At 38.9% G+C, this 230,686-nt stretch carries 201 protein-coding genes, 8 tRNA genes, 12 pseudogenes and 1 riboswitch (2 of these 222 cut by a window edge); of the genes and pseudogenes, 107 read left to right on the forward strand and 114 right to left on the reverse strand.

Translation table 11 applies throughout. From position 1 onward, the window contains the following. The 3 genes from F908_RS11060 to tmpT all read left to right on the forward strand — a co-directional run. On the forward strand, positions 1-149 hold the end of the coding sequence (locus F908_RS11060; protein WP_005161768.1) for an oxygen-dependent tRNA uridine(34) hydroxylase TrhO. It extends 784 nt beyond the left edge of the window; 149 of the gene's 933 nt are visible here — the last part of the coding sequence; the start codon falls outside the window, past its left edge; the stop codon is at positions 147-149. Between the two features lie 145 nt (positions 150-294). Continuing rightward, positions 295-906, forward strand: coding sequence for a DedA family protein (locus F908_RS11065; RefSeq protein ID WP_005161771.1), 612 nt, complete (start codon positions 295-297; stop codon positions 904-906). 47 nt (positions 907-953) lie between these two features. Next, positions 954-1,598, forward strand: a complete 645-nt coding sequence (tmpT, locus tag F908_RS11070; protein ID WP_005161773.1) for a thiopurine S-methyltransferase — start codon at positions 954-956, stop codon at positions 1,596-1,598. A 170-nt stretch (positions 1,599-1,768) separates the two neighbouring features. Here tmpT and F908_RS11075 read toward each other — a convergent pair whose 3' ends face one another. Together F908_RS11075 and F908_RS11080 are read right to left on the reverse strand one after the other, a co-directional pair. Beyond that, complete coding sequence (locus tag F908_RS11075) at positions 1,769-2,293, reverse strand: YecA/YgfB family protein (protein ID WP_005161776.1); 525 nt, start codon at positions 2,291-2,293, stop codon at positions 1,769-1,771. Between the two features lie 76 nt (positions 2,294-2,369). After that, the gene (locus tag F908_RS11080; RefSeq protein WP_004664469.1) at positions 2,370-2,570 is read right to left on the reverse strand and encodes a PA3496 family putative envelope integrity protein; all 201 of its coding nucleotides are present in this window, start codon (positions 2,568-2,570) and stop codon (positions 2,370-2,372) included. Positions 2,571-2,920: 350 nt separating this feature from the next. Between F908_RS11080 and rpoD the strand changes: the two genes are divergently transcribed. The 6 genes from rpoD to F908_RS11110 all read left to right on the forward strand — a co-directional run bounded on the left by rpoD (position 2,921) and on the right by F908_RS11110 (position 9,481). After that, the gene (gene rpoD, locus F908_RS11085) at positions 2,921-4,804 is read left to right on the forward strand and encodes an RNA polymerase sigma factor RpoD (RefSeq protein ID WP_005161779.1); all 1,884 of its coding nucleotides are present in this window, start codon (positions 2,921-2,923) and stop codon (positions 4,802-4,804) included. 130 nt (positions 4,805-4,934) lie between these two features. Beyond that, positions 4,935-5,222, forward strand: coding sequence for a YbeD family protein (locus tag F908_RS11090; RefSeq protein WP_004664473.1), 288 nt, complete (start codon positions 4,935-4,937; stop codon positions 5,220-5,222). Positions 5,223-5,369: 147 nt separating this feature from the next. Continuing rightward, positions 5,370-6,023, forward strand: a complete 654-nt coding sequence (lipB, locus tag F908_RS11095) for a lipoyl(octanoyl) transferase LipB (RefSeq protein WP_005161781.1) — start codon at positions 5,370-5,372, stop codon at positions 6,021-6,023. An 81-nt stretch (positions 6,024-6,104) separates the two neighbouring features. Further along, positions 6,105-6,638: a hypothetical protein gene (locus F908_RS11100; RefSeq protein WP_005161783.1), complete on the forward strand. Its 534-nt coding sequence runs from the start codon at positions 6,105-6,107 to the stop codon at positions 6,636-6,638. A 1-nt stretch (position 6,639) separates the two neighbouring features. Continuing rightward, on the forward strand, positions 6,640-7,824 hold the full coding sequence (locus F908_RS11105) for an iron-containing alcohol dehydrogenase (protein WP_005161786.1): 1,185 nt from the start codon (positions 6,640-6,642) through the stop codon (positions 7,822-7,824). Between the two features lie 253 nt (positions 7,825-8,077). Continuing rightward, complete coding sequence (locus tag F908_RS11110; protein WP_171063565.1) at positions 8,078-9,481, forward strand: APC family permease; 1,404 nt, start codon at positions 8,078-8,080, stop codon at positions 9,479-9,481. Positions 9,482-9,534: 53 nt separating this feature from the next. Here the strand turns inward: F908_RS11110 and F908_RS11115 are convergent. From F908_RS11115 to rplU, 8 genes and pseudogenes are all read right to left on the reverse strand, one after another. Continuing rightward, positions 9,535-9,861: pseudogene (locus F908_RS11115) on the reverse strand (NADPH-dependent FMN reductase); the annotation flags it as partial. 41 nt (positions 9,862-9,902) lie between these two features. After that, positions 9,903-10,373, reverse strand: coding sequence for a tRNA (cytidine(34)-2'-O)-methyltransferase (locus F908_RS11120; RefSeq protein WP_005161796.1), 471 nt, complete (start codon positions 10,371-10,373; stop codon positions 9,903-9,905). Positions 10,374-10,452: 79 nt separating this feature from the next. Continuing rightward, the gene (gene cysG, locus F908_RS11125) at positions 10,453-11,826 is read right to left on the reverse strand and encodes a siroheme synthase CysG (RefSeq protein WP_005161800.1); all 1,374 of its coding nucleotides are present in this window, start codon (positions 11,824-11,826) and stop codon (positions 10,453-10,455) included. 66 nt (positions 11,827-11,892) lie between these two features. Next, positions 11,893-13,164, reverse strand: coding sequence for a serine--tRNA ligase (gene serS / locus F908_RS11130; protein ID WP_005161804.1), 1,272 nt, complete (start codon positions 13,162-13,164; stop codon positions 11,893-11,895). Between the two features lie 117 nt (positions 13,165-13,281). Further along, on the reverse strand, positions 13,282-14,046 hold the full coding sequence (locus F908_RS11135) for an RsiV family protein (protein WP_005161807.1): 765 nt from the start codon (positions 14,044-14,046) through the stop codon (positions 13,282-13,284). A 120-nt stretch (positions 14,047-14,166) separates the two neighbouring features. Beyond that, on the reverse strand, positions 14,167-14,865 hold the full coding sequence (gene lolA, locus F908_RS11140) for an outer membrane lipoprotein periplasmic chaperone LolA (protein ID WP_005161809.1): 699 nt from the start codon (positions 14,863-14,865) through the stop codon (positions 14,167-14,169). 198 nt (positions 14,866-15,063) lie between these two features. Beyond that, on the reverse strand, positions 15,064-15,318 hold the full coding sequence (rpmA, locus tag F908_RS11145) for a 50S ribosomal protein L27 (RefSeq protein WP_004640422.1): 255 nt from the start codon (positions 15,316-15,318) through the stop codon (positions 15,064-15,066). A 17-nt stretch (positions 15,319-15,335) separates the two neighbouring features. Further along, positions 15,336-15,647 carry a 50S ribosomal protein L21 gene (gene rplU, locus F908_RS11150; protein WP_004664501.1) on the reverse strand — a complete coding sequence of 104 codons (312 nt, stop codon included), beginning with the start codon at positions 15,645-15,647 and terminating at the stop codon, positions 15,336-15,338. Positions 15,648-16,096: 449 nt separating this feature from the next. Here rplU and sdsA point away from each other — a divergent pair, with 449 nt between their 5' ends. The 8 genes from sdsA to F908_RS11190 all read left to right on the forward strand — a co-directional run bounded on the left by sdsA (position 16,097) and on the right by F908_RS11190 (position 26,744). Further along, positions 16,097-17,074: an All-trans-nonaprenyl-diphosphate synthase gene (sdsA, locus tag F908_RS11155; RefSeq protein ID WP_005161816.1), complete on the forward strand. Its 978-nt coding sequence runs from the start codon at positions 16,097-16,099 to the stop codon at positions 17,072-17,074. Positions 17,075-17,088: 14 nt separating this feature from the next. Next, positions 17,089-19,140, forward strand: a complete 2,052-nt coding sequence (locus tag F908_RS11160) for a site-specific recombinase (RefSeq protein ID WP_005161817.1) — start codon at positions 17,089-17,091, stop codon at positions 19,138-19,140. 152 nt (positions 19,141-19,292) lie between these two features. Beyond that, a complete protein-coding gene (locus F908_RS11165; RefSeq protein WP_005161819.1) occupies positions 19,293-19,943 on the forward strand; it encodes a phosphatase PAP2 family protein in 651 nt (216 codons plus the stop codon). Next, on the forward strand, positions 19,930-21,186 hold the full coding sequence (locus F908_RS11170) for an efflux RND transporter periplasmic adaptor subunit (RefSeq protein ID WP_005161823.1): 1,257 nt from the start codon (positions 19,930-19,932) through the stop codon (positions 21,184-21,186). Before F908_RS11165 ends, F908_RS11170 begins: the two co-directional genes overlap by 14 nt. Before the next feature lie 12 nt (positions 21,187-21,198). Next, entirely contained in the window at positions 21,199-24,372 is a 3,174-nt protein-coding gene (gene adeJ, locus F908_RS11175; protein WP_005161825.1) for a multidrug efflux RND transporter permease subunit AdeJ, read from the forward strand. A 5-nt stretch (positions 24,373-24,377) separates the two neighbouring features. Next, a complete protein-coding gene (gene adeK, locus F908_RS11180) occupies positions 24,378-25,838 on the forward strand; it encodes a multidrug efflux RND transporter AdeIJK outer membrane channel subunit AdeK (RefSeq protein WP_005161828.1) in 1,461 nt (486 codons plus the stop codon). A gap of 109 nt (positions 25,839-25,947) precedes the next feature. After that, positions 25,948-26,298, forward strand: a complete 351-nt coding sequence (locus tag F908_RS11185) for a YbjQ family protein (RefSeq protein ID WP_005161831.1) — start codon at positions 25,948-25,950, stop codon at positions 26,296-26,298. A gap of 8 nt (positions 26,299-26,306) precedes the next feature. Beyond that, on the forward strand, positions 26,307-26,744 hold the full coding sequence (locus F908_RS11190) for a YbjQ family protein (protein ID WP_005161833.1): 438 nt from the start codon (positions 26,307-26,309) through the stop codon (positions 26,742-26,744). Positions 26,745-26,763: 19 nt separating this feature from the next. Here F908_RS11190 and F908_RS11195 read toward each other — a convergent pair whose 3' ends face one another. Further along, positions 26,764-27,570: an SDR family NAD(P)-dependent oxidoreductase gene (locus F908_RS11195; RefSeq protein ID WP_005161838.1), complete on the reverse strand. Its 807-nt coding sequence runs from the start codon at positions 27,568-27,570 to the stop codon at positions 26,764-26,766. A gap of 18 nt (positions 27,571-27,588) precedes the next feature. Continuing rightward, entirely contained in the window at positions 27,589-28,251 is a 663-nt protein-coding gene (locus F908_RS11200) for a hypothetical protein (protein ID WP_005161841.1), read from the reverse strand. Positions 28,252-28,656: 405 nt separating this feature from the next. Here F908_RS11200 and F908_RS11205 point away from each other — a divergent pair, with 405 nt between their 5' ends. After that, a complete protein-coding gene (locus tag F908_RS11205; protein WP_005161844.1) occupies positions 28,657-31,557 on the forward strand; it encodes a valine--tRNA ligase in 2,901 nt (966 codons plus the stop codon). Between the two features lie 43 nt (positions 31,558-31,600). Here F908_RS11205 and F908_RS11210 read toward each other — a convergent pair whose 3' ends face one another. Next, positions 31,601-32,188, reverse strand: a complete 588-nt coding sequence (locus F908_RS11210) for a hypothetical protein (protein ID WP_005161846.1) — start codon at positions 32,186-32,188, stop codon at positions 31,601-31,603. Between the two features lies 1 nt (position 32,189). Further along, positions 32,190-33,593, reverse strand: a complete 1,404-nt coding sequence (locus tag F908_RS11215; protein WP_005161849.1) for an AAA family ATPase — start codon at positions 33,591-33,593, stop codon at positions 32,190-32,192. Between the two features lie 61 nt (positions 33,594-33,654). Here F908_RS11215 and F908_RS11220 point away from each other — a divergent pair, with 61 nt between their 5' ends. Continuing rightward, positions 33,655-34,683: an IS701 family transposase gene (locus F908_RS11220; protein WP_081399852.1), complete on the forward strand. Its 1,029-nt coding sequence runs from the start codon at positions 33,655-33,657 to the stop codon at positions 34,681-34,683. Between the two features lie 114 nt (positions 34,684-34,797). On the opposite strand, the pseudogene F908_RS15705 reads toward F908_RS11220, so the two are convergent. The 3 genes and pseudogenes from F908_RS15705 to F908_RS11230 all read right to left on the reverse strand — a co-directional run. Continuing rightward, positions 34,798-34,968 (reverse strand): annotated as a pseudogene (locus F908_RS15705) (endonuclease domain-containing protein); the annotation flags it as partial. Between the two features lie 126 nt (positions 34,969-35,094). Further along, on the reverse strand, positions 35,095-36,114 hold the full coding sequence (locus F908_RS11225) for a coiled-coil domain-containing protein (protein WP_005161852.1): 1,020 nt from the start codon (positions 36,112-36,114) through the stop codon (positions 35,095-35,097). A 101-nt stretch (positions 36,115-36,215) separates the two neighbouring features. Beyond that, on the reverse strand, positions 36,216-37,886 hold the full coding sequence (locus tag F908_RS11230; protein WP_005161855.1) for a sensor domain-containing diguanylate cyclase: 1,671 nt from the start codon (positions 37,884-37,886) through the stop codon (positions 36,216-36,218). A 414-nt stretch (positions 37,887-38,300) separates the two neighbouring features. On the opposite strand from F908_RS11230, the gene F908_RS11235 reads away from it, so the two are divergent. The 3 genes from F908_RS11235 (at position 38,301) to F908_RS11245 (ending at position 41,183) form a co-directional block, all read left to right on the forward strand. Next, positions 38,301-39,488 (forward strand): ammonium transporter, encoded by a 1,188-nt coding sequence (locus tag F908_RS11235; protein ID WP_005161858.1) that lies wholly within the window; start codon positions 38,301-38,303, stop codon positions 39,486-39,488. Between the two features lie 113 nt (positions 39,489-39,601). Next, the gene (locus tag F908_RS11240; RefSeq protein WP_005161862.1) at positions 39,602-40,318 is read left to right on the forward strand and encodes a phosphatase PAP2 family protein; all 717 of its coding nucleotides are present in this window, start codon (positions 39,602-39,604) and stop codon (positions 40,316-40,318) included. Between the two features lie 61 nt (positions 40,319-40,379). Beyond that, positions 40,380-41,183, forward strand: coding sequence for a BUD32 family EKC/KEOPS complex subunit (locus F908_RS11245; protein ID WP_005161865.1), 804 nt, complete (start codon positions 40,380-40,382; stop codon positions 41,181-41,183). A gap of 42 nt (positions 41,184-41,225) precedes the next feature. Here F908_RS11245 and F908_RS11250 read toward each other — a convergent pair whose 3' ends face one another. The 6 genes from F908_RS11250 to F908_RS11275 form a co-directional block, all read right to left on the reverse strand. Continuing rightward, positions 41,226-42,551: an ATP-binding protein gene (locus F908_RS11250; RefSeq protein ID WP_005161867.1), complete on the reverse strand. Its 1,326-nt coding sequence runs from the start codon at positions 42,549-42,551 to the stop codon at positions 41,226-41,228. Between the two features lie 6 nt (positions 42,552-42,557). Continuing rightward, positions 42,558-43,235: a DNA-binding response regulator PmrA gene (locus F908_RS11255; RefSeq protein ID WP_005161868.1), complete on the reverse strand. Its 678-nt coding sequence runs from the start codon at positions 43,233-43,235 to the stop codon at positions 42,558-42,560. Positions 43,236-43,249: 14 nt separating this feature from the next. Then, positions 43,250-44,887 carry a phosphoethanolamine transferase gene (locus F908_RS11260; protein ID WP_034602740.1) on the reverse strand — a complete coding sequence of 546 codons (1,638 nt, stop codon included), beginning with the start codon at positions 44,885-44,887 and terminating at the stop codon, positions 43,250-43,252. 126 nt (positions 44,888-45,013) lie between these two features. Further along, positions 45,014-46,042 carry an IS701 family transposase gene (locus tag F908_RS11265; protein ID WP_081399852.1) on the reverse strand — a complete coding sequence of 343 codons (1,029 nt, stop codon included), beginning with the start codon at positions 46,040-46,042 and terminating at the stop codon, positions 45,014-45,016. A gap of 221 nt (positions 46,043-46,263) precedes the next feature. Continuing rightward, the gene (locus tag F908_RS11270) at positions 46,264-47,394 is read right to left on the reverse strand and encodes a porin (RefSeq protein ID WP_005161871.1); all 1,131 of its coding nucleotides are present in this window, start codon (positions 47,392-47,394) and stop codon (positions 46,264-46,266) included. Between the two features lie 336 nt (positions 47,395-47,730). Further along, positions 47,731-48,978 carry an MFS transporter gene (locus F908_RS11275; RefSeq protein ID WP_005161873.1) on the reverse strand — a complete coding sequence of 416 codons (1,248 nt, stop codon included), beginning with the start codon at positions 48,976-48,978 and terminating at the stop codon, positions 47,731-47,733. Positions 48,979-49,122: 144 nt separating this feature from the next. On the opposite strand from F908_RS11275, the gene F908_RS11280 reads away from it, so the two are divergent. The 4 genes from F908_RS11280 to F908_RS11295 all read left to right on the forward strand — a co-directional run bounded on the left by F908_RS11280 (position 49,123) and on the right by F908_RS11295 (position 52,214). Further along, a complete protein-coding gene (locus tag F908_RS11280; protein WP_005161875.1) occupies positions 49,123-49,749 on the forward strand; it encodes a 1-acyl-sn-glycerol-3-phosphate acyltransferase in 627 nt (208 codons plus the stop codon). Between the two features lie 62 nt (positions 49,750-49,811). After that, on the forward strand, positions 49,812-50,729 hold the full coding sequence (locus F908_RS11285; RefSeq protein WP_005161876.1) for a patatin-like phospholipase family protein: 918 nt from the start codon (positions 49,812-49,814) through the stop codon (positions 50,727-50,729). Positions 50,730-50,882: 153 nt separating this feature from the next. Then, complete coding sequence (locus F908_RS11290; protein ID WP_004664545.1) at positions 50,883-51,344, forward strand: NfeD family protein; 462 nt, start codon at positions 50,883-50,885, stop codon at positions 51,342-51,344. A gap of 18 nt (positions 51,345-51,362) precedes the next feature. Further along, positions 51,363-52,214, forward strand: a complete 852-nt coding sequence (locus F908_RS11295) for an SPFH domain-containing protein (protein WP_005161878.1) — start codon at positions 51,363-51,365, stop codon at positions 52,212-52,214. A gap of 392 nt (positions 52,215-52,606) precedes the next feature. Here the strand turns inward: F908_RS11295 and F908_RS11300 are convergent. From F908_RS11300 to prpF, 3 genes and pseudogenes are all read right to left on the reverse strand, one after another. Then, positions 52,607-52,912 (reverse strand): annotated as a pseudogene (locus F908_RS11300) (MmcQ/YjbR family DNA-binding protein). 107 nt (positions 52,913-53,019) lie between these two features. Continuing rightward, positions 53,020-53,931, reverse strand: a complete 912-nt coding sequence (locus F908_RS11305) for a polyprenyl synthetase family protein (protein WP_005161880.1) — start codon at positions 53,929-53,931, stop codon at positions 53,020-53,022. 163 nt (positions 53,932-54,094) lie between these two features. Continuing rightward, positions 54,095-55,282 (reverse strand): 2-methylaconitate cis-trans isomerase PrpF, encoded by a 1,188-nt coding sequence (gene prpF, locus F908_RS11310; protein WP_005161882.1) that lies wholly within the window; start codon positions 55,280-55,282, stop codon positions 54,095-54,097. A 368-nt stretch (positions 55,283-55,650) separates the two neighbouring features. On the opposite strand from prpF, the gene F908_RS11315 reads away from it, so the two are divergent. Further along, positions 55,651-57,009 (forward strand): amino acid permease, encoded by a 1,359-nt coding sequence (locus F908_RS11315; RefSeq protein WP_034602742.1) that lies wholly within the window; start codon positions 55,651-55,653, stop codon positions 57,007-57,009. Between the two features lie 70 nt (positions 57,010-57,079). Then, positions 57,080-57,155 (forward strand) — tRNA-Arg (locus F908_RS11320). 86 nt (positions 57,156-57,241) lie between these two features. Here the strand turns inward: F908_RS11320 and F908_RS15710 are convergent. The 4 genes and pseudogenes from F908_RS15710 to F908_RS11340 all read right to left on the reverse strand — a co-directional run. Next, positions 57,242-57,484, reverse strand: a pseudogene (locus F908_RS15710) (metal-dependent hydrolase); the annotation flags it as partial. A gap of 407 nt (positions 57,485-57,891) precedes the next feature. After that, positions 57,892-59,304, reverse strand: a pseudogene (locus F908_RS11330) (glutamine synthetase family protein). Positions 59,305-59,436: 132 nt separating this feature from the next. Then, positions 59,437-60,000 carry a phosphatase PAP2 family protein gene (locus F908_RS11335; protein ID WP_034602744.1) on the reverse strand — a complete coding sequence of 188 codons (564 nt, stop codon included), beginning with the start codon at positions 59,998-60,000 and terminating at the stop codon, positions 59,437-59,439. A gap of 111 nt (positions 60,001-60,111) precedes the next feature. After that, positions 60,112-61,176, reverse strand: coding sequence for an AraC family transcriptional regulator (locus tag F908_RS11340; RefSeq protein WP_005161898.1), 1,065 nt, complete (start codon positions 61,174-61,176; stop codon positions 60,112-60,114). 128 nt (positions 61,177-61,304) lie between these two features. Between F908_RS11340 and F908_RS11345 the strand changes: the two genes are divergently transcribed. Next, positions 61,305-62,765, forward strand: coding sequence for a coniferyl aldehyde dehydrogenase (locus tag F908_RS11345; RefSeq protein WP_005161901.1), 1,461 nt, complete (start codon positions 61,305-61,307; stop codon positions 62,763-62,765). Positions 62,766-62,818: 53 nt separating this feature from the next. On the opposite strand, the gene F908_RS11350 is transcribed toward F908_RS11345, so the two are convergent. From F908_RS11350 to kdpA, 5 genes are read right to left on the reverse strand one after another with little or no spacing between them, the layout of a single operon-like run. Beyond that, positions 62,819-63,523, reverse strand: coding sequence for a response regulator (locus F908_RS11350; protein WP_005161904.1), 705 nt, complete (start codon positions 63,521-63,523; stop codon positions 62,819-62,821). 11 nt (positions 63,524-63,534) lie between these two features. Further along, on the reverse strand, positions 63,535-66,183 hold the full coding sequence (locus tag F908_RS11355) for a sensor histidine kinase (RefSeq protein ID WP_005161907.1): 2,649 nt from the start codon (positions 66,181-66,183) through the stop codon (positions 63,535-63,537). A 13-nt stretch (positions 66,184-66,196) separates the two neighbouring features. Then, positions 66,197-66,832, reverse strand: a complete 636-nt coding sequence (kdpC, locus tag F908_RS11360; RefSeq protein ID WP_005161910.1) for a potassium-transporting ATPase subunit KdpC — start codon at positions 66,830-66,832, stop codon at positions 66,197-66,199. A 9-nt stretch (positions 66,833-66,841) separates the two neighbouring features. After that, positions 66,842-68,854 (reverse strand): potassium-transporting ATPase subunit KdpB, encoded by a 2,013-nt coding sequence (gene kdpB, locus F908_RS11365; protein ID WP_005161913.1) that lies wholly within the window; start codon positions 68,852-68,854, stop codon positions 66,842-66,844. Between the two features lie 16 nt (positions 68,855-68,870). Beyond that, entirely contained in the window at positions 68,871-70,568 is a 1,698-nt protein-coding gene (kdpA, locus tag F908_RS11370) for a potassium-transporting ATPase subunit KdpA (RefSeq protein ID WP_034602857.1), read from the reverse strand. A gap of 487 nt (positions 70,569-71,055) precedes the next feature. On the opposite strand from kdpA, the gene F908_RS11375 reads away from it, so the two are divergent. Continuing rightward, positions 71,056-72,294: an OmpP1/FadL family transporter gene (locus tag F908_RS11375; RefSeq protein WP_005161918.1), complete on the forward strand. Its 1,239-nt coding sequence runs from the start codon at positions 71,056-71,058 to the stop codon at positions 72,292-72,294. A gap of 296 nt (positions 72,295-72,590) precedes the next feature. Further along, positions 72,591-73,820, forward strand: coding sequence for an OmpP1/FadL family transporter (locus F908_RS11380; RefSeq protein ID WP_005161920.1), 1,230 nt, complete (start codon positions 72,591-72,593; stop codon positions 73,818-73,820). A gap of 85 nt (positions 73,821-73,905) precedes the next feature. Here F908_RS11380 and thrH read toward each other — a convergent pair whose 3' ends face one another. Further along, positions 73,906-74,523 carry a bifunctional phosphoserine phosphatase/homoserine phosphotransferase ThrH gene (gene thrH / locus F908_RS11385; RefSeq protein WP_004664578.1) on the reverse strand — a complete coding sequence of 206 codons (618 nt, stop codon included), beginning with the start codon at positions 74,521-74,523 and terminating at the stop codon, positions 73,906-73,908. Positions 74,524-74,695: 172 nt separating this feature from the next. Here thrH and F908_RS11390 point away from each other — a divergent pair, with 172 nt between their 5' ends. Both F908_RS11390 and F908_RS11395 read left to right on the forward strand, forming a co-directional pair. Continuing rightward, positions 74,696-75,430: a phosphoadenylyl-sulfate reductase gene (locus tag F908_RS11390; protein WP_005161924.1), complete on the forward strand. Its 735-nt coding sequence runs from the start codon at positions 74,696-74,698 to the stop codon at positions 75,428-75,430. A gap of 183 nt (positions 75,431-75,613) precedes the next feature. After that, positions 75,614-76,999 carry a WS/DGAT/MGAT family O-acyltransferase gene (locus F908_RS11395; protein WP_005161926.1) on the forward strand — a complete coding sequence of 462 codons (1,386 nt, stop codon included), beginning with the start codon at positions 75,614-75,616 and terminating at the stop codon, positions 76,997-76,999. 40 nt (positions 77,000-77,039) lie between these two features. Here F908_RS11395 and F908_RS15990 read toward each other — a convergent pair whose 3' ends face one another. The 6 genes from F908_RS15990 to F908_RS11420 all read right to left on the reverse strand — a co-directional run bounded on the left by F908_RS15990 (position 77,040) and on the right by F908_RS11420 (position 81,792). Beyond that, a complete protein-coding gene (locus F908_RS15990) occupies positions 77,040-77,213 on the reverse strand; it encodes a PA1571 family protein (RefSeq protein ID WP_005161929.1) in 174 nt (57 codons plus the stop codon). Between the two features lie 134 nt (positions 77,214-77,347). Next, complete coding sequence (gene rng, locus F908_RS11400; protein ID WP_005161932.1) at positions 77,348-78,802, reverse strand: ribonuclease G; 1,455 nt, start codon at positions 78,800-78,802, stop codon at positions 77,348-77,350. A gap of 48 nt (positions 78,803-78,850) precedes the next feature. Further along, on the reverse strand, positions 78,851-79,411 hold the full coding sequence (locus tag F908_RS11405) for a Maf-like protein (protein WP_034602746.1): 561 nt from the start codon (positions 79,409-79,411) through the stop codon (positions 78,851-78,853). Then, positions 79,399-79,890, reverse strand: coding sequence for a rod shape-determining protein MreD (gene mreD, locus F908_RS11410; RefSeq protein ID WP_005161940.1), 492 nt, complete (start codon positions 79,888-79,890; stop codon positions 79,399-79,401). Before mreD ends, F908_RS11405 begins: the two co-directional genes overlap by 13 nt. Then, a complete protein-coding gene (gene mreC, locus F908_RS11415) occupies positions 79,877-80,734 on the reverse strand; it encodes a rod shape-determining protein MreC (protein WP_005161943.1) in 858 nt (285 codons plus the stop codon). Before mreC ends, mreD begins: the two co-directional genes overlap by 14 nt. Positions 80,735-80,751: 17 nt before the next feature. Beyond that, the gene (locus tag F908_RS11420) at positions 80,752-81,792 is read right to left on the reverse strand and encodes a rod shape-determining protein (RefSeq protein WP_004664594.1); all 1,041 of its coding nucleotides are present in this window, start codon (positions 81,790-81,792) and stop codon (positions 80,752-80,754) included. A gap of 133 nt (positions 81,793-81,925) precedes the next feature. Between F908_RS11420 and gatC the strand changes: the two genes are divergently transcribed. From gatC to F908_RS11440, 4 genes are all read left to right on the forward strand, one after another. After that, positions 81,926-82,243, forward strand: a complete 318-nt coding sequence (gene gatC / locus F908_RS11425; protein ID WP_004664595.1) for an Asp-tRNA(Asn)/Glu-tRNA(Gln) amidotransferase subunit GatC — start codon at positions 81,926-81,928, stop codon at positions 82,241-82,243. A 53-nt stretch (positions 82,244-82,296) separates the two neighbouring features. After that, on the forward strand, positions 82,297-83,775 hold the full coding sequence (gene gatA / locus F908_RS11430; protein ID WP_005161945.1) for an Asp-tRNA(Asn)/Glu-tRNA(Gln) amidotransferase subunit GatA: 1,479 nt from the start codon (positions 82,297-82,299) through the stop codon (positions 83,773-83,775). Next, a complete protein-coding gene (gatB, locus tag F908_RS11435; protein ID WP_005161947.1) occupies positions 83,775-85,244 on the forward strand; it encodes an Asp-tRNA(Asn)/Glu-tRNA(Gln) amidotransferase subunit GatB in 1,470 nt (489 codons plus the stop codon). Before gatA ends, gatB begins: the two co-directional genes overlap by 1 nt. An 82-nt stretch (positions 85,245-85,326) precedes the next feature. Next, positions 85,327-86,268 carry a DUF5655 domain-containing protein gene (locus tag F908_RS11440; RefSeq protein ID WP_005161950.1) on the forward strand — a complete coding sequence of 314 codons (942 nt, stop codon included), beginning with the start codon at positions 85,327-85,329 and terminating at the stop codon, positions 86,266-86,268. A 230-nt stretch (positions 86,269-86,498) separates the two neighbouring features. On the opposite strand, the gene F908_RS11445 is transcribed toward F908_RS11440, so the two are convergent. Beyond that, the gene (locus tag F908_RS11445; RefSeq protein ID WP_005161953.1) at positions 86,499-87,575 is read right to left on the reverse strand and encodes a DUF1176 domain-containing protein; all 1,077 of its coding nucleotides are present in this window, start codon (positions 87,573-87,575) and stop codon (positions 86,499-86,501) included. A 125-nt stretch (positions 87,576-87,700) separates the two neighbouring features. Between F908_RS11445 and F908_RS11450 the strand changes: the two are divergent. Next, positions 87,701-88,003, forward strand: a pseudogene (locus tag F908_RS11450) (DUF4850 domain-containing protein); the annotation flags it as partial. A 53-nt stretch (positions 88,004-88,056) separates the two neighbouring features. Here F908_RS11450 and sbmA read toward each other — a convergent pair. The 5 genes and pseudogenes from sbmA to F908_RS11475 form a co-directional block, all read right to left on the reverse strand. Continuing rightward, positions 88,057-89,253 carry a peptide antibiotic transporter SbmA gene (gene sbmA, locus F908_RS11455; RefSeq protein ID WP_005161960.1) on the reverse strand — a complete coding sequence of 399 codons (1,197 nt, stop codon included), beginning with the start codon at positions 89,251-89,253 and terminating at the stop codon, positions 88,057-88,059. Positions 89,254-89,482: 229 nt separating this feature from the next. Next, the gene (locus F908_RS11460; RefSeq protein ID WP_034602859.1) at positions 89,483-90,460 is read right to left on the reverse strand and encodes a patatin-like phospholipase family protein; all 978 of its coding nucleotides are present in this window, start codon (positions 90,458-90,460) and stop codon (positions 89,483-89,485) included. 161 nt (positions 90,461-90,621) lie between these two features. Beyond that, positions 90,622-92,096 (reverse strand): annotated as a pseudogene (locus F908_RS11465) (alanine/glycine:cation symporter family protein). A gap of 94 nt (positions 92,097-92,190) precedes the next feature. Further along, positions 92,191-93,426, reverse strand: coding sequence for a sodium/glutamate symporter (gene gltS, locus F908_RS11470; protein ID WP_005161970.1), 1,236 nt, complete (start codon positions 93,424-93,426; stop codon positions 92,191-92,193). Between the two features lie 181 nt (positions 93,427-93,607). Further along, on the reverse strand, positions 93,608-94,954 hold the full coding sequence (locus tag F908_RS11475; RefSeq protein ID WP_005161973.1) for a DcaP family trimeric outer membrane transporter: 1,347 nt from the start codon (positions 94,952-94,954) through the stop codon (positions 93,608-93,610). Between the two features lie 422 nt (positions 94,955-95,376). On the opposite strand from F908_RS11475, the gene F908_RS11480 reads away from it, so the two are divergent. Further along, positions 95,377-96,084 carry a nitroreductase gene (locus F908_RS11480; RefSeq protein ID WP_005161976.1) on the forward strand — a complete coding sequence of 236 codons (708 nt, stop codon included), beginning with the start codon at positions 95,377-95,379 and terminating at the stop codon, positions 96,082-96,084. A gap of 21 nt (positions 96,085-96,105) precedes the next feature. On the opposite strand, the gene F908_RS11485 is transcribed toward F908_RS11480, so the two are convergent. Further along, the gene (locus tag F908_RS11485; protein WP_005161979.1) at positions 96,106-97,323 is read right to left on the reverse strand and encodes a multidrug effflux MFS transporter; all 1,218 of its coding nucleotides are present in this window, start codon (positions 97,321-97,323) and stop codon (positions 96,106-96,108) included. A gap of 142 nt (positions 97,324-97,465) precedes the next feature. Here F908_RS11485 and yccS point away from each other — a divergent pair, with 142 nt between their 5' ends. From yccS to F908_RS11520, 7 genes are all read left to right on the forward strand, one after another. Further along, positions 97,466-99,640, forward strand: coding sequence for a YccS family putative transporter (gene yccS, locus F908_RS11490; RefSeq protein WP_005161982.1), 2,175 nt, complete (start codon positions 97,466-97,468; stop codon positions 99,638-99,640). Between the two features lie 79 nt (positions 99,641-99,719). Beyond that, entirely contained in the window at positions 99,720-100,304 is a 585-nt protein-coding gene (locus F908_RS11495; protein ID WP_005161985.1) for a YcxB family protein, read from the forward strand. Positions 100,305-100,462: 158 nt separating this feature from the next. Next, a complete protein-coding gene (locus F908_RS11500) occupies positions 100,463-103,000 on the forward strand; it encodes a PepSY domain-containing protein (protein WP_005161988.1) in 2,538 nt (845 codons plus the stop codon). Between the two features lie 102 nt (positions 103,001-103,102). Beyond that, positions 103,103-103,531 (forward strand): IS66-like element accessory protein TnpA, encoded by a 429-nt coding sequence (gene tnpA / locus F908_RS11505; protein WP_005157149.1) that lies wholly within the window; start codon positions 103,103-103,105, stop codon positions 103,529-103,531. Next, positions 103,528-103,863, forward strand: coding sequence for an IS66 family insertion sequence element accessory protein TnpB (gene tnpB / locus F908_RS11510; RefSeq protein WP_005157151.1), 336 nt, complete (start codon positions 103,528-103,530; stop codon positions 103,861-103,863). The genes tnpA and tnpB overlap by 4 nt, the downstream gene beginning before the upstream one ends. A gap of 74 nt (positions 103,864-103,937) precedes the next feature. Further along, on the forward strand, positions 103,938-105,524 hold the full coding sequence (tnpC, locus tag F908_RS11515) for an IS66 family transposase (protein ID WP_005159552.1): 1,587 nt from the start codon (positions 103,938-103,940) through the stop codon (positions 105,522-105,524). 139 nt (positions 105,525-105,663) lie between these two features. Further along, positions 105,664-106,449, forward strand: coding sequence for a YdcF family protein (locus tag F908_RS11520; protein ID WP_005161991.1), 786 nt, complete (start codon positions 105,664-105,666; stop codon positions 106,447-106,449). Between the two features lie 31 nt (positions 106,450-106,480). Here F908_RS11520 and F908_RS11525 read toward each other — a convergent pair whose 3' ends face one another. The 9 genes from F908_RS11525 to F908_RS11565 all read right to left on the reverse strand — a co-directional run bounded on the left by F908_RS11525 (position 106,481) and on the right by F908_RS11565 (position 109,214). Further along, a complete protein-coding gene (locus F908_RS11525; protein WP_005161994.1) occupies positions 106,481-106,951 on the reverse strand; it encodes a DUF2750 domain-containing protein in 471 nt (156 codons plus the stop codon). Between the two features lie 87 nt (positions 106,952-107,038). Then, a tRNA-Val gene (locus F908_RS11530) sits at positions 107,039-107,114 on the reverse strand. 82 nt (positions 107,115-107,196) lie between these two features. Beyond that, a tRNA-Asp gene (locus F908_RS11535) sits at positions 107,197-107,273 on the reverse strand. Between the two features lie 38 nt (positions 107,274-107,311). Further along, positions 107,312-107,387, reverse strand: a tRNA-Val gene (locus F908_RS11540). A 103-nt stretch (positions 107,388-107,490) separates the two neighbouring features. Beyond that, positions 107,491-107,567: transfer RNA gene (locus F908_RS11545), tRNA-Asp, on the reverse strand. 45 nt (positions 107,568-107,612) lie between these two features. After that, a tRNA-Asp gene (locus F908_RS11550) sits at positions 107,613-107,689 on the reverse strand. A gap of 23 nt (positions 107,690-107,712) precedes the next feature. Then, positions 107,713-107,788 (reverse strand) — tRNA-Val (locus tag F908_RS11555). Between the two features lie 166 nt (positions 107,789-107,954). Next, positions 107,955-108,461 (reverse strand): cell wall-recycling L,D-carboxypeptidase ElsL, encoded by a 507-nt coding sequence (gene elsL, locus F908_RS11560; RefSeq protein WP_005161998.1) that lies wholly within the window; start codon positions 108,459-108,461, stop codon positions 107,955-107,957. Between the two features lie 387 nt (positions 108,462-108,848). After that, positions 108,849-109,214, reverse strand: a complete 366-nt coding sequence (locus tag F908_RS11565) for a YbaN family protein (protein ID WP_005162002.1) — start codon at positions 109,212-109,214, stop codon at positions 108,849-108,851. Positions 109,215-109,314: 100 nt separating this feature from the next. On the opposite strand from F908_RS11565, the gene F908_RS11570 reads away from it, so the two are divergent. The 3 genes from F908_RS11570 (at position 109,315) to dapE (ending at position 111,698) form a co-directional block, all read left to right on the forward strand. Next, a complete protein-coding gene (locus F908_RS11570; RefSeq protein WP_005162005.1) occupies positions 109,315-110,196 on the forward strand; it encodes a DUF1853 family protein in 882 nt (293 codons plus the stop codon). Between the two features lie 100 nt (positions 110,197-110,296). Then, positions 110,297-110,440: an entericidin A/B family lipoprotein gene (locus tag F908_RS11575; protein WP_017196706.1), complete on the forward strand. Its 144-nt coding sequence runs from the start codon at positions 110,297-110,299 to the stop codon at positions 110,438-110,440. Between the two features lie 124 nt (positions 110,441-110,564). Continuing rightward, the gene (dapE, locus tag F908_RS11580; protein WP_005162009.1) at positions 110,565-111,698 is read left to right on the forward strand and encodes a succinyl-diaminopimelate desuccinylase; all 1,134 of its coding nucleotides are present in this window, start codon (positions 110,565-110,567) and stop codon (positions 111,696-111,698) included. Positions 111,699-111,748: 50 nt separating this feature from the next. Here dapE and F908_RS11585 read toward each other — a convergent pair whose 3' ends face one another. The 6 genes from F908_RS11585 to pilG all read right to left on the reverse strand — a co-directional run bounded on the left by F908_RS11585 (position 111,749) and on the right by pilG (position 120,300). Then, positions 111,749-112,204: a hypothetical protein gene (locus tag F908_RS11585; protein ID WP_004664651.1), complete on the reverse strand. Its 456-nt coding sequence runs from the start codon at positions 112,202-112,204 to the stop codon at positions 111,749-111,751. Between the two features lie 11 nt (positions 112,205-112,215). Beyond that, positions 112,216-116,667 carry a hybrid sensor histidine kinase/response regulator gene (locus tag F908_RS11590; protein WP_005162013.1) on the reverse strand — a complete coding sequence of 1,484 codons (4,452 nt, stop codon included), beginning with the start codon at positions 116,665-116,667 and terminating at the stop codon, positions 112,216-112,218. A 156-nt stretch (positions 116,668-116,823) separates the two neighbouring features. Then, complete coding sequence (locus tag F908_RS11595) at positions 116,824-118,911, reverse strand: methyl-accepting chemotaxis protein (protein ID WP_005162015.1); 2,088 nt, start codon at positions 118,909-118,911, stop codon at positions 116,824-116,826. A gap of 47 nt (positions 118,912-118,958) precedes the next feature. Then, a complete protein-coding gene (locus tag F908_RS11600) occupies positions 118,959-119,495 on the reverse strand; it encodes a chemotaxis protein CheW (protein WP_005162018.1) in 537 nt (178 codons plus the stop codon). A 39-nt stretch (positions 119,496-119,534) separates the two neighbouring features. Further along, positions 119,535-119,897 carry a response regulator gene (locus F908_RS11605; protein WP_004664659.1) on the reverse strand — a complete coding sequence of 121 codons (363 nt, stop codon included), beginning with the start codon at positions 119,895-119,897 and terminating at the stop codon, positions 119,535-119,537. A 19-nt stretch (positions 119,898-119,916) separates the two neighbouring features. After that, entirely contained in the window at positions 119,917-120,300 is a 384-nt protein-coding gene (gene pilG, locus F908_RS11610; protein WP_004652356.1) for a twitching motility response regulator PilG, read from the reverse strand. A 280-nt stretch (positions 120,301-120,580) separates the two neighbouring features. On the opposite strand from pilG, the gene F908_RS11615 reads away from it, so the two are divergent. Further along, positions 120,581-121,237 carry a hypothetical protein gene (locus F908_RS11615; protein WP_005162020.1) on the forward strand — a complete coding sequence of 219 codons (657 nt, stop codon included), beginning with the start codon at positions 120,581-120,583 and terminating at the stop codon, positions 121,235-121,237. Positions 121,238-121,427: 190 nt separating this feature from the next. Then, positions 121,428-123,143 (forward strand): proline--tRNA ligase, encoded by a 1,716-nt coding sequence (locus F908_RS11620; RefSeq protein ID WP_005162024.1) that lies wholly within the window; start codon positions 121,428-121,430, stop codon positions 123,141-123,143. Between the two features lie 186 nt (positions 123,144-123,329). Here the strand turns inward: F908_RS11620 and F908_RS11625 are convergent, their stop codons facing one another. From F908_RS11625 to F908_RS11635, 4 genes and pseudogenes are all read right to left on the reverse strand, one after another. Next, positions 123,330-123,674: a zinc ribbon domain-containing protein YjdM gene (locus F908_RS11625; RefSeq protein WP_005162025.1), complete on the reverse strand. Its 345-nt coding sequence runs from the start codon at positions 123,672-123,674 to the stop codon at positions 123,330-123,332. 51 nt (positions 123,675-123,725) lie between these two features. Further along, positions 123,726-124,084, reverse strand: a pseudogene (locus F908_RS16335) (DUF488 domain-containing protein). A gap of 29 nt (positions 124,085-124,113) precedes the next feature. After that, complete coding sequence (locus tag F908_RS11630) at positions 124,114-124,449, reverse strand: DUF2004 domain-containing protein (RefSeq protein ID WP_004664670.1); 336 nt, start codon at positions 124,447-124,449, stop codon at positions 124,114-124,116. A gap of 62 nt (positions 124,450-124,511) precedes the next feature. Beyond that, positions 124,512-124,958 (reverse strand): SRPBCC family protein, encoded by a 447-nt coding sequence (locus F908_RS11635; protein ID WP_005162026.1) that lies wholly within the window; start codon positions 124,956-124,958, stop codon positions 124,512-124,514. Between the two features lie 185 nt (positions 124,959-125,143). Here F908_RS11635 and F908_RS11640 point away from each other — a divergent pair, with 185 nt between their 5' ends. The 4 genes and pseudogenes from F908_RS11640 to F908_RS11650 all read left to right on the forward strand — a co-directional run bounded on the left by F908_RS11640 (position 125,144) and on the right by F908_RS11650 (position 128,097). After that, positions 125,144-125,866 carry a CAF17-like 4Fe-4S cluster assembly/insertion protein YgfZ gene (locus tag F908_RS11640; RefSeq protein WP_005162027.1) on the forward strand — a complete coding sequence of 241 codons (723 nt, stop codon included), beginning with the start codon at positions 125,144-125,146 and terminating at the stop codon, positions 125,864-125,866. A gap of 153 nt (positions 125,867-126,019) precedes the next feature. Next, positions 126,020-126,209: pseudogene (locus F908_RS16340) on the forward strand (DsbC family protein); the annotation flags it as partial. 135 nt (positions 126,210-126,344) lie between these two features. Next, the gene (locus F908_RS11645) at positions 126,345-127,076 is read left to right on the forward strand and encodes a DsbC family protein (protein WP_034602751.1); all 732 of its coding nucleotides are present in this window, start codon (positions 126,345-126,347) and stop codon (positions 127,074-127,076) included. A 217-nt stretch (positions 127,077-127,293) separates the two neighbouring features. Then, entirely contained in the window at positions 127,294-128,097 is an 804-nt protein-coding gene (locus tag F908_RS11650; protein WP_005162029.1) for a tetratricopeptide repeat protein, read from the forward strand. Between the two features lie 289 nt (positions 128,098-128,386). Here the strand turns inward: F908_RS11650 and F908_RS15725 are convergent. Next, positions 128,387-129,057, reverse strand: a pseudogene (locus F908_RS15725) (TonB-dependent receptor plug domain-containing protein); the annotation flags it as partial. Positions 129,058-129,309: 252 nt separating this feature from the next. Between F908_RS15725 and mutM the strand changes: the two are divergent. Together mutM and F908_RS11665 are read left to right on the forward strand one after the other, a co-directional pair. Then, positions 129,310-130,131, forward strand: a complete 822-nt coding sequence (gene mutM / locus F908_RS11660; protein ID WP_005162035.1) for a bifunctional DNA-formamidopyrimidine glycosylase/DNA-(apurinic or apyrimidinic site) lyase — start codon at positions 129,310-129,312, stop codon at positions 130,129-130,131. Positions 130,132-130,164: 33 nt separating this feature from the next. After that, entirely contained in the window at positions 130,165-130,455 is a 291-nt protein-coding gene (locus F908_RS11665) for a peptidylprolyl isomerase (RefSeq protein WP_004664683.1), read from the forward strand. Positions 130,456-130,496: 41 nt separating this feature from the next. Here F908_RS11665 and F908_RS11670 read toward each other — a convergent pair whose 3' ends face one another. From F908_RS11670 to typA, 3 genes are all read right to left on the reverse strand, one after another. Beyond that, the gene (locus F908_RS11670; protein WP_005162038.1) at positions 130,497-130,835 is read right to left on the reverse strand and encodes a gamma-glutamylcyclotransferase family protein; all 339 of its coding nucleotides are present in this window, start codon (positions 130,833-130,835) and stop codon (positions 130,497-130,499) included. A gap of 147 nt (positions 130,836-130,982) precedes the next feature. Then, a complete protein-coding gene (gene mscL, locus F908_RS11675; RefSeq protein ID WP_005162040.1) occupies positions 130,983-131,411 on the reverse strand; it encodes a large conductance mechanosensitive channel protein MscL in 429 nt (142 codons plus the stop codon). 245 nt (positions 131,412-131,656) lie between these two features. Beyond that, positions 131,657-133,492 carry a translational GTPase TypA gene (gene typA / locus F908_RS11680; RefSeq protein ID WP_004664688.1) on the reverse strand — a complete coding sequence of 612 codons (1,836 nt, stop codon included), beginning with the start codon at positions 133,490-133,492 and terminating at the stop codon, positions 131,657-131,659. Positions 133,493-133,668: 176 nt separating this feature from the next. Here typA and F908_RS11685 point away from each other — a divergent pair, with 176 nt between their 5' ends. The 5 genes from F908_RS11685 to F908_RS16135 all read left to right on the forward strand — a co-directional run bounded on the left by F908_RS11685 (position 133,669) and on the right by F908_RS16135 (position 139,218). Continuing rightward, the gene (locus tag F908_RS11685) at positions 133,669-135,027 is read left to right on the forward strand and encodes a uracil-xanthine permease family protein (RefSeq protein ID WP_005162043.1); all 1,359 of its coding nucleotides are present in this window, start codon (positions 133,669-133,671) and stop codon (positions 135,025-135,027) included. A 62-nt stretch (positions 135,028-135,089) separates the two neighbouring features. Beyond that, positions 135,090-136,106 carry a class I SAM-dependent methyltransferase gene (locus tag F908_RS11690; RefSeq protein ID WP_005162059.1) on the forward strand — a complete coding sequence of 339 codons (1,017 nt, stop codon included), beginning with the start codon at positions 135,090-135,092 and terminating at the stop codon, positions 136,104-136,106. 18 nt (positions 136,107-136,124) lie between these two features. Further along, complete coding sequence (locus tag F908_RS11695) at positions 136,125-137,582, forward strand: amino acid permease (protein WP_005162062.1); 1,458 nt, start codon at positions 136,125-136,127, stop codon at positions 137,580-137,582. A 255-nt stretch (positions 137,583-137,837) separates the two neighbouring features. Next, positions 137,838-139,055 carry an RtcB family protein gene (locus F908_RS11700; protein WP_005162064.1) on the forward strand — a complete coding sequence of 406 codons (1,218 nt, stop codon included), beginning with the start codon at positions 137,838-137,840 and terminating at the stop codon, positions 139,053-139,055. Positions 139,056-139,059: 4 nt separating this feature from the next. Continuing rightward, positions 139,060-139,218 (forward strand): hypothetical protein, encoded by a 159-nt coding sequence (locus F908_RS16135; protein ID WP_005162067.1) that lies wholly within the window; start codon positions 139,060-139,062, stop codon positions 139,216-139,218. Positions 139,219-139,364: 146 nt separating this feature from the next. Here the strand turns inward: F908_RS16135 and omp38 are convergent, their stop codons facing one another. After that, positions 139,365-140,435: an outer membrane protein Omp38 gene (omp38, locus tag F908_RS11705; RefSeq protein ID WP_005162068.1), complete on the reverse strand. Its 1,071-nt coding sequence runs from the start codon at positions 140,433-140,435 to the stop codon at positions 139,365-139,367. Between the two features lie 387 nt (positions 140,436-140,822). Between omp38 and F908_RS11710 the strand changes: the two genes are divergently transcribed. From F908_RS11710 to F908_RS11720, 3 genes are all read left to right on the forward strand, one after another. Beyond that, positions 140,823-141,335: a GspH/FimT family pseudopilin gene (locus tag F908_RS11710; RefSeq protein ID WP_005162070.1), complete on the forward strand. Its 513-nt coding sequence runs from the start codon at positions 140,823-140,825 to the stop codon at positions 141,333-141,335. Positions 141,336-141,446: 111 nt separating this feature from the next. Next, positions 141,447-142,622 (forward strand): thiolase family protein, encoded by a 1,176-nt coding sequence (locus F908_RS11715; RefSeq protein ID WP_005162073.1) that lies wholly within the window; start codon positions 141,447-141,449, stop codon positions 142,620-142,622. 133 nt (positions 142,623-142,755) lie between these two features. Next, positions 142,756-143,199, forward strand: coding sequence for a VOC family protein (locus F908_RS11720; RefSeq protein ID WP_005162075.1), 444 nt, complete (start codon positions 142,756-142,758; stop codon positions 143,197-143,199). A gap of 45 nt (positions 143,200-143,244) precedes the next feature. Here the strand turns inward: F908_RS11720 and F908_RS11725 are convergent, their stop codons facing one another. The 5 genes and pseudogenes from F908_RS11725 to F908_RS11745 all read right to left on the reverse strand — a co-directional run bounded on the left by F908_RS11725 (position 143,245) and on the right by F908_RS11745 (position 147,411). Further along, positions 143,245-143,598, reverse strand: coding sequence for a DMT family transporter (locus F908_RS11725; protein WP_005162078.1), 354 nt, complete (start codon positions 143,596-143,598; stop codon positions 143,245-143,247). 80 nt (positions 143,599-143,678) lie between these two features. Next, positions 143,679-144,164 carry a DUF934 domain-containing protein gene (locus F908_RS11730; protein WP_005162082.1) on the reverse strand — a complete coding sequence of 162 codons (486 nt, stop codon included), beginning with the start codon at positions 144,162-144,164 and terminating at the stop codon, positions 143,679-143,681. Continuing rightward, positions 144,157-145,800, reverse strand: a complete 1,644-nt coding sequence (locus F908_RS11735) for a nitrite/sulfite reductase (RefSeq protein WP_005162090.1) — start codon at positions 145,798-145,800, stop codon at positions 144,157-144,159. Before F908_RS11735 ends, F908_RS11730 begins: the two co-directional genes overlap by 8 nt. Positions 145,801-145,973: 173 nt before the next feature. Next, positions 145,974-146,204: pseudogene (locus tag F908_RS11740) on the reverse strand (hypothetical protein); the annotation flags it as partial. A gap of 88 nt (positions 146,205-146,292) precedes the next feature. Further along, positions 146,293-147,411: a CaiB/BaiF CoA transferase family protein gene (locus tag F908_RS11745; protein ID WP_005162095.1), complete on the reverse strand. Its 1,119-nt coding sequence runs from the start codon at positions 147,409-147,411 to the stop codon at positions 146,293-146,295. A 214-nt stretch (positions 147,412-147,625) separates the two neighbouring features. Here F908_RS11745 and F908_RS11750 point away from each other — a divergent pair, with 214 nt between their 5' ends. Beyond that, positions 147,626-148,639, forward strand: coding sequence for an AraC family transcriptional regulator (locus F908_RS11750; RefSeq protein ID WP_005162097.1), 1,014 nt, complete (start codon positions 147,626-147,628; stop codon positions 148,637-148,639). A 79-nt stretch (positions 148,640-148,718) separates the two neighbouring features. Here the strand turns inward: F908_RS11750 and F908_RS15995 are convergent, their stop codons facing one another. Beyond that, positions 148,719-148,886 (reverse strand): virulence RhuM family protein, encoded by a 168-nt coding sequence (locus tag F908_RS15995; protein WP_005162100.1) that lies wholly within the window; start codon positions 148,884-148,886, stop codon positions 148,719-148,721. Between the two features lie 248 nt (positions 148,887-149,134). Between F908_RS15995 and F908_RS11755 the strand changes: the two genes are divergently transcribed. Both F908_RS11755 and F908_RS11760 read left to right on the forward strand, forming a co-directional pair. Further along, entirely contained in the window at positions 149,135-150,340 is a 1,206-nt protein-coding gene (locus F908_RS11755) for an acetyl-CoA C-acetyltransferase (protein ID WP_005162104.1), read from the forward strand. 146 nt (positions 150,341-150,486) lie between these two features. Next, entirely contained in the window at positions 150,487-152,622 is a 2,136-nt protein-coding gene (locus tag F908_RS11760) for a 3-hydroxyacyl-CoA dehydrogenase NAD-binding domain-containing protein (protein ID WP_005162106.1), read from the forward strand. Between the two features lie 90 nt (positions 152,623-152,712). Here F908_RS11760 and F908_RS11765 read toward each other — a convergent pair whose 3' ends face one another. Continuing rightward, positions 152,713-153,000: a hypothetical protein gene (locus F908_RS11765; protein ID WP_005162108.1), complete on the reverse strand. Its 288-nt coding sequence runs from the start codon at positions 152,998-153,000 to the stop codon at positions 152,713-152,715. A 266-nt stretch (positions 153,001-153,266) separates the two neighbouring features. On the opposite strand from F908_RS11765, the gene F908_RS11770 reads away from it, so the two are divergent. The 3 genes from F908_RS11770 (at position 153,267) to F908_RS11780 (ending at position 154,916) form a co-directional block, all read left to right on the forward strand. Continuing rightward, entirely contained in the window at positions 153,267-153,488 is a 222-nt protein-coding gene (locus tag F908_RS11770; RefSeq protein WP_004664735.1) for a hypothetical protein, read from the forward strand. A gap of 66 nt (positions 153,489-153,554) precedes the next feature. Continuing rightward, positions 153,555-154,409: a patatin-like phospholipase family protein gene (locus F908_RS11775; protein ID WP_005162111.1), complete on the forward strand. Its 855-nt coding sequence runs from the start codon at positions 153,555-153,557 to the stop codon at positions 154,407-154,409. 267 nt (positions 154,410-154,676) lie between these two features. Continuing rightward, on the forward strand, positions 154,677-154,916 hold the full coding sequence (locus F908_RS11780; RefSeq protein ID WP_005162113.1) for a hypothetical protein: 240 nt from the start codon (positions 154,677-154,679) through the stop codon (positions 154,914-154,916). A gap of 69 nt (positions 154,917-154,985) precedes the next feature. On the opposite strand, the pseudogene F908_RS11785 reads toward F908_RS11780, so the two are convergent. Next, positions 154,986-155,411, reverse strand: a pseudogene (locus F908_RS11785) (GNAT family N-acetyltransferase). A gap of 17 nt (positions 155,412-155,428) precedes the next feature. After that, positions 155,429-156,640: a class I SAM-dependent methyltransferase gene (locus F908_RS11790; RefSeq protein ID WP_005162120.1), complete on the reverse strand. Its 1,212-nt coding sequence runs from the start codon at positions 156,638-156,640 to the stop codon at positions 155,429-155,431. Between the two features lie 100 nt (positions 156,641-156,740). Between F908_RS11790 and trhA the strand changes: the two genes are divergently transcribed. The 3 genes from trhA (at position 156,741) to lpxO (ending at position 159,855) form a co-directional block, all read left to right on the forward strand. After that, positions 156,741-157,382, forward strand: coding sequence for a PAQR family membrane homeostasis protein TrhA (gene trhA, locus F908_RS11795; RefSeq protein ID WP_005162123.1), 642 nt, complete (start codon positions 156,741-156,743; stop codon positions 157,380-157,382). A gap of 100 nt (positions 157,383-157,482) precedes the next feature. Further along, positions 157,483-158,793 carry an MFS transporter gene (locus F908_RS11800; RefSeq protein ID WP_005162126.1) on the forward strand — a complete coding sequence of 437 codons (1,311 nt, stop codon included), beginning with the start codon at positions 157,483-157,485 and terminating at the stop codon, positions 158,791-158,793. Between the two features lie 156 nt (positions 158,794-158,949). After that, positions 158,950-159,855 (forward strand): lipid A hydroxylase LpxO, encoded by a 906-nt coding sequence (gene lpxO, locus F908_RS11805; protein ID WP_005162128.1) that lies wholly within the window; start codon positions 158,950-158,952, stop codon positions 159,853-159,855. A 41-nt stretch (positions 159,856-159,896) separates the two neighbouring features. Here lpxO and F908_RS11810 read toward each other — a convergent pair whose 3' ends face one another. Next, entirely contained in the window at positions 159,897-160,271 is a 375-nt protein-coding gene (locus F908_RS11810; protein WP_005162130.1) for a hypothetical protein, read from the reverse strand. 145 nt (positions 160,272-160,416) lie between these two features. Then, a complete protein-coding gene (gene secA, locus F908_RS11815) occupies positions 160,417-163,152 on the reverse strand; it encodes a preprotein translocase subunit SecA (protein WP_005162132.1) in 2,736 nt (911 codons plus the stop codon). Positions 163,153-163,489: 337 nt separating this feature from the next. Here secA and F908_RS11820 point away from each other — a divergent pair, with 337 nt between their 5' ends. From F908_RS11820 to F908_RS11830, 3 genes are all read left to right on the forward strand, one after another. Next, positions 163,490-164,125 (forward strand): peroxiredoxin, encoded by a 636-nt coding sequence (locus F908_RS11820; RefSeq protein ID WP_005162134.1) that lies wholly within the window; start codon positions 163,490-163,492, stop codon positions 164,123-164,125. A 182-nt stretch (positions 164,126-164,307) separates the two neighbouring features. After that, a complete protein-coding gene (locus F908_RS11825; protein WP_005162136.1) occupies positions 164,308-165,117 on the forward strand; it encodes an MBL fold metallo-hydrolase in 810 nt (269 codons plus the stop codon). Position 165,118: 1 nt separating this feature from the next. Next, a complete protein-coding gene (locus F908_RS11830) occupies positions 165,119-165,706 on the forward strand; it encodes a dual specificity protein phosphatase family protein (protein WP_005162137.1) in 588 nt (195 codons plus the stop codon). A 155-nt stretch (positions 165,707-165,861) separates the two neighbouring features. Here F908_RS11830 and F908_RS11835 read toward each other — a convergent pair whose 3' ends face one another. From F908_RS11835 to trpA, 5 genes are all read right to left on the reverse strand, one after another. After that, positions 165,862-166,797 carry a DUF6929 family protein gene (locus F908_RS11835; protein WP_005162139.1) on the reverse strand — a complete coding sequence of 312 codons (936 nt, stop codon included), beginning with the start codon at positions 166,795-166,797 and terminating at the stop codon, positions 165,862-165,864. A gap of 88 nt (positions 166,798-166,885) precedes the next feature. Continuing rightward, positions 166,886-167,992 (reverse strand): SPOR domain-containing protein, encoded by a 1,107-nt coding sequence (locus F908_RS11840; protein ID WP_005162141.1) that lies wholly within the window; start codon positions 167,990-167,992, stop codon positions 166,886-166,888. After that, a complete protein-coding gene (gene folC, locus F908_RS11845; RefSeq protein ID WP_005162144.1) occupies positions 167,983-169,269 on the reverse strand; it encodes a bifunctional tetrahydrofolate synthase/dihydrofolate synthase in 1,287 nt (428 codons plus the stop codon). The genes F908_RS11840 and folC overlap by 10 nt, the downstream gene beginning before the upstream one ends. Further along, positions 169,266-170,162 (reverse strand): acetyl-CoA carboxylase, carboxyltransferase subunit beta, encoded by an 897-nt coding sequence (gene accD, locus F908_RS11850; protein WP_005162146.1) that lies wholly within the window; start codon positions 170,160-170,162, stop codon positions 169,266-169,268. Before accD ends, folC begins: the two co-directional genes overlap by 4 nt. Next, positions 170,159-170,962 carry a tryptophan synthase subunit alpha gene (gene trpA / locus F908_RS11855; protein WP_005162149.1) on the reverse strand — a complete coding sequence of 268 codons (804 nt, stop codon included), beginning with the start codon at positions 170,960-170,962 and terminating at the stop codon, positions 170,159-170,161. Before trpA ends, accD begins: the two co-directional genes overlap by 4 nt. A 276-nt stretch (positions 170,963-171,238) precedes the next feature. On the opposite strand from trpA, the gene F908_RS11860 reads away from it, so the two are divergent. Continuing rightward, complete coding sequence (locus tag F908_RS11860) at positions 171,239-172,570, forward strand: Na+/H+ antiporter NhaC family protein (RefSeq protein ID WP_034602863.1); 1,332 nt, start codon at positions 171,239-171,241, stop codon at positions 172,568-172,570. A 35-nt stretch (positions 172,571-172,605) separates the two neighbouring features. Here the strand turns inward: F908_RS11860 and F908_RS11865 are convergent, their stop codons facing one another. Next, on the reverse strand, positions 172,606-173,628 hold the full coding sequence (locus F908_RS11865; protein WP_005162152.1) for an AraC family transcriptional regulator: 1,023 nt from the start codon (positions 173,626-173,628) through the stop codon (positions 172,606-172,608). A gap of 118 nt (positions 173,629-173,746) precedes the next feature. On the opposite strand from F908_RS11865, the gene F908_RS11870 reads away from it, so the two are divergent. After that, complete coding sequence (locus F908_RS11870; protein WP_005162153.1) at positions 173,747-174,622, forward strand: metal-dependent hydrolase; 876 nt, start codon at positions 173,747-173,749, stop codon at positions 174,620-174,622. 52 nt (positions 174,623-174,674) lie between these two features. On the opposite strand, the gene F908_RS11875 is transcribed toward F908_RS11870, so the two are convergent. From F908_RS11875 to F908_RS11890, 4 genes are all read right to left on the reverse strand, one after another. Then, positions 174,675-175,670 carry a DUF2804 domain-containing protein gene (locus tag F908_RS11875; RefSeq protein WP_005162156.1) on the reverse strand — a complete coding sequence of 332 codons (996 nt, stop codon included), beginning with the start codon at positions 175,668-175,670 and terminating at the stop codon, positions 174,675-174,677. A gap of 18 nt (positions 175,671-175,688) precedes the next feature. Continuing rightward, a complete protein-coding gene (locus tag F908_RS11880) occupies positions 175,689-176,777 on the reverse strand; it encodes a GGDEF domain-containing protein (protein ID WP_228127628.1) in 1,089 nt (362 codons plus the stop codon). A gap of 180 nt (positions 176,778-176,957) precedes the next feature. After that, positions 176,958-178,202 (reverse strand): tryptophan synthase subunit beta, encoded by a 1,245-nt coding sequence (gene trpB, locus F908_RS11885; RefSeq protein WP_005162160.1) that lies wholly within the window; start codon positions 178,200-178,202, stop codon positions 176,958-176,960. Then, the gene (locus F908_RS11890) at positions 178,183-178,842 is read right to left on the reverse strand and encodes a phosphoribosylanthranilate isomerase (protein ID WP_005162163.1); all 660 of its coding nucleotides are present in this window, start codon (positions 178,840-178,842) and stop codon (positions 178,183-178,185) included. Before F908_RS11890 ends, trpB begins: the two co-directional genes overlap by 20 nt. Before the next feature lie 116 nt (positions 178,843-178,958). Then, positions 178,959-179,173, forward strand: a riboswitch (cobalamin riboswitch). A 35-nt stretch (positions 179,174-179,208) separates the two neighbouring features. Between F908_RS11890 and F908_RS11895 the strand changes: the two genes are divergently transcribed. The 3 genes from F908_RS11895 to F908_RS11905 all read left to right on the forward strand — a co-directional run bounded on the left by F908_RS11895 (position 179,209) and on the right by F908_RS11905 (position 182,506). Next, positions 179,209-181,083 carry a TonB-dependent receptor plug domain-containing protein gene (locus tag F908_RS11895; protein WP_005162165.1) on the forward strand — a complete coding sequence of 625 codons (1,875 nt, stop codon included), beginning with the start codon at positions 179,209-179,211 and terminating at the stop codon, positions 181,081-181,083. Between the two features lie 95 nt (positions 181,084-181,178). Next, the gene (locus tag F908_RS11900) at positions 181,179-181,766 is read left to right on the forward strand and encodes a cob(I)yrinic acid a,c-diamide adenosyltransferase (RefSeq protein WP_005162167.1); all 588 of its coding nucleotides are present in this window, start codon (positions 181,179-181,181) and stop codon (positions 181,764-181,766) included. A gap of 20 nt (positions 181,767-181,786) precedes the next feature. Continuing rightward, positions 181,787-182,506, forward strand: coding sequence for a glycerophosphodiester phosphodiesterase (locus F908_RS11905; RefSeq protein ID WP_005162170.1), 720 nt, complete (start codon positions 181,787-181,789; stop codon positions 182,504-182,506). Between the two features lie 29 nt (positions 182,507-182,535). On the opposite strand, the gene F908_RS11910 is transcribed toward F908_RS11905, so the two are convergent. After that, positions 182,536-183,063: an META domain-containing protein gene (locus tag F908_RS11910; protein ID WP_005162173.1), complete on the reverse strand. Its 528-nt coding sequence runs from the start codon at positions 183,061-183,063 to the stop codon at positions 182,536-182,538. Positions 183,064-183,274: 211 nt separating this feature from the next. On the opposite strand from F908_RS11910, the gene F908_RS11915 reads away from it, so the two are divergent. After that, a complete protein-coding gene (locus tag F908_RS11915) occupies positions 183,275-184,444 on the forward strand; it encodes an acyl-CoA desaturase (protein WP_005162177.1) in 1,170 nt (389 codons plus the stop codon). 136 nt (positions 184,445-184,580) lie between these two features. Then, positions 184,581-186,023: a protein adenylyltransferase SelO gene (locus tag F908_RS11920; protein WP_005162180.1), complete on the forward strand. Its 1,443-nt coding sequence runs from the start codon at positions 184,581-184,583 to the stop codon at positions 186,021-186,023. A 164-nt stretch (positions 186,024-186,187) separates the two neighbouring features. Here the strand turns inward: F908_RS11920 and F908_RS11925 are convergent, their stop codons facing one another. Both F908_RS11925 and baeS read right to left on the reverse strand, forming a co-directional pair. After that, positions 186,188-186,874: a response regulator gene (locus F908_RS11925; protein WP_004664800.1), complete on the reverse strand. Its 687-nt coding sequence runs from the start codon at positions 186,872-186,874 to the stop codon at positions 186,188-186,190. A 46-nt stretch (positions 186,875-186,920) separates the two neighbouring features. Continuing rightward, a complete protein-coding gene (gene baeS, locus F908_RS11930; RefSeq protein ID WP_034602759.1) occupies positions 186,921-188,591 on the reverse strand; it encodes a sensor histidine kinase efflux regulator BaeS in 1,671 nt (556 codons plus the stop codon). A 131-nt stretch (positions 188,592-188,722) separates the two neighbouring features. Here baeS and F908_RS11935 point away from each other — a divergent pair, with 131 nt between their 5' ends. From F908_RS11935 to F908_RS11950, 4 genes are all read left to right on the forward strand, one after another. Further along, positions 188,723-189,076 carry a hypothetical protein gene (locus F908_RS11935; protein WP_005162187.1) on the forward strand — a complete coding sequence of 118 codons (354 nt, stop codon included), beginning with the start codon at positions 188,723-188,725 and terminating at the stop codon, positions 189,074-189,076. A 330-nt stretch (positions 189,077-189,406) separates the two neighbouring features. After that, a complete protein-coding gene (locus F908_RS11940; protein ID WP_005162190.1) occupies positions 189,407-191,209 on the forward strand; it encodes an acyl-CoA dehydrogenase C-terminal domain-containing protein in 1,803 nt (600 codons plus the stop codon). Positions 191,210-191,370: 161 nt separating this feature from the next. Next, entirely contained in the window at positions 191,371-193,152 is a 1,782-nt protein-coding gene (locus F908_RS11945; protein ID WP_005162196.1) for an acyl-CoA dehydrogenase C-terminal domain-containing protein, read from the forward strand. A gap of 122 nt (positions 193,153-193,274) precedes the next feature. Then, a complete protein-coding gene (locus F908_RS11950; RefSeq protein WP_005162200.1) occupies positions 193,275-193,772 on the forward strand; it encodes a phosphate-starvation-inducible protein PsiE in 498 nt (165 codons plus the stop codon). A 41-nt stretch (positions 193,773-193,813) separates the two neighbouring features. Here the strand turns inward: F908_RS11950 and F908_RS11955 are convergent, their stop codons facing one another. Next, complete coding sequence (locus F908_RS11955; RefSeq protein ID WP_005162203.1) at positions 193,814-194,176, reverse strand: RcnB family protein; 363 nt, start codon at positions 194,174-194,176, stop codon at positions 193,814-193,816. Positions 194,177-194,326: 150 nt separating this feature from the next. Beyond that, positions 194,327-194,818, reverse strand: coding sequence for an RcnB family protein (locus tag F908_RS11960; protein ID WP_005162206.1), 492 nt, complete (start codon positions 194,816-194,818; stop codon positions 194,327-194,329). A gap of 168 nt (positions 194,819-194,986) precedes the next feature. Here F908_RS11960 and F908_RS11965 point away from each other — a divergent pair, with 168 nt between their 5' ends. Further along, positions 194,987-195,436: a hypothetical protein gene (locus F908_RS11965; RefSeq protein WP_171063567.1), complete on the forward strand. Its 450-nt coding sequence runs from the start codon at positions 194,987-194,989 to the stop codon at positions 195,434-195,436. Positions 195,437-195,462: 26 nt separating this feature from the next. Here F908_RS11965 and F908_RS11970 read toward each other — a convergent pair whose 3' ends face one another. Together F908_RS11970 and znuD are read right to left on the reverse strand one after the other, a co-directional pair. Further along, on the reverse strand, positions 195,463-196,926 hold the full coding sequence (locus F908_RS11970) for a phospholipase D family protein (RefSeq protein WP_171063568.1): 1,464 nt from the start codon (positions 196,924-196,926) through the stop codon (positions 195,463-195,465). A gap of 79 nt (positions 196,927-197,005) precedes the next feature. Further along, positions 197,006-199,057 carry a zinc piracy TonB-dependent receptor ZnuD gene (gene znuD / locus F908_RS11975; RefSeq protein WP_005162215.1) on the reverse strand — a complete coding sequence of 684 codons (2,052 nt, stop codon included), beginning with the start codon at positions 199,055-199,057 and terminating at the stop codon, positions 197,006-197,008. Between the two features lie 135 nt (positions 199,058-199,192). On the opposite strand from znuD, the gene F908_RS11980 reads away from it, so the two are divergent. The 9 genes from F908_RS11980 (at position 199,193) to F908_RS12025 (ending at position 207,973) form a co-directional block, all read left to right on the forward strand. After that, the gene (locus tag F908_RS11980) at positions 199,193-199,966 is read left to right on the forward strand and encodes a DUF4184 family protein (protein WP_005162218.1); all 774 of its coding nucleotides are present in this window, start codon (positions 199,193-199,195) and stop codon (positions 199,964-199,966) included. 140 nt (positions 199,967-200,106) lie between these two features. Next, complete coding sequence (gene aspS, locus F908_RS11985) at positions 200,107-201,888, forward strand: aspartate--tRNA ligase (protein ID WP_005162225.1); 1,782 nt, start codon at positions 200,107-200,109, stop codon at positions 201,886-201,888. Between the two features lie 126 nt (positions 201,889-202,014). Then, positions 202,015-202,236 (forward strand): hypothetical protein, encoded by a 222-nt coding sequence (locus F908_RS11990; RefSeq protein ID WP_004664817.1) that lies wholly within the window; start codon positions 202,015-202,017, stop codon positions 202,234-202,236. 5 nt (positions 202,237-202,241) lie between these two features. Further along, positions 202,242-203,108: a lysophospholipid acyltransferase family protein gene (locus tag F908_RS11995; protein WP_005162228.1), complete on the forward strand. Its 867-nt coding sequence runs from the start codon at positions 202,242-202,244 to the stop codon at positions 203,106-203,108. Positions 203,109-203,207: 99 nt separating this feature from the next. Then, positions 203,208-204,266 (forward strand): dTDP-glucose 4,6-dehydratase, encoded by a 1,059-nt coding sequence (gene rfbB, locus F908_RS12000; protein WP_005162230.1) that lies wholly within the window; start codon positions 203,208-203,210, stop codon positions 204,264-204,266. Then, positions 204,266-205,141 (forward strand): glucose-1-phosphate thymidylyltransferase RfbA, encoded by an 876-nt coding sequence (gene rfbA, locus F908_RS12005; RefSeq protein ID WP_005162236.1) that lies wholly within the window; start codon positions 204,266-204,268, stop codon positions 205,139-205,141. Before rfbB ends, rfbA begins: the two co-directional genes overlap by 1 nt. Next, positions 205,138-205,998 carry a WxcM-like domain-containing protein gene (locus tag F908_RS15730; protein WP_005162238.1) on the forward strand — a complete coding sequence of 287 codons (861 nt, stop codon included), beginning with the start codon at positions 205,138-205,140 and terminating at the stop codon, positions 205,996-205,998. The genes rfbA and F908_RS15730 overlap by 4 nt, the downstream gene beginning before the upstream one ends. After that, positions 205,995-207,113, forward strand: a complete 1,119-nt coding sequence (locus tag F908_RS12020) for a DegT/DnrJ/EryC1/StrS family aminotransferase (RefSeq protein WP_005162241.1) — start codon at positions 205,995-205,997, stop codon at positions 207,111-207,113. Before F908_RS15730 ends, F908_RS12020 begins: the two co-directional genes overlap by 4 nt. Further along, positions 207,110-207,973 (forward strand): glycosyltransferase family 2 protein, encoded by an 864-nt coding sequence (locus F908_RS12025; protein WP_005162243.1) that lies wholly within the window; start codon positions 207,110-207,112, stop codon positions 207,971-207,973. Before F908_RS12020 ends, F908_RS12025 begins: the two co-directional genes overlap by 4 nt. Here F908_RS12025 and F908_RS16465 read toward each other — a convergent pair. From F908_RS16465 to F908_RS12045, 4 genes are read right to left on the reverse strand one after another with little or no spacing between them, the layout of a single operon-like run. Next, positions 207,970-208,536 (reverse strand): acyltransferase, encoded by a 567-nt coding sequence (locus F908_RS16465; protein WP_005162245.1) that lies wholly within the window; start codon positions 208,534-208,536, stop codon positions 207,970-207,972. The genes F908_RS12025 and F908_RS16465 overlap by 4 nt on opposite strands. Before the next feature lie 19 nt (positions 208,537-208,555). After that, complete coding sequence (locus tag F908_RS12035; RefSeq protein WP_034602764.1) at positions 208,556-209,587, reverse strand: capsular polysaccharide synthesis protein; 1,032 nt, start codon at positions 209,585-209,587, stop codon at positions 208,556-208,558. Further along, complete coding sequence (locus F908_RS12040; protein ID WP_005162248.1) at positions 209,517-210,368, reverse strand: family 6 glucosyltransferase; 852 nt, start codon at positions 210,366-210,368, stop codon at positions 209,517-209,519. Before F908_RS12040 ends, F908_RS12035 begins: the two co-directional genes overlap by 71 nt. A gap of 14 nt (positions 210,369-210,382) precedes the next feature. Then, positions 210,383-211,156: a glycosyltransferase family 25 protein gene (locus tag F908_RS12045; RefSeq protein WP_005162250.1), complete on the reverse strand. Its 774-nt coding sequence runs from the start codon at positions 211,154-211,156 to the stop codon at positions 210,383-210,385. Positions 211,157-211,293: 137 nt separating this feature from the next. Here F908_RS12045 and F908_RS12050 point away from each other — a divergent pair, with 137 nt between their 5' ends. Then, a complete protein-coding gene (locus F908_RS12050; protein WP_005162252.1) occupies positions 211,294-211,983 on the forward strand; it encodes a glycosyltransferase in 690 nt (229 codons plus the stop codon). Here the strand turns inward: F908_RS12050 and F908_RS12055 are convergent. The 7 genes from F908_RS12055 to F908_RS12085 form a co-directional block, all read right to left on the reverse strand. After that, complete coding sequence (locus F908_RS12055) at positions 211,980-212,783, reverse strand: glycosyltransferase family 25 protein (RefSeq protein WP_005162257.1); 804 nt, start codon at positions 212,781-212,783, stop codon at positions 211,980-211,982. The genes F908_RS12050 and F908_RS12055 overlap by 4 nt on opposite strands. A 15-nt stretch (positions 212,784-212,798) precedes the next feature. Then, on the reverse strand, positions 212,799-213,551 hold the full coding sequence (locus F908_RS12060) for a glycosyltransferase family 25 protein (RefSeq protein ID WP_005162261.1): 753 nt from the start codon (positions 213,549-213,551) through the stop codon (positions 212,799-212,801). 40 nt (positions 213,552-213,591) lie between these two features. Then, positions 213,592-214,347 carry a hypothetical protein gene (locus F908_RS12065; RefSeq protein WP_005162265.1) on the reverse strand — a complete coding sequence of 252 codons (756 nt, stop codon included), beginning with the start codon at positions 214,345-214,347 and terminating at the stop codon, positions 213,592-213,594. Between the two features lie 173 nt (positions 214,348-214,520). Beyond that, complete coding sequence (locus F908_RS12070; RefSeq protein WP_005162268.1) at positions 214,521-215,681, reverse strand: nucleotide sugar dehydrogenase; 1,161 nt, start codon at positions 215,679-215,681, stop codon at positions 214,521-214,523. Positions 215,682-215,825: 144 nt separating this feature from the next. Continuing rightward, on the reverse strand, positions 215,826-216,752 hold the full coding sequence (locus tag F908_RS12075) for a branched-chain amino acid transaminase (protein WP_004664837.1): 927 nt from the start codon (positions 216,750-216,752) through the stop codon (positions 215,826-215,828). Positions 216,753-216,778: 26 nt separating this feature from the next. Further along, a complete protein-coding gene (glnE, locus tag F908_RS12080) occupies positions 216,779-219,526 on the reverse strand; it encodes a bifunctional [glutamate--ammonia ligase]-adenylyl-L-tyrosine phosphorylase/[glutamate--ammonia-ligase] adenylyltransferase (protein ID WP_005162269.1) in 2,748 nt (915 codons plus the stop codon). A gap of 73 nt (positions 219,527-219,599) precedes the next feature. After that, positions 219,600-220,871 (reverse strand): sensor histidine kinase, encoded by a 1,272-nt coding sequence (locus tag F908_RS12085; protein ID WP_005162271.1) that lies wholly within the window; start codon positions 220,869-220,871, stop codon positions 219,600-219,602. A gap of 316 nt (positions 220,872-221,187) precedes the next feature. Here F908_RS12085 and F908_RS12090 point away from each other — a divergent pair. The 8 genes from F908_RS12090 to secF all read left to right on the forward strand — a co-directional run bounded on the left by F908_RS12090 (position 221,188) and on the right by secF (position 228,915). Continuing rightward, positions 221,188-221,274: transfer RNA gene (locus F908_RS12090), tRNA-Leu, on the forward strand. 102 nt (positions 221,275-221,376) lie between these two features. Further along, positions 221,377-222,414, forward strand: a complete 1,038-nt coding sequence (gene queA, locus F908_RS12095; protein ID WP_005162273.1) for a tRNA preQ1(34) S-adenosylmethionine ribosyltransferase-isomerase QueA — start codon at positions 221,377-221,379, stop codon at positions 222,412-222,414. A gap of 177 nt (positions 222,415-222,591) precedes the next feature. Beyond that, entirely contained in the window at positions 222,592-223,620 is a 1,029-nt protein-coding gene (locus tag F908_RS12100) for a hypothetical protein (RefSeq protein WP_005162275.1), read from the forward strand. 31 nt (positions 223,621-223,651) lie between these two features. Beyond that, positions 223,652-224,221 (forward strand): LemA family protein, encoded by a 570-nt coding sequence (locus tag F908_RS12105; protein ID WP_005162277.1) that lies wholly within the window; start codon positions 223,652-223,654, stop codon positions 224,219-224,221. 192 nt (positions 224,222-224,413) lie between these two features. Further along, on the forward strand, positions 224,414-225,544 hold the full coding sequence (gene tgt, locus F908_RS12110; protein WP_005162280.1) for a tRNA guanosine(34) transglycosylase Tgt: 1,131 nt from the start codon (positions 224,414-224,416) through the stop codon (positions 225,542-225,544). A 109-nt stretch (positions 225,545-225,653) separates the two neighbouring features. Then, positions 225,654-225,983: a preprotein translocase subunit YajC gene (gene yajC, locus F908_RS12115; protein WP_004664873.1), complete on the forward strand. Its 330-nt coding sequence runs from the start codon at positions 225,654-225,656 to the stop codon at positions 225,981-225,983. A gap of 51 nt (positions 225,984-226,034) precedes the next feature. Then, on the forward strand, positions 226,035-227,936 hold the full coding sequence (secD, locus tag F908_RS12120; protein ID WP_005162285.1) for a protein translocase subunit SecD: 1,902 nt from the start codon (positions 226,035-226,037) through the stop codon (positions 227,934-227,936). 10 nt (positions 227,937-227,946) lie between these two features. Continuing rightward, positions 227,947-228,915, forward strand: a complete 969-nt coding sequence (secF, locus tag F908_RS12125; RefSeq protein WP_004664877.1) for a protein translocase subunit SecF — start codon at positions 227,947-227,949, stop codon at positions 228,913-228,915. A 94-nt stretch (positions 228,916-229,009) separates the two neighbouring features. Here secF and F908_RS12130 read toward each other — a convergent pair whose 3' ends face one another. Then, positions 229,010-229,663 (reverse strand): 4'-phosphopantetheinyl transferase family protein, encoded by a 654-nt coding sequence (locus F908_RS12130; RefSeq protein WP_005162288.1) that lies wholly within the window; start codon positions 229,661-229,663, stop codon positions 229,010-229,012. Positions 229,664-229,859: 196 nt separating this feature from the next. Further along, positions 229,860-230,686: the 3' portion of a ribosome biogenesis GTPase Der gene (gene der / locus F908_RS12135; RefSeq protein WP_005162290.1), read on the reverse strand. Its footprint extends 583 nt past the window's final position; 827 of the gene's 1,410 nt are visible here — the last part of the coding sequence; its start codon lies off the right edge, out of view — the gene reads right to left on this strand; its stop codon occupies positions 229,860-229,862.

Consider the following 230,686-nt stretch of genomic DNA (forward strand, 5'->3'; position numbering starts at 1 on the left):
GGCCGCTTACTAAGGTTGAAGCTGAATTACCAAGCTATGAACACGGTGTGTCTTGTGTTTACTGTATTGATAAAACTACGGATAAACAAAAAGCTGGCTTCCGTATGCGTCAGTCACAAATTGCAGCGGCAAAACGCAAACGCCTATAAATAAGTATAAAGATTTAATAGAAAGCCTTAGCTCAAACTAAGGCTTTTTTATTTTAATCATCAAAATTATTAACCAATACATCATTGAGAGTTATTTAGACAAGCATTATTCTAACCCCTAACTCACAAATCATATTTAGGCGCTATGGGACTGGAAGACTGGGTATTATCCATCATGGAGAAACTAGGATACTTGGGTATCGCATTTTTAATGTTTCTTGATAATATTTTCCCACCAATTCCATCCGAAATCATTATGCCATCCGCAGGCTATACCGCGGCAAAAGGTGAACTGACTTTAATCGGAGTGATTATTGCTGGTAGTATCGGCTCACTCCTAGCCGCGGCATTACTGTATTGGATTGGTAGAAAAATTCCGCAACACCACCTTTTTACTCTTGTCGAACGCTACGGAAAATACCTACGTATTAGTGTTACTGATCTTGAAAAATCATTGGCTTGGTTTGAAAAATATGGGCATAGGATCGTTTTTTTTGGTCGTATGGTACCTGCAGTTCGCTCTTTAATTAGTATCCCAGCAGGTATGAGCAAAATGCCTTTTAGTAAATTCATGGCTTACAGTGCTGCAGGTACAATCCTTTGGACCACCCTACTTGCCTATATTGGTTATCATTTTAGTGAAAATCCAGCATTGATGAGTGCTATTACACAGCGTATTGGCACTATTATTTTAGTTATTGCAATAGCATACGTACTTTGGCTTTTAATCAAAAAATTCTATTTATCAAAAAAATAGTAGATGACATTTTCAACTCTATTTAAATGGATACTGAGGTTCAAATAATGCAACATGATTTTTGGCATGACAAATGGCAAAACAATAATATTGGTTTTCATCAAGACCAACCTCACGCCCTACTCACCCAATATTTTAGATCATTAGATTTAAAGCCTCATGCTCGTATTTTTGTTCCACTTTGTGGTAAAAGTTTAGATATAAGCTGGCTAATAAATCAGGGTTATCAAATAGTTGGTATTGATCTTAGCCCTATTGCAATCCAAGATCTTATTTCAAATTTAGGATTGAGCTTTAAAGAGGCACAATCAGGTGAATTGACTCACTATCAACATCCTCAAATTGAATTATTCGTTGGTGATTTTTTCCAGTTAACAACACAACAACTTGGTGATGTAGATGCTGTTTATGATCGAGCTGCCCTAATCGCTCTTCCACCGCAAATGCGAAGCCAATACACACAACATTTGTTAGACATTACAAAACAAGCACCTCAGCTATTAATTAGCCTTGAATATGATCAAAACTCACTTAAAGGACCACCATTCTCCGTTCCTGAACATGAATTAACTGAGCATTATGCAACGCATTATCAAATTAAATTATTGGAAACGATAACAGAGAATCTTAAGGGTAAAGTAATCGCCTATGAAAATGTTTGGTCTCTGGGCAAATCACCACAAATAGATTAAATAGCGAAGAGAAATATAAAAACATTGAATAGTGATCTCCACTTGATGCTTCCTCAATCACAAAAACCTTAACTCCCAAACGAGATATAAAAAACGTCCTCTAAAGGACGTTTAATATTTAATTTGGTGTCAAATTATGCATTACTTTTATAACCACATAAGATATAGCATCACGCTGGCGTGTGATACATAAGATAAATTTCGTTCAAATTATCAGGAATTTCTTCTGCTAATTCATCCATCAATTGACCATTGCGGCGGAAAGATTCCATTTGTGGATCTTCTTCATCAATGCCACTAAACACCATAATTGGTAAAGTTAAATCAACCAATTGTTCTTCAAACTCTGGAGCAAACCATGCCTCTTCATTTAAGAACATTGCATCAACAAAACCAACGCTCCAATCACCTAAACTTGAGTCAACATCTGCTTCTTCAATTTCAAAAGGGAATTCAATTCCGTTTTCATTGGCTAAATCTTGGCGAATAGACTCTAACCAAGCTTTGATTTGTTCAATGATTTCACTAGGAACTTTCTTTTGATTACTCTCAAAAAGCTCATCCAACCAACGATCAAATTTTGGACCAACCGCAATAGCACACAAAAAGCCATGAGTCGCTGCAAAATCTAAACCGTGCTCATTTTGATCACCGTCAAGAAAATTACTCAATAAGTCTAAATCTAATGTGCTCATTTTATGATCCAAATTTTAAATACACGGCAACAGCATAACATTTTCAAACATAAAGTCTTAGCAATTTTGCTTCACTTTAGTCATCCAAATCATCGTCGTCGAAATCATAATCGAAATCTTTTAATTCTCGTTCTAAACGGCGTTGAGCGAGTAGATCATCAATCAAACGGCGCTTTTCTAATGATTCTTTGGCACTGATTTTGCCTGATGACTCATCAAAACCAACATCATCCTCACCGTAGTTATCATCATCTAATTCGAAATCTGTAGAAGACACTAACAGTACCTCTAAATGAAAAAATATAAATGGGTCTAGCCGCTATTTATCCGTCTTATCAAACCTTGTCAAGTTTTATTTGATTTTTTTACTATAAAATGGTGTTTTGTACTTTTTTTCATCGTTTTTTTTGTGTATTTATATTCTAACAATTGTACAAATGAAAAAATTCTTGAATAGGAATTCTCTGCTTGAAAAATTATGACACACCCCAATATCCAAGAAACTACAGTTCAATCCAACCTATTTTTTATTTAAAGCTAGCGGATCAAATCCAAAACATTCCTCGTGAATTGTGCTATCATGCACGGTTTTTCACCGCCACAGATTCAACAAAAGAGTAAGCAAAGATGAGCGATATGAATTCCCCTACTTCGCAAGTAGCGGCTCTGATTAGCCGAGGCAAAGAACAAGGTTACTTAACTTACGCTGAGGTTAACGATCATCTACCAGACTCAATTACGGAAAGTGAGCAGATTGAAGACATCATCCAGATGCTTCAAGACGTTGGTATTCCAGTGCATGAACGTGCGCCAGAAACTGATGACACCATGTTTGGTGAGTCTACTGAAGCTGCGGACGAAGTCGCTGAAGAAGAAGCTGCTGCCGTACTCGCATCGGTTGAAAGCGAGCCTGGTCGTACCACTGACCCTGTACGTATGTACATGCGTGAAATGGGGACAGTTGAACTTTTAACGCGTGAAGGCGAAATTAGCATTGCAAAACGTATCGAAGAAGGTATTCGTGACGTTTTACATTCAATTGCTTATTGGCCAAATGCTGTTGAAGTCGTTTTACAAGAATATAATGACTTTTTAACAGGTGAGCGTCGTCTTGCCGATATTCTTTCTGGCTATTTAGACCCAGAAACTGATGATGACATTCCAGAAGTACTGGAAGAAGAAGCAGAACTTGAAGAAGCTGAAAGCGCTTCACCTGCGACGAAAGATGTAAAACTTGACGATGATGACGAAGACGAAGAATCTGAAGGTGATGATGATTCTGAAGGTGATTCAGGTCCAGATCCTGAAATCGCCAAAGTTCGTTTTTCTGAACTAGAAGCTGCTTGGAATGATACAAAAGCAATTGTAGCAAAACATGGTCGCAATAGTGACGAAGCAAAAGCTGCACTAGAAGCTTTAGCTGCTGTCTTTATGATGTTCAAATTCACACCACGTTTATTTGACATCATTTCAGAAATGATTCGTGGCACACATGAGCAAATTCGTACCAACGAACGTGAAATCATGCGTTATGCAGTGCGTCGTGGTCGTATGGATCGTAATCAATTCCGTACAACCTTCCCTGAACAAGAGTCAAATCCAGCTTGGTTAGATGAACAAATCGCAAAAGCCCCTGCTGAAACCAAAGCACATTTAGAAAAAGTGCGCCCTGACGTATTGGCATTCCAACAGAAAATTGCCGATATTGAGAAAGACCTTGGTTTGAACGTAAAAGATATCAAAGATATCTCTAAACGTATGGCAGTTGGTGAAGCGAAAGCACGTCGTGCCAAGAAAGAAATGGTTGAAGCAAACTTACGTTTGGTTATTTCAATTGCGAAGAAATACACTAACCGTGGCTTACAATTCCTTGATTTGATTCAAGAAGGTAACATCGGTTTGATGAAGGCTGTAGACAAGTTTGAATATCGTCGTGGTTATAAATTCTCGACTTATGCAACTTGGTGGATTCGTCAGGCGATTACTCGTTCAATTGCCGATCAAGCGCGTACTATTCGTATCCCAGTCCACATGATTGAAACGATTAACAAGATCAATCGTGTATCACGTCAACTTCTTCAAGAAATGGGACGTGAACCGACACCTGAAGAATTAGGTGAGCGTCTTGAAATGGACGAGGTTAAAGTTCGTAAAGTACTTAAAATCGCAAAAGAACCGATTTCGATGGAAACACCGATCGGTGATGATGAAGATTCGCATCTTGGTGACTTCATTGAGGACTCGAACATCACATCTCCAGTCGATGCTGCGACCTCAGAAGGTTTAAAAGAAGCGACACGTGAAGTGCTTGAAAACTTAACAGAACGTGAAGCTAAAGTCTTAAAAATGCGTTTTGGTATCGATATGCCAACCGACCATACTTTAGAAGAAGTGGGTAAACAGTTTGACGTAACACGTGAACGTATCCGTCAGATTGAAGCGAAAGCGTTACGTAAACTTCGCCACCCTTCTCGCTCTGAACATTTACGTTCATTCTTGGAAAATGACTAATTATTGGGAAAGTTTGAACGATGGTCAAAGCCCTCGTTCATGACTTGAAGTTAAGTACTTCATCCCCATTTAGTTATTAGATCATAAGCGCCTGCACTGATGCGGGCGTTTCAAATTAAAGAGGTTGCTCATGTTAGACCGCACTCCTTCTCGTGAATTACAAGAACATCTTTGGGTTTTCCCGATGGACTATCCAATCAAATTGATTGGTAATGCAGGGGATGAACTTCGAGTGGCTGTTGTTGATATTTTGCAGAAGCACTTCCCTGAATTCGATGGTGGTACAGTAAAAGTACAACCTTCACGTACAGGTAAATACCACTCTTTAACCGCACAATTACGCTTTGAAGAGTTAGAACAAGTTCATGCGCTATATGCTGATCTTGCAGCCTGCCCTTTAATTAAGACAGCGCTTTAAATAAGAAATCCAAAATACGAAAGTGTTTTGGATTTTTTTTAATAAAAAATAACGTACGACTTTTAGATCACCCCTATTTATCCAACTTAAATAATTACATAATTCAACCACTTATCTCTTTAAAGCTGCAAAGGAAATTTTATTGTAATGAGCTCTGTAAAACCTACTTTAATCATTCGTTGTTTCAATGATCTACAAGACTACACAGCTCGTTTTGAAGCAATGAAAGACTTCACAACCAATCGTGATGAAACCACACCCGATGAAGTTTGGTTATTACAACATCAAGATGTTTTGACTCAAGGGCAAGCAGGCAAAGCTGAACATATCCTTACGCACAGCAGCCTTCCAGTTGTCCATACTGATCGCGGGGGACAGGTCACTTGGCATGGTAAGGGTCAACTCGTTGCCTATTTCCTATTAGATTTAAACCGTTTGAAATGGCATGTTCGAACTCTAGTCAGCTTTGCTGAACAAGCCATGATTGACTTGCTGAAACAATACAACATTGATGCTTACGCTAAGCCTGATGCGCCAGGAGTCTATGTTGATGGTCGTAAAATCGGGTCTTTAGGTTTTAAAATTCGCCGTGGTCGTAGTTACCACGGTTTAGCCTTAAATATTGATTGTGATTTAACAGGCTTTCAAACCATTAATCCTTGTGGATACGCAGGTTTAGAAATGGTACGCTTGCAAGACTTGCTTGAAGATTACCCAAGCTTTGAGCAACTTTGTCATGATTTTATTCGCTATTTACAAAATACGAATTTCTTTCATGACCTTATAGTCAAATCTGAATAAACTACTTTTAAATTCCAAAGAAATAAATTAGAGTAATTACTCTAAATTTGCTTTTGCATAATTTTAACAAGGGATACGCGAGTGATTTCGACCAAAGCAGTGAAGCCCACTTTGCAATTTGCCTACGTAAAACTCATGATGGATGTCGTCGGTCGTGGTTTAGTAATGGCAAGCCAAGTGGATGACGAAGTACAACAGGAAGTCTCTAAATTTCCAGTTGGCTTTATACTTTCAATGAATGTTTTCCCAAATGGTCCTGCATTTATTGCACGAGTGACCGAAGAAAAACAATTAGAGCTTTTATCCAACTATAAAGGCAAACCCGATTTAACAATTACCTTCAAACATTTAACTCATGCTTTTCTGGTATTTTCTTTCCAAGAAAGTACTGCTCAAGCATTTGCCAATGACCGTATGATTGCTGATGGTGATGTTTCAAGTGCCATTCGCTTAGTGCGTTGTTTAAATAAAATGGAAGCGTTAATTCTACCTAAATTAATTGCCTCACTTGCTGTGAAACGTTATCCAGCTGAATTAACATTCAAAGAAAAATTCACTGGCGCAAAAAATATCTACCTCAAAGTCGCACAATCATATTTCAAACGGAGCGCATAACATGGCTAAGCCTTATTACGAATTTTTTTGTCCTGTAAAGGTAATTGCTGGTAATGCTGCGTTAGAGCACATCCCTTTTGAACTTGCGACTCTTGGTTCAAAACGCCCAATGATCATTACCGATAAAGGCGTACGTGCAAATGGTCTACTCAGCCCAATTGAAGCTGCTTTTAGCACAACAGATGCTGTAATTGGTGCAATTTTTGATGACGTTCCACCTGATTCAAGCTTGGAAGTAGTACGTGCAGCAGCACAACTGTATCGTGAAAAAAAATGTGATGCGATTATTGCGATTGGTGGTGGTTCGGTTATTGATACATCCAAAGCAACTAATATTTTAGTTTCAGAAGGTGGCGATGATTTATTGCAATACTCAGGTGCGCATAACCTACCAAAACCATTAAAACCATTCTTCGTGATTCCGACAACGTCTGGTACAGGTTCTGAAGCAACTATGGTTGCTGTCGTTTCTGATACGCAAAAAAATGTCAAACTTGCATTTGCTTCTTACTATCTCATGCCACATGCAGCGATTCTTGATCCGCGCATGACACAAACATTGCCACCACACCTAACCGCAATGACAGGTATGGATGCACTCACTCACTGTGTTGAAGCTTATACATGCTTAGCAGCGAATCCTTTAAGCGATGCTTATGCAAGTGCTGGCATCAAGAAAATTAGTGAAAACTTATTCAAAGTTTTAGACAATCCAAGTGATGCACAAGGTCGTTTAGAGCTTGCTCAAGCATCAACTATGGCGGGAATCGCATTCTCTAATTCAATGGTTGGTCTGGTTCACTCACTTGGCCATGCTCTGGGTGCGGTGGCTCACCTACCCCATGGTCTTTGCATGAACTTATTCTTGCCATATGTGCTTGAATACAACAAAGAAGTCAATGGTGCTAAGATTGGTGAATTATTGCTTCCACTTGCAGGTGCAGATATTTATGCACAGACACCTGCTCATCTGCGAGCAGAAAAAGCCATTGCAACTATTTTAACCATGCGTGATCGTTTATTCACGCTTACTAAACTTCCACGTACTTTACGTGAAACGGGTAAAGTGACAGAAGCGCAGTTAGACGAAGTTGCTGAAAAAGCCTTAAATGATGGTTCAATCATTTACAACCCAAAAGAAGCGAATTTAGAAGATCTTCGTGCAATATTGCAAAAAGCATGGTAATTCATTAAGTTAAATAAATAATTTAACTTTCAAAGCCCCGATATAATCTCGTTATCGGGGCTTTGCCATTTTAAATGAATCTTTATTCATCTATTTCTTTGGCGAATTGGCAAAAAAATTGCTAAAAGAAGCATAAAAGTACTGACAATTTATAATAAATTACGATAAATTGGCGCACTTCTTTTTTTTGTAGCAGGGGTTATTTTTGTCTCAAATGACCCTTAAAACCATAGCTGATCTTTGATCAACGATTATGAGGATAACGCCGTTGACAAATATTTCTGGGACTCCATCGGTAGCTAAACTGCAAAAAACGCTAGGTCTCTGGCACATTATCATTATTGGTTTGGCTTATATTCAACCGATGACCTTGTTTGACACTTTCGGTCTGGTATCAGAAGAAAGTCATCACCACGTTCCTACCTCTTACATTGTGGCATTGATTGCGATTTTGTTTACATCGCTAAGCTATGGGCACATGATTCGCCGTTATCCATCTTCTGGATCGGCTTATACTTACGCTCAAAAATCAATCCACCCAAATGTTGGCTTTATGGTGGGGTGGTCTTCTTGGCTCGATTATTTACTATCACCGATGGTCAATATCATCTTGGCGGGAATCTATCTGGATGCCTTATTTCCAAATGTAAACCATTGGGTCTGGGTGATTATCCTGACTGCCTTTATGACTGGCATCAACTTGCGTGGCGCTCGTTTTGTTGCAAACTTTAATAGCTTGATTGTTTTAGTTCAACTGATCGTCATCGGTGTATTCACCTATTTGGTTTATAACAAACTACAAATGGGGTATAACGCAGAAGGTCCAATTACTGCAGAAACACGCTATCAACTTTGGAGCTTACAACCGTTCTGGAATGAGCTAACCTCTATTGGCGCGTTAATTACAGGTGCGACTTTACTGTGCTTTTCATTTACAGGTTTTGACTCGCTAAGCTCTCTAGCAGAAGAAACCAAAGATACTGAAAAGACCTTACCAAAAGCGATTTTCTTGACTGCATTATTCGCAGGTGTAATTTTTATTATCAGCACCTACTTTATGCAAATTTACTTTCCGAATGATCCTAAAACTTATTTTGAGGACGTCGCCGCAACCCAACCTGACATCCTGTTGCTGGTGGGTGGTTCGTTATTCCAGTCCTATGTGCTTGCCTTTGCGATTGTGACGGTCATGGCATCAGGGATTTCTGCCCATGCAGGCGTATCACGTCTGATGTATGTGATGGGTCGGGACGGTGTGATTAACAAGAAAATCTTCGGCCATATTAGCCATAAAACATATACCCCATCTTATAATATTATCATTGTAGGATTGGTCGCATTAAGCGCTGGTTTTATGAGTTTGGATGTTGTGATTTCAATGATCAGCTTTGGTGCTTTGATTGCATTTACTTTTGTAAATCTCTCAGTGATTTCTCGCTATGCATTACGTGATGGCCGTACAAAGAATTTCAAAGATATTTTAAACTTTGTCATCATTCCTCTTTGTGGCTTCCTGAGTGTCTTCGCTATGTGGCTAGAAATTGAAGATACAGCATTAAAATACGGTTTATGGTGGGCAATGTTTGGTGTTTTATATTTAGGCTATAAAACCAAAGGCTTTAAATATAATGCACCTCAACACAATGAACACGAATAAAATCATCTAAATCTAAAAAGGCGCTAAATGCGCCTTTTTATTAACTCAAAAACTTAGCTATGCAGTTTTTCAACAATTGATTTAACACGTTCCGCATACAGCTTCGCTGTTTCTAAGTCCCCTGTTGGAATCTCATCTACACTCGCATCAGAAGGTGATTGAACCAGTAAACCAACAGAACCGCCTAAATTATTCACATCTTCGCGTTTTGCGGCTTTGGTATTGGCTGGAAGTAAACCTAAACTCACCCAAATACCACCATGCTGAGAAACTAAGGTTTGTAATTGAATCAACGTCACTTGTTTATCACCATTTAAACTCGCACTGTTTGTAAGGCCTGCAAAAACTTTATCTTGCCAACCACGTGTGAACCATAACCTTAGTTGTTGCAAGCCCGTATGGTGATCTCTAACCCAAGGAACTAAAGTTGTTTAAAACCCTGTTGTCTCCACGCTTCATAGACAATCACGGCGGTTGCGTTAGAGAGGTTTAAACTTCTTGAATTTTCAGCCATTGGCAGACGAATCCATTGCTCTTGTGGGAACATTAAACGCACTTGTTCAGGTAAACCACGAGTTTCAGGCCCCATCAACAAAGCAACTGGACGATTAAGATCGACGGTATGCGGTGTCGCTGTACCTTTCGTGGTCAGTGGAAAAACATGCTCAACACCTTTGTTTTTTAAATCGGCAAGACAGAGTTCGATATTGTCCCAAATTTGCATTCTTGCCCATTCGTGGTAATCCAAACCTGCTCGCTTCAATTTCTTATCGTCTAGTTCAAAACCTAAAGGTCTCACTAAATGCAATTGAGCACCTGTATTGGCACACAAACGAATAATATTACCTGTGTTTGCAGGTATTTCTGGTTCGTATAGGACAACATGAATCACAAATTTTCTCTACTATTCAAATTCTCCAGATCTATTTATTCAATAGATCTGGAATGACGACAACGCCATAAAGGAAATTTTATTGCCATTTTAACTGTTCACGCAGACTGACTACTTCACCAATAATGGTTAAAGTCGGTGCTACGATATGATGCTCAGATACTTTGGTCGCTATATCCGCTAAAGTTCCAACCACCACATTTTGATCTGGCGTAGTACCTTTGGAAATAAGCGCAACTGGCATATTTGGACGCTGGCCATGAGCAATCAGTTGCTCACAAATGCGTTCTAAACCGACTAAGCCCATATATAACACCAAAGTTTGGTTTTCATAGACTAGCTCTTTCCAAGGAAGTTCTGGTGATCCTTCTTTAAGGTGTCCTGTTAAAAAACGTACACTTTGTGCGTAATCACGATGTGTGAGTGGAATACCTGCATAAGCAGAACACCCTGACGCCGCTGTAATACCCGGCACAACTTGAAATGTAACATCAGCTTCAACTAATTCTTGAATCTCTTCACCACCACGCCCAAAAATAAATGGATCACCACCTTTTAAGCGGCAAACACGCTTACCTTTTTGTGCATATTCAACCAACAAAGCATTAATACCATCTTGTGGGACTGAATGATTAGAACGTGCTTTACCGACATAAATCTTTTCAGCATCACGGCGGCACAATTCTAAGATCGGTGCAGAGACCAAACGATCATAAATCACCACATCAGCTTGTTGCATCAAGCGTAATGCTTTTAAAGTCAGCAACTCTGGATCACCAGGACCCGCACCCACTAAATAGACTTCACCTTTCGGTGCAGTCCATTCTGTTAAGGCTTGTTCAATTAAATTATTTGCCACCTCAAGATTGTCATTAAAGACTTGTTCTTTTAGTGGGCTTGCATATAAGTTTTCCCAAAAGATACGACGCTCATCTGGATTCGCAATTTTTTCTTTCACCTGTTTACGCCATTGACCAGAAAACTCAGCTAATTTACCCATACCATGAGGAATAGAACTTTCTAACTGTGTACGAATTTGACGTGATAAAACAGGCGAAGCTCCATTTGAAGCCACAGAAATAACGAGTGGTGACCGATCAATAATTGCAGGCACCATAAAACGACAATTTGGAATATCATCCACGCTATTGACGAGAAGATTACGTATCTCACATTGCTCAAAGACAGCTTTATTCACATCAGGCTGATCTGTCGCTGCAATCACTAGGCGATAAGGCGTTGCTAAAATATTTACAGAAAAAGGGGCTTGAATATATTGACCCTGTGACTTCTCAACTAATTGTTGCAAATCAGGCTCAATCTCTGGTGCAATCACATCAATAATCGCACCAGCTTTGACTAACAAGTTTGCTTTGCGGTAGGCAATATGCCCACCACCCACAATCAGGCAACGTTGCTGCTGCAACTTTAAAGAGATTGGGAAAATTTCCACGATACGCCTCTATATTTTTAGATCTGATTGAGCTAAAGCAAAAACTATGCACAAATTCGATGCATTTTAGTCGATATAACTAATACCGCCCATATATGGACGTAAAACTTCAGGAATCTCAATCGAACCATCCGCACGTTGATAGTTTTCCATCACTGCAAGCAAAGTACGACCTACAGCTAAACCTGAACCATTCAACGTATGCACCAATTCGATCTTCTTCTGATCTACGCGGTAGCGTGCTTTCATTCGTCGTGCTTGGAAATCGCCCATGTTTGAGCAACTTGAGATTTCACGATAGGTATTTTGGCTTGGCACCCATACTTCTAAGTCATAAGTTTTGGTTGCACCAAAACCCATATCACCACCACAGAGCAAAATTTTACGATATGGTAAGCCTAATGCCTGCAAAATGCCCTCTGCATGTGCAGTTAGTTCTTCAAGCGCCTGCATTGAGTGCTCTGGTTTTGAAATTTGCACCATTTCGACCTTATCGAACTGATGTTGACGAATCAAACCACGGGTATCACGACCATAAGAACCTGCTTCGCTACGGAAACATGGTGTATGTGCTGCGTATTTAAGTGGTAAACGATCTGCATCTAAGATTTCGTCACGCACAAAGTTTGTTACTGGCACTTCTGCGGTCGGGATCAAGTAATATTCTTTTTCACCTTGCAACTTGAATAAGTCTTCTTCAAATTTAGGCAGCTGACCTGTACCACGTAAACTATCTGCATTAACTAAGTAAGGAACATAAGCCTCGGTATAACCATTTTTGAGCGTATGCGTATCTAACATAAACTGCGTCAAAGCGCGTTGTAGACGTGCCAAAGGACCTTTGAGTACGCTAAAACGTGAACCTGTTAATTTGGTTGCTGTTTCAAACTCAAGCCCACCCATCCACTCACCAAGATCGGTATGATCTTTGATCTCAAAATCAAATTGGCGTGGTGTGCCCCACTTTAAGATTTCAACATTATCGCTTTCATCTTTCCCTTCAGGCACAGACTCATCTGGCAAATTTGGAATGGCTAGTGACTTCTGCTCTAGTTCAGTTTGCAACTCAGCAAGCGCAACTTCAGCAGCTTTGATTTCATCTCCAATGGCAGCCATACGTGCCATAATTTCAGATGCATCTCCGCCCGATTTTTTGATTTGACCAACTTGTTTTGCACCAGCATTACGTTCAGCCTGTAAATTTTCAGCTTTGGATTGTAAATCTTTACGGCGAACTTCTAAGTCAGCCCATTCTTGTACATTAAGCTGAATACCACGTTTTGCTAAAGCAGCATTCACTGCTTCAATATTATTTCTGAGTAATTTTGGGTCGATCATAATCAATCATGAATAGAGAAAAAACTGGCTATAGTGTAAGGCTTTAACCTAAAAAAATACAGCGATTGGCAATAAACTATCAGCATCTATAAACAATGTTTAGATGCTGACTAACAACTAATTTGGCTCTTTCGGTAAGCTTGGTAAATATTCAGACTTGATAAATTTTTTGGCTGAATAATACGGTAAAGTTAATTCGCTCATCCCTTCTGCATATGAAGCCAACTCATACAATGGATAGACGAACACGATCCCATTGACTCCATAATAAAAATTATCACTGACTTGCAATTGATCTTTCTTAATTTGGTGATCATCTAACCAGTTTTGATTAGCAGCATATAACTCATCACGAAGTTTTTGATTCATTTCGGGTTTCAACAACTCTGCAACAGTAATATGTTTCTTATTCGACAAATCAAAATTCACAAATTCTTGATGTGACATACCATGCGCAGCACCAGCTGAATATGAATAAGTCTGAATTGCGAAAGTCGCCAAATTATAATTTTGCCCTACAAAACGTACATAGGTACTACTTTCACTGAGTGATGGTTCATCGGCTGGCAGCTTGACTTTCTGGTCGGCAATATTGGCAAAGGCATTCGGCTCTGCTTTTTTCATACGATTAAGAAAATATTCATCAATCCATTTTTGATTGGTTTCAACATTTTGTAAATCATACTTGGTACAACCATCTTCTAAACAGACTTTTTGTTTGGGTATTTTGACTGCAATAACTTTCGCTTGAATGAGTGGAATATCTACTTTGTCCTTTTCATTAGTTGTATCTTTTTTAGGTTGGCAACCTGTTAATGCAATAACTGTCAGGATAGGAAGAAGCGGAATAATTTTTGATAATTGTGTAAAGTTCATCGTCATGCAAGCCTCTGATGTTTTTCTTCACTATACAAAGCCTTGCCTATAGATGAAATTAAGAAATGTATCTACATTTCACCTCAAAGAGCCACAGTAATTGCAGCTCTTTGAGTATTTAGAATATTACTGATCAATAATATCCGTACCTTTCGGTGGCGTGAAATTAAATACTGATGCAGGAATAGTTGGATTAACTTTTACATTAGTAAATCGAACATTCGTTGTTTGACCTAAAGAATCTTGTAAGACCATCAAGTTAGGTGCCTTATTTGCACCAAAACTAATCGTTAAACTTTGAAATGCTCCATCCTCTTGTTTTGGATACAAAGTATAATAAAGCTTACTACGATTAGGCTGCGTTACTCTGTAAGATTGCATAATCTGATTGGTATTCCCTGACAGTAAAAGCGCTGGGGTATTCGCAATTTGATCATCCAAACTTTGACGTACTGCCTGTTGAAGATCAGGATCATAAATCCAGACGACTTTACCTGTAGTCACAATCGTTTGTTTAGCAGGACTTGTGGTTTCCCAATAAAACTTTCCAGGTCGTTCAACTTTCATTGAACCTTTAAAAGTCTGGTTCATATGTTGTGCAGTTAAACCTTTTTTCTGAACTGCTTTATTACTCGCAGCTACTTTGGTACTTTGTTCAAAATCTGCTGTGAATCTTTGTAAGCCAGAGAGTTGTTGAACCAAACTATTCGTCGCCTGCTGAGTCGATGCAGCCACAGGTGCAGCAAATACCTGACTACTCACAACAGGAGCAAGTGTAGCTACACTTAAAGTTGTTGCATAAGCGATTTTTTTTACGAAATTCATAAAATGAACCTTCTATCAGATTTTTACTGTTATGACGACATCTTACTGTTTTTGATCATTTAAAAAATGAAGAAAAGCATTGGTTTTGTGTAATTCGTGTCGCAAAGGTCTGCATTATGTATGAAGTTACAGCGTTTATGTAGAGATTGTAAATATAAAAAAACCCGCTAAAAGCGGGTTTTTCTGAACCATTAAAGCTTAAGCTTCAACAGTTACATAGCGACGGCCAAATTGACCTTTCACTTCAAATTTTACTACGCCGTCAGCAGTAGCAAATAAAGTATGGTCACGACCCATACCAACATTTGCACCAGCGTGGAATTCTGTACCACGTTGACGAACGATGATGTTACCAGCAGTTACAGTTTGACCACCGTAAACTTTAACACCTAACATCTTAGGATTCGAATCACGACCGTTCTTCGTCGATCCACCGGCTTTTTTAGTTGCCATGTCTATTTACTCCTGAGTTAGCCTGCGATACCAGTAATTTTCAACTCGGTAAACCATTGACGGTGACCTTGTTGCTTACGGTAGTGTTTACGACGACGCATTTTGATGATGCGGATTTTGTCGTGACGACCATGGCCAACTACTTCTGCAGTTACTTTTGCGCCAGCTACTACTGGAGCACCGATTTGAATGCTGTCACCGTTAACAACCATTAATACGTCATCAAACGTAATAGTTGAACCAGTTTCTGCTTTCAACAATTCTACTTTAAGGGTTTCACCCTCAACAACACGGTGCTGTTTACCACCGCTTTGGATTACTGCGTACATAATGTACTCCAACATACCCGTGTCGTCGTGTCGATAAAGGGATATACCGAGCTTAAAACGAACGCCACTGGGGTTATACAAGGGGACAAATTTTAAGTGAAAATTGATCAAACAACAAGTCATTTTGCACAAATGCAGAGATATTGATAAGTTGCTTGGATTTTTTAATGAAATCAATTAGATTGATGTCGGCTTGTTTTGATTGATTCTGATCAAAATTTGAAATACATTTTTAAAAACAAATTGCGACAATAACAAACTGTGTTTTTATCAAGTCATAAGTAGAGTGATATCGGTTTATAGAGAATTGCCTTTATTTGGCTAAATTAAGACCAAAAAACTCACCGTCTTGTTGTAAATCACAGATTACATGACTTGTATAACTGTTTAGCAATAAATTAATTGATACACTTGGCAACATTATCCACCTATACGAGGTTTTCCTTCATATGGTTATCGATTTCAAGCAAGACATTCTCTCCCCTGTTGCGACAGATTTTGCTGCGATGGATCACCTGATCAATGAAGGTATAAGTTCTAAAGTTGGTCTTGTTATGTCGGTGAGTAAACATGTTGTTGAAGCTGGCGGTAAACGTATGCGCCCAATCATGTGTTTACTTGCTGCTCGTGCTTGCGGCGTCGCAAACATGCAACATGCCCAACATTTAGCGGCAATTATCGAAATGCTACACACTGCAACATTGGTGCATGATGATGTCGTTGATGAATCCAACTTACGCCGTGGTCGTCCAACCGCAAATGCAACATGGAACAATCAGACCGCCGTTCTGGTGGGTGACTTCCTGATAGCACGGGCCTTTGATTTGCTGGTGGATTTAAACAACATCACTTTGCTCAAGGACTTCTCAACAGGAACCTGTGAGATTGCGGAAGGCGAGGTTTTACAGCTTCAGGCCCAGCACCAGCCAGACACCACTGAAGAAACCTATCTCAGAATTATTCATGGTAAAACCTCACGCCTGTTTGAACTGGCAACTGAAGGCGCGGCAATTCTGGCGGGCAGAGAAGAATATCGTGAGCCACTACGCCGTTTTGCTGGCCATTTTGGCAATGCCTTTCAGATTATTGATGATATTTTGGACTACACCTCTGATGCCGACACATTAGGTAAAAATATTGGTGATGATTTAATGGAAGGTAAACCAACTTTACCGTTAATTTCAGCATTAGCTCATTCAACTGGAGATGATCATGCGATTATTCGTCGCAGTATCGCGACAGGTGGTATCGAGCATTTGGACAAAGTCATTGAAATTGTTCACAACTCAGGCGGCTTAGACTACTGTCAAAAACGTGCCAAACAAGAAACGGATGCAGCTTTAGAAGCGCTTAAAGCGCTACCAGATAATGAATATCGCCAAGCACTGATTAATTTGACCTTAATGGCCTTACATCGACTTCAATAACTTTATGAGTGCCTATGCATTTAACTTTATCTGATTTATTTTTAAAAATGCAGGAACAGCTTGATCAAAACCAAGCTGTTTTAGATGAAAATATTATCATTGAATTAATTAACCGCTTACGGCCAAAAAATCCAAAGGACGCGGACGAAGTTAAACAACAGATTCAGGGCTTCATCAAAATATTATTATTGACGCCGACGTCTGCGCTCCTATTACAAAACTTCTTACTCAAACTGATTAGCCAGTACAAACAGATTAGCTTATATGCTGATAGTGGTATTCTTTCATTAGATGGTTTTTGGAATCAACTGAGTCAACGCCTTGGTGCGCACTTTCTTCCATTGGTTGAAGATGGTCAGCAGTTAAAGACTCTTATTGGAAAAGTATTTTACCAAGAAACAGATAGCCAATGGCTTGATCTGATTGAGAATCAAGACTGGATCACTTTATTTAATCTGTTAGCCGAAAGCCAAAGTAATACGGTTGAAAAACAAATTTCTAAAAATGAGCTCATCAAGGCGATTACCGTTTTGTCTTATCGCATCAGTGGTATAGGTTTATATCCTGAATTTATTAATGCTCAGCCAGATATTATTGAATATGAATCTCCCTTCTTAGTTCAAAATCGAGAAATTGTTGAATTCATCGAGAAATATAAAAAACAAATTGATGATCAAGATGCAGTTGTTGTAATGCCACCACCTGATGCTTCTCAGGCATTTGTAATGCTAGATCAATGCCGTGAAGTCGTACTCAAAATTCGCCGTGCAACTAAACGTATTGGTGTGAGTGTTAGCTTAACCTATTTATTGTCTCTACTTGAGCAAGCAATTGATCGTATTGAACTTTTATTGAGCTTATTGGCAAGTAAAAATGAGATACGCCATCTTGCATTAGGTGAATTACTTACTGACTTCACCAAGGCACATTATGATGAAAAAAGTGTTCGTCATTTACTCAGTTCAACCAGCGAACTGGTTGCATTACAGGTCACTGAAAATGCGAGTAAAACAGGTGAACATTATGTAAGCACTGATAGAGCTGGATTTTTGGGTATGTATAAAGCAGCAGCAGGTGCTGGTGCAATTATCGCAATGATGGCCACTTTAAAGATTTTAACTGCTCGTTTAGTGCTCGCACCTTTTACACATGCTTTTTTATATAGTATGAATTATGCATTAGGCTTCATGCTTATCCATGTCTTACACTTTACCGTTGCGACTAAACAACCCGCGATGACAGCGGCAGCACTTGCCGCAACAGTACAACACCAAAAAGGCAGTAAAACAGCCCAAATTGCTGAATTAGCTGCTCTGATTATCAACATTATTCGAACTCAATTTATTGCAATCCTCGGTAACATTTCGATTGCTATACCAGTAGCAGCTTTAATTACTTTTTTATGGCAATACAATCTACATGAACCTTTGCTTTCATCAACAAAAGCAACCAAAACCTTACATGATCTAAATCCATTTACTTCGTTAGCTGTACCCCATGCTGCAATTGCTGGAATATGCTTATTTTTCTCAGGACTACTTGCAGGCTACTTCGATAATTTGGCCATCTACCGAAAGGTTGGTCCTCGTTTAAAACAACACCATCGTTTGAAACGCTGGATGGGACAACAGCGTTTAGATAAATTTGCCAATTATATTGAAACCAATCTTGGGGCTTTGGCTGGTAATTTTCTTTTTGGCATCATGCTTGGCAGTATGGGAACCATTGGTTTTATTCTTGGTTTACCTTTAGATATTCGACATATTGCCTTTGCCTCTGCCAATTTTATTCAAGGTCTTATGACCATCGGTAGCCCTGATATTGGTTTAATCATCGTGTCTTTTTTAGGGGTTATGCTAATTGGTCTGACTAACTTATTTGTCAGCTTTACGTTGACAATTATTGTTGCACTTCGTGCCCGTCGCGTCCGCTTCGCTCAATGGAAACCACTCGCAAAATTAGTGATGACTCATTTCTTAACTCGACCAAGTGACTTTTTTTGGCCCCCTAGCCAACCTCTACAGTTAGAAGAACAAAATAAAACTGAGCAAAAAGTGAGACATTAATCGAATTTTGTTATGTTTTTTTAATGAATCTTATAAAAATATAAAAATGAAATTATCATAAAATTTCAAGACTTGACCAAAAGTGTACTCACGAGTACACTTCAAAACACTCGACAACCCTGAACAATGGTTAAGCAAAAAATGAGGTTCGCATGCCGTACCTACTGCTTTGTATTGGTTGCTTTTTTTTAGGATTGGGTGTGATTGGGTTCATTTTTCCAAACACATCAAATTTAGACCTTTTGAGTGTTCAAGCTTTTTTTGAACACCGTTCATTGACGCTTAACCACGTGACAATTATACTTTCTCTGTTAGGTGGGATGCCATTTTTATTATTTTTAACCACTTTTTTGTGTCTTTATCAAACTTGGATTAAAAACTATAAGAATGTGATTTTTATCACTTTGAGTATGGGTGGAAGTATTGTGATTGGTTGGCTTCTGAAATGGAGTATTAATCGACCAAGACCCTTGGAGTTTTATCACTTGGTTAAAAGCTATGGCGCATCATTCCCAAGTGCCCATAGCCTTTATGCAGCAACCCTTGCGAGTTTAATGATGTTATTGCTTCAGCAACATAAAAATCGCCTTAGTGTCATTTTAGTATCTACGTTATGGTTTATTTTCATGGGGATATCTAGAGTTTACGCAGGGGTTCACTTTCCGACTGACGTACTCACGGGTTGGGGAATTGGGTTGATTTGGACTTCATTGCTTTGGTTTTGGCTGTATCAAAGCAATTTCAGCAACAATTTGTTTTTAGATAAGAAATCTAAATTGAGGTGGAATAATGATGTCGGCTAAGCTTTGGGCGCCTGCCCTGACTGCTTGCGCATTAGCAACAAGCATTGCGCTTGTTGGTTGTAGCAAAGATCCTAAAAATGCACAGCAAACTGCTGCTGCACAAAAAATGCCACCTCCAGAAGTCGGTGTCATCGTTGCACAACCACAAAGCGTTGAACAAAACGTAGAACTTTCGGGTCGAACGTCTGCATATCAAATTTCAGAAGTTCGTCCACAAACAGGCGGCGTCATTTTAAAGCGTTTATTTGCTGAAGGCAGTTATGTACAAGCAGGTCAAGCACTCTATGAAATTGATGCGAATACAAATCGTGCAACTGCTGATAGTGCTCGTGCAACCTTATTGCGTCAGCAAGCAAATCTAAATGCGCTACGCGTGAAAGAAGGTCGTTATCGTCAATTGGTTGGAACTAATGCTGTTTCTAAACAAGAATATGATGATATCAATGCTCAAGTTCAACTCGCTGAAGCAGATGTCGCAGCATCAAAAGCAGCACTTAAAAATGCTGAAATTAATTTAGGTTATTCAACTGTTCGAGCGCCTATTTCAGGACAATCGAGTCGTTCATCAGTAACATCTGGTGCTTTAGTTACAGCAAATCAAGCTGATCCATTAGTGACGATTCAACAACTTGACCCAATCTATGTTGATATCAATCAGTCAAGTGCTGAATTATTACGTCTGCGTCAGCAACTCAGCAAAGGTAGTTTAGACAATAGCAACAATACTCGAGTCAAAATTACACTTGAAGATGGTTCTGATTATCCGTTAGAAGGACAACTTGCATTCTCTGGCGCTAGCGTTAACCCAGAAACTGGTACAGTGACTTTACGTGCGGTATTCCCAAACCCAAATCATCTGTTATTACCGGGTATGTACGCAACTGCAAAAATTTCTCAAGCAGTTCTACCGAACGCTTACTTGATTCCTCAAGCGGCTGTTACACGCTTACCAACAGGTCAAGCAATCGCACTGATCGTAAATGCGAAAGGTGCAATTGAAACTCGCCCTATCACAACAGTCGGCGTAAAAGGTCAAGATTGGATTGTGACTGAAGGCTTAAAAGTCGGTGATAAAGTTGTAGTCGATGGTGTTGCTAAGGTCAAAGAAGGGCAAGAAGTTTCTGCTAAGCCTTATCAACCACAAGTGAAAGCACCTCAAGGTCAGAATGCTGCTCCTCAGGCAAGCGAACAAAAGCAAGTCAATTCACCAAAAGCTGAACAAAAAGCTACTTCACAAGCTTAAGGGGTAGATTGCATGGCTCAATTTTTTATCCATCGCCCAATTTTTGCATGGGTGATTGCGTTGGTGATTATGCTGGCGGGTATTCTCACCCTCACCAAAATGCCAGTTGCGCAATACCCAACAATTGCACCGCCCACGGTGACAATTTCTGCAACATATCCAGGTGCTTCAGCTCAGACTGTTGAGAATACGGTTACTCAAATCATTGAACAGCAAATGAATGGTTTGGATGGTTTGCGTTATATCTCTTCAAACAGTGCGGGTAATGGTCAAGCATCGATCAACTTAAACTTCGAACAAGGCATTGATCCTGATATCGCCCAAGTACAAGTTCAAAACAAACTGCAATCAGCAACAGCACTGTTACCTGCTGACGTACAACGTCAAGGTGTCCGAGTGACTAAGTCTGGTGCAAGTTTTATGCAAGTTGTTGCATTTTACTCGCCAGATGGCAGCTTATCTGCATCAGATATTAAAGACTATGTAAACTCAAATATCTCTGAACCACTTAGTCGTGTTGCAGGTGTCGGCGAGGTCACTGTATTTGGTGGTTCTTATGCAATGCGTATCTGGTTAGATCCAGCGAAACTTACCAGCTTTAATCTCACACCTTCAGATGTTGCTGCGGCTATACGTTCACAAAACGCTCAAGTTGCAGTAGGTCAATTAGGTGGTGCTCCAGCAGTTCAGGGTCAAATTTTAAATGCGACTGTAAATGCACAAAGTATGTTGCAAACACCTGAGCAATTTAGAAATATTTTCCTTAAAAACACTGCGGATGGCGCACAAGTTCGTTTGAGCGATGTTGCACGTGTTGAATTAGGCTCTGATAACTATCAATTTGATTCTAAATTCAATGGTAATCCTGCAGGTGGTGTTGCAATTAAACTTGCAACGGGTGCGAATGCACTTGATACCGCTGCTGCCGTTGAAAAGCGCTTATCTGAACTACGCAATAACTACCCAAGTGGTTTAAAAGACAAACTTGCGTATGACACTACGCCATTTATTAAGCTGTCTATTGAAAGTGTAGTTCATACACTGATTGAAGCTGTGGTGTTAGTATTTATCGTGATGTTCCTGTTCTTACAAAACTGGCGCGCAACAATCATTCCGACCCTTGCGGTTCCTGTTGTTGTATTGGGAACATTTGCTGTCATTAATATTTTTGGCTTTTCGATCAATACGCTGACGATGTTCGCAATGGTACTAGCGATTGGTCTGTTGGTCGATGATGCGATCGTTGTAGTAGAAAACGTCGAACGTGTGATGCAAGAAGAGCACTTGGAGCCTGTAGCAGCGACTGAAAAGTCAATGAGTCAAATTTCTGGTGCTTTAATTGGTATTACCAGTGTATTAACAGCGGTATTCGTACCAATGGCATTTTTTGGTGGTACAACTGGGGTTATTTATCGCCAGTTCTCAATCACTTTAGTCACTGCAATGATTTTATCTTTAATCGTTGCACTAACGTTTACCCCTGCCCTATGTGCGACTTTGTTAAAGCAACATGATCCGAACAAGCAAGAAAGCAACAATATTTTTGCACGCTTCTTCCGTTGGTTTAACCGTGGCTTCGATAAACTATCAGTAAAATATCAAGGTGGTGTCAATCGTATGACCCATCATAAGATTTTCTCTGGGATCATTTATATCGTAGTGATTGCTGGTTTGGTTGGTCTATACAAAGTGTTGCCATCTTCTTTCTTACCTGAAGAAGACCAAGGCGTAGTTATGACTTTAGTTCAGTTGCCGCCAAGCGCTAGCTTAGAACGTACTGATAAAGTTATTACCACAATGACCGATTACTTCCTGCATAAGGAAAAAGATCATGTTGATTCGATCTTTACCGTTTCTGGTTTCTCGTTCACTGGAGTCGGTCAAAATGCGGGTCTCGCTTTCATTAAATTGAAAGACTGGGGCGAACGTACAACACCCGAATCACAAATTGGTGCGATTATTCAGCGTGGTATGGCACTGAATATGATTGTAAAAGATGCTTCTTACATCATGCCATTACAATTGCCTGCTATGCCAGAATTAGGCGTATCATCAGGATTTAATATCCAGCTGAAAGATGTCAGTGGTCAAGGCCATGAAAAACTGATTGCGGCAAGAAATGCAATTTTAGGTATGGCATCACAAGACAAACGTCTCGCAGGTGTTCGTCCGAACGGTCAAGAAGATACACCTCAATACAAAATCACTGTTGATCAAGCGCAAGCTGGTGCGATGGGTGTCAGTATTAGTGATATTAACAGCACCATGAGCATGGCTTGGGGTGGCTCTTATATCAATGATTTCGTTGACCGTGGTCGTGTCAAAAAAGTTTATGTCCAAGGTGAAGCGGATACTCGCATGATGCCAGAAGACCTCAACAAATGGTATGTACGCAATAACAAAGGTCAAATGGTTCCATTCTCAGCATTTGCTAAAGGCGAATGGACGTATGGTTCACCACGTTTAGAACGTTATAACGGCGTATCATCTGTCAACATTCAAGGTACTCCTGCACCGGGTGTTAGCTCTGGTGATGCGATGTTGGCAATGGAAGAAATCATTGGTAAGTTACCGTCTATGGGCTTACAAGGCTTCGACTATGAATGGACTGGATTATCTTTAGAAGAACGTGATTCTGGTAATCAGACCCTGCCTTTACTCATTCTTTCGTTATTGATTGTATTCCTATGTCTATCGGCATTATATGAAAGCTGGGCAATTCCGATTTCTGTATTATTGGTTGTACCTTTAGGTATTATCGGTGCCTTTACATTGACATGGTTGGGTATGGTCATTAAAGGCGATCCAAACCTGTCCTTTAATATTTACTTCCAAGTCGCGATCGTAGCAGTCATAGGTCTTTCTGCCAAAAATGCAATTTTAATTGTAGAATTTGCTAAAGAATTGCAGGAGCAAGGTGAAGATTTATTTGATGCAACCTTACATGCTGCAAAAATGCGTTTACGTCCAATTATCATGACTACACTTGCTTTTGGTTTTGGTGTTTTACCATTAGCCCTAGCAAGCGGTGCAGGTGCTGGTAGTCAGCACTCAGTCGGTTATGGTGTACTTGGTGGTGTAATTTCTTCAACACTTTTAGGTATCTTCTTCATCCCTGTATTCTTCGTGTGGATTCGTAGTATCTTTAAGTACAAACCTAAAACTTTAAATACTCAGGAGCATTGATCGTGATGCAAACTGTTTGGTCTATTTCCAGTCGTGGCATTGCAATCTCTGCACTCGCGCTCTCTTTGGCTGCCTGCCAAAGTATGCGCGGGCCAGAGCCTGTTGTGAGCACAAATACTCCTGAAAGCTACGCGTCTTATGGTAATGCTTCTGGAAAATCAATTGCTGAACAAGGTTATAAAGACTTTTTTGCTGACCAACGTTTATTACAGGTCATTGATTTGGCTCTTGCTAATAACCGCGATTTACGTACTGCTGCATTGAATATCCAAAAAGCTCAACAGCAATATCAAATCTCAGAAAACAATCAATTGCCAACAATCGGAGCAAGCGGTAGTGCTGTGCGCCAAGTCAGCCCTTCTCGTGATCCGAATAATCCTTATTCAACTTATCAAGTTGGTTTAGGTCTCACCTCTTATGAGCTTGATTTCTGGGGGCGCGTACGCAGCTTAAAAGATGCTGCATTAGACAGTTATCTAGCAACTCAAAGTTCACGTGATGCAACGCAAATCAGTTTAATCAGCCAAGTCACTCAAGCTTGGTTGAATTATTCATTTGCTAGTGCACAACTCAAACTTGCAGAGCAAACACTCAAAGCACAGCAAGAGTCATTTAACTTGAATAAAAAGCGTTTCGATGTCGGAATTGATAGTGAAATTCCTGTGCGTCAAGCGCAAATTTCAGTTGAAACTGCACGTAATGACGTTGCTAACTACAAAACACAAATTGCTCAAGCGCAGAACTTGTTAAACTTGCTTGTTGGTCAGCCTGTTCCTCAGAACTTGCTGCCTCAACAACAAGTAACTCGCATTACCCAGCAAAATGCGTTAAGTGCAGGCTTACCAAGTGATTTGTTAAATAACCGTCCAGACGTGAAAGCTGCCGAATATCAACTGAGTGCTGCTGGTGCAAATATTGGTGCAGCAAAAGCACAATTATTCCCAACCATTAGTTTGACTGGTTCGGCAGGTTATGCATCAACTGACTTGAGTGATTTATTCAAGTCTGGAAATGCGTTATGGTCTATTGGACCAAGTATTAACATGCCAATCTTCGATTGGGGTACACGCAAAGCGAATGTGAAGATTTCTGAAACGGATCAAAAAATTGCACTTGCTAACTATGAAAAGTCAGTACAGTCGGCTTTCCGTGAAGTGAATGATGCACTTGCAACGCGTGCCAATATTGGTGATCGTTTAACAGCTCAACGTCGTTTAGTTGAAGCAACAAATACGACTTATAAACTTTCTAATGCTCGCTTCCGTGCAGGTATTGATAGTTACTTAACTGTATTAGATGCGCAACGTTCAGCATATTCGGCTGAGCAAGGTTTATTGTTGTTACAACAAGCGAACTTAAATAGCCAAGTGGAACTCTATAAAACGCTTGGTGGTGGTTTAAAAGCCAATACAAGTGAAACTGTAAATCCACAACCATCTAGCGCACAAATTCACGCCGCTCAATAATTTTGATTATTTTCGGTTTAAAAGCTCACTTCGGTGAGCTTTTTTATTGCAACACATGCAAATTTTTCTTATCTTCAAAGATAGCATATCAATGATTTAGACAAATACTATGTTATTAAGCAGTTTAGAATCTATGCCTGGGCACACTATTTTACGTCAGTTAGATGTTGTTTATGGCAGCACCGTTCGTAGTAAACACGTTGGTCGTGACCTAATGGCTGGTTTGAAAAACATCGTGGGTGGTGAACTGACAGGTTATACAGAATTACTTGAAGAATCTCGTCAAGAAGCAACTCAACGTATGATTGATAAAGCGCGAAGTTTGGGTGCGAATGCTGTTGTTGGAATCCGCTTCTCGACTTCAAATATCGCTCAAGGTGCATCTGAACTCTTTGTCTATGGAACAGCTGTCGTAGTCCAACCGATCACACCAAAACTTCCTGATCCATTTAGTGCTTAGGTATGTCTATGAGTGGATTAATTTTTCAGGTTATTCTTTTCTTGATTCTGTTTTCAGTCGGATGGGGATTTGGTCGTCATATCGAACAAAAACATTTACGTGAATTATATGAAAAAGAAAAACAATTTGCCCATATTCGAATTGATACCAATCGATTTATTGAAACATCAGCAAAGGGGCAATTGGTGAGTAGCAATGTCGTCATCTCACATGATTACTTTAAATACGTACTTGCCAATATTCAAAACTTTTTCGGCGGTCGCCTGACCAGTTATGAAAGTGTGGTTGAACGTGCACGTCGTGAAGCCATGCTCCGCCTCAAGCAAGAAGCAGATCGAATAGGCGCAAACCATATTATGGGGGTTCGTCTCAGCACCACAGAATTAGGTATGCAAGGTGGTATGGTTGAAGTATTTGCTTATGGTACGGCTATTTTAAATGAGTAAAAGGGAGCAAAAACTCCTTTTACTTCACTTTGGTTTTACGAATCATTTTATACAACAGGCTTGGCGACAAACGGGACACCAATACACCCAGTTGCTCTTTCTTCCCACCGACAACCACATATTCCTCACCTGCCATCAAAGCCTCAACCACACGCTGGGCGAATACATCGGCATCCAAACCATTTTCAATGGCTTCATCTTGATGCCCTTGTGGTTTGCCCTCACCATTTAAAGCATTAAATGAAACATTGGTTTTAACAAAACCAGGAAAAACCACTGAAACTGCTATTCCCTCTTTGGCGACTTCCGCACGTAAGCTATTGGCCCACATGTGAATTGCAGCCTTAGCCGCAGAATAAGTCGCGCGATATTGGGTTCCTAAAAGACCCGCCACACTCGAAACAAACACCACCCGACCTGATTTTTGTTTGCGCAAAGTGGGTAATACGGTTTTGGTAAAGAACACTTGGGAGAAATAATCCACTTCCATGATGGCACGTTCAGTTTGCATGGTGGTGTCCTGAATCAGGGCACGCTGGCTCAGACCTGCATTGTTGATCAGCCAGTCAATTCGCCCTTTGCAGGCCAAGACCTGTTCATGGGCGTGGCGTACCTGTGCTTCATCAGTAATATCGGCAGCGATTGAAAGATGCTGTTCAGGCTTAAGTAAACCCACTCGAACCGATTCCAACTCATCATAACGACGTGAAGTCAGTACAACTTGAGCACCTTGTAAAGCGCACTCTCGTGCCAAAGCTTTACCTAAGCCCGAAGATGCACCTGTAATCCATAGGACTTTATTTTCAAGACTTTTAAGTTTCGCCATGTCATATATCTCCTTTATTTATGCAGGGTGACGCATAAATTTAAGAAAGTGATCTACATAAGTTGCCGCAACTTGTTGATCAAGTTGAGTACCTAATTTTTCTAAACGCTTATACCCTAAATGTGTGGTCATATTAATGACGCCATTTAAGGTTTTATCGACTACAAAATTAAATTTTAGGCTCTTTTTCGGCTCACGAATTAAATGGGTGACACCTACATCAATCACTTCTGTGAGCAACTTCAGTGAATTGGCAATTTCCCGACTTTCCCCTTCAGCTAATTTTTGACTCGAAGCTTTAACCTGTTGAGTCAACTCTTGCTCAATCGGATAAGTCATATATACCGACTCATCTTCAACTCGAATTGTTTTAGATAAATGTTCAATCAATGGAACTAGACGATCATTCCCAAAGAATGACACTGACCATGGCATATATTTTCGGATTGCTTCTAAAATCTGCTGAATCACTTTTTCAGATTCACCTGTGAGTGAATGATGTTGATTGTCTTGCAATAGCACCATAAAAACTTGTTCTATCACTTCACATGCAATTTCAGATAAAACTGCCCCCAATGCATTTGCTTGGCTTTCTTTACTACCCTGTAAGAGCTGCGTACGGATATGAGCAAATCGCGCGTATGTATCGGCATGAATATTTAAAAAAACGGCAGTGTTCATTCTAATCACCCTATTCTAGATTCCATAAAATAAGGGCTTATTCAATAAGCCCTTATTCATCCTTAGATTCTGTTTTTCTTTCATTTTTGGCTTTTCAAATGCTGAATTTACCACATTCTATTCACGATCAACATGCATAAATGCCAAAAATGGTTGACCGTGTGTTACTTCATTAATTTTTAATAGAATTGAATAACTCATCGTAACCGTCCTTTTTTAAGTTTTAATATTTTGATATCGTTGTTTTATGCTTAAACATTTTTTAATTGTGTGATGTAACACACATAAATCTAACTTTTTCAAGAAAAAAACCAACTGTTTTCATCGACTTTTTTTGATGAAAATATTCATCATTTTTTTGCTACAATAGATCTAATTTTTTATTCAATTTTAATCTTCTGTACTATGACTGACGCTCAATCTGCTCAAAATATTGCAACTACTTACGATCCAACTGAGATCGAAAAGAAATGGTATCAAATCTGGGAACAACAAGGTTATTTCAAACCCTCAGGTCAAGGTGAATCATTCTGTATCATGATTCCACCACCAAACGTCACGGGCAGCTTGCACATGGGTCATGGTTTTAACAATGCCATTATGGATGCCTTGACCCGCTACAACCGTATGTCTGGTAAAAATACCTTATGGCAACCGGGTACTGACCATGCAGGTATTGCAACACAAATGGTGGTAGAACGTCAGCTTGGCGCACAAAACATCAGCCGTCATGACTTAGGTCGTGAAAAGTTCATTGAAAAGATTTGGGAATGGAAAGAACAATCTGGTGGTACGATTACTCGTCAGATCCGCCGTTTAGGTTCTTCAGTGGACTGGTCACGTGAACGCTTCACCATGGATGAAGGTTTATCCAATGCAGTCAAAGAAGTTTTCGTAAAACTTCATGAAGATGGCTTGATCTATCGCGGTAAACGCCTCGTAAACTGGGACCCTAAATTACAAACTGCCCTTTCTGATCTTGAAGTTGAGTCAGACAAAGAAGAAGCAGGCTCATTGTGGCACTTCAAATACTTCTTTGAAGACAAATCGCTTCGTACACACGATGGTAAAGATCACATTGTGGTTGCAACGACTCGTCCTGAAACATTGTTAGGTGATACTGCCGTTGCTGTTGCACTTGATGATGAGCGTTATTCGCACCTTGTTGGTCAGAACATTATCCTGCCAATTACGGGTCGTGCTGTTCCAATCGTTAAAGATGAATATGTAGATAAAGAATTCGGTACAGGCTGTGTGAAAATCACCCCTGCACATGACTTTAACGACTATGAAGTCGGTAAGCGTTGTGAATTGCCGATTATCAACATCTTTAACAAAAATGCGGAAGTATTGGCTGAGTTTGAATACATCGCAAAAGCTGGTGAGCAAATTTCTAAAACCATCGCTGCACCAACAGACTACATTGGTTTAGAGCGTTTTGCTGCACGTAAAAAACTGGTTGAACAAGCTGAAGCGGAAGGCTGGTTAGATCAAATTCAACCTTATACGCTTAAACCACCACGCGGTGACCGTTCAGGCGTGATCGTTGAGCCATTATTGACTGACCAATGGTATGTCAAAATTGCACCGCTTGCTGAGCCAGCGATTAAAGCGGTGAAAGATGGTGACATCAAATTTGTACCTGAGCAGTACAGCAACATGTACATGGCGTGGATGAACAACATTCAAGATTGGTGTATTTCACGTCAGCTTTGGTGGGGTCATCGTATTCCAGCTTGGTACGATGCTGAAGGTAATGTATTCGTTGGTCGTGACGAAGCAGAAGTTCGTGCCAATAACAACATCCCTGCTAATGTTGTATTGAGTCAAGATGAAGATGTATTGGATACATGGTTCTCTTCTGCACTTTGGACATTCTCAACTTTAGGTTGGACTGGCGACAAAGCAAAAGATGCGGAAAATTATTTCCTCAATACCTTCCACCCGACTGATGTATTAGTGACTGGTTTTGACATTATCTTCTTCTGGGTTGCACGCATGATCATGATGACCATGCACTTCATGAAAAATGAAGATGGTACGTCACAAGTTCCGTTCAAAACTGTGTATGTCCATGGTTTAGTCCGTGATGGCGAAGGTCAGAAGATGTCTAAGTCGAAAGGTAACGTACTTGACCCACTCGACTTGATTGACGGTGTAGACCTTGAAACTTTAGTACAAAAACGTACGACGGGTTTGATGAACCCGAAACAAGCAGCGAAGATTGAAAAATCGACCCGTAAAGAGTTCCCAGAAGGCATTCAGGCTTACGGTACAGACGCCGTTCGTTTCACATTCTGCGCACTTGCCAACACAGGTCGTGACATCAAGTTCGACATGAAGCGTGTTGAAGGTTACCGTAACTTCTGTAACAAAATCTGGAACGCCACCCGTTTCGTATTGATGAATGTTGAAGGTCAAACCGTGGGGCAAACTGCTCGCCCTGATCTTTGGGAGTTACCTGAGCAATGGATTATCAGCCGTTTGCAAAAAGCGGAAGCTGCGGTTCAACAAGCTTTCGCAACCTATCGTTTAGATTTAGCTGCACAAGCGATCTACGACTTTATTTGGAATGAATACTGCGACTGGTATGTAGAACTCACCAAGCCAGTATTGAACGATGCTGAAGTATCTGAAGAGCGTAAAGCGGAAGTTCGTCGTGTGTTATTGGCGGTGATGGAAGCGTCTTTACGTTTAGCTCACCCAATTATGCCGTACTTGACTGAAGAAATTTGGCAAACCCTTGCGCCAATGCTGGGTATTGAAGGCAAAACCATTATGACTGCGGCATATCCTGTGCCTGCTCAAGAGAAAATCAATGAGCAAGCTGAAGCGGACATGCAGTGGTTACAAGGTTTGATTGGTGCGGTGCGTAACATCCGTGGTGAAATGGGCTTAGGTAATGCACGTTTATTACCAGTGTTGCTTCAAAACACAACGGAAGCTGAAAAAGCACAGATCACACGTATTGAAGCGCTATTTAAAGCTCTAGCAAAAGTAGAAAGCATTACGTTCTTGGCTGATGCTGAGCAACCACCATTGTCATCTTCATCGGTTGTGGGTCACGTGTCTGTATTTGTTCCAATGAAAGGTTTAATTGACCCGAAAGCGGAACTTGGTCGCCTACAAAAAGACTTAGACAAAGTACAAAAGCAGCATGACCAAATTGCAGGAAAATTGGCAAATGAAGGTTTTGTGGCAAAAGCACCTGCAGCTGTGGTTGAAGGTGAAAAAGCGAAATTGGCTGAGTTTGCTGATCAGTTAGGGAAAATTAAAGCGAATATGGAGCAAATTGCAGCGCTTTAAGCAGTAGCTTGATTCAAAAAATCCCCTCAGTTGAGGGGATTTTTTATGACAGACTAGTTATTAAAGGCATGCCTAACAGCTTTCTAACAGGAATTACTTCTTGATTATTTGTCTCAAATATATGAGGTTTATTAGGTAATATATTCTTTGTAATTTCGACTTGATATTCAGGTAAAGTCTCTCTTTTGTTATTTTTACAATGAAAAATAAAATACCTATAGTTCCACTTAACAGAACTAGCTATGCCTTCAAACTCTGATAATAATTCAAGAATATATTTACTTCCCAATAACCCTGAACGCAATTGAAAAATATGACTTTCATCAGAAGGTGTGCTTGATTTCATATCAAAAATTAAAGCATAAGGTACATCATCAACGATACCAAATGCCAAAGCATCACAAGCTTTTCTACCTACATGTCCATTTTTTAATATGGAGTCAGATAATTTAAGTTTATCTAACTTAAAAGAACATAAATCACTGAAACCAGATATCGAAACTTTTTTTAAGACTGCTGAAGCATCTGATTCATTGCATTCTAATGTAACTATCCCATTAATATCTTTAACTTGATGAAACATTAATGGATTACAAATAATTTTTAATTTATTGATTACACTTCTAGGCATTTTACAATCCATAAATCAAATTATCTTGAATTTTATTCATTTGATCTATCTCATCATCAAAACTCTTAATTTTTATTCCAAAATTTTCTTCAATATCCCACTTATCTAAAAAAAGAACTTTATTTCTCTTACCTGTAACTGAATCTTTTTTAATTCCTTCATTTGTTGAATAAACATTGATATGCTTACAACTTATTTTTTCATTCTCGCCATAACCGTATTTTTTTTGAACATTTTTTATATGATCATAATTACTATTCATTAAAACCAATGTATTTAACTCACGAATAATATAATCACTATGAGTAGTCATAAATACTTTAACCCCTGAATTTACTAATGCAACTACAAAGCGTGCAAATTTTCTTTGATTTTCAGGATGTAAATTTAATTCAGGTTCGTCAATCATAATCAGACTATTTTCTTTAGCTACATGGCATAACCAAAACCAAATAATCATCAATGACCTAACTGCACTTGATGCCTCTCCTAAACCTAGTTTAATTTTTTTTGCACTTTTTGGCTGAAAGTACAATCCCATATCTTTATTAAATTTATATTCACCACCAGCTAAATCTTGTAGTTTCTTCAAAAGATCTATATTTTCAACAATAAAGTCACTTCTACCTTTTTTAACTAATTCTTCAATTCTATAACTAATAAAGTCAACATTATCATCCACAGAAATTGCGTAACTTCTTTTAAATCTATCTACAATATCGTATGGATTAATTTTTTTAGCTCCATTTTTTTCGAATTCTGTCAACAAACTTACAATTTGATTTTTATTAAAATTCAACTCATTTTTAAAAATTGAAGCGCCTGTTCGTTCAGCACTTGCAATAAATATTTCTGGCATAAAATTATTTAAACAGCAATTTAATAAATGCTTTTTAATAAAGCTTTCAAGTACAAAAAAAGGAATATTCCCCTCACTTTCAAACCATACAATATCCATATATTGGGATTTCTTTTGTTTTATTAAACTAATAATAACTTTACCATTTTTATTTTTTATTTCACCCTCATACTCCACATCAAGCCATGAATCATTAATTTCCAACTCAAAATAAATTCTAGAGTTTTCAAATATTACAGAAGAGGTTGCAAAGTAATCTGGTATATTTTCCTTAAACTTACCCATGCTTTCTGACATATATCCATTAATTTTATTTATAATTTCATTTTTCAAGTCAACCTGAGCTACTCCTTTATTAATCAGGTTATCCTCAACTTCTTTTGATAGTTCCCAATCAATTACTGTTTTCCAATCCTTTAAAAAAGCATAAATAGTATTGGTTATATATGTTTTCCCTGTATTATTTTTCCCACACACTACAGTCAACTTATTTAAAACTATTTCAGCCTGATCAAGGGGTCCTAATTTTTCAAAATTAAATTTCATTTTATTAGGACTTACGCATTGACGGATTCAAAAAAGTATTAAAATAGTTTATAAAGTATCTGTGATCAGACGAACTAAACATGCTTCTACAGCAACTTGTACATTACCCATTTATATGGGCTTTCTCATGACAGAACCGAACTCTATTAGCTGCACACAACTTGCCGAGACTTATAATATCTCGCATGATAGTGTAAATCGCTTTCTGGAGCGTGAAGACTACACACCTCACGACCTATATCAAGAAGCAATTCAACATATTGATAATAATAAACTTATAGTCAGTATTGATGATACTGTTTTAGATAAACCATATAGTCAACATATGGACTTGGTTAGCTATTTTTGGTCAGGCAAACACCACCGATCCGTCAAGGGGATTAATCTCATTACCCTGTATGCGACAGATCAGAATGGTCAAAATATTCCAATTAATTTCCGAATTTATGACAAATCTGAGGGTAAAACCAAGAATGATTACTTTATGGATATGTTAAGTGAAGTACTTAGTTGGGGTGCAAAGATTCAATTTATTACAGGTGATAGTTGGTATTCATCGACTGGAAATCTAAAAACCATAAGAAAATATGGTATTCGATTTATGTTTGGTATCGACTGTAACCGTAAGGTTTCCCCAGAAAAAGGACAATGGTTTCAACTGCGTTTATTGCCAGATTTCCATCAGGGTCAAGTGGTCTGGCTCAAAGATTTTGGCTTTGTACAATTATTTAAGACTCAGTTAAAAGAACAGCAGAGGTTTTATATTGTGCATCAAGATGAAGATGATTTATTGTCCTTTGAGGGTTTTCATGAATTACATTCAAGTCATTGGAAAATAGAGCAATATCACCGAGTGATTAAACAGGTTTGTCATATTGAAAAGTTTCAAGTAAGACGATCTAAACTGATTTTGAATCATATTTTTGCAGCCTTGATGGCCTACGTCGAGATACAAAAGAACCAGTTTGAGCGGATCTTTGAAAATGTATATCGTTGGCAGAAGAAATTATTTAGACCAATCATCAAAGACTTCATTGATGACTTTATTCTCGATAAAAATCATCTCCTACCACAGAGAATCTATAAATAATAGTGCGTAAGTCCTATTTATTTCAAAATATAAACTCTAATTACTGATATTTATATCATATAACTTAAATCTATACAGCATAATATTTCTGCTTCAACTGTCTTGTACCTAAACCAATTCATGGCAATAAAAATCCACAATATACGGCGCAATCACATGTTGTCTGCGAAATTTAAGATTCATAAATCGTTTAGCACGGAGTAGTTACCACATCAGGTGTTCTGCATCGGTGGCATTGCTTCGCATAGTTTTGGCAAATTCTAATAATTGTGGGTCTATTTTCATTTTATATTATCACCTCTCCCTAGCCCTCTCCTAAAAGGAGAGGGAACGTTCATTATAAATATTATGCAGGTATATAATCACTTGCAGCTCCCTCTCCCTATGGGAGAGGGTTGGGGTGAGGGAAACTTACAAAACCCCATGCCCCAATAACATCTCTACCCCACTCACCTTCTTCATATGCTTTAAGCGTTCCTTTTCCCACTTCAATTGCTGCTTTAACTCAACACAGTCCGCATCTATCGCTTTATACACATCACTGATATGCAGATGCTCAGCTTTGACTTTCTTCGCCAACTGAAACGAATCTAAAATCTCATCAATTTCACTTTCAAGCTGCTGACTTTGTGCATCCAAAGCGAATTTATAAAACTTCACTTGTTCGGCAGATAACTCTTTCGCCCCTACACCTTTATTCTGTTCAAGCTGTAATTGAAGCTTGAGTAAATAAAACAAATCCTGCTGTTCATAGGCCTGACTTGCCTGTTGGAACAACTCGGTTTTTTCCTCTTTCTTGGTCTCGTCTTGCTCACGGTCAGGGTGAATCATCGCAGCAATCTTTAAATATACGGTTTTCAACGACTGCGCTGCCAGTTGCTCAGCTTGTTCACGTTTTTGTTGTTGTCTGAGTTGCTTGGCTTGTTCCCGTGCTTGCTGTTGTTCGACAGCATACTGCTCAAAGTCATCTTGTTCTAATTCTATATTTTGATCAAAGTTTTCATTAAGTTCGAACTTAACTGACTGTACTTTTTTATTCTTTTTAGTCGATTGCTGGACATGTTGCTGATAAAAAGTATCGATCTGCTTGACCAGTGTTAACTGTTCATCATTCAACATTTTGGAGCGTTTTAACATGTGCGCAAGCTGAGCAATTTTTTCATCTAGTTGTTGTATATTCGCTTTGGAAAACTCATGACTGTGTAATATATTCCAAAGTTGCTCTAACTGCTGAAATAATATTTCATAGAGTTCGCTATACACGGGCAAAAGTTTTTGCCGTGTATGTTGCTGAATTTCAGCTTGGGCATTTTGCCACATGCTAAGACTAATTTTTTGATGTTCAATTTTATCAATCAGGCGGTTCAGCTTTTTCTGCTGCGCAGACGGCTCAGCCCTTTGTTGTAAACTAACTTTGAGATCAAAGGACATGCTCATTCACCTAAAAATTTTAAAAACACTAGCAATTATCAAATATTAAAAGCAGTGCTTTGCCAAAGCTATTTACATGAACTTTGAATCCACTATAGCAATCAAGAAATCACTCGATTACGTCCTTGCTGTTTCGCCATATACAAATTTTTATCTGCACGACGAATCGCATCATTCATATCAGTATCATCTAACAGGACTACACTTACTCCAATACTTAAACTGATGGCGTGATTAACAATAATTTGTTCTTCCTCAATCGTAGATCGGATTTTCTCTGCCAATATCGCAGCTCCGTCCAATGAAGTGACAGGCAACAAGGCAATAAACTCTTCCCCACCTAAACGTGCGACGAAATCAGTAATCCGTAAAGCGGTTGGAAGAATTTCTGCAACACGCTGCAATACCTGATCGCCTATTTCATGCCCAAAGGTATCATTCACCTTTTTAAAGAAATCGATATCCATTAATAGCACTGCATAAGTCTGTTGTGTACGTGACATTTGAGTAAATAGATAGGATAAATAATCATTGAAAGCACGGCGATTATGTAAGCCCGTAAGCGCATCATAACGTGCAATATGAGCTAACTCGACATTGGCAACTTGTAGTTCGTGCGTACGTTCTGCAACTTTTTGCTCAAGTGTGGCATTGGCATCTTGAAGTTGATGCTTCTGAGTAAGCAAGGTATCGGTCATGTTTTGCAACGATTGAGATAAACCTTGAATTTCACGAATACTGGTCTGTGCTTCAAATTGAATATCTTCTTGCCCTTTTTCCACGGCATGCGCTGAATCTGCTAATAATTCAATCGGACGACTGAACTTATTCGCCAATTTATAAGTAAGTAGCAACAGCAATAATGACAAAATAAAGCCGAGGGCTAATATTTTATGTTGCAGTGATTTCACCTCTGCTAAAGCAATCGAAATGGGCTGACGAATAATCACGTGCCAACCTAAATTACTCTTAGTTTGAGAAAGCACGGGAACATCTGTAGTTAAATACTGTTGTTTTTCATTCCAATTATGCAAAAAATAATGTCCACGATTTGCCTGAAATGCAGGAGGCTGAACTTGTCCAATGCTTTTAAAGGGATATAGAATTTCACCATGCTGATTGATAATAAATACCTCAATACCTCGTTGTGCAGCATTTTCCGATAATGAACTACTTAATACATGACTCGCCCAACTCCAATCTGCATGTGCAGCCAAAACGCCTTTAATTTTCTTTGTCGATGGATCATAAATTGGCGTAGCGAAATCAATAAATCGTAATGGTTCATTAGGATTAATCGCTTTAATTTTCTTAGCCAGTAAAACAGCTTTATGTACATCGCCTAGATAGACTTGATTTACACCATGAATAAACCACGGGCGTTCTGAAACATCTGCCCCTTCTAGTAAATGATTAGCTGCAACGACGACTTGCCCCTGAGTATTGGCAATCCCTAACCAAGCATAATATTTATAAGACTTTTTGACTTGCTCAAGTTGTTGCTGAACTCGCGGGTTATGAAAGTCTGCCTCAGCAAAAAATGGAGATTGGCTTAATAACACCATTTCTCGCTCACGTTCTGTAAGCGAGTTTGCCAAGGTATTACTGATACTTTTCGCTGCAATATATAAGGTCTGACCGCTGGTTTGACTCATTTGCGCCGAAGCAGTCTTACCAATATATAAAGTAATACATAGTCCAAACATAAAAGACATCCCTGCGAACAGGACCAGTAGTCGATTACGAAAGGAATCTATGCGAAATATATTCATTTGCATCCTAATAGCAAATCACTTTTTAAACTCAGCAATATATCAAAGATCTTTTATGAATTATTAAGTCAAAGTAACGAATGTAGTTGGAAAAATACTGAATCCGATAAAAATAGACTCAAGTTCTATTACTCAAGCTTAAGCTGTAATTTTCGGTTGCAATAACGCATTCACATTTAAGAATTTAATTCTCAAAGTATAATAAATGGTGCTATTTTTAAGAAAAATGCACCACTTTTCACCAAAATTACAATTTACTTTCTAAATTGGTGCGTTTTTTGCTTTATATTTTTTATCAAATTGAGTTGTTCAACGACAGCTTAAGTTTTTAGATTTACTAAATCTATTTTGGTGCAAAAAACGAATCAAATGTTTGCATCGAAATTAAATTTAGCACTTTTTTTGAGCACCACTATGCAAAACGTAGATCTATTTTTCTTACTGCTCGGTGCAGTACTCGTATTGGCAATGCATGCAGGTTTTGCATTTCTTGAGCTTGGTACAGTCCGCCACAAAAACCAAGTCAATGCGCTCAGTAAAATTCTGACCGATTTTGCGATTTCAGCAATCGCTTATTTCTTTGTCGGTTACTGGATTGCATACGGACAAAACTTTTTCCATGCAGGAAGCACTTTAGCGGCTGACCATGGGTATAACCTAATGCGTTGCTTTTTCTTACTCACCTTCGCAGCAGCGATTCCAGCAATTATTTCTGGCGGCATCGCAGAACGTGCCAAAATGCGTTCACAAGCAATCGCCACTTTAATTCTGATTGCTTTAATCTATCCTTTCTTCGAAGGCATGATTTGGAATGGTAACTACGGCTTTCAAAAATGGTTAGAAAGCTCTTTTGGTGCGAGCTTTCATGACTTTGCAGGTTCAGTCGTTGTGCATGCAATGGGTGGCTGGATTGCATTAGCCGCAGTGATCTTACTTGGCGCGCGTCATGGTCGTTATAAGCATGATGGTCGTGTGAGTGCACATCCACCTTCATCGATTCCATTCCTTGCTTTAGGTTCTTGGATTTTAATTGTTGGTTGGTTTGGCTTTAATGTCATGAGTGCACAACGCGTTGATGCTATTTCAGGATTAGTTGCGATTAACTCTCTTATGGCAATGGTTGGTGGTACATTGTCAGCAAACTTCATGGGTAAAGATGACCCTGGTTTCTTACATAATGGCCCTCTCGCAGGTTTGGTCGCAATCTGTGCAGGCTCCGATATTGTGCACCCAATTGGTGCACTTGTAATTGGTGGGGCTGCGGGTGCTTTGTTTGTGTATTTATTCACTTATACACAAAATAAACTTAAAGTAGATGATGTTTTGGGTGTATGGCCTTTACATGGTGTATGTGGTGCATTTGGTGGGATTGCGGCAGGCATATTCGGTCTACAAGCATTAGGTGGTTTAGGAGGTGTCTCTATCATTTCTCAAATCATTGGAACAGTTTTAGGCATTGTGATTGCGCTTGCTGGTGGTTTCACCGTTTATGGCATATTGAAAGTTACGATGGGGATTCGCCTTTCTCAAGAAGATGAATATCGTGGTGCGGATCTTTCAATTCATAAAATTTCAGCAAATTCAGAAGAATCAATGTTCTAAAAATAATTTTTTAAAGCGGCTATTCAGCCGCTTTTTTTATGAACATTTTAAGAGACAATTAAGTTTCAAATTATTAAATAACAAAACTATCATTCTGCCGAATTGCATGCTCTATGATTTTAAAAACACGTTTTTTCTTAATCGCAAGTTTCTTATTATTTGTGAGTTTTTTTATCCTCTTATGCGTGTTTCCAGTCGGCGGTGCAATAGATCTATATTTGATTCAACCATGGGTAGGAACTTTTGGCGATTTTGCTTTGAAAGGCGATTGGTATCTTGCAAAGCTCAATCATACTTATGTCAAAAAAGTTTTAACTATTGTCTATGTAAGCTTTTTCTTACTGTGGATCGCTTCTTTTAAAATAGAAAAATTCAAAGCGAAACGTTGGCAGTATGGCTATATGTTTTGGGTCAGTATGTTATGTACATGCATTATTGGTCTAATGAAAGCACAAGCTGCTCATGCTTGCCCATGGGATATGACCAATAAGACTGTCACAGGTTTTATTTGGGATTTTTCAGCAACCGCTGGACATTGTTTTCCAGGTGGTCATGCAAGTACAGGTTTTGGCTTAGTTACAGGCTATTTTCTTTATCGCCTCGATCAGCGTAAAAGAGCTTGGTTTTATTTATTTGCAGGTGTATTACTTGGCTTCGCAATGGGCTGGGCACAAATGATGCGTGGTGCACATTTCCTCAGTCATAATTTATGGACAGCTTGGATTTGCTTTGCTATCAATGTTGTGATTTATATGATCACGTATAAACGTCATTTAGCTCATGCAGCGGCTAATTCTGTAACGCAAATGAGTTCTGATATGATAAAGTGATGCCCTACTCGCATGGCTTCATGCATGATCATGATATTCACTTAGGTACTGTTTGCTGCTGATGGATGACTTTCAAAATTTCTTAGAAACTACTTTAACTAAGCAACAATCTTCCATTCAAGCCTATGATCTAGGTTCTCATAAAGTATGGTTAAAGAAAGCATCTGAACGTCACGGTTTATGGCTTTACACTCCATTGAAGTGGTTAGCAAAAATATTTAATTTAGGTGCAATTACTCCTGTTCCTAATCAAGGTGGTTCTGCTGCAATTCAATGTGAATACCATCGGATTCAAACACTCAAATCTTTAGGTGTTTCTACATCGAATGTCCTTGCAGTTTCAAAAAAAGGAATTTTGCTTGAAGACATCGGATCACAACATCAAAGTAGCGTCTCACAACTAGATCAAGCATTGGCTTGTCAAAAAGATATTCATTCAAAATCATTATTATTTAGCCAAGCAATTCAAGCTATTCAGTATATTCATTCTAAACAAGGCTATTTAAGCGAAGCATTCGCTCGCAACATTCTCGTCGATCAAAATAACCGATTTAGTTTTATTGATTTTGAAACTGACCCGCATGAAGTCCTGAGTCTACATGATTGTTTTGTTCGTGACTGGTTGCTATTTATTTTTTCTACAGCCTATCATTTCGAATTTGAACAATTATCCGATGCTAGTCAAATTCTTTATCAAGCTCTCCTTGCTGAACCGCAAGTTTATAGTGATATATGCAAAGTTGGGAAACGCTTAAAATGGGTTCTGAATTTTAAGATTAGCAAAGTGGGTAATGATGGCAAACGTATTCAGAAATGTGTTTTGTTTTTACGTTACTTAAAAGAGCATTCTGAAACAATCACTTAACTCATTTGATAATTCAAATAGTCAAATCAACGATAGCTAAACTTAAAGCTTTTTAGGTAAGCGAACCAGAACTGATAAACCACCTAAATCAAGACTTCGAGATAAAACTAGGCTTCCACCCAGTCGCTGCGTGGCTTTATCGACAATTGAAAGTCCTAGACCACTGCCCACTTCTAAATGATGGTGCACTCGATAAAAACGTTTTAGAACTTTATCATATTGTTCAGCATCAATACCGACACCGCTATCTTCGATTTGAATACAAGCAAAATCGTCACTGTCACTATAAACCGAAATATTAATAATACCTTGATCTGGCGTGTACTTAATCGCGTTATCAATCAGATTAAAAATAATTGAATGAACAGTTGATTCAAGACTTTGCATTTCAATCAAATCGTTACGTTCAAAACCTAAGTCAATTTCTTTTTGCATTGCAAGATTAACAAGCTGTTCGACACAATTGAGTGCGACATCATTCAAACGAAAGTGAGTATTTGGTTCGATTAAACTTAATCCAACATCTTGTTTTGCTAAAGCTAAAAGCTGCGTCACCAAATGCTGAATACGTGCCAAGCCTTTACTCAAATTTTGCAATGCTTCATGTTCAGGAAATTGACTAATCAGAATCTTGGTCTGTAAATTGAGTGCAGTGACGGGTGTTCGTAATTCATGTGCAGCATCTGCTATAAACTGCTTTTGTTCGGTTTGAGCATGTTGAATTCGTTCAAATAAATGATTCATCTCCTCAATAGTTGGGATCAACTCTTGAGGATAATCATTGCTATCAATGGGCGCTAAACCATCTGAATCACGTCGCCTTAATTCTGTTTTGAAATCGTCGAGAGGTTTTAAACTCAAACGAATGATAAAAGCTAAAACCAAAATCGCAAAAGGCAATAAAATAATATAGGGAACAAACATACTCCCTGCCAATTCCCAAGCAAATGATTGGCGAACATCTTCCTGCTGACTAACTTGTATTTGATAGTCTTTTAAAGGAATGACATAGACACGCCATTTGCCTTGTGGCGTGTCTTGGCTATAAAAACCCGCTTGTTTTACAGGGGGAATGAGTAAGTGTGTTTGATGCCATAAATGACTTTGATCTTTATAAGCCCAAATATCAACCAGCAAATCTTCTTCGTGATATGTGCGATGCAATTCAACTTTACTCACAACAGTTGTTAATGGCTGAGCAGTCGAACGCTCAGCCATATATTGCATTTGTGTATCAAGAATCTCATCAACTTCATGTAAAGCTGTTTTATAAGCTGTAAAAATTAATAAACATCCAAGCAGCAAACTAAAGACCGAGGTTCCCCAAATCAGTCTTTTTTTCAGTGAGTATTGCTTAGATATTTTCATAAATATTTATGATTGTCCTAGTCGGTAACCCAAACCACGGATAGTTCGAATAAAATCTTTACCTAGTTTTGCACGTAAGTGATGTACATAAACCTCTATGGTATTACTGGTCACCTCACTATCAAAATCATAAAGCTTATCTTCAAGATTTGCTTTGGAGAAGATTTTATTTGGATGGCTTACAAGCGGAATTAAAATTGCCCATTCACGGTTTGATAACTCAATCTGTTGTCCTTTGAAGGTCGCTAAATGCTGCTCGACATCAAGAACCAAATCACCATTTTTCAATAACTGCGATTGATTTTTAAGTTGTGCTGTTTCTGCATGACCTCGACGTAATAGTGCATTAATTCGTGCCAATAATTCATCGAACTCATAAGGTTTAATTAGGTAATCATCCGCACCTTGATTCAATCCATCGACACGGTTTTGCAGTTGATCTCTGGCTGAAATGATTAATACTGGAAGTGCACTACGCTGACGGATTTGTCTCAATACCTGCATACCATCCATCATAGGCAAACCCAAATCAAGCAAAACCAAATCAAAATTATGCTTTGCTAATAAGGATAGCCCATCTACGCCATTATTGACCCACCCTACCTCGAATTGATGGTAGCGCAACAGAGTCAATGTTGACTCTGCAATCATAAAATCATCTTCGATCATCAAGATTTTGGTCATGACTTTATCTCACCTTATGGGTTAGAACATGTCGCTAACATGTCATTTTTAGGGTCAATCACCTTGGTTTTGACATCAAGTAAACTCAACATCGTTGGAAACAAATTGTCTTGACTCAATTCACTCTTATTTTGCTTCGCTAAACATTTCATTTGTTCTGGAGCTTGTTTTTTCCAAAGATCAGAGAACCACATAAACATTGGAACATGGGTTTGTTGAGACGGGGCAATTGCATATGGCGCTCCGTGTAAATACATGCCACTTTCACCTGTTGATTCACCGTGATCCGATAAATACCACAAACCTGCTTCGTGCTGTGTTTGACCTTTTAACGTTTCAATCAATGAGTCCAAAACATAATCCGTATAAAGCAAGGTATTATCATAACTATTCACAAGCGCATCACGCGAACAACCTTGAATCGCATTGGTATCACAGGTTGGTTTAAAAACTTTAAATTCTGCTGGAATACGTTTGTAATAGGCTGGACCATGGCTACCCATTTGATGTAGTACCACTAAGCGTGGACGCGTATCATCTTTAGGAATTGTTGCAAGATAAGCTTTCAGGCTATCAATTAAAATATCATCAAAACACTCTTCATCTTTACACCATTTCTTTTGAATTGGCTCTGGAATCTTAAATTGTTCAACTCGATCACAAGCACCCTTACAACCAGAGTTATTATCAATCCAAGTGACTTTATAGCCAGCACGTTGTGCGATATCAAGTAAACCTTCTCGATGACGGGCAAGCCCTTCATCATAATCTTTACGAGGCATACCAGAGAACATACATGGCAATGAAACAGCCGTTGCTGTACCACATGAACTTACTTGAGAGAAGTTAATAATGTCTTGCTTTGATAATTTCGGGTTAGTATTTTTCGCATAACCATTTAAAGAAAAGTTTTCAGCACGAGCTGTCTCACCTACCACCAAAACCATCAATTTCGGACGAGCAGAATTTTCTTTTACAAGTTTTGCATCAGTCCCATAAGTGACCAATGGTAAATTTTCTTTAGGCGCTTTCTTTTTATAATAAGACACAAAAGAAGCAATCATATTTTGTGGAGAGATCATTCCTTTTAAATCACGGTTTTCACGGAAGATTGCCGCAAAATCCACGTAAAACACGAACAATAACCCACCCACCATCGCTAGTGATACAATCGTCGCCATGACCTTTTTCAACAACTGCTTCAAGATCGGTTCAGATTTCAGTTTTACGATCAATATAGCAATAATCGGTAATACGGTCATGCCCAGTGTCCAAGTGACCAAATGTATCGACCACGTATCTCTTGCTTCAGCGATATCTGTTTGCATCAAATTCTGAATCTGATCTGAAGTGATTAACACCCCTAATGTGCTGACAGCATATGAAGCAAATCCACCAATAAATACCATGGCGATTGCAACAGGCTTCGCTGTCCATTTCCAGTTCAAAAATTGAAAAAGAAAGAAATATGCTGAGATAACGACTACAGCTGAAGCGGCTACGAATAACCCTGCTTTAATACCTGTATAAGGTGTAAGCGACTGAAGCTTTTCATAAAAGGCAAAATTTAAGAAAAGTCCTAACCAAATTGAAAGCAATAGGTTAAACGTGAGTAGCGAAATAGGCTTTGCCCTTAGTTTTTTCAGCAGCATAGTCATCGTCACAATAGATAGAAATGATAATTTTGGGTGACATTAAAATAGGAGCTGAAACTTAAAAATGACTTAAATGATTAATTTTTCAGCAACCAATTTTAATAAATTAGGACTTACGCACTATTATTTATAGATTCTCTGTGGTAGGAGATGATTTTTATCGAGAATAAAGTCATCAATGAAGTCTTTGATGATTGGTCTAAATAATTTCTTCTGCCAACGATATACATTTTCAAAGATCCGCTCAAACTGGTTCTTTTGTATCTCGACGTAGGCCATCAAGGCTGCAAAAATATGATTCAAAATCAGTTTAGATCGTCTTACTTGAAACTTTTCAATATGACAAACCTGTTTAATCACTCGGTGATATTGCTCTATTTTCCAATGACTTGAATGTAATTCATGAAAACCCTCAAAGGACAATAAATCATCTTCATCTTGATGCACAATATAAAACCTCTGCTGTTCTTTTAACTGAGTCTTAAATAATTGTACAAAGCCAAAATCTTTGAGCCAGACCACTTGACCCTGATGAAAATCTGGCAATAAACGCAGTTGAAACCATTGTCCTTTTTCTGGGGAAACCTTACGGTTACAGTCGATACCAAACATAAATCGAATACCATATTTTCTTATGGTTTTTAGATTTCCAGTCGATGAATACCAACTATCACCTGTAATAAATTGAATCTTTGCACCCCAACTAAGTACTTCACTTAACATATCCATAAAGTAATCATTCTTGGTTTTACCCTCAGATTTGTCATAAATTCGGAAATTAATTGGAATATTTTGACCATTCTGATCTGTCGCATACAGGGTAATGAGATTAATCCCCTTGACGGATCGGTGGTGTTTGCCTGACCAAAAATAGCTAACCAAGTCCATATGTTGACTATATGGTTTATCTAAAACAGTATCATCAATACTGACTATAAGTTTATTATTATCAATATGTTGAATTGCTTCTTGATATAGGTCGTGAGGTGTGTAGTCTTCACGCTCCAGAAAGCGATTTACACTATCATGCGAGATATTATAAGTCTCGGCAAGTTGTGTGCAGCTAATAGAGTTCGGTTCTGTCATGAGAAAGCCCATATAAATGGGTAATGTACAAGTTGCTGTAGAAGCATGTTTAGTTCGTCTGATCACAGATACTTTATAAACTATTTTAATACTTTTTTGAATCCGTCAATGCGTAAGTCCTATAAATTTTATCTATATTATTATTTTTTTCAAAAAATTTAAAACAATAATTGAGTTAACAATAATCATTTTCAATATTCATATATTATTTAAATCTTAATAATTCATTCAAATAATAAAAAAGCACTCAAAACAAATAACTTTTGAGTGCTTTGGGAAAGATAAGATTAGAATTTGAATTCTAATCCTAGGCCACCTACAGGTTGCTTGTCTTTTTTATCCGCTTGCTCAAGCGTTAAATAGCCAGCATAACCATAGGTTTTTACTTGCTTACTAAATGCATAATCCGCACCTGCGATGACTTGTTTAGCTTTGAAGTCTGCACTGTTGTCTTTGAAACTGGTATCGTTTTGGCTGTATTGAGCTTTCACTGTCCAGTTTTTAGACTGTGGAATGTTATATTCAGCACCAACTAACCAACCTTGTGCATCATCAATATTTTTAGCTTTTGCAGCCCATTTAGTAGCATCACCCGCATCAGCATAAGAAGTTTCTTCAACTTCTGAACTTTGATAAAGTGCTTTAAGCGCTAAACCTTCAATTGGATTTAATCGGCCAATCGCACGAACTGTATTTGCCGCAGCAAACACTGATCCGCCTGCAATTTCAGGATCAGATGCATTTAAAATACCTTTACCTAAGAACGTACTTGGGATCGCTTTGTCATAACCAAGACCCGCAACAAAAAGTGGATTTTCATAAGTTACCGAAGCTGACCAAGCATCACCTAAGCCCTGACCTTCAACTTTAGCACCACCACTGCTTTGCTTAATCCCAGTCGCCTCACCTGTTGCCAGTAAAGCATTAAATTTAAATGCACCATCAAGAACTTTGACTGCAGGTGACTCATAGATCACTACATTATCAATACGGTTTTCGCCAGTAAAAATCCCTGTTACATCTGCTTTGTTAGCAACATAGTTGTTGAAGGTATCTACAACACTTGAGAGTTGCTTGACTGGTGTGTCATGTTTACCAATTTTAACTGTACCTAACTGAGCGTCTTTCAAACCAACAAAGCGGTTACGTTGGCTCCAATCAGTGGTATCGCCATCAGCACTTAAACCCCATTCTGCAGCATATACAGCGCTTAAACGATCAGTGAGTTTTTCATCGCCTTTAATCCCAATGAACGAAATATTTGAGCTAATTTCCCAAACATCCTTATTTCCAATCGTTGCATTTTTTTCTGGTAAATAATCAACACTGGCATCAATCTCACCATAGATTGTTGGTGTTGCAAATGTTGATGTTGCGAGTAAACCAAGCACTGCTGCTGTTACAATTTTGATTTTCATTGTTTACGTCCTAGCTAAATTTGTAACAAATCCTACACATTAACTTTATATGACAAAACGATTAAAATATTATTTATTTATTCTATTTTCGACTAAAGTTTAATTTTTACACACATCAATTACATTTTATGAATTTTATAAAAAATTGTTTTTTATTAATAAATTTCAATGAATTAAATAATATTATTAAAAACACTATTCCATGAAAAATACTTATACGCAATCACGAGACTTTGAGTTAAAACAATAAGCTTTGCGAATGAAGCAATATAAAAATTATCCTTTATATTTCAAAATTAAAAAATATTAAAAGAAATTTGTAATAAAAATTTGTTTTCATCTTGTATTTTCTTTCCAATAGAACATCGGGAATAGACACAAAATAGCAAACATACAAATCAAGCATAAGTAACGATAATACCCAATTGCATCAGCCAAAATTCCACTTCCTAAATAGAGTAAACCACTCATGGTAGCCATAATCGATACCTGAAAAGTAAAATCTGTACCTGCAAATGCTTTGCGACTGTACTGCATAATCAAAGTTAAGATGACCACCAATAACATTGCTGAACATGCATCTTCAAATGCATTGACGATATATAACCAAAATGGCGTAATCTGCTGATTAGTTTCATAGCCATAAGCAATGCCCGTATAAGCAACTAAACTGATGATCTTCAGGATTGAGAAAGTAATTAAGCATTGTATTCTGGAAAAATGTTTCAATAAAAGCCCTGCAACACCTGCTCCCACCAGCGCTGCCATAGCACCAAATATGGTGATAAAAACACCTATTTGGGTGTAATTTAGACCCATATCTACCATCAAAGGTTTTAATACTGGTCCTGCCAAACCATCAGCAACTTTAAAACTCAATAAGACCATCAACCACGTTTTTAACTCTTGAGAAGATGTAAAATACGTAAGATATTTTTTAATTGATTGGCTAAATGAAATCAAAGAAGTTGTCTGTGCGCTATTTGTAAAATCATGCCTAGGCTCTCGATAAAACAAAATAGGTAGGGTATTCAAAAAGACCAACATGGCTAAAATAAGAAATGTCTTTTGCCAATTTAACCAATCTAAACACCAAAGCACTGCTCCACCACCAACAATAAATCCTAAGCGTGAACCAATCACTTGAAAAGTATTACCCCAATGCTGTTGATCCTGTTTGAGTAAATTGACAGCTAAAGCATCTGTGGCAATATCTTGTGTCGCACCAGTAAAATTCATCAAAAAAAGTAAGACAAAGAAAATAAATAAATAACTCGGTTGATCAAGTGCTTGAATAGGGAAAAATGACAAAATAACCAAAATAAAAACACTGGATAATTGCGTCGGAATAATCCAGCTACGGTAATGCCCTAAACGAGAAAGTGCAAAACGATCAACATACGTCGCCCAAAAGATTTTGATCGACCAAGGTAGCATCAGTAAACCAAAACCACCGATATGTGCTAAAGAGACACCTTGTGCCCTTAAAATTACGGGTAAGGCATGGGTCATGAAACCTACAGGTAATCCCTGTGCCCAATATAAAGAAAACAATAAAATGTAAATCTGTCGAAGATTAAGCATTTACAGTTTTCCAGAGTAACAAAAGAGAGAACTCAAGTATCCAATCCTTTCATTGATCTGGCAATAAAATCTTAGTTTTTGCCAATGCTAGACCATTCATGAGCGTTTAACATAAGTTGTAGTTGTCATCGTATTTACAGATTTATGCCACAATATTTTCCTGACTTACCTCCGTTAGTTCCGCAGCGTGGAACGGCTTTCAGTCGTACTTTGTGTAGAAAACTATTTTTAGGACAAGGTTGGACTGTGGTTGGAGAAATTCCAAACTTACCCAAAGCAGTTGCGATTATTTCTCCACACACTTCAAATATTGATGGTTGGTATGGTTTCTTGGCAATTGGTGGGCTCGGTTTAAAAATTACAGTTTTGGGAAAAGATACTTTATTTAAACCACCTTTTAAGTCAATTTTAGATTGGGCAGGACTCATTCCTGTTCACCGTGATAGTACCAATGGTCTCACTGAACAAGTGGTCGCGACTATTCACAAATATGACAAAATTTGGGTTGGTATGGCGCCCGAAGGAACGCGAAAAAAAGCTGAAAAAATAAAAAGTGGCTTTTATCATATAGCTCATGCAGCAGCAATACCTATTGTGATGTTTACTTTCGATTATGATCACAAAACCATTTACAGCTTAGGAGCATTTACACCAACAGGTCACTATCAAAATGACCTTGAACAGATTATGCAGCGTTATGTTGGTCATTTTTCTCCAAAGAATCCTGCTTGGCTGGCAGAACCATTACAAAAACTAGTGAAAAAGGACTAGAAAATTAGGGGTAAATCTGCTCTGATGTGCCCATCTTTTTGTCTATTTTATCTCCACTTCATATGAAAATTGCTCGACTGTCTTGCTTGGCTTTATTCAGCTTAGCTTTATTTGGTTGTGATCAAACTGTAAAAAATGCTCCCCCTACGACTTCGATTAAAGCTCGTGAACCTGTTATCGCTTTGGCTTTAGGTGGAGGTGGTGCAAAAGGTTTTGCGCATATTGGCGTCATTAAAGTTTTAGAATCTCATGGTATTAAAGCTAAGATTGTCACTGGAACAAGTGCAGGTAGCTTTGTTGGAAGTATTTATGCAAGTGGGCAAACCCCTTATCAAATGCAAAATCTCGCATTAAAACTTCAAGAATCTGATTTGCGTGATCTTACCATCAATAGCCAAGGCATTATCCTTGGGCAAAAACTGCAAAACTATGTCAATACGCAAGTTGGTAACAAACCAATTGAAAAATTTCCAATTCGCTTTGCGGCGGTTGCCACTCGTTTAGACAATGGTAAAAAAGCTGATTTTATTAAAGGAAATGCAGGTCAAGCCGTACGAGCCTCTTGCAGTATTCCCAACGTCTTTGTTCCAGCTGTGATTGGTAATACCAAATATGTAGATGGTGGTTTAGTCAGTCCTATTCCTGTGAAAACTGCGAAAGATATGGGTGCTGATATTGTGATTGCAGTCGATATATCTGCGCGTCCAACAGGTGATAAACCATTAAGTATGTGGGGTTTATTGGATCAGACCATTAATATTATGGGGCAACAAAGTATTAATGAAGAATTGAACCAAGCAAATGTTGTAATTCAACCGAAAGTCGGTCATTTGGGTGTACTTGATCTGAAATCGAGTAATCAAGCAATTTTAGAAGGTGAAAAATCGGCTCAAGCGAAAATTACATCAATCCAAAATGCAATTGCAACATTTAAGAAATCTCCTGCTGCATTTAAACCTGCACCAAAAGCTAAATTCTAATCATTATCTTCAGGGGCTGCTGCTATTTTATAATAATCATCAGCCCCAATATCTAAAAAAACAATCTTTTTATATTCATAAACATAATGATCTGCTACAGTGCCAAAGTGAATGTTTTTTCACCTAACTCAGTTTAATGATGCGAGCAAATCTATGGAGTTTGTAGTTGAACCTTGGCACTGGTTTGTATTAGGAATTTTGCTGATCCTTTCAGAGTTGATTTTGACCGCTTTTGCTGCGTTATGGTTTGGCGTAGCCGCAATTATGGTCTGCATTTTACTATGGCTTTTCCCCATGATGGGCTTTACCACCCAAGTGGTCACATGGGGAATTTTATCCATTTTATGTACGATTCTTTGGTTCAAGTTTATCAAACCACTTTCAATTGATAAAACTAAAGCAGGTCTAGCACGTGAATCAACAATAGGGCAAGTGGGTATGGTGATTAAAACTGGACTTGATCATGGACAAATCGTCGTACGCTTTCCCATGCCCCTTTTAGGTTCTGATGAATGGAATTGCCGTTCTACAGCTCCAGTACAAGTTGGTGATCGTGTCCGAGTAATTGATATTTTAGGTAATGATTTAGTCGTTCAACCACACAGCAACTCATAAACATAAAGAGGGTTTCCAATGTCTGTCGGTAATATTGTTGTCTTAGCACTTTTAGCTTTTATTGGCATAACTATTTTTAAAGGGGTGCGTATTGTTCCGCAAGGGTATAAATGGATTATACAACGTCTAGGTAAATACCATACCACCCTAAACCCGGGTCTGAACTTTGTTATTCCTTATATCGATGAAGTGGCATATAAAATTACAACTAAAGATATTGTGTTAGATATTCCATCACAAGAAGTGATTACTCGAGACAATGCTGTTTTAGTGATGAATGCAGTCGCTTATATCAATCTAACAACTCCAGAAAAAGCTGTGTATGGAATTGAAAATTATACGTGGGCGATTCAAAATCTAGTGCAAACTTCATTACGTTCGATTGTCGGCGAAATGGATTTAGATGATGCTTTATCATCTCGTGATCACATTAAGGCAAAATTAAAAGCTGCCATTTCTGATGATATTTCAGATTGGGGCATTACCCTTAAAACAGTTGAAATTCAAGATATCCAACCATCACATACCATGCAAGCTGCGATGGAAGCACAAGCAGCTGCTGAGCGTCAACGTCGTGCAACGGTGACGAAAGCAGATGGTGAAAAACAAGCTGCTATTTTAGAGGCGGATGGTCGTTTAGAAGCTTCCCGTCGTGATGCAGAAGCACAAGTGGTACTTGCTGAATCTTCACAACGCGCAATTGAAATGATCACCACTGCTGTAGGTGATAAAGAAATTCCTGTTGCTTATTTATTGGGTGAGCAATATGTGAAAGCAATGCAGGATCTATCTAAATCAAGCAATGCAAAAACTGTGGTACTCCCATCGGATGTGCTTAATGCTATCCGTGGAATTATGGGTAAACATTAATTTTAATAACTCAAATGTGTTACTGTTTGTAGTAGCACATTTAATCACATAAAAATTTTAAGCTCATGATTTATATTATAGGTTTAATCCTAAGTTTCATTTATTGTGGGCAACTTTTATCCTCAGAAATACAGTCTCGTAATACTTTTCATATGAAAAATGGTGACAAACCAAATGCATTTGTTACCATTTTTCCAGCTATTCCCTTTTTCCAAATTATATTTTTAATAATCTGTTGGCTATTAAATTATTTTTTCCATCCAATTGCGATCAAAGTTTTATGCACCTTATTTATCTTCCAATTTATTTTTTGGGTTATCAATTTTAAAAGAAATCAAAAGAAAGAATAAAGAGTTGAGTATAACTGTACTTAAACTCATGATTTAAAAAATTTATTGATTAATTAATTTACGGGTCTTAACTAGCAATTTTCCTGCCACCAAATCATAAGAATCTTTAATTAGGTCTTGCAGCAAATCTGCTGTAATTTCATCACCGCTGGCAATTGATATCCAATGTTTATTATTCAAATGTTAACCTGCCGAAATTGAAGGATATAGCTCTTGATATTCCAAGCTTTTCTCAGGCTTACATTTGATGGTTACAAGCAACTTTCCAGAATATGCACCAATCAACATAAACATTTTGTCAAAAATTTTAAACACCTCACAATCTGGTCCAAAGGGTTGGGACTGGATTCAAAAAGCAAGTTCTTGTCCATACTCGAGTGCAATTTGTTGTAATTATCGTCCTTCATAAAACCGTATCCTATTTTATTTCTTATCGTTTATGGTCTTGGCTTAGATCAACTTTGGCGTGCTAACAAGAATTGAGAAATTTCAACAAGTTCTTTAGCATCATCCCCGAAATATGCTAATGCTTCAAAAGCTTGATCATGTAAAGTTTGAGCATAAGCCTGAGCTTGAGCCAATCCCATCAATGCAGGATAAGTAGATTTTTGCACTTGCTCGTCTTTACCCGCAGTTTTACCTAAAATTTCAGTGCTTGCTGTAATATCTAAAATATCATCTTGAACCTGAAAAGCTAAACCAATGGTTTGCCCAAATTGACGCAATTTAGGAATTGCTTGATCTGTCCCAGTAAAGATAGTCACTGCACCCATCATGATCGCGGCTTGAATCAACGCACCCGTTTTATTACGGTGAATATTTTCTAATTCAGTTTGATCAACTTGTTTACCTTCAGCTTGTAAATCAAGCACCTGTCCGCAAACCATTTTAGAGCTTGCTGTCGCCAAAATTTGCATTTGCTTCAAGACAATAGCTGCATCTGTACCTTGACCTTGTTCATCAAACAAACGGCTGCCCAATATCTCAAATGCCATGGACTGTAAAATATCACCAGCCAATAGTGCAGTATCTTCGCCAAATGCCACATGACAAGTTGGTTGACCTCGACGTAACAAATCATTATCCATACACGGCAAATCATCATGTGCCAAGGAATAACAATGTATTAACTCAATCGCAACGGCAGCACGACGGGCCGCTGCAAAATTATGATTTGGCAATAAAGCTGCTGTTGCATAACATAATGCAGGACGAACACGCTTGCCGCCCAACATTACCGCATGATGAACGGCTGACTTTAAAGGTTCAGGAATAGAAAATGCAGCCAATGCTGTCAATAAATCTTGTTGAATACGTTGTTGAGATTGTTGTAGAACATCCGCATTAACTTGAGAAATAGATGACACGATTGCCTCGGGAAATTTTAATGAAAGGATCAACCGACAAAAACTTGCCAGAATGACAACATCATAACATTATTTATTTAGAGAAATTGTTTTTGTGTTTTTAATAACTTTAAAATAATAAAGCCTTCAAACGAAGGCTTTATTCATAAAATCAAATCAGCATTTAGAAAGTATCACCCGGCACACGTACCCAACCTTCCATCAATACACGTGCACTACGACTCATAATCGCTTTTTTGACAGCCCACTTCCCATCAATTAAATCGGCTTGAGCACCGACACGTAAAGTGCCTGATGGATGACCAAAACGAACTGCTTCACGCTCGCCACCACCTGCTGCTAAATTCACTAAAGTACCCGGAATTGCGGCTGCCGTTCCAATCGCCACGGCTGCTGTCCCCATCATGGCATGATGTAGCTTACCCATAGACAATGCACGTACTAATAAATCAACATCTGATACTTCAACAGTTTTGCCACTTGAAGAAGTATAACTTTTAGGTTCTGAAACAAAAGCGATTTTAGGTGTATGCTGACGTGCTGCTGCTTCTGAAATATCTTTGATCAAGCCCATCTGAACTGCACCATATGCGCGAATTTTTTCAAAACGTGCTAAGGCTGCGGCATCCCCATTAATATGATTTTGTAATTCTGTTCCTTGATAGCCAATATCTTCAGCATTCAAGAAAATAGTTGGAATACCTGCGTTAATAAATGTCGCTTGGAATGTTCCAACATCAGGCACAACCAATTGATCAACAACATTTCCTGTAGGGAACATATCCCCCCCCTCTTCACCATCATCAGCAGGGTCTAAAAATTCAATTTGAACCTCTGCTGCAGGGAAAGTCACTCCATCTAATTCAAAATCACCTGTTTCCTGAACCTGACCATTGGTTACTGGGACATGTGCAATAATGGTTTTTTGAATATTCTTTTGCCAAATGCGTACCGTACAAATCCCATTTTCAGGAATACGATCTGCATCGACCAAACCATTAGAAATCGCAAATGAACCGACTGCTGCTGTCAAGTTGCCACAGTTACCACTCCAATCTACAAAAGCTTGATCAATTGAAACTTGTCCAAATAAATAGTCGACATCGTGCTCTGGCTCGGCACTTTTTGCCAAGATCACAGTTTTACTGGTACTTGAAGTTGCACCGCCCATACCATCAATCTGTTTACCATAAGGATCTGGACTTCCTATAACTCGTAGCAAGAGCAAGTCACGTGCCTTTCCTGCAACTTGTGCGGCTTCAGGTAAATCATTGAGATTGAAAAAGACACCTTTACTCGTGCCACCACGCATGTAGGTTGCAGGGACTTTAATTTGTGGTACTGAACTCATGTCAATTTCATCCTTTTATCATGTTCTTGGTGCAAGTGAATGTGAGCTTAAATTATCGTAGAGTCATCTGAAATGCCATACGACTATACGATTAAAGCAAAACGGAATAGATAAAGCACATCGTATATATTGAGTAAAGTTGAATAACTCAACAATGGTACGAAAATAAACAACTGCTGCTTAAAAAACAAAATTTTGATTTAAATGTCTAAAATACCACCACAACTTAGTTTACCATTCGTTCAAATATATGATTTTAAATAACTTTTAAAAACTACTTTCCAGTCATAGCCAAACTGTACTTTTACTAGGCTAAAACTTTGCAATCTATTAGAATATTCCACTTATTCCTCGTCGAGCTCAGTCCTTTGAACAACGATTTTTCTCAACTTCAGCGTGGACTAAAAAACCGCCATATCCAGCTCATTGCTATGGGTGGAGCTATTGGTACGGGCTTATTTTTAGGTTCTGCGCAAGTCATCCAGTCTGCTGGACCATCAATTATTTTGGGTTACGCAATCGGTGGTTTGATTGCATTTCTCATCATGCGCCAATTAGGTGAAATGATTGTCGAAGAACCTGTCGCTGGTTCATTTAGTCATTTTGCTTATCAATATTGGGGGAAGTTTCCAGGATTCTTATCAGGTTGGAATTATTGGGTACTATATATCCTTGTTGCGATGAGTGAACTGACTGCGGTTGCAAAATACATTAACTACTGGTGGCCTCATATTGCGGCTTGGCAATCAGTGTTATTTTTCTTTGTCATTATTACGGCAATTAATCTAACTAACGTTAAATTATATGGTGAATCAGAGTTTTGGTTAGCTATCATTAAAGTCACAGCTGTTGTCGCTATGATTTTATTTGGTTTGTTTTTACTTTTCACAGCAGATGCGAATTCAACAGCCTCATTTAGTAACCTTTGGTCACATGGTGGATTCTTTCCAAACGGTTTTGATGGTTTGTTTTACATGCTTGCCTTTATTATGTTTGCTTTCGGTGGAATCGAACTGATTGGTATGGCTGCGGCAGAAGCGAATGATCCAAAGAAAACCATTCCAAAAGCAATTAATCAAGTTGTTGTGCGTATTTTGGTTTTCTATGTTGGCTCATTAGCGATTCTCCTTTCACTTGTGCCTTGGAACCAACTGGATTTAGGTGGTTTAGACAAAAGTCCATTTGTGATGATTTTTAGTCAAATGGGAATTGGTTGGGCGGCTCATTTACTTAACTTCATTATCTTAACAGCAGCTTTATCTGTATATAACAGCGGTATGTTTGCCAATAGCCGTATGCTTTTCGGTTTAGCACAACAAGGGAATGCGCCTAAAGTTTTCGCTAAAGTAAATAAACAAGGTGTACCGATTCCTGCTGTTTTATTATCTGCTTTATTGATTTTTGGTTGCGTACTGTTAAACTATTTTGTTCCAGAAGATGCCTTAGGTCATTTGATGTATGTGGTGGTTGGCGCTCTAGTGCTTAACTGGGCGATGATCAGCTTAACTCATTTAAAATTCAAAGCGATGGTCAAGGAAAAGAATTTAAAAACGAGTTTCCCTGCGTTATGGTCACCAATCAGTAACTACTTAGTCTTAGTTTTCATTGCAGTCGTACTGTACATCATGTGGCAACAAGGTTTCAAAGAATCTGTGCTGATGATCCCAATCTGGATTGTATTGATGTTTATGCTATATAAAGCTTTAAATCTTAAAGCGAAAGACTAAATATCTGATCAAATTCATCAAAAAGTGATTGCTTAGGCAATCACTTTTTTGTTTATAATCATAAAATTATGCGCTTATAGCTTAACTGGATAGAGCAGTTGCCTCCTAAGCGACCGACGTGGGTTCGAGTCCCGCTGAGCGCACCATTTAGATAATTGAGATATAAACACTCGCATCCTTGAATAAAGTAAAAATCGATAAATAATTAATTTTTAAAAATAAATTCAACTATTTAATTAGCTAATAATCCTTTCAATTCGGTGAGTAAATCTTGCTGGTCTATCTCAGACGGATGAAAACTAGCTTTATAGAATGCTAAATAATCAGGCAGTAAACGCCATGTCATTTGAGTCAGCTCTAAAAGCGTTTGAGCATTTTTTAAAAGTTGTGTTGGGGAGTACAAGGTATTTTTGCGGTCTTGCCAGGCAAGATGACTGGTCATCACAATCGTACTAGTTATAAATCCCACTGTGGAAAGCTTATCGATAGTGCTGTGAGAAAATGTGACATTAGCGTAGATTCAGTATAGTGCGCTTTAATTTTCTCAGGTTTAAACTGCGTTTGGCGCACCGTACTTGTATTATGTAACATTATGGCTTTCCTTCCCCTAAAACTAAAACGCAAACAGCTTGAACTACATTAACAAGACCACCAAGAAATCATATATTCAACAGCAAACCGACAAGAGCAACATCATCCCTTGAACAAGCTTAGATATAAATTCAATCATAGTTCCAAATTAGAACTATGATTGAATTATAGTCTACTATTCATGCTGTCAATTTGTTTTTCATGTATTTTCTCAATTTGTCCTATAAAGATATTTTGTGACCTTAAAGCAGTTATTTGCTAAATCAAGGCTAGATAAAACAATAGATGCGCCTAAATATCCCAAGACTTTTCAATTGATGTGATTTGACGATAAACGCTTTGATATTCTGCTTGTTTTACTGTGCACCATAATTCCATAAATTCTTTACCTAAATATTCTGTAAGTATCTTGTTATTTTTAAACAATTTTAAAGCTTCAATTTGCTCAATTGGCAATAAATAATGTTTAGATTTAAACGTAAGTTGATTGATTTGTTTCGGCACTTCTAACTGGTGTGTTAAACCATAAAGTGTGCCAATCAAAATCATGGCAATGCTAAGATAAGGATTACAATCTGCTCCTGCCACACGGTATTCCAATCTTTGATTTTCTTGATCAGAGCACGGTATTCGAATAGCGACATTACGGTTATTCAGCCCCCAACTCGCCTCTAAGGGAACATGATGACCTGTTTTAAAGCGTCTAAAAGAGTTTAAATTGGGTGCCAAAATTGCCATCGAACTTGGCATTAACCATAACAAACCACTGATGACTTTTAAGAGATCTTGAGATAACTCATCTTTCCGAGGACTAAAAATATTGTTTTGATCGTGATCACACAAACTCATATGAAAATGCATGCCACTGCCCGCTTTTAACAAATCTGGCTTTGCTAGAAAATTTGCACGAAATCCGTGTTTATGTGCAATTTGTTTAATGGTTCGTTTTAACAACATAATCTGATCACATAACTTTAAAAGATCACATGTGTGTTGCAGATTAAGCTCATATTGCCCCAAAGATGCTTCAGAAATAATTCCTGTAATTATAATATTCTGTAGTTTAGCGATAGCTTCAATCTCATCTAAAATTTGTTGATGTGTATCAGAGAGATGAATATCAAAACATTGAGTTATTAATTCTTGAACTTCCTGTTCCCCATTCAAGGGCTGCAAATAAAATTCTATTTCTGCAGCAATACAAGGGTGATAATTTTTTTCATGTAATTGTTGGAGTATTCTTTTTAAAATATTACGAGGTTCAATTAAACATTCTTGATGGCGATCATCTTTCATCGTCAATAACAATTGAGCATTAGTTTCAGGCTCAATGGCGCAAGGTTGCAATGAACCTAGGATAGGCTGACACAAATGATCTGGTTCACCAATAAATTTACCCAATCCTGTTTCTTCTATCACATTTCCATTTAGACTCATCGCATAAATAGAAATAGGTAAATAACATGCTTTCACCAATTGTGTTAAGCATTTGACATCAATTCTTTTACCTCGTAGATGTCCATTCAAATCATACAAATAAATATCAATATGTTGTGTATTCGGATACTTTTCTAAATAATGATCTACTTCCTGTAAAAATAATCCCTTATCGAGCAGAATACTTTCAGATTTTTGCTCATTTGATTAATTAATCACATTATTAGAATTTAATAGCTGATTCAATTCTACAAAGACAGCATTCATAAATTAAACCAAGTTCATATTGTTACGAATAGAATAATTTATGCTTATAAATATGTAACGTTAAGATAATATAAACTTATCTCAGCTCAGTATAAATTTATCGTAAAATTCAAATAACCATTTAGCATTTTGTTAGACATCATAAGCACTGACCGATGTAATTTTACGAATTCTAACAGTCAATTCCTTCACGATATAATTGACAGATACAACCAACATCAAACCAATCATAAAAGATCCAATGATATCAAATGGAAAATGAACCCCAACATAAATCCTTGATAAACCAACGACCATACCAGCAAAAATACCGAATATACCAATCTTCTTAAAGCCTGCTAACCAATATGAAAAAGCAATAATTGCAATGGTTAAGGTATGCTGACTGGGAAATGATGAACTTGGACCATGCCCAATAAGTTGATGACCTAGTCCTATTTCAAACGGACGTGGATGATGGTAGAAAACTTCAGCCAAATCACTCAGGATCAAAGAAAGCAATACAATTAAAAGTGTTTTAGCGAATAAATAGTTATAGATTTTCCATTTGTAAATCAATAAAAATAAGAGAAAACATATAAAAACTGTATTTAAATCATGTGCCGTGAATATGGCAATTCTATCTAAAACAGGACTTTGAGTTGCAATCGAGTTGATACAATCAAACAAATACATGTTTAAGCTTTCGAAGATCATTGCATCTTTATTAAATTAACTCGTCGCAATATATAAGCTGATCATGAAAGAATTATTAATGTAGTAGTCAAAATTCTTTTTTTGAAATCATATGCCGCACTTTACACCAAACTAAGCAAACTTTTTACGATATTGATTAGGCGAAATTCCTGTCCAATGGCGATAAGCTTTCCTAAAGTTTGAAGTATCTGAAAAACCAAGTCTTTCGGCAATTTCGTCCATACTCAGTGTTGTCGCGGCTAGATACTCATCGGCAAGACGTGTTCGCGTACTATCCAATATTTCCTGGTAACTCACGTTCAGATCGGCTAAACGGCGATATAAAGTTCTTTTAGATACATTTAATTGATCTGCCATCTGTTGAGCAGTTGGAAAATTCCCAACACTGTCCAAAAAAATAAGACGAATCGTTTTGATCAGTTCAGATTCCTCATCATTTTCATCTCCCAACATCCGTTCACAAAAAGATTGGCACATATCCGCAGTAATCGGGTTTGCATTTGGACAAGGCGCATCTAACCATGCTAAATCGAAATGCCATTGCATCACCTCTGCATCGAATTCCACAACACAACCAAACACCTTTTGGTATTCATATGCATATTCAGGGGCAGGATAAGGCAGCAATAACCTTTTAGCTTGAAATGGCACTTCGAGTACACACTGAATTAAGGTCTGCATTGAACTAAACCAAAACTCGCAAATTAATGGTAATAAATGTCCTAAAGCAATAATTTCTTTAGCTTCAAAAATTGCAGTATCATTTTGTATATAAAATGATTTTTGCAGTACAGGACTGGCTAGTTTGATATGTCGAATACCAAGTTCGACGGCTTGTTGAAAGTTACGAGAGGAGTACAGTGCATAACCGTACACCCCAAAATCTGATAATTTTTGTTTTTGCCCTGCCCTAAGCCCGATCAATGGATCTTTAGACAAAGATTGGATATTTTGAAATAGCTTCAACTTTTGATATTGAGATATTGTTGTGGTCGCACTTGTCAGCGCATCATGCGCAATACCCGTACCGTCCAACATCTGAGCGATGGAATATCCTTGTTTTTGCATTTCATCAAACAAACTGCTTAAACCAAGTATAGGCGTGCCTTGACCGAATAGCGTATGATCATAACGAGCTTCAATATAAATATTTTGCTCAATATTTTGTTTAGGCATTTTTACTTTATCCATTCGATCAGTAGATAATGGCACTAAATTACTTTTTGTTGTCTCAATTTAACATCGACTAAAAATTCAATCAATCATAAAGTCTATTTCTATCAATAAGCATGGAAGGAGCAACAATGACACTTTCTCATTCGCAGGAATTTAGCGACTCGGCAACTAAACATATGCGCTTGGTATTCGCCCAACAACGTGCTGCTTTTGATGCGCATCCATATCCTGATCTCGATGCTCGACGTACAAAATTATTCAAACTTAAAAAACAAATTATTCGTTACCAAGATGTTATCGCTGCTGCCATCAATAGCGACTTTAGTTCCCGATCGGTAGATGAATCAAAGCTATTGGATTTATTAGGCTCTGTTTTGGAAGCAGAACATGCCATTCGACATTTACGTAAATGGATGCGACCGAGTAAACGAAGTACTGAATTACTGTTTTTATCAAACCGTCTGGCTGTCCAATATCAACCGAAAGGTGTGGTCGGTGTGATTGTGCCGTGGAACTTCCCCGTTTATTTGGCGCTTGGTCCATTGGTTGCGGCAATCGCTGCGGGCAATCGAGTCATGATTAAACTGCCCGAAATTACACCTGCAACTAATGCAGTGCTGAGACGTATGCTGGCTGAAGTTTTTTCTGAAGATGAAGTTTGTATTTTCGGTGAAGAAATTCTTAATCCTGCACAATTCACATCACTCCCTTTTAACCATATTGTATTTACTGGTTCACCTGCAATTGGTCGAGTGGTAATGCGTGCAGCAGCAGAAAACCTAACGCCTGTCACATTAGAATTAGGCGGTAAATCCCCTGCGCTTGTCAGCCGTCATTATCCATTAGCCGATGCAGCTAAACGGGTATTGCATGGTAAGGCAACCAATTGTGGGCAAATCTGTGTTGCACCTGACTATGCACTTGTACCCAAAGAACAAGTGAATCAGTTTGCAGAAGAATGTAAAAAGAATTTTACGGCGATGTATGGCAGTAACATCAGCAATAATTCTAACTATACCTCTATCGTCAATGATCGCCATTTCAAACGCCTATTAGAAATCCTAGACGATGCCAAAGCCAAAGGCGCTCAAATTATTGCCTGTGCCGAATATGATCGTGACAAAGATGCGCGTCGTATGCCTGTACATATTGTACTGAATTGCACACCCGATATGCGTATTCTAAAAGAAGAGCTGTTTGGCCCAGTATTGCCCGTAGTGGCTTACGATAGCCTTGATGATGCAATTGCCTATATCAAAGCAGGTGAACGACCTTTAGCACTCTATTGTTTCACCCATGATTCAACCGAACGTGACTACATCTTAAAACAAACTCATTCAGGCGGTGTCACGATTAATGATTGGGGCTGGCATGTGGTCAACCATGATGCACCATTTGGTGGTATTGGTAACTCGGGTATGGGGACTTATCACGGTGAAGAAGGTTTCCGTGAGCTTTCACATGCGAAAACGGTTTTTGCTCGCCATCGCTTCTTCCCAACGCAATTATTCTATCCACCTTATGGCACTTGGGTACAAAAACTGGCATTAAGTTTCTTCTTGAAAAAAGGCGATCCAAACTTAAAATAAACGGTTTATTCGTCAGAAAGAGAGTTTTGCAAACTCTCTTTTTATTTTTCAATTTAGGATTGTCCTTGGAAACGTAACCCCACGCCTGCAATGGTAAAAATATATTTTGGAGTGACCGCAGAATCTCCAATTTTGCTGCGGAGTTTTTTCACCAAGATTCGAAGATAATGGGTATCTTCTTCATGACTAATGCCCCATAACTCGGTCATAATTTGCTTTTGCGTAACAATCTTCCCCTGATGACGAATCAATAGTGCTAACAGTTGAAATTCCTTTTTTGTGAGAACAATTTCTTCATTCGCGAACGTCACCGCATGTTCAGCCACGTCCACAGATAATTGACCATCATCAAATACAATATTCTGTTCAGACTGTTGTGGTTTATTGCGAAACATTACCCGAATACGGGCACATAATTCCTGAATGCTAAACGGTTTAGTGACATAGTCGTTTGCACCTGCATCGAGCAATTTAATTTTTTGATTTTCATCAGGACGGGCAGATAGCACAATTACAGGAATATCTGACCATTGCCTCATCTCAGTCAATACTTCCTGTCCTTCCATATCTGGCAAACCCAAATCTAAAATCAGTAAATCCGCACCTCGTGTTGCCAAAATTTCTAAGCCTTTCATGCCATTTTCAGCAACATGCACCTGATAACCTTGCGCACGCAAAGCAATGTCTAAAAATTTTCGAATTTGAGGTTCATCATCAATAATTAAAATTGATGCATTCGGATGGGTTGTTTGCGGCATAAATAATAATTTTAATCCTGATATAACGGTAATCGTATGCGAATTAAGGTGCCTTGACCACCTGTTCCAGCAAAAGCTTCAATACTGCCCATATGTGCGCCAATAATTGCTTTGACAATCGCAAGCCCTAAACCTGTCCCCGTTTTACCGCGATCGCCACGCTGCATGGTATAGAACATATCAAAGATTTGCTCGCGTTCATCTTCGGGAATGCCAATCCCTTGATCGATAATGTCAATTTGCAGAAATTGTTCCTCTTGCTGAATCTTTATTTCAATCGGAACATTCTCTGGTGAGAATTTTGCAGCATTTTCCAAGACATTAAAAATGGCTTGTTCAATCAAAGCAGGATGCACATACAATTGCGGAAGTTCTTCCGCCAAAGCAACTTCGATTTTCACCTCAGGCTGATAGCGTTTCAGCCGTTGAGTTGCCGAGCCAATCAGCTCATCTGCACCGATCCAAGCACGAGTTAAAGTCAAACCCTGATGACCTAGTCGAGTCATATCCAATAGGTTTTGAATATAACGATCCAGTCGTTCCCCTTCAATGTGAATGGTGTCTAATAATTCATGTCGATCGCTTTCAGGCATCTGTTCGCCATAATATTTAAGCGTATCTGCTGAACCAATCATCGCGGCTAAGGGTGAACGTAAATCATGCGAGACCGAAGAAAGTAAAGCTGAACGCAACTTTTCCGTTTCAGCCACCACACGAGAATTTTCTAACTGTAAAGACAGTTGTACCCGAGCAACAGTTTGGGCAATATCCTCAATCATCAACTCAGTTAAACGTTGTAATTCAAAACTGATGGTTTGAGCATTTTGATTAAACCGAATTGCAATCACGCCATATTCTTTCACTAAATTTAGTGGAATAAACCACCATTCAGAATTGGTCAGTGTGTTGGTAAAGCGTCCACAGGGTTTCGCATTCTTCTGCGTCCAATCTGCGGCTATTTGATCTTTTTCATTTAAAGCAGAAACATCACCCAAAGACTGATTTTCAACTTTTAACCAGACCGTGGCATTTAATGAGGTTTCCAAATGTTGTTTGGCCACGGTTAATACCTGTTCAATATCTACACAGGTCGATAGCTTGCGCTCTAGTTCCTGTAACTGTAACGAGACTGAATTTGCAGCACGTAAACTCAACACCTGAGCACGTAATTGGTTGGCTAAACGCCCGACCAGTAAGGCTGAAATAATGAACGTGATAATGGTAATCACGCCGCGTTCAGCACTGATCATAAAGGTAAAGCGAGGCTCGATAAAAAAGTAGTTGTAGAGTAGAAAACAAATGAATACGCTGATAATTGTAATCAACATGCGTGCGCGTATCGCAACCAGTAATACGGTCACAATAAAAATTAAGGCTAAATCATTATACCCAATAAAATGATCACTGATTGCAGCCACAATCAATCCTAGCAATACAATGATAATACTTTCAAAAACTTCACGTTGATTAAACGCCAAGCCTTGTTCCAGCCAAGATGAATGCGCCACATCTTTCTGCAAATGCTTTTCATTATTTTTGGCTTTTAAAGGCTGAACAAAGGTGATTTCAAAAGGATGCTGTTTCTCTAACAGTTGATCGGCAATATGATCTGAAAATAAGCGTTGCCATAGCGATTTTTGAGGACTTTTGCCAAGCAAAATATTAGATGCACCATAATCATAAGCAGCTTGTAAAATGGTCGATGCAATATGATTGCTATACAGCAAATAGGTATCTGCACCGAGCTTACGTGCTAGATTAAAAGCCTTCGTCACTGCAAAGGCTTGGGTCGTTTCAACCTTACTTTTTTGAATCGAAATGACGCTCCACGTTGCATTGCGCCTTTCCGCAATCCGATGGGCACGGCGTACCAAATCTTCTGAAAACTCAGAACCATCTATAGCCAACATCACATGATTTTGAATCGGAATAATCTGCCCTTGCGCAACAAATTTTTCTCGATAATCAATATCGACCTGCCCTGCAACAGTTTGAATTGCCAGATCACGTAACGCTGTCAAATTTGCAGCTTTAAAAAAACCTTGTAATGCATGAGGGGCAACATCAGCGAAATAAATCTTGCCATGATTCATCCGTTCTAATAATTCTGGAACAGGTAAATCAACCAGTCGAATATCTTTCAAACGTTTCAGTAATGCATCGGGGACGGTTTCAGTTACCCGAATCCCCGTAATTTGAAAAACCACATCATTCAGACTTTCCAAATGCTGAATATTTAAGGTGCTATAGACATCAATGCATGCATCCAACAACTCATTGACATCTTGCCAACGATATTCATGCCGACTATTGGGTACATTGCGATGGGCAAGCTCATCAACAAGCACAATTTGAGGCTTTAATTTAAGAATTTGGTCGAGATCCATCTCGCCTAACATTCGCCCTTGATACTCCACAGACTTTCTTGGAATAACATTCAGTCCTTGAATCAAAGCTTCGGTGTCAGATCGACCGTGGGTTTCCACCACCCCAACCACCACATGCTGCCCTTGTTGCATCAGTTCATGCGCTCGGGTCAGCATGGCATAGGTTTTCCCTACCCCAGGTGCTGCACCCAAGAAAATGGTCAAACGTCCAGATTGTTCACGTTGACTATGTGCCAACCATGCATCTGCTTTGTTATTACGGTCGATCTGCATAAGGTCTGCTCTATCAACGTATGGTCGATGACAATTGATCTAAGGCTAAATTTAACTGCAACACATTCACTCGCGCTTGCCCATAGATACCGAACTGTGCAGGCTGAATTTGTTGTTGTACCAAATCACGCACTCGCTGCTCAGGTAAATGATGTTGCTGTGCCACACGTTTCACCTGTAATAAAGCACTTTCAGGTGAAATATCAAGATCAATCCCACTGCCCGATGCAGTTACCATCTCGTTCGGCACGTGTTGCTTAGTAATATGATTATTTTGTGCAAATTGTACTGTTCGCTCTTTAATTTGTTTTTGCAAATCAGGATTAGAGATTGCCAAATTACTGCCTGCCATACCATCGACATTGTAACTTACTGCACTTGGTCGTCCATGGAAATATTGTCCACCGACAAAATTCTGCCCTACCAAACTTGACCCCACTACTTTACCATTCAGTTCAAGGACACTGCCATTGGCTTGTTTGGGAAAGATCAACTGTGCAATGGAGACACTTGCAGTAGCGTACAACATGCCTGCAATCAAGAAACCAACTGCAACCAAACCGAGGCTTGGACGTAAAACTGAATGGACAGGATTCGATAATTGGAGATTCTGTTGATTCAATTGTTCATGCTTCAATAAAGTATTCATCGCTCGCTCCTAAATCCACAATGACACAACAAGGTCAATGAGCTTGATCACAATAAACGGAAAGATCACACCACCTACCCCATAGATCAACATATTACGGCGTAACAATTGCAGCGCACTGGCAGGTTTGAATTGAACACCTTTCAGTGCCAATGGAATCAGCATTGGAATAATCAAGGCATTAAAGATCAAAGCAGAAATCACGGCACTGCTTGGACTACTAAGTTGCAAAATATTCAATACCCCAAGTTGTGGAATTGCCACCGCAAACAATGCAGGTAAAATGACAAAGTACTTAGATACATCATTTGCCAACGAAAAAGTGGTTAATGCTCCACGAGTGATCAATTGCTGCTTACCAATTTCGACCACATCCAGCAATTTGGTTGGATCAGAATCTAAATCCACCATATTGCCCGCTTCTTTGGCTGCTTGAGTACATGAGTTCATAGCTAAACCAATATCTGCCTGTGCCAAGGCTGGTGCATCGTTGGTGCCATCACCCACCATTGCGACTAATTTTCCTGCTGCTTGTTCGTTACGAATACAAGCCAATTTATCCTCAGGTCTCGCTTCTGCAATATAGTCATCCACCCCTGCTTCGGCCGCAATTGCAGCCGCAGTCAATGGATTGTCTCCTGTGACCATAATGGTTTTGATGCCCATCTCACGTAACAGTGCAAAACGTTCTTTAATGCCTTGTTTGATCACATCCGACAGTTCAATCACACCTAAAATATTGTGATTCGAAGCCACTACGAGTGGTGTTGCACCTTTAGAAGCCACTTGCTCTACACGAGTTTTAAGCTCAATGTTGTCTTGAATATTTTGATGGGTAAAGTTAAGAATGGCATCGACAGCACCTTTACGAATCGTTTGTCCAGTTGCTAGATTTACTCCTGAAAGACGAGTTGAGGCACTAAACTGAATGAATTCGGCATCTTTCGGCTCTTGGATACTTTCACCTAATTCTTTCCCAAGGCTGATGACCGACTTCCCTTCAGGCGTTGGATCGGCAAAAGAAGTCAGCATCGCTGCTTGGCGTAACTCACTGGGTGTCACACCTGCCAATGGATAAAAAGCAGTAGCTTGGCGATCTCCATAGGTGATCGTGCCTGTTTTATCCAAGAGCAACACATCAATATCACCCGCAACTTCAACCGCTTTACCTGATTTGGCTAAGACATTGGCTTTTAAAGCACGGTTCATTCCCGCAATCCCAATTGCAGGCAGCAAGCCACCAATCGTGGTTGGAATTAAACACACCAACAGTGCAATCAGCAAAACCATACTGATTTTGATTCCAACCATTGAACCAATAAAAGGTAAGGTTGCCACCACTACAATAAAGGTGATGGTCATAATATTGAGTAAGATACTCAGTGCGATCTCATTCGGTGTTTTTTGACGGTTGGCACCTTCCACCAAGGCAATCATACGGTCCAAGAAGCTATGCCCTGCCTCATTACTGACTCGAATAATAATTTCATCTGACAAAACCTTAGTTCCACCAATCACACCTGAACGGTCAGTATTGGCTTCACGCAGTACGGGCGCAGATTCACCTGTAACGGCTGATTCATTGATGGTCGCAAAACCCTGAATAATCTCACCATCGGCAGGGACAATTTCACCTGCTTTGACGATGACGAGATCATCCTTTTTCAGTAAATTTGCAGAAATCACTGTCGGTACGGCATTCAGGTCGGCAATTCGATTAGCCGTTAAGTTTTCACGCGCCTGACGTAAAGATGCAGCTTGTCCACGACCTTTGGCTTCTGCGACCGCTTCGGCATAATTGGCAAATAAGACCGTGACCAATAAAATCAAGCTTAGGACTAAACCAAAACCTAAACTGGTATTTCCCATCAAAGTGGCAACAAGGGTTAAAACCGTTCCTACCCACACACATGCCATCACTGGATTTTTAAACGCGTGTTGAGGCAGCAATTTATGGAAAGTTTGCTGAATAATTTCTTTATTCAAGATATCCATCTGTTGTGTCGCATTTGAATGTTTCATTGTGCTTGCTCCATGCTTAAACTTTTATCGATAAATAGTCAGCAATTGGCCCAATCACCAACACTGGCATGAATTGCAACAAGGTCAGAATCAACACGATCCCGATTAAAGTCAGGGCAAAGGTTGGAGATTCGATCTGTAAAGAACCTTTGCTTTCGGCTGCTTGCGGTTTGGTTGCTAAACTCACTGCAATCAAAACAGGAATAATCAATACGCTATAACGCCCTGCCAATAACGCCACACTGGCACTTAGGTTCCACCAAAGCGTGCTATCACCTAAACCTTCAAAGCCCGAACCATTATTGGCATAGGCAGAAACATACTCATAAAACACTTGGCTAATGCCATGAAAAGCTGGATTTGAACTCCCTGTCATGGATGGAAAGGCAATCGCGATGGCCGTCAAACTCAGAATCACTACAGGCTGTAATAGAATCACCAACGCTAATAACTTAATTTCAGTGACTTCAATTTTTCGACCAAATAGTTCAGGAGTACGCCCTGTCATCAAACCTGCGATAAATACGGCAAGAAACAGGTAAATAAAGAACTGTAATAGCCCACAACCAATCCCGCCCCAAATGGCATTGATCAGCATATTGCACAGTTCAACCAATCCCGTGAGTGGTGAAGCCGAGTCATGCATCATATTGACTGAGCCGTTATTGACTTGTGTAGTCAAGCTTCCCCACAGTGCGGATGCCTCAGCACCAAAACGGGTTTCCTTGCCTTCCATCCATGCCATATTGGGAATTAATGAGGATTTTTCTGTCCACAGAGTGAATACTGTTGAAGACAGTGACATCAACAACATGCTGCCAAAAATCATCCACATCATTTTTTTGCGTTGAATAAAACGCCCAACCATAAACACCGCAGAAAGTGGAATCAGTAAAATCGCTATCATCTCAATCACATTGGACAATGGTGTTGGATTTTCTAAAGGCACAGTACTGTTTGGTCCATACCAACCGCCACCATTACTACCCAGTTGTTTAATCGCCACCATCGGTGCAACGGGACCCAGTGGGATATGCTGAGTTTTAATTTCTGTGCTTTGCTCTAAAACTTGTGCTGTTGGACCCGCAGATAATGTTGCTGGGACGCCTTGAAAAGTGAGCAGCAAAGAAAAAATCAAACCAAGTGGAATGAAGAATCGAAATAAGGGGCGGATGATATCCATCCAATAATTGCCCAGATTGATACGATTCCATTTGTTTTGCTCTGAGTTTTCTGCTTGAGCTGATTGTAAAAATAAAGCTCTTAACATCGCGACCAGTAAGGCAAGTCCCATGATTGGCGACAAATATTGCAATCCTACAATCACGGTCATTTGTGATAGATAAGACAATTGTGCCTGCCCAGAATAATGCTGTTGGTTGGTATTGGTCAGGAAGGAAATAGTAGTGTGTAAAGCCAAGTCCCAATTCATATTGGGAATATGGTCTGGGTTCAATGGTAACCAGGCTTGAGTCATTAAAATAGCGACACTTGCCCCCAGCAATAAAATATTGCTCAGAACAAAAGCACCCAAATATTGTCGCCAGTTCATCCCGCTGCGCTTGACGCCGAGTACCGCATAAATCGGTTGCTCAATCCATTTAAAAAAATGGTCACTTTTCATTGGCTTGGCTTGCATCACGTCCGCAAGATAGTGTCCGAGCGGATAAGCCAACAACAATGAAAAGACAAATACAGAAATAAATTCCCACATAGCAAATGCCATTTAAAATAGGTCAGCTTTAGTATGGAAATTGAGAGCGTAAATTCTCTATATTGAAAAAACCAGTAGACGTAAATTTTGCGTAAAATTATTCCTAAACTATTCTCTGTAATGCCAAAAAATGCTTTAAAAAAAATTATGGAGAAAAATTTCTTAATTTTTACAAAAAATCTTTGACCTTATTAAAAAAAAATTAAAAAGAAATGCAAAAACAAAACACCTTAAATTATTAGTAATACTTTATATTTATCAATATATTACCAACAAAACACAAATGCATACAAATTTAAATAGCATTTTTTTGTGCATTTTCATGTAATCAATCGTACTGAGTAGTTCATTTAGAACATTTACTCTTATTTTAATTATGGTATTTTTGTTACATGGAGTTATAGCAAATCATGTGTCGTAAATGATTTGGCTTATCAATGATAGCTTCTCTACCTAAAAAATCTTGAAGTTCAAGGAAAGATTTAAAATGAAATTAAAACATCTTAGCACTGCCATGATTTTAGCGACGCTGCCTGCAACTGGAGTATTTGCAGCAGCATTGGATCGTTCAGGTCAGTCTATATCTGCCTTTTTACAACCAGGTAATTATTTTGAAGCTGGTCTTTCGGTTCTAGATCCAACTGTAGAAGGTAAATCAACTACTGCAACAGGTAGCCAAAGCATCAGCGATATGGGCGATGATTACACGTTCTATAATGCTGCACTCAAATTGCAATTAACTGATTACTTATCATTTGGTTTGATTTATGATAAACCATTTGGTGCAGATGCTGAATATCAAGATTCAACATTATTTACTAATACTGCAGGTAATACAAAAGTTGAAGTTGACACACAAAACATCTCTATGCTTTTTGGTGTTCAACCGATTAAGAACGTTAATCTTTATGCAGGTGGCGTATACCAAACTGTAAAAGGTGGTGTGCAATTACGTGGTGCTGGTTATGGTGGGATAAATGCTTTTGGTGGCTATAATGCCGATATTCCAGAAGATTCTGCTGCTGGTTGGTTAGCTGGCGCTGCATATCAAATTCCTGAAATTGCTTTAAAAGCTTCTGTTACATATCGCTCTGAAATTAAACATAAAGTAAATGTTGATGAATCATCTGTTGGTGCCATCGCACCTGGCTCATTAGCACCTATTTTAAACAACCCTGCTGTCATTGGAAAACCCGCTACAGGTTCTACAGATATCACAACACCACAATCTGTAAATCTAGACCTTCAAACAGGTATTATGGCGAACACTGTTGCATTCGCAAATGTTCGTTGGGTAAATTGGAAAGATTTTGCAATCCGCCCTTATGCATTTGGTATCGCATCTAATATTGCGGGTGCTAGCCCTACCATTAATAAACCTAATGGTTTTGATTTAGTTGCCTACACTGATGATCAGTGGTCTGTAAATGCAGGTGTTGGACGTAAGCTTAATGAACAATGGGCTGGTAATGTTTCTGTAGGTTGGGATTCTGGTGCAGGTAACCCTGTAACAACACTTGGTCCAACAGAAGGTTATTGGAATCTTGGTGTAGGCGTTCAATTTAGTCCAGCAGCTAACTACTTTATCTCTGGTGGTGTGAAATACTTCTGGCTGGGTGATGCTAAAGCTCAATCTGGTGCTCAATTTAACACCGATAACTATCTTGCGGACTTCACCGATAATCATGCAATCGCATATGGTATGAAAATCGGTTACCGTTTCTAATCAACACATCCAATAAAAAAAGACCATCATTTGATGGTCTTTTTTATTGCTATGCTAAAAATAAATACTGTTCAAAATTTATTATGGATTATTCTTAAAATATAGAAAAACATGATTAATCAAAGTCTTAACAAGAATTTACAAATAAACCGAATAGTATATAACACTACACTTCTCAAGAAATTTTCATGACTTTATCAGTTCATTTATGGACATTTGTAAAATATTTTGAGCCATAAAAATTATGTTACTTTTCGCAACATTCTTGTTACAGAGTGATATGAGAGAAAATACCAATGAAGATTAATGCGATTCAGCACGCTCTTTTACTTAGCTTACTCCCAACCACTTCAGCTTTTGCAGCAGCTTTAGACCGTTCAGGTCAATCTATTGCCCCTTTTTTACAAGCAGGCAACTATTTTGAAGCAGGTATTTCAGTTCTTGATCCAAATGTATCAGGAAAAGATACATCGAAAAATGAGACAGGTAATATGGCAGGTAACTATTACTCGCCAAATGCTGCTTTAAAACTTCAGGCAACCGAAAAATTCTCTATTGGTCTTATTTATGACCAACCTTATGGAGCTGATGCAGAATACAAAGGCAAAAATAACTTTATTGAAAGTCGCCCTCTTCCATTTCAAGGTGGCACCTCAGTTACAGTTGATACTGAAGATTTAAATTTAATTCTAGGTTATCAACCAACCCTAAACTGGAACCTCTATGCGGGAGCTGTTTATCAAACACTAGATGCAACGGTATTATTACGTGGTGCAAGTTACAGTGCTTATAGTGGTTATGATTTTAAAACAGGTCGTGATGAAGCTGTTGGTTGGTTAGCTGGTGTCGCTTATCAAATTCCAGAAATTGCACTCAAAGCATCTTTAACATATCGTGCAAAAATCAAGCATGAAATGAATGCATATGAGAATCATGGTATTGCAGGAATGACGTCGTCAGCAGATCTAAATGCGGGTTTAATTCAAATTAATAAATCTGAAGGACAAACAGAAATCACCACCCCTCAATCCATCAATCTTGATTTTCAAACTGGAATCATGGAGAACACGATTGCATTTGCAAACTTACGTTGGGTGAATTGGAAAGACTTTGCAATCCGCCCTTATAAATTTGGCGAAGCTTCACTTTTATCAGATATTGTAAAAAATACTGGTAAAAAAGATGGTTTTGATTTGGTTGCCTATACAGATGACCAATATTCTGTAACTGCTGGCGTAGGCCGTAAACTTAATGATCATTGGGCTGGTAATGTATCTGTAGGTTGGGATTCTGGTGCAGGTAACCCAGTTACAACACTCGGACCAACAGAAGGTTATTGGAATGTAGGCCTAGGAGTTCAATATAGCCCTGCCCCGAATTACTTTATTGCTGGTGGTGTAAAGTATTTCTGGTTAGGAGATGCTAAAGCTCAATCAGGTTCTCAATTTAATACGCCGAACTACGTAGCTGAGTTTGAAAATAATGATGCGATCGCTTATGGTTTGAAAATTGGTTATAAATTCTAATAAATAGTAAAAAATAAAAGGCGCTTAGAAGCGCCTTTTATTTTTAAATTTCCTTTATTTTTCATAAAAAGCTTAGAAATTTTAATTATTCTGGAATATCGCGTTGTGATACAGAGCGTATTGCTTGTTTCAATGCTTCATAGCCATGCAATGGTGGAAACTGTGGGAATTCAGCAATTACATTTGCTGGTGCATCAAATAAGAAACCATGATCTGCTTCACCTAACATAGTCGTATCATTATAAGAGTCACCTGCAGCAATCACACGGAAATTTAAACCATGTAATGCTTTCACTGCCTGACGCTTTTGATCAGGCTGGCGTAATTTATACGCCGTAATCATACCATTTTCATCAGTTTCAAGTTTATGACAGAAAATCGTTGGCCAACCTAGTTGTTTCATCAATGGATGTGCAAACTCATAAAAAGTATCAGATAAAATAATCAGTTGAAAATGTGTACGTACCCATTCAACAAATTCTTTTGCACCTTCAAATGGTCCCATATCAGCAATCACAGCTTGAATATCATTTAAACCCAAACCATGCTCTTTTAAAATGTTTAAACGTTGAGTCATTAAAACATCATAATCTGGAATATCGCGCGTCGTCGCTTCTAATTCTTTAATTCCTGTTTTCTTGGCAAAGTTAATCCAGATTTCTGGTACAAGTACCCCTTCAAGGTCTAGGCATACGATTTCCATGAATGCATCCAATGTTGATTAAAAATTGCTGTATCATACCATTAAGATTTTCATTTTTTGCGCTGTTGTTAAATAAAACGATTTTATTCTGCAAGATTAAAATCGAAGACAAGCAAATGGCTTTGCTTAGAATGATTTACAATTGTGCCCAAGCCTTTCGCCAGGAACACCTATGACTGTTATTCCGACTATTGACCTTGTAGATGCGCTCGCAGCTGAATATTCAGATAAATCACCACGAGAAATTTTAGAGCTTGCTTTAAGCCAAGAAGGCGAAATTGCAATTTCATTTTCTGGTGCCGAAGATGTTGTATTAATTGATATTGCCTCACGTCTAGGCAAACCCTTTCGTGTGTTTAGTCTGGATACAGGTCGTTTGCATACGGAAACCTATCAATTTATTGAAACGGTCCGTAAGCACTATAATATCAATATTGAAATCTGCTTCCCTGAATCCGCAGCAGTACAACAACTGGTTAATGAAAAAGGGTTGTTTAGCTTTTTTGAAGATGGGCATCAGGAATGCTGTGGCGTTCGTAAAGTACAACCTTTACGTAAAAAATTAGCGACTTTGGATGGTTGGATTACAGGTCAACGTAAAGATCAAAGTCCAGGCACACGTAATGAGATTCCCGTGGTTCAAGCGGATGTTGGATTTTCAGGTGAAGGCAAGCAATTGATTAAATATAATCCGCTTGCAAATTGGAGCAGTGCAGATGTATGGAGTTATATTCGAATGATGGAAATTCCATATAACCCGCTGCACGAACGTGGTTTTATTTCAATTGGTTGTGAACCATGTACTCGTGCTGTATTACCAAACCAACATGAACGTGAAGGTCGTTGGTGGTGGGAAGAAGCAACTCACAAAGAGTGCGGATTACACTCGGGCAATCTCAAAAAATAATTCCTAGCAGATTTGGTATATAAAAACCACTGATTCATCAGTGGTTTTATTTTTTCTGACTACCTTGTACAAAGTCATATTTTAACCAGAGCAAACCGTATATACTTTACACGACGGTTCAATAATTCTAATAAGAGCTCAAAGAGTATCTTATAAAAAATGCAATGAGAGGCTATATCTGCTATGCGCCCATTACACCCTATTGATTTTATTTTTCTTTCATTAGAGAAAAGACAGCAACCTATGCATGTAGGCGGATTATTTTTATTTGAAATCCCAGAAAATGCATCTCCGACATTCGTGCATGATCTTGTTCAAGATATCCGTCAATCGAAGAGTATTCCGGTTCCTCCATTTAACAACCAGCTCAATGGGCTGTTTTGGGGAGAGGATGAAGAGTTCGATATTGACCACCATTTCCGCCATATTGCCTTGCCAAACCCAGGCCGTATCCGTGAATTACTGGTTTATATTTCACAACAGCATAGCTCACTGATTGACCGTGCTAAACCACTATGGACATGTGACATTATTGAAGGCATTGAAGGCAATCGTTTTGCAATGTATTTCAAAATTCACCATGCGATGGTAGATGGTGTTGCAGGAATGCGATTGATCGAAAAATCACTCTCCAAAGACCCAAATGAAAAGCATGTCGTACCATTATGGTGTGTCGAAGGAAAGCGTACTAAACGCTTAAAGGCACCTAAAGCCCCTGCTGTCAGTAAAATCAAGGGCGTTCTGGATACAATTAAGTCCCAGTGTGAAGTTGCACCTAAAGTGATGCAGGAACTTTCACAAACCTTATTTAAGGAAATCGGGAAAAATCCTGATTATGTCTCAACTTTTCAAGCACCACCATCGATTTTAAACCAACGTGTGAGTTCTTCTCGCCGTTTTGCTGCACAATCTTTTGAGTTGGAACGTTTCCGCCTTATCGCTAAAACACTTGGTGTAACACTCAATGACGTGGTACTAGCAGTTTGCTCTGGTGCATTACGTGAATATTTGATTAATCAAAATAGTTTGCCAAAAAAACCTTTGATTGCGATGGTTCCTGCTTCATTGCGTACCGATGATTCTGATTTCAGCAATCGTATTACCATGATTTTGGCAAACCTAGCCACTCATATTGCAGACCCAATTGAACGTTTAGAAATTATTCGCCGTAGCGTACAGAATTCAAAGCAGCGTTTTAACCGCATGACTGCAAATGAAATCCTGAACTATAGTGCATTAGTCTATGGACCAGCAGGTTTAAACATCGCTTCAGGAATGTTACCGAAACGTCAGGCATTTAATCTAGTGATTTCGAATGTACCAGGTCCACGTGAACCATTATATTGGAATGGCGCAAAATTGGATGCGCTCTATCCTGCTTCAATCGTCATGGATGGCCAAGCACTAAATATTACAATGACAAGTTATTTAGATAAGTTAGAAGTAGGTTTGATTGCATGTCGTAATACAGTGCCAAAAATGCAAACTCTTCTCGCTCATCTAGAAGATGAAATTCAACGCTATGAGCAAGTGATTCAAGATCAGCCACAACAGAAAGTTGTAAATTAAGCATCGTACTGAAAAGAATTAAGGGGCTTTAAATCGCCCCTTATTTTTTAATTGTACGACAACGCTGTAATAGTTGATGGCAGGCTAAACGGATCATTGCCGTAGTAATTTGGATCTCTTTACCTTGGCTATCAACCATATAACATGTATTGACTGGATTACTGTCTAAAACATGCTTAAAACCATGATTCACTAATCTTTCGCTCACATTCATAATTATATACCTCATATTATTTGCTAAGGTACTCAAGATACCTATGGCTCATTCTATGGTTCTAGTATTTAAAATTCATGATAGAAAGTAAAATTTCAGTTGTAACAAGGATTAAGCGAAATTTTGTTACAACTTTAGCTCAGAATGATATCGTATTGCTCTTGCGTATACAGATTTTCGACCTGAAATTTAATCACGCGATTAATGAAATGTTCCAAATCGGCCACGGCTGGGGCTTCTGCTGTGAGTAGCCGATCAATGACTGCTGGATGTGCAACGACAGTAAAGCCACTCTTGGAATCAAATGCACGGGCATAACGCAAAATTTCTCGAAATATCTCGTAACATACTGTCTCTGCGGTCTTCACATATCCACGTCCCTGACAAGTTGGGCATGACTCACATAATAAATGTTCTAAAGACTCACGTGTACGTTTACGTGTCATTTCAACCAAGCCTAACTCTGAAACTTGGGTGATTTTTGTTTTGGCATGATCACGTTCAAGCATACGTTCAAACTGACGCATGACCTCTTGTCGATGCTCAAGCTCTTGCATGTCAATAAAATCAATAATGATAATGCCACCCAAATTACGTAGACGAAGTTGTCTCGCAATGACTTGTGTCGCTTCCATATTGGTTTTAAATACCGTGTCTTCTAAACTACGGCCACCCACATAAGAGCCTGTATTCACATCAATGGTGGTCATGGCTTCAGTCTGATCTATCATCAGATAGCCGCCTGACTTAAGTGCGACACGGGTCTGCAACGCTTTTTGAATATCTTCTTCGACGTTATACAAATCGAAAAGTGGCTTTTCGCCGGGATAGTGAATCAGACGATTTTCAATCGTTGGCACAAACTCCTGCACAAACTCACTTAACTTGGCATGAATCTCACGAGAATCGACATAAATTTTTGCCGTTTCATCACTGGCTAAATCACGGACAATTCGTTGCGGTAAAGGTAATTCTTCAAAAATAAGTTCAGGTGTCGCAACTTCTTTTTGCTTACGTTGAATATATTCCCAAAGCTTACTCAAATAACACATATCTTGTGCAATCGCAGCTTCATCTACACCTTCCGCTGCGGTGCGAACGATCACACTACCCGGTAAGCTGTGTTCGGTCTGAATGCGTTCAATCATGCTACGAAGTCGATCACGCTCTTCTTCTGATTCAATGCGTTGTGATACACCGATATGATTACCATAAGGCATTAATACAAGATAACGCGATGGGATAGAAATATCTGTGCTTAGACGTGCACCTTTAGTTCCCAACATGTCTTTCATCACTTGAACCGTCAACATCTGTCCCGGATGCAGAAGCTCAAAAACATTTGGGGTAGGTTGCGAACGTGACCAGACCATATCATTGATATGTAAAAAAGCAGTCCGAGACAAGCCAATATCAACAAAAGCAGCTTGCATACCCGGCAGTACACGTACCACTTTACCTTTATAAATATTACCCACTAAACCACGTTTTACAGTACGCTCAACAAATAATTCATTGACCGTACCATTTTCAATTAAAGCCACACGACACTCCATCGGTGTGACGTTAATTAGCAATTCTTCTGCCATAATCCACTCAAAATTTTATAAAAATTCTTATATCCGAAAGTGTCTACTTTAAATTTTAACGCTTTCTAATAACAGTGCTGTTTCGTACAACGGTAAACCGACCACATTACTATAACTCCCCCGAATTTGGGGAATATATTGAGCTGCGATCCCTTGGATTGCATACGCCCCTGCTTTTCCAACAGGTTCACCCGTTGCCCAATATTTTTCCATTTCGGTATGACTTAACTGTTGCAACTCGACTTGAGTTCTAACCACTTTACTTAAGCATTGGACAGAGCTTGCCACACAAATTCCAGAGTACACATCATGCCATTGCCCAGAAATTGTTGACCAGATTTCAAATGCATGTTGCTTTGATTGTGGTTTTCCAATGATCTTACCTGCAAAACTTAAACTGGTATCCGCAGCAATCACAATTGCATCAGGAAATAAACCTAGAACAGCATGTGCCTTTGCTCTCGCCAATCGTTCAACATAGTGTTCAACAATTTCACTTTCTCGGACACTTTCATCGATATCTGGACTATATATTTCAAAGTCCAGACCTAACTGTTGTAGCAGTTCTTTACGACGAGGTGAACTCGAAGCTAAAATTATATGCGCCATTTTTGTAAGCAGTAATAAACCATCGGCCATCCTATCACGCTACTAACAAGCGGTTGCCAATGTCGCGCTATTGAAAAATGTGTACTCGATATTGTTTGACTCATCCACAAAAAGGTTAAGTGTGCAATAATTGCAAGTACAGCGATTACCCATGAGTTCGTGAAAGTTAAAATTCGGCGTTCACGAATAAAATAACGCGTACCAAACGTAATCAAAACAAAACTTAGTGCATTTAAACCCAAAGGCGCATCTAACAATAAATCAGTGAAAATCCCCACTCCAAAGGCGAACCAAACCCCGCACCAACTAGGTTGATAAAGAATCCAGAACAGCATGGTCATCAGCATAATGGATGGTCGCCATCCTGAAGCTTCGTAAGCAATGGGATAAACTAAAAGAATAGACCCGATAATAATTGAGATGATGATCATCCAAAGTGGGTCTTTGCGTTTTTCAAAACTCAATCTAGCGATCGGCATAAGGTTGCTCCTGCGCTAAAGATTCTGAAAATAACACCACCACATGATGACCACTGGCAAGCTGTGCCGCAGGAATAACATCAATTTCTGCAAACTCACCTGAAGTATGACGGCTAACCTTAGAAACAGTACCCACCAAATAGCCCGCAGGAAAATGTTCGCCCAAACCCGAACTAAATACTTTATCGCCCACTTGGATGTTGGCGCTCGTCGGAACATATTCCATTTTTAGGCGACCTAAATCACCTGTTCCAGATACAATCGCACGCATTCCTGTCCGTTCTAAACGCACAGACAGCGAATGTTCTTTATCTGATAACAACATGATACGAGAACTATGCGGGTACACATTAATTAGTTGTCCCATAATCCCTTTATCATCGAGAACAGTTTGTCCAACTTTTAAGTGATCCACAGAGCCACGGTTAATGATAATAATATGGCGTAATGGGTCGGCATCGGTTCCAATCACTTCTGCAATTTGCATACGACCATCAATAATCAATGGCGTATCCAAAAGCCCCCTTAAACGGTTATTTTCCGCGGAGAGTTCTGAAAGTTTTTGGAGTCGAACTTGAGCTTGAAGGAGTTCAGCCTGCATTGCGGTATTTTCACGGCGCAATTGAGTTTCAGATTTGGTTTGTTGGTTCAGCCATTCTCGCGACAATACAGGATAACTTGCCAGCGCATAAATTGGATTATACGCTGCATACAAGACATCTCTTGCAGGTTGAATCACATAAGGCATGCGCCAATCAAAGAAAAGCACCACCAAACATGAAATAACCGCAATAATAAATGAGCGAAAAGATGGCGGTTGTCTTGAAAAAAGATTCGGTTGCACCGCCTAGTCCTTATGATTTAGCCAACAAAAAGCATGTCATGGTTCGGATTATCAAAGAACTCTAAGACTTTACCGCCACCACGCGTGACGCAAGTTAAAGGGTCATCCGCAACAATCACAGGTAGACCTGTTTCTTGCGCCAGCAGTTTATCAAGATTACGCAATAATGCGCCGCCACCAGTCAACACAATACCGCGCTCTGCAATATCCGAAGAAAGTTCAGGTGGAGTTTGTTCTAAAGCAGATTTTACTGCGCTCACGATGCTTTGTAATGGGTCAGCAATCGCTTGTGAGATTTCATCAGAAGTGACGGTAATCGCACGTGGCACACCTTCTGCCAAATTACGACCACGAACTTCGATTTGAAGGGTTTTGCCATCAGTCACAGCCATACCCACTTCTTTCTTAATGGTTTCTGCTGTGGTTTCCCCAATCACGCAACCATGCGCTTTACGCACATAATTGATAATTTGCTCATCAAATACATCGCCACCGATACGTAATGAATCGGCATAAACACAGCCTTGTAATGAGATGATTGCAATCTCGGTCGTACCACCACCTACATCCACCACCATCGAACCACATGCTTGTTCGACTGGCATACCTGCACCAATCGCTGCCGCCATTGGCTCTTCAATTAAACGGACATCACGTGCGCCTGCATTAAATACAGCCTCACGAATGGCACGGCGTTCAACTAAAGTCGATTTACATGGGACACACACCACAACACGCGGTGCTGGTGGAAATAAACGCTTTTCATGTACTTTACCGATAAACTGATTCAACATGGTCTCAGTGACTTCAAAATCGGCAATCACACCGTCTTTCATCGGACGAATCGCTGAAATATTCGCTGGTGTACGACCTAACATTTGTTTAGCATCAAGACCAACAGCAGCAACAATTTTTTGCGAACCGCTATGACGAATCGCCACAACAGTCGGTTCATTTAATATAATGCCACGGCCTGGTGCATAAATCAGTGTATTTGCCGTACCTAAATCAATGGCTAAATCCGGCGAAAACAAGCCAATTAGTCGTTTTAGAATCACGGGGGCGTTCTCAATTAAACTTTGTATGGATGCAAGGTGGCAACTTTAACGAAATGTGATGCTTTGAACAAGTCAATCGCTTATTATAACGCACGATATTTTGCAATTTTTTGATACTGAATTAGGTAAAGTTATGTCTACATCATCAGATGCTCAGCAGACAACGGACTTAAATGCACAGACCGTTTCAGCGATTGCACATCTTGCTCGCTTGTCTCTAAATGACACGCAATCTACTGAATATGCTCAAAGTTTAAATAAAATTCTTGGCATGATGGAAAGCCTAAAAGGCATTAATACCGATAACGTTGAGCCTTTGAAAAGTCCTTTTGATAATCCGCAACCTTTACGTGCTGATATTGTAAGTGAAAGCAACCATCGTGATGAATATCAAGCGGTCGCTCCTGCAACAGAAGCAGGCTTGTACCTTGTACCTCGCGTAATTGAATAATTTCTATTCGATTAATCAATATTTTATATTTAGAATGTAAAGAAATTTTTCATATGACAGATTTACATCGCTTATCAATCCGTGAACTCTCTGAAGGGCTAAAACAAGCTCAATTTTCATCACGCGAATTGACCGAACATTATTTAAAACGTATTGCCAAAATTGACCCGAAAGTAAAAAGTTATGTAACGGTGACAGCAGAACAAGCACTTATTGAAGCTGATGCTGCTGATGCTGCACTTAAGTCAGGTCATGCACATGCGTTGGCAGGTATTCCTCTTGCACACAAAGACATTTTTTGTACCCAAGGCATTAAAACCACTGCCGGTTCAAAAATGTTGGATAACTTCATTTCACCTTACGATGCGACCGTCGTTGCCAAAGCCAAAGCTGCAGGTCTTGTGACTTTAGGTAAGGTGAATATGGATGAATTCGCAATGGGTTCAACCTCTGAAAGTTCATATTTTGGCGCAACAGGTAACCCGTGGGCATTAGATCATGTCCCAGGTGGTTCATCAGGTGGTTCCGCTGCGGCTGTTGCTGCGGACTTAGCTCCGATTGCAACAGGTACGGATACTGGTGGTTCAATTCGCCAACCAGCTTCATTCTGCGGCTTAACAGGCTTAAAACCGACCTATGGTCGTGTATCACGCTTCGGTATGATTGCGTATGCATCCTCACTGGATCAAGGCGGTCCAATGGCACGTTCTGCGGAAGACTGTGCTTACTTGATGAATGTGATTGCAGGTCATGATGCCAAAGACTCAACTTCAGTGAATAAAGAGGTTGACGATTACGTTGCTAACTTGAATGGCACAGCAGTCAAAGGCTTACGCATTGGTATTCCAAAGCAATACTTTAATGTGGCAGGTTTAGACGCCGATGTAAAAGCACGTGTTGAAGAATCATTGAAAAAACTTGAAGAGATGGGTGCAATCTTGGTTGAGATTGATCTCAACATGACTGAAGCCTATGTACCGACTTACTACCTGATCGCCCCTGCGGAAGCTTCTTCGAACCTGTCACGTTTTGATGGTGTACGCTATGGCTACCGTTGTGAAAATCCAGTGGATTTAATGGACTTGTACAAACGCTCACGTTCAGAAGGGTTTGGTGCTGAAGTACAACGTCGTATCCTGATCGGGACGTATGCCCTGTCTGCGGGTTACTACGATGCCTACTATGTCAAAGCACAAAAAGTACGTCGTTTGATTCAGCAAGATTTCCTGAAAGCATTTGAAAATGTTGACGTGATTGCTGCACCATCTGCACCAACCACAGCATATAAAATCGGTGCAAACCTCAGTCCGACTGAAATGTATTTAGGTGATATCTATACCCTTGCAGTGAACTTGGCAGGTCTGCCTGCGATCAACGCACCTATTGGTTTCGATAAAGACAGCTTGCCTGTGGGCTTACAGTTGATCGGTAACTACTGGTCAGAATCACAATTGCTTTCGATTGTGCATCAATATCAACAAAATACAGACTGGCATACCAAACGTGCGGCAATTGCTGAGGAGAATGCATAATGACTGAAGCTCAAAAGTTAAAGTTAATTGACGGTTGGGAAGTCGTTATCGGGATCGAAATCCATACTCAGCTTGCCACAAAGTCTAAAATCTTCTCAGGTTCATCGACTGAATTTGGTCAAGATCCAAATACACAAGCCAGCCTTGTTGATTTAGCGATGCCGGGCGTATTGCCTGTATTGAATGCTGAAGTGGTTGATCTTGCAATTCGCTTTGGTTTGGGTATTGATGCCTATATCGATCAAGCATCTGTGTTTGCACGTAAGAACTACTTCTACCCAGATTCGCCAAAAGGCTATCAAATCAGCCAAATGGACAATCCGATTGTCGGCTTGGGTCATATCGACATTCAACTGGAAGATGGTACGACCAAACGCATTGGCGTGACCCGTGCCCATCTTGAAGAAGATGCAGGTAAATCGATTCATGACCAATTCGAAGGTATGTCGGGTATCGACTTAAACCGTGCTGGTACGCCATTGCTTGAAATCGTATCTGAGCCAGATATGCGTTCGGTTGAAGAAGCGGTTGCTTATATCAAGTCGATTCACACGCTTGTACGCTGGTTAGGTATTTCTGACGGCAACATGGCAGAAGGCTCATTCCGTGCCGACTGTAACGTGTCATTACGTCGTCCGGGTCAACCTTTTGGTACACGCTGCGAGTTGAAAAACCTCAACTCATTCCGTTTCATTGAGCAAGCGATCAATGTTGAAATTGAACGTCAAATGGAAATCTTGGAATACGGCGGCGAAATTGATCAAGAGACTCGTTTGTTCGATCCAAACAAGATGGAAACTCGCTCAATGCGTTCAAAAGAAGAAGCGAACGACTATCGCTACTTCCCTGACCCTGACTTGTTACCAGTGATCATTTCAAATGAGCAAATCGAAGCGGCACGCGCTGCCCTGCCAGAATTGCCTGCTGCACGTCGTGAGCGCTTTATTGCTGACTTCGGCGTGACTGAATACGATGCACATGTATTGACGCTGTCACGCGAAATGGCGGACTTCTACGAAGCGGTTGTGGCTGCCGCAGGTGGTGCGAAGCAAGGTAAAGTTTCTGCAAACTGGGTGATGGGTGAATTCTCAGGTGCTTTGAACAAAGCAGGCCTGGAATTGGCAGACTCCCCTGTTTCTGCTGAGCAGTTGGGTGGCATGATCGCGCGTATTGTGGACAATACCATTAACGGCAAAATCGCGAAGCAAGTGTTTGGCTTTATGTGGGAAGCAGAGGGTAAATCTGCAGATGACATTATTGCTGAAAAAGGTTTGAAGCAAGAAACCGATACAGGTGCGATTGAGGCGATTATCAAAGATGTGCTTGCAGCCAATGAAAAAATGGTTGAAGAATACAAGTCTGGTAAAGAAAAAGCCTTTAACGGTCTTGTTGGTCAAGTCATGAAAGCTGCAAAAGGTAAAGCCAACCCTGCGCAAGTCAATGAATTGATGAAGAAATTGATTGGTTAACTTATTAGCCAATTTATTGATTTCATGTTATAAAACCTCGTATTGATACGGGGTTTTATTTTTTAAATAAGGTTTTATCGTCATGCCAATTTTCGATATAAATAATAATTTACAATTACGCACTGTGCAAAAAACCAACTTCCCTTTAGAAAAAGATTTGCAAACTTTAATTGAAAACAACCTAATCACTGTTTTTAACTGCCGTTTTATCGCAAGTGAATTTTCAACGGGTGCAATTCATGCTGGTCGAATTGATACTCTAGCTCTATCTGAAGATAATAATCCTGTCATTATTGAATATAAAAAAGTAGAGTCCTCAGAACTCATAACACAAAGCCTATTTTATCTTCATTGGATTCAAGATCATAAAGGTGATTTTGAAATAGCAGCTCAAAAAGTACTAGGAAACAATATAGAAATTGACTGGTCAGATATTCGGGTCATTTGTATTGCACCAAATTATAAAAAATACGATCTACATGCAGTACAAGTTATGGGAGCAAATATTGAATTATGGCGTTATCAACTTTTTTCAAACCAAAGTTTGTATCTTGAGGAAGTTTTTCATAACACAACATCAAATACGCCAGTAACTCTCAATCAAACAGCGAAAAACCCTGTCATGGTTGCAGCGGGAAAAAAGGCTGCTATTACACGAAATATTGGACAATACACCATAGAGAGCCATCTACAAAATAAATCTAAAGAAGTTATTGAGCTCATGGAAGCATTACAAGATATGATTATGGGTTTTGATGACTCGATTGAGGAAATTCCTAAAAAATACTATATAGCCTATAAAAGCACACAAAATATTTTAACTGTGGAAGTTCGCTTACGAAATTTAAAAATTTATTTAAAATTAAAACCTGAGGATATTCCTGTAAATACTCCAAATTATCGTGATGTTTCCAATATAGGGCATCATGGTATTGGCGATGTCGAGTTTACGATAACCAACCTCAATGAACTGATAGATACCAAACCATTTATAGAGTTAGCTTATAATAAAATTGGCGGTTAATTGTACTCAATCAATGAAAATTCTCGGTAAAACAATTTACAATTCAGCAAATTTATAATCCTGAATATTGTGAGTGGTTATTGTCATACAGCTAAAAATTAAAGCAGCGAAATGCTGAGTTATTTTTAGCAATTTATTTTAGTTAATGAATAAAAATGAAATAATCACTGCCCCCTTAACACACCCGAAAATCTTATTTTAAGTTGAGATTGGCGTATATATTCAAAATGCTATTTTACAACGGCTTCAATTTTATCGAGCTCCCAAACCCCACCTGCCGCCAAGCCCTTGCACATACCCGTCCACATATCTTTGCTATGTACAAATTTCTGCCCATCCCAAACCCATTCATCACTTGACCAGCAGTCTCCAATTCCCCGTCCTTTTTGTGAGCTACTGATTATCCCCTCCCCAAAATCGGAGGCATGTTCAGTCACAAAGATTGCTTTTCCTGCTAAAGATTCATCCAGCACCCAGGCTCCATATCCCTCGTTATATGCTCCTCGCCAGCACAGAGTCGTTGCCAATACTTTTTTATTGCTTAATTTGTAGAGTTCAATCGACTGAGGTTTTACGCCATCACTGCTATAAACTCCCTCACAAAAACCATCTTGTTTTGGTGTAGGTTGTGCTGCCATCAATGATTTATACACTGACTGATACTGCTTATTATTAGGCTGTAGAGTTAAATAAGGTTTGCTGGCTGTTTTAACCTGTTTCACCAGCAATTTCGGTTGAGCCGCTAAAACTTTTGCTTCGTTTATTTTTCCTTTCCTGACCAATGCCCCTATTGTTCCAACACGTTTCTGAAAATCATCCATTTTTAATAAGCTTGCGGTCATGCCTGCATCCGAAATATTCCATTGCAGTCGGTTATTTTTAAATACTATGTCTGCTTTTCCACTGGCCTGTTGCAACAATCCATTCACCTGTGCTGTGGTCAATCTACCTATAAGAGGGAATTTAGTGCCATCCACCAAGACAGGCCCTAAATCCTTGCCATTGATATAAAAATGAATATTTTTAAGCTGATTTTTAGCAATTTGAGGTTCGGTAAACCCATCACCCAAAGCAAACTCACCTGTGACTTGCTGAGCTTTGCCCGCCTGACGTGTTAATAGGATAGATGCTGGATAATCATCACTGGATTCATTGTGATAGCCTGCTACTCGACATGTTCCTGTATTACTACAGTATATTTCCCAATCTTGATGTGAAAATGAAATCCCTTTGATTTCTTGTGCGAAGCTAGTAGAACTGAGTGCCATAAAGCAGCAAACTGAAAGTATATTCTTCACTGGTATCATTCTGTATTACTCATATTTATTATCAAACTTGAAAACAGTTTAAAGGGCTGATCTACACTTGTCATATGTCATTTTATTGCAGAAGATATGAGCTTAAAGCAAACTGAGTTTGGTGAAACTTAAAATCATTTTGTGTAGGTTGCGGCATGCCAAATGCGACGCTTTATTTTCCGCATCTTTTAAAACAAAGTGTGGAATATGAATACGGCGGTTATCAAGATCCACTTAAATTACTAAAGATCGTACACCCTTCAAAACAAATCGCTTTCTTTAGTTATCAGATTCCTAAGCTGAAGAACAGAACACATGGCGTAGCCAAATATCAAGATGAAGACACGTTTAACTTTAGAGAAATCAAAGTCACCATTGATCAATCACAACAGCATTTGGTTGGAACTATTCTAAATTTTTACAACGCAACTCACTAATCAAATCATAGGCACAAAAAAACCTGCTAAGTTGCAGGTTTTTTTAATCACACTTATTTTTTTAAAATTGACTCGAAAGCTTTTAAACGTTTATAAATTGAGAGTAATTCAATAATGGTTTTCCATGAACTGATGAGATATTGAAATGATTCACGCACTTTATCAAAGATGTTACTGATTTGATTGATCAAGCCTAAAGTCATTTTACCTGATGCAATCGCTGGAAATAGGACAACTAAGCTGTATAAAACATCGAGTTGCTTATACCAAATCGCGACTAGATTAAAATAAGCATAGTGAAAATAAAGTCTAAAATAATTTAAACGAACTTTACTGAATAACTCTTTCAATGTAAGCGGATCAGCACGATTTTCATGGTCTTCCCCATAAACCAGTTCCTTACGATAAGCTGCTTCAACTTTTTGATTGTTAAATTGCAAGCCTGGTAGTTTTTGCCCGACAAACATTAAAATAATCGTACCCACGATAGCCCAAACCACAGCAGCCCACACCAATGAGTGTTTGATTTCACCAACGACAGGTAAGACAGGTACTTTTTCTGAAATTTTGAACAATAGCGGTAAAAAGGCAATGAGAACCATCACAGATTTAATCAACTCAACACCTAAATCCTCGACGATAGTTGCGAAGCGCATCGTATCTTCCTGAATACGCTGCGAAGCACCTTCAACGTGGCGTAATTGCTCCCAATTTTCTGTGTAGTATTCATTCATTGCTGTCCGCCAACGGAATACATAATGACTGGTGAAAAAGGCATTAATCACGGCAAATGTAACAGCAACCATCGCAATATAAAGGAATGTTAGCGTACCTTTATATAGATCATTAATATTACCGCCACCTTCACTTAGCATCTTTTGGATCATATCCCAAAATGGACCATACCAAGCATTGATCGCAACACTTACCTGCACGCCAAACCAGATATTAAACAAAATAAATGCAGAACCCCAAACTGACCATTTCTGCCATTTATTATCAGAAAAAAATCGCCAGAACCCTGCAAAAAGTGCTGTTGAAGCCAAAAACCAAATATAAAACCAAATGAATGATGCTGATAAAAATCGACTCACACCAACAGGTAGCTCTGCTTCAGCATACCCTTTGGTAAAACCGAGATATTCACCCCACCCATGACCACCTGTATACCAAAGCAGCATATTCAGGGCTAACCACACAACGACTGAAATAAAGAACAAGCGTGGATTAGGAAAAAAAGATTTAAACATCGCGTTTAACAATCCTTGTAGTGTTGCTATTGACGTTGGAACGTCATCCTATAATTTCAAACTTAAATTTGTCTGATAAAAACGTTTAATGAATGGTAGTTATTTACAGGTTTTCTCAATTTTTTGATAGCTTTTTGTAGCGTATTTACAATTTGTTTAATAAACATCAACTGGATAGACAAACTTAAACATTATAGCTGTCTACCCTTAATTCAATATTTTGCAGAAACTATGGCTCAAGGCTACTCATTTTTAAAGCTAAATCCTGTTGATTTAAATCAACTTGCTTTGTTTTGCTTTTAATTACCCATTGAATATTGGCCAATTTTTCTTTTGCAGCATCAATACCCGCTTGCATAGTCATTTCACGGCCTTTGATATCAAAGATATGCGCTTTTTCACGTAGATCGGGCTGAATGACAATATCTGCATTTTTCAATTCTTCTTCAGCCAAACGTCCTTGCATAATGTTGATATTTTGGTTGAATAGCCCCCAAACATTACTGGTTTCAGTATGAATAGGTTGTGCCAAAATATCCACTGCAATCACCACATCTGCGCCTAAATCCCGTGCAACCTGTACAGGCACAGGACTGACTAGGCCACCATCAACATATTCCACATTACGGATCTTGGTTGGTATAAACATACTCGGAATCGAAGCAGATGCACGTACTGCTTGGCCTGTATTACCATAATTGAATACAGTTTTGGTGCCGTCTTTTAATTCCGTTGCAACCACATACATCGGGATTTTTAACTTCTGTAAAGGAATGTTTTGGACTTGCTCATTCACATAGTCCTCAACTTTTTTACCATCAAAAAAACCTTTTAAACTGATATTCACTTCTCTTACATCGGTAGCCTTAAGCTTAAGCGCAATATCTCTCAACTCTGCAGCGGATTTACCACTTGCATAAATTGAACCTACAATACTGCCTGCACTTGTACCTACAATAAAATCAGGGCGAATACCTTGCTGTTCCAACACTTCAAGTACGCCGATATGAGCATATCCACGTGCCCCACCACTGCCGAGTACTAAGGCAACAACGGGTCTTTTTTCTTGTTGATTAATATGTGCAAAGGGCTGAACAACTGCTTGTACTTGGGCATCTTCAACTAAAGGTTTTAAATGCGAAGTCGTTTGACAACCCGCCAAAATCACCATTGAAAGTCCAAGCGTCAATAATTTAAGCTGTTTCATATGCTGTCTTGCCATATCTACGTGGTTCTATCTTTTAATTTTAACGCCATTATTGGTGAAATGCTGTATCAATTTTTATGTATATATACAATATATATTGATAAAAAGCCCCTCGAAAGGGGCTTTAATTTAGTGAAGTAAGCCTTTATAAATCCAATAACTTACCAGATATCAGAATCTACTTTTTTCTTCAGCTCAGGATATTGATCAATCTTGAACTCTGGTTCCTTGATCCCTTTTTTAAGCTGAGAGGTATAATCTTTCAACAATATGCGTGCCATTGGTGTTAACAGCAGGATTGCCACAAGGTTAATGGTGGCCATCAAGCCCATTGAAAGGTCGGCCATTGACCAGATTAAAGGTACACTTGTGATCGCCCCGAAATAGACCATTGCCAATACCAGCAGGCGGAAAATGAACATGACCTTTGGGTTGTCATTAATGAACTGTACATTGCTTTCAGCATAGGCATAGTTACCAATAATTGAGGTAAAGGCAAACAGGAACAGAATAATGGCAAGGAAGCCTCCACCCCAGCCACCAATTTGGCTCTCCAATGCTTTTTGGGTCAATGTCACGCCCTCAAAGCCAGCTTCATGATACAGGCCAGACACCATGATGATGATCGCAGTACATGAACACACCACGAAAGTATCAACAAATACACCCAGCATTTGTACCAGCCCCTGATTCACAGGATGCTTCACATCAGAGGCAGCAGCAGCGTTTGGCGCTGAACCCATGCCTGCCTCGTTGGAGAACAAGCCACGCTTGATGCCCATCATCATTGCCATAGAAATCATCGCACCAAAGAAACCACCTGCTGCCGCATTAAACTGGAATGCTTCGGTGAAGATCAGTTTAAAAATCTCAGGCAACATCGGCAAGTTGGTTATCGCGATGTACAAGGCGACCATGATATAAAGCAATGCCATGAAAGGAACAATACCTTCGGCAACCTTGGCGATACGCTTGATCCCACCAAAAATGATCAATGCCGTCATAACCACCAATGCAATACCAACCCATGACACTTCAAAATTAAGACTACCGAGACCCAATACAAAATTGGCTTTATCCCACCCCATGCATGTGAGGTTGCCCCAATAATCGCATTTGCCTGCACGGCATTAAATACAAAGCCATAAGCCAGAATGAGTGACAGTGCAAAAACAATCCCCAGCCATTTTTGTTTTAAACCCTGAGTAATATAGTACGCAGGTCCACCTCGGAATTGCTTGTTTTGATGGTCTCTCACCTTAAACAACTGGGCAAGCGATGATTCAACAAATGCAGAACTCATGCCAAGAAAGGCAGTGAACCACATCCAGAACACGGCCCCAGGACCACCAATGGCGATTGCTATGGCAACACCAGCAACGTTACCAACACCGACACGGCTTGCAAGACCCGTGACGAAAGCCTGAAATGGTGTAATGCCATGTTCATCTTGCGTCTCTTTACGGCTTCCTTTCATCACAAGAATGCTGTGCAGGAACAAGCGAAGCTGTACCGCACCCGTAACGAATGTGTAAAACACCCCAACCGCAACCAATAAGACGACCAGAAAATTCCAGAGTGGATCATTCAGGAATTGTACCCACGACATCAGCGTGGCATTTAATTGTTCATTCATCACTTATTCGCTTTAAAATATTTTATGTACGGCCGTACATATACGATAACAATCGATGAACCAAAAAAGCCCCACATGGGGCTTTTGATCCGACTTAGGCAAAGAATTTCAAAATTAATTGAATTACTGTTGCATTAATTAAATCAACAAAGAACGCACCACAAAGCGGAACAATTAAAAATGCTTTATGTGATGGTCCATACATGTTGGTAATTGCTTGCATGTTTGCAACCGCAGTAGGTGTTGCGCCCATACCGAAACCACAGTGACCAGCAGCAAGAACTGCTGCATCATAATTTTTGCCCATGACACGGAAAGTAATAAATGCTGCATACAACGCCATGGTAATGGTTTGTGCACCCAAAATTACAACCAGCGGGCCAGCCAAATCGGCTAATTGCCACAACTTTAATGACAACAATGCCATTGCCAAATAAAGTGATAACGACGCATTACCAAATACATCAATTGCACGATCAAAAATATCAACTTTTAATACGCTTTCTAAAATATTACGCAGGATGACACCACCACCTAATGCCCATACAAAGGTTGGTAACTCAAACCATGTGCCTTTACTATAACCTGTCATAAACTCAGCAAATGCTAAACATGCAGCAAACATGCCGAGCGTTGTAATCGCATTATCAGCAGTAATTAAACGAACTTGATGAGGATTTTCAAATGGTGCGAGTTCATCAGGGTGTTGATCTAAATGGGTATCACGATCCTTAATCGCAGTGGATGATTGCTCTTGAGCAAGGCTATAACGATTGATTAATAGTTTTGCAAGTGGCCCACCAATGATGCCACCGATAATCAAACCAAAAGTTGCACTTGCCATGCCTAGCGCTAATGCACCCTGAATTCCATGTTGGCTTTCAAGAATTTCACCCCATGCCCCTGCTGTACCGTGTCCACCTGTTAAAGTAATTGAACCTGCAATCAACCCGACCAAAGGATCAATACCTAAAAGCGTTGCGAGGCTCATGCCGACAGCATTTTGAACCACGATAAACGAAGCGACACAGACCAGAAAAATAACCAGCCCAAGCCCACCTTCTTTTAACTTCATAAAATTGGCACTCAAACCAATTGAAGCAAAGAAAATCAGCATAAAACTCGTTTGTAATTGGCTACTAAAAACAATGCTATAACCCCACATTGAATGTACCAATAACGAAACAATAGCTGCAACCAAGCCACCAGCTACAGGTTCAGGAATATTGTAACGACGCAAGAAATCAATTTGATTGACAAGAAAACGCCCTAACAGCAGCACAATGACGGCTGAAATCAGGGTGTAAAAACCATTAAAAGTAAATTCCATATCTTCTTCCGTTTATTTTATTAGTCTTTTAGACGGTTTTTCCATCGTGTAGCTAATAAAATAGTAACTCTCAAATTGAGTGAAAACTCAATCAACTTAATAAAAAGCATACAGTTCTTTGTAAGAACTCAACCAAATAAAGTGATTGGTTTCCACGGATGATTAGGTTTATAGGATTAGGCTAGAAGTTGTAGCGAGCCATTGCGCCTACACGGTTATCCTTACCTTTTAGACCATTAAAGGTTTTACGTTCGCCATAGATATATTCCAAACCAAACGTAATCGGAGTAACTGGTGAATACATGATGTTCCACCAACCTTGTTGTAAGGTTTTGTTCTGCGTTGTATCCGGAAAGGCTTGTTGTGCAAACTGATTATTATCTTTTGCAAACATTGCACCATACGCTAAAGTGCTACGCAATTTAGGGCTAACTTGATAAGTTGTACCAATGGTGAGTGCATCAAACTCATTCAGATTCAACTCAAAATTATTGGGATTTACATTAAAAGCACTATTGGTATAGAGCAAAAACTTACTATCACCTTTTACATGCGAATAATCGATCATCGCTTGTAAAGAATCAGTAAATTTATACTTAGTTCCTACCGCAATACCCCACCCGAGATCAGCATCATCAGCTGTTAATTGATTATTATTCTTGTCGTAACTCGCTCTGCTGCGCGCTTCTGTTACTAAAACACGGGCTGAAGCCGTACCTTTGCCATCATCAAAATCATATTTTAACTTAGAGGTTAAAGCTGGCGCTCGGTTGTCGTCATTGCCTTTTTCTAAAGCAAGCATATAACGGGTGTCTGGATTAAATTTTCCGCTATAGCGAACCATCGGAGTACGATAAGTACCGATCCCTAAAGGAGAATTGAAATCAATCATTTCTGGCTGTAAATCTGTCGCCAAGAACGTAGATGTGGTTTGACCAAATAACCAATTGTTTAAAGTCATATACGCATGACGGATACGAATCGTATCGTTATTACTACCACCACGAAAATCAATTTCTAATTTCCCACCAACATCTGCTTCTTGAATGGGTGCTTTAAAATCAAGACCTAATCGCGTAACTGTTGCCGTACTATAAAAACGATCACTATTTTTTTCATTGCCTTCGAGATCAACTTTATTGATTCGGTTAAATATAGCATCGCCGCCTTTTGCCTGATACGAGGCATCGCCACGTAAAAAACCGTATAGCTGTACTTGCGCACCCGAAGCAGAATTAAAACCCAAAGGCGATTTTTGAGCAGCGATCTGAGTATTAGATGAAATATTTTGAGTAGATACTGAAGCAACAGTAGTAGATCGCTGGGTATCGTACTGCGGTACATTATTTTTTTGTTTTGACTGAGGAACATATTGTTCCAATAAAGCTCTTAATTCTTTTACTTCCTCTCGAAGTTGTTGAATTTGTTCTTGTTCGCTAGCAGCCTGCGCATCGTTCATCATGAAGACAGCAATGGTAAACGCCAATCCCTGAACTATGAACGGCTTACGGATGAGAGGTAAACTCATGAGAAGCTCCTGTATTCGTGTATATTTCAACATTTTTCATAAGCATAAAATTGGGTAAATAAATATGCTTATCATAGAAAACTTCCCTCACCTTCTTGGTTAGAAAAGCCTAATCGATTTTTGAAAAGGGCGTATTATGCATAAATTTAGATTATTGTGTGTATTTTTTTATTCCAATCATCATAACGATTTCAGCGTGTATCAATAAATACTATTTCTATTTCATTGCGTTACAAATACATTTCTTTTTCACATAAAGATAACAAATTAAAAAATTTTATGGATAATCTCATCTCGTTAATCTTTACTCGACTATTTTTTATTCAAATCTCAATCTACGACTAAAAATCCATCCTCAAATCTATCTTATTACTTTATAGTCTCATTAAATGAGAAAGAGCCATAAGCTTAGGAACCTTAAGATGAACATGGAACAAATCCGTTACGTGGATGATGCGATTACAGCCCGTCATTCTGTACGTGCATTTTTAGATACACCTGTTGCAACAGAGACAATCAAGGATATTTTAAATGTTGCCGCTCGTGCGCCATCAGGTACAAACACTCAACCATGGAAAGTTTATGTGGTGACAGGCCAAAAACGCGCCGAGATGATTGAGCGAGTTTGTGCTGCTCAACAAGCACTTTTTCAACAACCAGAACTCGCTGAACAATATCAAGAAACTTTCGCCTACTACCCTGAAACATGGATTTCACCATTTATTGATCGTCGTCGTGAAAATGGTTGGGGACTGTATGGTTTGCTAGGTATTCAAAAAGGCGAAAAAGAAAAAATGGCGGCGCAACAATTGCGTAACTATCAATTGTTTGATGCGCCTGTCGCACTTTATTTTACAGTCAATAAAGCAATGGGAATTGGTTCAAAAATGGATATTTCCATGATGATCCAAAATGTAATGATTGCGGCCAAAGCACGTGGCTTAGATACCTGCCCACAAGCCGCATGGAATCATTTTCATCCCATCGTTTTAGAGGTATTAGATGCCCCAGAAGATGAAGAATTAGTATGTACCGTTGCCTTAGGTTATGCTGATCCTGATCATATCGTAAACACCTTCATTACTCCCCGCGAACCCGTTGAAAACTTTACAGTATTTTTAGACCAGTAAATTATTTAAATAACAGTATCTCTATGCAGAGGTACTGTTTTGTAGCTGTTTTCCAACTTTTAAAATTGCAAACAAACCTGCGCTAGTAAACATCAACATCATAATGCCCATATTGAGGCTCGCTTTCCATAACAAGAAATTTAAAATCACACCACCTAACAAACCACATGCAAACTGCATACTTCCCATAATCGCACTCGCAGTCCCAGCACGCGCACCCTGCTTAGACATCGCCAAAGCCATTGCATTAGGACCAGTTAATCCAATACCAGACACAACTAAAAAAAGACCAGACATTAATAACCACAATGGTGCATTCGCCATCAGCCCCGCACTGATGACAACAACTGCTCCAAAGCATTGAATCGACCCACCCAATCGTAACCGCTGAAAAATACCCATTCGAGTATTTAAGTGCTTATTGATTGAGGACATCAACGTAATTCCAGCTGCATTAAATGCAAATGCATAAGAAAACTGTTGCTGAGACAGTCCGTACTGCCCCATAAAAACGGCTGAAGCAGAGCTGATATAACAAAATAATGCTGCGCCAGTTAAACAACCTGCAAACATTGGCAATCTGAAGCTGTCATCTTTTAGAATTGCAGCATAAAGTGTAGTGACTTGATAAGTTGATAATTTTAAACGGCGTTCAATAGCTAATGATTCTTTAAAGAAGAAATGTATACACAACCAGCAGATCACACCAATCATTGCTAGCGTCAGAAAAATAGCCTGCCATGGGAAAAAAGTCAGAATCCATGCACCAAACATTGGGGCTAGAATAGGCGCAAGCCCCATTACGATCATCATGCTTGAAAAGGCTTGAGCTGAACCTTGCATGTCTAAGCGATCACGTATAGCTGCTCTCGCAATCACAACACCAACACAACCACCTAAAGCCTGAAAAATTCGTGCAGCAATCAAAGCCCATTCATTTGTCGTAAACGCACAAGCCAAACTTGCAATCACATAAAGGCTAAGCCCAAAATATAAGGGAGGCTTGCGCCCAATACGATCACTCACAGGTCCATAAATTAATTGACCTATGGCTAAACCCAAAAAGTAAGCAGGTAATGTATTTGCAATCATTTGGGTACTTACCCCAAACTCATTTGCCATTTGGGGCAATGCGGGTAAATACATATCAATAGACAATGGACCGAGTGCTGTCAACAAAGCAAGTAACAAAATCCATGCTGTTGAATACTGACGCTGATTCGATTGTTCTACCTGCATAATCCTCTACTTTTCAAGTTTATTTATTTTTCTAAGCTTAGCATCCTCACCATATTTGTGCATAATATTAGAGTCTGCTGATACCTGAAAAATGTTAACAGGCATGATCATAAATTGATTGCCGAATATAAAAGGACAACCATTGAATCCTTGGCTCGCACGTTTAAAACAAACCACCTATAACACCACGTTAATGTATAACGTACGTATGCTGATTGCTTTCGCAGGAACAGCATTCGTTCCTTATCTTTTAAATTTTCAACTTGCGACGATTCCACTGACTTTAGGCGTTGTTGCGGCAGCAATTAGTGATATTGATGATCGCTTTTCTGTCCGTATTCAGAATCAGATTTATACCTATATTGGATTTTTTATCACAGCTGCATCGGTTCAATTGTTATTCCCCTACCCAATTATTTTTGCAGTTGGATTAATTGTTTCCTGTATTGGATGGATTTTATTAGGTTCTTTGGGGCGGCGTTATGCGACTATCGCTTACGGATGTTTAGTGATTTCTGTCTATACCATGCTCGGTGTACACTTATTTGAACAATGGTATTTACAACCAGCATTCTTAGTTTTGGGAGCCGCTTGGTATGGATTACTTTCAACAATCAGTTTCTTGCTTTTCCCTGTACGAAAAGTACAAGACCAACTTTATGCATCCTATAATGCTTTAGGTAGTTTTTTATTTGCTAAATCAAACTTATTTGATGTGGACATGACTCCATCCAGTTATCAACAAAGTATGATTGATATTGCATTAGAAAATGGCAAATTGGTGGCGATTTTTAATGATATGCGAATGTCACTGTTAACTCGCTTAAAAGGTGACCGCGGCCAGAAAGATACACGTCGCAGTCTACAATACTATTTCGTCGCACAAGATATTCATGAACGTGCAGACTCCGCACATATTGATTATCAAAAGCTAGCGAAAGTATTTCAACACAGTGATATCTTATTCCGTTTTCAACGCATTCTCACGATTCAGGGTAAAGCCTGTCAGGATTTAGCCCAATCAATTTTAAGCCGTACCCCTTACGTGCATAATAAACGCTTTAAACACAGCTTTGAAAATTTAAGAGTTTCCTTAGACAAATTAAGAGAAGATGGACTTTACGATCAAGTTCGCATCAATGCATTATTTGCACTCTATCAAAATCTTAAATCGATTGATGCACAATTACAGAATTTAGAAACGGAAAGAAATCTGAAATTAATCAATGCACAACAAGCAGAAAATCAACTAAAAGATGATGATTTAAAAGGTTGGAATGATATTCTAGTCCGTGTTAAACAACATTTAACCCCTGAGTCTGTGTTATTTCGCCATGCGGTTAGACTTTCAATCGTGTTGTTTATTGGTTATGTCTTTATTCAAGTAACCCATATTGCTTACGGTTACTGGATTTTGCTCACAGCATTGTTTGTTTGCCAACCTAACTTTAATGCTACTAAACGCCGCTTATATTTGCGAATTGTGGGAACCCTAATCGGTATTATCGTGGGGCTAACCATCATCTATTTTATTCCTTCGGTTGAAGGGCAACTGGTGATGTTAGTTCTTAGTGGCGTATTATTTTTAGAACTTCGAAGTAAACAGTATGCTCAAGCAACAGCTTTTATTACGATCCTCGCTTTAATTAACTTTAATCTAGATGGTTCTGCATTTGCAGCAGGATTCCCACGCTTTATTGATACCTTGATTGGCTGTGCCTTGGCATGGTTTGGGGTCAGTTTCATTTGGCCAGATTGGAAATTCCGCAGGCTACCACGCTCGATCCAACGTTCTTTACAAGCCCAATGTACCTACTTAGCAGAAGTAATTGAGCAATATCACCAAGGTCGTAATAATGCATTAAATTATCGTGTAGTTCGGCGTGCTGCGCACAATACTGATGCAGAAGTTGCTTCTCTTATTTCCACGCTTGCCACAGAACCCAATATTGAATCTACTCAGAAAACTTTGGCTTTTGAGTTTCTATGCTTAAGTCATACTTTTTTAAGTTATATCGCTGCACTTGGAGCTCATCGCGAACAAATTCAAGATCAAGAGGTTCTAGCCCTGCTCGATCAAGCATTAGATGATATTCAAGGTGCTCTGCTTAGAGATGAAGTCCCTGATTTATCTGCACAAAATATGATGCAAACCATACGTGAGCATTTAAATCGCAATGATGAAAACAATCAAAAATCTCTGATTATTTTACAGCAGCTTTCACTTATGCTTAGCATATTAACCCGTTTAAGTATGCTCAAACAAAGTCTCAGTCACGAACCGAACGAAGATGGCACTGAGTTTGCTTCTCTTTAATTTATCCGCCATTGGCATAATATCTTTGAGTGCCAATTGGTGTTAAACTTAACTTAGTTCTAAACTCATTTTTTAAACTATGACCGCCAAAACGCTATACGCTTATACGCTACAACCTGTTCCTTACGAAGTCTCTGAAGCTGAACAACGTCAAGCTCAACTGATGATTTGGCGTAGTACCAATAAATTCAGTAAAAAAGCATGGATGATTATGATTGCACTTGTGGTGCTTTCATTAGTTTCAGCAGGACTGATTAAGTATTATTCAACCTACTCAACTGTATTGTGTTGGGTTGTGATCATTGCTGTGATCCTTTTTTATCTTGTGAAAAAATTTGGTCTTGAGTGGTACGTTAAACGCAAAATGACAGAGTTTCCAGTTCAAGAGATTAAAGGTCTTCGTTTAGGCGTACAACCCCATGGTATCGTGATGCGCCAGAAAGTTGGATTACAAGAAGGTACTGCGACCATTGGCTGGAAAGACATTTACGAATGGTACAACTCTCCAGAGTTTATTTTAGTCAATTTTAAAGTAAAAACACCAAAAGGCGAACAACAACAAGGTGCTTACATCCTACCTAAGCGTATGGATTCTAAGAATTTCCCTTTTAACACGGTACGTAAACATTTAAATGAAGTTGTAGGCGCACCAAAATCAATTTAACGCCTATGATTCTAAAAACCTCTCGAAATGAGAGGTTTTTTCAACCCCAAAAAAACAAATGAGAATCAAAATCAATATTGCCTACAAAATCCATATTATGTTCGTATTCTTGAGTTATAATTTTTGATATAAATTTCATTATCTTTTCATTTTTGACCATGTCTAAAAAAGTCTTCTTCCAAATCCATTGGTTTTTAGGGATTACTGCAGGGCTTATACTTTCTTTAATGGGAGTAACCGGTGCAATTTATTCTTATGAACAGCAAATTTTAAAATGGCTCAACCAAGATAGCTATGTCGTTGAGGCTGCTCAAACACCAAAACTTAGCCCTGCCCAGTTATACCAACATTTCAATCAGCAACAACCCGAAATTGAAATTAACAGCATTACTATTGCTGCCGACCCAACAGCATCTTCTACCGTCAATATTAAAAAAGAAGGTGCACGTCGTGGTTATAACATGATGGTCAATCCATATACAGCCGAAGTCTTACCTGACATTAAAGGTCGTGATACCTTACAATTTATTCAGCGTTTACATCGCAATTTAACCGTTGGAGAATTTGGAGCGCAAATCACAGGTGCTTCTACGCTGATGCTGATTTTCTTTGTATTGAGTGGCATCTATCTACGCTTTCCAAAGAAACATAGTATTAAACAATGGTTGTTTATTAAGCCAAAACTAAAAGGTCGTAATTTTATTTGGGACCTACATGCAGTGGTGGGAACTTGGGTCATTGTGTTTTATCTACTGTTTGCTTGCACTGGCTTATATTGGTCTTATGACTGGTGGCGTGCAGGTATGTTCAAGGTCATGGGCGTTGAACAGCCACAACGTAATCAACAAAATAATGAACATGGCAAAGATAAACAACCTAAGCTGACAAACGCACAGCTTAATACTATCTTGACGCAAACATGGACTGGGGTAAATGCCCAGATTGGTCGTGAATACTCAAGTTTAACCCTGAATATTCCCAAAAATGCGGATGCCAAAGTTGAACTCTCTTTTGTCGATGCCATTCCTCAACATGAACGTGCACGTAACCAAGCGATTTATAACTATCAAGACAATAAATTTGAAAAATTTGAACTGTATGAAGACAAGAAGCTCAATGAAAAAATCATGAGCAGCATGCTGCCTGTGCATCGCGGCAGCTTCTTTGGTTCGACTTATCAATTTATTGCCATGCTGGCATCATTGGCTATGCCTCTGTTCTTTGTAACGGGTTGGATGTTGTATCTAAAACGTCGCAAGCAGAAAAAGCTGACCCAAGCGGCACGTCAATCACTCAACGCACAGCAGGTTGATCCAAATGCCAAGCCTTGGCTGATCACTTATGCGACGCAAACAGGTGTAGCTGAACAACTAGCATGGCGTACTGCGACCAGCTTGCAGGAAGCGCAACAACCAACGATGGTTAAACCGGTTCAGCAACTGACTGAACAAGACCTACAACAAGCATCACAGGTTTTATTTGTAATCAGCACATATGGCACAGGTGAAGCACCTGATCTTGCAACAAGTTTTAGCAAAAAACTGATGCAACAAAAGCTAGAGTTAGCTCATATGCAATACGCAGTGCTTGCACTAGGATCAAGAGAATATCCTGACAGCTATTGCAGCTTTGGTTATGCCGTTGATGCATGGTTAAAACAATGCAAGGCACAACCATTATTTGACTTGATCGAAGTAGATAATGCCAATAGCAATGATATTCAACGCTGGAATCAAGCGCTTTCGGTGGTGACTAAGCATGAACTACATGCCATGAATATAGAGAAAGTGTTTGACCAGTGGACTCTCGCTGAACGCACATTGCTCAACCCTAATAGCTTAGGACAGGCAGCCTATAATATTGAACTTCGTTCCGTTTCTGATATAACTTGGCATGCTGGCGATATTGCAGAAATTCAGCCTGCCAATTGCTTAACCGACATTCAGGATTTCTTAATCAAGTATCAGATTCCAACACACAGTGTCGTTGAATCATTGAACCAAGAGATTGAACAGCTCTTGTGGAATAGAAACCTACGGGTTGAAATCAAGCCTTTCAGTACACTTGAAGATTTACTCGAACAACTACCCACCCTACCTACACGTGAATATTCGATTGCCAGTATTCCTTCGCAACAATTCCTGAGACTGGTGGTTCGTCAAAAATATGATGAACAGAATCAACTTGGTCTTGGTTCAGGTTGGCTCACTGAATTTTCACCATTGCAACATAGCATTGCCCTGCGTATTCGGACCAATGAGTCCTTCCATCTGATTGACGATAACCGTCCAATTATCTGTATCGGTAACGGCACAGGCATTGCAGGCTTGATGAGTTTATTACAGCAACGTAATCGACAAAACTATACTGCCAACTGGCTAATCTTTGGTGAACGTCAACGCGAACATGATTTCTTTTATCAAGAAACCATTCAAGCATGGTTGAATATGGGAAGCTTGCAACGTTTGGACCTCGCCTTCTCTCGTGATCAGGAACAACGCATCTATGTACAAGATATTTTGCGAAGCAATTCTGATGAACTGATCACATGGATTGATCAAGGTGCGGTGATTTATGTCTGCGGCAGCATCGAAGGCATGGCTTCAGGAGTCGATCAAGCTTTAACAGATATTCTCAGCGAAGAAAAACTAGATGAATTAAGACAAGCTGGACGTTATCGTCGAGACGTTTATTAAACCCTTTTGATATTTAAAAAGTAAGCCTCCAGTGAATCACCACTATTTTTAGTGGATCAATCCCCCGATAGTGTCCACTAACCAATAAGTGGACACCTATTTATGGATTTAAAGACAGTTATAGACAGTGCACCAACGCAAAAAAAGCCTCGCCGAACTTTCACAGCCGAATTCAAACATCAGCTTATTCAACAATGCCAGCAGCCAGACACATCAGTGGCTAACGTGGCAATGCAACATCAGATCAATGCTAATCTACTGCATAAATGGATTCGCCAGTCCGAATCAATGCCCCCTCCATTAAAAAACCTGCCTATCCCACAGACCGACTTTCTTCCTGTCATTGTTCACTCGATGCCAGTCAAACAAGAGACATCTCCATCACCTGTGCCTGAGAAGAAAGCTCCTGCTCATATCAGGATTCCACTGCATGAGGGACCAGGTTCCGAAAGAGATCAAATGATTGAAATCGAATGGCCTGTGGAATCAACAACTGAATTACTATTTCTGCTGCAAGGTTTGATCAAATGATCCGCATTGATGAAATCTGGCTCTCTACCCAACCCATGGATATGCGAGCAGGTACAGATACTGCACTTGCTCAAGTCCTGAAAGCCTTTGGTGGTGTTAAACCCCATTGCGCCTATCTGTTCTGTAATAAACGAGGCCATCGTATGAAAGTGTTGGTACATGATGGTCTAGGGATTTGGCTGTGTGCCCGACGATTGGAACAAGGGAAGTTCCACTGGGCGCAGGTTCATCAGGGTGAAACAATGAGTATCAATGCGGAACAATTACAGGCATTAATTCAAGGTTTAGCTTGGCAGAGAATTGGGCAACAGCACGTGGTCACAATGATCTAAACCAGATACCTTTATTTTACCATCCTCCAAACGACCTATTTCATCCCTAACCTGATCTCAGGCATACTGCGGTCATGAATATGCTGCCTCATTTAAGCCAACTGACCCATGAACAATTGCTGGAATTTACCCAGCAGTTGGCAATGCAGAATCAGCAACTTGTAGAAGATAAACAACAACTCGAACAATCCAATCAACACCTCGATGCCAAAGTTCAGCACCTATCTGTACTCACACAAAAATACGAGCATGAACTTGCGCTGTTTAAACGGCATAAATTTGCTCAGAAGAATGAACACCTCACTGCCAAACAAATCAGCTTGTTAGATGAAGCAGTTGAAGAAGATATCGCAGCCGTTGATTTAGAACTGGAACGACTGAATGCGGATCAACCCAAATCGGCTGAAACCAAAGCAATAAAACCGAAACGCCGACCGCTGCCAGATCATCTAGCCATCATTCGTATAGAGCATGAGCCTGCATCGACACAATGCAGTTGTGGCTGCACGCTTCGTCGTATTGGTGAAGACCTGAGCGAGAAACTCAATTTCAGACCAGCACAGTTCTACAAGGAACAGCATATCCGTGGCAAATGGGTCTGTGATCAGTGTGATACCTTGATTCAAGAACCGATGCCTGCTTATGTGATTGATAAAGGCATTGCTACACCTGAATTGCTCAGCCATGTGCTGGTTTCAAAATATGCGGATCATTTACCTTTATATCGTCAACGTCTGATCTATCAGCGTGTCGGGGTTGATCTTGCTTGCTCAACCTTATCGGAATGGGTTGGTCAATGTGGTGTACAGTTAGAACCACTAGCAGAAGCCTTAAAACAGATCATATTACAACAACAGGTGATTCATGCAGATGAAACACCAGTGACCGTGATGCAGATTGCCGAGAAGAAACCCAAGAAAGGTTATGTCTGGGCCTATGCCACCACACAGTACAACTCTATTCAGGCGGTGATCTATGACTTTCAACCGAGTCGATCAGGTCAACATGCCGAAGATTTCCTAAAAGGCTGGCAAGGTCAACTGATCTGTGATGATTATAGTGGTTATAAGGCACGTTTTGCCTCAGGTCAGATGATTGAAGTGGGTTGTATGGCCCATGCCCGTCGTAAATTCCATGAGCTGCATGTGACGGGTAAAAGTCTCATTGCCGAACAAGCTCTGCAATTGATTCAACAGCTTTACCAAATTGAGGCAGAATTACGAGAGATACCAGACTGTAGTGCCGAACAACGCCACCAGCGAAGGCAGCAGGACAGTCAACCGATCATGCGTCAACTGTATGTCTGGCTGAAAGAATATCAAGATAAAGTACCAAAGAGTTCGCCTACAGCGAAAGCAATCAATTACAGCCTAAAACGCTGGTCTGCCTTAAGCCGTTATCTGGATGATGGCAATTTGCCAATAGACAATAATTGGATAGAAAACCAGATGCGTCCGTGGGCATTAGGCAGAAAAAACTGGCTATTTGCAGGATCACTGCGTAGTGGTCAACGGGCAGCGAACATCATGACTTTAATCCAGTCAGCCAAGCTGAATGGTCTTGATCCGTATGCCTATCTCAGTGATGTGTTGAAAAGGCTGCCAACACATAAAATGAAAGATATCGAAGCGCTGCTGCCGCATAATTGGAAGCCTGCTTGAGTTCAAGTGGGCTTCACTGGATGCTTACTTTAAAAACGAGTGCCAGCCACTCGTTTTTTTCATCAAAACATAAGAGAATTTGCCTTTCTTAGAATTTTGCATACACTGAGCACGATTCAAATTGACTACAATTAAGATTATGCAAATAAGTTCATGGGTTCGTCTTGTTTTAGCCCTTATCGGTTCAATTCTGTTCTTAGATGGCGCTATTCTAATCGCCTTTAAAAAGATTCATATTGGAACAGTACTACCGCTACTACTTGGGCTATTTTTTTGTCTCTATGCTTATTTCTATTATCATATCGAACGTTTCTTCTTCTATCATTTTCGTCTGCATTCAATTTGGCGCTTCGGCTGGTTGTGCTTTTGGATTTGGGTCGTTAGCTTAGGCTATTTCTTTAATTACATTTCAGACAATAATACCAAAACTCAAAATATCCCTACGGTTAAAGCCATTATTGTGTTAGGCAGTGGCGTTGAAAATGGACAACCTTCTGCCACATTGGCGAAACGCTTAGACCGTGCTGCCCCTGTAGCTTTAGCACAACCTCATGCCAAATTAGTCATGACAGGTGGTATTGATTTTGGTGAAACTGATAGTGAAGCGATTGTCATGTCACGTTATGTACAGCAGCACTATCATATTCCTGCCTCACAGATCATCTTGGAAGATAAAAGCACGAGTACGGAGCTGAATCTTAGAAATAGCCAACACTTATTACAGACACAACAGATTGACATCCATCAACCGATCGCGATTGTAACCAGCGATTTCCACACATTACGCGCCGCCGCGATCGCAAAGAAACAAGGCTATCGTAATATCATTATGCTTGGCGCAACGACACCAGTGACCACACGCTATAATGCATGGTTAAGAGAATACTTTGCTTATGCCAGTGGTTGGCTTCTGAATGAATATTGATTGGGGTTGTCCCCCAATCAATTTATCTCATTTAATTGTGTAGACGAATATCTCTAGGCAAAGGTAACTTTAACTCAGCAAATACATCTGGTCGTTGTAAATAAATTTGGTAAAGGAAATTTTTTACATCCAATAAAAAAGTATCAGGTGAAACCAATAGATTGTTACCCTCTGGGGTAAGGTCTAAAGATAGAATCGTATTATTTTCTTTTAAAAAAGGAATCATCTTTTCAATGAAAACCCACAGTGATACTTCCTGAATCTCGTATTTAGCCCAATTATCTTTAATCAATAATTTTGCCAAACCTTTATTTTGCCAAATCGATAATGCGTGTTGACCAGATGGGGTTGAACATAAGGCCCACCCATCATGATAAAGCGCAATAACTTGCCTTTGTATAATAATATTTTGAATAAATTGACGATAAATATCTTTTGGTGAGGAACTAGAATTTGTTGTTTGTGATTTCGACGCAGCCTTGCGTTGATATGGATTTTTCATAAAATATTCAATATTAGAATCATTATTGACGCTAATAATAAAACAATTCTATATAAATTACAAGGATTTGAACTAGAAGAGAAATTATGGTGGGCGCTGACGGGATCGAACCGCCGACATTCTGCTTGTAAGGCAGACGCTCTACCAACTGAGCTAAGCGCCCTGAGCGAGAGTAAACTCGTATCAGAGATCAAGTATAAGTATACTTGTTAAAACAAACATTCTCAAAAAAGGTATTAAGAGAATGGCGCAGCGGACGGGGCTCGAACCCGCGACCCTCGGCGTGACAGGCCGATATTCTAACCAACTGAACTACCGCTGCACTGCTTACTTCTATTAAGAAGTATATGTCACTAATTATGGTGGGCGCTGACGGGATCGAACCGCCGACATTCTGCTTGTAAGGCAGACGCTCTACCAACTGAGCTAAGCGCCCTGAGCGAGGTAACAAATTTAAAGCAATGCTTTAAATATTGTTTAAGTATCAAAGAATATAAACTCTAATTTACTTAACTCTATCTATTCTTGCAATCTTAAAGTGGCGCAGCGGACGGGGCTCGAACCCGCGACCCTCGGCGTGACAGGCCGATATTCTAACCAACTGAACTACCGCTGCACAATAATCTTGCAATTATAGGGTAAAACGATATTAAAACTTAAGTGGCGCAGCGGACGGGGCTCGAACCCGCGACCCTCGGCGTGACAGGCCGATATTCTAACCAACTGAACTACCGCTGCACTTGAGTTTTAACGTAAAGGCTTGGTGGGCGCTGACGGGATCGAACCGCCGACATTCTGCTTGTAAGGCAGACGCTCTACCAACTGAGCTAAGCGCCCTTAACGTCTTCATCGTTTGTGAGGTGCATTATAGAGAATCTTTACAGCCTGTCAAACGCTTTTGCCATTCTTTTCTGAAAAAAGCGTACGAATGATTAAAAAATAAGTAATTCATTGAAAAAATCAAGATTTTCGTATTTTATTTAAGCACTTATTCATATTTTCATCATTCATTTTCTAAAGTATGTTCTGAAATATAAACCAGCGCCTGCTCAGAAATTAGCTCAAATAACTCAATAATCTCATCATTCTTCATCCGAATACAGCCATGTGACATCGGAATGCCCATCGGTTCTGTATCAGGCGTGCCATGAATATAGATATATCGTTTAAATGTATCGCAACCATTTCCATGATTGAATCCATCTTCTAAACCATCCAACCATAAAATTCGTGACAAAATCCAATCTCTTTGTGGAAATTGTTGTGCGAGTTGTTGGTTATACACTTCCCCTGTCGGCTGACGTGCAATAAAGACCGTATTTTTCTTTAGGTCTGCACCAATCTTTTGTGCGACTTGATGCCAACCTCTTGGCGTCTTACCGCTATTCTCTTGCTCACCAATACCATTCTTGCCAGAAGAGATCACATAAAATTTATTGTGCTTTGGCAAATGTAGAATTTGTTGTGCTAAATCTATGACGATGTCTGCCTGATCAAGGGTATAAGTCATTTTTATCTCAACAGATGATAGAACACAGATATTTCAACATACACCCAAAGCTTTTTCTTGTATTTTTCGGTAGTTTTGATTGTTGATTGATTTTAAATATAAAAAACAAAACAGCATAGTAAGATCAAACATGCTGTTTTAGATCAGCAAAAGTAGTGTTTTAATCAATTCTCAGCGCTAAGGATTGCTTTTCTTAACAACGTAACTCACGGCATATGGGTCATATTTGGTGCGAGGTCTTGCCATTAAGGAAAAACTTTAAGTTTGTTTATCCTCGTCACTCGCGGCATAGCTGCTCGTCTTGCGCTCGGACAAAGCGTTGCTTTTCTTAACTCGCCACTCGCAGCATAGCTGCTCGTCTTGCGCTCGGACAAAGCGTTGCTTTGTTTATCCTCGCTCAGGCTCGGGTCTTAACCACAACCACACAGAAACAATAAACATAGTGAGATCTGTAAAAATTTTGACAATGAATGGTGCGTTGGTAAACAGCATTAAAATACCACTCATTAGCATCATAATACTGGCTATCCATTTTGCTTTACGCGGTACTGTCCCATGTTCACGCCAATTGCGTAAGGTCGGTCCATATTTAGGATGATTCAAGAGCCAAGCATCCATTTCAGGCCATCCTTTCGATGCAGCCCATGCTGCAAGGATTAAAAACACAGTAGTTGGCATGCCTGGTAAAATTGCTCCAATGATTCCTAAAACAATAAAAATCACAACTAAACTACGCCAGAACAATGTTTTCATTGAGTAATTAACCAACACATGTTTACAACCATGCTAGTATAAATTGTTTTTATTGCTCTTTCTTAAACTTAACTTATTATTTCCATGATTGAGTAACAGCATGTCGAGCCTAATGAGTACGACCCTTTTTTTTGAACCTTGGTTGCAGTTTAAGAATCCTATAGTACGTCACTTGGCTTTTTGCATCGCCAGTCCAAATATTTTAGCTCGAATCCCGCCAGATTTAGTGATAAAGCATACTTTTGAGCTCCATTCTGATCAAATCTGGCAAACTCATTATGAACGCTATGAAGAACGCTTAAAGCAACTTGATCAACATCCGCAAGCCCTCATTGATTTTCTTGCTCAACTCAAAAGTACTCGCCTTGGGCTACGATTCGAGAACTTACTTTGGTTTTGGTTATTAGATGATGAGTATCATCCCTATCAACTTTTAGGTCATAGCATTCAAAAAATTGCAGGAGCGATTACGCTAGGTGAACTAGATTTCCTTATTTTAAATCAAGACACACAAGAAATTGAACATTGGGAAGTTGCACTAAAATATTACCTAGGCGAAAGTAACTTAGCCTTAGCGCAATGGTATGGGCTAAATCGAGAAGACACATTACAAAGAAAATTGAAGCATTTCACTCAACGTCAATTTCAGTTTACGGATGCAAATCATCATCAGATTCAACGAAAATTTGCAGTTATGAAAGGGCAATTATATTTGCCAACTGATTTGAATCAGTTGGCACTCCCTAACTGGGTCAACTCGTCCCGACGTTTGGGATTATGGGGAACTAATATTCCCACAACAGATTACTATCGATTACAACGTCATGAATGGTTATGTCCTAATCAGCAAGCATCCTCAAAAAATGCAACATGGTGGACAAATGGTCTTTATTATCATGACACACCTAGTCCCTCTTTTTATATGTTTCGCCAACCCTCTTTATTATTCATTAGATCTTCTTCATCAGATTATTTTTTATAAAGTAACATTTTATAACACTTCTACTATCAAATCATTATGTTTATTTTCTGCTTTTTTTCTTAGCCTCTAAGAACATCATAATTACATTTAAACGGAGAAGATGATGAAAAAAATCTTAGTTGCTTCAATCATGACTGCTTTTGTTTTAACTGGTTGTAATACATTTAAGGGTTTTGGGCAGGATGTATCTAAAGCGGGTGACAAAGTTACTCAAACTGCTGAAAAAACTCAGGATAAAATGTAATTTTAGTGAACACCCTTCGCAAAACCTTATCTAAACATAGATAAGGTTTATTTTTGCATACCTTTCTCTATCATATTCCCCTATTATATCGGTTCAGATTTCACCAGATTTAACCACATCTCGCATGAACCATTCCGACACTCTTGAACTTAGTTTACAGCTCCTACGCCAACCTTCTGTCACCCCTGTTGACCATGATTGTCAAAATATTATGGCCGAGCGTTTAGCAAAAATTGGCTTTAATATCGAAAACATGCGTTTTGAAGATGTTGATAACTTATGGGCACGCAGAGGCACTACAGCACCTGTTTTTTGTTTTGCAGGTCATACAGATGTCGTTCCTACAGGCCATTTAGATGCTTGGAATTCAGATCCATTTTTACCAAGTATTCGTGACGGTAAATTATATGGTCGTGGTTCAGCAGATATGAAAACAGCACTGGCTGCAATGGTGGTTGCATCTGAACGTTTTGTGGCGAAGCATCCGAACCATAAAGGTTCTATTGCATTTTTGATTACATCTGATGAAGAAGGTCCTTCAATCAACGGGACAGTGAAGGTCATTGAAACTTTAGAAGCACGTAACGAAAAAATGAACTGGTGCTTGGTAGGCGAACCATCGAGCACACATCAATTAGGTGATATCGTCAAAAATGGTCGTCGTGGCTCTTTGAATGCGATTTTGACTGTTCATGGCAAACAAGGACATGTGGCCTACCCTCATTTAGCAGAAAATCCTATTCATTTAGCATCGAAGGCTTTAACTGAACTGTGCGATACTGTTTGGGATAATGGCAATGAATATTTCCCTGCGACCTCTTTCCAAATTTCAAATATACAAGCTGGAACAGGTGCAACCAACGTAATCCCAGGCACACTAAAAGTTACTTTTAACTTTCGCTACTCAACTGAAGTGACAGCTGAAATTCTCAAACAACGCGTACTTGAGACTTTGGATAAATATAATTTAACTTACGATATTCAGTGGACACTATCAGGTTTACCTTTCCTCACCCCTGTTGGTGAATTAGTGAATGCTGCAAAAACAGCGATCAAAAATGTGACTGGTGTTGAAACTGTTCTATCGACAAGTGGAGGAACTTCAGATGGCCGCTTTATTGCACCTACGGGCGCTCAAGTTCTAGAATTAGGCGTATTAAATGCAACAATTCACCAAATCAATGAACATGTAAATGTCGATGATTTAGAGCCACTTGCTGAGATTTATGAGCAAATTTTAGTTGAATTACTTGCTTAACATACAAGTTGAGGCAATAAAAAAGGAACTCTTTTGAGTTCCTTTTTTATTTATAACCCTAGTTGGGTTTGAATATTTTGTAGATGAGGGACATAAAACTGTTTTTCCCCAATCTTGACATATTTAAATACGTTATTGTCATCAATGTCTTTTTCTTCATCTACAATTTCAGAAATACGTAAACGAATGGATTCAGGCATTTCATTACAAACCAAAGCAAATCGTTCTGAAACATCATCACCTTCAACCACCAACGCTACCCCATTTTTATTTGCTGGATCATTTACAGCATAAATAGGAAGTTTGAGATCATGCCATTCAACATGATCAATATTGGTTTGTGTATCCATCGCTGATAACACGATATTCTGCGGTAGCAGCATTGGAACTTTTTCATGACATTTAATAATATAAGCATCAATAAACCCTGTTGATACCGTAATTAAATGTTGTAACTCTTGTTGGTCAATTTGCCCCAAACCTGAGTTTGCGCTTTTTTTTACCATTAATTTTTACCTCATGAGCGCACTGTTAGTAAACTTTCAATATTTTCCAAGAGTGTTTCTTCTTGGAATGGTTTACCCATATATTGATTTACACCAAGTGATAAAGCACGTTCACGATGCTTTTCACCCGTACGTGATGTAATCATGATAATTGGTAAATCGCGATGTAATTCATGATGTCGAACAAGGTTTGTTACTTCGAAACCGTCCATACGCGGCATTTCAATATCAAGTAACATCAAGTCTGGCTTAATGGTTTCAAGCTGCTCAATCGCATCCACACCATCTTTCGCAGTCACAACATCATAACCTTGACGCTCTAATAGACGCGAAGTTACCTTTCGTACAGTTACCGAGTCATCGACGATCATAATCAAGCGACGTTCATCATAGCGCTGCTTGGTATAAGTTTCATCAGCCTGTTTACTACGTGCTGTAGACTGTGCTTGTCGAGCAATATTTTGACCGTCTAAGATCAAACATACCTGACCATCACCCATAATCGTCGCACCAGCAATCACCCCGATGCTTGAGAACTGTTGTCCAATAGGTTTTACAACAATTTGTCCACGAGAACCAATTAACTGATCAACAAGTAATGCTGTTGTTTGCCCCTGCGCACCTTTAACCAACAATACAGGCAATGAATGAACAACGCCATTTAAACGAGGAATCGGCTGCCCAGCAACAAATTCAGATAAATAACGTAAACGATAACTTTCTTGATCGATCTTGAAATAATCGTCTTTACTTTCAAAGTATTGTTCTAATGCCGCAGGTGAAATACGAACAATACGGTCAATTTGTGCAAGTGGGAAGGCAAACTGTTGATCGCCTGCTTTTACCATCAAGGCATCACTTACAGCTACTGTAGTCGGTACTCGAATGGTAAATGTTGTTCCTTTACCTAAAACAGAGTTAACGCTCACATGACCGCCAAGCGCTTTAATATCGCTCTGAACAACATCTAGACCAACACCACGCCCAGAAATTTGTGTAACTTGTGCAGCCGTACTAAAACCTGGATGGAAGATAAATTGCAGAATTTCTTCATGGTCAAGTTTCTGCTCTTTAGTCATTAAACCTGTTTGAATCGCTTTATCTTTAATGCGATTCACATCGATACCTTTACCATCGTCACTAAATGTCACAACAATATCAGTACCCTGACGACCAATATCTAAAGCGATATGTCCAGTTTCTGGTTTCTTCGCTTGTAAACGTTGCTCTCTGTCTTCAATACCGTGGTCAATCGCATTACGCAACATATGTTCAAATGGCGCAACCAATTTTTCCAAAATACTACGGTCTAATTCACCCTCAGTATTGTTAACAATTAATTCTGTTGGTCGGTTTAAAGTCGATGCTGTTTGACGAACAATACGTTGTAAACGTGGTAATAATCGAGAGAAAGGTACCAATCGGGTACGCATCAAACTTTCTTGAATTTCTGCTTGAATACGAGATTGTTGTAATAACAAACCTTCCGTATCACGGATCTTCTCAGAAAGTGTGGTCTTAAAGTCAACCAAGTCCGACGCGGATTCCGCAAGAGATTTTGACAACTGATTTAAAGATGAATATTGGTCCATCTCTAATGGGTCGAAATCTGCATAGCGAGAGTTCTCACCACCATGACGTGCGATAATTTGACTTTCTAACTCACCTTCCATTCGGCGTAACTGATCTGCCAAACGTTTGATCGCAAGCTCCATCTCCGTTAATGTACCGCCCAATTGACCAAGGTCCATTTCGATACGCGAACGGTTAATCGCATTCTCACCTGACAAGTCAATCATTTTCTCAATGACGTCAGCGGAGACACGAATCATCTCATTATTTTGTTCAATACGTTCGGTCGTTTCCCACTCACCTAACATTGATGGAGGTTCTGTACCATCACCTTGAACAAACTCCATTGTATATTCTGGAGTGAAAATATCTTTAGCTGAGAGCTTTTGTGGAAGTTGTGCTGAAACATCAACAAACTCCATATTCTCTAAACTTTGCTTTAAGCCGTCAAAGTTTGCATACTGACGTTTGAAAATCGCATCACTCAACCAAGCCAGTGCTGTATTGAGAAGATTATCGTAAACATTTGAATTGAAATGATGTACACCAAACTGTTCAAATGCATTCTCGAGATGATAAGCAACAATCGCAATTGCATCTAACTCAGCCATACGTGCACCACCTTTTAAACTGTGGGCATTACGTTGTAACTGTAAGAGCAAACTACGATTACCACGTTGATCAAACCATTGTCTTAATAGAACTTTGGCTTGTTCAAGTAGTTCTTCTGCTTCTTCTAAGAATGTTTGCTCAACAAGAGAACGAACATCATCATCAAGAGCAACTTCATGAACAATTTCAGCATTTGAAGTATCTTCTAGAACTTCTTCAGCTTCGACCAATGAGAATTCATCAATTGATAAGTCCGTGAGATCATCCGTTTCGATCACAGCGGCAACATGATTTTCGGCTACAGGCTCAAAAGTAACAGATGATGACGAAGTAAAATCAATAGATTGATCTGCTTGCTGAAGCAACTGAAGTACGTGTGTAGCTGGATAATCGACTTGTTTATCACGAATAGTTTGAATTCGATCTGCAATATCATCTTGTACTGCACGAATGATTGCGATTAATTGTGGGTTCGGTTGTAACTGCTGATTGATTAATTTCTCATAAATTGTTTCCAATTCATGTGCAATTAAACCAATATGACCTGCTTGAATCATATTTGAACCACCTTTTAAGGTGTGCAAATATCTCATCAAGTTTTTCAATGCACCTACATTTTGTTGATCAGCTGTCCATGTATTTAGATCAGCATCAATACCAACCAATAACTCATCAGCTTCTTCAAGGAAGATATCTAACAAGTCTGGATCAAAGTCACGATTTGAATCACTTGATTGCAAGCTTTGTTTATCTAAAGCGAATTGTGCAGCTAAATCACTCACATCAACTTTATTACTAGACGGCTCAAATTCAGTAATAGATGCTTCAACCAAACCTGCTTTTTGCTCAGTTACAGGCGCTTCCAAGAACTCAATATTTTGCTGTGTAAATGAACTCAATTCATTTAATATAAGTTCATGTGCCTTTGTCAAAGTCACACGCTGCCCTGCAGCCAAGGTATCAAACAATTGAATGAACTGTTGATGTACCTGATAATACAGCTCAAAAGCATAATCAAGATTCAGTAAATCTGGCTTAAATAACAGATCTTGATAACTAGAACGTAACAAACTTGTATATTGATACATACCAATCGTCGCATGATGATGGGTATGTTCTAATAAAGTTTCAGTTTGCTGACTTAACAGTTGAATATATTGAGGAAATTCAGTACGTGCACGCTTCTCAAAATCAAACTCAACGTCAAGAAGATCATTGATATTCAATTCTAGTAATTGTGAAACTAAACCTTGTGGACGTAAAGATTCGCCTTGTTTTTCTTCTAATTGGAAATCGTAACTATCCCATGCAACATTGAAAGTATTATAAATTTCTTCAAATTTCTGTTGCGAACCTTGGTGTTTCAACGTGTGCAAATAGTCACGAACAAACTGTGCATAGTGTGTCAAAAGTGCCGTTTCATCAGAACTTGAATCAAGCTCTTCTTGCAATAATGTTTTGAATAAATTCTCAACTTTCGAACTTGCTTCAAACACATGCTCAACATGCGCCATAGCAGAACTGCCACGTAGAGTATGAAGCGCTCGAATTAGCGTATTATAATTATCATTTGTCGGACGATCATTTAGTAAAAATTGATCGATCGTAGTCAAATGATCTTCTGCTTCTTCCAAGAAAATCGATAATGTTTCTTTAATTAACGCTTCATCATCTAGCGGATGACCTATAAATACAGATTCTGAATCTGCGACATCAACAGTCTTCTCTTCTACGACAGTATCCACATTTACGGATATCAATTCGAGACCAGTTTCAGCGTTATCATTCAGCATATTCGATAATTGTAATAACTCAGCTAGCGCTGGTTCTATACTAAGTTGCTGCTGTAGTTGCTGACCTAATAAAACCAAAGGTTTTAAATCTATCTGATGTTTTTGAACCAATTTAAAATCATGTACAAGTTTAAAGCGGTAGATATTAAAAACCGCTTTTACATAATGTTGAATATCTGAATTCAACAACACTGTCCCTGCAAGTACTCGATTTAAAGTATCTTCAACCGTCCACGCCAATTCACCTGAAGATTTGGCGCCAACCATCCTTCCAGAACCTTTTAAGGTATGGAAATGTCGACGAATATCTGTGAGCACATCTTGTTGATTTGGCTGTTCAATCCATTGACCGATTAATGGCTCTAATTCAACAAAGATTTCATCTAATTCTTCAATAAAAATTTCAAGAATTTCTGCATCTTGCTCAAGATAACTATCTTCAGGAAGCGTCATCGTTTCAACTAACGTTTTTAATATTTCTTTCATAGCGGCTTCTTTCGTTTTTATCCACTAATTGTGGCTAAAAATTACGTGTATCTATCACACAAGATGTAGCTCCATGTCAGTCATCATCTTGTAGAGATATTCTACATCTCTTCAAAAAAGGGAAAGGACAGATATGCTCTGCCTCCCCTTTGCTGCTTATTCAGGTAGCTTAAAGTCAGTTACAGATTCACGTAATGATTCAGCCATATTTGCCAATTCAGAAACCGAACGAGCTGTATCAAACGTTGCTGTCGTCGTTTGTGACGTAATTTCTTGTACAACATTCATCGTTGTTGCAATGTGACTTGCTGATGCAGACTGAAGTTTTGCTGCATCAGAAATGCTCGCAATTAATTTAGCCAAATCACCAGATACCGTTTGAATCTCATCAAGTGCAATACCCGCATCTTTTGCCAAGTTCGCACCACGAACAACTTCTGACGTCGTTTGTTCCATTGAAATAACGGCTTCGTTCGTATCTGTTTGAATGGTTTTTACTAAGCTTTCAATCTGTTTCGTTGCTGATGCAGAACGTTCTGCAAGACGTTGTACTTCGTCAGCTACGACTGCGAAACCACGACCTGCTTCACCAGCCATAGATGCTTGAATCGCTGCGTTTAATGCCAAGATGTTGGTTTGGTCGGCAATATCGTTAATTAGGGATACGATGTTACCAATCTCTTGAGATGATTCACCTAAACGTTTAATACGCTTTGAAGTTTCTTGAATTTGTTCACGAATGTGATCCATACCTTCGATCGAGCGGTTTACAACTTCTGCCCCATTCGATGCAATTTGTACAGATCGTTGTGCTACTTCAGCAGACTCTGATGCATTCGAAGATACTTGGTCAATCGACAATGCCATTTCGTTCATCGCTGCTGATGCACCTGCAATTTCTTGCGCCTGATGTTCAGAAGCTTCTGCTAATTGGTTGGTAATATCTTGAGTATCTTGAGTATAACGAGCAACTTCTTGAGATGTTTCAGTGATTCGAGATACAAGGTCACGTAATTGATCGATCGCGAAGTTAATCGAGTCAGCAATCGCACCAGTAAAATCTTCTGATACTGTTGCATATGAACGTAAATCACCATCTGCTAAGTCGGCAATTTCATCTAGTAAACGTAAAATTGCATTTTGGTTACGGTCATATTCATCTTGTAGACGAGTTACACGCTCTTTATCTGTATTACTACGTAAAGCAAGTAATTGTAGTGCAGAGAAAATCAATAGACCTAACGCACCAATTAATACAACACCCGCAATAACGTTACCCCAGCCACCCTCTGCTTTATTAGATAAATCGTTTAATGACGTTAATAAGGCATCAGATTGAGAAAAGATTTGCGAAGATGCTTGGCGTACGCGAACAATTTGGTTTGCGTTTTGTAATACTGTTGCTGCCGCTGATTTCAATACTGCATCATAATCAGATTTAATACTATCTACAGACTCACGTAAATCAGGAGACGCAATACGATCTACACCAAGTTCTGTACTACCATTTAACTGTGCATTTAAATAAACACCAAAGGTATCAATATCCGCTCCAAAGTCGTTTGCCGAAACGTTTGAGTTATCGGTACCAACTAAAACAGAGTTAATCGAACGTAAAATACGTTCAGCAATAAACACTTGGTTTTTCGTGATAATTACCTGACTACTTGGCATGTTCTCACGAACCATCTGATCAACCATCAAGTTATATTCAGCCTGAATTTCAGGAATCGTTTCACTGATCGAGATATTTGTATCGTATAATTGATTGATGACTTTTTGTTGTGAAGCAATTAACTCAATGTTCTTCGAAACACTCGTCCAAAGTGCATTTGCTTTTTTATACTCCTCTGAACCAGTACCATATACACTTTCAACCGTCTCTAAATTCTCAGCAAAACGCTTTTTAGATTCAACTAAACTTTTCATTGCTTCAGGTGTACCAGATGCCGTTGCCTCAGTTGCCTGACGAGAAATCATCTGAGATAACAAGCGTAACTCACCCAAACTACGAGTTAACTGGTTATGACGAGGAACACTCACGAATAAATAAATTAAGAGGATAACTGCAAGAGCTAAAGCACCAATCGCACGGTATAGAATTGGTTTCGACTTTTCAGTTTCACCAAATAAGCGAGAAAACTGATCAATTTGCGTTCGAGCATTCTCTAAAAATGCGCCACCACTCTTAAGACCAGTACTATCACCACTACTACCATTTTTCTTTTTAAGTTTAAAGCCCATGTCAGCTTCTCCCCTGAATACGCGTTTATTTTCCGTAGCGTATCAAATTAGTTTATAAATTTTATTGATGCATTCATATATTGAGGATTTTGCAACAACCGACTCAGTAAAAACACATGCCATTGCTGATTATGTTGATGGAAGTATCCCTGACAATAATCTTTCAATTTATCATCTAGATCAGCACTTTGTGAAAAGAAACTCTTTTTATTAAAGTGCTGAATCCCAAGAACTTGGTCGACAACCAAACCCACATAATGGTCTTGATGGCTAATGCATATTACTTTTTGTGTTGGTGAAAACTGACTCCGTTGTCCTGAAATAAAATGTGTTAAATCAGAAACTGAAAGCAATCGACCACGAATATTTGCCAAACCACGTACCCATGCCTGAGTATTAGGAACAGGGGTATATTTTGGAGGATAAATCACCTCCGAAATCTCCCCTAATGGTGCAACGAAATATTGCCCTAACATCTCAAATGCGATACCAGACCAACGGCTGACTTCATTTTGAGTTGAAGCATATTGTTTGTTGCCTCGCTTGGATAAGCGAAGCAATTCGATAAATCCATTTGCTGCCATACCCTATCCCGTATTGAGTAATGAAAAGGCTCGTACGAATTAACTTAATAATTGTTTAATCACATCAATGAGCTGTTGCTCATCAATCGGCTTGGTCAAATAATCACAAGCACCTTGACGCTTACCCCAAACACGATCTGTTGCCTGATCTTTGGTACTTACGATCACAACAGGAATATGCTGCGTGTCTTTACCTTTGCTAATTTGGCGTGTCGCTTGGAAACCGTTCATTCCTGGCATTACCACATCCATTAATACGAGATCTGGTAGTTCTGCTTGCGCCATTGTGACACCGTCAGCGCCATTGGTTGCTTCTAAAACTTCATAACCGTGTTTAGTCAAAATTTCTCTAAAGCGAAATGTTTCAGTAGGTGAATCATCTACAATAAGTATACGAGCCATTTTTTCCTCAATTTAAATTTTATGCGCTAACGTGATTACGAATCGCATTTAACAGCTCATCTTTACTAAATGGCTTAGTTAAATATTCATCCGAACCCACAACACGCCCTTTAGCCTGATCAAACAAACCGTCTTTGCTTGACAACATAATCACTGGGATATTTTGGTAATTTAAAGAATTTTTAATCAGTGCACAGGTTTGATAACCATCTAAACGAGGCATCATGATATCGACGAACACGATATCAGGATTTGCTTCTGCAATTTTTGATAATGCTTCAAAACCATCAACAGCGGTGATCACCTCACAACCTTCTCGTTGTAAAAGCGTTTCAGCTGTACGACGAATCGTTTTTGAATCATCAATCACCATTACTTTCAAATTTTGAAATTTATCTTCCATTTAATTGTCCTGCCCCATTCACTCAATACAAATTATGGTTGGTTTAATTTGTTTTATACACATCAGTTGATATTTTTAACATATCTTTACTTGCATTATCAATGAAGTTTTTTGAACCAACCTATCAGTTTTCACCAACAATAACAAATTTCTCACACTTTTCGTCAAATTCCTAAATTTTTTGTATACTCACTATTTTTAATTATCTAAATAGCTACTAATATACAACTGATTATTATTTAAAAATAAGTGATTTAGTTAACTTTTTCCGGGGAATGTAATGACTGGTTCGTTAAAGTGCGGTTTCGGCATTAGCCACTTTACAACGATTGCTCGTAATTACATTTGCGCGTTTTTTTTATTGATTTTTTGCAGTTCAAGTTTTGCAGCCACAGAGCAACCCAAAGCTGTATGGTATCGTTATTATGATAAAAATGGTGTTGCTAATGTGAGTACATCAGTTACACCTGAACATATTCGTTATGGTTATGAAGCACTTGATCGTAATATGCAAGTGATCAAACGCAACCGTGCTTATAACGCAACAGTAGATGTACAACAATCTTCTCGTCGCGAATTTATTGCACGTCAACGCGAACAAGATATGAGATTAAAACGTGCTTATGGAAATACAAAAATAGCGGCAACAAAAAGAGATCAAATTTTGGCTAGTTTGAAAAAGCAACTTAATTATCAACAACAACAATTACAACAGCTTCAACAAGACAAAATTGGATTTAAGCGACAAGAGATGGAATATCATCGTAAGGGAGAAACGCCCCCCGCTCAACTCAAAAATAATTTAGACAATAATGCCAAGAATATTGAAAATGTAAAAAGAACAGTAGAAAGTTTACGTAATGCATATCATAAAACTGAAACAGATTATGCTGATATTATTAACCGTTTAAAAAATATTGAACAAAAAACACAATAGACTTAGAATTTTTCTTGCATGGTCTCTCAAAAATATTAATCCTAACTTTTCATAGTTTTAATTCATTCAGCTTGCTTTAGATTACACGAAATTCAATGATTCATGTCATAATGCCAATTGCTTAAAACCGAGTAGATAATTTTGCTCGTTTGAGTATTTCTAAATAACACTTAACTTTAGGATAGTTTCCATGCGCGCAAGCCGCTTTTTATTTGCAACGTTAAGAGAAACCCCAAATGATGCTGAAGTCATTTCGCACCAGCTCATGTTACGTGCGGGGATGATTCGTAAATTAGCTTCTGGTTTATACTCTTGGTTGCCCATGGGAACACGTGTTTTAAAGAAAGTAGATGCGATTGTTCGCGAAGAAATGAACCGTTCAGGCGCATTAGAAGTATTTATGCCTGTCACTCAACCTGCTGCGCTTTGGGAAGAATCTGGTCGTTTTGAACAATACGGTCCAGAATTACTTCGTTTCAAAGATCGTCATGATAATCCATTCGTGCTTGGTCCTACTCATGAAGAGGTCATTACAGATTTGGCACGTAATGAGCTGAAAAGTTATAAGCAATTACCAGTAAATTTCTATCAAATCCAAACTAAATTCCGTGATGAAATTCGTCCACGTTTCGGTGTGATGCGATCTCGTGAATTTATCATGAAAGATGCTTACTCGTTCCATGCAAATCAAGCATCACTACAAGAAACTTATGATGTCATGTATGACACCTATAGCCGTATTTTTACACGTCTAGGTCTCGATTTCCGCCCTGTACAAGCAGACACAGGTTCAATCGGTGGCTCTGCATCACATGAATTCCATGTACTTGCTGCAAGTGGCGAAGATGATATCGCATTTTCTACTGAATCTGATTACGCCGCTAACGTTGAAATGGCAGAAGCATTGTTAGTCGGTGAGCGTGCTGCGCCAGCTCAAACAATGACCTTAGTCGATACACCAAATCAGAAAACAATTGCCGATGTTTGCCAATTTTTAAACAGTGATGCAAAACAATCTGTAAAAGCTTTACTTGTACAAGGTCAAACAGATGAAAATGGCAATACACCCGTTGTTGCTCTATTTTTACGTGGCGACCACGAATTGAATGATATTAAAGCTGAAAAGCACCCTTTAATTGCTGCACCTTTGGCATTTGCAACTGAAGCACAATTAGAACAACATGGTTTAACAGCAGGTTTCTGCGGTCCACAAGGTTTAGTTGAAAAAGGCTTAACCGTGATTGTGGATCGTGCTGCATCCGTATTATCTGACTTTGTTGCGGGTGCAAATGAAGTCGATAAACATGCGACAGGTGTGAACTGGGAGCGTGATGCAAAATTCACCGAAGTTTATGATTTACGTAATGTTGTTGAAGGCGACCCTTCTCCAGATGGTAAAGGTACACTTCAAATCAAACGTGGTATTGAAGTCGGTCATATCTTCCAACTCGGTACAAAATACTCAGAAGCTTTAGGGTGTAAAGTACTTGGTGAAGATGGTAAACCATTTACTGTTACAATGGGATGCTATGGAATTGGTGTAACACGTGTGGTTGCAGCAGCAATTGAACAAAACTTTGATGACAAAGGAATTATTTGGCCTCAAGCGATTGCTCCATTCGACATTGCGATTGTGCCAATGAATGCGCATAAATCACCTCGTACCCTTGAAGCAGCTGAAGCGCTTTATGCTGAATTACAAGCTCAAGGCTATGATGTATTGCTTGATGATCGTAATGAACGCCCTGGTGTGAAATTCTCTGATCTTGAATTAATGGGTATTCCTCATCGTATTGTTATTGGTGAGAAAGGTCTTGATGCAGGTACTTTTGAGTACAAAGGTCGTCGCGATCTTGAAGCAAGCAATTTAGGTAAAGAAGAACTCTTAGCTAAACTTATAGGCTAATCTTCATCCTAGCAATAAAAAAGCCGTTTAATAATAAACGGCTTTTTTATTGAAAACTGTTGTTTTGATTGTTATAGCTTTATTTATAGATTATTTTTTATACCAATAGAAAATGATTTATTGTTCACTTTTGGTAAGTTTTTGAATAGCAAAGGGGCACTGACATGCTCCCTTAAATGATTTGGATTAGATCTTTTTTACAAATTCAGATTTCAATTTCATTGCACCAATCCCATCGATTTTACAATCAATATTATGTCCATCATTCGCATCGATTAATAAACGAATACTTTTCACTTTCGTCCCGACTTTAACTACAGATGATGAACCTTTGATTTTTAAATCCTTTATGACAGTGACGCTATCACCATCAACTAAAATATTACCGTTGGCATCTTTAATAATCTCTTGTTGTTCTGAAGCAGATGCCTCACCTTCTTTCCATTCATGTGAACATTCAGGGCAAATCAATAAGTCGCCATCTTGGTAAGTATATTCTGATTGGCATTTTGGGCAGTGTGGAAAAGACATAAAAACATCTCAAAAGCACTATTATGATCGATAGACGCATTTTTTCAAAATTTAAGCTTGAATCGCTTGTCCAATTAAATAATTTTTAAGTACTAGGGCATGACTAAGCTTAATATCTTTAGTTGCGTAAATGAGCGTTACTTACTGTTGCTGTACCATGTCTTTAAGCTGATTTACATAAGGGTTTTCTTTAAGCTCTTCATAATATTCTTCCTGAAAACTCAGCCAATGTTCAACCTTATGACAAAACGCTTTTTCTCAATTCAGTTGAGGGTGCAATATCTTTAAGCCATAAATCTAAATGTGCCTGCTATTTCGATATTCCCCTTGGCCATAACCGATCTACGAGTACATGCTGTCCATCCGTCGGCTCAACAAGATCAATAAATACGTTTAATTTCAATTCTCACATCAGCCTCCCCCATATCTCACAAATTTTTCAGCTTTCCATTGAAATATTAACAACTTGCCCTTTTGAATCAAAACTAACGCAGATAACGTAATTTGTGATCTCATCTGGTAAGGTGAAATCTAAAATTTCATAACTTTCCAGATCCCCCTCATCCCAACGTGAATCTAATACCAGTAACTCTAAAATTTGTAATAAATTAGGTTTTGATGTGTCAAAGTATTTTTCCCAATATTCAGGTTCAACTTCTTCAAGATGATGTTGAATAAATAACTCCACACTATCTTCTGCTTGTTGATTTTCTAAAGCTTCGCGCATGGCAACACGAGCCAATTGTTCTCTGTGTTCAAGAATTTCTTCAGACATAATATTCCCCAATATGATTAAATATTAAAAATTTAGCTAGTTTGAATTAAGCTAAGGAGTTGTTATTCATTTGGAATTTCAGCTTGAATCAGAAATCCCAATAAATACAGAGATTCCTGCCAACCAAAATAACACGCTTCAACAGGAATAACATCAGGTATTCCCTCTTGAGTAATATGCACTTCGGTTCCTACTACCACTGATTTTAATTTTATTTTGACCTGAATTTCACCTAGTAAATTAGGATCATCAAACTTATCGGTATAGCGTAATAATTCATTCGGGATAAGTTCAATATACGTCCCTCCAAATGAATGAATTTGTCCAGTTGAAAAGTTAGTAAATGACATTTTGTATGTTCCACCCTCTTGTGGGTCTAAGTGATGGATTTTGGCAGTAAAACCATGAGGTGGCATCCATTTTACCAAGGCATCTGGATCGAGAAAGGCTTTAAAAACACGAACTGGTGGTGCATTAAATACACGATGTAGTTGTACTGTTCCACTCATTATTATTCTCAGGTTAAGTTATTTTTAATTCGTGCCTCTATCATACCGATTTAGTCATGAAATACTATTCCTTCAATCGCTCAATTGAACCCGAATATCTAGAATCTAAAGCTGCTTTTTTGTAAAAAATGGCGCAAAATAGCACTCCATATTTAGTGATAAGAACGCAGCTTTGGGATTAATCTATGAGTCAGCTTGCTTTTACTGCTTTTAGCTTGAATGGTGTAGATGCGCAAAAATTTCTACAGGGTCAAGTGACTGTTCATGTAGAACGTCTCCCTGAAAATGAAAATCGCTATACCGCTATTTGTGACTTAAAAGGACGTATTCATTTTGGGCTATGGATTAAAAGATTAAATCCAGAAAGTTTTGAACTTGTAATCACCCAAGATCAAGCCGAAGAGTTTTCCAAACATATTAAAAAGTTTGGTGCTTTTTCAAAAATGAAATTAGAAGAAATAGGATCTGTTTTTCCTTCATTAAATGGCATTCAAACTGAGTTTTCTTCTGTGGAGACAGACATCAATGCTTGGCAAATTCAAGCGATTCAGTCAGGTCAAGCATGGATTAGTCAAAGTACAGAACATTTGTTTCAACCACAAGAACTACGTTTGCATCAACGTGATGGTGTACATTTTGACAAAGGTTGTTATTTAGGTCAGGAAATTGTGGCACGTCTATGGTTTAAAGCAAAACCAAAACATTGGTTACATTTAATCCAAGGCAAAGATACTGTGCCTTCTCCTGCTAGCCAGCTAAGTAAAGATGTTGAGGTTGTGAATAGTGCTGCATGTGAAGATGGCTATATCGCACTTGTAATTGCAAAACCAGTTGCTTTAGAAGAACTTGGTGTAAAGGTTTTGGATTTACCAGAAGTATTAAATGGTGATGTAGCACGACCACAATAATCATTTTAAACAAAAGCCCTTTTACTAGGGCTTTTTAATTATAAATAAGATCCTTTAATTAAAATTAAGCATATACTCCTATTTAAAACAAATACTTTTTTTATTTTGTTCAATTTATCGGAATTAGTTGTACTCAAGTCTACATTACTTTTTATGATTACGATGGCTACCGCTTTATTTAATATGCAATCTAGTTTTGCTAACACAGAAAAAATTAATTAAAGAATCCAAAGCCTTCCTAATGAATTAAAAACCAGAATTTATAGATAAAACACCTATTCCAGATCTTTATACTCTTTCAAACATCAGAGGCTCTATATGGATAGATGCTTCTGGTCGATATAGAGATGGATCCCGAACTGATTGAATTACTGCAATTGGCAATGCAGCCTTATTTGAAATAAAGTTTAATGATCATTCTTGTCGAGAATCGAAATGAAGGTTATTGTTCACCTATTCTCAACAATATCTCTCTCAAATGAAAATAACCATGAAAACTTGGCTATCAGCCTTATCACTGAGTCTATTAAGCTTACAAATAGTACATGCTGATAGCAGAACCTTAGAACAAAACTTTAAAAAAAATTATCCAGATATTCCCATTACTTCAGTCACCCCATCTCCACTAAGTGGAATTTATGAAGTCTATGTGTCTGGTAAGATTATCTATACAGATGAAAATGCTAAATATCTTTTTTTTGGCAATTTACTCGATGTAAAAAATCAGAAAAACCTAACAGAAGATAGTATCTCTGAACTGAGTAAAATTGATGTAAAACAACTTCCTCTCAAACAAGCCATTAAGCACATCAAAGGTAAAGGCGAACGTACTCTATATGTCTTTACCGATCCCGATTGCCCATATTGTCAAAAACTTGAACAATATATGACCTCTATCGACAATGTAACGGTCTACATTTTTTTATTCCCACTTAAGAAATTGCATCCACAAGCTGAAACTGCAGCAAATAAAATTTGGTGTGCCAAAAACCAATATGAGGCTTGGGAAGATTACATGCTACATCGTAAGTTAGCCCAAAATTCAGGTACATGTGAAACACCTGTACAGAAAAATATTGCTTTAGGACAAAATCTAGAAATTAGTGGGACACCTACAATCTTCCTTGAAAATGGCACTAGAGTCGCGGGCTTACCACAAAATGCTCAACAAATTGAACAACTTCTATTAGAAGCACAAACTAAAAAATAGTATCTAATTAGGTGGTGGCTTTTCAGTTGACTGGCAAGCCACCACTTACAACATAAGATTCTGATTTATATTAAATAATATAAAAATTAAAATAAATTAATTAAGCAAGATTTATACAAAATCCATATTTACATTTCACAGCAAACTTTTATGATGAAGGCATTCAAAACTGCCATGTAATGGATTAAAGCAGATATCTGTGAAAGGAATAAATAAAATGAAAAAGTTGCTGATTGCCAGCTTAATTCTTGCTACAAGTCATTCAACATTTGCGGCTGATAGTAAAGTAACTGCAAAACCAGATACATTTGCTCAAGCAACTAAACTATACGAAGCAAAAAACTACCCTGCCGCGTTTCAAGAAATGCAGCGTCTCGCAGATACAGGGAATGCCCAAGCAATTTATAACCTAGGTTATATGACTCAAGTTGGTCAAGGCACAGTAAAGGATGAAAAGAAAGCCGCACAGCATTATCAAGATGCTTCAAATAAAGGCTTTGCTCAAGCCAGTTATACATTAGCACAGGCTTATCATAAAGGTGATTTGGGCATCACTAAGAATAATCAAAAATACAAAGAATATTTAGATAAAGCTTCTAAACAAGGCTCTAATGAAGCCATTGTTGAAACTGCAAAAATTTTATTTGAGCAAGGTAAACCTGAATACGATCAGATCGCTGTTCAGAAACTATTACCATTGCTACGGAAAGATTATTATCCAGCAAAACATCTCAAAACAATCTACGATTTGAGTGTTGGTGTTAAAAATAAAAATCCTATTATGCAAGCACAGGCGATTGATAGCCTTAAAGATTTAGCTAAAAAAGGTTATGCACCATCTTTAATGGTTCTCGGCAATATGTTAGCAAATGGAGGTATTGTTGACCAAGATTTAGAGCAGGCAAAAAATATTTTTACTCGCTTAGCAGCAGCTAACTATCCAAATGCGAAGGAATCATTGGCTAAAGTTGAAGAAGCAATTGCTGCAAAAAAAGCAACTTCAGTAAAAACAAAGAACTAATAATCAATTCAGCAGCACTCCACCTCTAAAGAGTGCTGCTTTTTATTTAAAATTGTTTGCTTAACTTAATCCAAGCACTCCAATTGCGCCCATCTGTAGGTTCAAAGAAGCGATTATTTCCTTCGTTCACAATCACTGAACCGATATATTGTTTATTAAATAAATTATCTATAGGGGTAAATCCATTTAAACTCCAATCCGTATAGCAAAATATATATCCTGTATAAGGCGATGCAATTGTTTAAGTTGTCATTAAAAAGTAAACATGTATTTTTTTCAGAATTGGTTTGATACTTTCTGTACTGCTATGATCGCGATAACCATCTGTATCAAAATAGGATGAGTTAATCATATAACTTGGTTCATTTTGATTTTTTAAACCGTCTTGTAAAACTAAACCAGCATGATTTTTGTGATGACTACCGCCCGCATAACTCATCTCTATCGAATCTTTACCCTGTCCTTCCTTTGTTTTTACTAAAATCGTACCTCCTGAAGAATTTCCATATAACGAAGAAAATGGACCTTTTAATACTTCAAGATGACTTAAACTCCTTAAATCAATATTTGAGGTTTGCCCTTGTCCATCTGGCATTGTGGCATTGTGGCATTGTGGCATTGTGGCATTGTGGCATTGTGGCAGGAATAGCATCGCTATATAAAAGAATTCCACGAACTTCAAATGTGGGACGTGCACCAAAACCACGCATAGAAAGTTGCAAATCTTGGGCATAATTCTCTCGATTGCGCAGTTGAACACTCGGTATCCCTTTCACAAGCTCAGTTAAATCAACTTCTAAGCTCTGATCGTTTTTAGGCATATCTACCCTAAAAATTGATGCTGGTGTTTCAATATAAGCTGTGTCAGTAGGAGTTGCTCGGACCTTAATTATCCGGAAGTTGTATGGGCCGATCGACTTCTGATTCAACAGTCCAAGCAAAAGAACCATTCAAACCCATGCTTATTGCAACACTACCATATAAAAATTTTTTTTTACTAAAGATATGAAAATTCCTTGTTTCACAGAATTTAAGGGCAAGCTTTTTAAAGTAAGTATTTCATTATTTTATAATTAGATTAGATCTTTAACCTTAGCTAAAAAACCAAAAATCAATTTTAATGATGATTAGCCAATCAAATTAAATATCGTCATAATTGTAAGTTAAACATTTACCCTCATTGTATTGTTGTTGAAACAACTTGAGCTCACTATGCCCGAACTTCCTGAAGTTGAAACCACAAAAACCAGTTTACTGCCGCTTTTAGAGCAACGTGTACAAGCTGTAAGAGTACACAATCCTAGTTTGCGCTGGCCTATCCCTGATGATCTTGAAAAATTAATTGGTCAACGTTTAACTCAACTCAAACGTCGTTCCAAATATATTTTGGCTGAATTTGAACAAGATCAAATGCTTTGGCACTTAGGTATGTCAGGAAGCTTTCGCCTATGTCAATCCAGTGATGAATTAAAAAAGCATGACCATCTTGTGATCGAATTTGAAGATCAGCAACTCCGCTACCATGACCCACGGCGCTTTGGGTGTATTCTATGGTTAGATGAAACTAATCAAAGTAAATTGATTGATTCGCTAGGGCCAGAACCATTAACTGAAAATTTTAATCCAACCTATTTGCATGAAAAATTAGCTAAAAAAAATGTCGGCATTAAAATTGCTTTAATGGATAACCATATAGTGGTTGGTGTGGGCAATATTTATGCAACTGAAAGTTTATTCAACATTGGGGTTCATCCTGCGCAACCTGCTTCGACGCTGAGCAAAGCACAAGTGGAAAAGTTAGTCATCGAAGTAAAACGCATCTTAAAACAAGCAATTGATTTAGGTGGATCAACTTTGCGTGACTATAGTAATGCCATGGGTGAAAATGGTTACTTTCAGCAGACACTTTTAGCTTATGGTCGCGCAGGTGAAATGTGTGTTAATTGTGAAACTACATTAGAAAACTTAAAGTTAGGTCAACGTGCTAGTGTATTTTGTCCACAATGCCAACCTTTGAAACTAAGCAAAGTATAGACCATTTAAGATGCAATCAAGGAGAATAACCTTATGCAAACCGCAATTGTTCGACATATTCTCGTCAAAGATAAAGACTTAGCCGAACAGCTAAAAAAACGAATTCAGTCTGGTGCTGATTTTAGCAAAATCGCCAAACAATACTCTACTTGCAACTCAGCTAAACGTGGAGGCGAACTCGGTGAAGTGAAAAAGGGGCAATTGGTCCCTGTTATTGATAAATTAGTTTTTACAGCAGCAGAACGAATCTTACACGGCCCGATCAAAAGCCAATTTGGTTTTCACTTAATTGAAGTGAAATTTCGCATGGATGGCTTAAGATAATGGTTTGAGCTTAATTATTTTAAGCTCTCTCCTCTTCTCAGTTATTTTAATTCTTGCGGTTTCATCACATAAGTCCATGCATGTATTTTTTTACCAGATTCCAAGATAACCTCAGCAACAACTCGCTCATATTGGAATCCTTCAAACTCATCTAACATTTGCCAGTTTTGTTCTAATTTTTCCGTGCTGAATAAATATCCCATGATTAATGGATCTTGTTCAGCCAAAACTAAGGCAGGTAAACCTTTGTCTGGTCCCCAATCTAAAATATGAATTGTGCCGTGTACCGATGCTTTTTGCCAATCTCCACCGATTCCACCCAAAATATGCGCATTTTCTCGGTTTGGGCAAAGTGTGCCATAGACAAATAGTTGGTTCATGATTGCTGTTCCATTCAAATATGCAAATATTTTAAAGTCAAATCTTGCAATTTTCCATGTAAAAGCTTGCGTTCCAAATATGGAATTATCTATTTCCAATAAAAAACGGCATTTTTAAATGCCGTTTTTTATGAAAATAATAAGTACTTATTTTTTCAAAGAGTCTCTAATTTCACGTAATAATTGAATATCTTCAGGTGTAGGCGCTGGTGCTGCTGGCGCTGCTTCTTTTTGTTTACGCATACGATTCATTACTTTCACCATAAGAAACACAACCCATGCCAAAATAATGAAATTAATAAAGATGGTTAAGAAATTACCATAGGTTAAAACATTGACACCTGCTTTCGTTAATTGATCTAAAGACTGTAAATTATTTGGATTGTCTCCGAGCACAATAAACTTCTGTGTAAAATCAACACCCCCACCAGTAATAACTGAAATAAGTGGCATGATGATATCTTTCACCAATGAATCAATAATTTTACCAAATGCACCACCAATGATGACACCAATGGCAAGATCCATCATATTGCCTTTGATGGCAAATTCTTTAAATTCTTGAATAATACTCATTTATAACTCTCCAGAGTTGAACTTAATCGCAACCCATTTTGCATTGTTTATTACACAGTTGCGGCTATCCACATAATGCTCATAATTTAATATTTTCATCAAAAAAAGAAAGCTATTTCACACTTTAACAACACTTTTTTATTTTAATAAAAATATATGTTTAAGGATGTCCCTACCCTGAAATTTATGCAATAAAAAACCGCTAAATAAATTTAGCGGTTTTGTCATTTTTCAGTGAAGAAAAATTATTTATCACGGTTACGCTTACGTTCGTTTTCAGTTAAGTAACGTTTACGAATACGGATCGATTTTGGTGTTACTTCAACTAACTCATCATCTTCAATGAATTCAAGTGCTTGTTCAAGCGTATATTCAATTGCAGGCGTTAAAGTTAAAGCATCATCCGTACCAGACGCACGAACGTTGGTTAATTGTTTTGCTTTAGTTGGGTTAACAACCATATCGTCCGAACGTGAGTTAATACCCACGATCATTCCTTCATAAACTTCTAACTGAGGTTTAGCGAATAAACGACCACGGTCTTGTAAGCTGAATAATGCATAGCCCAAGCAAGTACCTTGAACCATAGAAATCAATACACCGTTTTGACGCTTCGCAACAGTACCTTGCTTAACAGGACCGTAGTGCGAGAAGCTTGATGTCATAATCCCTGTACCAGAAGTCATGGTTAAGAACTCAGAACGGAAACCGATTAAACCACGTGAAGGTACAGTTGCTTCAATACGGATACGACCTTTTCCGTCAACTTCCATATTGGTCATTTCGCCTTTACGGTGACCCATTTGTTCCATTACTGAACCTTGATGTTGTTCTTCAACATCAAACGTTACGTTTTCGTATGGCTCTTGTCTTTCGCCATCGACTTCTTTCATGATCACTTGTGGACGTGATACGCCCATTTCAAAGCCTTCACGACGCATATTTTCAATCAATACTGAAAGGTGAAGTTCACCACGACCAGAAACTTTAAAACGGTCTGGACTATCAGTATCTTCAACGCGTAATGCCACGTTGTGAATCAATTCACGATCAAGACGTTCACGAATATTACGTGATGTTACAAATTTACCTTCTTTACCAGCAAACGGTGAGTTGTTTACTTGGAATGTCATCGAAACCGTAGGTTCATCTACAGACAATGGTGGCAAAGCTTCTACATTTTTTTGATCACAAATTGTGTCAGAAATATTGAGTGCATCAATACCAGTGATACAAACGATATCACCTGCTGATGCTTCTTCAACATCAATACGCTCTAAACCGTGGTAACCCATGATTTTTAAGATACGACCGTTACGTGTATTGCCTTCTTTATCAATCACAGTAACAGGAGTATTCGTTTTTACACCACCACGCTGAATACGACCAACACCGATAACACCAACGAAGCTGTTATAGTCAAGTGAAGAAATCTGCATTTGGAATGGACCATCAACATCAACTGCTGGTGGTTCAACGATATCAACGATAGTTTGGAACAATGGTGTCATATCTTCCGCTAATTCTTCAGGAGAAGGACCAGCTACACCACGTAAACCAGAAGCATAAACGATTGGGAAATCTAACTGTTCATCAGTTGCACCCAAGTTATCAAACAAGTCAAATACTTGATCGATTACCCAGTCGCAACGTGCACTTGGCTTATCAACTTTGTTGATAATTACGATTGGCTTCAAACCACGCGCGAACGCTTTTTGCGTTACAAAGCGAGTTTGTGGCATTGGACCTTCTTGAGAGTCAACAAGAAGCAATACACAGTCAACCATCGACATTACACGTTCAACTTCACCGCCGAAGTCCGCATGTCCTGGGGTGTCTACGATATTGATACGGTAAGTTGTGTCAGTACGTTGATCTAACCACGTAATTGACGTATTTTTTGCAAGAATAGTAATACCACGTTCACTTTCAAGCGCATTCGAGTCCATGACACGCTCAATCTCGCCTGCACGGTCACCTAAAGCACCAGATTGTTGAAGTAATTTATCGACAAGCGTGGTTTTACCGTGGTCGACGTGCGCAATAATTGCGATATTGCGGAGATTCTTAATATCAGACATAGAATTCGATACGCTTAAAATTTGAGGGCAGATTATATAGAAAAATCCTAAACTTTAGTAGTGACAGTTTGTTGACATGAAACTTTTTTTCGGACGAACTGTTTCAGAATCGTTGGTAAAGTAGCCTAACTCTATTAGAATATTCCACTATTGCTTATCGCTTTTCTTATACTCCCATGTCAAATTCTCAACCCGAACAGCCACTTGATCTCGTCTACGGACTCAATGATCGTCCAAAACCGTTCATCGCATTTTTAGCGGCTTTACAACATCTTTTAGCAATTTTAGTCCCGATTGTCACTCCAGGATTATTAATTTGCTTAGCACTTGGTGTATCTCGTGAAGACACCAATATGATCCTTTCGATGTCTCTGATCATCTCAGGAATTGCAACCTTTTTACAGTGTAAAAAGGTCGGTCCTTTCGGTGCAGGACTATTGATTGTTCAAGGGACAAGTTTTAACTTTATTGGCCCAATTATTGGTATTGGTAGCGCCATGGTTGCTGCAGGTACGCCTGTTGAGCAAGTGATGGCTGCTATTTTCGGTGTGGTAATTGCAGGTTCATTTATTGAAATGGGCGTGTCTCGGATTCTACCTTGGGTAAAACAATTAATTACCCCTTTAGTTACAGGTATCGTTGTTTTCTTAATTGGTTTGACACTGATTAAAGAAGGTCTGATTAGCATGGGAGGTGGTTATATGGCCATGCAAGATCATACTTTTGCCAATACAGACAATCTGATCATGTCCTGTACAGTACTGGCGGTCATTATTTTATTGAATCGTGTTCAAATTATTTGGGTAAAAAGTTCAGCAATTTTAATCGCATTGGTGATTGGTTACATTCTTGCAGGCTTTATGGGTCATTTAAACTTTTCCGTATTGCAAGATGCACCATTAATTCAGATTCCTACCCCTATGCATTTTGGTCTAAGCTTCTCTTGGAGCTTGTTCATTCCAATGGCATTCATCTATCTCGTTACTTCACTTGAAGCCATTGGCGATGTGACAGCGACAAGCAAAATCTCCAACCAACCTGTAGACGGCCCCATTTGGATGCAACGCATTAAAGGTGGTGTACTTGTGAATGGTGCCAACTCATTTTTAGCAGGTATTTTCAATACCTTCCCAAGTTCAGTGTTTGCACAAAACAATGGCGTGATTCAACTCACTGGTGTGGCAAGTCGCTATGTCGGGATCTGGATTGCGATCTTATTGATCATTTTAGGTCTCTTCCCTGCTGTAGCTGCAGTCATTCAAGCTGTTCCCCAAGCAGTGCTAGGTGGTGCGGTAATGGTAATGTTCGGTGCGGTGGCTGCATCTGGAATTAACATTCTTTCAAGTATTCATCTTGACCGCCGCGCTTTACTGATTATTGCGATTTCTCTTGCATTAGGTTTAGGTGTAGCACAAGTTCCACAAATCCTTGAACATCTTCCTGAATTATTCAAAAATATTTTCAGCTCAGGTGTTGCAACGGGTGGTATTGCAGCGTTGATTTTAAATATTGTTTTACCTGAAACTCAAAAATAGTCTTTTAACCATCGTAATTGTCCAGTTTCACCACTGGGCTTTGTTTTTGATGAGAGATCAAAATGGATCCACGTAGTGAAGTCGTTATACGACAACAAGATTATTTAAATGGGCAAATCTTACTGATTAATGCGCCCAATGATCAACTCGCCAAAAATTTACCTCACCAAGTACAAGCGTCTGTCTGGACTTGGAATTATGCTGATCATCAAGGTTTTCAAAGCACTGGTATAAATTCATATTTCTCAGTTGAGTTTCCACAAGCAAGTTTTGATCAGGTTGTTATTTTCGTTCCAAAATCTAAAGAGTTATTGAATTATATTCTTCATGTCGTGGTGAGCCAGTTAACACTCGGTCAAAGCGTATTTCTAGTGGGTGAAAAAAAAGGCGGTGTTGAACGTGCTGCAAAACAACTCCTGCAATATGGTAAAGCCTTTAAAATTGATAGTGCACGCCACTGTCAATTTTGGCACATGAAAATTGAAAAGAGAGAAATACACAAACCACTTGACCATTGGTTAAAAAACTATATTGTGCAAGTCAATCAAGAACAGCTCGAAATCTGTGCTTTACCGGGTGTATTTAGTCAAGACCATTTAGATATTGGAACAGCCGTATTACTCCCTTACCTGAGCCAAGTAAAATCAGGTAAGATTGCCGACTTTGGTTGCGGTGCTGGAATTATTAGTGCTTATTTAGCCAAAATAAATCCAAACCAGCACATTTTTGCACTTGATGTTGATGCATTTGCATTACGGTCTACTGAGTTCACTTTTCAAAAAAATCATCTGAACTTAGCACAGCTACATCTACAGCCTGTCACAAGTTTTGTTGATGCGCCTAAAGATCTAGATGCCATCGTAAGTAATCCACCTTTTCATCAAGGCATTCATACCAATTACGATGCAAGTGAAGAGCTCTGCCAATTGGCGAAAAAGCATCTGAAAAATTCAGGTGAACTATGGATCGTGGCGAATCGTTTTCTAAACTATCCACCTCTGATAGAGCAGAGCTTTGGTCAATGTCTTGTGAAGGCAGATCAACAGGGATTCAAAGTGTTATATGCCTGTGCGAAATAAACAGTTTAAGGAATTTTTATGAGCGATACATCTGCTCCTCAACACCTTCAGCGTCAGCTCGGAGCACGCCACCTGAATATGATTGCCATTGGCGGATCAATTGGTACAGGCTTATTCCTTGCTTCAGGTTCAACAATCGCAACAGCCGGTCCCGGTGGTGCGTTATTGGCCTATGCTCTCATCGGGATCATGATTTATTTCTTGATGACGAGTCTCGGTGAATTAGCCACGCACAATCCAACTTCAGGTGCATTCTTCACCTATGGCAGTCGTTATGTCGAAGATGGTTTTGGTTTCGCCTTAGGCTGGAACTATTGGTATAACTGGGCAATTACCGTTGCTTTTGAATTGGTCGCAGTTCAGTTCATCATGAAATTCTGGTTCCCAGATATTCCTGGGTTTTATTGGAGTGCAATCTTCCTTACCATTATTTTTGCGATTAATGCATTGACGGTAAAAGGCTTTGGTGAAAGTGAATTCTTATTTTCTTTGATTAAAGTGCTTGCAATCATTGTGTTTATTGTCATCGGTATCTGGATGATTGTTAAAATTATGATGACACCGAATGTATCAACCTTTCAACACTGGCATTATAAAGATGCACCGTTTGTTGGTGGCTTACAAGCCCTGATTGGTGTTGCCATGATCGCTGGATTCTCCTTCCAAGGAACTGAAATGGTTGGTGTTGCCGCAGGTGAATCGAAAGATCCAAAGAAAACGATTCCTTTGGCGATTAAACAAATCTTCTGGCGTATTTTACTGTTTTATATCTTATGTATTTTTATCATTGGTACATTGGTAAGCTATGATGATCCGCTTCTATTAAAAGCTGCACAAAGTGAAGATATTGCACTCTCACCATTTACCTTATTGTATGAAAAAGCAGGCTTTGCCTTTGCTGCAAGTTTGATGAATGCCGTTATTCTCAGCGCGATTTTATCTGCAGGTAACTCTGGGATGTACTCATCTACGCGTATGCTGTTCGATATGGCAAAAGAAGGTCGAGCGCCAAAATGGTTCTCAAAACTTGATGGTCGTGGCGTACCCATGAATGCACTTTATGCAACAACAGCAGTTGCTGCATTATGTTTCTTGACCACCTTTATCGGGGAAAAACAAGTATTTAACTGGTTGTTAAATATGTCTGGGATGTGTGGTTTTATCGTTTGGTTAGGAATTGCAATTTCACATTATCGTTTCCGTAAAGGTTATATTGCTCAAGGTTATAAATTAGAAGATTTGGCTTACCGTGCCAAGTTTTTCCCATTTGCACCATGGTTTGCCTTTATTCTGTGTTCAATCATTATTTTAGGACAAAACTATCAAGCTGTGCTAGGTGGCAAAATTGATTGGTTAGGCTTAGTTTCAACCTATATCAGTATCCCATTATTTTTGGCGATCTGGTTGGGCTATAAATGGAAGCACAAAACTAAGTTGATTGCATATAAAGACATGAACGTGAAAGAAGGCGAATAAAAAGCCAAAAATTCACTTGACCCTTAACTAAATATCAGTAAAATTATTTGCTCATATTTTCAGCTACACTATTATATAGGAGTACGACATCATGCCAGCACTACAAGGAACAACACGCTAAGATTTGGCACTGTCGACTCACGGACAAGTGTACAAATCCAATCATCACTTGTCCGAATGCTCTACTTAACCTAGCATTCGCTAGGTTTTTTTATGTCTATTCGGACACAATATTAAAATAACCGAGCAAACAAAATGGGCATACAAAAAATACTTAATGCTGATGCTGATGCTGATGCTGAATATGGTGTTCCAGTAAAAATATTCACTAATGATATTGATAGCGAAAGCATTGAACAACTAAAGAAAATGGCACAACTGCAATTTGTGTATTCACATATTGCCGTGATGCCTGATGTGCATGTCGGTAAAGGCGCAACTGTTGGCAGCGTCATTCCAACCAAACATGCAATTATTCCTGCTGCTGTCGGTGTCGACATCGGTTGTGGCATGAATGCTATCCGACTCAATCTCAAAGCATCACAGTTGCCAGATAATCTCGCACCTTTACGCCATGCAATTGAACGTAAAGTCCCTGTAGGCTTTGAATTACACAAACAAATTAAGGCGAAAGCCTCAAGTATTATTCCACTGGAAAAACGCTTGCAGCCGATCATTAAAAAGCACCCTGGCTTAGTTCGGATGCTCAGAAAGTTTGATGCGACATGGAAAAAACAACTCGGTACCTTAGGCGGTGGCAATCACTTTATCGAACTCTGTTTAGATGAAAATCAGGACGTTTGGGTCATGCTCCATTCGGGTAGCCGTGGTTTAGGTAATGTGATTGGAACTTATTTTATCGAGCTAGCAAAGAAAGAAGCTCAACATCGATTTGGGCATGTCCCAGATCAGGACTTGAGTTATTTTGCAGAAGGCTCAAATAGTTTTAATGACTATGTTGAAGCCGTGCAATGGGCACAAGAATATGCATTTGAAAACCGACGTGAAATGATGCGTCTGATTTTAGAGGCAATCCGCCCACTGCTACCACCTTTTCAAATGACCAAAGAAGCGATTAATTGCCACCATAATTACGTCAGTCAAGAAACTCATTTTGGTGAGCATCTCTTAATCACACGTAAGGGGGCAATTCGAGCGGGCCAAGATGAATTAGGCATCATTCCTGGTTCTATGGGGGCTCGCTCTTATATTGTGAAAGGCAAAGCGAATCCTGATTCATTCTGCTCATGTTCACATGGCGCAGGACGAAAAATGAGCCGTAGTAAAGCCAAATTACTTTTTGGTCAAGAGGATTTAATTCAACAGACCCAAGGTATTGAATGTCGTAAAGACGGTGGTGTAATTGACGAAATACCAAGTGCATATAAAGATATCGATCAAGTCATGGCAAACCAATCAGATTTAATCGAAATCGTGCACACCCTTAAACAAGTTCTATGTATAAAAGGTTAAATAGATGAAACTTAAAGCAATGCCTAAAATCAAAGTTCGTAATCCTGTTGCGCTCTCCCCTTTACTACAAAAAGGAGGGATCCATGAAACAGAAAAACCTAGAGCTCAGCACCGTCGAGAAAGACAAAACACCAAACAACAGCTTAGAAAAGAAGTTTGGTAAATTCTAGAAAATATTAATCAAACACATCAGTCAAATTATTTTGTAGGAGTAATTAAAATGTTTATATATTCAAATCACTTGTATGCAAACCCATATAAAAAAGCGACTCATCAGAGTCGCTTTTTTATTCAGTTCAAAAACTCAAATTATTGAGCTTGTTGACCTGGCTGTGCAAGAACAGTACGGCTACCAGTGATCGCAGCGAATACGCGACGGTTCATGGCACGACCTTCTTTAGTCTTGTTGTCAGCAATCGGTTGATCCCAAGCAAAGCCTTGAGTCGTCAAGCGAGATTCGTTAACGTTATATTCGTTAACAAGCGCTGATTTAACAGAGTTAGCACGAGCTAAAGATAAACGTTCGTTTAACTTACGTGGACCAGTGTTATCAGTGTGACCTTCAATACGTGCAGTCGCATTCGGGTATTCAGCTAATTTCTCAGCTACTTTCGCGATTTCAGACTTGTATTGTGGCTTGATGTCAGACTTGTTCGTATCAAAGAATACACGAAGTTCCATGTTAAGGTCTTCAGTCAATTCTTGTGGCTGTGGCTGTGGCTGTGGTTGAACTGGTACTGGTTCAACTGGAGCAACTTCTACTACTGGAGCAGCTGGCTTCAAGTGACCGCCAAGAACTACGTTTAAACCAGCAAGAGCTGTGTAGTTCCAGAAGTCTTCATCGATGTTATAAGTACCACGAGCTTCTGTACGAAGAGATAAAGCATCATTTAAGCGCCAGAAAGCACCAAAACCAGCATTACCTAAAGTACCTTCTTCTTTCAAACCACGACCAACACGACCCAATTGAGCTTCGTTAGCATCAGTGAAAGAATATTTATAATGACCAGCACCTAATAATACGTATGGCTTGATTTTGCTATCGTAGTTTTTAGTGATTAGATCAGAAGTAACATAGAAGTTACCGTTGATTTGTTGTTGCTTGTATTCACCATTCGGTGCTGCACTAGTAACGTCACCTTTAACTTGGTTGTATTCAGTTTCAAAACCCAACCAAGGTGTTAATTCAACACCAAGAGCTGCACCAACGAATAAATCGTCCTGTAACTCACCAGCATTTGTTAAGTTTTCAGTGCTGTTGTTGTGCTTAGAATCTTGGAATGTGTAACCAAGCATTAATGGAGTTACTGTTACACCCGCATTAGCAGCAGCTAAAGGAGCAGCAACAAGCATAGCAAGTGCGATACGACTCAATTTCATGGATATCCTCCAGAGATAACAATTGTTTGTTGTTCAAGCTTAGCCTATGATTTTTGGCCCCATAAACACGGAAGTGTTCACAGTATTATTTTTAAGCTATTCACTTCACTTTGAATCATACAAACACTTGATGAATTTTCCAAGTGCTTGATAACTTTAACCTCGTAAATTATTGACAAAATTTCTTACAATTTCCGTTGTAGTTCAGTAAATTTTCAATTCAACTTTAAAGCTCGAATAGCTTATTGTTCGCTTTCTTCAATTTTAGCAGTATTTGCTTGATTAAGTAATGGTTAGTTTTCTAATACTAAACTTAATTTAATAAATACAGTAATTACTTAACACTTTGTTAATAAAAAAATTACAAAATTATCAAAAGGTAAAAAAATGTTAAAAGTTAGAGGATTCACTCTGAGTGAATTAATGGTCACACTTGCTATTTGTGCGATTCTAGCATGCCTCAGTTTACCTTATTTGAATCAATTATTGATTTCAAATGAAGTAAATCATATGAAAAGAACACTCACAATTTACATACAAAAATCCAAATCTGACGCACAGATTCATCATAAAAATGTGACTTTATGCGCAAGTAAAGACTTAACTAGCTGCGATTCAGATTGGAACAGTGGACTAATCGGATTCCTTGATTTAAATGCTAACCGGCAACGTGATTCAAATGATCCTTTATTGTATTCCACAGCATTTCATTATAAGTATGGGAAATTAGATTGGAGGGGTACATTAAGAATAAATTCACTTACTTTCCAAGGTGATACAGGGCTACCAAGAGGCTCAAATGGAAGTTTCTTTTATTGTATGAATGATTCTAATCATCATACTCAATTAATTCTCAGCAATATGGGGCACATACGTAGTAAAGAAATTACCACGTGTTAAAAACTCTTCAGTCTAGCCTAAACGACGTAAAATACTTTATTCGCATGCTTTTTTTAATATACTGCATAGGTTTTGAACATTCTCTGCAAATTATAAGTCTGGAGACACACAATGACTGACATCGTAATTGTCAATGGCGCTCGTACAGCAATGGGCGGCTTCCAAGGCGCATTATCAAGCGCAACTGCACCCGAATTAGGTGCAATCACCATTAAAGAAGCAATTGCTCGTTCGGGATTACAGCCTACTGATGTAGAAGAAGTAATCATGGGCTGTGTGTTACCAGCAGGTTTAAAACAAGGTCCAGCTCGTCAAGCTATGCGTAAAGCAGGTTTGCCTGATTCTACTGGTGCAGTAACCATTAACAAACTTTGTGGTTCTGGCATGAAAGCTGTGATGCAAGCTGCAGATATGATCAAAGCTGGTAGTGCTGAAATCGTGGTTGCGGGTGGTATGGAGTCAATGACCAATGCTCCTTATGTTTTACCTAAGGCACGCGCAGGTTATCGCATGGGTCATGGTGAAATTAAGGATCATATGTTCCTTGATGGTTTAGAAGATGCAGAAACTGGCCGCTTAATGGGATCATTTGCACAAGATATGGCAAATAAACGTAGCTATACACGTGAACAAATGGATGATTTCGCTATACGTTCTCTACAACGTGCACAGAAAGCAATTACTGAAGGTTATTTCAAAGATGAAATCGTTCCAGTAACAGTGTCTAGCCGTAAAGGTGATGTTGTTGTTGATCAAGATGAACAACCATTAAATGCAAAAATTGACAAAATTCCAAGTTTGAAACCTGCTTTTGCAAAAGACGGTACGATTACTGCGGCAAATGCGAGTTCAATTTCTGATGGCGCTTCTGCTTTAGTGTTAACCTCTAGTGAAGTCGCTACTCAACGTGGTTTACAACCTTTAGCAAAAATTATTGCAACCGCATCAAACTCTCAACATCCTTCTGAATTTACGATTGCTCCTGTAGGGGCGATTGAAAAAGTTTTGAAAAAAGCTGGTTGGGATGCACAAGATGTTGATCTTTGGGAAATCAATGAAGCTTTTGCAATGGTTACAATGTGCCCAATTGATGACTTCAAATTAGATACAGAAAAAGTCAATATTAATGGCGGTGCTTGTGCACTTGGTCATCCAGTTGGTTCTACGGGTTCACGTATCATTTTGACGTTGATTCATGCACTTAAACGCACTGGTGGTAAAAAAGGTGTTGCGGCGCTTTGTATTGGTGGTGGTGAAGCAACAGCAGTTGCAATTGAATTGATCTAATCATTAATTCGATTAACTAAAAATCCTGCCAAGTGCAGGATTTTTTATTTTCATAATTACAAAAAATAATGCACCAATTATCAAAATCCCGATAAGTTATGGGCTGTATAAAAAAACAACAAGGAGTTTCCTCATGCAGCTCAACCATTACCTCAATTTCAAAGGACAAGCTGAACAAGCATTTATTTTTTACCAATCTGTTTTTGGCGGTGAGTTCGCAATGATCAGTCGCTATGGTGATATGCCACCTACAGAAGGGGTTATGTTATCAGAAGCAGATAAATGCTTAATTCTGCATGTTTCCTTACCTATTAATGAATATACCGTACTCATGGGTTCAGACGTTAATGATCAGTTCTGCTCTCCGAATAGTATTTTCACTCAAGGCAACAATCATTATATTTCAATCAATATTGAACACGATGAAATGGAGGCACGACGTTTATTCAACCAGCTTTCTGTACGTGGCCATATTGAAATGCAATTAGAAAAAACCTTTTGGGGCGCACTGTATGGTGCTTTCACTGATCAGTTCGGAATCAAGTGGATGGTCAATTGTCAGCTTGAAGATATATAAGCAGCATATCAGGTACTATCAAAATAATCTTTTCTGATAGTACCCTTAAACATCAATATTAGAATACTGAGCAATAATCATTAATCCGATAGTGATAAATCCAATCCCAACCCACCCTGCTAAATCAATATGCTGCCCCAGAAATACCTTTGCCAACGCGGCTGTCGCGATCACGCCAATTCCTGACCAGAGCACATAGAGAATGCCTGCCTGCATATATTTCAAGGCGATGGCCGCACAAGTAAAAGAAACAATATAGAGAACCAAAGCGATACCCTGATCAAGCTTATTGACCAATCCATTGCCTTTGGCAGAATAAAAAGTGGAAAGCACATCAGTTGCGATGGCGAAAAGCAGCCATATCACGCCAGGATTTATTTTTGCAATAAAGGTCAGCATTGTTTTTCTTCAATTTATTGGATTCAATCATCATCAATAAAAAAGCTGAACCGTAGTTCAGCTTTTTCACTTAAATGAGCTTAAGCACCTGTTTGGTAACTGGCTTGTGGCACTGCGGTTGAAGCCTGATAAGGATGGGTAAAATCCTGAAGTCCAGCAGCCGCTTCGTGAATATCCTTGCCCTCTTTGATAACAAAGCTATCAAAGCCAGAACGTTTTAAATAGTTTAAAACATCTTTAAAGATATCACCGACAGCACGTAACTCGCCTTGATAACCTTGACGGCGTAATAATGCTGCAAATGAATAACCACGTCCATCATTGAAACCTGCGAACTCAATGAAGATCGCATCTAATTCATTTAATGGAAATTGATGAGTTTCAGGTGAATCATTAAAAGTAATGTATAACGCTTTTTTGCCCTGTACATTTGGCAATTGATCAAGTTGTGCTGTTGTTAAAACAACATCACCTGCTGGAACACCACCCTCTTCAGCAATCACTTGATAGCTGTTGTCTGTAATTGTGCCATCTTTAAAAAGCACTTGTAGCGATGTATTAAGCATAAGCACGCTCCTTAAATGGCTGGATACCAACACGGCGATACGTGTCGATGAAACGCTCACCCTCAGTACGTAAGTCAAGGTAGGTATTGAGGATTTCCTCAATCACATCAGGAACGGCATCAGCAGCAAACGATGGTCCTAAGATATCACCGATAGATGCATCATGATTCGCGTTACCGCCTAGCGTGATTTGATAAAATTCTGCACCTTTTTTATCTACACCAAGGATACCAATGTTACCCACATGGTGATGACCACAAGCATTCATACAGCCTGAGATATTCAGATCAAGTTCACCAAGATTATAGATCGTATCTAAATCATCAAAACGACGGCTAATCGCTTCTGAAATTGGAATTGATTTCGCATTTGCCAATGAACAGAAATCACCGCCAGGACAGCAAATAATATCGGTAATAAAACCAATATGTGCACGTGCCATATTGTTCTGTTCTAAGGTTTGCCATAATTCAAATAAATCTTTTTGTGGTACATCCACAAGTGAAATATTTTGTTCATGTGTTGTACGGAACTCACCAAAAGTGTACTTATCTGCTAAATCTGCAATTAAGTTCATTTCTTCACTGGTGACATCACCAGGGGCAACGCCTGCTCGTTTTAGGGAAATCGTCACAATACGATAGCCTTTGACTTTATGCGCATTGGTGTTGACGTTAAACCATTGTTTAAATTTAGGATATTCAGCAAACAATGCTGTGAAATCTTGATCTTCTAACTCTTGATAATCAAACGGAGTGAATTCTTCATCTAATTTTTTCAAGATCTCAGGCTGAATCTTCAATGCTTCACGTGTGTGTTCAAATTCGGCTTCAACTTTTTCGGCAAATACCTGTGGTGTTAATGCTTTCACCAAAATCTTAATACGTGCTTTGTATTTGTTATCACGACGACCATGCAAGTTATAGACACGTAAAGTCGCTTCTAAATAAGCAATCAAATCTTCACGTGGCAAGAACTCACGGATTACGCTACCAATGATTGGGGTACGGCCCAAGCCACCACCAACCATGATTTTATAGCCCATTTCGCCCGCTTCATTGCGAACGATATAAACACCAATATCATGGAAAGCTGTTGCAGCACGATCTGTTTCTTCTAAAGCAGAAACTGCAATCTTGAACTTACGTGGCAAGAACGCAAATTCAGGATGGAAAGTACTCCACTGACGAATCAATTCACACGTCGGACGTGGGTCTGCAATCTCACCTGCAACCACACCTGCAAACTGATCAGTCGTGGTATTACGAATACAGTTACCTGAGGTTTGTACTGCATGCATTTGTACTGTTGCTAGCTCAGCAAGAATATCAGGTACATTTTCTAAAGCAGGCCAGTTCAACTGAATATTTTGACGAGTTGAAACGTGGGCATAACCACGATCATATTCAGTCGCAATTTCAGCAATTTTTCTGAGTTGTTTAGTATTCATCAAGCCATACGGCACAGCGATACGGAGCATAGGTGCATAACGTTGCACGTACAGACCATTTTGCAAACGTAATGGACGATATTCGTCTTCTGTTAATTTTCCTGCTAAATAGCGTTCTGTTTGATCGCGAAACTGAGCAACACGTTGGTTAATCAGTTGTTGATCGAAATCCGTATATAAATACATGGCGTATGGCTAGTCATTCATTATAAAGGTGACTAGCATAGCGAGCTTTTATTCATCAACAAAATGCTTTTTTTGCATATTTAATAACGATTTTATTGATAAGCCTATCTAATTGCCGCAAATAGAAAAAGCTCAGACAAATCTGAGCTTTTACAATCATTTTCTAAATGAAATTAGTTCTTATCTGGCAATGTGTAAGCGACTAAATAATCACCTTTTTTCGTCCCAAATGAACCATGCCCACCCGCTATAATCACCACATATTGCTTGCCATTGATTTCATAGGTTATTCGAGTCACCTGTCTACCCGCAGGTAAACGTGCTTCCGATAACTTATCGCCATTTGAAACATTGAATGCACGAAGATAATTATCTTGGCTTACTGCAACGAACATCACTGCGCCTCAGTATCTTGTCAACCTAGAATTTTATTGAGATCGAAGTAGATCTATACAACATCTTAACAATCCAGTGATAAATATCACATATTACCTACCACTTACCCTCACCTAGACCCTGACCAATAAAGGCATATTTAATTTGTGAACGTGAGAACTTAATTGGACATGCCAATTGCGCTTCGGTTTGTTCACTATTTTCAGATAATGGTACATCCACGACCCAACCACGTTGTTCAGCAATTGGAGAAACCAATGCTTCGTCAAGGCTCAAGACAGGTTCCACACAAATATCTAAGGTTTTAAAAAGTTGCTGCCATACTACAAAATCTTGGCTCTTAAACTTTTCCTGCAATGCTTGTTTCACCGCTTGGCGGTCTTGAGGATCAAATGATGTGCCTTTGGCAAGAAGTAATGGCAATTCTAAAGCAGCTGCCAAACCTGCCATAAATTGTGGTTCTAAACTTCCGACAGAGAAATAACGTCCATCTTTGGTTTCATAATAATCATAAAAACTCGCACCATTTAACATCCCTTGTTCTGGTGCTTGTGGCGTCTGACCTGCCAAACTTGCAGAAGCAGCCATGCTATTTAAACTTGCCACACAATCTGTCATGGAAATATCAATATATTGTCCAAGACCACTACGTTGACGCTCAACAACCGCAGCTAAGATACCAATCACCGCATGCAAAGAACCACCTGCCACATCCGCAATTTGAATTCCAAGTGGTGGTGGGCCACTATCTTGACGGCCACTATGCCCAGAAATCCCTGCAAGGGCCAGATAGTTAATATCATGCCCTGCCCGATCTTTATAACTTCCCGTTTGGCCATATCCCGTAATCGAGCAATAGATTAAACGTGGATTAATCTCTGCCAAAGTCTCATAGTCCAAACCTAAACGGCGCATGACATCAGGACGGAACTGTTCCAAGACAATATCAAACTCAGAAATTTTATTTTTGATCAGTTCAATATTGTTTGGCTCTTTTAGATCAAGCGCAATCGACTGTTTATTTCGATTCAGATAACTGTGTGCTGTGGCTTGCCCATTGGCATAGGGTGGCATAATTCTCACGAGATCTGGACGCGTTGGAGATTCCACATGGATCACTTCTGCACCCATATCCGCAAGATACATACTTGCAAATGGACCAGGCAATAAAGTAGAAAAATCGAGGACTTTCAATCCTTTTAAAGCAGATGGCATAATAATTTTTACTCGATTTGTTCAAATTTTCTTTTATACTAGGTTCGGATAAACACAAAAACAATGTCATGTTCAGCCATTTACCTTGATCGTTTCGGCAATTTAACATGTACTTAGTGAGCAATATTTTTTTCTTGTCAATTGCTCAATTAGATATTTTAGACGGTTATTTAGGTCAATTATCGTGAATAGTAAAGAAACTGAAGGATTCAATATGAGCCGTGATACGATCAGCATCCACTTCGTGAATGCGGCTTTAACAGGTGTTAAACGCCTTGGCATGGACGTTGAAACATTACTTTCACATGTTGGAATTGAGGCAGAACTGCTGCGTCAACCCAAAGCGCGAATCTCCCCTGAGCAATATACTCGTTTTGTCAAAATGTTATGGATGGTCACTCAAGATGAACACGTAGGTTTTGATGTACAGCCTCGTCGTTTAGGTACATTTGCCATTATGTGCCAATTAATCATACATTCGAAAACACTTGGACAGGCACTGGAACTCTCCTCCCAGTTCTATAAATTGTTTGGAGATGAATGGTCGGTAAGCTTGGAACGTGACAAGCATGAAGCACGTTTAGTGCCTCACATTCCTAAAGCGCTTGACCCTGATCATTTTATTACTGAAAGCATGCTGATGATTTGGCATGGACTTGCATCATGGTTAATCGAACGCCGCCTGCCACTGGAACGTGTTCATTTTGGCTATGAACGCCCTAACCACGCCGATGAATATGATGCGCTGTTCTTTGCGCCTGTGATGCAATTCGATGCACAACGTACGGAAATCACATTTGCTGCTGATTATCTAGATTTACCAATACGCCAAGATGACAAAACCTTGGAAGAGTTTTTGAAAGCGGCACCTGCACAATTACTGGTAAAATTCAAGAATACCAACTCACTCACTTCACGTATCCGAGATGTATTGAAGAGCCAAATTGGTGAAGAAATGCCAACCCTCAATGATGTTGCATCAATGTTGTATTTATCACCTCAAACATTGCGTCGTCGTTTGGCTGCGGAAGGTAAAAGCTATCAAGGGGTCAAAGATGCCTTACGTCGTGATGCTGCAATTCATTTATTATTAACACCAAACCTTACCCTTGAAGATGTTGCTCAACAAGTTGGCTTTAGCGAAACCAGTACCTTCCACCGTGCCTTCAAGAAATGGACAGGTGTTACGCCTGGTTTATATCGCCAACTACACGGACAGCATTTATAAATCACTGCATATAGATAGTCTGAAAGCTCAGGCTATCTATTCCGCTGACTTTGAGAATACGGACCGATCTCTTTATTATTCAACAATCTCTTTCAATAAAATAAAACTGAGAGTGATAAATTTTGCCATCACTCGCAGTATGTTCCAAAATGGAACATACTGAACTTTGTTCAAGTTCACCAACTTTAAAGATGTTTCCCAAATGTTTGGTAATTGCAGGGCGTTTTGTGCCAAACAACTCTGCCATCTATGCCTGACTTAACCAAACAGTTTCCTGTCCTAGATTAACCTCTAACTGTATTTCCCGATCCTGACTGCTAAAAAACTGGATTTGACTCATGGTGTTTTCCTTATTTTATTTATGCATGCCATTTTAACGATTAAAATTGGCGAAAAACATCAAGCTTGCCAATGTTTATCATCATTGCACTGCCACTTAAATTGAGTACACTCGAAGCACAATGATTTTAATTTAAGGCAATACAAGGAACAGCTATGAGCGAGGCCTATATTATTGATGCCATTCGCACACCACGCGGAAAAGGAAAAAAAGACGGCTCATTACATGAAGTAAAACCAATTACTTTACTCACAACATTATTGAATGAATTACAACAACGCCATCAACTCGACACATCTAAAGTCGATGATATCGTTCTCGGTTGTGTGACACCGATTGGTGATCAAGGTGGGGATATTGCCAAAACTGCTGCGATTGCTGCAGGTTGGAATGATGATGTCGCAGGCGTACAAATCAACCGTTTCTGTGCTTCTGGTTTAGAAGCGGTGAACTTGGCAGCACAAAAAGTTCGTTCAGGTTGGGAAGATGTTGTGGTTGCTGGCGGTGTGGAGTCAATGTCACGCATTCCAATGGGTTCTGATGGTGGTCCATGGGCGCTTGATCCAGAAACCAATTTGAAATCGTCTTTTGTTCCACAAGGTGTAGGTGCAGACTTAATCGCAACTTTAGATGGTTATAGCCGCGCAGATGTAGATGCATTTGCGGTCGGTTCGCAACAAAAGGCTGCTGCCGCTCAGGCAAATGGTTATTTCGATAAATCAGTTGTACCTGTGAAAGATCATGCAGGTGTAACAATCTTAGAAAAAGATGAATTTATCAAAGGAAATACCACAGTTGAAGGTTTAGCAAAACTGAATGCTAGCTTTGAAATGATGGGTCAAATGGGCTTCGATGCTGTTGCTTTACAGAAGTACCCTGAAGCGCAAAAAATTAATCACGTTCATCATGCAGGTAACTCCTCAGGGATCGTTGATGGTGCTGCGGTGGTGTTATTGGCTTCTGAGAAAGCAGTTAAAGAGCAAGGCTTAAAACCTCGTGCCAAAGTACTTGCAACCGCATTGGTCGGCACAGACCCAACTATTATGCTGACAGGTCCTGCCCCTGCGGCACGTAAGGCATTGCAAAAGGCTGGCTTGAGTATCGACGATATTGATTTATTTGAAGTGAATGAAGCTTTTGCAGCTGTGGTGATGCGTTTTATTACAGAACTGAAAGTTCCTGCTGAGAAAGTCAACGTCAATGGTGGTGCGATTGCGATGGGACATCCATTAGGGGCAACTGGTGCCATGATTCTAGGAACTTTGTTAGATGAATTAGAGCGTCAAGGTAAAAAACGTGGTCTAGCAACATTATGTGTCGGTGGTGGAATGGGGATTGCCACCATCATTGAGTTGGTATAAAAACTGGCTGCATTGATCTTGCCACGTTGGAAACACTTTCAAAAATGCTCATTTACACCTCGTAAACTGCGTTTTTTTCAAATATTTCCGCCTCGCAAGCGCTGCTTCGCCAGCGTTTTTAAGAAATAAATTTAGGACGATGATGTATGAGCGCTATTAAATACGAAAAAAACGCTGACAATATTGTAATTCTTACCCTTGATTCATCGGGTCAATCTGCAAATACCATGAATGCAGAGTTCCGTGATGCTTTAGATGAAGTCAGTCAAAAACTGAAAGCTGAAACTGATCTGAAAGGTATTATTTTCCGTTCAGCTAAGAAAACCTTCTTTGCTGGTGGTGACTTAGATGAGCTGATTCAGGTACAACCTGAACATGCCACTGAATTTTTCAAGATGATTGAAAAACTCAAAGGTGACTTACGTACAATCGAAACTTTAGGTGTGCCTGTTGTTGCCGCATTAAATGGTACGGCGCTTGGCGGTGGCTGGGAAATCGCTTTAGGTTGTCATTATCGTATTGCGATCAATGATCCAAAAACTAAATTTGGTTTACCTGAAGTGACTTTAGGTCTACTTCCTGGTGGCGGTGGTATCGTGCGTATGGTGCGTCTGCTCGGCTTACAAAATGCATTTCCTTTTCTTATGGAAGGTAAGCAATTTGGTGTCGATAAAGCAAAATCTCTCGGCTTGGTACATGACACCGCCGAGAATGAACAAGAGCTGTTGGAAAAAGCGATTGCTTGGGTGAAAGCTAATCCAAAATCACAGCAACCATTTGATGTGAAAGGCTACAAAATCCCTGGTGGTGATCCTAAAACGCCTGCGGTTGCACAAGTGCTTGCAATTGCCCCTGCCATGCTACGTGACAAAACCAAAGGTTGCTACCCTGCACCTGAAGCAATCATGGCTGCCGCAGTTGAAGGTGCGCAAGTCGATGTAGATACCGCGCTTCGTATTGAATCACGTTACTTTACACAACTGACAGTAGGTCAGATTTCCAAGAACATGATCGGTACATTCTGGCATGGTCTAAATGCAATTAAATCAGGTGCGAGTCGTCCTGCTGAAATTGCTAAATGGCAAGCGAAGAAAGTCGGTGTTTTAGGTGCAGGTATGATGGGTGCAGGGATTGCCTACTCAACCGCAATCAAAGGCATTCCTGTCGTACTCAAAGACGTATCTGTAGAAAATGCTGAGAAAGGCAAAGCTTACTCGCAAAAGCTACTTGATAAACGTGTTTCACAGGGTCGTATGTCAGCGGAAAAACGCGATCAAGTGTTAGCACTGATTACAGCAACAGCCGATGCGGCAGACTTGCAGGGCTGTGATTTAATCATCGAAGCTGTGTTTGAAAATCAGGAACTCAAAGCTAAGGTGACTCAAGAAGCTGAACAGTATTTAGCTGAAGGTGGAATCTTTGCATCGAATACGTCTACCTTACCAATCACAGGTCTAGCAACAGCAAGTAAAGATGCCAAAAACTTTATTGGCTTACATTTCTTTAGCCCTGTCGACAAAATGCAATTGGTCGAAATCATCAAAGGCAAAGAAACTTCTGCTGAAACATTGGCGAAGGCTTATGACTTTGTACAACAAATTGCTAAAACGCCAATTGTGGTGAATGATAGCCGTGGTTTCTTTACCAGTCGTGTCTTTGGTACATTCATTCAGGAAGGTATGCGCCTACTTGCTGAGGGCGTGCATCCAGCGAAAATCGAAATGGCAGCGCTCAAAGCAGGTATGCCTGTGGGGCCTCTTGCGATTCAGGATGAGGTTTCTTTGACTCTGACTGAACATGTTGCGAGTGAAACCCGTAAAGCCTTACAGGCTGAGGGTAAGGAATTACCAAAAACTCCTGTAGATGAAGTGGTTCACACCATGATTCACGAGCTGAATCGTAAAGGTAAGGCAGCGGGTGCAGGCTTCTATGAATATCCCGAAAATGGCAAAAAACATTTGTGGGATGGACTCAGCCGCTGGACGAAAGCCAATGATATTTCCGAACAAGATATGATTGATCGTTTCTTGTTTGTTCAGGCACTCGATACTTTACGCTGCTATGAGGAAGGCGTTCTAGAATCAGTCATTGATGCCAATGTCGGCTCGATTTTTGGAATCGGTTTCGCACCGTGGACAGGAGGAGCGATTCAATTCCTCAATCAAAACGGCGTTAAGCAATCTCTACAGCGCTCAGAAAAATTAGCTTCTAAATATGGCGAACGCTTTATAGCACCTGCATTACTTAGAAAACATGCTGAATCAGGTGAAGTATTTAAATAGTATGACGCTTCTAAACTAAGCTGTTTGTATGTCCTCCCTCTTTGATCAAAGGGGGAGGAATATTTATTTTAGATCTTTAAAAAGTAAGGTTTAACCTAAGAACCAAACTCTTTGAGGCACAGGTCGTTCCACAACTTGCTCAGGTTGTTCTACCACAACTGGCACTTTCACGAGATTAAAAGATCGTGTGAGATGATTCACATGGCTTTGCAACTCAGTATCATCTATTGTTTTAGCATAATCAATGAGATGCTGTGCATATTCTTGATTTTCCACCATATAAAGCACATCAACCACACGCCCCGTTACCCGTCTTAAACGTACATAAAACTGCGTAACAGCTGCAAAAATATCCGTATCCGTTGAATCCAAAATCATTCTTTTCTCCATCACATTTTGTTTTTCATCAATATTATTATGATCTTCAAAATAGATAATTAGCCTTTAAAAAGGCTCAATTTCTTATCTACCTTGAAAGAATCTGTGTTCATTGTATTGAATACTATGACTATTTTAACAATCCGATCCTGTAATCCATATTGGACAAAAGTCGATTTTTGATTTGCTTATTAACATCTGCACACGGAGTGAATTATACTTTTATGCTATAAGGCTATTTATTTTCTCTCTTTAGGAAAAATCCTATGTCTGAAAAACTCTGTCCAGAAACCTCACCTTGGGGTTGGAAAGCACTCATTATCACCTGTATTTTAAGTTTTCTTTTTATGGTGATTTTTTACTTGGCGATGAACAACGAACCAGACTATATGCCAATGAATCAGAAGAAAGCAGCAGCTCAATCTGAAATGTCAGAGTCATCGATGACAACAGAAACAATGCATGCGGAGCATGAACATCATCACTAAAATATTATTGTCGATCATGATGAATCCGTGTTAAACAGGGATTTATCATGTTATTCGAGATTTTCAATGCTTCACCAAAATCGTCAGGCACTGGTTGTTGAAGGTGGTGGAATGCGTGGTGCATTTACCAGCGGTGTCTTAGATGCATTTTTACAGCAACAATTTAATCCTTTTGACCTATGTGTTGGTGTTTCTTCTGGTTCAACCAATGTCGCAAATTACTTGGCTGCTCAGCAAGGCCGTACTCTACAAATCTATTTAGATCATTCCCTTCGCTCTGAATTTATCCATTACGGTCGCTTCTTTAAAGGCGGTGATTTATTGGATTTAAAATGGATGTGGGATGTAGTTGAAAAAGAATATCCTTTAAATCAGACACATCTATTTGAAAATCACCCTGAATTTTATATGGTGCTCACCCATGCGATTTCAGGTGAAGCCACTTATATCAGAGCATCTAAAGACAATATTTTAGATGGATTAAGAGCATCTAGTTCTATCCCTGTCCTCACACGTCAAGCCGTTGACGTATTTGGTGAGCCATACTTTGATGGCGGCGTTGCGGATGCCCTCCCAATACATTGGGCTGCTCAGCAACATGATGTTTCGAAACTTATGGTATTGCGAACACGACCAAAGAATTATTATAAAGCTAGCAGCAAAGGTGATCAGTTGCTTGCTAAATATGTGTTTAAACAAAAACGTGGTTTTGCACAAAGCTTGCTCAACAGAACTCAACGTTACAATGATTCGGTGCAATTTGTTCGCTCAGCGTCAAAACAACAAATTCTTGAAGTTTGCCCCCCTGATCTAAAAAACATGGCAGGTCGACTTTCTAAAAATAAAGCAAAAATCCGCTATAGCTACGATGTCGGGATCGAAACAGGCTTAAAAGCGATTGAGGATTGGAAGCGCCTCTGAGGCTGCACGGTCAAATCTTGAATGAATCATGATTGAATAATTTGGTTATTTCTATCCCCAATTATTCAATCATTTATGCTTTTTTCTATTTTTAATATCTACAATGCGATTTTTTTAACTGACTTTTGCAGACCTCTTACGCATTGAATCCAATACAAAATATAAATAAATTCCCCAAAGTAATTTTAAAACCATATAATATTTAAGGCTTTATTAGTTTTATTGATTAATGCTGCAACCTTAAAATTTTAATTTTTGGAATTTATTATGAGCAATCAACCATCACCACAAAAAAACTCAAATGAAGAAACGGTATTAGGATGGAAGTTTGTCATTATTGTGGGCGTATTAAGTACCATATTTCTCAGCTTTTTTTATTTAGCAATGTCTCAAGAACCTGATTACATGCCTAGTGCACAACGTAAAGCCCAACAAGAGAAAGAGCTTGCTCAACATGAACATGCTTCTGCTGCATCAGAAGTTATTGAGCATAACCAACAAAAGTAGCATCAAAATATGAGCTTATATCATCTTGATCACGATCCGTTGAGTAAGGCCTCTCAACACGATTTTCATTTATAAAGTATTTAGATTCATCGTCATTTCAATGTGCGAAATTCCGCACTCATCATATGGATTACCTTGTACAGTAAAACCTAGCTTTTCATAGAATGAGATCGCATGGACTTGAGAGGATAATGTCAATACTGATAGACCTTGCTTTTGAGCATAACTAATAATTTCTAGCATAATCATTTGTCCAAGACCTTACCCCCGATAGACTTTAACAACAGCCACTCGCCCTACACTGTGGTTCTGCAACAAACGCGCTGTGGCAATCGGCTGATCTTGATCATAGATTACAAAATGCTGAGAAATCACATCTTGATCATCCCACTCATCTGCTTCGGTGATGCCTTGTTCACAAATAAAAACCTGCGTTCGGATCAATTTAGCATCTTGCTGTAATTGATCCCAACATCCGTGTTTGACCTGATACATACAATCCCCAGACTCGATTAACATTTGCAGCCAATATTTTCGACTGGCATCTGATCCTGCAATAATAATTCTAGGCTTTGTTTTTCAATGCCATACATGGCTTTTAAGGCTTGGATTTGTTGCATAATTTTTGGATCAGGCTGTTGAAGTGCTTTACGTTTCGTCGCCAAAATCATTTTATTTTTACTGGTATGTTCTAAGGCAACAAACTCGAATACTTTGGTTTCATAACCATATGCTTTCAGTAATAAGGCACGTAGGGTATCCGTCAACATTTCAGCCTGTTGCCCCGCATGAATACCAAATTGCAGCATCGGCTGTAATACTTCTGGGCTATGTAATTGTGGGCGAAGTTCTTTATGACAACATGGCGCACACATAATCATTGAAGCATTCAGACGAATACCCGTATGAATCGCAAAATCGGTGGCAATATCACAGGCATGTAAAGCAATCATCACGTCCAATTTCTCAGGTTGATAACTACGTACATCACCTTCAAAGAAATCAAGATGATTGAAACCTACCTGATCAGCTACATTCTGACAAAACTCGACTAAGTTGGAACGCAATTCCACTCCTGTGATCAATGGTGTTTTTTGTTGCGACTGTAAATAATCATACAATGCAAAAGTTAAATAACCTTTACCTGAACCAAAATCAACGATATTTAATTGCTGTTGCGAAGCGTCAATCTGTTCATAGGCATTTGAAAAGATTTCAATAAATTTATTAATCTGCTTCCACTTACGTGCCATGCTTGGAATGATCTGTCCTTTTTCATCGGTAATACCGAGATGCTTTAAAAACGTGCTTTGCTGTTGTACATAACGTTGTTTTTCACGGTTATGCTGTTCCACCTTCACTGCTGAAGCCTGTTTTTTCTGGATATTCAGCATGGCTTTCTTTTTATTTTTTTTCAGTTGCATATCCTGATCCAGCGTAAAAAGATTTGCCTGTTTAGACTGCGCCAATAAGTCTGCTATTTTCTCCAGCCCCTCAGCAATTGCATAGTTTTTGGTGATGTCCTGAGTGGTGTGGTGATACAGGCAAGACAAGGTTGCCTGCCCCTGCAACTCAATCATGCGAAAAGTCATTTTTTCCAGATCTGCCAGATCACCCTTGTACTGACTGAGAATCAGCCGTTCAAAGTTTTTATTTTCAATAGATTGCTGGATATCCAAGAAAAACTGCTGTTCCTGTTCAAAAGAAAATTTCGGCGCAAACATAGTGAAAACCTGACAAATAGAAACTAAATTCTAAAGCGTCTTACTTTAAAAGGGAAATTGCATTACGATACAGTTGTATTTTTATTCAGATGAGCTATAAATGGCTTCAACCTCTCCACTCGATTATGATCCACAGGAAGAACTGATCAATGCCTATAGTCATGGCCTGGGTGCAGTACTGGCATTGATTGCCGCCATTTTTCTGATTGTGAAAGGCTATGGTTTACCTTTGGGACAATGGATCAGCTTATGGGTCTATGGTCTGAGTCTGGTGTTATTGCTCAGCAGCTCCATGTTGTATCACTTTGCTCAGGACGAACGTAAACGTTATTGGTATAAAAAACTGGATCATACCGCCATTTATTATTTAATTGCTGGAACCTACACGCCTTTCCTTAGTATTGGTATTCCAACGGCGAAAGCACATTACCTACTGATCGCCCTCTGGATCATTGCACTGATTGGAACATTGTTTAAGCTGGTGTTTATTCACCGCTTCCAGAAAGTATCACTGGCAGCCTATCTGATCATGGGTTGGCTGGCCGTTCTGGTGATGGATGACATGCAACGCTATCTTTCCAGAGATGCAATACAACTTCTGATCGCAGGCGGACTGGCGTATACGGTTGGCACATTGTTTTATGCCTTAAAAAAGGTAAGATATAGCCACGCAATTTGGCATGTTTTTGTGCTATTAGGGGCAGGTTTACACTTTTTAGCGATCTATTGCTATGTATTATAAATCCATGCATCGCAGGCAGCTTGCTGGGTAAATTCCGCATTCAAAAGAAATTTCAGGACAGGTTTTACTGTTTCCTGAATAAATCACATTAAGGTTTTGTATGTCGTCAAACGCTACGACTGTCACCACTGAAGTGGCCAGTAATTCAAAGGTACGGGTATTATTTGCCAGTCTGGTGGGTACTACGATTGAGTTTTTCGACTTTTATATCTACGCCACAGCGGCAGTGCTGATTTTCCCCCATTTATTTTTTCCTGAAAGCAGTGATGGCGCTGCGGTACTCAAATCACTGGCAACCTTTGCCATCGCCTTTATTGCCCGCCCGATTGGTGCGGCGATTTTTGGACATCTGGGTGATCGGATCGGGCGTAAAGCCACACTGGTTGCCGCCCTGCTCACTATGGGAATTTCCACTGTCTGTATCGGGCTGCTTCCAACCTATGCCCAGATTGGCATTGTTGCCCCATTGCTACTTGCCTTATGCCGTTTAGGACAAGGCTTAGGCTTGGGCGGTGAATGGAGTGGCGCGGTTCTACTTGCCACTGAAAATGCCCCAGAGGGTAAACGTGCATGGTATGGCATGTTTCCACAGCTTGGCGCACCGATTGGCTTTATTCTGGCAACAGGTTCATTCCTCCTGCTGAATGCCTTTATGTCTGAACAGGCCTTTATGACATGGGGCTGGCGTATTCCATTTATCTCCAGTGCAATTCTGGTGTTGGTCGGTTTGTATATCCGTTTAAAACTGCATGAAACCCCTGCTTTCCAGAAAGTGTTGAATAAGCAGAAAGAGGTCAATGTCCCTTTCAAAGAAGTTATGACCAGACATTTCCCGATGTTGGTATTGGGCACCATTGCCGCAATCTGTACCTTCGTAGTGTTCTATCTCACCACCGTGTTTGCATTGAACTGGGGAACCACTCAACTCGGTTATGCGCGCGGTGATTTTCTTGGCTTACAGTTGATTGCCACGCTATGCTTTGCAGCATTTATTCCACTGTCTGCGATTTTTGCAGAGAAGTTTGGCCGTAAAAATACCTCGATTGCTGTCTGCGTACTTTCAGCACTGTTCGGATTATGCTTTGCGCCATTACTAGGTTCAGGCAACCCAATACTGGTGTTCCTGTTCCTCTGTATTGGCCTTTCCATCATGGGACTGACTTATGGCCCGATTGGCACTGTACTTTCTGAAATTTTCCCAACCTCAGTACGCTACACAGGTTCAGCCTTGACATTCAATTTGGCAGGTATTTTTGGTGCGTCTTTTGCCCCTTATATCGCCACCAAACTGGCAGAAAACTATGGTCTGGGTGCCGTTGGTTTATATCTCAGTTTGGCATCCATTCTCTCTTTAATCGCGTTTTTACTGATTCGTGAAACCAAAAATGATGATGTAAATAACCAAATTTAATCATACCTCTTATTCTCGGATGATTTACTTAATTAATCATCCGATAACCATTCATCGGGCAATTTCAAACCTTTTACACTTGGTCTAACAACAACATTCTGCAAAATATTTTTTGTGCTAAAATACCTACCTCCTATTTTTTAGACGACTGTATATATGTACGCAGTGATTATCGTTGCCGTATTTTTAGTCAGCTTCCTATACACTTATTATCGTGGCAAGGAACGATTAAAAGCATCTCGACAATTATTCGACCATTCTACATTCCTAGCCCCAGTTAACATGTTTATGACGGGTTTTTCAAAACTCCCAAACCAACCGTTCTTTGATGTGGCGCAATTCCCAGAACTGAAACCATTACAAGATAACTGGCAAGTGATTCGAGAAGAAGCGATCCAACTTCAAAATCAAATTAAAGCTTCAGAAAAAAATAATGATGCTGGTTTTAATACTTTTTTTAAACGCGGTTGGAAACGCTTTTATCTGAAATGGTATCAAGATAGCCACCCATCAGCACAACAACTCTGCCCTAAAACAGTCGCTCTGTTGGAAAGTATTCCCTCTGTCAAAGCTGCCATGTTTACTGAATTACCATCTGGTAGTTATCTTGGGAAACATCGTGATCCTTATGCGGGCTCTGTTCGCTACCACTTAGGTTTAGTCACACCGAATAGCGATGACTGTTTCATTGAAGTCGATCAGGAGCGTTATTCTTGGAGAGATGGTGAAGCCACTGTTTTTGATGAAACTTATGTTCATTGGGCACATAATCAAACAGATGAAACACGTATTATCTTATTCTGTGATATTGAACGTCCAATGAAATGGGGTTGGGCACAGAAAGTAAATCATTGGTTCGGACGAAACGTAATGTCTGCTGCAAGTTCACCCAATGATGATCAAGATAAAACTGGTTTCATTAATCGCATCTTCAAATATGGCTATGCTGTACACGCCTATGGTCGTGAATTAAAACAACGTAATCGTCGTTTGTACTATGTGTCTAAATGGTTATTATTCGGCATTATTATTGGTCTAATACTTTTACCTAGCTTTTTATAAAAAAAGAGATGCTGAGCATCTCTTTTTTTGACATTAAATATTTATTTGGGTGGATGAGCACTCGCCGTTTGCACTGCCGCTTCACCGATTAAAGCAACTTTTGCTTTCTCTTGGCTTCTTGCTGATAAAGCAGGATTAGATGCAACAATACGATTAATATTGGCAGAGTTTGCAGGTGCAATTGCCGCAGTTTGCAACACGATTGGACGATTACCTGTATCACCTAGAGTATAACGAATACCAGTACGTGGGCTAATCACAGTGGTAACTTCACGTTTAACCTGTGCATCAGCAGTAGTCGCTCCTTTTGCTGCAAGCACTTTATCGACCGTAGTCGTTTGAGGAACGTTGTCTGCAAGTGCAACGCCAGATAATGCAGCACTCGCTAAAATTAAAAGTTGTAATGGCTTTTTCATTGTCTTCCCGCTTTTAATGCGAATCCAATTAAGGAGGATAATTCTCATAATAAAACTACAAAGTTGCTCTAGACACAAGTTACTTCTCGTAAAAAAGCAGAGCAAATGCTCTGCTTTTCATTTGAATACAAACTAAGTCAAAATTTTAAATTTTACCGTGACATTGTTTATATTTTAAACCTGAACCACATGGGCATGGCGCATTACGGCTTTCTGGCACTGGAAATACTGCATTTCCAGATAAGCTACCACTCTCTTCAGAAATCGTCACTTCACCTGTTAAACCATCAACATCATCATGTTCAAAAGAAAGACGCATAGATTCAGCTTGACGTTGTTGCTGAGCTTCTAATTCAGCCAACTCTTCTGCTGTTGGTACGTGAACGCGGGATAGATCAGTTACAACATCTGATTTAATAATACCCAGCATATTCACGAACAAATTAAACGCTTCTTTCTTATACTCTTGCTCAGGATTTTTCTGAGCATAGCCACGTAAATGGATCCCTTGACGTAAATAATCCATCGCTGCTAAATGATCTTTCCAATGACGATCAAGTGAATTCAACATAAAGTGACGTTCGAGCATTGCGGCTGACTCATCACCCATTTGCTCACGGCGTTGACGATAACGTGCAATTACTTCATCAGAAATACGCGCAATCAAACCTTCCTCATCCAAGCGGCGATCTTGATCTAACCACTGCTGTACAGGAAGCTCGATACCTAGATCCGTGCGTAAAGCAGTTTCTAGACCAGGAATATCCCATTGATCATGGATTGATTCAGGTGGAATGAAGTTCGCAATTACCCCTTTCATCACCTCTTTATGCATCTCTTCGATATAATCTTGTAATGTACTTTCTGCCAAAATCTCATCACGTTGTGAGTAAATAATTTTACGTTGTTCATTATTTACATCGTCGTACTTCAATAGATTTTTACGAATATCAAAGTTACGTGCTTCAACTTTGCGCTGCGCATTTTCAATCGAACGACTCACCATTTTGTGCTCAATGGCTTCATTTTCTTGCAAGCCCATTGCACGCATCATCGCAACGACACGATCGCCCGCAAAGATACGCATCAAATCATCTTCAAGTGATAAATAGAAGCGTGATACACCTGGGTCACCTTGACGACCTGCACGACCACGAAGCTGGTTATCAATACGACGAGATTCATGACGTTCCGAACCGATGATATGTAAACCACCAGAATTTAACACATCTTCGTGATCTTTTTCCCATTGTGCTTGTAAATGAGCTTCGTCTTCAGGGGTAGGATTTTCAATTTTGGCAAGTTTTGCTTTCCAGTTACCACCCAGCAAAATATCCGTACCACGACCCGCCATGTTGGTTGCAATCGTGACGGCATTTGGGCTACCTGCTTGCGCAATAATATCTGCTTCACGCTCATGTTGTTTTGCGTTCAAAACTTCATGATGAATCCCTGCTTGCAGCAGTTTTGAAGATAATATTTCACTTGCTTCAATCGTTGCCGTACCAATCAAAATCGGCGCAACACCTTGTTTACGAATATTGGTAATTTCTTCGATAATTGCGTTGTATTTACCGTTACGATTTAAATAAATTAAGTCGTTATGATCCTTACGCACCATCGGACGGTGAGTTGGGATAATAACAACATCTAAACCATAGATTTCTTTCATTTCAGCAGCTTCAGTATCAGCTGTACCTGTCATACCTGAAAGCTTTTTATATAAACGGAAATAGTTCTGGAACGTTGTGGTTGCCAAAGTTTGGTTTTCTGGTTGAATTTCCATGTTCTCTTTGGCTTCAACTGCTTGGTGCAAACCTTCAGACCAACGACGACCAGGCATCGTACGACCCGTACTTTCATCAACAATAATCACTTCTTCTTTTTGAGTCTGAGGATTAATGCCAATAATGTAGTGAACGTTCTTTTGGTATAGATAATGCGCACGAATCGCAGCAGTGACATGGTGAACCAGATTTAGGTTCGCAGCAGAATAAAGACTTTCACCCTCAGCAAGTAATCCCATACGGATTAACTCTTGCTCAACAGTCTCGTAACCAACCTCAGTCATTTCAACTGAGCGTTGTTTCTCATCAACCCAGAAGTGTCCGCCATCAGCCACTTTTTCTTCTTTCTGAGGTTTTAATGTTGGAGGAATACTATTGATTAGCTGATATAAATGCGATGAATCTTCACTTTGACCTGAAATAATCAATGGTGTACGTGCTTCATCAATCAAGATCGAGTCTACTTCATCGATGATCGCATAACTTAAACCACGTTGTTTTTTCTCTTGTAGAGAAAACACCATATTGTCACGAAGATAATCAAAGCCAAATTCGTTGTTCGTACCGTAAGTAATGTCTGCTAAATAAGCTTGTGCTTTCTCAGCAGGCATTTGCATCGAATAAATCACACCGATGCTTAAACCCAAAAACTCAAATAATGGGCGGTTGAGTTCAGCATCACGTTGTGCAAGATAGTCATTGACGGTGATGACATGCACACCCTGACCACTCAATGCATTGAGGTAACACGCTAAAGTACCCATCAGGGTTTTACCTTCACCTGTACGCATCTCAGCAATTTTGCCTTCGTGCAGTGTGATACCACCAATCAACTGAACATCATAGTGACGCATTCCCATCACGCGTTTTGCAGCTTCACGACAAACTGCAAATGCTTCAGGTAATAATTTATTTAGGCTTTCACCGTTTTTAAATCTTTCTTTGAATTCTTGAGTTTTTGCAGAAAGGTCTGCATCGTTAAGAGCAGATATCGTCGGTTCAAGCGCATTGATTTGTTCAACAATTTTACGCATGCGTTTGAGCTCACGCTCATTTTTAGTACCGAAGATACCTCCGATCAGACTTGCCAACATGAATAAACTCTCTAATCCTGTTTGTTTAAATAGGTAATTTTTTCTTAGCTGTTATTATGGAGTCAGAAATAAGAACTACAAGGGCTTTGCATCCAAACAGGTAAAAAAACTGCGAGGCGATTCTGACATCACACAACTAAAGAGCGTTAATGTAGCAAATTTGGATTTAACTTACATCGCTTTGCGTGTGAATTTATGATCAATTTTTTAGCTTCGCTACATTCAATTATCTTAAATTCTCATAACAAAATGAAAAAACAATAATTTTATTTATAAAGCTATTCCTGCATATTAAATACACACATAAAACATCAATAATGTATTGAGGACTAATTAAATGACATTACGTTTAGGTGATATCGCCCCGAATTTCCAACAAGACTCTAGCGACGGTCATATTGATTTTTATCAATTTTTAGACGACAGCTGGGGCATTTTATTCTCACATCCAGCGGATTTCACCCCAGTTTGTACCACTGAACTTGGCTTCACCGCTAAACTGAAAGATGAATTTACAAAGCGTGGCGTCAAAGCAATTGCGCTTTCAGTCGACGATGTTGAATCGCATAAAAGCTGGATTCAAGATATTAATGAAACACAAAATACTACGGTCAACTTTCCAATTATTGCGGATAAAGATCGTAAAGTTTCTGAACTATATGGTTTTATCCACCCAAATGCGAGTGAGACCCTAACTGTTCGTTCACTGGTCATTATTGATCCGAGTAAAAAAGTCCGCTTGATTATTACTTATCCAGCCTCAACAGGTCGTAACTTTAATGAAGTATTGCGAGTACTGGATTCACTACAGCTAACGGATAAACATAAAGTCGCAACACCTGCAAATTGGCAACATGGTGAAGATGTCGTCATTGTACCATCGTTGAAAGATGAAGAAGAAATTAAACAACGTTTTCCTCAAGGCTATACCGCAGTGAAACCTTATCTACGTTTAACACCACAACCTGAGTGAGGATCAAACGAGCAACGCTCGTTACGAACGCAAGTCGAACAGTAAAAATATTGAATCTGAATAACAAACTCTATTGCCTATCGACCCGATGGGCTTTTTAAATCGCAAAATAAAAACTTGTTGGTATTTTTTAGTCGATACGTTATAAAAATAATTCTCTTCAAAATAGAATAACAATCACGATGATTTATAACATCCATCATCTCCATTGCGGAAGCTTCTGCCCTGTTTGTGCTCCCCTATTTGGACAAAAAGGCTGGAAAGCACATCTGGTTTGTCATTGCCTACTTATTGAAACTGATCGAGGTCTGGTTTTAATTGATACAGGCTTGGGTACACAGGACTATTTGCACACTGAACAACGTCTAGGTTCATTACTGACTCAATTTGGTTCGATTGTGCCCAATCTCAAATTAAGTGCCATCGAACAAATTCAAAAATTAGGTTTACGCCCTGAAGATGTGCAACATATCTTTGTCACACATCTTGATTTTGATCATGCAGGTGGTATCTCAGATTTTCCTAATGCAACCGTGCATATTTTAGCTTCCGAGTTTAATGCAACACAGACATTAACAGCCAAAGGTAAACTTCGTTATAAAACTGAACAATTTAAACAACATCGTCATTGGAATTTTGCTGAACATACCAATGGTGAAGCTTGGTTTAATTTAAAAAGGGTTCAAGGTCTTCCTTTTTTCCAAGATGAAATATTGATGATTCCATTGATTGGTCATACTGCTGGACATTGTGGTATTGCAATTAAAAAAGCTGAAGGCTGGATTTTATTCTGTGGTGATGCGTATTACACCCATTTAGAACTCAATCCAAAAAACAAATTGAGAGCCTTAGATTTTACTGAACGTTTATTGGCAGAAGATAATCGACAAAGGTTACATAACCTTAAACAGTTACAATATCTGGCTCAACATGAACCGAGTATTGAGTTAATTTGTGCGCATGATCCTGTTGAATTTGATCGTTATCAATAATATGAAAAAAGCGCTTATCACTGTTGTTCTTTTATCAACGCTTAATGTTTCTGGGTGTATGCAGCATTCGAGTTTAGAAAAAGACCAACGTCCTCAAAATTGGGGAACTCTTATTTCTAACACTCATAATTTTTATCAAATTAGTTCAGATGTTTTTCGTAGCGAACAGCCGAGTATTGATTTGATCCCAAGCCTTGAAGCTCATCAAATTAATACGATTATCAATTTGAGAGCTAGAAATGAAGATGCCAAAGTTTTAAAAGATCAGCCTTTTAATCTGGTACACATTCCAATCAATACTTGGGCAATCAATCGTAAAGACTTGTTAGAAGCAATGCGTGTTATTCAAACTGCTAAACAACAAAACCAGAAAATCCTAGTGCATTGCTATCATGGCTCAGATCGAACTGGTGCCACAATTGCGATGTATCGAATTATTTTTGAGCATTGGGCAATTGAAGATGCGGTTAAAGAAATGAAACAAGGAGGATACGGCTATCATATTATTTGGAAAAATATTGACCACCTTTTCACCCCTGAAAATATAAAATGGATTCAACAACAACTTTCGAATCCAGCATCTATTTAGATTGCGAGATGAGTTTTAGATTAAATCCAATTTTTAGAGAGATAGAGCTTAGACGTGTAAGATTTGTTTCTTTAATTTTTGGGTTTTATGCATTTTTTATTGGGCTTTTAAAAAACCTAATTTTATAAGTTGAATGGTAAGTTAAGAAATACGGACTAACGTGAAGAATTGGCAAAAACAGAGTTGCTAAGTAATAGTTTAAAAACTTCAGAATCACCACCATCGCTATCCGTGACCAATAAAAATACCTCACCATCCGATGTCGACTCTAACCATGTAATTCCTTCTACTTTAATAGCAAGAGTTTGTCCTTTCGAATCCTGAATCAGATGTGTATATAAAATTTTTCCCTCAGGCGATAACACCAAAATAAAACTGCCTAGCACCGCGCCATCATCATAAGTATTTAATGTTTGCTCAACCGCAGCAGTGGCAACAATTAGATTTTTCTCCACAAAAAAATAAGCATCAGAAATACCACTTGCTGCCCCTTCAAGCTCTGGTAATGTCAGATTGAATGATTTTTTGAGCGCACATTCTAATGATTTTCCATTTTGAATTTTTATTAAATCAAAGACTAAAACACCATGAAAACGATTGATATTGCCACGTTGAAAAATGTATAAATTGTTTTGATCTGAACAAACTGCTTCTATATTGAGATCAGCGCCACCAGTCAACGCCAAACAATGTTCTAGGAAATCATAATCCGAGGTATCAAGTAAAACATGAACCTGATGATCAGCTGGATTATACAATAATGCTTTTTTTCGATTTTCTGTAGAACCTGAACCCATCACTAGTAACTGAGGTTGTCCGTCAAAGCGAATACAGCTAAGCGCTTCAAAGTCTGGTTTAGTTTTTTTACTAAATACCGTTAGTGTCGTATGCTTAGGCTGTTCAAATAATGGAATTTTTTCAAAATTAGTCGCACGATTGATGTTATTTTTTCGATCGGTTTTGAGTAAGAAACCCACATCATCTCCAACCAAGTAGAGATCATCCCCCACACAAGCCGCGCCAGAAAGTGCACTAACACTCGAATCCTCTGAAAATATAAAGTGTTCTAATATCTTAAAGCCGCTACTCATCTTGTACTCACTGCCCGCAGAAATAGAACACTTGTAACAAGGTCAAAACCAGACGCTTTCCAGCTTTGATCTAGTCGTTTATCTTTTGTTATCGCTGATCAAGTGGAACCCAATCAATCACCCACGCTGATTTCATATTTAAACTTTCATCAGAGGTAATTTTTTTACGTGCTGCATCTGCAACATCTCGGTCCTTCGATGGTCCAACCATGATACGAATTCCTTTTGAAGTCGGGCTTGTTGTAACCTTATAACCTTTGGCACGCAATTTAGATACAACTGCATCTGCATTGGCTTGGTTAGCAGCCAATGCCACTTGTACCATCCACTTTTTATCTCCATTTTCCATGAGATCACGAGCCTTTTCAGCTTCGGCTTTTTTCTCAGCATCAGCTTTACGCTTTTTCTCGTCAGCCGATTTTTTCTCAGCTTCAGCTTTACGCTTCTCTTCAGCTGCTTTTTTCTCAGCTTCGGCTTTACGTTTATCTTCGGCAACTTTCTTGTCTGCCTCAACTTTACGCTTTTCTTCTAACGCTTTTTTATCAGCGTCAGCTTTACGCTTATCTTCCTCAGCCTTTTTTTCAGCTTCTGCCTTACGCTTCTCTTCTGCCAACTTTTTTTCGGCTTCAGCCTTGCGCTTGTCTTCCGCTAACTTTTTATCAGTATCATTTTTCTGCTGATCTGTTTTTTGCTGTTCTAATTTTTTCTTTTCATCTAATTTATTTTTTTCTTCGGTTGCTCGTTGTGTCTTAGCTTTATCATCTTCGCCAAGCTCTGGCGGAATGTTATCAGAGCTTTCCTGTTCGGCTGTACGGCGTGCATTAATTGCAGCGTATTCTTCGGCTGCTTTACGCGCAGCAGCAGCTTCAGCTTCTTGTTGCATTTTTAGAAAATCAGCTGCACGTGCTTCTTGTTCAGCAACGGCTTTCTCACGAGAACGGCGTTGTTCTTCAAGCAATCTTTTTTCTGTCTCAACATCTACCGCTAATGGTTGTAATGAAACCATTTCACCTTCTTGGGTCGATTGAGCTGTTTGAGTTTTAGGTTCTGTTTTAGGAATTGGGTGTGTAATTGCCGTTTGCGTTTTGTCATGCCCTATTTCGTCATTACCTTTAAGGAGTAATGCTGCCAATAAAACACCTCCACCCAATAGAACAACGCCTCCCATCCAGCGTTGTTTGTTATTCATTGACATTGTTCTAAATACTCCCAAACCGCTTCTAAGGTATGAAACGATCCACAGACTAAAATCAGCTGATTGTTATTACTTTGCTTCAGCACATCTTCAAAGGCTTGCTGGATATTACCGTACTCATATACCTGTTGACCTTGTAATGCATCATGTAATTGATGCAATGGGGCTGCTCTAGGTACATTTAAACTAGCAATAAACCAATCTTTTACTGTTGTTTTTAGTAAATCGGTGACAGACGAGATATCTTTATCTGCCAACATTGAAAATACTGCGACAACATCTGTGTACTGTTTATTGTATTTTAAGAATTTTCGCAATTGATTCAATAAAAATTCGACGCCATGTGGATTATGTCCAGCATCAAAAATCACTGTTTTGTCTTGAATTTGCCGTATTTCAAAACGACCTTGCAAACGTGCTTGCTGAATACCTGTTGCAATCGCTGCCTGAGAGACCTCAATACCACTCACCAGTACCGCTGCAACAGCAGTCGAAATATTATCGAATGCAAGCTGACCGATTGGCAGTTTTAGCGTTGTGCCAGAGGATGCAAATGACCAAGTTTGACCATCGTCATTAAGTTGATAAAAATAATCTCGATTCAGCGCATATAGATCTGCTTGAGTTTCAGCTACTTTATCTTGAATCGCTTGGGGTAATTGTTGTTGACCCGCAAATACCACTGGAATATTCGGACGAATAATCCCTGCTTTCTCAAAGGCGATTTTTTCTATCGTGTCACCTAACCATTCGACATGATCTAAACCAATATTGGTAATCACGGCAATATCAGGATCAATCACATTCACGACATCCAGACGACCACCTAAGCCAACCTCAAGTACCCATACATCACATTGTTTTAGTTTAAAAATAAGAAAAGCAGCCAAAGTGGTTGCTTCAAAAAAGGACAATGATAAACCACATTCTCGGCGGGCTTGGTCAACCAACACAAAGGCATCAACTAAGTTTTGATCATCAACTTCAATCCCAGCAAGTTTTACCCGCTCATTAAAACGATAAATATGCGGTGATTGATATAAACCAACTTTATAACCTTGTGCATTTAAAATTGCAGCGAGTGTCGTTGTTGTTGAGCCTTTACCATTCGTTCCTGCCACAGTAAAAACTTTTGCTTGAGGTTGCATAACTCCCAGTTTTTCAGCAACGGGAATTACGCGCTCTAAACCTAAATCAATGCCTGTAACATGAACATGGCCCCAATAATCGAGCCATGTTGTTAATGTATCTGTAGAATGTGGTGCGTCCAGTTTCAAGGTAAATTCATCAGTTTAGCTACGAGTCGATATACAGTATCACGTAATGCATGACGATGAACAATTTGATCGACCACACCATGATCAAGCAAATATTCTGCACGTTGGAACGGTTCTTCCAATTTCTCGCGAACTGTTTGTTCAATGACGCGTTTACCTGCAAAACCAATCATCGCTTTCGGTTCGGCAATATGTACATCACCTAACATCGCTAATGAAGCTGTTACACCTCCATAGACGGGATGAGTCAATACAACGAGGTATGGAACACGAGCTTCTTTCATTTTTTGAATCGCAGCCGAAGTGCGTGCCATTTGCATTAAAGACAACATGCCTTCTTGCATACGAGCACCGCCTGAAGCAGCAAAACAAATTAACGGTTGATGTAGTTGAATTGCTCGTTCTGCCGCTTGGATAAAACGATCACCAACAACGGTCCCCATTGAACCACCCATAAAATCGAACTCAAATGCACAAGCCACCAAGTCCAAACCTTTTAATGAACCTTGCATTACAACTAACGCTTCTGTTTCACCAGTTTTATCTTGTGCTTCACGCATACGCTCTGGATAAGGTCTGCTATCCACAAACTTCAATGGATCTTTCGCACTAAATTCTTGACCTAACTCTGCATTGACTTGATCAAAGAACCAATTCAAACGATCACGTGCCCGCATACGCAAATGCTCATCGCATTGTGGGCATACGTAGGCATTAAATGACATTGCCGTACGTGTTACTAAGGCATGACATTCAGGACATTCAATGGTTGGTTCCGTAAATGTTGCTTTGAATGTTTGTTGTTCATTCACAACTTGAATACCAGGCACTTGACGCTCTGTCCAAGGCGTTGATGGGCTCAGAACCTTCCCTGCTGTTAACTCTTGACTCATACTAACTCATCGAGCGCGGCTCGAAGCTCCTTCACTTTATTCAGCGTCTGTTGCACAGCTTCGTCTGCTGGCAATGTCGCAAAAGATTTAACGAAAGCACTTCCTACGATTACGGCATCAGCAACTTGACCCATTGCTTTTGCAGAAGCTGCATCACTAATCCCAAAACCAACTCCAACAGGAACGTTAGTCATGCTCTTAATTTTCGCAATACGAGCTGCTGCTTCAGAGGTATCTAGTGTTGCTGCACCTGTCACACCTTTTAACGACACATAGTAAACAAAGCCACTGGCTTGATTTACAACATGCTGAATACGTTTATCAGTTGATGTTGGTGCGAGTAAGAAAATTTGATCCATCTCATTTTGTTTTAAGACATCGCCAAATTGCTTTGATTCTTCAGGGGGTAAGTCCACCAAAAGTACACCATCAACACCACAATCTTTCGCATAAGCCACAAACTTTTCATAACCAATCACTTCAACAGGATTTAAATACCCCATTAAAACAACGGGTGTCGTTTGATCTTTTTCGCGAAATTCTTTCACCATATTCAAAGCATCGAGTGTGCTCGATCCACCTGCTAAAGCACGTTCAGCAGCTAAGGCAATCACTGGACCATCCGCCATTGGGTCTGAGAATGGCAAACCCAACTCAACTACATCAACGCCTGCTTCAACCATTTGATGAAGCAATGGAACCGTGACTTGTGGATGCGGATCTCCTGCCATAACATAAGAAACAAGCGCTTTACGGTGCTGAGATTTAAGCTGTTCAAAACGAGTGGCAAGACGTGACATAGGATTATGCTTTCCTTGATTTATATAAATTGAGGAGTTGTTTGTAGTCATACAATAACACTGCATTGTAACGCTATTTTTTGTTCATTGAACAGAGTTTGACGTGATTGCAGCAGTGAATGTTGCTACTTACAACTGCCCTGCTACATTTATCTATATTTTCAGCTTTTTCTCAATGATCAAAGCTTCCTAATTTTAGCTTCATCGAGGCTGATTTTAGAAATGAGCTCAGCTCCTTTATACTACTCGCAATTTTTAAGTTTTCTTTTTATTTTTATGTCTTCCCACACTCAGGAAAAAGTACAAAGCAATGCCCTTGCTTTGCTACCACTATTGGTATTTTTGATCATCTTTCTCGGGAGTGGTCTCTATCATTCAATGATCGGGACAGAATTTGCATTCTATCAAGTCAAAGCACCTATTGCCGCGATTCCAGCTGTTATTCTGGCATTACTACTTTATAAACAGAAACTCAATACGGCAATTGAGGAATTCCTACAAGGTGCTAGTCATCCAAATTTAATTTTAATGTTTATGGTATTTATGTTGGCAGGTGCTTTTGCCAGTGTCTCCAGTGCCATAGGCAGTGTCGATGCGACAGTACAATTGGGACTTTCGCTGATTTCGCCTGAATTTGTGTTACCCATGTTATTTATTATTGCGGCATTTATTGCAACAGCCATGGGAACGTCTATGGGCACCATCGCAGCTTGTGCACCAATTGCATTCGGTTTTTCGCAAGCAACAGAGATAGCACCTCTCTATGCCATAGGTGCAGTGGTGGGAGGCGCTATGTTTGGTGATAATTTATCTATGATTTCGGATACAACGATCGCTGCCACACGTAGCCAAAATGTTGAACTTCGAGATAAATTTAGGGTGAATGTCTGGATTGCCTTTCCTGCCGCAATCATTACATTAATGCTTTATGTAATGATGAGTCACCAAACAGATTCCATTCCATCAAAACCTTATGATTTATTGCTTATTTTGCCTTATTTAGCTGTTTTTTTTCTTGCCTTTACACGCTTGCATGTACTTGCTGTATTAATGATTGGTGTTATTTTGTCAGGTGTGATTGGTCTGATTGAAAAACCTGAATTTGATTTATTAAAACTCAATAACTCAATTTACGATGGCTTTGTTGGCATGTTTGAGGTGGCATTACTTTCCATGTTGCTAGGTGGTTTGTCTACCCTGATGCAAAAAGAAGGCGGTTTGCAATGGCTTATTCAACGTATTTATACGATTACACGTCTATTCAAATTTGGCAAACAGCGTGCAGGTGAATTAGGCATGAGTTTTCTGGTCATATTCTCAAATTTATTTGTCGCCAATAATACCGTTGCGATTATTTTATCAGGAGATATGGCACGTGAAGTAGCGAAAGAATATGGTGTTGACCCTAAGCGAAGTGCAGCTTTACTTGATATTTTTTCTTGCGTAATCCAAGGGATTATTCCCTACGGTGCTCAATTACTGCTTGCTTGTTCAATTGCCAAACTCTCGCCAGTTGAACTAATTGGCAATATCTACTATTGCTGGATTCTTGCAGTGTGCGCAATCCTAGCAATTGTTTTTAATTATCCACGTTTAAAAACACGCTAAAAACAATCCATAAATCTCTTTAGCTTGCTTTAAAGTTAAAGAGATTTCAAAAACTGCTTGGGTGTAATTCCTGTCCAACGCTTAAACGCCCGCCCAAACGCACTTTGATCAGCATAATTTAAACGTTCCGCAATTTCTGACAATGATTTGCCCTGTTGCAAATACAGTTTACTTTGTTCCAAACGGTACTGATCTAAAATATTTTGAAAATTAAGCTGATAGGTTTTGAGTTGGCGTTGTAATGTTCGTTCTGAACAATGTAAACGCTTAGCAACATAACTGAGCAGTAGTTCTTCTTGTTGTAAAAGTCGTTGTTCAATATGCGTTTGTATTTTTTGACGGAACTGTTGTTGCTGAATCTCAAAAGAAGCAATGCTATTCAGTGATTGCTGAGCTTGAGTCGAGAGTACATGGTTTAATTGTTGGTCTGCAGCGATGCTTTTTGCTTTTAAAATTTGATTTGAAAAGCAAATTGCATATTGTCCAGCTTGAATTTGGATCGGACAACCATAAAATTTTTCAAAATGATATAAAGCTGTATGTGGTGCGTAACCAAATTGAATCATCTGTGGTGGAATGAGGGCATCTTGTACAATAGACTGAGAAATTTTAAAGATCAGCGCCAGATTTAGCTCATACATTTCCCGATAATCACTATAGGATGCTCCCCAAACAATTTGAATATAATCAGAAAACTGCTGAACATTCAGTTGTTCTAAATTGGTCTGTTTAAAAACCAAAGAATAATAACGTTGTAAAAGCTGTAACGCTTGTTGCAGATCTAAACTGGTTGAAGCCAAATAACCCATTAAACCCAAATCTTGCAAATTGGCATGTTCAGCCAATACTAATGTAATCGGTCGAGGGAAATAAGCTTGTGCAGATTGCAAAAGCAACGCATAACGTTCGACATCAAAATCATGCTCATCTGGATTTTGCAAGCAAGTATGAAAAGCTTGCCAAAGCTCAGGCGCAACAACTTTAGACAAATCAATTTGTTCTTGTTGTAAAACACGATTAAATAATCGCAGGTATCCAATAATAATTTTAACTGACATATGCCGATCTCATCCTGATCTGTCGTTATTTGTATAAAACTTGGCTGTAACTGTCAAAACATTTCATCGGACTTTTTCCATACTGAGTTCATGAAGAAAAGACAAGGAATAGCAAAAAATGAATGCACACGTTTCCTATCAAGTTGAGCCAGTTGTTAGAACAAAACTAGATTTCCATTTAGATCAGGCACCACGTTTTTGGTTTGGTGGTGATCCATTTCGTACTCGTATGTTTGATGCATTAAGCCTAACCTTCCCTGATGGCGAACGCTATTTTATTGAATGTGTGCGTTTATTCCGTGACAAAATTAATGATCCTGACTTGCAAGAACGTGTGGCTGATTTTATCCGTCAGGAAGCGCAGCATGGTATTGCACATGACAAAATGAATCAGATCATGAAAGAGCAAGGCATGCCTGTAGATCAATTCACTGCACGGTTGAAAAAGATTTTTAGATTTGAATTAAAAAACCGTTCAGCTCAATACAACATTGCCATGACCGCAGCTGCAGAGCATTTAACTGCGTTAATGGCAGATACTTTTTATAGTAAAAAAGAGACTTTAGCGGAGGCAGATCCATTTGTTCGTGCGCTATTCGCTTGGCATGCGATTGAAGAAATGGAACATCGTGATGTTGCTTTTGATGTGATGAAGCAAGTCGGTGATGTACCAGAAGCAACTCGACGTTTTGCACTGCTCTTTACCACCGTCATGATGTTTGGTTTTACTTTGTATCGTACGGATGTAATGCTAAAAACTGATGGTTTTAATTTAAGACAACGCTTTGATATGGCACGTAAAGGTTTACCGTGGTTCTTCGGTCGTAACGGTATTTTGACTGCAAAAAGATCTCAATATAGTGACTGGTTTAAAAAGGATTTCCATCCAAATCAACATCCTGTTATTCGTCAGTACGATGTTTGGGTTGATACTTTAGCGAAGACCAATGATCCAATTGCTGCGGGTGAAGCTTTTTGGCAAGCAGGGCTTTAATTCACGTATCAAAAGAATCCCCTTTGAATTTAGGGGATTCTTTCTGTCATTATCACCACTTCGCATAATGCTGTTCTAACAACCCATATTCTTGATTTAACATCACCAGTTCAACATTTTCATGTTCAATCGTACCGCAGACTTTCGCTTGCCACTGATTAAACTGACTACCAATCAGGCGTAGGTTAATATTCTCAAAACGACACCAACCTGTTTCAACGAGCAAATTTAATCGCTCATCCAAAGAACGAATTGACCAACAATTTTCATTTTGTTGCTCAAATAAAATATCAGTGAGTGGATATAAACGACCATCAACCCACAATGCATTTTCATTACCAAAACTTTCATTGACACCTGATGCGAGATTCAAGCCAATGCGGCGATCATTTGCATCACGGAACTGACAAGACAACCAAAACCAAGCGGTTTCAGGTCGTAAAAAACCACAGGTATCATCGAGTGCAGCAAGACTATGCGCATTGAACTCGATCTGCTGTTGATCTGGGCTAATGAAAAAGCCTTCTACTGCCAAAGTGGTTTGTTTTTGCGTATATGTCCAACCATTAATCCCTGTTGGGCTACATAAACTGAGTACATCCGTACCTGCACAAAAAATACGCGCTTTCAGTTGTACTTCACCATGTTTGGTCACTTGGATATAACGCACACCATTGGCGTGTTGCATATCAAATTGATAAGCCGATTTTTTAAAATAGCTTTGACTAAATAAAGGTTGTTCATCGAGTTGGGTTTTCAACGCTAATGGCTGAATCGCATTCCATTCGATTACTTTTTTAGAAAGATGATCATAAACATAGAAAAAGCCATGCCCCGCCCATGATAGATCGACAATCGCAATACCAATGCTGTAATGCTCATGTTGTAAACCACAGAATTTAAATTTTTTATATTTAAGCTGCTTGCGCCAGCCTTTTAGTACTTGGCCATAAGGCGTTTTATAAATATAGTCATCCAAATTGATCTGTGAAGGTATCTGATCAAAACGCCCATAACGAGGCTGACCATTTTTCTGTATCAATTTCACAAGATTTCCCCAACTCAATTATAACGTAAATGCCGTTCTGACCTGATTTTTACCATTCCGTTTGGCTTGGTACATCGCCTTATCTGCTTGCTCAAACAAGCCTGTATAATCAAAACCACTAAAAGCTGTACTACTTACCCCAAAACACGCCTTGATATAAAGCATTTCATTTTCTTTCACTTCAACTGCGGTTTGCTCTAATGCTTTACGACATACCTCTGCCAACAACACTGCATTTTCAATAGAAGTAAATGGTAATAAAATGACAAACTCCTCACCACCATAACGTCCAATCACATCACTGGCTCGTAAATTTTTTCGCAGTATATTTGCGACATGTTTTAAAACCAAATCTCCTTGATGATGTCCATATTGATCATTAATATTTTTAAAATTATCAATATCCACCATAATCAACGATGTTTCTCGATGGGTAATTTGTGCCTGCTGCATCTGTAAATCAATAATCTCATTGACCCCACGGCGATTCAACAGCCCTGTTAACTCATCAGTACAACTGAGTTTTTCTATTTTTGAATTATAGCGCCGCCAACGCTCCACACTAATATCAAACAAGGTGATGGTGAATGCAGCATATAAGGTGGTATAAAACATGGAGTAAATAATCTGGGTATTTTGAACATCCTTATGCAACAAGGTATAAGGTTTATAGGCCAGCGCATAATCCAGATACCCAGTCACCGTCAGCCCAGATAAAAGGTAATATACGACAACATAGACAATCAGGCCAAAATAAACCACAAATCGGGGATATAATAATAATGCAGTCAGTATAATCCCCATGAAGATCACCCCATTAAGGAGATTTAACAGTCCAATACCTATAGGTAAACCCAACAATGAACATGGATAATAAACAGACAAAAACAACACATAATAAATATGTGCTTCTGGTTTATTTTTAATAAAAAAGCCAAATAAAATTAAGAAAGTATTTAGAACAAATATACCGGGATATAACCACTGAAGTTTAAGTAACAACCCTGTATTTGCCAAAGGATGATACATATATTTTATTTGCATAAAATAGATGATAAGGCCGGTAAAACTGGCATACCACAATATGGCCTGAGATTTTTTAACCAAATCCCAGTCCAGCATTGCAAGAAAAATTTTATTGATATATTTGAGTAGAGGGTATTTCATCCTCCGCAGTCCTGTATGATTATTATCGTGTTATACGTCCATGTACAACCAGTCACAACATAAATATCGATGTTGTCTAGGGACACTATTTATACAATACTATCATACAAATATTCGATATTATAAGTCGACCATCGGAATACCATCAATTTTCGCAACGGTCATTAAGTCTTTATCGCCACGACCTGAAACTGTTGCAATAATGATTTGGTCTTTCGACATCGTTGGGGCAAGCTTAGTGACATAAGCCATCGCATGTGAACTTTCAAGCGCAGGAATGATGCCTTCAATCTGTGTTAAATCACGGAAGCCTTGTAAGGCTTCATCATCTTTAATTGGAACATATTCAACACGATGCATATCTTTTAAGAAACTATGCTCTGGACCAACACCTGGATAATCCAAACCTGCTGAAATACTATGTGTTTCAATAATCTGACCTTGCTCATCCGACATGAGGTAAGTACGGTTACCATGTAATACACCCACATGGCCTGCATTCAATGGCGCTGAGTGTTTGCCTGTTTCAATGCCGAAACCTGCCGCTTCAACACCGTACATTTTCACATCCTGATCATTCAGGAATGGATAGAACAAGCCCATTGCATTTGAACCTCCGCCCACACAAGCAACCAAGGCATCAGGTAAACGCCCTGCTTGTGCTTGGATCTGTTGACGTGCTTCACGACCAATGATTGATTGGAAATCACGTACAAGCTGTGGATATGGGTGCGGACCAGCAACCGTACCAATGACATAATAAGTCGTATCAACATTGGTGACCCAATCGCGCATCGCTTCATTCAATGCATCTTTTAAAGTTTTGGATCCGCTTTGCACTGGTACAACTTTTGCGCCAAGCAAACGCATGCGATAGACATTCATCGCCTGACGTTTTACATCTTCAGCACCCATGTACACCACGCACTCCATACCCAAGCGAGCAGCGATGGTTGCGGTCGCAACACCATGTTGACCAGCACCTGTTTCAGCAATGATACGTTTTTTACCCGACAGTTTTGCCAATAAAGCCTGACCAATCGTATTATTTACTTTATGAGAGCCAGTATGGTTTAGGTCTTCACGTTTTAAGTAAATTTGCGCACCGCCGAGGTGCTGAGACCATCGTTCAGCATGATAAAGTGGACTTGGACGACCAACGTAAAACGCAAGATCACGGTCAAACTCTGCTAAAAACTGAGCATCATTTTTCATACGACCATAAAGACTTTCTAAGTCTTCAAGTGCAGCCATAAGCGTTTCTGACACAAAACGCCCACCATGAATACCAAAATGCCCCTGAGCATCTGGAAACTGGGTGTAGTCAATCGCCTGATTTTGTTGACTAAGGTTTTGCTGATCCACGTTGGACTCCTTGCATAAATTTTTCAATGAGTTGTTGGTCTTTTATACCTTTAGCGGACTCTACGCCTCCGCTGACATCCACAGCAAAAGCTGCTGTAGTATCAATAGCGTCACTCACATTTTCAGGGGTTAAGCCCCCTGCCAAGATTAGTGGAATATCAAGTTTTGGAAATTTATTCCAATCGAAACAGTGCCCTGTTCCACCTTTTAAATCAGGATGCCACGCATCAAGTAGAACCGCACTGGCTCCCACAGCTTGATAGCGTTGAATTTCGGTCAAAATGTCTAAATCAGGTCTAACCTGAATGGCTTTGTACCAACGGCGTTTGCAATGCAACGCAATTTGTTGGCATTGTTCAGGTGTTTCATCACCATGTAGTTGTAATACATCCAACGGAACTGAATCAAGCACTGTTTGGATTTCTTCTGCGCTTGCATTTACAAATAAACCGACCAACTGAACATAAGCGGGTACTGAGCTTGCCAAAATTTGCGCTTGTTCAATACTGACATGACGCGGGCTTGGGGGAAAAAATACCAATCCAATCGCATCTGCTCCTGCTTGCACAACAGCATCAATATCTTGAGTCCGCGTGATTCCACAAATCTTGGCGCGAGTTCGGAGTTGGGTTTGACGCATTTGATGTCCAATTTGAGATGACTATTTACTACTCTCACATTGTAAAGCAATTTGACATACTTTGGTCAAAGTTCATTTCCAAATGCAATTGTTTAAAAAACGTGAACACTCTATACTTGCACCATCTTGCAACAAGTCTAAAGCAAATTGCTTTGCTTATAGGGAAGTTGGTGAAACTCCAACACTGTCCTCGCAACGGTAACACTGAAATGCTGATCTTAGCTTAGCAGCCAAACCACTGCATCTGATGATGTGGGAAGGTGATCAGTCTATCATCTTTCAAGATGATTATAGTGAAGTCCGAAGACCTGCTTGTTGTACTTATCCACTTTAAACATTCACGAGGAATGAATGTCTGGAGCGCACATGTCTATTTCTTTCCAGCCAACACGCTTAGTTGGCGCTATCGCTATTGCGATGGGGTTTTCTTCAGTCGCTTTTGCCCAGGATCAGTCAACAGATAAAACTGTCTCGCTTGATACCATTGTGGTGACGGCATCCCGTACTGAACAAAAAATCAAGGATGTGCCTGCACGTCTGACTGTGATTGATCAAAAAACGATTGAAAAGAATCCTGCTCTCAACTTATCAGATTTAATTCAGCGTGATCCTTCTGTTTTTGTCAAACAAAGTGGCGGAATAGGTCAGATCACAGAAATCTCAATTCGTGGAACTCGACCAAATCACACTCTCATATTAAAAGATGGCGCTCGTCTAAATAGCCAAAACCACCTTGCTGCAATTTATCCATCATTTCTTGATTCATCTGATCTTGAACAGATAGAAATTCTTAAAGGTCCAGCCTCTGTACAATATGGAACAGAGGCAATTGGTGGAGTGGCTCAAATGATAACCTCAACTCCAACAAAAAATAGCGGTTTTATTACAGGTATCTATGGGGAAAATAATACCTATAAAGCCATTGCGGGAGCTGACCTTATTCAAGATGGTTTTTATACACAAATTAGAGGACAACGTCTAGAAAGTGATGGAACACGAGTTCTAGATAATCAAAGCAAAGATCAAAAAGCCGCTTATGATCAGAAAGGTTATAGTGCGAAAGTAGGTTACGACAATAAAAAGAATATTAAAACTGACCTGTCAATCAGTCAGAATGAAGGGCTGAGTCAATTCTACAATTACATGATCAGCAAAAATAATGCAGAGCGTATATTTGAGAATCGCCTAATTAATTCAAGCATTCAATATGGTGTTACTGAGAACCTTACATTATCTGCACGTTATTCAAACTTTATTGATAACCAACAAGTAAAAGATAGTGATCCAGACCACTTTGATACAGAAAACAATGAAGGTGATCTAAACTTAAACTGGAATATAGACTCTAAGAATAATCTACTCGCAGGTGTAACTTATCTAAAATCAGATTTTAAAAGTAATGATGTAAAAGATAAAAAACAAAGTATCGATTCTACCGGTTATTATGTTCAACATCAGTATAAGACAGATAAGCTAAATACTCAGGTTGGTGTTCGTACTGAAGATAATGAACTATTCGGTACACATACAATCGGTCAAGGAGCTGTTCGTTATCAAGTATTACCCGAAACAAGTATTTATGCCAGTATCGGATCAGCTTTTAAAGCACCATCCCTGACAGAACTCTATTATTTTTCAGAAAAGTCCTATGGAAATACCTATGGTAATCCTGATCTCAAACCAGAAGAAAGTATTTCCTATGAAATTGGTGTAGATCAAAGAATTGGGCAAAACCTAAATGCCTTTTTATCTACTTACCATACTGAAATAAAAGATTTAATCAGCTATAAATACTCAAGCCCGAACTCAACGTATATCAACATAGATAAAGCTGAAATCAATGGCGGTGAGCTAGGTCTTAAATGGAAAAAAGATGACCTATTCCTAAACACAGAATACGCTTATGTTGATTCAAAAGATAAAAAGACTGATCTGAGAGTTGCATATAAGCCTAAACAGACCCTCACTTTAACGACTGGACTTGAAAATTCAATTTATGGAATAAGCGCCTCAATTATCGCACGCTCAGATATTTATGCAGATAATGCCAATAAAGTTAAAGCTCCTGGTTATGCAACCGTTGATTTAAACATGTACTGGAATATCAACCCTAATATTAAAGTTTTCAGTAATATTGAGAATATGGGTGATGTTGAGTACAGAACTGCTGATAATTTTGGTGATGGTTGGTATGTAAACGGTGGTCGCCAAGCTTCTGTGGGTGTCACTCTTCGTTATTAATCGTGCAATCTAGACAATAAAAATATTTTCTTAACTCCAATTTCGGGGTAATGTTCTGACCGACATTATCCCCTTTTTATTTGTAGGACAGCTTCATGGGACATCGTTTAAGTAAAATCTATACACGTACAGGTGATTCAGGCACAACAGGACTTGGGGATGGCTCACGTGTCGCTAAAGATGACTTACGAATTAATGCGCTAGGTGATGTAGATGAACTTAATGCCACGATTGGTGTATTAAGAGCACAAATCAGCGCATCTCAAATTGAAAATAAACCTGATTGGGATAAAAGTTTAAGCTTGATCCAACATTGGTTATTTGATTTAGGTGGTGAAGTTTGTATTCCAAACTATCATTTACTCCAACCAATTTGTATCGAGTTTCTCGAAAAAGAAATTGATCACATGAATGAATCTCTGCCAATGCTCAAAGAGTTTATCTTGCCTTCAGGTAGCCTAGCATGTAGTTATGCACATCAAGCTCGTGCTGTATGCCGCCGCGCAGAACGCACTTTGATGTCAGTACACAATCGTGATCAAAATATTCAAGCTACTGCATTACAACTCTTGAACCGTTTATCCGACTGGTTATTTGTTGCCTCACGTGCTTTGCAACGTGCAGAAGGCGGTAGTGAAGTGCTTTGGCAAAAAAACATTAATGATAGTATTGATCAAGCATAATTATTTTAAGGTAAATCAAAATGCGAATCATTGGTCATCGTGGCGCACGTGGTGAAGCTCCTGAAAATACGTTAGGAGGCTTCCGTTACTTGCATGATTTAGGTGTACGTGCAGTTGAGTTTGATGTGCGTCAACTCAAAGATGACCAATTGGTGGTGATTCATGATGATGATTTTGTTCGTACCACGGGTAAATCACAGCATGTTGAAAACTGTAATTTGTCTGAAGCTCAGCAATTTGATCATCGCCATCAATGGCAGGCTTGGGGATTTGAAGAATACACACCTAGCCTGCCCCATGTAATGGATTGTTTAACTGATTTTGAACATATTGAAGTTGAAATTAAAGCAGTTGCAGATGAAGTAGCGGCTGAGCGTTTAATTCTAGAATTACACCAAGATTTAGTCGGCTTTGAACAAACTGCCACAATTACGAGTTTTGATGTAAAAATTTTAGCGGCATTACAACAACATCAAAGTCATTTTAAACGTGGTCTGTTGGTTGAAATTCCAATTGGGGAATACGCAATCGAGCTTGCTCAACAATATGAGTGCCACCAAATTGGTTGGAAAGATCAACTGGCAACTGATCAAATTATTCAGTTTACACAGCAAGCCGAACTTGCTGTGAGTGTCTGGACAGTTAATGACGTTGAACGTGCCAAACATCTACAACAATTGGGCATTCAAGGGTTAATCACTGATTTCCCGAGCACCATGTTGCAACATCTAACTTTATAAAAGTATGGAATTTATTCCGACAACTAATTTTATTTTTTAGATTGCGCCTGAATTAAACGCTGCCCTTTCGCATCTAATAAATACAAATTCGTCCCTTCAATTTGGAAACGTTCAATCCGCTGCATCGCATCCATCAGATCTGCTTCTTGTGCTAATGCTTTATCACAACTTAAGTGCTGCGCTCTCACATCAAAACTCATTTTCCTTTGGCTAAGATCATATTGATAACTTCCATAAATGTTATTGCAGCCCGTATGACCTGAAATGGTTTTAGTCACTGAATTCAGTATAAAACTTGGGTATTGATTGAAGAATAAAGCACGTTTATTTTGAATCATGGTTATTTGCCAATTCACCTCTTGAATACCATCGTTGCTTTTACGAACTTGCATAGGAGGCAATTCACTTACACGTTTTGGATGTAAGCTATTTTTAGTGATCTGTGTCGGTTGACTTTGGCATGCAGTAAGTAGCAAAGCACAAGATAATATTAAAGTTTTGTGAAAAAACTTATTCAAAGAATAAATTGTATTTTTCACGCTTATTTGTTCTGACATTGATTTATTTCGCCTTTTAATTTATTGATTAATTCAACAAACGAATTCTGTTACTGTTCTTTCAGTACAACTGTAGAATAATACTAGTGTTATCTAATCTGAGCATGCTAATATCGAGCATAAAATAGCAATATATCGTCATGATTGGTTTTGCTATCTCGTTTGGTTTTTATATCTTGTGTAAACAAGGTTTTTAGGAGCGCTGACGGATATGACTTCCGCCCCACTCAAGAAAGCACCCATTAATTGGATTGCAATTTTCGCACTGGTATTCTTACCAGTTGTTGCGCTCATTTCGATTCCAATTTATACCTATTATCATGACTTTAGTATGGGCGCATGGATTAGCATGTTTGTCTTACTAGGTGTAAGCAGTTTAGGTATCACTGCTGGCTATCATCGCTTATGGGCACACCGTGCTTATGAAGCAACTCTACCTTTAAAAATCATTCTTATGATTATGGGTACTTTTGCAGTTCAAAATAGTATCTTATTTTGGGCTTCAGGTCATCGTACACATCACCGTCATGTTGACGATGTAGACCAAGATCCATACTCGATTAATAATGGATTCTGGTATGCACATATGGGTTGGATGTTACGTAACTACCCTGCTGCCGAACCAAATTATAAAAATGCACCTGATTTGTTAAATGACAAATTAGTCATGTTCCAAGATAAATATTATGTTCCTTTAGTGATTGCTGTGCATGCAGGTATTTTGTTGCCTGTCGGTTGGTTAGTTGGTGATATCTGGGGTGTGTTACTTTTGGGTGGTTTAGTTCGTTTATTCCTTAGCCATCATGTCACCTTCTTCATTAACTCTTTATGTCATATGTGGGGTAAACGCCCTTATACTGACGAAAATACCGCACGTGATAATTTTATCCTAGCGATTCTCACTTGGGGTGAGGGCTATCATAACTATCACCATATTTTCCAATACGATTACCGTAATGGTGTTAAATGGTGGCAATATGACCCTACCAAATGGCTAATTTGGACAAGTTCCAAGTTAGGCTTAGCGAAAAACTTACGTCGTATTCCAAGCTTTAATATCCAAAAAGCAGAGCTTGCGATGAAGTTTAAATATGCTGAACAAGACCTCGCAATTTATGGTCACGATGTGAACACTGATATTGCTCAGATGAAACAACGTATTGCTCAAGAATATGAAGCTTTTACATTGACTCTAAACGATTGGGCCAAGTTGAAAGAGCAAGAGCTACAAGCAAAAAAAGCGGCAATGGCTGAAAAAATCCATCAAATGGATCATAAACTTAAAGTTGATTTCCAACTGCTTGAACATCGCCTTGCACACCATCGTGAATGTCTAGAAACTTTAGTGCGTAATATCAAAAAAGCACCAGTTTCAGAATAAAAAATACTCAATAAAATGGTCTCTTTAGAGGCCATTTTTTATGCCTATTTAAAGACTCAGTTCATAATCACAATTCACTATTTTAGACTTATCTTTGTTATAGTCATCATTCAGCTTCTTGCCATGATATTGACCTATGCATTTCAATCCTCGCTATTCATCTCTCAATTCAAAGCTTTATCACCAGCAACAGCCCAGCCCTTTACGTGGCGCAAAGGCAGGGCACTTTAACGAAGCGTTAGCGGATGAATTGCAATGGAATGAAGAGGATAAAGCCAACTGGGTTGAGATTTGTAGCGGGCAAAAAACCTTTGCCGAATTTCCCCCTTTGGCCATGGTCTATGCAGGACATCAGTTTGGTCAATGGGCAGGACAATTAGGGGATGGGCGTGGTTTATTGATTGGACAAATTCTAAATCAACATGGACAAACCATTGATCTACACCTCAAGGGTGCTGGTTCCACCCCCTACTCTCGTATGGGTGACGGCCGTGCGGTACTGCGCTCAGTGATTCGTGAATATCTAGCAGGTCATGCACTGAATGCGCTTGGCGTGGCTTCAAGTCATGCCGTTGGTTTCACCACATCGACACAAGGTGTACAACGTGAAACTCTTGAACTTGGTGCAATGTTGTTACGCACCTCAGACTGTCATATCCGTTTCGGTCATTTTGAGTGGATCAATCAATATGCACCTGAACTTTTAACTGAATTTACGCAAAAGTGTATCGAATGGCATTATCCAGAATGCCTAGAAGCTGAGAACCCTGTTCTGGGTTTCGCTAAAGCTGTCATTGAACGTACAGCAATCATGATCGCCAAATGGCAATTAGTCGGTTTTGCGCATGGTGTAATGAATACCGATAATTTAAATATTACAGGCTCAACCTTAGATTTTGGTCCTTATGGATTTATGGAACGCTTTCGACCAAACTGGATTAATAACCACTCCGATTACCAAGGTCGTTATATCTATCAAAACCAACCAAGTATTGGACATTGGAATTTGTGGACATGGTTAAACAATCTCATATCGTTAGCCACACCTGAGCATAAAGAACAATTCAAACAAGATTTAGCGACTTGCTTAGAACAATTTGAACCAATCTTTTTACATCATTATGGTCAAGGACTCTGCGAGAAGATGGGACTCCCCCATTTTCATAAAGACAGTTTAGATTGTAGTTTTGCATTCTTGCGAATTTTGCAAACGGAACAACTCGACTATACGCAAAGTTTTATTCGCCTACAGAACAAGGAATATAAAACACTCCGTGATGATTGCTTAGATCTACGTCAGTTTGATGCTTTTCTACATCAATATCAGGAGATTCGCAAAACTCAAGATATAGACGAGTTAGATCGAGTTATGCAAAGCGCTAATCCTCATTATATTTTACGCAACCACATGGCACAAAAAGCGATTGAACTAGCCGAACGTGGTGATTTTAGTGAAGTTGATCGTTTATTTAAGCTACTCAATCAGCCTTATCAAAAACAGCCTGATTTGGAATCTGAACAAGATACTGCACCTTTACCAAGTGATGTGCCTGAGGTGATGGTAAGTTGTTCGTCTTAATGATGAATAATTTTGATGTACTTAGTGCCGCTATCGCGGCTCAGACATGTTGTTAATCTAAAATAGGTTGATAAAGCACATCGCCCTTGCTGAGAATTCATCAGAAATTATCCACAATTTCTGTGGATAATGTTGTGGTTATCCACAGGATAAAGTAAAACTACTTACTCATCAGGATATTCAAAACGATAACCTACGCCATAAACCGCCTGAATCCATTCATGACGATTACCTGTTTCGGCAGCTTCAGTAATTTTCCGACGAAGATTTTTAATATGACTGTCAATTACACGATCTGCCACATCAAAACTATCTGGGTTAATATGATCTAATAATTGGGCACGTGAATAGACTTGACCGAGATGCTCCAAAAATAATTCCAATAAACGGAATTCAGTCGGTGTTAAAGTTAATGCTTTTTGTTGATACCAAATACGTTGCTGTGCTTTATCGATACGAAATAAATCATTTTGATCAGGTTCTGCCTTACGCTCTAAACGACGCAAAACAGCTTGTACACGTGCAACCAACTCTTTCGGACTAAATGGTTTACAAATATAGTCATCTGCTCCCATATTTAAGCCTAAAACACGATCAATTTCTTCAGTACGCGCAGTTACCATAATAATCGGTAAATCAGATTGTTCACGTACTTTACGGCAAATGGTTAAACCATCCATACGCGGAACCATCAAATCCAAAATCATTAAGCTTGGTTTACGTTGCTGAAACTGGGTATAAGCATCCTGACCATCATGAAACATACTGACTTCAAAACCAGCCGCCTCTAAATAATCACGAACCAACTGCGCTAGTTCAACCTCATCTTCAACCAACATAATATGCTTCATGGTTTTCATCCTATCCATCGTCCTCAAGCAAAGAGGATCAAAAAAGTTATTTAATTAATTTTGGGAAAGTCAGCACACAACGCAATCCACCTAAAGGTGAATGATTAAAAGTAAGTGAACCACCTAAAGCCTGCGCAAGTTTACAAGACAAAGCCAAACCTAAACCCGTTCCGCCAGTGCTACGTGTGCGTGAATCATCCACACGATAGAAACGCTCGCCTAAACGCGCCAACTGCTCATCACTTACCCCAAATGGGCTATCATCCACATACAATATCCATTCATGCTCATTTTGTTGAGTATGAATCTGTATTTTTCCACCTTGTTCTGTGTAACGTACACAATTTCCAAGCAAGTTAACAATGATCTGTTTAAAACGATCTCGATCTAAAGATAGGCTTATTCCTTCGCCTGAGAGTGAAACATCAAACTGCTTTTGTTCAAATGTAGGTTTAAAATTCTCAACTTCTTGCAGTACGACATCCCATGGATTGACTTCAGCAAAATAGCATTTTAACTGCTGCGCATCTGCCTGTGCTAAATCCGCCAAATCTTGTGTTAGCTTCTTTAAACTACTCACTTGACGCATCATTGCATCAAGATGCTCGGGTGTTGCTTTACGAATTCCATCCTGCATCGCTTCAATCTGTGCTTGTAACACAGCCAAAGGCGTTTTTAATTCGTGAGAAGTATCTGCGACCCATTGACGGCGAGACTCTTCATGCTGATGCAAAATATCAGCCAAATGATTCAGTTGATTCGATAAATCTCCCAATTCATCATTTCGCTTAATCACAACCTGATGTTGGTAATTTCCACGCGTTAATTCCAACGTCGCATTGAGCAAACGTTGAATTGGCTTTTTAAAATAAGTTGCCATCAATAATGCCGCCACCAGACTAGAAAGCACGGTTAAGGCATAAACTAAAAGTAAATAACGCTTTTGATTACTAAAGAAATTGATACTTGATGCATCATCCTGATCCAATACGGGTTTTAAGCCGAGATAACCAACAACTTTTTGATCGACCATAATTGGACGGTAGGCTATTTGATCAGTTGCAGGTTCGCCCACAATAAATTGGTGTTTTTCATCATATAAAGACAGTCTTGAACTTAAACCTAAACGATCTGGAATTGACACAAAACGCTTTTTAACATGTTCAGATGATGAACTAGATTTAGTCTCTTGCTTGTCATCTTTCGCATCTTTCTTTAACCGAAATTGGCTCGGGCTCAAAGGAAAACGTAAGCCTTCAAAGGGTTGATATTCTGATGGTAAATTTTGTTTAAGAATCTTTAATTCTTCATCATTAAAAATCTGACGATTTTTTAATTCGGTGTTGTTTTGAGCTAAAGTGGGGGAAAGCGTTAATAAGGTATGGTCATTAAAATAACGTTGTTGTAAGGCAATATCATACTGACGGCGCAACCACCACTGAGACAAGCGATCATAATCATCAGGTGCTGCGTTCCCTTCAATTTGTAAAATCTGCGCCTGAATGGCATTCCCCCAGTCATGATAAACCGTATAAACATTACCTAAATTCGCAATCAAACGATCTAATTTTTGCATTTCCACATCAGCAACATAACGTGCGAAGTTCTTTTGCATGGTCCAATGCAATACCCCTAAACTGATTGTTGCAATCACTAAGGTAGTCAGTAATACCGTTAAAAATAAACGTATGGCTAAAGGCATGCGACGAACATTCAAAAGCGAAATCTCAATAGTGTTCTATTTATGGATTGTAACCAACATGGTTCAAAAAAACTCTCCATTCTTTCTTCATCTTTATTATCTAATCTTTAACAATCGAATCTTAACTGACTACGCAGGATAAAATAATGAACAAGACAAAAATTGTATTAATGACAACTCTTCTCGGTTCTGTTTTAGGTTTGGCTGCCTGCCAAGTAACACCTTCAGAACAAGCAATGAATCATGACCGCCACCGCCACGAAATGCAACGTCAACCACTAACCCCAGAACAACGTGCAGAATGGCAAGCTAAGCGCGAACATCGTGAAGAACGACGAGAACAAATGCGTGAAGAACATCGATTACAGAGAGCACAGATCGAGAAAGCCTGTCAGGGTAAACGCATCGGTGAGCGTGTGAATGTTCAGTGGAATAATCGTGTAATTAAAGGTACTTGTGACGTTCGCTTTACGCCTGAGAAATCGCAATTCAAACGTTAAGCCTATGTAAGAACATAATATTATTTCGTTATCAAGGCGCCTCAAGCGCCTTTTAATTTATTTGCAGAGTCAATTATTTTTAATTACACAGCTGCTTACGATTTTTTGCATATTATTACGAGCGAATTCAACGCAAACTGCCTACAATCAATACGCTTTAAAATAATTTAAGCATTATCTTTGACTTTACAGTCACTAAGAAATGCCCTGTTAAAGCTTGTACCGAACGATGACTTGCTGCACGATTAGCGGTACAAAATGCTGCCATTAGGCACATTTATCATTGACTAAGATTATAACTCTGGTTTAACCAGTATTGAGGAAAATGCTATGCCACAATACAAAGCACCCTTACGTGATATGCAGTTCGTATTGCACGAATTATTAAATGCTGAAGCACATTACGCAAAACTTCCTGCATTTCAAGGCACCGTAAGCCGCGAATTGGTTGATCAATATTTAGAAGCAGCAGCTGATTTCTGTGAGAATGAACTTTCTCCTATCAACCAATCAGGCGATCGTGAAGGTTGTACTTGGAATGACGGTGTTGTTACAACACCTACAGGCTTTAAAGAAGCGTATCAAAAATATATCGAACTTGGTTTCCCATCTCTTTCTGCTGAAGAGCAATATGGCGGTCAAGGTCTACCTGTTTCTCTAGGAAACGTGATTTCTGAAATGGTAGGTACTGCCAACTGGTCTTGGGGTATGTACCCTGGTCTTTCTCATGGTGCGGTACGTACTTTAGAACATCACGGTTCAGATGAACAAAAAGCAACTTATTTACCCAACCTAGTATCTGGTGTTTGGACAGGTACCATGTGTCTTACTGAATCACATGCAGGTTCTGACTTGGGTATTATCCGCACCAAAGCTGAACCACAAGCAGACGGCAGCTATGCAATCTCTGGCGAGAAAATCTTTATCTCTGCTGGTGAACATGACATGGCAGAGAACATTGTCCATATTGTTCTTGCACGTTTACCAGGAGCACCTAAAGGCACTAAAGGTATCTCGCTGTTTATCGTACCTAAGTTCCATGTCAATGCTGACGGTTCAGTTGGCGAGCGCAATGCTGTACGTTGTGGTTCGATCGAACACAAAATGGGTATCCATGGTAACGCAACTTGTGTGATCAACTTTGATAAAGCAAAAGGTTACTTGATCGGACCAGAAAACCGCGGCCTAAACTGCATGTTCACATTCATGAACACTGCACGTATTGGTACAGCCGTTCAAGGTCTTGCTGCATCTGAAGGTTCTTTCCAAGGTGCTTTAGCATATGCGAAAGATCGTTTAGCAATGCGTTCACTTTCTGGTCCTAAAGCGCCTGAAAAAGAAGCAGATCCAATCATTGTGCATCCTGCGGTACGTAACATGCTGTTGACCCAGAAAGCATTTGCAGAAGGTGGTCGCGCACTAGTGTATCTGTTGTCTCTACACGCAGATATCGTTGAACAAGGTGCAACTGAAGAAGATCGTAAATTCTCTGACAACATCTTGTCTTTATTGACGCCAATTGCAAAAGCATTCTTAACTGAAACTGGTTACGAATCTGCAAATCATGGGGTTCAAATCTTTGGTGGCCATGGCTTTATTTCTGAGCACGGTATGGAGCAAATCGTACGTGATACACGTATTGCTTGCTTATACGAAGGTACTACTGAAATCCAAGCACTTGACTTGTTAGGTCGTAAAGTATTGCAAACTCAAGGTGCAATGTTAAAAGACTTCACTAAGATCATCCATAAATTTGTTGAAGCAAACAAAGACAACGCAGCAATGCAAGAATTCCTTGCACCATTGGCTGCTGCAAACAAAGAATGGGGCGATATCACGATGCAAATCGGTATGCGCGCAATGCAAAACCCTGATGAAGTTGGTGCAGCTGCAGTTGATTACATGTATTTCTCTGGCTATGTAACGCTTGCTTACCTATGGGCTCGTATGGCATTGGTTGCTCAGGAGAAACTAGCTGAAGGCACCACTGACGTTGACTTCTACAATGCAAAAGTAACGACTGCTCGCTTCTACTTCAAGAAGATCCTGCCACGTGTTCGCTCACATGTAGATGTACTTTCAACTGGTGTTGCGCCATTGTTTGAACTTGATGCGGAACACTTCGCGTTCTAATCATAGATTAGAGTGAGATGCAACGTTCATCACAGAAAAAGGACTGGTCAGTTTTGACCGTCCTTTTTTTGTTTAATCAATGCTAAATTTACATTATTCAATTTATTTGTTCGTTTTATTTGATCACTTTGCACATGACATGTGCGTAAAAAGGAATGATTATGCCAATTTACAATGCACCTTTAGCAGACATGAAATTCATCTTAAATGATGTATTTAAAGCAGAACAATTCTGGCAGTCTAATGAGAATCTTGCTCATGTAGATGCTGCAACCGCCGAAGCAATTTTAGAAGAAATGGCAAAGTTTGCCCAAAACGTGACGCATCCATTAAACCGTACTGGTGATGAAGAAGGTGCACGTTGGGTTAACGGTGAAGTATTCACACCAGAAGGATTTAAAGAAGCATTCCGTCAATACGCTGAAGGTGGTTGGATTGGCCTAGGTGCTGATGAGGAATGGGGCGGTCAAGGCATGCCAAAAATGCTGACAGTATTGTCAGATGAAATGCTCTTTGCCACCAACCCATCATTCTTGTTGTATCCACTACTGTCTGTGGGTGCAGGCATGGCGTTAAGCAGTTATGCATCACAAGAACAGAAAGAAACGTATTTACCTAAAATCTACTCTGGCGAATGGTCAGGCACCATGTGCTTAACTGAACCGCATGCAGGTACAGATTTAGGGATCATTAAAACTAAAGCTGAACGCAACGAAGATGGTACGTATAACATTACAGGTACTAAGATCTTCATCACAGGTGGTGATCACGACCTCGCTGAAAACATCATTCACTTAGTTCTTGCAAAAACACCTGATGCACCAGCGGGTTCACGTGGTATTTCTTTATTCATCGTACCGAAATACATTGTAAATGCAGATGGTTCTTTAGGTGAGCGTAACCCTGTTGGTCCTGGCTCAATAGAACATAAAATGGGGATCAAGGCATCTGCAACTTGCGTGATGAATTTTGATGCTGCAAAAGGTTATCTCGTTGGTAAAGAAAACGAAGGTCTTGCAGCAATGTTCGTGATGATGAACTATGAACGTTTATCAATGGGTATCCAAGGTCTTGGTGCTTCTGAATTTGCTTACCAAAATGCAGCTCAATATGCGACTGATCGTTTACAAGGTCGTAGTGCTTCTGGTGTTAAATCTCCAAGTAAACCTGCGGATAGCATCTTAGTTCACGGTGATGTTCGTCGTATGTTATTGAATGTACGTGCAAATAATGAAGCATCTCGTGCATTTGCAGTATATGTAGGTCAACAGCTTGATATCACTAAATTCTCTACTGATGCAGAAGCAGTGAAGAAAGCCAATGACCGTGTTGCGCTGTTAACACCAATTGCAAAAGCTTACCTCACAGATACTGCATTCCAAGCAACTTTAGATGCGCAAATGGTATTTGGTGGCCACGGTTATATTCGTGAATGGGGTATGGAACAGTGCATCCGTGATCTTCGTATTTCTCAAATTTACGAAGGAACAAACGGCGTTCAATCTCAAGACTTGATTGGTCGTAAAACTATTAAGTGTGGCGGTGCGTTCATTGCTGAATATATTGCTGAAATCCGTGATTTTGCTAATTCATTAGACACTGACTTAAACTTCATTAAAGATGCAACTTTAGATGCTGCAACTGAAATTGAAGCAATCACTCAATTCATCATTGAGCAAGCTGCTGAAAATGTAGACTTCCCGAATGCTGCTGCAGTAGATTACTTAAGCGCAGTTGGTCTACTTAGCTTTGCTTATATGTTTGCTAAGATTGCTGCTGCTGCAAAAGATAAGTCTGGTGATTTCTACCAAAACAAACTTGCTTTGGCACAGTACTTTGTTGACCGTATTTTGCCAGAACTTGATTCTCGCCTTGCGAAGATCAAAGCAGGTTCTGACTTAATCATGAACTTCAGCGAAGATTACTTCACAAACCAAGCTTAATTCTAGTTCGGTTTTAAAAACTGCCTAAAACATTTGGTTTAGGCAGTTTTTTTATGGCTATAATAAAATCAGCATAAAAATTGCACCCATTTTCATGATCATGTTGAGTACATTAAATTTCCATGTCTAGTTCAAAAGAGAAACTTGAAGACCTGCAACGTCTATTCGACCGTTTAGGTCACTATGCAGTTGAAGCATTTCATTATCTGGCGCTGTTTATTATCGGCTGTATGATCGCATGGTCAGCCGTGCACACGGTGATTGAAATTTTGACCGTTAAGCAATACGCAAGCATTGACGATATTCTGCTGTTATTTATCTATCTTGAACTGGGCGCGATGGTTGGGATTTATTTCAAGACCAATCACATGCCCGTGCGTTTTTTGATTTATGTGGCAATCACTGCACTTACTCGCCTCTTGATTGCAGATATTCAACATAATCATAAAGCCTCAATGGATCAGGTGATTATTACGGGTTCTATTTTAATCCTCGCCCTAGCCATTTTAGTGGTGCGTTTTGCTTCGTGGAACTATCCATCGGTGATTCGTGGTAAAGATCATGAACAACAACTTCCTGCAAATAAGACACCACGACCACAAGATGACGAACTTGCATAAATAAAAAAAGCAGGCATTTCGCCTGCTTTTTCTTAGGTATTTTATGCAACTCGGAACACACGATATTTCGAATCAACCAATACATATTTGCCCTGTACCTGCATCCAGTGATAACCACGTGGTGGTTCATATAAACGGTGCATACGATAGTTGGAAATCATATATCGGTTGCTACGGAACTCTGAAGGTAAACGTTCACCACGTTTAAGATTTATGCGTTGACCATAGTGGTTACCACGATCACCATTTGACCAGCGGGCTTCACGATGATCATGGCGGTCATAGCGATGATCGTAACGATCTTTATGATCGTGATGATTGTTCCAACGATTGGAATCTGCCATCGCAGATGCAGAAACACCAAGCATTAAGGTTGATACAAGTAATATTGCTGTCTTTTTCATTGTTTGATCCTCTGTTTGACCTGAATCCAGATTAAGAGAAACTCAAGGAGAAACCATGAACAAATCCAGCGACATTGCAAAACTTTGTAATGAAAACCAAGAAATTATGGAGATTTAAATTTTGAATAAAATTCAAAAAAACATTTAAAATCAGCGAATAATTTCAATGGTGAAATTATCATCAGTCACCAAAAGATAACGACCATCGACCATCACCCAGTGCCTACCTCTTGGTGGTTCACGCAATGAATATGAATCCCAATCTCGAACCACATAACGCTCACTACGGAACGCATCAGGCAGCTCATTCCCCACCACGAAAGACTCACGGCGATAACTACCCTCATATTGTGTTTCTGGATAGTATTCAATCCGAACGCTTGGTCGATGGTTGGGGTAAGAGTGGTTATTATTTTGATAGGGCTGATAATAATAGCCTTTTGGTGGCGCAGTGGGGGTATAGCGCTGATTTGAAAAGGCAAATGGGTCTTGTGCAGGCTGCTGATAAGATGGCGAAGCCTGATGCGAGGAACGGCGCTCCACCCCACTATAGCCGCTCCAGGCATTATCGGCGTAGACCATTACGGGGAGACAGCTCAACACAGTGATAAAAGCATAAACATCGTATTTAGATCGCAACATTACCCTCTCCCATCATCAAATCCTAATTTCTATTTTAGAGTAAAAAACCAGCAATGACTGTTACCATTCGATACCATTCAGGGCAAATCAAGGATGAAATAAGGAGGGATTTTCTTGCTCAGATTAAGAATATGCTAGAATCCATTTTTCAGTTTTGGGGCAATGTCAGTGTCTGAAATGAATTTTGATCGTCTCTATCAATTTTTCTGTAAAGTTCCAAGTGTGCAGGAAGCTCGCATCGTTGCACATGGCACAGATGGTCAACATGCATGGTGGTTTAAGTTCAATATTGATGTTGAGCATCCTTTGGCATGGCAAACCGTTCAGGAACTTGGGCATGTACTGAATTATTTATCCACCAATGAACGCCTGCCAACCCAGTTCTTTCCTGTTTCACCGCCACCCTACATGAATGGTGAAGCCAAAGATTTTCTGGCTTGGGTAATCCAGTGTAATCATGCTGAGTTTAGTCCTGATGTAGTGTGTGACTGGCTGGAAGCACGACTTCCAACGCCTGTGGAAGATGAAAGCCAGTGGAAAATCAAAATGGATTTAAGTGAATTAGATCAATTGGCTGATAAGGACCTAGATCAATTAATTCCACCCAATCCGCAATAAAAAAAGAGGCTTAAAGCCTCTTTCTTTTAGAAAGTCGATAAGCCCGACCACTCCATAAAACGATAGAGCCAGTATTTCACTTTTGATTCATCAGCATATTTTGCATAATCAACCGTGATCTGACGACCATTCGCATTACTCCAAGCAGCATCAAAATACTGTCCTGCATCTTTAAAGACCTGTGCTTGTGCTGAACCTAAAACGCGCATGTCTGTCTCAAGATTATAGTTTTTAAGATTTCGTGCCGTGAAGTTCGCTGAACCTAAAATAATCTCAGCTTGCTGAGCGTTATATTTGAGTAGCATTTTACTATGGCATTGTTCACCATGGGTATCACACCAACGAATTGGAATGCCTACAGCATTCAGTTCTGAAGCCACTGGGCGATTTGGAATACCATTCTTTTGACGACCAAATGCATCTTTATTTGGATCAAGCATGATACGGATATTTACACCACGCTGTTTAGCCTGTTTTAACGCCTCAATAATATTTCGCTCAGACAGATAGAATATAGCCATGTCCAAATGCTCTTCACTTTTTGCAGATTGAATCATCTTCAACACCGCATCATAAATGGCTTTTTCAGTCAGTAGCTGCACCTGTGGCAAGCGCTTATCTTCCACCAGCCCACCCATAATCACAAAAGGGCTTGAACCTTGTGACATATTCGCGACGGTTTGCTCAGTTTGTAATACATCAATCGCGGTTGGGCCATCCACGACCAGTGCGACATTACTATGATGTGAGCTGCCATCATGTGGATTGGCTGAGGTCACTAAACTCTTCCAGCCTTGAGCCGTATCGACCACTAAGGTTTTACGGTGATTGGCTTTAAAATTTAACAATTCTAAATAACTACGTAAGGTCACTTTATCCTTCCCAAAGGGATTACTTAACCAACCACCTTCAGGATTATTGCCTAAATTTTGACAACAGATATACCAAAAACCCGACCACAATGGATTTGAAGCACGCAAAGGTTTTAAATCTGTTTCTATCACATCTACGCCTGCTTGACGAAGCTGACGATAGTGTTGAGGCGTTATTCCACCATAAACCGAGTTAATTGGATCTGTAATCACAACGATTTGAATTGCGGGGTAAAGTTTACGTTTCAGAATTAACGCATCAGTGAGTTGTTGCATCAATGAAAATTGCTTTACCTTTGATTCACCAACTTCCTGATTAAATAGAAACATATCTAGCACGATCGTGGTTTGTGCTTGATCAATCAGTTGGAATACTTCTTTGAAAATATGCTGATCAACTTGTTGCTGACCTTGTATATCAATATAAGTTTGATCCGCTAAAAATTTCACATTGGCATGACGAAGTTGTCCCGTAAAATCCAGTCCTTTTGGGAGTGGTTTTACAGTGTGATAAATTGCCGAAGCAATATACCCAATCGCAAAAATACTCAATATGACTGCCATGTAACGTCGACCTGACCAGTTTAATTTTTGATGAATTCTTTGGAAGATGCGCATATAAACAGAAAAAGCCCTAGCCTAATGGACTAAGGCTAGAGCTTATACTTTGATTTTTCAATAAGATTTGAGTGACAAATTAGAAACTAAAGTTCACACCAACGCTAAAATTACGTCCAACTTGTGGAATGGTTGATAAGAATGATGCATGTTGATAAACCTGATTATCCAACAAATTATTAGCATTTAGGAATACACGGTAATCACCGACATTGCCATAATTACCTGAATACGCCACACCCAAATTTAACATATTATAACTTTGTGTATCGGTTTCATAAGCTGCGATCTTATCTTGTTGGAATACATGATAATACTCAACTGAACCGCTAAAACCATCACCAAAGTCTGCATTCACTTTTGTACCCAAACGACCTGCGGGTACACGTGGTGCATTTTCATTATCGATCTTGCCACGAACATAATCACCAAATGCACTGAGTTTATAAATTGAAGAGAGTTGATAAACCACTTCCACTTCAGCACCGTAGAACTTGGCTTTATCTTGCGCATACTGAACCAAACGGAAATCTTTATAACGACCTAAAGTTTGGGCATAGATGTAGTCGTCAAACCAGTTATGGTAGACATGTACATGGTAATCGAACTTGTTATCATCGTAATGAAAACCAAGTTCGACATTATTTGACTGCTCTTTTTTAAGCTGATCATTCCCTAGTTCATAGGTATTGGTGGCGAAATGCCCACCATTAGCATATAACTCTTGTGCTAAAGGTAAACGTTCTTGATGCGAAGTAACAAACGAGAGTTTGTAGTTTGGTGCAAACTCCCAATTGGCGGCACCAGAAACAGAAAAAGCCGAACCGTCGAAATCTTTTTTCGTTGCATCATCAATATTAATTTTTTGCTGTTCTGCGCGAGCAGCTAATTCAACATGAACATCATTAAGTTGTGCATGTTCTAATGCGAACACACTCCATTTTTTAGTGGTATTTGGCGCTAAAAAGGCTTCTTCACCTGTAAGTTTTAATTTTTGTTGCCCATATTGTGTACCAATGACCCCTTCCCATGCACCCAGCGGGTTATGTACTAACTCTAAGCGTCCATCATAACCTTTATTTTTAAAACGAGTCGCGATGGTCTCTTCTTCGATCTCATCTTGTTGATAATCTGTATAACTCGCTTGTGCGCGTAATTTTTTAAAGCCTGCAAATGGATCATCCAGTTCGGTACGCAAGTCATAACGTTCAGATTTCAGGTCAACCCACGGGCCTGCATCGTGTGCATGTTCTTCATGGTCATGATCATGCCCATCAGTTGGATCGTGATCACCACAATGTAAACTCAGACCATGTAAATGGCAGCTTTCATATTCATGGCTATGTCCTGGCAAGCCGTATTGATCCTGACGATTGCTATATGAAATACCCGTAAAGCCACGATCATAAATCCATGACAAACCGACATTTACGGTCTGGCCTTTGGCAAAAGTATTATCGACTCGACGTTCTTTTTCGCCTTCATGGAAATAATCAGGTGCAATATAATCATTGGCTTCACGCTTTAAGCCCTCAACACGTAATGCAACTTGATCACCTAAACCAACGGTAACACCCGCGCTTGCTAATTTTTCATCACTACCCGTGTTATAACGGAGTCCAACATTCCCCTCATAACCATTTTCTGGCATCTGTGTCGGAATTTTGCTGTCTGTGACATTGACCAAACCACCTACAGTACCAGCACCGTACAGTAAAGTAGATGGTCCTTGAATAACTTCTATTTTCTTTGCTAATAATGGATCAACCGTGACCGCATGGTCAGGCGATAAGGTTGAAACATCAATATTTTCAGAGGCATTTTGCAACACTTTGACTCGAGCACCATCTTGTCCTCGAATCACTGGACGACTTGAACCTGCGCCAAACTGATTGGTATGTATCCCCATCTCACCAGCTAAGGCATCACCTAATGTTACACTTTTTTCAGTTAACTCTTTTTGCTCAACCACATGATCTGCGACAGCAAAATCGGCTGCATTTCGCTCTAAAGGGTGCGCTTTAATTTCAATCGTAGCAAGTTGTTGAACCTTTGCTTCCTCTTCTGCAAAGGTGGTAGTACTGGCTATTGCTAAAATAGATAAAGTCAAAATATTTTTAGAAAATGACATGCCGTGTCTCAGATCAGCTTAAATATATTTTGTTATATTATAACATTTCATTTATTTTGCAATAAAAAACATAACCACAAAAAACATTTGCTACACTGCGGATCCATTATTCAATGTTTATAACGCTCCAAGAATATGCCATTTACTCTTTCTCACGCTGTTCTTGCACCACCTCTATCAAAATTGAGTAAAGGTCATTTGCCTGTCGCAGCGCTTGCAATCGGCTGTATGACCCCAGACCTGCATCGTTTATTTACTCAAGAAACAATTGCATTAACACATCAGTGGTCTGGCATATTACTCCCCAATCTTCCGATTGGATTATTCTTTTGTCTCTTGTGGTATCTCATTTATCGACCTGTCAGTTATCGCTTTCTGGGTATAAAAGACCCCATAAAGATCAGCAATTTTGATGATGCTGTGGGCTTTATTCTTATGAATTGCTTTGCGATTATTTTGGGTACAGCGACACATTTAATCTGGGATGGATTAACCCATCTGGACTTTCGAACCTTCGCTTTTAAAGATTTACTCGCACAAGATATTTCTCTCTTTGGTTTGCATTATCCATTACATTTTATTTTGCAGATTGCTTCATCTATTCTCGCCTTACCTTTTATCTTATGGATGTGCAAACGCTATTACATCAAACATAAACTAGCTCAACCTGTACCGATTAAGATTAAAGGATTTATCACGACAAGCTTAATCATTTCAACAGTTGCTGGATTTTTGTCGATTTGGGACTATAGTCGTCATATTTCATCAGAACTCTGGTACACCGAACGGTATTTTTTTATTGGTAAATCAATTAACGAATTTACTCAAACAGCACTTTGTGTTTTTACAGCGGCATGTCTGTTGCTACTATTATTTGATCGAAAAGGTCAAACAAGATCATTTTTTTAAAAAAGCGTCGCTTTAAAATTCTGTTGAAATGATTAAGACTTGAGACAATATGTTCAACAAGGCATAATCTCCCCTTCATTGGTGATGCGCTGTTTACGCATTCACCTTCTAGCCAATATAGTTTGGATAAATAATTCAATATGATGCGCACTCATTACTGTGGCTCTTTAACTGAAGCCCAAATCGATCAAACAGTGACTTTATGCGGATGGGTTCATCGTCGCCGTGACCATGGTGGTGTAATTTTCCTTGATATGCGTGACCGTGATGGTTTAGTTCAAGTCGTCATTGATCCTGATACACCAGAAGCTTTCTCAACTGCGGATAAAGCACGCTCTGAATTTGTGTTAAAAATTACAGGTCGTGTACGTCGTCGCTATGAAGGTACTGAAAATGCCAACATGGTGAGTGGTCAAATCGAAGTTTTGGCAAAAGAAATCGAAGTTTTAGCTGCTTCTGAAACACCTCCATTCCCATTGAATGACGAAAACACCAATATTTCTGAAGAAATTCGTTTGAAATACCGTTTCTTGGACATTCGTCGTCCAGAAATGTTAGATCGCTTACGCTTCCGTTCTAAAGTTACAAACTTGATTCGTAACTACTTTGAAGATCACGGTTTCCTCGATGTTGAAACACCGATCTTGACTCGTGCAACTCCTGAGGGCGCACGTGACTATTTAGTCCCAAGTCGTGTTTCAAATGGTAGCTTTTACGCGCTTCCACAATCACCACAATTGTTCAAACAGTTGTTGATGGTCGGTGGTATCGATCGTTATTACCAAATCGCGAAATGTTTCCGTGACGAAGATCTACGTGCAGATCGTCAGCCTGAATTTACCCAAATCGACGTTGAAACATCGTTCATGAGTGACGATGACATCATGGATTTAATGGAAGGCTTAACAGTTAAAATGTTCAACGAATTATTGAATGTAAAATTCGATAAATTCGAACGTATGACTTATGCCGACGCAATGCGTGATTATGCTTCTGATAAACCAGATATGCGTATTCCATTGAAATTGGTTGACGTTGCAGACTTAATGCAAGACGTTGAGTTCAAAGTTTTCGCAGGTCCTGCAAAAGATCCTAAAGGTCGTATTGTCGCTTTACGTGTACCAGGTGCTGGTTCATTACCACGTAGTGCGATTGACGAATACACCAAATTCGTAGGCATCTACGGTGCTAAAGGCTTGGCTTACATCAAAGTCAATGAACTTGAGAAAGGCATCGAAGGTCTTCAATCTCCAATCGTTAAATTCATCGAACCAATCGTACTCGATTTATTAAAACGTGTTGGTGCTGAAAATGGCGACATCGTATTCTTCGGTGCGGATAAAGCAAAAGTTGTAAATGATGCGATGGGCGCACTTCGTGTGAAAATCGGTCATGACTTGAATCTTTCAACTTGCGAGTGGGCACCACTTTGGGTTGTTGATTTCCCAATGTTCGAAGAAACAGATGATGGCAAATGGACTTCTGTGCATCACCCATTCACACTACCAAAATCAAGTGTTGAAGAAGTGAAGAGCAATCCAGGTGCAGCGTTGTCTGTTGCATACGATATGGTACTCAATGGTACTGAGATCGGTGGTGGATCACTGCGTATTTATACCTTAGAGATGCAAAAAGCGATTTTTGAAGCTTTAGGTATTGGTGAAGAAGAAGCAGAAGAAAAATTCAGCTTCTTATTGAATGCATTACGTTATGGTGCGCCTCCACACGGTGGTTTGGCATTTGGTCTTGACCGCTTGATCATGCTCATGACAGGTGCTTCTTCTATTCGTGATGTGATTGCATTCCCGAAAACTAAGACTGCTGAATGTCCATTAACTCAAGCACCAGCGCCTGTTGAAGCGAATCAATTACGTGACCTTGGTATTCGTTTACGCGAAAAAGCAAAAGCTGAAGAAAAGTAATTTTTTCAATTGATTGCTGAATAAGACCCTGCTTAATGCAGGGTTTTTTTATATTACATGGTTTTACTTTGCGATCATGCAGCGTAATGGCATAATAAGCTGCTTTTTTATTGAGAGGTCAGTCTTATGGCAATGCGTCCTGATGTACGTCGACACACAATTGTGATTATTGTGTTTTCACTTGCTCAATGGTTTTTTATGCGTTACATCTTGGCAAATGAACTTTTCAATATGACCACCAATCAACGTATTTTATATTTCTGCGTCAGTAGTCTTGTAGGTGCGTTATTGATTTTTGTAGCACTAATTTATATGGTGCTCAAAGGCAATACAGATAAGCAAGATTAATTGCGATGTCATTTTACAGTACTTTACTTCGTATTCTCCCTCTAACATTTTTGCGTAGTATTGCAAAAGTGGCTGCCTACTTTATCAATCAAAACCCTGATAAAAGTATGCTTTGGAAAACACGGGTAAATCTAAGTCTTGCTTATCCAGATATTCCTGAGAGTGAGCGTGAAAAGCTTGCTAAAGAAAGCGTAACGAAGCAATGTTTAAGTTATATCGAATCTGGGAAATGCTGGGCAATGCCTCCCGAATGGAGTATCCAGCAAATAAAGATGGTTCATCATTTAGATGTACTAACAAATGCATTAAATGATCCCCGAGGTGCTTTAATTATTACCCCTCATCTCGGTACATGGGAAATGATGAATGCATGGGTACACCAATATGGTATTCCTACCATTATGTATAAACCCATGAAAGACTCAGGATTTAATGCTTTTGCTTTACATGCTCGTCAACGGTTAAACGCGACACTAGTTCCAACTGATGCTAATGGCGTTAAAGCATTATTCAAAAACCTCAAACAAGGTGGTTTCAGTGTAATTCTGCCAGATCATGTTCCGCAACCCTCTGGTGGTGTCGTGGTTCCTTTTTTTGGAATTCCCTGTTTAACCAGTACACTTGCAAGCAAAATGGCGCAAAAAACTCAATGCCGTCTGGTGGGATTAAGCTGTTTCCGTCGTGAGGACGGTGAAGGATTTGAGGTGTATTGCGATGATCTGAATGATCCTGAGCTTTATGACAAAGATATTGAAGTAGCAACTACAGCACTGAATAAAGCCGTTGAACAGATGATCAACCGCTTTCCTACGGAATATATGTGGGGATATAAACGGTTTAGAGGGGCTGATCATATGATGTTTTATGAGTGACTATTTTTTATTTTATCGATAAACAAGATAAATTTTAGAAATTAACTTTTTAAATAATTTATGAATTTAACCATTTAAATTATTGAAGGAAAATATTTTATGCGGATTATAGTTACAGGTGGGGCTGGGTTTATTGGTTCAAGTGTCATACGTCACATTATTAAAAATACAAATGATGAAGTTCTTAATATAGACAAACTTACATATGCAGGTAATCTAGAATCACTAAAAGAAATTGATCAGAATCCACGCTATCAATTTCAACAAGTTGATATTTGTGATGCTTCAAAACTAGAACAGATTTTTGAACAGTTTCAACCTGATGCAATCATGCACTTAGCTGCCGAGTCACATGTTGACCGTTCTATAGATGGGCCAAGTACATTTATTCAAACCAATATTGTTGGCACATACACCTTATTAGAAGCAGCACGTAAATATTGGCAGCGATTAGACGAAATTAAAAAAGTAAATTTTCGCTTTCACCATATTTCAACAGATGAGGTTTATGGTGATTTGGACGGGACTACGGATTTATTTACTGAAACAACACCATATGCACCAAGCTCACCTTATTCAGCCAGTAAAGCGAGTTCCGACCATTTGGTTCGGGCTTGGCAAAGGACCTATGGTCTACCAACTATTGTAACAAATTGCTCTAATAATTATGGTCCATATCACTTTCCTGAGAAATTAATTCCTTTAGTGATTCTGAATGCCTTAGATAGTAAAGCACTCCCTATCTATGGAGCTGGTAATCAAATCCGTGATTGGTTATTCGTTGAAGATCATGCAAGAGCCTTATATCAAGTTGTCACTCAAGGTACGGTTGGAGAAACTTACAATATCGGTGGGCATAATGAAAAACAGAATATTGAAGTAGTGAAAACCATTTGCAGAATTCTGGATCAATTAAGACCACAAAATAATGCTCAACCTTATGAAAACTTAATTACTTTTGTAAAAGACCGTCCAGGACACGATTTACGTTATGCAATTGATGCCTCAAAAATAGAAAATGAACTTGGCTGGAAACCTCTGGAGACATTTGAAACAGGTATTCGTAAAACAATTGAGTGGTATTTAAATAATTTAGAATGGTGTCGCCACGTTCAGGATGGCAGCTATCAACGTGAAAGACTAGGGGTAAATCTATAATGTCGACGAAAGGTATTATTCTTGCTGGCGGTTCAGGTACTCGACTCTACCCAATTACCAAAGGCGTTTCTAAACAGTTACTCCCAATTTACGATAAACCGATGGTGTACTATCCACTTTCAGTACTAATGTTGGCAGGTATTCGTGAAGTTCTCATTATTAGTACACCTGATGATATTGACGGATTTAAACGCTTACTTGGTGACGGTTCTCAACTAGGGATTGAACTGAGTTATGCTGTTCAACCTAGCCCAGATGGCCTCGCCCAAGCCTTCATTATTGGTGAACAATTTATTGGTCAAAGTAATGTGTGCCTCGTTCTTGGCGATAATATTTTTTATGGTCAGGGCTTTACACCAATGTTACGTCAAGCAGTTGCTCGTCAAAAGGGTGCGACCGTCTTTGGATATCAAGTTAAAGACCCTGAACGTTTTGGTGTGGTTGAGTTCGATGAGCAAAAACGTGCCGTTTCTCTTGAAGAAAAACCGAAACAGCCAAAATCACATTTTGCTGTAACTGGTCTTTATTTCTATGACAATGATGTTGTGGAAATCGCAAAACAAGTTAGACCATCAGAACGCGGTGAATTGGAAATCACGACCGTGAATCAGATGTACCTAGAGCGTGGAGACTTAAATGTTGAATTACTTGGTCGAGGCTTTGCTTGGCTCGACACAGGTACACATGAAAGCTTACTTGAAGCTGCACAATTTGTGGAAACCATTGAAAAACGTCAAGGCTATAAAGTGGCATGCCTAGAAGAAATTGCGTTTAACAATGGCTGGCTAAGCAAAGAGCAAGTTCTAGAAATCGGCCAAAGTATGAATAAAAATGATTATGGTCAATATTTGGTATCATTAGTGAGTGAAATATGAAACTGATTGATTGGATTGACTTACCAAATTTAGGTGACGAGCGTGGCGGCCTTGTTGTTGCCGAGGCCAGCAAAAATATTCCTTTTAAAATAAATCGTATCTACTATATTTTCGATGCAAAACCGGATATTCCCCGCGGTTTTCATGCCCATAAAGAGCTACATCAGGTTGCATTCTGTATAAAGGGAAAATGCAGAATGATCATGGATAATGGTAGTGAAAAACAAGAAGTATGGATGGACCAAGCCAATAAAGGGTTAAGGATTCCACCTCTTGTTTGGCACGAAATGCATGACTTTTCAGAAGATTGTGTATTGTTAGTATTAGCAAGTGAACATTATGATGAAAGCGATTATATCCGTAGTTATGATGAATTTCTCAGCGTTGTAAATCGTCCATTTATCCATCCTTTATCCGATGTACACAGCACCAACATCGGTCAGAATACACGCGTTTGGCAATATAGTGTGATTCTAAAAAATGCAGTGATTGGTGCTGGATGTAATATTTGTGCCCACACCTTAATCGAGAATGATGTCCAAATCGGTGACAATGTCACCATAAAATCAGGTGTCTACATCTGGGATGGCATTACCCTAGAAGATAATGTGTTTATTGGTCCATGCGTCACTTTTACCAACGATAAAAAACCACGATCAAAACAGTATCCTGAAAGCTTCGCGAAAACAGTTGTAGAAAAAGGGGCAAGTATTGGAGCAAATGCTACTATTCTACCTGGTGTTCGTATTGGAGCAAATGCATTAATTGGCGCAGGGGCTGTAGTGACTAAGGATGTTCCAGAAAATGCAATTATGGTCGGTAATCCAGCAAAAATTAAAGGTTATATTGAGCAATGATCCCTTTTCTTGATCTAAAAAACATTAATCAACAATATCGTGAACAATTGATTGAGGCTTGTACTCGAGTAATCGACTCTGGTTGGTATATTGGTGGGAAAGAACTCGAACAATTCGAACTGAATTTTGCAAAATTTTGCGGAACCAAATATGCAATCGGCGTAGCCAATGGTTTAGATGCTCTTATTTTGACATTAAGAGCTTGGAAAGAGTTAGGTAAATTAAAAGCTGGTGATGAAGTTATTGTTCCTTCAAACACTTATATTGCAAGTATTTTAGCCATTAGCGCTAATCAGCTTAAACCTGTCCTTATTGAACCTGATCCAGATACCTTCAATCTTGATCCTACAAAAATTGAAGCGGCTATTACAAAGAAGACAAAAGTTATTTTACCAGTTCACCTATATGGTCAGCTTGCAGCAATGCCTGAAATTATGCAGATTGCAGATCAATATGACTTATTAGTTTTAGAGGATTCCGCTCAAAGCCATGGTGCAGAAGTTAAAGGTAGAAAAGCTGGGAATTGGGGACATGCATCCGGATTTAGTTTTTATCCTGGTAAAAACCTTGGTGCATTAGGTGATGCTGGCGCAATAACAACGAATGATCTAGAGCTTGCCAATATGCTTAGAGCATTACGCAATTATGGTTCACATGAAAAATATAAAAATCTTGTACAAGGTGTAAATAGTCGTTTAGATGAAATTCAAGCCGCTATCTTGGATATTAAACTTAAATTTCTAGATCAAGAGACTTTACACCGTCGTAAGATTGCAGCACTTTATTTAGAAAGTATTAATAATTCTTTAATTCAACTTCCTAAAATGCAAATTAATGCTTTAGATGATAAGCAACATGTTTGGCATTTATTTGTGATTCGAACCGAACATCGTGAAGCTTTACAAAAGCACCTAACTGGACAGGGTATACAAACTTTGATTCATTACCCTATTCCCCCACATAAACAACAAGCTTATGAGGAATGGAACAACTCAAGCTTTCCAATTTCAGAAAAAATTCATTCTGAAGTATTGAGTTTGCCTATGGGACCCACCCTTAGCTTAAAGGATGCTCAATTCATCGTAGATGTCTGTAATGGATTTAAATTATCATGACATCAATGACTACCCCACCTTTAGTAACAATTGCTATTCCTTGTTATAACCATGAGCAATATGTTCAAGATAGTATCCAAAGTGTTATTGATCAATCTTATTCAAACATTGAACTAATTATTATAGATGATGGTTCTAAAGATAACTCTGTATTAAAAATTCAAGAATTAATTTCAATTTGTACAAATAGATTTAGTCGATTTGAATTTAGATATAGAGAGAATAAAGGGTTATGTAATACTCTAAATGAAGCATTAAAATGGGCAAATGGAGAATATTTTTGCACATTAGCTTCTGATGATATGATTCAACCTGAAAAAATTGAATTACAAATTCAGGCCTTGCGTGAATATCCTGAAGCTATTGCTTGCTTTGGCGGTGTAAATATCATAGATAAATATAACAAGATTATAGACCAACGTGTCAGAAGTTTTAAAAAAACTTGCTTTAGTGAGATATTTTTAAATCAGCATGATTTACCTGCTTCGTCGCAAATGATAGATACTGCAACTCTTCAAAAGGTAGGTGGATTTAATCCTCAAACAAAAATTGAAGATTGGGATCTATTATTACGTCTATCGAACTTGGACAAAGAAATTATCTACATCCCTTATCCGCTTGTAAATTATAGATCACATGACGAAAATATGAGTAAAAATCAAGATATGATGTATGAAGAAATGTTAAAAATCGCAATGCAATATCGAGATCATAAATTATATCCGTCCGCTGTTTATACCATACAAAAAATAATAAAAATTAGGCCACTAAGAAAAGAAAGTCCTATCAAATCATTAATGCTTCGTTGTAAATATTATTTGATTTATCTTCAAAATAGATATTTTTCAAAACAAAGTTAATCTACAGGAATATTCTTGACAAATTTTGCAGGTATACCTGCAAAAATTGTCAATGGTGGCACATCTTTCACAACAATTGCACCATTTGCAATGACTGCACCTTGACCAATCTTTACACCCTTCAGTATTTTCACATCAGATCCAATAAAAACATCGTCTCCAATTTCTACTGGTAAGCATTCATAATTTCCATTCGTTCTATTATTAATGGCCAAGCCGTGAAAATCTGAGTCAGTGACGAAAAAATTAGTACCTATTAAGCATCTACGTCCAATGGTAATTCTTGTCCGATCAGCAATCATTACAAAGTTATTATTTATAAAGGTGTTATCTAAAATTTCAATTTTAGCAGTAGTATTTCTAGCTTCTAAATACCCCACTCCATTAGTAAAATATGGAGATGGAAAAACACCTAACTCTACATTCTGAGCAAAAATCTCTCCAGTTCCGATAAATTGTGTAGCTTGTAATATTTTACCCGTAAATTTCAATTTACGAATATTAGAAAAGAATTTCCTATAGAACCATACTCTTAATCTAGTATAGCGATACATAAACTTCATAAGATCACCTTAGTTCAAACTAAATATTATCTTTTAAATAATTATAAAAAGAGTTCTGTGGCGAATTAGCAATATATGTCATTTTATGAATATTAATTAGGCTAAGAATTTTATTAAATTCAGTCTGATCATAAAAATTATTAGCTTTAGATTGTAATAAATGGGGTAAAGTATCATCTACAATCATAGATTGTTGATCTGAAAAATATTTATTGATTAAAACATCAAATAAAATTTGGAAGAAAAAGTAATGAGGAATATTATTTTGCGTTTTCCAAAAATTCAACAATAGATCTAAACATGTGTGTATAACAATATTTCCTTTTTTACCAACAATAAAACTATTTAGAACATTAATACGGTGATTACTATCCCAATCAAAGTAATCAGAATTATACTCAGACCAATAACGTTTGTTTTTAGCTTCTGATGATCTTTGAAACATAAAAAAATCAGAATCAGCAATATTTTCTTTAATTGGAGACGTTAACATAATAGTTGCATCTAACCAAGTACCCCCATAAACATCAAGTAATGCTAATCGAATTAAATCCGCAAAAAAAGCATGTTTAAATTCAGGGTTCTGTTTCTTTAAATATACAAAGTCAGGCAAATCCAAATAATCATTTATATTACTATCATCCAATCGGATAATTTTATAATCAGCACAGTATTTATCTACTGATTTAAAGCATAAATTAACAATTTCAGGTAACTGACCATGATTAACACCTTGCGCCCAATACTGCCAAATTATTTTTTGATCTAAAAATGTCTTCTTTGGTTTCAGTTGAAAATGTTCAATTTTATTATCTTGATATAGATTAATCATTTTCTCCCAAGCATCAGCCACTGATGCTTGTTTAGATCGGTCTGCTATCAGATTATATTTCTTTCTTAATTTTTTGGGGATGAATCCAAAGTACAAAATTCGCCAAGGCTTTGTATGCAGCTTATAAATTAAACGAACAAAATCAGTTTCATAAGAGAAAAGATTTGATAAATTGTTTGAATCTAACTTTGTAGAATTTTGATTGTTTTGTATTTGCATTTTCCCATTCTACCTGACTAATTTTATGCTCACTCTCACCACGTAAATATGCATGTCCACCAAATCGATAATGTGATTTGTCTAAGAATACTACTTTTGATGTTTTTTTCCAGTATTCATACTCACCACGACTAAAAAGAGGTGGTAAAATTTTTACATCATCGCGGTTTAATGCATATTTATTTAAATGGCTTTCATCATGCCATAGCGCAATAACGTCTTTCTCTAAATCAGATTTTATATTCTGATTTAATTTTTCACACATTTCTAAGTATGCTGATGTCTCTCCCCCATTAATCCCACCCATAAAATAATATTGACCTTGACCATTTGGAATATAGGCTGAAGATTCAGGATTTCTATCATATGTAAATTTACGTTTGGATAAATGAAACATATGTGGCTGATGAGCAAATACTAACTTTTGATCTTCTCTTAATGGTAGTAGATCATCTGAAACGATTTCAGATACTATTTCAGAATTCCCATTAAAGAAAAATACATAATCAAATGCTTCTAGCTGATCCTTAATCGATAAAAAAATATCAAAGCGCATTAATGTATCAAAAGGCCAGCCTAATTTATTTTGCTGTATACAAGTAACATTACCCCTACTTTCCCCAGCAATATCCTCTGAATTATCTGTAAAAACAAAATAATGCTTTAAACAGTTATTTAATAAATATTTCTCAGCAGATTCATAGAAATATTTCCAAAAAACAGTGTATCTTCCTGTTGCGATGTATAAGACGGCTACAGTTTTTTGATTAATATCACTCATAATTATATTTCTCATTATTTAAACTTAATAGCTTTATAAGCAATAATGCTAAATAATTGCATATATATCCGATAAATTTCTAATTTTATTTTAGACCAGCCTTTCTTTTTATTATTTTTCATTCTTTGTTGACGCTCATTATATAGATCACTAACCAAAGAGGTTTTACTCTTTTCAGGGTATAAAATCATTTCCTGAATACATAGCGCTGGATTCATTTGATAAATATTATTTTTTTTATTTAAAACATACTGATTAAACATCAATTGATCTAAAGGTATTAATTCAATAGATTGAATGTATTCTAAATATTCTTTTGCACCTTTTATAGAAAGTATATAACCAGCCGTACCTAAATTACAGCTTTTTAATTTAGATATAGACCGATTCCCTTTTTCCAACTGGACATATGGTTTCCCAATCAAAACACGCTCATTAAATGCTTCAATCTTTATTACATTCCAATCTGGATCAATCCAGTCATGACTATTCAAATAAAAATTTGCATCATCACCTAAATAGATATCATCTTCAAAAATTGCCATATAACTAATATTTTCATCGAGCATTTTTTGCCAAAGCGCAACGTGGCTCATAAAACATGCTAATTCAGTTTTCGCTAAAAATTTTTCATTTACATTTAATTTTAATTTATCAGCCATGGTTGCCGCTAAATCTGGCGTTAATGCGTTAAAAAATTGATATTCAACTTGATGATGACTAAATTGATTTTCAATATGCTGTCTTCGATCTGAGGCTGTTTTTAAACTTATGACATAATTTTTCATCGTAAAATAACCTAACAAATCTCCAGCATTATTGTAGATGCAGTGTATTCAATATTATTTGAGTATACAATGAATTCGTCCTACAATCACAAATATCTACAATCATATTGGCTATGAACTGTTCTGGAGAATGATCATTGAAAGCACAAGATATTACACTTTGCCTTACTATTGGCCGACGCCCAGAACTATTACGTCAAACTCTAGAAAGCCTATTCAACCAGATTAGTTTTGAACATATTATTGCAATCAATGATTTTCGTGATGAGGAAACCAATCAAGTTTTTCGAGAACTATGTCCTACAGGAATACTGATTAACCTTTCAGAGCAAGTTGGACATCACAAAGCCGTGGATTTAATGTATGCTCAAGTTAAGACGAACTACATTTTTCATTGTGAAGATGATTGGCTGTTTGATCAACCTATTCAAATTGAAGAATATATAAATATTTTAAAAGATGACTCTTCAGCAACCTCTATTGTATTAAGAAAGTTATCTGACTTTTCTTTTACAGAAGAAGAATTTAATAAGATCCAATTTATTCAAAATAGTAATATAACTACTGCAAAACTTACCAAACTCCATGATCAATGGCACGGTTTCACTTTTAACCCCCATATTTCACCGATTACTATGTGGAAAGCAACACAAGGATTTCAGAACTTTAAAAAAGAACGACATATTTCACGTTGGTTCCGAAAAAGAAACCAATATAATCTTTTCTTAAAAAGTGGTGTGTGTCACCATATTGGCTGGGAAAATAGCTTAGCTAATCCACCTAAAATAACATGGTGGCAAAAAACTAAAGCAAAAATTTTTGGTTAATCAAATCGCTTAGGTTCAACCTTAATTTCTCTTTTAACAGCACCTTTACACATAAATAAAAGGTAATAATAGCCCAAAATAATTTGAGCTATTATTCTTCTATATTTAAATTGAATTTTTTCTATTATAGATAATTCAAAAGAAACTGTATTTTTAACTTGACCGATAATTGAATGCATATCGTCCATCGGCTTGACGCCATACATTTCACATTTATCGCTCTGAAGTAAAACTGCTGGCTCAATTTGATAAGCTTCTAATGATCTACAACTATAAATAAACTCATCAGCTAAACCAATTGCTCTCTTTTCCATGAAATCTAGAAGTTTTTTTGCACCACTGGGGTACAGAATATATCCACCTGTTCCACTTCTATCTTGATATAAACTAAATAATCGAAAATGATCATCAGTTAAATCAAATGTAGCAGATTTTGCAATTAACTTTCTACGTCCATGCACCTCTAAATTTATAAAATCGATATTTTCTAAATTAGTTACCACCTTAATAATTTGTTTAAATTCTCGTACTAAAACAGCATCGTCCTCTAAAACAACACAAGGTTCATTTAATGTAACAACGTACTCCCATGCTTTTTTGTGACTCAAAAAACAAGCTAACTCAGATTGTTTCATTGGTCTTTGACCATTGAAGGCTAATTTTTGATAATCATCTTTGCTAAAATCAGCAATTGAAACTGCAGGTAAACGCTCAAATACAACTTTTAATTTATCAAATTGTTCATTTTGCTGCTGTAAACGATCTTTGGAACCATCTAAATTGATCATTAAAACTTTCATTTTTAATACCCTAATTCATTTCTCTAAAAGTTTTTTACATGCATTCCATTTATTCATCCACATCCGTTTCTGGCGAGGAAAAAAACGATCTGCACGTAAACTCTTTTGCTGATTTATTAAGGTTCCAGCATCAATATCACTTTCTGAACCATTTTGCAGTACTAATGCAGGGTAAACGGATAAGCCTTTACCATTCTTACTAAGCCATGCTTGTAACTCTACATCAATTGGCATAAAAATAGGCCGATCATTAATCTTTTCTAAAAAATCCTGTGCACCTTTTCTTGACCAAATTAACCCTATAGCTAATATTGGAAAATAATAAGCATTTAATAGCTCATAGTTACCGAATTCAGCAATTTTAGATGTTAGTTTTTTCTTTTTTGCACCTAGGTTAATAACATTCCAATCTGTATATTTATTATTTTCCAGCCATTTTATAATTTCTATAACTTTTTGATTAAAATCCTCATTTAATCTTAAATCATCTTCTAAAATGACACCATAATCTGAACCAGACAATAAAAAAGTTTCAACTGCTTTTTTATGACTTAAATAGCAACCTATTTCAGCACCTATTAAATCTCTTCCAGTAAAAATATGAGATCTTTTACTATCATAATTTGAATATGAGGAAAGCTCGAGTTTACGTCCATCAATAGCGGAAATACGAGTATAGTTAATTTTTTGTTTACTCAATTCTGTATCTGCTTTATTTAAACGCTCTACACTTGAATCCAAATTAATTAAATAAAAAGAAATTTTCACGATTTGACCTAATATATTAATAAATGTACAGATTATCTAATTACTGCCAAGCGTCCTTAATCCAATCCGAAGGCAATACATAACGATACCATTTACCACCACCACCATTTACGGCATCGGGCGGATTAATTTCGCCATGGAAAATAATAATTTTTGCACCTTTCGGTTTTACTGGCGGCTTCACATATGCTAATGGAATCTTTTGTAAACAATGATATTTATAACTTTTACACCAATCTTCGTTCCAATAACTCAAAGTTCCATGTGCATCAACGAACCATGATAAATAAGCTTGTTCATTACGAAATTTTTGACGGATTTCATCAAAATGCTCACGGAAATAAGGCAAGATTTCAGGAAATCCGCCTAATTTAAAACGATATACAGAACTATTGCCCGTTATACGCCAAGGTCTTTTCCAATCGTGGATAATTAAAAACTCACCTTTTTCCTGAAAGAAGCAGTCAATATTATCAATAATCACGACATCAAGATCGAGAAAAAGTGCATTGCCCTTTAAACCATATAAATCAGGTTCAAAGGTTGAAAGCTTGTTCCAGCCACGTTCAGGCGCACCTGCTGGCAAATCTAAAGGTGGGATTGGAAAGCATTGTACATTCGGATCAATACCTTCTGTACGATCCGTCAAACAAACCATTTTAAAGGGTAAAGTCAGATGACGTTTGACCATGTTATACAGACGATTAACATATTCTGGACCGTACTTCGTTCCCCATTTCATGCACAAAATAATATTGTCTTCATGAGTTGCTGAATCTTGTTGAATGTCTGCCATCTGATAACCTTAATGCCTTAGATATTATTTTCGCGTTGCGATTTTCGTACCAAGCGTTTTAAAACAATATGCACTGAATATTGGGCTATCTTAGCATAGGCGTTATCAAAAAAATTATTATTAATTCACCAAACTAGGAGGATTGTTTATAGTTTTGTTTAATCATTTAAGCGCTAATTTATCCCAAATAAATCTCGTGTATATATTTTTTCCATCACGTCACTAAACATCGGCACCATACGATTGACAATAATCAAATCAGAGATTGCTTTAAATTTGTGTAGACTCGATACCAAAGGATGACCAAGGTACGCTTTCACACCCAATGTGGGTTCATAGATCACGATTTGGATTCCTGCATCCGCCAAACCACTCAGCACATCATGTACAGCTGACTCTCTAAAATTATCTGAGTCGGCTTTCATGGTTAATCGATAAATACCAACACAAGTGACATTTCGACTCAGTATATCTTCAATAATCACTTGCTTACGAGTCTGGTTAGAGCGAATGATCGCTGAAATCAGTTCTTGAGGAGTATCATCATAATTAGCTAAAAGCTGTTTGGTATCTTTAGGCAAGCAATAACCTCCATAACCAAAAGAAGGATTATTGTAGTGATCACCGATGCGTTGATCTAATCCCACCCCTTTAATTATATCTAAAGCACTCAATTTGTTTTTTAGACAATAGGTATCCAACTCATTAAAAAAACCAACTCGCATCGCCAAATATGTATTTGAAAACAGCTTAATTGCTTCTGCTTCCGTTGAGTCAACACATAACAATACCGCATCTTTTTTTATGGTTGCTTTCAAATAAAGCTTGGCAATTTTCTCAGCTCGCTTTGACTTTTCCCCCACAATAATCCGTGACGGGTATAAATTATCTTGTAAAGCTTTCCCCTCTCTTAGAAATTCAGGAGAAAAAATAAGATTATTTAACGCAAGTTTTTTAGAAAGTTCCTTGGTATAGCCAACTGGAACTGTAGATTTGATCAACATCAACGCTTTAGGATTTATTTTTTGAATACTATGAATAACGTTTTCAATACTCGATGTATCGAAATAGTTTGTTTCAGGATTATAGTTGGTGGGGGTTGCGATAATAATCAGTTTAGCCTGTTGATAAGCCAGCTCTTGGTCACAAGTCGCTTCAATATTAGACTCAGATAAATAGTTTTGAATACAGGTATCACTCATCGGAGATACGCGCTGATTAATGTTCTTTACGCGTGTTTTATCAATATCGTAGACCATCACATCATGTTGTTTTGAAAATAATAAAGCATTGGATAAGCCAACATAACCTGCACCTACAACAGTAATTTTCATTGCTTCTCTATTGTTTTAATTGCACTTAAAGTTTACCGTAATCAAATTAAATGAAAGATTGATGATGATTTAGTTGCAATCTATTGACAGCTCAGCAATAAAAAAAGCGAAGCCTGAGCTTCGCTTAATTGATCTGGTTTGATCTTATTTTACATAAGTCAACCAATGTGCATATTTATCGTTACGACCTTGTACTGCATCAAAGAAAGTTTTTTGAATAACAGTGGTAATCGGGCCACGTGAACCACAACCGATTTCACGGTCATCATATTCACGAATTGGCGTTACTTCCGCAGCAGTACCGGTAAAGAATGCTTCATCAGCGATGTAAAACTCATCACGTGTGATACGACGCTCAACCACTTCATAACCAAGGTCTTTGGCAATGGTAATTACGGTTTGACGGGTAATCCCTTCTAACGCACCACCTGCCAAGTCAGGTGTATGTAAAACACCATCTTTGATTAAGAATACGTTTTCACCTGCACCTTGACAAACAAAGCCTTGAGGATCAAGCAACATTGCTTCGTCATAACCTGAACGTGCAACTTCTTGGTGTGCCAAAATCGATACGGTATAGTTACCACATGCTTTTGCTTTACACATCGTCACGTTTGGATGGTGGTGCGTAAATGATGATGTTTTAACACGAATACCACGTGCCATCGCTTCTTCACCAAGGTATGCACCCCATGACCAAGCTGCTACAGCAGCATGGATGGTATTGTCTGTTGCAGCAATTCCTAGTTTCTCAGAGCCAATCCAAATGAGAGGACGCAAATAAGCTGAAACCAATTTATTTTCACGCACAACATCAATCTGCGCCTGCTCTAAAGTCGCTTGATCAAATGGTACATTCATTTGATAAATTTTTGCTGAATTTAATAAGCGTTTAGTGTGATCTTGCAAACGGAAGATTGCTGTACCATTTGGGGTTTCATAAGCACGGACGCCTTCAAAAACACCCATACTGTAATGTAATGTGTGTGTTAAGACGTGAATTTTTGCATCACGCCAATCAACTAATTTTCCATCTTGCCAAATAAAACCATCACGATCAGCCAAATTCATGGCACATACTCCAAATTTTTACACAATCATTCACTTTCCAATGCTATTGCAGTTGGATCAATTAACCTTTGCCATAACTTGCAAACGATCTCTCGGGTATCGTGCCAATCCGCAGCATTGACTTGCATAGATTGATTTGCAAGCGCTAAACGGTGGCTCTCAGCTCGTTCACGGAGATAAGCATGGATGAGTGCTGTGGCATCTTCACTGGATAAGCAGCCTGCTCGAGCAGCATCTTCAAGAATTCTTACGTTATCAGAATAATGGGCAAGATCTGGATTCGTCCCGCCCCATGCAAGCACTGCATACTGTGCCATAAATTCGATGTCAACGATACCACCTGCATCCTGTTTTAAATGAAAAATGCCATGTTTTTTTTGTTCAGAAGACGATCCCAAATGGTCTTTCATTTTTTGACGCATTTTCAATACTTCTTCACGCACGACATTTTCATCTCGTTTTTGAGTCAAAATCTGACAACGAATCTGCTCAAATAGCTGACACAAATTGAAATCACCCGCAATCGAACGGGCGCGCACTAAAGCTTGATGTTCCCAAAGCCACGCACTTTTTTGTTGATATTGCTCATACGCTTTTAAGCTGGTGACTAACATCCCCGCCTCACCCGATGGACGTAAACGGGTATCAATTTCATAAACACGCCCATCTAAGGTTTGCGTCGTCATTAAAGACATAAACTTTTGTGCCACACGAATTGCAAATTCAGCCCCACTAATATCCTTACGACCATCAGTTTCACTATGTTCTTCAAAAGCATGGATAAAAACCAGATCTAGGTCTGAACCATAACCCAATTCAATTCCACCAAGCTTGCCATATCCAATCACGGCAAAGCCTTTGTTGTCTAAACTACAGCGCTGACCATTATTCCCCAAAGGATAGCCATGTCGCTCGGCAACCGCTTCATAAGCTAAATTAAGCGTCGCTTGGACGCTAACTTCAGCAATATCAGTCAATGCATCGGACACTTTCATTAATGGGCTTTCTGCCAAGACATCACTTGCAGCAACAGTTAAAACATTGCTCTTTTTAAATAGACGTAAGACCCGCATTTGATCTTCAACTTGATCAATCTCAATACGCAATAATTGTTGACGTAGTGAATCTTCTAGATCTTTACGCTGCGGCAAACCAAAATCCATAGAAAGAAATTCATCTAATAGAACGGGGTATTGCGCTAACTCTTCACAAATCCACGGACTGACCGTCGCCATTTTGACCAATCGTTGTAAAGCACCACGACTTTCCATGAGCATGACCAAATACACGGTACGGCGAAGTACAGATTCAACCAAAGGCATTAATCGCAACAAGGCAACCTGTGGTTGCGGTGACTGTAAGATTGCCTCGATCAAATGCGGCCAGAATTTCTTTAAGCGCTCTAAAGCACTCGCGGGAATTTTTTTTAGTGCTTGTCCATGCCAAAAGTTTTGAATTAGATTCTTTGCACCATCATCTAATACAGTATTCAGTTTTTGCTCAAGCTGAACAAAGTCATCTACAGGCTCAACAAATTCTTTTTCCTGAATAAGCTGTTTAAACTGAACTTTAACTTTGTCGCGTTTTTGATTCAAAACCGCTAAGAAAGCAGACCAATCGTTAAATCCTAACGTATCTAACATGCGCTGTCTTAATTCAGGTTCAGTCGGCAGAGATTGGGTTTGCTGGTCATTGAGTGCTTGAATCGCGTGCTCAATCCGTCTTAGAAATAAATAAGCATCTTCGAGATCAATTACAGCCCGTTGATCAAGTAATTCAGCATTTCCCAAATGATGTAGACTTACCAAACATTGACGATCTTGTAATTCACGTTTCGAGCCTCCGTAAATTAACTGAAAAACTTGAACAATAAATTCAATTTCACGGATACCACCTGCGCCCAATTTAATATCATCTTCAATATTACGACGCATGACTTCACGTTCAATCATCGCTTTCATTTCACGCATCGCAGCGAAAGCAGAATAATCGACATAACGGCGAAAAACGAATGGACGCGACATCTCCATGAGTTCTGCGCCAGCTTTCTCACCTGTAATCACACGTGCTTTAATCCAAGCATAGCGTTCCCATTCACGCCCATGCTGACTTAAATATTTTTCTAACCCGCTGTGGCTAATCGCCAAGGCTGAACCATCGCCCCACGGACGTAAGCGCATATCGACACGGAATACAAAACCATCTGCAGTAATATGATCAAGCAGATAAATCAGCTTCTGCCCCCATAGAATGCAGAACTGCTGTACATCAATACATTTACGACCATTGGTTTCTCCCTGTTCATCGAAGGCAAAAATGAGATCAATATCGCTAGAAAGGTTAAGTTCTTGTGCACCAAGTTTCCCCATGCCAATCACGATCAAATCTTGTAAATGACCTGAATAACCAATCGGTTCGCCATGTTTGGCTAAGAGCGGTGGCAATGCAAAAGCTTTTGCAGCACAAATACTGGCATCGGCAAAATCAGAAAGTTCACGGGTCAGGGTAACGACATTGGTGAGTTGATTGGCATCCTGCCAAATCCAGCGAAACATCAGCCTGGCACGTAGAATACGCAAGGCTTTCATCCAGGCCTGCTCATCAGTTAAATCTATGACAGCATGCTGGACTTTCTGATGGATACTTTCAGTTGAAAGCGAATCAAGAAATTGATCTTCCAAGTAGTCTTGTTCTAATTGTGTCTGGTATAAATTTAAAACTTGCTCAGCATATTGGCTTGCAACCAGAGTTTTTTGTCGCTGTTCCACATTCATATCAAAAAGCTCGACTAATGTCATGTCATCTTAGATCATTTATATCAGTTACAAGCTTATCTTTAAAATCTGTTTAGGCTAATTTTGCTTTGGTTTTCGGTTGTTCAACACACTCATCAATGTGCTCACTTGCGGCTGGCAATAGCACCTTAAAGGTGGTTCCCTCACCTTCTTTCGAGCTGACGCTAATTTCGCCATGATTTAAATCCACAAAACGCTTACACAGGGTCAAGCCTAAACCTGCACCCTTTTCACCTGCCGTACCTTTTAAACTGACGGTTAAGCGAGGATGGAACAACTCTGCCATTTGCTCATCTGTCATGCCTAAACCTGTATCCTGAATATAAATGGCAACATGGTGGCCCTGCTTTTCCGCGCGAATCGACACCACGCCTAAACCATCTATATCGGTAAATTTCAAGGCATTCGACACCAGATTCTGAATCAGGGAAGTAACCATATTCATATCAGCATAGGCCTTGATATGTTCTGGCACATCATTGATCAGATTGATATTTTTCTTGACTGCAAGTGTCCTTAAAATATCCGTGACAATGGTGGTCACTTGTCTTAACTTAAATTCAATAGGATAGGCGTTAAAGCGTCCGCCCTCGGCCATTGACCAATTTAATAAACTTTCTAGCAGGTTATAAGTCGACTGGGCAGTATCATAAAGATAGTCAGCAATATTTTGGACACTTGCCTCATCCAGTGTGTCACGCTCTTTTGCCAAAATCTCGGAAAAACCCAGCAAGCCATGAAATGGCGCACGAAGGTCATGGGAAATAATGGAGAAGAACTTGGTTTTACTAAAATTAAGCGCCGCTTCCTGTTGGTATAATTCCTTTAGCTCATCATGGTTAAGCTTCAATTCCAGTTGCTGCATGAAGCTGACGCAATGGGCCTGCAACAATTGTTTTTGTAAGTCAGTAAATTCCTGAGCCACTTCATCGAATAAAATCACATAACCCAAGGCGGTCTGATTGGGATGTCTGAGTTGCAGGGCGATCGCAGTTTGTGCTTTTCGCTTAAGTGAAGCCAAAAAAGCCAGCAATGTTGGATATTGTGGATGTTTACGGTCAATCAGGTCATCATTCACAAATAAGGTATTTAAGCTCTTGGTAATTTTTGAAGAATCAATCACTTTTAATTTTTCAGGGCAACGATGCCAAAGATAAGGTTCCTGATGAAAAATAAGCAATGCGGTATTGGCCTGCATCAGGTTTCGGTTAAACTGCAAAAATTGCTCAAGCAAGTTCTGTTCTGAAGTTACACCTAAAGAAAGAGAAATTTTACAAGCACTTAACTTATCAGCCTGATGTAATTCTAATAGTTGAATCGCCATGCTCGCCTCTCGAATATTATCGTTATGACATGTATGTAGGTTTTATTTAAAAAAAAATGAGAAAATCACCACCCACTATTAACAAATTTTAACATAAAAGGCAATTATTGATTCGATCAATTCGCAACAAAACGTGATTTTTCAACAAAATTTTATTTCTGATTATAAAACAAGAAATTTCGCTGTTTCTGTACATTTTTATAAAAACACATAAAAAAATCTACAAATTGCTCTAAAACTAAACAATTGATCAGCAGGCATGATTGACAACTGTTTTAAAAAGGCTATTATACGCAACACAAAGCATCGCACTCTTCCCGAGGTGGTGAAATTGGTAGACGCGGCGGACTCAAAATCCGCTGTCAGAGATGACGTGTCGGTTCGAGTCCGACCCTCGGGACCAAGATTTCAAAAACCCCAAACTGGCATTAAAAGTTTGGGGTTTTTTATTTTAGGGATAAACCTTAGAAAGATGCTGTTCTGATTCGATGTGGAAAAGAAATCTATGCAACTCTCTGACTTTTCGTTTGACCTTCCTGATGAACTGATTGCCCGTTACCCACTAGAAAGCCGTAGTGCCTCACGCCTACTGCATATTGATGTGCAGGGTCAGTACCATGATCATGTCTTTACCGATATTCTGGATTTACTGGAAGATGGTGATTTACTGGTGCTGAATGACACCAAAGTCATGAAAGCACGTTTAAAAGGAAAACGTGCCACAGGCGGTGCAATTGAAGTGCTGGTTGAACGGATGCTGGATACCCACACCGCCCACTGCCACATTAAGTCAAGCAACTCACCTAAAGCAGGCGCAGAACTCTATATTGGCGAAGATGCTATTCCTGTTACAGTACAGGGTCGTCATGAAAACCTGTTTATTGTTAAGTTTTCACAACCAATTTTGTCAGTACTGGATCAATACGGTCAGTTACCAATCCCTCCTTATTTCAACCGTGAAGCAGAAGAAATTGATACCGAACGTTATCAAACGGTATTTCACGACCCTGAAAAAATAGCCAGCGTGGCTGCCCCAACCGCAAGCCTGCATTTCGATCAAGGCCTATTGGAACAACTAGCAGCCAAAGGCGTGCAAAAAACCTTTGTGACCCTGCATGTCGGTGCAGGTACATTTATGCCTGTGCGGACCACAGACATTACCAACCACATTATGCACAGTGAATGGTGTGACGTACCACAGGCGACCATTGACCTGATTTTGGAAACCAAAGCTCGTGGTAATAAAGTCATTGCTGTTGGAACGACTGCGACTCGTGCCTTAGAGAGTGCAGCACAAGCCAATCAAGGTCAGATTGCCGCTTGGACAGGTGATACGCAAATCTTTATCTATCCAGGTTATCAATTCTGTATCGTGGATCGACTGATCACCAATTTCCATTTACCAGAATCCACCTTGTTGATGCTGGTTTCAGCCTTATCGAATCGAGAGAATATTTTAGCGGCCTATCAACATGCAGTTGAACAGCGCTATCGTTTCTTTAGTTATGGCGATGCGATGCTGGTTGATAAACTAGAAACTTAAAAAATATAAAGATAGGCTAAATCAAGGTTTAGCCTATTGCCTCGTAAAAATAAATTGAATGATAGGTAATTTATTTTGGGATAAAAAATAATTAGATTCACATGCCCCTTCTTAGTTTATGAAAGTTAAAGCATAATTAAACGATCTTAGTCGTATTACAATGAATTGATCCTCTCCATGCCGATCGACACCGTCCAAGAAGCTCTACATATAAGACGTAAAAAAAATGCGCAGGTTTTCCGCAATATTGCTCGGCTTTGGGATATAGGACAAAAAGCACATAGTGATCAAGATTTGCTGGATGCTTTACATCCGTGGCGTGATGATCATAGCTTATGCTTTTTTAATGTATTGCCTTTTATTTTAGGCATTGTGAGCGTCTGCACATTAGTATTTGGCTATTTTTTTCACCCACATATTCAGTATATCTTTAGCCTTCTCGCTGCCTTTTTGACTGGTTTTTTAGCGTATTTACTGTATGAGCCGAAAGAGCCACTCACACAGGTCATTACATATCTTGAACAACGCATGACCGTCTTACGTTATGGTCTGCAATTTCAACAGCTACCCGCTTATTTACCCATTCAAGCACAGCCATTATTGGTGATCAGTAGATTGAAGCAATTTTTCCCATTATTTAATCGTGGCACTGAATCTAACGAAATCACCCAATATGCTTCAACTACATGGCATGATGGTACGACTGAACATCAGGTTTTATTGTTTCAATATCACTATGTCAGTGAACTCCCCATTTTTCAGGAAGAAAATAGCAATCAGAAAATTGCCAAAGAAATTCACAAAGATCTATGGGGCGCTTTTATTTTTCAAATGCCTGTTTCAGGAATAGCGGTCAGCAATAAACGTTCTCGTTTTTTTGAACCATATACAAGTTCATGGCAAAGCAGCGATATTTTAATTAACCAAGAGCTAAATATTTTTGGGGTCGATCAACATCAATTAGCAAAAGAAATTAGTCCAAGTTTGACCTTAAAGCTACATGATTTTTTTCAACATTTTACTGGTGATTTAATTTATCATCATGAAGAGCAAATTTTGTGTTACCTCGGCGAACAAAACCTTTTCCAAACCGCCAGTAAACGTAGTGAAATCCATGATATTTCAGCATTACGTGGACATTTACGTACCATGACCATGCCGCAATATCAAAAGTTTCAACAGCTCATGCTGAATTTAATTAGCTAATCATTTAGCCATAACAATAAGGGGAATGACGATGACTGGTTTACTGATTTTTTTGGGGATTTTTGTGGTGCTGATCGTATGGGGCGTTTCTATTCGCAACAACATCGTACGGTATTTTAATGCCACCAAACGGGCATGGTCAGAAGTTGCCAACTTTGAGCGTCAAAAAGTAAAGACTTTAGAAGCATTGGAAGCAACATTAGATCGATATACTCAGTTTGAAAAATCAACTTTGGAAAAAGTGACTGAATTACGCCAACAAATTCTGAATCTGAATGTCAATGATACCGATATTTCTCAATTACAACAGATTGAGAAAATGAGTAAGGAACTGATTCGTAGTTTGAATGTGGTAGTGGAAAATTATCCTGAACTGAAAGCTGATGCACTTTATAGCAAGATGATGGATGACATTCAGGAACAAAACGAGAATGTAGGTGCGGCAATCACGATATTCAACCGTAACGTAGAGTTGTTTAATAACCAGATCGAGGTGTTCCCCAACAACCTGATCAATCCTCTCACCTTATCCAAGAAAGCCATTCGCCCGTTTAAGGATAATCTTGCAACTGAAAATTTTGACTATAAACCAAATTTTTAAAATTTATTTTTACTTGAATACAAGTCAATCTAAGCTTTATCTTGATTGGCTTTTTTATTTTTTAACTTACGCTACATTTAGTAGTAGAACTACACGCCATAATCAAGGAAAATAGCCGCTTTTGATCAGCGAACTGTTTTTTCGCCTTGCGCTGCGCTCAAAGCAGTGCTTCGATCTTGCTCAGGATGTGTCATGAAATTTGAAAAATTAGGTCAGTCGGGACGTGCCCGTCGTGGTCGACTTACGTTAGAGCATGGTGTGGTTGAAACACCTGTATTTATGCCCGTGGGTACTTACGGTACAGTGAAAGGCATGTTACCTCGTGACATTGAAGAAATTCAGGCACAGATTATTTTAGGTAACACCTTCCATTTATATTTACGTCCAGGCTTGGAAGTGATTAAAGAGCACGGGGGTCTACATGAGTTTATCCAATGGGATAAACCAATTTTGACCGACTCAGGTGGTTTCCAAGTATTTAGCTTAGGCGCAATGCGCAAAATCAAAGAAGAAGGTGTAACTTTCCGTTCTCCTATTGACGGTTCAAAGGTGTTTTTGTCTCCAGAAATTTCAATGGAGATCCAACATGTACTGAATTCAGATATTGTGATGATCTTTGATGAATGTACTCCTTACCCTGCAACACATGAAGAAGCTCAAAAATCTTTGCAACTGTCTTTGCGTTGGGCTAAACGCTGTAAAACCCACCACCATGATGAGCTTAAGAATAAAAATGCCTTATTCGGTATTATTCAAGGCGGTATGTATGAAGATCTTCGTGATGAATCACTTAAAGGTTTATTAGAAGTTGGCTTTGATGGTTATGCAATTGGTGGTTTATCAGTTGGTGAACCAAAAGAAGAAATGATCAAGGTGCTTGATTATTTACCAAACAAAATGCCACAGGACAAACCACGTTATTTGATGGGTGTTGGTAAACCAGAAGACATCGTTGAAGCCGTTCGCCGTGGTGTCGATATGTTCGACTGCGTCATGCCAACCCGTAATGCACGTAATGGTCATTATTTTGTCACTGATGGTCTGGTAAGAATTCGTAATAGTAAATATCGTCATGATAAAGGACCTTTAGATCCGCATTGTGATTGTTACACTTGTAAAAACTTCACCCGTGCCTATTTATATCATTTAGAGAAATGCGGAGAAATGTTGGCATCTATGCTCGGCACCATTCATAACTTGCGTTATTACCAAAGACTGACACAAGGGATGCGTGATGCATTGGATAACGGCACATTTGACGAATATGTTCAGGACTTTTATGCACGTCGTGGTCTAGAAGTTCCCGCTTGTCCTGAAGACTAATGTGAATGAATTGCATCAAGATTTGCGCCTGACCGCAAGACAAGGTACATTGCAAAATGAATTGGAATTTTATTATTAATTTTTGACTTTTTAATTTTAGGAAATCGAAATGAGCTTTTTAATTTCTACTGCTCACGCTGCTCCAGCGGCTGCACAAGGCCCTAGCCTGATGGCAAACTTGTTGATGATTGCTGTATTTATTGGGATCTTCTACTTCCTGATTTGGAGACCTCAAGCAAAACGTGCTAAAGAGCATCGTTCTTTAATCGAAAGCTTAGGTGTGGGTAGTGAAATCGTATTTGCAGGCGGTTTGATGGGAAAAATCACCAAACTTGATGGTGACTTTGCAGTAGTTGAACTCAGCCGTGGTGTCGATGTAAAAATTCAACGTGCGAGTGTCATTTCAGTATTACCTGAAGGCACACTAAATAACCTTTAATCATAAGATAGTCGTGCCTCAGCACGACTTTTTCATTTAAGAAGAAAGCGAATGCGTTACCCTGCATGGAAATATTTACTGATCCTTGTGGTACTTGTGATCAGTACGTTATATGCACTTCCTAGTTTGTATCCAGATGAACCTGCTGTCCAAATTTCAGGCGCTAAAGCAGGCACAAAAATAGATCAAACCATTGTGCAAAAAGCGGAGCAGATTTTAAAAACTGCCAACATTAGCAGTCACGACAATAGCTTCACCAATAATGCGGCATTATTACGATTAAACTCTTCAGAAGCACAGTTAAAAGCCAAAGAAGTGTTGCGCCGTGATTTAGGTGATGACTATGTGGTTGCACTCAACCTTGCACCAACAACACCAGAATGGTTGCGAAAGATTGGGGCTAAACCGATGAAACTCGGTTTGGACTTACGTGGCGGTGTACATTTCTTGCTTGAAGTCGACATGGATAAAGCGATTGGTCAGCGTATGGAAACATCTGCGACTGATTTGCGTCGTCAATTTCGTGACAACAAAATTAAATTTAATAACCTTGCTTTAAGTAATAACACCATTACGATCCAATTTGCTGACAATACAGATCGTGATGCCGCAGCAGATTTTTTACGTCGTAACAGTAATGAGTTTACTCAACAAGCCATTGCAACGACATCTGGCGCGACTCTAAAACTGAATTATACAGATACTCGTCGTCAAGAAATTCAGTCTTATGCAGTCAACCAAAACTTAACTACATTACGTAATCGTATTAACGAACTTGGTGTAGCAGAAGCATTGGTACAAACACAAGGTAGTAACCGTATCGTGGTTGAGCTACCGGGTGTTCAAGATACTGCTGAAGCAAAACGTGTATTAGGTCGTACCGCGAACTTAGAATTCCGTTTAGTTGCTGACAGTAATGATCAATATATTGATCAATACACTGGCAAATATAATGGTCAACCACTTCCACCGGGTACTGAGGTTTTTGCTTATCAATCTCTGGACAGCGGTCGTCAACTTCTTTTACAACGTAATCGTATTTTGACTGGTGAGCGTGTTCAAAATGCAAGCTCTGGTTTTAGTCAAGATTCTGGCGGCGCTGAAGTAAATATCACCCTAGATACCGCTGGTGGTAAGCTCATGGCAGATGCAACACGTAATGCCGTGGGTAAACGTATGGCAGTATTGTTTATTGAAAATAAACAAAAGATCTCTTATGTTGCTGATCCTAAGACGGGTGCTCAAACTGAAGTACGCACACCATATACAGAATCTGTGGTCATCAATGCGGCAACTATTCAAGCGGTATTGGGCTCACAATTCCGTATCACTGGCTTAGATTCACCTCAAGAGGCAGCAGAACTTGCCTTGATGCTTCGAGCAGGTGCTTTAGCTGCACCAATGTACTTTGTAGAAGAGCGTGTTGTTGGTCCAAGTCTTGGTCAAGAGAATATTGATAAGGGTGTGTTATCGACTCAAATCGGTTTCTTATTGGTTGCAATTTGGATGGTTGTTTTCTTCCGTCTGTTTGGCTTAATTGCAAACTTTGCCTTGGTATTCAACCTTGCCATGATTTTAACTTTTATGTCATGGATTGGTGCTTCCCTCACCTTACCAGGTATCGCGGGGATCGTGATTGGTATTGGTATGGCGGTTGATGCCAACGTACTGATCTGCGAACGTATCCGAGAAGAAATGCTTTGGGGCGCCTCCCCTAAACAAGCCATTATCGCGGGTTATGATCGGGCCTATAACACCATTTTCGACTCGAACTTAACCACTTTCATCGTGGCATTTATCTTGTTCGCAATTGGTACAGGCCCAATCAAAGGATTTGCGGTCACCTTGATGATCGGTATCGTATGTTCAATGTTTACTGCGATTACTGTGACCCGTGCTGTCGTCCAGCTCATTTATGGCAAACGCCGTAATTTGACTAAGTTGAGTATTTAAGGAGATTCACATGACTGATCTGACTCAACAAGACTCAAAACAATACGGTCGCCCAGATGATCTAAAAATCATTCCTTTCATGAAGATTGCTAAACCTGCTGCAATCTTCTCGATCTTGATTACCCTTGCGAGCGTTTTCTTTATCGTCACAAAAGGGCTGAATCTCGGTTTGGACTTCACTGGAGGTATCTCTGCTGAACTCAACTACAAAGAAGCTGTTCAACCCGCTCAAGTCGCTCAAGCACTCGATAAAGCAGGCTTTAAAGACGCTGTTGTACAAACATTAGGAAGTAATAAAGACCTGATTGTACGTATGCCAGTGCAAGAAGATCTTAAAGTTGAAGATCTAAACGATACCATCACTAAAGCAGTTCAATTGCCAAATAACCAAGCAGAAGTTCATAAAGTTGACTCTGTTGGCGGTCAAGTAGGTAATGAGCTTTATATCCGCTCTGCAGGTGCACTTGCACTTGCTTTGATCTTAATGCTGATCTACGTCACCATTCGTTTCGAGTTTAAACTTGCAATGGGTGCCGTAATCTCATTATTTCACGATATCGTAATTATCATCGGAACGTTTGCATTGTTCCAATGGCAATTTGATTTAACCGTACTTGCAGCAATACTTGCGGTAATGGGTTTCTCACTCAATGATAACATCGTTGTATCGGATCGTATCCGTGAGAACTTCCGTAAAATTCGTGGAGCAACACCACGTGAAATTGTAGATATCGCATTAACAGAGACCTTGCGCCGTACGATCCATACCTCAATGACGCTATTACTTGTGGTTCTTGCCATGATGTTCTGGGGAGGTGATGGTTTACATTGGTTCTCAATTGCAATGTGTGTGGGTATCTTTATTGGTACGTACTCATCTATTTATATTGGTACCGCATTTGCTTTATGGCGTGGTTTAAATCGTCAAGATTTTATTGTCCAAGTTAAACCTGAATTTGATGAAGAAGAAATTCCTTAAATCTAAATTATCGTAAAATTCAAATCAAAAAAGCCAGCATAATGCTGGCTTTTTTGATTAAGATTAGAGCACGGGGTTGTACGTTCTTCATTTATCAATGTTGAATAATTTGAATCTGCGGAAATTGAAAACCGCGACAAGACTGCTCTGCACCCCATGCGATAGTCAGCACGATCTTCTGATTTAAAACAAAATTTTGATAAGCAAATGTTCCAATCAAAGGATGAGTACACATTCCACCATCATGTGATGGATGAACTTGTGTATTTAGACTATTTAAATCCAGTCTAATTCCAAAACCTGATGCTTTTAGAATTGCTTCCTTAGTCGTCCATACTTTGAGCCAATACTCTGGGTCTTGATCTTGTTGCAACCATGCTTGATATTCTTCAGGATGAAAGGCATGTTGAGCCAAAGCATCAAAACGAACTTTCCGATCCAACTCTTCCACATCAACACCAATCTCTTTCACACGCTCGCTCATCGCCAAAGCATAATATCGTTGACTATGTGAATGATTAAATTCCAAGGTATGAGAGCTTAAAAATGGCTTACCATATTCATGTTTTGAAAATTGTAGATCAGTCGTTAAACACTTTAATTTATTTGCCAGAAGGTGATCCCGATAGGCTTTAATCTGTTGTTTTTGATAATCATTAAACGATCTAAAATCTGAGAAATCCGCTTTATCTCGTTCAAGAAGTGAAGCCAAAGCTTGAATATGTATTTCAATTTTCCGTATCACCATCAGCTTCACTCAACAAAACATCGTTCAATATAAACCTGATTGTATAAAAACTTAGAAGATTATAATCAAGCTTATTTCGTTTAATCACCTAACTTAAGACTTCATTCGCAAGTGCATGAGCAACTTATTTCATGAGTCACATTAAAAAGCATAAAAAAACCCAAAACAATGTTTGGGTTTTAACGGCAAAATCAGCTTAACGCTTAAATTTTTTCTCAGCCTTTTTAAATTTCTGTATATAACGACGTTTACGTGCTGCAACACGCTCATCAACTTGAGATTTGCGACCTTCAAATGGATTTTCTGAGGTTTTAAAATCAATACGTACTGGTGTACCTTCCAGCTTGTACACTTTACGGAACACGTTTTCCAAATAACGACGGTAATCAGCAGGTGTTTTATCTACTTTGTTACCATGAATCACGATTGTAGGTGGATTTTGTCCGCCCATATGCGCATAACGCATTTTAATACGCTTACCACTAATCATTGGTGGTTGATGCGCGTCAGTCGCGTCATTCAAAATCTGCGTTAATTTTGCTGGTGACACTTTCAAATGTGATGAATCATAAGCACGATGAATGGTTGGGTATAAATCACCCACACCAGTTCCATGTAAGGCTGAGATTAAATGTACTTTCGCCCAAGGAATAAAGTCAAAACGGCGATCAACATCAAGCTTACATTGCTTACGATCATATTCAGTCATGTTGTCCCATTTATTAATGGCGATCACCATGGCACGACCAGCTTCTAATGCATAGCCAATTAAATGTAGATCTTGCTCAACGACCCCTTCACGCGCATCAAGCACAACCACGATCACGTGAGCATCTTTGATCGCTTGTAATGTTTTCACGATTGAGAACTTCTCAATCATTTCATCAACTTTACCTTTACGACGCACGCCCGCAGTATCAATCAACGTATATTGACGACCATCACGCTCATAAGGAATATAAATTGAGTCACGTGTAGTACCGGGCTGGTCAAATGCAACTACACGCTCTTCGCCAAGCAAGC

The organism is Acinetobacter sp. NIPH 284, assembly GCF_000369425.1.
Classification (GTDB): domain Bacteria; phylum Pseudomonadota; class Gammaproteobacteria; order Pseudomonadales; family Moraxellaceae; genus Acinetobacter.

Coding starts and splice junctions, on each gene's coding strand:
- F908_RS11065 (WP_005161771.1), top strand. CDS start 295: ATGGGACTGGAAGACTGGGTATTATCCATCATGGAGAAACTAGGATAC.
- tmpT (WP_005161773.1), top strand. CDS start 954: ATGCAACATGATTTTTGGCATGACAAATGGCAAAACAATAATATTGGT.
- F908_RS11075 (WP_005161776.1), bottom strand. CDS start 2,293: ATGAGCACATTAGATTTAGACTTATTGAGTAATTTTCTTGACGGTGAT.
- rpoD (WP_005161779.1), top strand. CDS start 2,921: ATGAGCGATATGAATTCCCCTACTTCGCAAGTAGCGGCTCTGATTAGC.
- F908_RS11090 (WP_004664473.1), top strand. CDS start 4,935: ATGTTAGACCGCACTCCTTCTCGTGAATTACAAGAACATCTTTGGGTT.
- lipB (WP_005161781.1), top strand. CDS start 5,370: ATGAGCTCTGTAAAACCTACTTTAATCATTCGTTGTTTCAATGATCTA.
- F908_RS11105 (WP_005161786.1), top strand. CDS start 6,640: ATGGCTAAGCCTTATTACGAATTTTTTTGTCCTGTAAAGGTAATTGCT.
- F908_RS11110 (WP_171063565.1), top strand. CDS start 8,078: ATGAGGATAACGCCGTTGACAAATATTTCTGGGACTCCATCGGTAGCT.
- serS (WP_005161804.1), bottom strand. CDS start 13,164: ATGATCGACCCAAAATTACTCAGAAATAATATTGAAGCAGTGAATGCT.
- F908_RS11135 (WP_005161807.1), bottom strand. CDS start 14,046: ATGACGATGAACTTTACACAATTATCAAAAATTATTCCGCTTCTTCCT.
- lolA (WP_005161809.1), bottom strand. CDS start 14,865: ATGAATTTCGTAAAAAAAATCGCTTATGCAACAACTTTAAGTGTAGCT.
- rpmA (WP_004640422.1), bottom strand. CDS start 15,318: ATGGCAACTAAAAAAGCCGGTGGATCGACGAAGAACGGTCGTGATTCG.
- rplU (WP_004664501.1), bottom strand. CDS start 15,647: ATGTACGCAGTAATCCAAAGCGGTGGTAAACAGCACCGTGTTGTTGAG.
- sdsA (WP_005161816.1), top strand. CDS start 16,097: ATGGTTATCGATTTCAAGCAAGACATTCTCTCCCCTGTTGCGACAGAT.
- F908_RS11160 (WP_005161817.1), top strand. CDS start 17,089: ATGCATTTAACTTTATCTGATTTATTTTTAAAAATGCAGGAACAGCTT.
- F908_RS11165 (WP_005161819.1), top strand. CDS start 19,293: ATGCCGTACCTACTGCTTTGTATTGGTTGCTTTTTTTTAGGATTGGGT.
- F908_RS11170 (WP_005161823.1), top strand. CDS start 19,930: ATGATGTCGGCTAAGCTTTGGGCGCCTGCCCTGACTGCTTGCGCATTA.
- adeJ (WP_005161825.1), top strand. CDS start 21,199: ATGGCTCAATTTTTTATCCATCGCCCAATTTTTGCATGGGTGATTGCG.
- adeK (WP_005161828.1), top strand. CDS start 24,378: ATGCAAACTGTTTGGTCTATTTCCAGTCGTGGCATTGCAATCTCTGCA.
- F908_RS11185 (WP_005161831.1), top strand. CDS start 25,948: ATGTTATTAAGCAGTTTAGAATCTATGCCTGGGCACACTATTTTACGT.
- F908_RS11190 (WP_005161833.1), top strand. CDS start 26,307: ATGAGTGGATTAATTTTTCAGGTTATTCTTTTCTTGATTCTGTTTTCA.
- F908_RS11195 (WP_005161838.1), bottom strand. CDS start 27,570: ATGGCGAAACTTAAAAGTCTTGAAAATAAAGTCCTATGGATTACAGGT.
- F908_RS11200 (WP_005161841.1), bottom strand. CDS start 28,251: ATGAACACTGCCGTTTTTTTAAATATTCATGCCGATACATACGCGCGA.
- F908_RS11205 (WP_005161844.1), top strand. CDS start 28,657: ATGACTGACGCTCAATCTGCTCAAAATATTGCAACTACTTACGATCCA.
- F908_RS11210 (WP_005161846.1), bottom strand. CDS start 32,188: ATGCCTAGAAGTGTAATCAATAAATTAAAAATTATTTGTAATCCATTA.
- F908_RS11215 (WP_005161849.1), bottom strand. CDS start 33,593: ATGAAATTTAATTTTGAAAAATTAGGACCCCTTGATCAGGCTGAAATA.
- F908_RS11225 (WP_005161852.1), bottom strand. CDS start 36,114: ATGTCCTTTGATCTCAAAGTTAGTTTACAACAAAGGGCTGAGCCGTCT.
- F908_RS11230 (WP_005161855.1), bottom strand. CDS start 37,886: ATGAATATATTTCGCATAGATTCCTTTCGTAATCGACTACTGGTCCTG.
- F908_RS11235 (WP_005161858.1), top strand. CDS start 38,301: ATGCAAAACGTAGATCTATTTTTCTTACTGCTCGGTGCAGTACTCGTA.
- F908_RS11240 (WP_005161862.1), top strand. CDS start 39,602: ATGATTTTAAAAACACGTTTTTTCTTAATCGCAAGTTTCTTATTATTT.
- F908_RS11245 (WP_005161865.1), top strand. CDS start 40,380: ATGGATGACTTTCAAAATTTCTTAGAAACTACTTTAACTAAGCAACAA.
- F908_RS11250 (WP_005161867.1), bottom strand. CDS start 42,551: ATGAAAATATCTAAGCAATACTCACTGAAAAAAAGACTGATTTGGGGA.
- F908_RS11255 (WP_005161868.1), bottom strand. CDS start 43,235: ATGACCAAAATCTTGATGATCGAAGATGATTTTATGATTGCAGAGTCA.
- F908_RS11260 (WP_034602740.1), bottom strand. CDS start 44,887: ATGCTGCTGAAAAAACTAAGGGCAAAGCCTATTTCGCTACTCACGTTT.
- F908_RS11270 (WP_005161871.1), bottom strand. CDS start 47,394: ATGAAAATCAAAATTGTAACAGCAGCAGTGCTTGGTTTACTCGCAACA.
- F908_RS11275 (WP_005161873.1), bottom strand. CDS start 48,978: ATGCTTAATCTTCGACAGATTTACATTTTATTGTTTTCTTTATATTGG.
- F908_RS11280 (WP_005161875.1), top strand. CDS start 49,123: ATGCCACAATATTTTCCTGACTTACCTCCGTTAGTTCCGCAGCGTGGA.
- F908_RS11285 (WP_005161876.1), top strand. CDS start 49,812: ATGAAAATTGCTCGACTGTCTTGCTTGGCTTTATTCAGCTTAGCTTTA.
- F908_RS11290 (WP_004664545.1), top strand. CDS start 50,883: ATGGAGTTTGTAGTTGAACCTTGGCACTGGTTTGTATTAGGAATTTTG.
- F908_RS11295 (WP_005161878.1), top strand. CDS start 51,363: ATGTCTGTCGGTAATATTGTTGTCTTAGCACTTTTAGCTTTTATTGGC.
- prpF (WP_005161882.1), bottom strand. CDS start 55,282: ATGAGTTCAGTACCACAAATTAAAGTCCCTGCAACCTACATGCGTGGT.
- F908_RS11335 (WP_034602744.1), bottom strand. CDS start 60,000: ATGATCTTCGAAAGCTTAAACATGTATTTGTTTGATTGTATCAACTCG.
- F908_RS11340 (WP_005161898.1), bottom strand. CDS start 61,176: ATGCCTAAACAAAATATTGAGCAAAATATTTATATTGAAGCTCGTTAT.
- F908_RS11345 (WP_005161901.1), top strand. CDS start 61,305: ATGACACTTTCTCATTCGCAGGAATTTAGCGACTCGGCAACTAAACAT.
- F908_RS11350 (WP_005161904.1), bottom strand. CDS start 63,523: ATGCCGCAAACAACCCATCCGAATGCATCAATTTTAATTATTGATGAT.
- F908_RS11355 (WP_005161907.1), bottom strand. CDS start 66,183: ATGCAGATCGACCGTAATAACAAAGCAGATGCATGGTTGGCACATAGT.
- kdpC (WP_005161910.1), bottom strand. CDS start 66,832: ATGAATACTTTATTGAAGCATGAACAATTGAATCAACAGAATCTCCAA.
- kdpB (WP_005161913.1), bottom strand. CDS start 68,854: ATGAAACATTCAAATGCGACACAACAGATGGATATCTTGAATAAAGAA.
- kdpA (WP_034602857.1), bottom strand. CDS start 70,568: ATGTGGGAATTTATTTCTGTATTTGTCTTTTCATTGTTGTTGGCTTAT.
- F908_RS11375 (WP_005161918.1), top strand. CDS start 71,056: ATGAAATTAAAACATCTTAGCACTGCCATGATTTTAGCGACGCTGCCT.
- F908_RS11380 (WP_005161920.1), top strand. CDS start 72,591: ATGAAGATTAATGCGATTCAGCACGCTCTTTTACTTAGCTTACTCCCA.
- thrH (WP_004664578.1), bottom strand. CDS start 74,523: ATGGAAATCGTATGCCTAGACCTTGAAGGGGTACTTGTACCAGAAATC.
- F908_RS11390 (WP_005161924.1), top strand. CDS start 74,696: ATGACTGTTATTCCGACTATTGACCTTGTAGATGCGCTCGCAGCTGAA.
- F908_RS11395 (WP_005161926.1), top strand. CDS start 75,614: ATGCGCCCATTACACCCTATTGATTTTATTTTTCTTTCATTAGAGAAA.
- F908_RS15990 (WP_005161929.1), bottom strand. CDS start 77,213: ATGAATGTGAGCGAAAGATTAGTGAATCATGGTTTTAAGCATGTTTTA.
- rng (WP_005161932.1), bottom strand. CDS start 78,802: ATGGCAGAAGAATTGCTAATTAACGTCACACCGATGGAGTGTCGTGTG.
- F908_RS11405 (WP_034602746.1), bottom strand. CDS start 79,411: ATGGCGCATATAATTTTAGCTTCGAGTTCACCTCGTCGTAAAGAACTG.
- mreD (WP_005161940.1), bottom strand. CDS start 79,890: ATGCCGATCGCTAGATTGAGTTTTGAAAAACGCAAAGACCCACTTTGG.
- gatC (WP_004664595.1), top strand. CDS start 81,926: ATGTCTACATCATCAGATGCTCAGCAGACAACGGACTTAAATGCACAG.
- gatA (WP_005161945.1), top strand. CDS start 82,297: ATGACAGATTTACATCGCTTATCAATCCGTGAACTCTCTGAAGGGCTA.
- gatB (WP_005161947.1), top strand. CDS start 83,775: ATGACTGAAGCTCAAAAGTTAAAGTTAATTGACGGTTGGGAAGTCGTT.
- F908_RS11440 (WP_005161950.1), top strand. CDS start 85,327: ATGCCAATTTTCGATATAAATAATAATTTACAATTACGCACTGTGCAA.
- F908_RS11445 (WP_005161953.1), bottom strand. CDS start 87,575: ATGATACCAGTGAAGAATATACTTTCAGTTTGCTGCTTTATGGCACTC.
- sbmA (WP_005161960.1), bottom strand. CDS start 89,253: ATGTTTAAATCTTTTTTTCCTAATCCACGCTTGTTCTTTATTTCAGTC.
- F908_RS11460 (WP_034602859.1), bottom strand. CDS start 90,460: ATGAAACAGCTTAAATTATTGACGCTTGGACTTTCAATGGTGATTTTG.
- gltS (WP_005161970.1), bottom strand. CDS start 93,426: ATGGAATTTACTTTTAATGGTTTTTACACCCTGATTTCAGCCGTCATT.
- F908_RS11475 (WP_005161973.1), bottom strand. CDS start 94,954: ATGAGTTTACCTCTCATCCGTAAGCCGTTCATAGTTCAGGGATTGGCG.
- F908_RS11480 (WP_005161976.1), top strand. CDS start 95,377: ATGAACATGGAACAAATCCGTTACGTGGATGATGCGATTACAGCCCGT.
- F908_RS11485 (WP_005161979.1), bottom strand. CDS start 97,323: ATGCAGGTAGAACAATCGAATCAGCGTCAGTATTCAACAGCATGGATT.
- F908_RS11495 (WP_005161985.1), top strand. CDS start 99,720: ATGACCGCCAAAACGCTATACGCTTATACGCTACAACCTGTTCCTTAC.
- F908_RS11500 (WP_005161988.1), top strand. CDS start 100,463: ATGTCTAAAAAAGTCTTCTTCCAAATCCATTGGTTTTTAGGGATTACT.
- tnpA (WP_005157149.1), top strand. CDS start 103,103: ATGGATTTAAAGACAGTTATAGACAGTGCACCAACGCAAAAAAAGCCT.
- tnpB (WP_005157151.1), top strand. CDS start 103,528: ATGATCCGCATTGATGAAATCTGGCTCTCTACCCAACCCATGGATATG.
- tnpC (WP_005159552.1), top strand. CDS start 103,938: ATGAATATGCTGCCTCATTTAAGCCAACTGACCCATGAACAATTGCTG.
- F908_RS11520 (WP_005161991.1), top strand. CDS start 105,664: ATGCAAATAAGTTCATGGGTTCGTCTTGTTTTAGCCCTTATCGGTTCA.
- F908_RS11525 (WP_005161994.1), bottom strand. CDS start 106,951: ATGAAAAATCCATATCAACGCAAGGCTGCGTCGAAATCACAAACAACA.
- elsL (WP_005161998.1), bottom strand. CDS start 108,461: ATGACTTATACCCTTGATCAGGCAGACATCGTCATAGATTTAGCACAA.
- F908_RS11565 (WP_005162002.1), bottom strand. CDS start 109,214: ATGAAAACATTGTTCTGGCGTAGTTTAGTTGTGATTTTTATTGTTTTA.
- F908_RS11570 (WP_005162005.1), top strand. CDS start 109,315: ATGTCGAGCCTAATGAGTACGACCCTTTTTTTTGAACCTTGGTTGCAG.
- F908_RS11575 (WP_017196706.1), top strand. CDS start 110,297: ATGATGAAAAAAATCTTAGTTGCTTCAATCATGACTGCTTTTGTTTTA.
- dapE (WP_005162009.1), top strand. CDS start 110,565: ATGAACCATTCCGACACTCTTGAACTTAGTTTACAGCTCCTACGCCAA.
- F908_RS11585 (WP_004664651.1), bottom strand. CDS start 112,204: ATGGTAAAAAAAAGCGCAAACTCAGGTTTGGGGCAAATTGACCAACAA.
- F908_RS11590 (WP_005162013.1), bottom strand. CDS start 116,667: ATGAAAGAAATATTAAAAACGTTAGTTGAAACGATGACGCTTCCTGAA.
- F908_RS11595 (WP_005162015.1), bottom strand. CDS start 118,911: ATGGGCTTTAAACTTAAAAAGAAAAATGGTAGTAGTGGTGATAGTACT.
- F908_RS11600 (WP_005162018.1), bottom strand. CDS start 119,495: ATGGCAGCAAATGGATTTATCGAATTGCTTCGCTTATCCAAGCGAGGC.
- F908_RS11605 (WP_004664659.1), bottom strand. CDS start 119,897: ATGGCTCGTATACTTATTGTAGATGATTCACCTACTGAAACATTTCGC.
- pilG (WP_004652356.1), bottom strand. CDS start 120,300: ATGGAAGATAAATTTCAAAATTTGAAAGTAATGGTGATTGATGATTCA.
- F908_RS11615 (WP_005162020.1), top strand. CDS start 120,581: ATGACTGGTTCGTTAAAGTGCGGTTTCGGCATTAGCCACTTTACAACG.
- F908_RS11620 (WP_005162024.1), top strand. CDS start 121,428: ATGCGCGCAAGCCGCTTTTTATTTGCAACGTTAAGAGAAACCCCAAAT.
- F908_RS11625 (WP_005162025.1), bottom strand. CDS start 123,674: ATGTCTTTTCCACACTGCCCAAAATGCCAATCAGAATATACTTACCAA.
- F908_RS11630 (WP_004664670.1), bottom strand. CDS start 124,449: ATGTCTGAAGAAATTCTTGAACACAGAGAACAATTGGCTCGTGTTGCC.
- F908_RS11635 (WP_005162026.1), bottom strand. CDS start 124,958: ATGAGTGGAACAGTACAACTACATCGTGTATTTAATGCACCACCAGTT.
- F908_RS11640 (WP_005162027.1), top strand. CDS start 125,144: ATGAGTCAGCTTGCTTTTACTGCTTTTAGCTTGAATGGTGTAGATGCG.
- F908_RS11645 (WP_034602751.1), top strand. CDS start 126,345: ATGAAAATAACCATGAAAACTTGGCTATCAGCCTTATCACTGAGTCTA.
- F908_RS11650 (WP_005162029.1), top strand. CDS start 127,294: ATGAAAAAGTTGCTGATTGCCAGCTTAATTCTTGCTACAAGTCATTCA.
- mutM (WP_005162035.1), top strand. CDS start 129,310: ATGCCCGAACTTCCTGAAGTTGAAACCACAAAAACCAGTTTACTGCCG.
- F908_RS11665 (WP_004664683.1), top strand. CDS start 130,165: ATGCAAACCGCAATTGTTCGACATATTCTCGTCAAAGATAAAGACTTA.
- F908_RS11670 (WP_005162038.1), bottom strand. CDS start 130,835: ATGAACCAACTATTTGTCTATGGCACACTTTGCCCAAACCGAGAAAAT.
- mscL (WP_005162040.1), bottom strand. CDS start 131,411: ATGAGTATTATTCAAGAATTTAAAGAATTTGCCATCAAAGGCAATATG.
- typA (WP_004664688.1), bottom strand. CDS start 133,492: ATGTCTGATATTAAGAATCTCCGCAATATCGCAATTATTGCGCACGTC.
- F908_RS11685 (WP_005162043.1), top strand. CDS start 133,669: ATGTCAAATTCTCAACCCGAACAGCCACTTGATCTCGTCTACGGACTC.
- F908_RS11690 (WP_005162059.1), top strand. CDS start 135,090: ATGGATCCACGTAGTGAAGTCGTTATACGACAACAAGATTATTTAAAT.
- F908_RS11695 (WP_005162062.1), top strand. CDS start 136,125: ATGAGCGATACATCTGCTCCTCAACACCTTCAGCGTCAGCTCGGAGCA.
- F908_RS11700 (WP_005162064.1), top strand. CDS start 137,838: ATGGGCATACAAAAAATACTTAATGCTGATGCTGATGCTGATGCTGAA.
- F908_RS16135 (WP_005162067.1), top strand. CDS start 139,060: ATGAAACTTAAAGCAATGCCTAAAATCAAAGTTCGTAATCCTGTTGCG.
- omp38 (WP_005162068.1), bottom strand. CDS start 140,435: ATGAAATTGAGTCGTATCGCACTTGCTATGCTTGTTGCTGCTCCTTTA.
- F908_RS11710 (WP_005162070.1), top strand. CDS start 140,823: ATGTTAAAAGTTAGAGGATTCACTCTGAGTGAATTAATGGTCACACTT.
- F908_RS11715 (WP_005162073.1), top strand. CDS start 141,447: ATGACTGACATCGTAATTGTCAATGGCGCTCGTACAGCAATGGGCGGC.
- F908_RS11720 (WP_005162075.1), top strand. CDS start 142,756: ATGCAGCTCAACCATTACCTCAATTTCAAAGGACAAGCTGAACAAGCA.
- F908_RS11725 (WP_005162078.1), bottom strand. CDS start 143,598: ATGCTGACCTTTATTGCAAAAATAAATCCTGGCGTGATATGGCTGCTT.
- F908_RS11730 (WP_005162082.1), bottom strand. CDS start 144,164: ATGCTTAATACATCGCTACAAGTGCTTTTTAAAGATGGCACAATTACA.
- F908_RS11735 (WP_005162090.1), bottom strand. CDS start 145,800: ATGTATTTATATACGGATTTCGATCAACAACTGATTAACCAACGTGTT.
- F908_RS11745 (WP_005162095.1), bottom strand. CDS start 147,411: ATGCCATCTGCTTTAAAAGGATTGAAAGTCCTCGATTTTTCTACTTTA.
- F908_RS11750 (WP_005162097.1), top strand. CDS start 147,626: ATGAGCCGTGATACGATCAGCATCCACTTCGTGAATGCGGCTTTAACA.
- F908_RS15995 (WP_005162100.1), bottom strand. CDS start 148,886: ATGGCAGAGTTGTTTGGCACAAAACGCCCTGCAATTACCAAACATTTG.
- F908_RS11755 (WP_005162104.1), top strand. CDS start 149,135: ATGAGCGAGGCCTATATTATTGATGCCATTCGCACACCACGCGGAAAA.
- F908_RS11760 (WP_005162106.1), top strand. CDS start 150,487: ATGAGCGCTATTAAATACGAAAAAAACGCTGACAATATTGTAATTCTT.
- F908_RS11765 (WP_005162108.1), bottom strand. CDS start 153,000: ATGATTTTGGATTCAACGGATACGGATATTTTTGCAGCTGTTACGCAG.
- F908_RS11770 (WP_004664735.1), top strand. CDS start 153,267: ATGTCTGAAAAACTCTGTCCAGAAACCTCACCTTGGGGTTGGAAAGCA.
- F908_RS11775 (WP_005162111.1), top strand. CDS start 153,555: ATGCTTCACCAAAATCGTCAGGCACTGGTTGTTGAAGGTGGTGGAATG.
- F908_RS11780 (WP_005162113.1), top strand. CDS start 154,677: ATGAGCAATCAACCATCACCACAAAAAAACTCAAATGAAGAAACGGTA.
- F908_RS11790 (WP_005162120.1), bottom strand. CDS start 156,640: ATGTTTGCGCCGAAATTTTCTTTTGAACAGGAACAGCAGTTTTTCTTG.
- trhA (WP_005162123.1), top strand. CDS start 156,741: ATGGCTTCAACCTCTCCACTCGATTATGATCCACAGGAAGAACTGATC.
- F908_RS11800 (WP_005162126.1), top strand. CDS start 157,483: ATGTCGTCAAACGCTACGACTGTCACCACTGAAGTGGCCAGTAATTCA.
- lpxO (WP_005162128.1), top strand. CDS start 158,950: ATGTACGCAGTGATTATCGTTGCCGTATTTTTAGTCAGCTTCCTATAC.
- F908_RS11810 (WP_005162130.1), bottom strand. CDS start 160,271: ATGAAAAAGCCATTACAACTTTTAATTTTAGCGAGTGCTGCATTATCT.
- secA (WP_005162132.1), bottom strand. CDS start 163,152: ATGTTGGCAAGTCTGATCGGAGGTATCTTCGGTACTAAAAATGAGCGT.
- F908_RS11820 (WP_005162134.1), top strand. CDS start 163,490: ATGACATTACGTTTAGGTGATATCGCCCCGAATTTCCAACAAGACTCT.
- F908_RS11825 (WP_005162136.1), top strand. CDS start 164,308: ATGATTTATAACATCCATCATCTCCATTGCGGAAGCTTCTGCCCTGTT.
- F908_RS11830 (WP_005162137.1), top strand. CDS start 165,119: ATGAAAAAAGCGCTTATCACTGTTGTTCTTTTATCAACGCTTAATGTT.
- F908_RS11835 (WP_005162139.1), bottom strand. CDS start 166,797: ATGAGTAGCGGCTTTAAGATATTAGAACACTTTATATTTTCAGAGGAT.
- F908_RS11840 (WP_005162141.1), bottom strand. CDS start 167,992: ATGTCAATGAATAACAAACAACGCTGGATGGGAGGCGTTGTTCTATTG.
- accD (WP_005162146.1), bottom strand. CDS start 170,162: ATGAGTCAAGAGTTAACAGCAGGGAAGGTTCTGAGCCCATCAACGCCT.
- trpA (WP_005162149.1), bottom strand. CDS start 170,962: ATGTCACGTCTTGCCACTCGTTTTGAACAGCTTAAATCTCAGCACCGT.
- F908_RS11860 (WP_034602863.1), top strand. CDS start 171,239: ATGTCTTCCCACACTCAGGAAAAAGTACAAAGCAATGCCCTTGCTTTG.
- F908_RS11865 (WP_005162152.1), bottom strand. CDS start 173,628: ATGTCAGTTAAAATTATTATTGGATACCTGCGATTATTTAATCGTGTT.
- F908_RS11870 (WP_005162153.1), top strand. CDS start 173,747: ATGAATGCACACGTTTCCTATCAAGTTGAGCCAGTTGTTAGAACAAAA.
- F908_RS11890 (WP_005162163.1), bottom strand. CDS start 178,842: ATGCGTCAAACCCAACTCCGAACTCGCGCCAAGATTTGTGGAATCACG.
- F908_RS11895 (WP_005162165.1), top strand. CDS start 179,209: ATGTCTATTTCTTTCCAGCCAACACGCTTAGTTGGCGCTATCGCTATT.
- F908_RS11900 (WP_005162167.1), top strand. CDS start 181,179: ATGGGACATCGTTTAAGTAAAATCTATACACGTACAGGTGATTCAGGC.
- F908_RS11905 (WP_005162170.1), top strand. CDS start 181,787: ATGCGAATCATTGGTCATCGTGGCGCACGTGGTGAAGCTCCTGAAAAT.
- F908_RS11910 (WP_005162173.1), bottom strand. CDS start 183,063: ATGTCAGAACAAATAAGCGTGAAAAATACAATTTATTCTTTGAATAAG.
- F908_RS11915 (WP_005162177.1), top strand. CDS start 183,275: ATGACTTCCGCCCCACTCAAGAAAGCACCCATTAATTGGATTGCAATT.
- F908_RS11920 (WP_005162180.1), top strand. CDS start 184,581: ATGCATTTCAATCCTCGCTATTCATCTCTCAATTCAAAGCTTTATCAC.
- F908_RS11925 (WP_004664800.1), bottom strand. CDS start 186,874: ATGAAGCATATTATGTTGGTTGAAGATGAGGTTGAACTAGCGCAGTTG.
- F908_RS11935 (WP_005162187.1), top strand. CDS start 188,723: ATGAACAAGACAAAAATTGTATTAATGACAACTCTTCTCGGTTCTGTT.
- F908_RS11940 (WP_005162190.1), top strand. CDS start 189,407: ATGCCACAATACAAAGCACCCTTACGTGATATGCAGTTCGTATTGCAC.
- F908_RS11945 (WP_005162196.1), top strand. CDS start 191,371: ATGCCAATTTACAATGCACCTTTAGCAGACATGAAATTCATCTTAAAT.
- F908_RS11950 (WP_005162200.1), top strand. CDS start 193,275: ATGTCTAGTTCAAAAGAGAAACTTGAAGACCTGCAACGTCTATTCGAC.
- F908_RS11955 (WP_005162203.1), bottom strand. CDS start 194,176: ATGAAAAAGACAGCAATATTACTTGTATCAACCTTAATGCTTGGTGTT.
- F908_RS11960 (WP_005162206.1), bottom strand. CDS start 194,818: ATGTTGCGATCTAAATACGATGTTTATGCTTTTATCACTGTGTTGAGC.
- F908_RS11970 (WP_171063568.1), bottom strand. CDS start 196,926: ATGCGCATCTTCCAAAGAATTCATCAAAAATTAAACTGGTCAGGTCGA.
- znuD (WP_005162215.1), bottom strand. CDS start 199,057: ATGTCATTTTCTAAAAATATTTTGACTTTATCTATTTTAGCAATAGCC.
- F908_RS11980 (WP_005162218.1), top strand. CDS start 199,193: ATGCCATTTACTCTTTCTCACGCTGTTCTTGCACCACCTCTATCAAAA.
- aspS (WP_005162225.1), top strand. CDS start 200,107: ATGATGCGCACTCATTACTGTGGCTCTTTAACTGAAGCCCAAATCGAT.
- F908_RS11990 (WP_004664817.1), top strand. CDS start 202,015: ATGGCAATGCGTCCTGATGTACGTCGACACACAATTGTGATTATTGTG.
- F908_RS11995 (WP_005162228.1), top strand. CDS start 202,242: ATGTCATTTTACAGTACTTTACTTCGTATTCTCCCTCTAACATTTTTG.
- rfbB (WP_005162230.1), top strand. CDS start 203,208: ATGCGGATTATAGTTACAGGTGGGGCTGGGTTTATTGGTTCAAGTGTC.
- rfbA (WP_005162236.1), top strand. CDS start 204,266: ATGTCGACGAAAGGTATTATTCTTGCTGGCGGTTCAGGTACTCGACTC.
- F908_RS15730 (WP_005162238.1), top strand. CDS start 205,138: ATGAAACTGATTGATTGGATTGACTTACCAAATTTAGGTGACGAGCGT.
- F908_RS12020 (WP_005162241.1), top strand. CDS start 205,995: ATGATCCCTTTTCTTGATCTAAAAAACATTAATCAACAATATCGTGAA.
- F908_RS12025 (WP_005162243.1), top strand. CDS start 207,110: ATGACATCAATGACTACCCCACCTTTAGTAACAATTGCTATTCCTTGT.
- F908_RS16465 (WP_005162245.1), bottom strand. CDS start 208,536: ATGAAGTTTATGTATCGCTATACTAGATTAAGAGTATGGTTCTATAGG.
- F908_RS12035 (WP_034602764.1), bottom strand. CDS start 209,587: ATGCAAATACAAAACAATCAAAATTCTACAAAGTTAGATTCAAACAAT.
- F908_RS12040 (WP_005162248.1), bottom strand. CDS start 210,368: ATGAGTGATATTAATCAAAAAACTGTAGCCGTCTTATACATCGCAACA.
- F908_RS12045 (WP_005162250.1), bottom strand. CDS start 211,156: ATGAAAAATTATGTCATAAGTTTAAAAACAGCCTCAGATCGAAGACAG.
- F908_RS12055 (WP_005162257.1), bottom strand. CDS start 212,783: ATGAAAGTTTTAATGATCAATTTAGATGGTTCCAAAGATCGTTTACAG.
- F908_RS12065 (WP_005162265.1), bottom strand. CDS start 214,347: ATGGCAGACATTCAACAAGATTCAGCAACTCATGAAGACAATATTATT.
- F908_RS12070 (WP_005162268.1), bottom strand. CDS start 215,681: ATGAAAATTACTGTTGTAGGTGCAGGTTATGTTGGCTTATCCAATGCT.
- F908_RS12075 (WP_004664837.1), bottom strand. CDS start 216,752: ATGAATTTGGCTGATCGTGATGGTTTTATTTGGCAAGATGGAAAATTA.
- glnE (WP_005162269.1), bottom strand. CDS start 219,526: ATGAATGTGGAACAGCGACAAAAAACTCTGGTTGCAAGCCAATATGCT.
- F908_RS12085 (WP_005162271.1), bottom strand. CDS start 220,871: ATGGCGATTCAACTATTAGAATTACATCAGGCTGATAAGTTAAGTGCT.
- queA (WP_005162273.1), top strand. CDS start 221,377: ATGCAACTCTCTGACTTTTCGTTTGACCTTCCTGATGAACTGATTGCC.
- F908_RS12100 (WP_005162275.1), top strand. CDS start 222,592: ATGCCGATCGACACCGTCCAAGAAGCTCTACATATAAGACGTAAAAAA.
- F908_RS12105 (WP_005162277.1), top strand. CDS start 223,652: ATGACTGGTTTACTGATTTTTTTGGGGATTTTTGTGGTGCTGATCGTA.
- tgt (WP_005162280.1), top strand. CDS start 224,414: ATGAAATTTGAAAAATTAGGTCAGTCGGGACGTGCCCGTCGTGGTCGA.
- yajC (WP_004664873.1), top strand. CDS start 225,654: ATGAGCTTTTTAATTTCTACTGCTCACGCTGCTCCAGCGGCTGCACAA.
- secD (WP_005162285.1), top strand. CDS start 226,035: ATGCGTTACCCTGCATGGAAATATTTACTGATCCTTGTGGTACTTGTG.
- secF (WP_004664877.1), top strand. CDS start 227,947: ATGACTGATCTGACTCAACAAGACTCAAAACAATACGGTCGCCCAGAT.
- F908_RS12130 (WP_005162288.1), bottom strand. CDS start 229,663: ATGGTGATACGGAAAATTGAAATACATATTCAAGCTTTGGCTTCACTT.